The 230686-nt window shown below is 41.6% G+C and carries 194 protein-coding genes and 3 pseudogenes (1 of these 197 cut by a window edge); 79 read left to right on the forward strand and 118 right to left on the reverse strand.

All coding sequences use genetic code 11. The features are described 5' to 3' along the window. Nucleotides 1–78: 78 nt before the first annotated feature. From fdhD to U2718_RS10415, 3 genes are read right to left on the reverse strand one after another with little or no spacing between them, the layout of a single operon-like run. The gene (gene fdhD / locus U2718_RS10405; protein ID WP_342003232.1) at nucleotides 79–927 is read right to left on the reverse strand and encodes a formate dehydrogenase accessory sulfurtransferase FdhD; all 849 of its coding nucleotides are present in this window, start codon (nucleotides 925–927) and stop codon (nucleotides 79–81) included. Further along, nucleotides 924–2630, reverse strand: a complete 1707-nt coding sequence (locus U2718_RS10410) for a DUF262 domain-containing HNH endonuclease family protein (protein WP_342003231.1) — start codon at nucleotides 2628–2630, stop codon at nucleotides 924–926. Before U2718_RS10410 ends, fdhD begins: the two co-directional genes overlap by 4 nt. 29 nt (nucleotides 2631–2659) lie before the next feature. After that, nucleotides 2660–4906: an FdhF/YdeP family oxidoreductase gene (locus tag U2718_RS10415; protein WP_342003230.1), complete on the reverse strand. Its 2247-nt coding sequence runs from the start codon at nucleotides 4904–4906 to the stop codon at nucleotides 2660–2662. Nucleotides 4907–5092: 186 nt separating this feature from the next. On the opposite strand from U2718_RS10415, the gene U2718_RS10420 reads away from it, so the two are divergent. Beyond that, a complete protein-coding gene (locus tag U2718_RS10420; RefSeq protein WP_342003229.1) occupies nucleotides 5093–6313 on the forward strand; it encodes an FAD-binding oxidoreductase in 1221 nt (406 codons plus the stop codon). Nucleotides 6314–6437: 124 nt separating this feature from the next. Here U2718_RS10420 and glgP read toward each other — a convergent pair whose 3' ends face one another. The 10 genes from glgP to U2718_RS10470 form a co-directional block, all read right to left on the reverse strand. Next, nucleotides 6438–8645, reverse strand: coding sequence for an alpha-glucan family phosphorylase (gene glgP / locus U2718_RS10425; protein ID WP_342003228.1), 2208 nt, complete (start codon nucleotides 8643–8645; stop codon nucleotides 6438–6440). A 597-nt stretch (nucleotides 8646–9242) separates the two neighbouring features. Beyond that, nucleotides 9243–10115 (reverse strand): S-formylglutathione hydrolase, encoded by an 873-nt coding sequence (gene fghA / locus U2718_RS10430; RefSeq protein ID WP_342003227.1) that lies wholly within the window; start codon nucleotides 10113–10115, stop codon nucleotides 9243–9245. 19 nt (nucleotides 10116–10134) lie between these two features. Next, nucleotides 10135–12606, reverse strand: a complete 2472-nt coding sequence (locus U2718_RS10435; protein WP_342003226.1) for a response regulator — start codon at nucleotides 12604–12606, stop codon at nucleotides 10135–10137. Between the two features lie 119 nt (nucleotides 12607–12725). Continuing rightward, nucleotides 12726–13184, reverse strand: a complete 459-nt coding sequence (locus U2718_RS10440) for a response regulator (protein ID WP_342003225.1) — start codon at nucleotides 13182–13184, stop codon at nucleotides 12726–12728. Then, nucleotides 13181–14794: an ATP-binding protein gene (locus tag U2718_RS10445; RefSeq protein ID WP_342003224.1), complete on the reverse strand. Its 1614-nt coding sequence runs from the start codon at nucleotides 14792–14794 to the stop codon at nucleotides 13181–13183. Before U2718_RS10445 ends, U2718_RS10440 begins: the two co-directional genes overlap by 4 nt. Then, complete coding sequence (locus U2718_RS10450) at nucleotides 14794–16797, reverse strand: CHASE3 domain-containing protein (protein ID WP_342003223.1); 2004 nt, start codon at nucleotides 16795–16797, stop codon at nucleotides 14794–14796. Before U2718_RS10450 ends, U2718_RS10445 begins: the two co-directional genes overlap by 1 nt. Before the next feature lie 392 nt (nucleotides 16798–17189). Continuing rightward, on the reverse strand, nucleotides 17190–19547 hold the full coding sequence (locus tag U2718_RS10455; RefSeq protein WP_342003222.1) for a nitric-oxide reductase large subunit: 2358 nt from the start codon (nucleotides 19545–19547) through the stop codon (nucleotides 17190–17192). Nucleotides 19548–19791: 244 nt separating this feature from the next. Further along, on the reverse strand, nucleotides 19792–20136 hold the full coding sequence (locus tag U2718_RS10460) for a cupin domain-containing protein (RefSeq protein ID WP_342003221.1): 345 nt from the start codon (nucleotides 20134–20136) through the stop codon (nucleotides 19792–19794). A 150-nt stretch (nucleotides 20137–20286) separates the two neighbouring features. After that, nucleotides 20287–21063, reverse strand: coding sequence for a class I SAM-dependent methyltransferase (locus tag U2718_RS10465; RefSeq protein WP_342003220.1), 777 nt, complete (start codon nucleotides 21061–21063; stop codon nucleotides 20287–20289). Between the two features lie 111 nt (nucleotides 21064–21174). Beyond that, nucleotides 21175–21450, reverse strand: a complete 276-nt coding sequence (locus tag U2718_RS10470) for a hypothetical protein (protein ID WP_342003219.1) — start codon at nucleotides 21448–21450, stop codon at nucleotides 21175–21177. A 456-nt stretch (nucleotides 21451–21906) separates the two neighbouring features. Between U2718_RS10470 and U2718_RS10475 the strand changes: the two genes are divergently transcribed. The 5 genes from U2718_RS10475 (at nucleotide 21907) to U2718_RS10495 (ending at nucleotide 26408) form a co-directional block, all read left to right on the forward strand. Then, nucleotides 21907–23505, forward strand: a complete 1599-nt coding sequence (locus U2718_RS10475) for a HAMP domain-containing sensor histidine kinase (protein ID WP_342003218.1) — start codon at nucleotides 21907–21909, stop codon at nucleotides 23503–23505. Further along, nucleotides 23477–24145, forward strand: a complete 669-nt coding sequence (locus tag U2718_RS10480; protein WP_342003217.1) for a response regulator transcription factor — start codon at nucleotides 23477–23479, stop codon at nucleotides 24143–24145. The genes U2718_RS10475 and U2718_RS10480 overlap by 29 nt, the downstream gene beginning before the upstream one ends. Before the next feature lie 48 nt (nucleotides 24146–24193). Then, complete coding sequence (locus U2718_RS10485) at nucleotides 24194–24556, forward strand: response regulator transcription factor (protein WP_342003241.1); 363 nt, start codon at nucleotides 24194–24196, stop codon at nucleotides 24554–24556. A 3-nt stretch (nucleotides 24557–24559) separates the two neighbouring features. Next, nucleotides 24560–25669 carry a HAMP domain-containing protein gene (locus U2718_RS10490; protein WP_342003216.1) on the forward strand — a complete coding sequence of 370 codons (1110 nt, stop codon included), beginning with the start codon at nucleotides 24560–24562 and terminating at the stop codon, nucleotides 25667–25669. Nucleotides 25670–25760: 91 nt separating this feature from the next. Beyond that, on the forward strand, nucleotides 25761–26408 hold the full coding sequence (locus tag U2718_RS10495) for a tetratricopeptide repeat protein (RefSeq protein ID WP_342003215.1): 648 nt from the start codon (nucleotides 25761–25763) through the stop codon (nucleotides 26406–26408). A 16-nt stretch (nucleotides 26409–26424) separates the two neighbouring features. On the opposite strand, the gene U2718_RS10500 is transcribed toward U2718_RS10495, so the two are convergent. The 6 genes from U2718_RS10500 to U2718_RS10525 all read right to left on the reverse strand — a co-directional run bounded on the left by U2718_RS10500 (nucleotide 26425) and on the right by U2718_RS10525 (nucleotide 32153). Continuing rightward, nucleotides 26425–26820 (reverse strand): hypothetical protein, encoded by a 396-nt coding sequence (locus tag U2718_RS10500; RefSeq protein WP_342003214.1) that lies wholly within the window; start codon nucleotides 26818–26820, stop codon nucleotides 26425–26427. Between the two features lie 6 nt (nucleotides 26821–26826). Next, entirely contained in the window at nucleotides 26827–27105 is a 279-nt protein-coding gene (locus tag U2718_RS10505) for a hypothetical protein (protein WP_342003213.1), read from the reverse strand. A gap of 298 nt (nucleotides 27106–27403) precedes the next feature. Next, nucleotides 27404–28678, reverse strand: coding sequence for an MFS transporter (locus U2718_RS10510; protein ID WP_342003212.1), 1275 nt, complete (start codon nucleotides 28676–28678; stop codon nucleotides 27404–27406). 482 nt (nucleotides 28679–29160) lie between these two features. Further along, nucleotides 29161–30159: an arsenosugar biosynthesis radical SAM (seleno)protein ArsS gene (gene arsS / locus U2718_RS10515; protein WP_342003211.1), complete on the reverse strand. Its 999-nt coding sequence runs from the start codon at nucleotides 30157–30159 to the stop codon at nucleotides 29161–29163. Between the two features lie 253 nt (nucleotides 30160–30412). Then, entirely contained in the window at nucleotides 30413–31381 is a 969-nt protein-coding gene (gene arsM / locus U2718_RS10520; RefSeq protein WP_342003210.1) for an arsenosugar biosynthesis arsenite methyltransferase ArsM, read from the reverse strand. A gap of 97 nt (nucleotides 31382–31478) precedes the next feature. Continuing rightward, a complete protein-coding gene (locus U2718_RS10525; RefSeq protein ID WP_342003209.1) occupies nucleotides 31479–32153 on the reverse strand; it encodes a response regulator transcription factor in 675 nt (224 codons plus the stop codon). 309 nt (nucleotides 32154–32462) lie between these two features. Here U2718_RS10525 and U2718_RS10530 point away from each other — a divergent pair, with 309 nt between their 5' ends. After that, a complete protein-coding gene (locus U2718_RS10530; protein WP_342003208.1) occupies nucleotides 32463–33716 on the forward strand; it encodes an ATP-binding protein in 1254 nt (417 codons plus the stop codon). Here U2718_RS10530 and U2718_RS10535 read toward each other — a convergent pair. Together U2718_RS10535 and U2718_RS10540 are read right to left on the reverse strand one after the other, a co-directional pair. After that, on the reverse strand, nucleotides 33713–34000 hold the full coding sequence (locus U2718_RS10535; RefSeq protein ID WP_342003207.1) for a Mo-dependent nitrogenase C-terminal domain-containing protein: 288 nt from the start codon (nucleotides 33998–34000) through the stop codon (nucleotides 33713–33715). The genes U2718_RS10530 and U2718_RS10535 overlap by 4 nt on opposite strands. Before the next feature lie 398 nt (nucleotides 34001–34398). Next, the gene (locus tag U2718_RS10540; RefSeq protein ID WP_342003206.1) at nucleotides 34399–34896 is read right to left on the reverse strand and encodes a DUF2808 domain-containing protein; all 498 of its coding nucleotides are present in this window, start codon (nucleotides 34894–34896) and stop codon (nucleotides 34399–34401) included. Nucleotides 34897–35325: 429 nt separating this feature from the next. Between U2718_RS10540 and U2718_RS10545 the strand changes: the two genes are divergently transcribed. Further along, nucleotides 35326–35799: a shikimate kinase gene (locus U2718_RS10545; RefSeq protein ID WP_342003205.1), complete on the forward strand. Its 474-nt coding sequence runs from the start codon at nucleotides 35326–35328 to the stop codon at nucleotides 35797–35799. 11 nt (nucleotides 35800–35810) lie between these two features. On the opposite strand, the gene U2718_RS10550 is transcribed toward U2718_RS10545, so the two are convergent. Next, entirely contained in the window at nucleotides 35811–39716 is a 3906-nt protein-coding gene (locus tag U2718_RS10550) for a PAS domain S-box protein (protein WP_342003204.1), read from the reverse strand. Between the two features lie 29 nt (nucleotides 39717–39745). On the opposite strand from U2718_RS10550, the gene U2718_RS10555 reads away from it, so the two are divergent. The 5 genes from U2718_RS10555 to U2718_RS10575 all read left to right on the forward strand — a co-directional run bounded on the left by U2718_RS10555 (nucleotide 39746) and on the right by U2718_RS10575 (nucleotide 43439). Next, on the forward strand, nucleotides 39746–39883 hold the full coding sequence (locus U2718_RS10555) for a hypothetical protein (RefSeq protein ID WP_342003203.1): 138 nt from the start codon (nucleotides 39746–39748) through the stop codon (nucleotides 39881–39883). Nucleotides 39884–40111: 228 nt separating this feature from the next. After that, entirely contained in the window at nucleotides 40112–40726 is a 615-nt protein-coding gene (locus U2718_RS10560) for a hypothetical protein (RefSeq protein WP_342003240.1), read from the forward strand. Nucleotides 40727–40734: 8 nt separating this feature from the next. Beyond that, entirely contained in the window at nucleotides 40735–41274 is a 540-nt protein-coding gene (locus U2718_RS10565; protein ID WP_342003202.1) for a hypothetical protein, read from the forward strand. Beyond that, a complete protein-coding gene (locus U2718_RS10570) occupies nucleotides 41271–42044 on the forward strand; it encodes an HIRAN domain-containing protein (RefSeq protein ID WP_342003201.1) in 774 nt (257 codons plus the stop codon). Before U2718_RS10565 ends, U2718_RS10570 begins: the two co-directional genes overlap by 4 nt. A 45-nt stretch (nucleotides 42045–42089) precedes the next feature. Further along, the gene (locus tag U2718_RS10575; RefSeq protein ID WP_342003200.1) at nucleotides 42090–43439 is read left to right on the forward strand and encodes a cysteine desulfurase-like protein; all 1350 of its coding nucleotides are present in this window, start codon (nucleotides 42090–42092) and stop codon (nucleotides 43437–43439) included. A 74-nt stretch (nucleotides 43440–43513) separates the two neighbouring features. Here the strand turns inward: U2718_RS10575 and U2718_RS10580 are convergent, their stop codons facing one another. Together U2718_RS10580 and U2718_RS10585 are read right to left on the reverse strand one after the other, a co-directional pair. After that, nucleotides 43514–43642 carry a hypothetical protein gene (locus tag U2718_RS10580; RefSeq protein ID WP_342003199.1) on the reverse strand — a complete coding sequence of 43 codons (129 nt, stop codon included), beginning with the start codon at nucleotides 43640–43642 and terminating at the stop codon, nucleotides 43514–43516. A gap of 552 nt (nucleotides 43643–44194) precedes the next feature. Continuing rightward, nucleotides 44195–44926, reverse strand: a complete 732-nt coding sequence (locus U2718_RS10585) for a hypothetical protein (protein ID WP_411813265.1) — start codon at nucleotides 44924–44926, stop codon at nucleotides 44195–44197. A gap of 314 nt (nucleotides 44927–45240) precedes the next feature. On the opposite strand from U2718_RS10585, the gene U2718_RS10590 reads away from it, so the two are divergent. The 4 genes from U2718_RS10590 to U2718_RS10605 all read left to right on the forward strand — a co-directional run bounded on the left by U2718_RS10590 (nucleotide 45241) and on the right by U2718_RS10605 (nucleotide 46928). Beyond that, nucleotides 45241–45840, forward strand: a complete 600-nt coding sequence (locus tag U2718_RS10590; protein ID WP_342003197.1) for a class I SAM-dependent methyltransferase — start codon at nucleotides 45241–45243, stop codon at nucleotides 45838–45840. Nucleotides 45841–45896: 56 nt separating this feature from the next. Then, nucleotides 45897–46043: a hypothetical protein gene (locus U2718_RS10595; protein ID WP_342003196.1), complete on the forward strand. Its 147-nt coding sequence runs from the start codon at nucleotides 45897–45899 to the stop codon at nucleotides 46041–46043. 263 nt (nucleotides 46044–46306) lie between these two features. Beyond that, nucleotides 46307–46552 carry an AbrB/MazE/SpoVT family DNA-binding domain-containing protein gene (locus tag U2718_RS10600; RefSeq protein WP_342003195.1) on the forward strand — a complete coding sequence of 82 codons (246 nt, stop codon included), beginning with the start codon at nucleotides 46307–46309 and terminating at the stop codon, nucleotides 46550–46552. Next, entirely contained in the window at nucleotides 46539–46928 is a 390-nt protein-coding gene (locus U2718_RS10605; RefSeq protein WP_342003239.1) for a type II toxin-antitoxin system VapC family toxin, read from the forward strand. Before U2718_RS10600 ends, U2718_RS10605 begins: the two co-directional genes overlap by 14 nt. Here the strand turns inward: U2718_RS10605 and U2718_RS10610 are convergent, their stop codons facing one another. The 4 genes from U2718_RS10610 to U2718_RS10625 all read right to left on the reverse strand — a co-directional run bounded on the left by U2718_RS10610 (nucleotide 46929) and on the right by U2718_RS10625 (nucleotide 50743). Then, a complete protein-coding gene (locus U2718_RS10610) occupies nucleotides 46929–48746 on the reverse strand; it encodes an ABC transporter ATP-binding protein (RefSeq protein ID WP_342003194.1) in 1818 nt (605 codons plus the stop codon). 147 nt (nucleotides 48747–48893) lie between these two features. Then, nucleotides 48894–49628 carry a class I SAM-dependent methyltransferase gene (locus U2718_RS10615; RefSeq protein WP_342003193.1) on the reverse strand — a complete coding sequence of 245 codons (735 nt, stop codon included), beginning with the start codon at nucleotides 49626–49628 and terminating at the stop codon, nucleotides 48894–48896. A 307-nt stretch (nucleotides 49629–49935) separates the two neighbouring features. Next, entirely contained in the window at nucleotides 49936–50193 is a 258-nt protein-coding gene (locus tag U2718_RS10620) for a hypothetical protein (protein ID WP_342003192.1), read from the reverse strand. 280 nt (nucleotides 50194–50473) lie between these two features. Further along, the gene (locus U2718_RS10625; protein ID WP_342003191.1) at nucleotides 50474–50743 is read right to left on the reverse strand and encodes an RNA-binding protein; all 270 of its coding nucleotides are present in this window, start codon (nucleotides 50741–50743) and stop codon (nucleotides 50474–50476) included. A 778-nt stretch (nucleotides 50744–51521) separates the two neighbouring features. On the opposite strand from U2718_RS10625, the gene U2718_RS10630 reads away from it, so the two are divergent. Further along, nucleotides 51522–52742 carry a TPM domain-containing protein gene (locus U2718_RS10630; protein WP_342003190.1) on the forward strand — a complete coding sequence of 407 codons (1221 nt, stop codon included), beginning with the start codon at nucleotides 51522–51524 and terminating at the stop codon, nucleotides 52740–52742. 9 nt (nucleotides 52743–52751) lie between these two features. After that, nucleotides 52752–53525 carry a LemA family protein gene (locus U2718_RS10635; RefSeq protein WP_342003189.1) on the forward strand — a complete coding sequence of 258 codons (774 nt, stop codon included), beginning with the start codon at nucleotides 52752–52754 and terminating at the stop codon, nucleotides 53523–53525. A gap of 1 nt (nucleotide 53526) precedes the next feature. Here U2718_RS10635 and U2718_RS10640 read toward each other — a convergent pair whose 3' ends face one another. The 16 genes from U2718_RS10640 to U2718_RS10715 form a co-directional block, all read right to left on the reverse strand. Continuing rightward, nucleotides 53527–55062: a DUF1802 family protein gene (locus U2718_RS10640; protein WP_342003188.1), complete on the reverse strand. Its 1536-nt coding sequence runs from the start codon at nucleotides 55060–55062 to the stop codon at nucleotides 53527–53529. Nucleotides 55063–55072: 10 nt separating this feature from the next. After that, nucleotides 55073–56968 carry a hypothetical protein gene (locus U2718_RS10645; RefSeq protein WP_342003187.1) on the reverse strand — a complete coding sequence of 632 codons (1896 nt, stop codon included), beginning with the start codon at nucleotides 56966–56968 and terminating at the stop codon, nucleotides 55073–55075. Nucleotides 56969–57002: 34 nt separating this feature from the next. Then, nucleotides 57003–57680, reverse strand: coding sequence for a hypothetical protein (locus U2718_RS10650; protein ID WP_342003186.1), 678 nt, complete (start codon nucleotides 57678–57680; stop codon nucleotides 57003–57005). A gap of 558 nt (nucleotides 57681–58238) precedes the next feature. Next, nucleotides 58239–59285, reverse strand: a complete 1047-nt coding sequence (locus tag U2718_RS10655; protein ID WP_342003185.1) for a hypothetical protein — start codon at nucleotides 59283–59285, stop codon at nucleotides 58239–58241. A 268-nt stretch (nucleotides 59286–59553) separates the two neighbouring features. Further along, nucleotides 59554–61680 carry an N-acyl-D-glucosamine 2-epimerase gene (locus tag U2718_RS10660; RefSeq protein ID WP_342003184.1) on the reverse strand — a complete coding sequence of 709 codons (2127 nt, stop codon included), beginning with the start codon at nucleotides 61678–61680 and terminating at the stop codon, nucleotides 59554–59556. Nucleotides 61681–61727: 47 nt separating this feature from the next. Continuing rightward, nucleotides 61728–63824, reverse strand: a complete 2097-nt coding sequence (gene glgX, locus U2718_RS10665) for a glycogen debranching protein GlgX (RefSeq protein ID WP_342003183.1) — start codon at nucleotides 63822–63824, stop codon at nucleotides 61728–61730. A gap of 26 nt (nucleotides 63825–63850) precedes the next feature. Beyond that, the gene (locus U2718_RS10670; protein ID WP_342003182.1) at nucleotides 63851–64495 is read right to left on the reverse strand and encodes a DJ-1/PfpI family protein; all 645 of its coding nucleotides are present in this window, start codon (nucleotides 64493–64495) and stop codon (nucleotides 63851–63853) included. A 69-nt stretch (nucleotides 64496–64564) separates the two neighbouring features. Next, nucleotides 64565–66043 (reverse strand): ankyrin repeat domain-containing protein, encoded by a 1479-nt coding sequence (locus tag U2718_RS10675; protein ID WP_342003181.1) that lies wholly within the window; start codon nucleotides 66041–66043, stop codon nucleotides 64565–64567. Between the two features lie 61 nt (nucleotides 66044–66104). Further along, entirely contained in the window at nucleotides 66105–67610 is a 1506-nt protein-coding gene (locus U2718_RS10680; protein WP_342003180.1) for a GMC oxidoreductase, read from the reverse strand. A 27-nt stretch (nucleotides 67611–67637) separates the two neighbouring features. After that, entirely contained in the window at nucleotides 67638–68333 is a 696-nt protein-coding gene (locus U2718_RS10685) for an EthD family reductase (protein ID WP_342003178.1), read from the reverse strand. Nucleotides 68334–68476: 143 nt separating this feature from the next. Beyond that, the gene (locus tag U2718_RS10690) at nucleotides 68477–69130 is read right to left on the reverse strand and encodes a nuclear transport factor 2 family protein (RefSeq protein ID WP_342003177.1); all 654 of its coding nucleotides are present in this window, start codon (nucleotides 69128–69130) and stop codon (nucleotides 68477–68479) included. A 117-nt stretch (nucleotides 69131–69247) separates the two neighbouring features. Next, on the reverse strand, nucleotides 69248–69868 hold the full coding sequence (locus U2718_RS10695; RefSeq protein ID WP_342003176.1) for a VOC family protein: 621 nt from the start codon (nucleotides 69866–69868) through the stop codon (nucleotides 69248–69250). Between the two features lie 14 nt (nucleotides 69869–69882). After that, on the reverse strand, nucleotides 69883–71586 hold the full coding sequence (locus tag U2718_RS10700; protein ID WP_342003175.1) for a thiamine pyrophosphate-binding protein: 1704 nt from the start codon (nucleotides 71584–71586) through the stop codon (nucleotides 69883–69885). A gap of 51 nt (nucleotides 71587–71637) precedes the next feature. Then, nucleotides 71638–72501: a type 1 glutamine amidotransferase domain-containing protein gene (locus U2718_RS10705; RefSeq protein WP_342003174.1), complete on the reverse strand. Its 864-nt coding sequence runs from the start codon at nucleotides 72499–72501 to the stop codon at nucleotides 71638–71640. Nucleotides 72502–73955: 1454 nt separating this feature from the next. Beyond that, a complete protein-coding gene (locus U2718_RS10710) occupies nucleotides 73956–74489 on the reverse strand; it encodes a DUF937 domain-containing protein (protein ID WP_342003172.1) in 534 nt (177 codons plus the stop codon). 115 nt (nucleotides 74490–74604) lie between these two features. Continuing rightward, entirely contained in the window at nucleotides 74605–77049 is a 2445-nt protein-coding gene (locus U2718_RS10715) for an extracellular solute-binding protein (protein WP_342003171.1), read from the reverse strand. Nucleotides 77050–78285: 1236 nt separating this feature from the next. Here U2718_RS10715 and metH point away from each other — a divergent pair. Together metH and U2718_RS10725 are read left to right on the forward strand one after the other, a co-directional pair. Further along, on the forward strand, nucleotides 78286–81864 hold the full coding sequence (gene metH / locus U2718_RS10720; RefSeq protein WP_342003170.1) for a methionine synthase: 3579 nt from the start codon (nucleotides 78286–78288) through the stop codon (nucleotides 81862–81864). Between the two features lie 405 nt (nucleotides 81865–82269). Continuing rightward, the gene (locus tag U2718_RS10725; protein ID WP_342003169.1) at nucleotides 82270–83055 is read left to right on the forward strand and encodes a PhzF family phenazine biosynthesis protein; all 786 of its coding nucleotides are present in this window, start codon (nucleotides 82270–82272) and stop codon (nucleotides 83053–83055) included. On the opposite strand, the gene U2718_RS10730 is transcribed toward U2718_RS10725, so the two are convergent. Continuing rightward, complete coding sequence (locus tag U2718_RS10730; protein ID WP_342003167.1) at nucleotides 83052–83438, reverse strand: hypothetical protein; 387 nt, start codon at nucleotides 83436–83438, stop codon at nucleotides 83052–83054. The two genes, U2718_RS10725 and U2718_RS10730, sit on opposite strands and share 4 nt — an antisense overlap. Before the next feature lie 190 nt (nucleotides 83439–83628). On the opposite strand from U2718_RS10730, the gene U2718_RS10735 reads away from it, so the two are divergent. The 5 genes from U2718_RS10735 (at nucleotide 83629) to U2718_RS10755 (ending at nucleotide 87045) form a co-directional block, all read left to right on the forward strand. Then, nucleotides 83629–84084: a VOC family protein gene (locus tag U2718_RS10735; RefSeq protein ID WP_016876121.1), complete on the forward strand. Its 456-nt coding sequence runs from the start codon at nucleotides 83629–83631 to the stop codon at nucleotides 84082–84084. Nucleotides 84085–84222: 138 nt separating this feature from the next. Beyond that, nucleotides 84223–85098 (forward strand): DUF4037 domain-containing protein, encoded by an 876-nt coding sequence (locus tag U2718_RS10740; RefSeq protein WP_342003166.1) that lies wholly within the window; start codon nucleotides 84223–84225, stop codon nucleotides 85096–85098. A 356-nt stretch (nucleotides 85099–85454) separates the two neighbouring features. Then, on the forward strand, nucleotides 85455–86177 hold the full coding sequence (locus tag U2718_RS10745; protein WP_342003165.1) for an SDR family oxidoreductase: 723 nt from the start codon (nucleotides 85455–85457) through the stop codon (nucleotides 86175–86177). Nucleotides 86178–86405: 228 nt separating this feature from the next. Then, nucleotides 86406–86726, forward strand: a complete 321-nt coding sequence (locus U2718_RS10750) for a DUF433 domain-containing protein (RefSeq protein ID WP_277128051.1) — start codon at nucleotides 86406–86408, stop codon at nucleotides 86724–86726. After that, entirely contained in the window at nucleotides 86710–87045 is a 336-nt protein-coding gene (locus U2718_RS10755; protein ID WP_342003164.1) for a DUF5615 family PIN-like protein, read from the forward strand. The genes U2718_RS10750 and U2718_RS10755 overlap by 17 nt, the downstream gene beginning before the upstream one ends. A gap of 118 nt (nucleotides 87046–87163) precedes the next feature. On the opposite strand, the gene U2718_RS10760 is transcribed toward U2718_RS10755, so the two are convergent. The 3 genes from U2718_RS10760 to U2718_RS10770 form a co-directional block, all read right to left on the reverse strand. After that, complete coding sequence (locus U2718_RS10760; RefSeq protein WP_342003163.1) at nucleotides 87164–87895, reverse strand: rubredoxin-like domain-containing protein; 732 nt, start codon at nucleotides 87893–87895, stop codon at nucleotides 87164–87166. A 39-nt stretch (nucleotides 87896–87934) separates the two neighbouring features. After that, the gene (locus tag U2718_RS10765) at nucleotides 87935–88090 is read right to left on the reverse strand and encodes a DUF1427 family protein (protein WP_235082990.1); all 156 of its coding nucleotides are present in this window, start codon (nucleotides 88088–88090) and stop codon (nucleotides 87935–87937) included. 154 nt (nucleotides 88091–88244) lie between these two features. Further along, nucleotides 88245–89138, reverse strand: a complete 894-nt coding sequence (locus U2718_RS10770; protein ID WP_016876129.1) for a helix-turn-helix domain-containing protein — start codon at nucleotides 89136–89138, stop codon at nucleotides 88245–88247. 475 nt (nucleotides 89139–89613) lie between these two features. Here U2718_RS10770 and U2718_RS10775 point away from each other — a divergent pair, with 475 nt between their 5' ends. Together U2718_RS10775 and U2718_RS10780 are read left to right on the forward strand one after the other, a co-directional pair. After that, nucleotides 89614–89817 carry a hypothetical protein gene (locus U2718_RS10775; RefSeq protein WP_342003162.1) on the forward strand — a complete coding sequence of 68 codons (204 nt, stop codon included), beginning with the start codon at nucleotides 89614–89616 and terminating at the stop codon, nucleotides 89815–89817. A gap of 55 nt (nucleotides 89818–89872) precedes the next feature. Beyond that, nucleotides 89873–91168, forward strand: a complete 1296-nt coding sequence (locus U2718_RS10780) for an MFS transporter (protein WP_342003161.1) — start codon at nucleotides 89873–89875, stop codon at nucleotides 91166–91168. Between the two features lie 134 nt (nucleotides 91169–91302). On the opposite strand, the gene U2718_RS10785 is transcribed toward U2718_RS10780, so the two are convergent. The 8 genes from U2718_RS10785 to U2718_RS10820 all read right to left on the reverse strand — a co-directional run bounded on the left by U2718_RS10785 (nucleotide 91303) and on the right by U2718_RS10820 (nucleotide 95923). Next, a complete protein-coding gene (locus U2718_RS10785) occupies nucleotides 91303–92178 on the reverse strand; it encodes an RNA polymerase sigma-70 factor (protein ID WP_342003160.1) in 876 nt (291 codons plus the stop codon). Further along, the gene (locus U2718_RS10790) at nucleotides 92175–92585 is read right to left on the reverse strand and encodes a hypothetical protein (protein WP_342003159.1); all 411 of its coding nucleotides are present in this window, start codon (nucleotides 92583–92585) and stop codon (nucleotides 92175–92177) included. The genes U2718_RS10785 and U2718_RS10790 overlap by 4 nt, the downstream gene beginning before the upstream one ends. A 122-nt stretch (nucleotides 92586–92707) precedes the next feature. After that, nucleotides 92708–93247, reverse strand: a complete 540-nt coding sequence (locus tag U2718_RS10795; protein ID WP_342003158.1) for a carboxymuconolactone decarboxylase family protein — start codon at nucleotides 93245–93247, stop codon at nucleotides 92708–92710. Next, nucleotides 93195–93365: a hypothetical protein gene (locus tag U2718_RS10800; protein ID WP_342003157.1), complete on the reverse strand. Its 171-nt coding sequence runs from the start codon at nucleotides 93363–93365 to the stop codon at nucleotides 93195–93197. Before U2718_RS10800 ends, U2718_RS10795 begins: the two co-directional genes overlap by 53 nt. 120 nt (nucleotides 93366–93485) lie before the next feature. Continuing rightward, the gene (locus U2718_RS10805) at nucleotides 93486–93938 is read right to left on the reverse strand and encodes a GNAT family N-acetyltransferase (RefSeq protein ID WP_342003156.1); all 453 of its coding nucleotides are present in this window, start codon (nucleotides 93936–93938) and stop codon (nucleotides 93486–93488) included. 54 nt (nucleotides 93939–93992) lie between these two features. Next, entirely contained in the window at nucleotides 93993–94436 is a 444-nt protein-coding gene (locus U2718_RS10810) for a GNAT family N-acetyltransferase (RefSeq protein WP_342003155.1), read from the reverse strand. Nucleotides 94437–94573: 137 nt separating this feature from the next. Beyond that, the gene (locus tag U2718_RS10815; RefSeq protein ID WP_342003154.1) at nucleotides 94574–95215 is read right to left on the reverse strand and encodes a class I SAM-dependent methyltransferase; all 642 of its coding nucleotides are present in this window, start codon (nucleotides 95213–95215) and stop codon (nucleotides 94574–94576) included. An 84-nt stretch (nucleotides 95216–95299) separates the two neighbouring features. Further along, nucleotides 95300–95923 (reverse strand): SDR family oxidoreductase, encoded by a 624-nt coding sequence (locus U2718_RS10820; protein ID WP_342003153.1) that lies wholly within the window; start codon nucleotides 95921–95923, stop codon nucleotides 95300–95302. 408 nt (nucleotides 95924–96331) lie between these two features. Between U2718_RS10820 and U2718_RS10825 the strand changes: the two genes are divergently transcribed. Beyond that, entirely contained in the window at nucleotides 96332–97207 is an 876-nt protein-coding gene (locus U2718_RS10825) for an AraC family transcriptional regulator (RefSeq protein ID WP_342003152.1), read from the forward strand. On the opposite strand, the gene U2718_RS10830 is transcribed toward U2718_RS10825, so the two are convergent. The 3 genes and pseudogenes from U2718_RS10830 to U2718_RS10840 form a co-directional block, all read right to left on the reverse strand. Then, nucleotides 97204–97350 carry a hypothetical protein gene (locus tag U2718_RS10830; RefSeq protein ID WP_342003151.1) on the reverse strand — a complete coding sequence of 49 codons (147 nt, stop codon included), beginning with the start codon at nucleotides 97348–97350 and terminating at the stop codon, nucleotides 97204–97206. The genes U2718_RS10825 and U2718_RS10830 overlap by 4 nt on opposite strands. Before the next feature lie 18 nt (nucleotides 97351–97368). Continuing rightward, entirely contained in the window at nucleotides 97369–98115 is a 747-nt protein-coding gene (locus U2718_RS10835) for an SDR family oxidoreductase (RefSeq protein ID WP_342003150.1), read from the reverse strand. A gap of 53 nt (nucleotides 98116–98168) precedes the next feature. Next, a pseudogene (locus U2718_RS10840) lies at nucleotides 98169–98255 on the reverse strand (carboxylesterase family protein); the annotation flags it as partial. A gap of 164 nt (nucleotides 98256–98419) precedes the next feature. Between U2718_RS10840 and ftsH the strand changes: the two are divergent. Beyond that, nucleotides 98420–100213, forward strand: coding sequence for an ATP-dependent zinc metalloprotease FtsH (ftsH, locus tag U2718_RS10845; RefSeq protein ID WP_411813266.1), 1794 nt, complete (start codon nucleotides 98420–98422; stop codon nucleotides 100211–100213). Between the two features lie 127 nt (nucleotides 100214–100340). Here ftsH and U2718_RS10850 read toward each other — a convergent pair whose 3' ends face one another. From U2718_RS10850 to U2718_RS10885, 8 genes are all read right to left on the reverse strand, one after another. Then, nucleotides 100341–100838 carry a globin domain-containing protein gene (locus tag U2718_RS10850; protein ID WP_342003148.1) on the reverse strand — a complete coding sequence of 166 codons (498 nt, stop codon included), beginning with the start codon at nucleotides 100836–100838 and terminating at the stop codon, nucleotides 100341–100343. Between the two features lie 855 nt (nucleotides 100839–101693). After that, on the reverse strand, nucleotides 101694–102065 hold the full coding sequence (locus U2718_RS10855) for a type II toxin-antitoxin system death-on-curing family toxin (RefSeq protein ID WP_342003147.1): 372 nt from the start codon (nucleotides 102063–102065) through the stop codon (nucleotides 101694–101696). Between the two features lie 11 nt (nucleotides 102066–102076). Then, the gene (locus tag U2718_RS10860; protein ID WP_342003146.1) at nucleotides 102077–102274 is read right to left on the reverse strand and encodes a DNA-binding protein; all 198 of its coding nucleotides are present in this window, start codon (nucleotides 102272–102274) and stop codon (nucleotides 102077–102079) included. A 292-nt stretch (nucleotides 102275–102566) separates the two neighbouring features. After that, nucleotides 102567–102914 (reverse strand): methyltransferase domain-containing protein, encoded by a 348-nt coding sequence (locus U2718_RS10865; RefSeq protein ID WP_411813267.1) that lies wholly within the window; start codon nucleotides 102912–102914, stop codon nucleotides 102567–102569. 288 nt (nucleotides 102915–103202) lie between these two features. Further along, nucleotides 103203–103589: a hypothetical protein gene (locus U2718_RS10870; RefSeq protein WP_342003144.1), complete on the reverse strand. Its 387-nt coding sequence runs from the start codon at nucleotides 103587–103589 to the stop codon at nucleotides 103203–103205. Between the two features lie 57 nt (nucleotides 103590–103646). Continuing rightward, on the reverse strand, nucleotides 103647–104996 hold the full coding sequence (locus tag U2718_RS10875; protein WP_342003143.1) for an SCP2 sterol-binding domain-containing protein: 1350 nt from the start codon (nucleotides 104994–104996) through the stop codon (nucleotides 103647–103649). A gap of 58 nt (nucleotides 104997–105054) precedes the next feature. Then, entirely contained in the window at nucleotides 105055–105510 is a 456-nt protein-coding gene (locus U2718_RS10880) for a MarR family winged helix-turn-helix transcriptional regulator (protein ID WP_342003142.1), read from the reverse strand. 578 nt (nucleotides 105511–106088) lie between these two features. Beyond that, entirely contained in the window at nucleotides 106089–108248 is a 2160-nt protein-coding gene (locus U2718_RS10885) for a Tex family protein (protein WP_342003141.1), read from the reverse strand. A gap of 230 nt (nucleotides 108249–108478) precedes the next feature. Between U2718_RS10885 and U2718_RS10890 the strand changes: the two genes are divergently transcribed. Next, nucleotides 108479–108910 (forward strand): DUF4278 domain-containing protein, encoded by a 432-nt coding sequence (locus tag U2718_RS10890; protein ID WP_342003140.1) that lies wholly within the window; start codon nucleotides 108479–108481, stop codon nucleotides 108908–108910. 48 nt (nucleotides 108911–108958) lie between these two features. Here the strand turns inward: U2718_RS10890 and U2718_RS10895 are convergent, their stop codons facing one another. Continuing rightward, nucleotides 108959–109453 carry a DUF4385 domain-containing protein gene (locus U2718_RS10895; RefSeq protein ID WP_342003139.1) on the reverse strand — a complete coding sequence of 165 codons (495 nt, stop codon included), beginning with the start codon at nucleotides 109451–109453 and terminating at the stop codon, nucleotides 108959–108961. Between the two features lie 210 nt (nucleotides 109454–109663). Here U2718_RS10895 and U2718_RS10900 point away from each other — a divergent pair, with 210 nt between their 5' ends. Next, nucleotides 109664–110125: a VOC family protein gene (locus U2718_RS10900; protein ID WP_342003138.1), complete on the forward strand. Its 462-nt coding sequence runs from the start codon at nucleotides 109664–109666 to the stop codon at nucleotides 110123–110125. Between the two features lie 522 nt (nucleotides 110126–110647). Further along, nucleotides 110648–110935 carry a hypothetical protein gene (locus tag U2718_RS10905; RefSeq protein WP_342003137.1) on the forward strand — a complete coding sequence of 96 codons (288 nt, stop codon included), beginning with the start codon at nucleotides 110648–110650 and terminating at the stop codon, nucleotides 110933–110935. Between the two features lie 3 nt (nucleotides 110936–110938). On the opposite strand, the gene U2718_RS10910 is transcribed toward U2718_RS10905, so the two are convergent. The 4 genes from U2718_RS10910 to U2718_RS10925 form a co-directional block, all read right to left on the reverse strand. Continuing rightward, a complete protein-coding gene (locus tag U2718_RS10910) occupies nucleotides 110939–111688 on the reverse strand; it encodes a class I SAM-dependent methyltransferase (protein ID WP_342003136.1) in 750 nt (249 codons plus the stop codon). A gap of 12 nt (nucleotides 111689–111700) precedes the next feature. Continuing rightward, nucleotides 111701–111877 carry a hypothetical protein gene (locus tag U2718_RS10915; protein WP_342003135.1) on the reverse strand — a complete coding sequence of 59 codons (177 nt, stop codon included), beginning with the start codon at nucleotides 111875–111877 and terminating at the stop codon, nucleotides 111701–111703. Between the two features lie 84 nt (nucleotides 111878–111961). Beyond that, a complete protein-coding gene (locus U2718_RS10920) occupies nucleotides 111962–113527 on the reverse strand; it encodes a metallophosphoesterase family protein (protein WP_342003134.1) in 1566 nt (521 codons plus the stop codon). A gap of 355 nt (nucleotides 113528–113882) precedes the next feature. Beyond that, nucleotides 113883–114542, reverse strand: coding sequence for a gamma-glutamylcyclotransferase (locus U2718_RS10925; protein WP_342003133.1), 660 nt, complete (start codon nucleotides 114540–114542; stop codon nucleotides 113883–113885). Between the two features lie 148 nt (nucleotides 114543–114690). Here U2718_RS10925 and U2718_RS10930 point away from each other — a divergent pair, with 148 nt between their 5' ends. The 9 genes from U2718_RS10930 (at nucleotide 114691) to U2718_RS10970 (ending at nucleotide 125880) form a co-directional block, all read left to right on the forward strand. After that, the gene (locus U2718_RS10930) at nucleotides 114691–115950 is read left to right on the forward strand and encodes a glycosyltransferase family protein (RefSeq protein ID WP_342003132.1); all 1260 of its coding nucleotides are present in this window, start codon (nucleotides 114691–114693) and stop codon (nucleotides 115948–115950) included. Nucleotides 115951–115989: 39 nt separating this feature from the next. Then, nucleotides 115990–117177 carry a glycosyltransferase family protein gene (locus tag U2718_RS10935; protein WP_342003131.1) on the forward strand — a complete coding sequence of 396 codons (1188 nt, stop codon included), beginning with the start codon at nucleotides 115990–115992 and terminating at the stop codon, nucleotides 117175–117177. 282 nt (nucleotides 117178–117459) lie between these two features. Then, nucleotides 117460–118671: a glycosyltransferase gene (locus tag U2718_RS10940; protein ID WP_342003130.1), complete on the forward strand. Its 1212-nt coding sequence runs from the start codon at nucleotides 117460–117462 to the stop codon at nucleotides 118669–118671. 21 nt (nucleotides 118672–118692) lie between these two features. Further along, nucleotides 118693–119766 (forward strand): glycosyltransferase family 2 protein, encoded by a 1074-nt coding sequence (locus tag U2718_RS10945; protein ID WP_342003129.1) that lies wholly within the window; start codon nucleotides 118693–118695, stop codon nucleotides 119764–119766. A gap of 3 nt (nucleotides 119767–119769) precedes the next feature. Next, the gene (locus U2718_RS10950; RefSeq protein WP_342003128.1) at nucleotides 119770–121626 is read left to right on the forward strand and encodes an ABC transporter ATP-binding protein; all 1857 of its coding nucleotides are present in this window, start codon (nucleotides 119770–119772) and stop codon (nucleotides 121624–121626) included. Further along, nucleotides 121610–122818 (forward strand): histidine phosphatase family protein, encoded by a 1209-nt coding sequence (locus U2718_RS10955; protein ID WP_342003127.1) that lies wholly within the window; start codon nucleotides 121610–121612, stop codon nucleotides 122816–122818. Before U2718_RS10950 ends, U2718_RS10955 begins: the two co-directional genes overlap by 17 nt. Then, nucleotides 122808–123089, forward strand: coding sequence for a hypothetical protein (locus U2718_RS10960; protein WP_342003126.1), 282 nt, complete (start codon nucleotides 122808–122810; stop codon nucleotides 123087–123089). Before U2718_RS10955 ends, U2718_RS10960 begins: the two co-directional genes overlap by 11 nt. Before the next feature lie 184 nt (nucleotides 123090–123273). Continuing rightward, the gene (locus tag U2718_RS10965; protein WP_342003125.1) at nucleotides 123274–124263 is read left to right on the forward strand and encodes an NAD-dependent epimerase; all 990 of its coding nucleotides are present in this window, start codon (nucleotides 123274–123276) and stop codon (nucleotides 124261–124263) included. Nucleotides 124264–124281: 18 nt separating this feature from the next. After that, complete coding sequence (locus U2718_RS10970; protein ID WP_342003124.1) at nucleotides 124282–125880, forward strand: iron uptake porin; 1599 nt, start codon at nucleotides 124282–124284, stop codon at nucleotides 125878–125880. A 45-nt stretch (nucleotides 125881–125925) separates the two neighbouring features. On the opposite strand, the gene U2718_RS10975 is transcribed toward U2718_RS10970, so the two are convergent. Continuing rightward, a complete protein-coding gene (locus tag U2718_RS10975; RefSeq protein WP_342003123.1) occupies nucleotides 125926–126729 on the reverse strand; it encodes an EndoU domain-containing protein in 804 nt (267 codons plus the stop codon). Between the two features lie 212 nt (nucleotides 126730–126941). Here U2718_RS10975 and U2718_RS10980 point away from each other — a divergent pair, with 212 nt between their 5' ends. Continuing rightward, complete coding sequence (locus tag U2718_RS10980) at nucleotides 126942–127160, forward strand: hypothetical protein (RefSeq protein ID WP_342003122.1); 219 nt, start codon at nucleotides 126942–126944, stop codon at nucleotides 127158–127160. A 144-nt stretch (nucleotides 127161–127304) separates the two neighbouring features. On the opposite strand, the gene mraY is transcribed toward U2718_RS10980, so the two are convergent. Both mraY and U2718_RS10990 read right to left on the reverse strand, forming a co-directional pair. After that, entirely contained in the window at nucleotides 127305–128399 is a 1095-nt protein-coding gene (gene mraY, locus U2718_RS10985) for a phospho-N-acetylmuramoyl-pentapeptide-transferase (protein ID WP_342003121.1), read from the reverse strand. A gap of 82 nt (nucleotides 128400–128481) precedes the next feature. Next, the gene (locus U2718_RS10990; RefSeq protein WP_342003120.1) at nucleotides 128482–128724 is read right to left on the reverse strand and encodes a DUF3134 domain-containing protein; all 243 of its coding nucleotides are present in this window, start codon (nucleotides 128722–128724) and stop codon (nucleotides 128482–128484) included. 238 nt (nucleotides 128725–128962) lie between these two features. Here U2718_RS10990 and U2718_RS10995 point away from each other — a divergent pair, with 238 nt between their 5' ends. The 7 genes from U2718_RS10995 (at nucleotide 128963) to mdh (ending at nucleotide 137326) form a co-directional block, all read left to right on the forward strand. Further along, nucleotides 128963–129547, forward strand: coding sequence for a PAP/fibrillin family protein (locus U2718_RS10995; protein ID WP_289793626.1), 585 nt, complete (start codon nucleotides 128963–128965; stop codon nucleotides 129545–129547). 633 nt (nucleotides 129548–130180) lie between these two features. Beyond that, nucleotides 130181–130909, forward strand: coding sequence for a DUF6875 domain-containing protein (locus U2718_RS11000; RefSeq protein ID WP_342003119.1), 729 nt, complete (start codon nucleotides 130181–130183; stop codon nucleotides 130907–130909). 225 nt (nucleotides 130910–131134) lie between these two features. Further along, on the forward strand, nucleotides 131135–133849 hold the full coding sequence (locus tag U2718_RS11005; RefSeq protein WP_342003118.1) for an amino acid adenylation domain-containing protein: 2715 nt from the start codon (nucleotides 131135–131137) through the stop codon (nucleotides 133847–133849). A gap of 361 nt (nucleotides 133850–134210) precedes the next feature. Beyond that, nucleotides 134211–134426 (forward strand): photosystem I reaction center subunit IV, encoded by a 216-nt coding sequence (locus U2718_RS11010; protein ID WP_289793629.1) that lies wholly within the window; start codon nucleotides 134211–134213, stop codon nucleotides 134424–134426. Between the two features lie 298 nt (nucleotides 134427–134724). Then, entirely contained in the window at nucleotides 134725–135621 is an 897-nt protein-coding gene (locus tag U2718_RS11015; protein WP_342003117.1) for a DNA-formamidopyrimidine glycosylase, read from the forward strand. A 490-nt stretch (nucleotides 135622–136111) separates the two neighbouring features. Further along, nucleotides 136112–136327, forward strand: a complete 216-nt coding sequence (locus U2718_RS11020; protein ID WP_342003116.1) for an NAD(P)H-quinone oxidoreductase subunit O — start codon at nucleotides 136112–136114, stop codon at nucleotides 136325–136327. An 18-nt stretch (nucleotides 136328–136345) separates the two neighbouring features. Then, entirely contained in the window at nucleotides 136346–137326 is a 981-nt protein-coding gene (gene mdh, locus U2718_RS11025) for a malate dehydrogenase (protein ID WP_342003115.1), read from the forward strand. Here the strand turns inward: mdh and U2718_RS11030 are convergent, their stop codons facing one another. Next, nucleotides 137327–137998, reverse strand: a complete 672-nt coding sequence (locus U2718_RS11030) for a helix-turn-helix transcriptional regulator (RefSeq protein ID WP_342003238.1) — start codon at nucleotides 137996–137998, stop codon at nucleotides 137327–137329. A 100-nt stretch (nucleotides 137999–138098) separates the two neighbouring features. On the opposite strand from U2718_RS11030, the gene U2718_RS11035 reads away from it, so the two are divergent. Continuing rightward, nucleotides 138099–138938, forward strand: coding sequence for a sulfurtransferase (locus tag U2718_RS11035; protein ID WP_342003114.1), 840 nt, complete (start codon nucleotides 138099–138101; stop codon nucleotides 138936–138938). A 449-nt stretch (nucleotides 138939–139387) separates the two neighbouring features. Here the strand turns inward: U2718_RS11035 and pntB are convergent, their stop codons facing one another. The 7 genes from pntB to U2718_RS11070 form a co-directional block, all read right to left on the reverse strand. Further along, the gene (pntB, locus tag U2718_RS11040) at nucleotides 139388–140836 is read right to left on the reverse strand and encodes a Re/Si-specific NAD(P)(+) transhydrogenase subunit beta (RefSeq protein ID WP_342003113.1); all 1449 of its coding nucleotides are present in this window, start codon (nucleotides 140834–140836) and stop codon (nucleotides 139388–139390) included. A 9-nt stretch (nucleotides 140837–140845) separates the two neighbouring features. Further along, the gene (gene pntA, locus U2718_RS11045; RefSeq protein ID WP_342003112.1) at nucleotides 140846–142432 is read right to left on the reverse strand and encodes a Re/Si-specific NAD(P)(+) transhydrogenase subunit alpha; all 1587 of its coding nucleotides are present in this window, start codon (nucleotides 142430–142432) and stop codon (nucleotides 140846–140848) included. 589 nt (nucleotides 142433–143021) lie between these two features. After that, complete coding sequence (gene cbiE / locus U2718_RS11050) at nucleotides 143022–144272, reverse strand: precorrin-6y C5,15-methyltransferase (decarboxylating) subunit CbiE (RefSeq protein ID WP_342003111.1); 1251 nt, start codon at nucleotides 144270–144272, stop codon at nucleotides 143022–143024. Nucleotides 144273–144454: 182 nt separating this feature from the next. After that, nucleotides 144455–145573, reverse strand: a complete 1119-nt coding sequence (locus U2718_RS11055) for a geranylgeranyl reductase family protein (RefSeq protein WP_342003110.1) — start codon at nucleotides 145571–145573, stop codon at nucleotides 144455–144457. A gap of 770 nt (nucleotides 145574–146343) precedes the next feature. Next, nucleotides 146344–146892: a ribosome recycling factor gene (gene frr, locus U2718_RS11060; protein ID WP_342003109.1), complete on the reverse strand. Its 549-nt coding sequence runs from the start codon at nucleotides 146890–146892 to the stop codon at nucleotides 146344–146346. Then, nucleotides 146879–147607, reverse strand: a complete 729-nt coding sequence (gene pyrH / locus U2718_RS11065) for a UMP kinase (protein ID WP_342003108.1) — start codon at nucleotides 147605–147607, stop codon at nucleotides 146879–146881. The genes frr and pyrH overlap by 14 nt, the downstream gene beginning before the upstream one ends. A 70-nt stretch (nucleotides 147608–147677) precedes the next feature. Then, nucleotides 147678–148232, reverse strand: coding sequence for a thioredoxin family protein (locus tag U2718_RS11070; RefSeq protein WP_342003107.1), 555 nt, complete (start codon nucleotides 148230–148232; stop codon nucleotides 147678–147680). A 559-nt stretch (nucleotides 148233–148791) separates the two neighbouring features. Here U2718_RS11070 and U2718_RS11075 point away from each other — a divergent pair. Continuing rightward, the gene (locus U2718_RS11075) at nucleotides 148792–149697 is read left to right on the forward strand and encodes an alpha/beta fold hydrolase (RefSeq protein WP_342003106.1); all 906 of its coding nucleotides are present in this window, start codon (nucleotides 148792–148794) and stop codon (nucleotides 149695–149697) included. Nucleotides 149698–149764: 67 nt separating this feature from the next. Here U2718_RS11075 and U2718_RS11080 read toward each other — a convergent pair whose 3' ends face one another. Both U2718_RS11080 and U2718_RS11085 read right to left on the reverse strand, forming a co-directional pair. After that, on the reverse strand, nucleotides 149765–151189 hold the full coding sequence (locus U2718_RS11080; RefSeq protein ID WP_342003105.1) for an LCP family protein: 1425 nt from the start codon (nucleotides 151187–151189) through the stop codon (nucleotides 149765–149767). Between the two features lie 263 nt (nucleotides 151190–151452). Next, nucleotides 151453–151938 carry a hypothetical protein gene (locus U2718_RS11085; RefSeq protein WP_342003104.1) on the reverse strand — a complete coding sequence of 162 codons (486 nt, stop codon included), beginning with the start codon at nucleotides 151936–151938 and terminating at the stop codon, nucleotides 151453–151455. Between the two features lie 107 nt (nucleotides 151939–152045). Here U2718_RS11085 and U2718_RS11090 point away from each other — a divergent pair, with 107 nt between their 5' ends. Next, nucleotides 152046–153275 carry an AI-2E family transporter gene (locus U2718_RS11090; protein WP_342003103.1) on the forward strand — a complete coding sequence of 410 codons (1230 nt, stop codon included), beginning with the start codon at nucleotides 152046–152048 and terminating at the stop codon, nucleotides 153273–153275. A gap of 10 nt (nucleotides 153276–153285) precedes the next feature. Here U2718_RS11090 and U2718_RS11095 read toward each other — a convergent pair whose 3' ends face one another. Beyond that, nucleotides 153286–154617, reverse strand: coding sequence for a serpin family protein (locus U2718_RS11095; RefSeq protein ID WP_342003102.1), 1332 nt, complete (start codon nucleotides 154615–154617; stop codon nucleotides 153286–153288). Nucleotides 154618–154878: 261 nt separating this feature from the next. Continuing rightward, nucleotides 154879–156471 (reverse strand): S8 family serine peptidase, encoded by a 1593-nt coding sequence (locus U2718_RS11100; protein WP_342003101.1) that lies wholly within the window; start codon nucleotides 156469–156471, stop codon nucleotides 154879–154881. A 295-nt stretch (nucleotides 156472–156766) separates the two neighbouring features. Here U2718_RS11100 and rpe point away from each other — a divergent pair, with 295 nt between their 5' ends. Next, the gene (gene rpe, locus U2718_RS11105) at nucleotides 156767–157474 is read left to right on the forward strand and encodes a ribulose-phosphate 3-epimerase (protein ID WP_342003100.1); all 708 of its coding nucleotides are present in this window, start codon (nucleotides 156767–156769) and stop codon (nucleotides 157472–157474) included. Between the two features lie 93 nt (nucleotides 157475–157567). Here rpe and U2718_RS11110 read toward each other — a convergent pair whose 3' ends face one another. The 6 genes from U2718_RS11110 to U2718_RS11135 form a co-directional block, all read right to left on the reverse strand. Then, nucleotides 157568–158290 carry an HpsJ family protein gene (locus tag U2718_RS11110; RefSeq protein WP_342003099.1) on the reverse strand — a complete coding sequence of 241 codons (723 nt, stop codon included), beginning with the start codon at nucleotides 158288–158290 and terminating at the stop codon, nucleotides 157568–157570. Nucleotides 158291–158559: 269 nt separating this feature from the next. Then, complete coding sequence (gene crtA / locus U2718_RS11115) at nucleotides 158560–159444, reverse strand: cyanoexosortase A (protein ID WP_342003098.1); 885 nt, start codon at nucleotides 159442–159444, stop codon at nucleotides 158560–158562. A gap of 549 nt (nucleotides 159445–159993) precedes the next feature. Further along, on the reverse strand, nucleotides 159994–160506 hold the full coding sequence (locus U2718_RS11120) for a hypothetical protein (RefSeq protein WP_289793652.1): 513 nt from the start codon (nucleotides 160504–160506) through the stop codon (nucleotides 159994–159996). Nucleotides 160507–160583: 77 nt separating this feature from the next. Then, nucleotides 160584–161018, reverse strand: a complete 435-nt coding sequence (locus U2718_RS11125) for a hypothetical protein (protein WP_289793653.1) — start codon at nucleotides 161016–161018, stop codon at nucleotides 160584–160586. 317 nt (nucleotides 161019–161335) lie between these two features. After that, nucleotides 161336–161518, reverse strand: a complete 183-nt coding sequence (locus U2718_RS11130; RefSeq protein WP_342003097.1) for a CsbD family protein — start codon at nucleotides 161516–161518, stop codon at nucleotides 161336–161338. Nucleotides 161519–161800: 282 nt separating this feature from the next. Then, on the reverse strand, nucleotides 161801–162265 hold the full coding sequence (locus U2718_RS11135) for a hypothetical protein (protein WP_342003096.1): 465 nt from the start codon (nucleotides 162263–162265) through the stop codon (nucleotides 161801–161803). Nucleotides 162266–162534: 269 nt separating this feature from the next. On the opposite strand from U2718_RS11135, the gene uvrB reads away from it, so the two are divergent. Further along, on the forward strand, nucleotides 162535–164532 hold the full coding sequence (gene uvrB, locus U2718_RS11140) for an excinuclease ABC subunit UvrB (protein ID WP_342003095.1): 1998 nt from the start codon (nucleotides 162535–162537) through the stop codon (nucleotides 164530–164532). A 221-nt stretch (nucleotides 164533–164753) separates the two neighbouring features. Here the strand turns inward: uvrB and U2718_RS11145 are convergent, their stop codons facing one another. From U2718_RS11145 to U2718_RS11160, 4 genes are all read right to left on the reverse strand, one after another. After that, entirely contained in the window at nucleotides 164754–166088 is a 1335-nt protein-coding gene (locus tag U2718_RS11145; RefSeq protein WP_342003093.1) for a sensor histidine kinase, read from the reverse strand. Nucleotides 166089–166093: 5 nt separating this feature from the next. Continuing rightward, on the reverse strand, nucleotides 166094–169162 hold the full coding sequence (locus tag U2718_RS11150; protein ID WP_342003092.1) for a PAS domain S-box protein: 3069 nt from the start codon (nucleotides 169160–169162) through the stop codon (nucleotides 166094–166096). Between the two features lie 301 nt (nucleotides 169163–169463). After that, nucleotides 169464–170159: a Uma2 family endonuclease gene (locus tag U2718_RS11155; protein ID WP_342003091.1), complete on the reverse strand. Its 696-nt coding sequence runs from the start codon at nucleotides 170157–170159 to the stop codon at nucleotides 169464–169466. Between the two features lie 118 nt (nucleotides 170160–170277). Further along, the gene (locus tag U2718_RS11160; protein WP_342003090.1) at nucleotides 170278–171165 is read right to left on the reverse strand and encodes a hypothetical protein; all 888 of its coding nucleotides are present in this window, start codon (nucleotides 171163–171165) and stop codon (nucleotides 170278–170280) included. A 260-nt stretch (nucleotides 171166–171425) separates the two neighbouring features. Here U2718_RS11160 and U2718_RS11165 point away from each other — a divergent pair, with 260 nt between their 5' ends. Then, nucleotides 171426–172097: a rhomboid family intramembrane serine protease gene (locus U2718_RS11165; protein ID WP_342003089.1), complete on the forward strand. Its 672-nt coding sequence runs from the start codon at nucleotides 171426–171428 to the stop codon at nucleotides 172095–172097. A 128-nt stretch (nucleotides 172098–172225) separates the two neighbouring features. Here the strand turns inward: U2718_RS11165 and U2718_RS11170 are convergent, their stop codons facing one another. Continuing rightward, nucleotides 172226–172735: a low molecular weight protein-tyrosine-phosphatase gene (locus U2718_RS11170; RefSeq protein ID WP_342003088.1), complete on the reverse strand. Its 510-nt coding sequence runs from the start codon at nucleotides 172733–172735 to the stop codon at nucleotides 172226–172228. Between the two features lie 190 nt (nucleotides 172736–172925). Further along, complete coding sequence (locus U2718_RS11175) at nucleotides 172926–173276, reverse strand: YbaB/EbfC family nucleoid-associated protein (RefSeq protein WP_016876190.1); 351 nt, start codon at nucleotides 173274–173276, stop codon at nucleotides 172926–172928. A 284-nt stretch (nucleotides 173277–173560) separates the two neighbouring features. Here U2718_RS11175 and U2718_RS11180 point away from each other — a divergent pair, with 284 nt between their 5' ends. Further along, nucleotides 173561–174667, forward strand: a complete 1107-nt coding sequence (locus U2718_RS11180) for a peptidylprolyl isomerase (protein ID WP_342003087.1) — start codon at nucleotides 173561–173563, stop codon at nucleotides 174665–174667. Nucleotides 174668–174970: 303 nt separating this feature from the next. Then, nucleotides 174971–176015 (forward strand): annotated as a pseudogene (gene thiL, locus U2718_RS11185) (thiamine-phosphate kinase). A gap of 139 nt (nucleotides 176016–176154) precedes the next feature. Here the strand turns inward: thiL and U2718_RS11190 are convergent. Together U2718_RS11190 and nadD are read right to left on the reverse strand one after the other, a co-directional pair. Further along, nucleotides 176155–177171 carry a type I glyceraldehyde-3-phosphate dehydrogenase gene (locus U2718_RS11190; RefSeq protein WP_342003085.1) on the reverse strand — a complete coding sequence of 339 codons (1017 nt, stop codon included), beginning with the start codon at nucleotides 177169–177171 and terminating at the stop codon, nucleotides 176155–176157. 125 nt (nucleotides 177172–177296) lie between these two features. Then, the gene (nadD, locus tag U2718_RS11195) at nucleotides 177297–177917 is read right to left on the reverse strand and encodes a nicotinate (nicotinamide) nucleotide adenylyltransferase (protein WP_342003084.1); all 621 of its coding nucleotides are present in this window, start codon (nucleotides 177915–177917) and stop codon (nucleotides 177297–177299) included. A gap of 340 nt (nucleotides 177918–178257) precedes the next feature. Here nadD and murC point away from each other — a divergent pair, with 340 nt between their 5' ends. The 3 genes from murC to U2718_RS11210 all read left to right on the forward strand — a co-directional run bounded on the left by murC (nucleotide 178258) and on the right by U2718_RS11210 (nucleotide 181688). Further along, on the forward strand, nucleotides 178258–179721 hold the full coding sequence (gene murC, locus U2718_RS11200; RefSeq protein ID WP_342003083.1) for a UDP-N-acetylmuramate--L-alanine ligase: 1464 nt from the start codon (nucleotides 178258–178260) through the stop codon (nucleotides 179719–179721). 156 nt (nucleotides 179722–179877) lie between these two features. Further along, nucleotides 179878–180873, forward strand: coding sequence for a UDP-N-acetylmuramate dehydrogenase (gene murB, locus U2718_RS11205; RefSeq protein WP_342003082.1), 996 nt, complete (start codon nucleotides 179878–179880; stop codon nucleotides 180871–180873). A 476-nt stretch (nucleotides 180874–181349) separates the two neighbouring features. Next, nucleotides 181350–181688, forward strand: coding sequence for an inorganic diphosphatase (locus U2718_RS11210; protein ID WP_342003081.1), 339 nt, complete (start codon nucleotides 181350–181352; stop codon nucleotides 181686–181688). A 192-nt stretch (nucleotides 181689–181880) separates the two neighbouring features. On the opposite strand, the gene hmpF is transcribed toward U2718_RS11210, so the two are convergent. Continuing rightward, complete coding sequence (gene hmpF / locus U2718_RS11215) at nucleotides 181881–183632, reverse strand: pilus motility taxis protein HmpF (protein WP_342003080.1); 1752 nt, start codon at nucleotides 183630–183632, stop codon at nucleotides 181881–181883. A 570-nt stretch (nucleotides 183633–184202) separates the two neighbouring features. On the opposite strand from hmpF, the gene U2718_RS11220 reads away from it, so the two are divergent. The 9 genes from U2718_RS11220 (at nucleotide 184203) to U2718_RS11260 (ending at nucleotide 199395) form a co-directional block, all read left to right on the forward strand. After that, the gene (locus tag U2718_RS11220; RefSeq protein ID WP_342003079.1) at nucleotides 184203–185444 is read left to right on the forward strand and encodes a response regulator; all 1242 of its coding nucleotides are present in this window, start codon (nucleotides 184203–184205) and stop codon (nucleotides 185442–185444) included. 129 nt (nucleotides 185445–185573) lie between these two features. Beyond that, a complete protein-coding gene (locus U2718_RS11225) occupies nucleotides 185574–185939 on the forward strand; it encodes a response regulator transcription factor (protein WP_016876361.1) in 366 nt (121 codons plus the stop codon). A 13-nt stretch (nucleotides 185940–185952) separates the two neighbouring features. After that, nucleotides 185953–186483 carry a chemotaxis protein CheW gene (locus U2718_RS11230; RefSeq protein ID WP_342003078.1) on the forward strand — a complete coding sequence of 177 codons (531 nt, stop codon included), beginning with the start codon at nucleotides 185953–185955 and terminating at the stop codon, nucleotides 186481–186483. Nucleotides 186484–186499: 16 nt separating this feature from the next. Further along, nucleotides 186500–189415: a methyl-accepting chemotaxis protein gene (locus U2718_RS11235; RefSeq protein ID WP_342003077.1), complete on the forward strand. Its 2916-nt coding sequence runs from the start codon at nucleotides 186500–186502 to the stop codon at nucleotides 189413–189415. A gap of 95 nt (nucleotides 189416–189510) precedes the next feature. Next, entirely contained in the window at nucleotides 189511–194817 is a 5307-nt protein-coding gene (locus U2718_RS11240) for a response regulator (RefSeq protein WP_342003076.1), read from the forward strand. A gap of 294 nt (nucleotides 194818–195111) precedes the next feature. Next, nucleotides 195112–196209: a DMT family transporter gene (locus U2718_RS11245; RefSeq protein WP_342003075.1), complete on the forward strand. Its 1098-nt coding sequence runs from the start codon at nucleotides 195112–195114 to the stop codon at nucleotides 196207–196209. Nucleotides 196210–196696: 487 nt separating this feature from the next. Next, on the forward strand, nucleotides 196697–197203 hold the full coding sequence (locus U2718_RS11250) for a DM13 domain-containing protein (protein ID WP_342003074.1): 507 nt from the start codon (nucleotides 196697–196699) through the stop codon (nucleotides 197201–197203). A 145-nt stretch (nucleotides 197204–197348) separates the two neighbouring features. Next, nucleotides 197349–198794, forward strand: coding sequence for an NAD(P)/FAD-dependent oxidoreductase (locus U2718_RS11255; protein WP_342003073.1), 1446 nt, complete (start codon nucleotides 197349–197351; stop codon nucleotides 198792–198794). Between the two features lie 88 nt (nucleotides 198795–198882). Continuing rightward, nucleotides 198883–199395, forward strand: a complete 513-nt coding sequence (locus U2718_RS11260) for a MauE/DoxX family redox-associated membrane protein (protein WP_342003072.1) — start codon at nucleotides 198883–198885, stop codon at nucleotides 199393–199395. Between the two features lie 682 nt (nucleotides 199396–200077). Here the strand turns inward: U2718_RS11260 and U2718_RS11265 are convergent. Then, on the reverse strand, nucleotides 200078–201436 hold the full coding sequence (locus U2718_RS11265; protein ID WP_342003071.1) for a transposase: 1359 nt from the start codon (nucleotides 201434–201436) through the stop codon (nucleotides 200078–200080). Between the two features lie 67 nt (nucleotides 201437–201503). On the opposite strand from U2718_RS11265, the gene tnpA reads away from it, so the two are divergent. After that, nucleotides 201504–201908: an IS200/IS605 family transposase gene (gene tnpA, locus U2718_RS11270; RefSeq protein ID WP_342003070.1), complete on the forward strand. Its 405-nt coding sequence runs from the start codon at nucleotides 201504–201506 to the stop codon at nucleotides 201906–201908. 72 nt (nucleotides 201909–201980) lie between these two features. Here the strand turns inward: tnpA and U2718_RS11275 are convergent. From U2718_RS11275 to U2718_RS11290, 4 genes and pseudogenes are all read right to left on the reverse strand, one after another. Then, a pseudogene (locus U2718_RS11275) lies at nucleotides 201981–202397 on the reverse strand (Uma2 family endonuclease); the annotation flags it as partial. A 117-nt stretch (nucleotides 202398–202514) separates the two neighbouring features. Then, entirely contained in the window at nucleotides 202515–202781 is a 267-nt protein-coding gene (locus tag U2718_RS11280; protein ID WP_342003069.1) for a type II toxin-antitoxin system RelE family toxin, read from the reverse strand. Then, nucleotides 202778–202987: a hypothetical protein gene (locus U2718_RS11285; RefSeq protein ID WP_179050893.1), complete on the reverse strand. Its 210-nt coding sequence runs from the start codon at nucleotides 202985–202987 to the stop codon at nucleotides 202778–202780. Before U2718_RS11285 ends, U2718_RS11280 begins: the two co-directional genes overlap by 4 nt. A 15-nt stretch (nucleotides 202988–203002) precedes the next feature. Next, nucleotides 203003–203221: a hypothetical protein gene (locus tag U2718_RS11290; RefSeq protein WP_342003068.1), complete on the reverse strand. Its 219-nt coding sequence runs from the start codon at nucleotides 203219–203221 to the stop codon at nucleotides 203003–203005. 235 nt (nucleotides 203222–203456) lie between these two features. Between U2718_RS11290 and U2718_RS11295 the strand changes: the two genes are divergently transcribed. From U2718_RS11295 to U2718_RS11325, 7 genes are all read left to right on the forward strand, one after another. Next, a complete protein-coding gene (locus U2718_RS11295) occupies nucleotides 203457–205337 on the forward strand; it encodes an ATP-binding protein (protein WP_342003067.1) in 1881 nt (626 codons plus the stop codon). A gap of 110 nt (nucleotides 205338–205447) precedes the next feature. Next, nucleotides 205448–206728, forward strand: a complete 1281-nt coding sequence (locus tag U2718_RS11300; RefSeq protein WP_342003066.1) for a sensor histidine kinase — start codon at nucleotides 205448–205450, stop codon at nucleotides 206726–206728. Between the two features lie 160 nt (nucleotides 206729–206888). Next, the gene (locus U2718_RS11305) at nucleotides 206889–208961 is read left to right on the forward strand and encodes a prolyl oligopeptidase family serine peptidase (protein WP_342003237.1); all 2073 of its coding nucleotides are present in this window, start codon (nucleotides 206889–206891) and stop codon (nucleotides 208959–208961) included. A gap of 682 nt (nucleotides 208962–209643) precedes the next feature. Continuing rightward, nucleotides 209644–211554 carry a molecular chaperone DnaK gene (gene dnaK / locus U2718_RS11310; RefSeq protein ID WP_342003065.1) on the forward strand — a complete coding sequence of 637 codons (1911 nt, stop codon included), beginning with the start codon at nucleotides 209644–209646 and terminating at the stop codon, nucleotides 211552–211554. A gap of 294 nt (nucleotides 211555–211848) precedes the next feature. Beyond that, a complete protein-coding gene (locus U2718_RS11315) occupies nucleotides 211849–212493 on the forward strand; it encodes an acetoacetate decarboxylase family protein (RefSeq protein ID WP_342003064.1) in 645 nt (214 codons plus the stop codon). Nucleotides 212494–212547: 54 nt separating this feature from the next. Beyond that, the gene (locus U2718_RS11320) at nucleotides 212548–213669 is read left to right on the forward strand and encodes a Gfo/Idh/MocA family oxidoreductase (protein ID WP_342003063.1); all 1122 of its coding nucleotides are present in this window, start codon (nucleotides 212548–212550) and stop codon (nucleotides 213667–213669) included. Nucleotides 213670–213969: 300 nt separating this feature from the next. Beyond that, a complete protein-coding gene (locus tag U2718_RS11325) occupies nucleotides 213970–214119 on the forward strand; it encodes a hypothetical protein (RefSeq protein ID WP_342003062.1) in 150 nt (49 codons plus the stop codon). Between the two features lie 25 nt (nucleotides 214120–214144). Here the strand turns inward: U2718_RS11325 and U2718_RS11330 are convergent, their stop codons facing one another. The 7 genes from U2718_RS11330 to U2718_RS11360 form a co-directional block, all read right to left on the reverse strand. Beyond that, nucleotides 214145–214627 carry a hypothetical protein gene (locus tag U2718_RS11330; RefSeq protein ID WP_342003236.1) on the reverse strand — a complete coding sequence of 161 codons (483 nt, stop codon included), beginning with the start codon at nucleotides 214625–214627 and terminating at the stop codon, nucleotides 214145–214147. Nucleotides 214628–214655: 28 nt separating this feature from the next. After that, on the reverse strand, nucleotides 214656–215195 hold the full coding sequence (locus U2718_RS11335; RefSeq protein WP_342003061.1) for a retropepsin-like aspartic protease: 540 nt from the start codon (nucleotides 215193–215195) through the stop codon (nucleotides 214656–214658). A gap of 163 nt (nucleotides 215196–215358) precedes the next feature. Further along, the gene (locus U2718_RS11340) at nucleotides 215359–215850 is read right to left on the reverse strand and encodes a HugZ family protein (RefSeq protein ID WP_342003060.1); all 492 of its coding nucleotides are present in this window, start codon (nucleotides 215848–215850) and stop codon (nucleotides 215359–215361) included. Between the two features lie 137 nt (nucleotides 215851–215987). Next, nucleotides 215988–216779 carry a PEP-CTERM sorting domain-containing protein gene (locus tag U2718_RS11345; RefSeq protein ID WP_342003059.1) on the reverse strand — a complete coding sequence of 264 codons (792 nt, stop codon included), beginning with the start codon at nucleotides 216777–216779 and terminating at the stop codon, nucleotides 215988–215990. A gap of 358 nt (nucleotides 216780–217137) precedes the next feature. Continuing rightward, the gene (locus U2718_RS11350; RefSeq protein ID WP_342003058.1) at nucleotides 217138–218715 is read right to left on the reverse strand and encodes a hydantoinase B/oxoprolinase family protein; all 1578 of its coding nucleotides are present in this window, start codon (nucleotides 218713–218715) and stop codon (nucleotides 217138–217140) included. 162 nt (nucleotides 218716–218877) lie between these two features. Beyond that, nucleotides 218878–220977 carry a hydantoinase/oxoprolinase family protein gene (locus tag U2718_RS11355; RefSeq protein WP_342003057.1) on the reverse strand — a complete coding sequence of 700 codons (2100 nt, stop codon included), beginning with the start codon at nucleotides 220975–220977 and terminating at the stop codon, nucleotides 218878–218880. A gap of 448 nt (nucleotides 220978–221425) precedes the next feature. Continuing rightward, nucleotides 221426–223489 (reverse strand): serine/threonine-protein kinase, encoded by a 2064-nt coding sequence (locus U2718_RS11360; protein ID WP_342003056.1) that lies wholly within the window; start codon nucleotides 223487–223489, stop codon nucleotides 221426–221428. A 414-nt stretch (nucleotides 223490–223903) separates the two neighbouring features. Here U2718_RS11360 and U2718_RS11365 point away from each other — a divergent pair, with 414 nt between their 5' ends. After that, nucleotides 223904–225337 (forward strand): peptidase, encoded by a 1434-nt coding sequence (locus U2718_RS11365; protein WP_342003055.1) that lies wholly within the window; start codon nucleotides 223904–223906, stop codon nucleotides 225335–225337. A gap of 124 nt (nucleotides 225338–225461) precedes the next feature. On the opposite strand, the gene U2718_RS11370 is transcribed toward U2718_RS11365, so the two are convergent. From U2718_RS11370 to U2718_RS11385, 4 genes are all read right to left on the reverse strand, one after another. Continuing rightward, the gene (locus U2718_RS11370; RefSeq protein WP_342003054.1) at nucleotides 225462–226505 is read right to left on the reverse strand and encodes a WD40 repeat domain-containing protein; all 1044 of its coding nucleotides are present in this window, start codon (nucleotides 226503–226505) and stop codon (nucleotides 225462–225464) included. Nucleotides 226506–226664: 159 nt separating this feature from the next. Then, nucleotides 226665–228692 carry a serine/threonine-protein kinase gene (locus U2718_RS11375; protein WP_342003053.1) on the reverse strand — a complete coding sequence of 676 codons (2028 nt, stop codon included), beginning with the start codon at nucleotides 228690–228692 and terminating at the stop codon, nucleotides 226665–226667. Nucleotides 228693–228977: 285 nt separating this feature from the next. Then, nucleotides 228978–230078 (reverse strand): serine/threonine-protein kinase, encoded by a 1101-nt coding sequence (locus tag U2718_RS11380; protein WP_342003052.1) that lies wholly within the window; start codon nucleotides 230076–230078, stop codon nucleotides 228978–228980. 464 nt (nucleotides 230079–230542) lie between these two features. Continuing rightward, nucleotides 230543–230686: the end of a glycoside hydrolase gene (locus U2718_RS11385; RefSeq protein WP_342003051.1), read on the reverse strand. Its footprint extends 2085 nt past the window's final position; 144 of the gene's 2229 nt are visible here — the last part of the coding sequence; its start codon lies beyond the right edge, outside the window; its stop codon occupies nucleotides 230543–230545.

Genomic DNA, 230686 nt, shown 5'->3' on the forward strand with positions numbered 1-230686 from the left:
GCTAAATTAACGCCCTCAGGCTAGAAGCCTGGGGCTAAACAAACAAAGCCTGCCTCCGCAGGCTAATAATATGCATCTTCATATTGAAATGGTATTAGTGATTCTCTCTAATCCAGAGTACACGTTAAATCTTTCTCCCCGCAAAAATCCTATTAAGGTAATTCCGAATTCTTCAGCTACAGACACCGCTAAACTACTGGGAGCAGAAACAGCGCACACAATTGGCACTCCAGCAACGGCACACTTTTGGACAATTTCAAAACTAGAGCGTCCGCTAACCATGACAATGCGATCGCCTAACGGCAATTCCTCGGACAATAGAGCCGTACCTATTAGTTTATCAAGGGCGTTGTGACGTCCGACATCCTCCCGCAGCATCAACAATTGTCCTTGGGAGTCAAACAGAGCCGCAGCGTGCAAACCTCCTGTCGCGTTAAATACACCTTGAGCCGCTCGCAGTTTGTCTGGTAGGCTGTAGATAATTTCTGGCGTCACCTTTGGTTCGGGGGGAATAAGCGCACAACCCCGCATACGTAATGCTTCTAAGCTTGCTTTCCCACAAATCCCACAGGCACTCGTAGTGTAAAAATGACGTTCCAAAGGCTTTAAATCTAGTTCTAAATCTGCTTGGAGTTCTACATTGACAATGTTATATAATTGCTCGCCATCTATTTCCGTATCTACGCAGTAGCTCAAGCGTTGAATATCTTGTCGAGAGCTAATTACACCTTCTGTGTAGAGGAAACCAGCAGCAAGTTCAAAATCTGCTCCTGGAGTTCGCATTGTTACAGCTAAAGTCCGACGTGGAGATACAAGACGAATTTCTAACGGTTCCTCTGTAGTGAGATAGTCTCGGCGCGATCGCATTTTGCCATTTTCAAATACCCAAACCCTAGTTTGAGTTTTACTGCCTATAGGTTTGTTCATGGGGAAAGGAAATCTGATTTCCAAATGTGAACTGCACGTTGTGCCAGATTTCTCTGACGTGTAGCGATCGCATCCGGCGTCCACTCTTCAGCCGTAATTCTTCTTGTGAGAGTATAAACACTCTGCTGATATATTTCTTTTTTAGTCTGATAGTTCTTTTGTCCAATGTCCCGATTGAAAGAGGGTTCCAGAAGTGTTAAATTGCCGAGGCGATAAACCATTTCCTCTATTTGAGCATCAGTAAAGATTTGCCGCCAGTCAGTTGTTGGTGCTTCAGGCAAGATATGCTCTATGGAGAAACTATCTTCATCAATTTGTTTGCCACCAGCATCTGCTTCTAATTTACAAAGGATGTACCTAACCAGTTTACGCTTTTGACCTTTTGTAGCGATTGAGAGTAGGGAAAAGTCCTGTTGAAATTTTTCGTCTTTGACATAGACTGGTCTAAGCTTATTAAAAACCTGTCTTGGATTAGTTATGTTTTCATTTGCAATATCGGTTGCAACTTCATTGTAGAATGACTCTAGTTCATTAGGATTTAAGCTGCTAACAATAATATAGCGGAAAGAAATCGTGACTAAAAGTTTGAGCAAGCGAGTAAAATCTTCAGTAGAAAATTTCTGATAAGCAGCAAATAGAGTTGGATAAACCTGCTTGACTCGAAAGAGATTTAACTCTTTAATATATGGTTGATTCTGTGGGGTATCACGCCAGAATTCATCATTTGGATTACCAAGCGCTACAAATAGACCACTAAAATTTTCAAGTTGGTCAAGTAAGTCAAAGGCTTGTATAGTATCTTTAACAGATTCTCGAACTATTTTAAATAAGCGCTCTCGTCGTACTCTCGGATGCTTGAGATTAAGATAATAGCGAAGAAATTCGGGGAACTTCTCCATTTGAACTGTATTGATAATGCGTCTCCATTGACGTTGTGCTTCCTGTAAATCGTCTGGCCCTTGAAAAAGCGAAAATAGGTAATTCTTCAATAAATCGGTGGAAGTTAGCTCTAAACCTCTAGCATTTAATGTCTCGAAAACAGTATAAGCATTGAGTTCATCTTCAACAGTAATTTGGATGAAAAGTAGCCTTTGAGCAACAGTATCTGTTAGAAATGTAGCAAGCTTTTCTCCATCTTGAATAACTTCAGGTAGTTCTTCTAATTGCCTGGATAAGTATTCAAAAGCTTGCCAAAGTAGTTGATTTGATTTCGATAGAGAACGAATGTTTAATGGTTTTCTAAGATTGACTAAATTACTTTGATAAAAATCATTGTTATTTTCATTCAGAATAAGTTTACTAGAATAACGAAGAGAACGTGGATCTCTATCCCCTAAATAAGTACGCTTTAGTATTTCTTGTCGCTCTTTGTTTGCTTCGGGTTCAACCTTTTGCTCTACGAATTGGTAGATTTTTTCAATTACAGCAACGGCAATGATGCTGAGAGTAGCCAATCGCTGCTGACCGTCAATGATTGTAAACTCTTTATCAGTAGTACTAAAGCTTTGCAGAACAATTGCTCCCATATAGTGGCTAACACTAATGTGATTATGCAACATTAAAATATCTTGCCAGAGATCCTCCCAATTCTCCTCCGTCCAGGAATAATCGCGTTGGAAAGGTGGTACCCTATAGATTTTTCCATTACCGATCAAGTCACCGAAGCTAGTTGTATGAGTGTCCAGTAGGTTAATGCGAGCCATAGAAGATTAAGCTATTATTTCTTCGATTTTCAGGACAAGTCTATTTCCTCTGAAACTTTTTCTAACCGCACTACAGCATTGTAATCTGGCACACCTTCACGCGATCGCTTGCTTTTATCTAGCAGTACATTACCTTCAGGCCAGTGAATCTGCAAGTTACCAGGCTGGATCGGTGCAATATAAACTTGTCCGCGATACTCTCCCAACTCATTCTTGAGAATGACTGCATCCCCATTTTTTAATCCCAGCTTGGCGGCATCAGAAGCATTCATTAACACTGCTTCACGCATGGCTCCAGTGATAGCATCCTTGCGTTCTTGCACCATGCTGTTAAACTGCTTACCTCGACGTGTTGCGACTAAAAAACAGCCTGCTGGTAGTTCAATTTGTGGTGGAGACAATACGGCAAAGTGCGCTTTTCCATCGGGTGTGGGGAATTTCCAGCCAAAGCAGAGATGGGAACCCCCATACTGAAATTGATCGCCTGCTGACTGCAAGTGTTGAATCCCCGCGTATTGAGGAACTATTTGGGCAATTTCTTGACGGATGGCTGCTGTATTCTCAAAATATAGAGATGCGGCATACCGTGTCTCTACAACGCGCCTTGCTATTTCCATAAACACTTCCCATTCCGGGCGTGCTTCCCCGATTCTGGCACCAGGAATTTCTGGGCTATAAATTACTCGGCGTTCAGTACTAGTCTCTGTAACTCCACCGAGAATTTCGTAGCGAGTTGTGGCGGGTAACAGCACGACTGTATCACTTGGTTCTACTAGCATTTGGCTGGAAAGGACAATGTCTACATGTACCCGCAAAGGTACGCGCTCAAGGGCTGTTTCCACGTAGTCTGGTTCTGGTAGCACTTCCAAGAAATTGCCCCCGACTGAGAACAAAACATCTAACTGCCTGTTGTACGCAGCATCAATCATTTCTGGAGCAATTAAACCTTTACTTGCAGGCACCTCAAATCCCCACAGTTGGCTCAACTGGGCAGCATTTTCCGGGGTGATGGGCTTGCCACCAGGAAACACTGTTGCATAACATCCCATCTCCGCACCACCCTGTACCCCAGAATGCCCACGAATTGGCATTAAACCGCACCCTTCTCGACCGACAAAACCTTTGGTAAGAGCTAAGTTAATAATGGCGCGAACATTATCTTCGCCGCATTCGTGCTGAGTAATGCCCATACTCCAGACAAACACGGCTTTTTGAGCTTGTCCAACCATTGTGGCAAAGGCGTACATTTCTTCACGCTTACTTCCCGAAAGCTGCTCTAACTCTTCCCATGATTGAGTTTCTAGTCTGGCTTTAAGTTCTGCAAAACCAGTGGTGTAACGGTGAATAAATGACTCGTCTACCCAGCCATTAGCAATCATCTGCTTGATTGTGCCATTTAAAAAGGCAATATCACCACCCATACTGACGAGGAAAAAGTCTTCAGCAAACTTGGTGCCAAATAATGCACTTTCAGGAATCGAAGGCACCCAATAGCGTTCCATTCCTGGCTCGCGATAAGTGTTAATAACTACAATCTTTGTCCCTGCTTTTTTGGCATAGTGAAGATATTTGACAGTGACGGGCTGATTGTTGGCAACATTTGAGCCAATGAAGACTAATAAATCAGTACCGATCCAGTCTTTATAAGAACAGGTTGTAGCGCCCACACCAAGAGCTGCTTTAAGTCCAGCGGTACTGGGAGAATGGCAAATACGGGCGGCATTATCAATATTGTTAGTACCCATCGCCCGCACAGCTTTTTGGGTAGCGTAGTAAGTTTCGTTGACAGTGCCACGACTGGTTATGTAAAAACTAAGACGTTCTGGTGTAGTAGCACGGATGCGCGAAGCTATGACATTTAAAGCTTCATTCCAACTTACTTGTCGAAAACCTTTTTCTCCACGGCGGCGAATCATCGGGTAAGGAAGACGCCCTAAATCTCGTAACTGAGCGCTTTTTTGCTTGTGCAGGTGTTCAACATCTTCTAGCAGTTGGGGATTAAAAGCTGGCATCGTATTCATCCGCAACAGCCGCAGCCGGACATTACACAGATGAATTCCATCTAAAGTCCAATCTTGCATTCCGGTTGTACCTAAAGCGCAACCGTCACAAACTCCCTGATTGAGAATATTCCATGCATAAGGTAGGCGATCGCGTGAAAGCCAAATGGCGCGAAATACTTCCCAGTAGTTATTGGGATACTGTTCCCCGATTCCAAAAGGCTTCCAGCTTGCCCAGTTTGAAGGTGTCCATCTTTTCTTGGGTTTAGGCAGCATAAAGTTGTGTGGGAGCTAACAAACTACCACTTTAAGGCTACCGTTTTGAGTAGAAAATGAGTAGCAAAATTAAAAGTCTGGACACTAAGCACTAATACTAGAAATGCGAAATCAATCACCGATTTGGAGTTCTGAAAAAGTCATACAAAGAGAAAATATATTTTGAGACGTTTCGTAAAATCCTAAATGAAAACTTACGATTGGATCGTTGTTGGTGGTGGCTTTACAGGTGCTGCACTCGCCTACGAACTAGTGAAAAAAGGCTTTTCAGTACTTTTGTTAGAGCAAGACGCTAATTTTCAAAACGCTACTCGTTATAGTTATGGTGGTTTAGCTTTTTGGTCTGGTACTACTTCTGTGACTCGCCAATTGTGCGATGAAGGGATTGCACGTTATCGTATTCTGTCACAAGAATTAAATGCAAATATCGAGTTGCGCGAGTTGGATTTATTATTAACTATTCCCATAGACACCGATCCAAAAACCGCTGCTACGTCTTATGCTCATTTTGCCAACCCTCCCAAATTACTGGGCGTTGACGCAGCCTGTGATATGGAACCGTTATTGAATAGGGAGGCGATCGCTGGTGCTTTAACAGTGAAGCACGGTCATATTAACCCTCAAAAAACTGTACAGGCTTACATTCAAGCTTTTCTGCGTGCTGGAGGTGAAATAGAAATTAGCCAAGTGCTGAAATTGCAAAATAACCCCGCCCCGCCTACGGCACTCCTCCCCGCTTCCGGAGAGGGGTTGGGGGAGGGGTTAAGTGTTGAAACAACCACTACCATCTACCACAGTGCTAATGTTGTTGTCTGCGCTGGTGGGTTTAGTCGAAATTTACTCAAAGCATCTGGTATTTTAATTCCACTATATTTTACTCACGCAGAGGTAATTGAAACTCCACCTATTGAGATGAAATTGCGTACTCTAGTCATGCCAGCTAATCTCCAACGCTTTCAATTAGAAGCTGAATCTAGCAAAATTGATGAAGTATGGAATGAACCAGGAAATGAACCAGTAGCACCGATTTTAGATGCAGGTGCGGTTCAATTTATAGATGGAAGCTTACGCTTGGGACAAATTAGCCGCATCATTACAGATCCCACTGCCAAAGTAGACTCAGGAGAAAGTGAAAGATGGCTAAGACAAAGTATAGGAAAAATCTTACCAGAATTAGCTAATTTACCAGGTACTTGGCATCATTGCTTAGTAGCATTTAGTGGTAATCACCTTCCCCTCATTGGTGCTATTCCTGGATGCCAAGGTATTTATGTATTTTCTGGATTTAGTAATCCTCTGGTAATTGTGCCTCCTTTAGCACAGCGCTTTGCTAATTGGGTATCGGGGCAAGAAGATGAAATTATTAGCCAATTGTACAGCTCTATTCTTGGTGGAGGCGTAGCCTAAATGTCATCTGTTGGTGTCTAAGATGAACATAACTTACGCAAAATCACTCTTTAAGAGGGATTAGTAAGCACAAAAAAGGGCAGGCAAAAACACCTACCCTAAATGCATAAAATTTATCCAACCTTTACACAGAAACTTTCGCTAAAATCGGTGGCACTGCTAGAGCAATTTCTGGTACATACACCTGAGAAACGTAATCAGCAATCATTCTGTCGGTGTTAAATAGAGGTGCATTTGTCTTAATTGATGCCTTCATCATCTGCACCCAACCGTGGGGAATGCCTTTTTCATCTTGATTGTAGTAGAGGGGAACAATTTCCTCTTCTAACAATTGATACAATGATTCCGAATCAATCCGGTCTTGTAATTCTTGATCACTGGTGTGGGCATCTTCACCAATTGCCCAGCCGTTAATACCTTTGCCGTTGGCATCGGCTTGATAGCCTTCGCACCACCAACCATCGAGAACACTGCAATTAATACCACCGTTAAAGCAGACTTTTTGTCCGCTGGTGCCAGATGCTTCAAGGGGACGACGGGGATTGTTTAACCAAACATCAACGCCTTGCACGAGTTTGGTAGCGGTGTAGATGTCGTAGTCTTCGATAAAAGCCACACGGTTGACGATCGCTGGATGTCTGCACCACTCCATCAAGCGTTGAATGATCCGCTTGCCTTCTTCATCGGCGGGATGGGCTTTGCCGGAAAAGACAATTTGGACTGGGCGATCGCTATTGCCAAAAATCCGTAAGGCGCGATCAAGATCTCGCAGTAGCAAATGTCCGCGTTTGTAAGGCGAAAAACGTCTGGCAAATCCGATAGTTAGGGCTTTGGGATCTAGTAGGGTGTTGATGGCTTGAATCCTTTCGTATTCTTCGCCTCGCCCTTCCCTGGCTATTTTCACTTTATGACGGGTATGGGCAACTAGCCTTTCTTTGAGAATTTGATGTCGCCACCACAATTCTGCATTGGGAATATCTTCTACTTTCTCCCACATTTGGGGATCGACAGCACGAGTTTTCCAGTCTGCTCCCAAATACTGATTGTATAAATCTGCCATTAAAGGAGCAGTCCAAGTGGGTGCATGGACGCCATTGGTAATGTAACCAATCGGAACGTTGTCTTCGGAGCGATTTGGATAGAGAACTGTCCACATCTGACGGGAAACTCGTCCGTGCAATTCGCTGACACCGTTGGAAGTACGGCACATCCGCAGTGCTAAAACAGTCATGCCAAAGGGTTCCCAAGGATCGCCAAGTCGGCGTGCGCCCAATGCCAAAAATTGTTGGCGGGAAAGACGCAATTGTGTCCAGTAGTGGGCAAAGAAGGAGTCCATTAAGTCGGGAGAGAAGACGTCATGCCCGGCGGGAACGGGTGTGTGGGTGGTAAATACACACTGCTTGCGGACATCGGCTTCGATATCGTAGAAGGATTTGCCTGTCTGCTCAATTTTTTGGCGAGCAATTTCTAAGGTGCAGAAGGCAGCGTGTCCTTCGTTGAGGTGATAGACGGATGGTTGAATATTTAAAGCGGTAAGGGCGCGAACACCACCAATTCCCAACACAACTTCTTGAGCAATCCGGGTTTCTTGGTTACCACCGTAGAGATGCCCGGTGAGCCAGCGATCAATGGGATCGTTGTCGTGGCGATCGCTATCTAACAAATAAAGCGTGACTCGTCCGACTTTTACTTGCCAAATTTGTACTTTCACCCGGCGCTGGCGAATTTCTAGTTCAATGGTAAGCGCCTCTCCTTGCTCGTCTTTGATTAATTCTAGGGGCATCCGGTGGAAAGGATTGTCTACGTAGTAATCCTCTTGCCAACCACTACGGTTTAAGCGCTGCCGAAAGTAACCTTGGCGATAAAGCAAGCCGATCCCCACCATCGGTACACCTAAATCTGATGCAGATTTGAGGTGATCCCCTGCGAGAATACCTAAACCCCCAGAGTAGACGGGCAGAGATTCATGGATGCCAAATTCAGCGCAGAAGTAAGCGATAGGATGCTCGGATGAAACTTGCGGTGCTACCCGACTCACCCACGTATTTTTCTGCATCATGTATTCGTCAAATTCTTTGCCGAGGGCAGAAATTTGTTTGAGGTAAAACGGATCTTCTGCTAATTGGGTAAGACGTTCGTATGTTGCTGATTCTAATATTGCGACTGGATTGTGTCCGCAGCGCTCCCATTCTTGAGGATCAATGGTTTGGAATAAGGCGATGCGATCGCTCGTCCAAGACCACCAGTAATTGTAAGCTAAATCTGCTAAACGCTGTAGTGGAAAAGGTAATTTTTCACGCAAGCGCAGTGCCGCACTCATGCTTTTAGTCATAATTATTGTTTGTTTAGTGTTGTTAGTTTACTGGCCAAACTCATCATTAGTCCAGCAATTTTTTATCTCTGACTAATGGCGAAGGCTGACTATTATAACGTTATTGGTCACCTAATTCATTTAATCATCATTTCAAGTTGCAACAACTGATTGAGAAGAAGCTTTGGCAATTCTTTGGTTTTTCTTTTTTAACACTAATAACAATCATCCATCTTTTTTTGCAGATTTTACTAACTGTCTTCCTCAAATTTATTGACATTGTTTTACAATATTTTTTATATTATTAACTTTTGTATAAACTATAAAAAATCTTGGCTAAATTCTTTACATTAAAGGAATTATGGGATTTTGTGATTAGACAACCTAAAATAGCTTTGATATAGTTAATAGCCAAAATTAACAGTAAAAATTATGTAGGATGTAGGGTGTGTTACGGCTATAGAAATATTTGGGAGTTTAGGAGAACAAGAAATAGCCGTAACGCACCAAAAAATGTTATAAATCTCTCTTAAGTCATCAACTCATAACACGAACTATCACTCTTGTACTCATGAGAGTAAAGAGCAATTTATAGACTTGATTTTAAACTGCTAAAACTCAAAGCTGATAATTAGAATCTACAGGAGTCGATTGAAGTAAAGCGATCGCATGATGGCGGATATGATCTTCAATAAAAGAGGAGATGAAGTAATAACTGTGGTCATAACCTTCTTGGTAACGCAGATTTAGAGGTTGATTAACTTCTTGGCAAGCTTGTTCAAATACTTCTACAAATAATTGCTCTGCCAAAAATTTATCTGTAGTTCCCTGATCGATCAGAATTGGGCTGTGATAACCAACTTGCTTAATTAATTCACTAGCATCATAAGCACGCCAACTTTCTTGATCTGCACCCAAATAACGGCTGAAAGCCTTCTGTCCCCAAGAACTGCGCATTGGTGCAGCGATAGGTGCAAAGGCTGAAACTGATTTGTATTGCTCTTGATTTCGCATTGCACAGATGAGCGCTCCATGTCCACCCATAGAATGACCGAAAATGCCTTGTCTGTCTAGATTGGCTGGAAAGTTTTCGGCGATCGCAGCGGGTAATTCGTGGACAACATAGCTATACATTTGGTAGTGTGACGCCCACGGTTGAGCAGTAGCATCCACATAAAAGCCAGCACCCGTGCCAAAATCCCATTCATCATCTTCACCTACAATTCCTGTGTTGCGGGGACTAGTATCTGGTACTACCAACATCAAACCATACTTGGCTGCAAAGCGTTGCGCTCCTGCTTTCACCATAAAATTCTCTTCTGTGCAAGTTAAGCCAGAAAGAAAGTAAAGAACTGGCACAGGTTCATAACTTGCTTGCGATGGTTCGTAGACAGCAAAGCGCATTTGTACATTACAGCTAGAAGAGAAATGGCTGTAGAAACCAACTTGACCATTAAAGCATTTATATTTTGAGATGAGATCAATAGACATGATAAAGAAATATCGTCATTCATAATACAAGACTAACTATCACCCCTACCAACTCAGCTGGATCTACTGGTTTGGGTAAATGTATTTGAAAGCCTGCTGCCAGAGCTTGGCGTTTGTCAACTTCTCCTGCGTAAGCTGTTAGTGCGATCGCTGGAATTTCTCCCCCTTGTTGGGGCGATAAACTTCTAATTTGACGGAGTAGCATATAGCCATCAACTTCTGGCATACCAATATCGAATACCAAGACATTCGGTTTTGACTTTACCACAGCTTGCAGCGCTTCTAAAGCCGATGCCACTGCTGTCACTTGTGCTCCATATTCTTCGAGCAAAAAAGTAACTAATTCTCGTGAATCAACATCATCATCTACGACTAAGACTCGAACGCCGCTTAAATCAAGGGACTTCTGAGACTGTTCGCTGTCTTCAGGTGTTTGGGGTTGCACTGTCATGAGTGGCAGCATCACGGTAAAAGTTGCTCCCTGTCCTTGTCCTTGACTTTCTGCCCTCACTGTGCCACCATGCATTTCTACTAGATGTTTAACAATTGCTAGTCCTAGTCCTAGTCCGCCAAATTGTCTGGTAGTTTTGCTATCTGCTTGACGGAAGTAATCAAATACGTAGGGCAAAAAATCTGGATTAATTCCCTGCCCTGTGTCTGCAACGGTGATTTGGGCATAAAGTTGTGACTGGGAAGACGCGGAGACAAACTGACGCGGTGAGTCTAGCACTGCGGGAGGATCTCCCTCCGCAGGTGACTGGCGTAGACGCCCGGTGGGCGGCTTCTCGTAGAGTACCCGTAAGGGTGACGCGGAGCTTTTGTTTACATTCCCCGCATCACCGTGTCCCCACCTCTCCGCGTCTTTTAAGCTTGACAACCTTACCTCAACCCGCCCTCCTTGGGGTGTGAACTTAATGGCGTTGGAGAGTAAATTCCAGACAACCTGCTGTAAGCGGGTTTCGTCTCCCAAAACTAGTCCTATATTTGGTTCAAATACAGTGTGAATTTTAATTGCTTTTGCTTGGGCTGCCAAACGGACTGTATCTAAAGCTGCGGAGATGACGTAAACTAAATCTACAGAGGAAATATTTAAGCTCAATTTACCACGCAGAATCTGAGACACATCCAGCAGATCTTCTATGAGTTGAGCTTGCAGCTTGGCATTACGCTCAATAATTGCTAGAGCTTCCGCTGTTTTAGCTGCGTCTAATTTGCGAGTGCTAAGTAATTTTGTCCAGCCCAAAATCGGATTAAGTGGCGATCGCAACTCGTGAGATAAAATAGCGAGAAATTCGTCTTTAATTCTGTTTGCAGCTTCTGCTTCTGCTCGTGCTGCTTGTTCTCGTTCCAGCAATTTTTCTCGCTCCTGCTCTGAGCGCTTGCGTTCTGTCAAATCAATCACAAAGGTAATGCCATCAGATTGAGAGCCGACTCGAAAAGCACTGCCCATCAAAACGGGAATCTGATGCCCCGCTTTGTGAATGTAATATTTTTCTTTAGGAGTAGAAACTCCATACTGGTTGAGTTCCTCCACTATTTGTTGCTGCACATTTTGGCTTTCAGATGAGGTAATATCTGTCCAACGTAATTTACCTGAGAACATTTCCTCCCGCGTGTAGCCGATAAGTTGCAAGTAGGCGTCATTTGCCTCAGTGATATTACCATTTATATCCCAAAAAGCTATGGCGATCGCATTCGACTCAAACAACCACCGGAAGCGTGCTTCGCTTTCTCGCAATGCTTTTTCTGCTATTTTGCGCTTGGTGATATTCTCCATCAATCCGTCAATTACAGTAGTGCCATCAACGGTGGTAAAAGTCTTACTAATGCGCACCCAAATCACGCTACCATCTGTTCGACGCAATGGCACTTCGCGATCGCGAATATTGCCACCTTGTTTGAGTTGATGCAAAAGTTTAGCATAGTCTTCTGGCTGAAAATAATACTCAAGTGTTTGATTTTCTGGAATTTCGGTTAAAGAATTTAAACCAAGCAAATGCAAAAAAGCAGAATTACCTTCCAGCAAAGCACCATCGGCAGTCAGCCGATAAACTCCCACATCTAATTGATTGAGCAGAGTTTGAAAGCGCACTTCTAGCCCAGCTACTTTGCGTCGAGTTTCAACTCGCTCTAGTGCCAAACGAACAGCCGCAGGTAGGCGCACGTAATGATTTGGAGACTTAATTACGTAATCATCTAGCCCTGATTTCATTGCTTCTACCGCAACTTCCTGTGTGCCGCTGTTGGTAAACATAACAACAGGACAATCGGGGTAAAGATTTTTAACCGCCCGTAGAACTGTCAAGCCATCATTCCATCGTAGTTGGTAGTCGGTGATTGCTAAATCAAATTCTCCTTTTGACAATGCCTGCTCAAAATCTTCTGAGCGAATAATTTGCTGTACTTGAAGTTCAGCAAACTCTTTCTCAAGTGCATGAATCACAAGTAGGCGATCGTGAGGATTATCGTCAATTAGAAGAATGCGTAACATTAGAACTGCTGCAACCAACTATCATTAAGAACTAAATGAGAACTTTGGAAATGAGGGCAGAGGGTAGAAGGTAAAATGCCCTTTCTAAACAGGTTTTAAATGTTGGCTTTTACATTTAATTATGTCCAGTCTAATTGTGGCTTTTCGTTAAAAATTATCCAATGTAGGTTGAGAGCATTAACAATTTCGACTAAGTTATTGAAAGCAACAGGTTTGACTATATAAGCATTTACTCCTAAGTCATAGACTCGATTAATGTCAGCATATTCCCTAGAAGTAGTTAGAACTACCACTGGTAGGCGCTTGAGTATGGGTTGCTGGCGTAACCACATCAAAACTTCAGCTCCAGAGCGGCGAGGAAGCTTCAAATCGAGCAAGACTAAGGCGGGTAAAGGATAATCAATGCGATCCCCATAAGGTTCGCATCCAGACAGGTAAAGTACGGCTGCATCTCCATCATTGACAATTTGCAGGGGATTAGTAATGCCAGCTTTGCGAAAAGCTCTTTGAATCAGGAGAATATCTTTTGGATTATCCTCAACTAGTAAAATTGTATCTTCTGATTTAAAAGTACTCATTCTCCTCCTGTGGCTTCGGGCAGTTCTATCCAAAAGCGGCTTCCCTGCCCTAGCTCTGATTCTACGCCCACTCGACCACCCATACGTTCAACTCCTTTACGCACGATCGCCAAGCCAATCCCAGTACCGGGATAAACTTCACTGCCGTGCAAGCGCTCAAAAACTTTGAAAATCCGCTCAAAATTATCCTCGGCGATGCCAATGCCGTTGTCTTGTATCCAAAGACGCACAAATGGGGAGGAGGGGGAGACGGGGGGATGAGGAGATGGGGAGAAAGAAGGATTCTCTTGTCTCTCACTCTCTGAATTACGAACTTCTTGTGTCCAAATTCGTATTTGAGGTGTTACTCCTGGTGCCACAAATTTGATGGCGTTGGTTAACAAATTAATCACAACTTGCTCTAAGATAATCCGGTTACCTATCACTTCAACTAAAGGCTCTTCTACTTGCACAGTCGCTTGTTGCTGCTGTAATTCTGGTTCTAGCCGTGTCAAGATTTGTGACATAAATAAAGATAAGTTAATTGGTTGCAGCGGCATCTGCGCTCGACTGATTTGGCTGTAGGTGAGCAATTCTTCAGTTAGTCTATCGAGTTGTCGAGCATTTTCAAAAATACGGCGTAGATAGTTTTGACAGATTGGACTTAATTGCTCTGTTTGCCTTTCTAATAAAATTTCGCTGAATCTTTGAATGGCTCGTAATGGAGCGCGAAAGTCATGGGAGACGGAGTAGGCAAATTCTTCCAAATCTTGATTTGCTAATTCTAATTGTCGATTTAGCTCTGCTAAATTCTGGTTTGCTGTTTCTAGTTCCTGCATCCTTTCCCTAACTCGTGCTTCCAAGATTGAAGTTAGTTGACGCAGTTGTGTTTCAGCTTGTTTTCGGTCTGTGATATCTTCGATTAAACCATCGACTACCGTTTCACCATTGATTGTATTAAGGGCTGTACTCAACAAAACCCAAATTGTGGTTCCATCGGTTCGATGTAACTGTAACTCATGCTCATCTTGCTGGGGTGGAGGCAGACTACTCAATTGTAAATAAATTGTCTGCAAATTCAGTAGCTGTACCCTTTGAGCAGTAGCCAATGAATCTACACGGAGTAAGTTAAGAAATGCTCTATTGCACTCTATGATTTCTCCTGCTGAGTTAGCACGAAAAACCCCCACTTTCAACTGATTCAGCAACCCTTGCAGGCGAATTTCTAACAGAGCAATTCGTCGTTGTGTTTCTGCTCTTTCTAAGGCAGCTTTAACGGCAGTCGGCAAACGAAAGTAACGATTTGGTAATTTCAGAACATAGTCATCCAATCCTGTCTTCATCGCTTCTACGGCAATTTCTTCGTTGCCTGTATTTGTAAACATAATTGTTGGGCAGTTAGGATAGCGCCCCTTGATTGTTCGTAAAATTTCTAAACCGTTGCTCCAACCAAGCTGGTAGTCGGTAATCACTAAGTCAAATTTGCCTGCTGCTACTGCTTGAGCAAACCCCGCAGCTTCTTTAATCTCCTGCAATTGAAGTTGAGGAAATTCTCGTCTCAATTCTCTAATGACTAAAGCGCGATCGCCTGGATTGTCATCAATAATTAAAAAACGCAGTATTTTATTCATTATGCTGTGGCGTTGTGATTGAGAACAGCTTTTGGCAGAGCAATCCAGAAGCTAGTACCTGTTCCCAGTTGTGATTCCACGCCAGAGGAACCGCCCATCCGCTCTAAGCCTTTGCGGACAATGGCTAAACCAATACCCGTTCCCGGATAGGTTTCTACACCATGCAGTCGCTCAAAGACACGGAAAATCCGCTCCTGATGTTCTGACGCAATGCCGATGCCGTTGTCTACAACCCATAACCGTATCCAATTTTGTCCTTCCTGAATATACTCCTGAGTGTATATATGTACCGAAGGTAATGTACCTGGATTCACAAATTTGATTGCATTGCTTAACAAGTTTGTAAGAACTTGTACTAGCGTGGAACGGTGAGCCAATACATATCCCAAACAAGCGTCAACAGTGACTTCGGCTTGTTGTTCCTGGAGTTGGGCGCTCAATTGCTTGAGTGCTTCGTTAACTACGAGGTTTAAATCAACAGGTTGAATTTGGATTTGTGTACGACTCAGATGACTGTATGCCAATAAATCAGTAACAAGAGTGTCCATTTGGACTGCATCATCAGTAATATAGCTGATATATTCTTGCCCAACCGCATCTAATTGATCGCTGTATTCTTCTTGCAATGCTTGAGCAAAACCTTGTATTGTGCGTAGCGGTGCTCGCAAGTCGTGAGAAACGGAGTAGCTAAAAGCTTCTAGTTCCTGATTTGCTTCTTGTAACTGTGTAGTTCGCTCTTGCACGCGCTGCTCTAGTTCTTCGGCATAATTCTGGAGTTGTTCGCGTAATTGGGATTGTTGGATCGCGATCGCCAGTTGGGTTGCCACTTCACTAACAATCTGTTGAGTTTCAAGATTAAAAGCCTCGGCTTGAGTGCCAGCAAGAGTCAGTTCACCAATTAAAGTTTCCTCAACTTGCATAGAAATTGTCAGACAGCTATGCAGCCCTGCTGCTAGCAATTGTTCTAAAATTGGCGAACGTTGCTCTAACTTAGAAATATCTTGAATCAAACGAACCTGTCTTTGCTGTGTAACTTCTATTGGAAACTTTGTTTCCCGTTCCCTTTTCCCTGTTCCCTGTTGCAAATCTTCAATTGGAAAAGTTGTATTTTCAAAAGGCTGTAAACCTGGATCGCTGCTGTCTGCAATTAACCCAGTTGTTCCAGTCTCAAAATTAAACAAAACTAAAAATGCTCGTTGACAATTCACAAGTTGACGCAATCTTCCTAAAGCATCCCGTACTATGGTGAAATTAGACTCAGCAGCCAAAATTGCCCTGTCAATTTTATGCAAATCAGCAAGACGTTGAGCAGAGCGCTGGGCATTTTCTGTTTGCTTAATTGAAGTTTTGAGGGCATTCTCGTAACTTTGCGACACTTTAAACAGTTGTCGGCGGATGAAGTAGGCAAGAATAGCTCCAATTCCTAGTGCCAAAATTACGCTAGTTGCACTCACCTGTCGAGTTGTACGACGAACCACTTGGCTGCGACGGTTTCGCAGTTGTTCTTCTGTGGCAATAAAAGCCGCAATTTGGCTACGTATTGCGTCCATTTTCTGTTTGCGAACTTTGAAAGCCGATAAAGGTTCAGCCTCACCTCTGTTTTTGCGCTCAATCGCCTGAGAAATCAGCTTTTGCCACTCCTGATACTGTAACTGGAGTTGATTGACGCGTTCAACCTGACTGGGATTATCTGAGACTAAATGGTTTAATTCCCTAAAAGCAGCATTGATTACCAAGCGAGCTTCTTGGTAAGGCTCAAGAAATTCTTCCTCTCCCGTGAGTAAGTAGCCGCGTGATCCTGATTGCAAATCTAACAACAGTTTTTGGGTGCGGTAGGTTTGAGTTATTACCCAATCTGTATGCTCTACCCACTGCATCGCTGACAATAAGCGGTTAATTTGCCACAGCGAAACCCCAGACAACAGCAATAGCAGAACGGTGGGCAGGGCGATCGCGCTTATTAGTCGGCGTCGAAATATGTTTCGAGTAATTTGCAGCAACATACTATTATGCTAAATGTTCGGCGTGACAATTTGAGCCTCTCTATAAAAGATCCCCGACTTCTTAAAACAAGTCGGGATCTGAAAAGGAGGGCATTGCCAAAAACAGTCGCTAGCAGCCTTATTTTTGTCAGCCGATGCATTAACAATGCAAGTCAATGTATTAACAATCCGAACCAATGCATTAACAATGCGAGTCGATGCATTAACAATGCAAGTCGATGTATTAACAATGCGAACCAATGCATTAACAATGCAAGTCAATGTATTAACAATACGAGTTGATGCATTAATAATCCGAACCAATGCATTAACAATGCAGGAGGTTGTTTTTATATGGCAACATTGTTCAGTACCATTCTCAATCACAATTCTCTAAAATTGTAATACCATTTCTACACATCAATCTCCGCGTCTCGTTGTCTGAGCGTCCCCGCGTCATTACTAGCACCAACAGCAACAAGCAATTCTGTGTGTCTTGGCTTCACCGGAAAGCGGAAAACAGCAATAATAGCCCTGACTGTGAAGGCAAACATCGCGATCGCACCAATGGCAAAAATGATATCACCGGGAATTCGTAACCACACAGTCCATTTCATCCAAGGGCTGCTAATTACTTCTGCACTACGGGCAAACCAAGTACCATGATTAATCGACACAGCTAGTTGATAGAAGCCATTGGGAATTAACCCCAAAACAAGCATTCCGACTAAACCACCATTAATCATCCAAAACGAAAAGCGCAGTAACCGCTCATTCCAAGTATTCTCTGGCACAAATTCTCGCAAAGCAAACAGCATTAGCGCCAATGCTAAACAACCATAAACTCCAAACAAAGCTGCATGAGCGTGAATAGGAGTGGTATTTAAACCCTGCGAATAGTACAGAATAATCGGAGGATTAATTAAGAAACCAAATACACCTGCACCAACTAAATTCCAAAAACAGGTAGCGATAAAAAAGCGTAAAGGCCACCGATAAAATCCTTCTGCTTCTTGAGATAATTTTAGTGTTTTTAAGACTTCAAATCCAATTAGCGTTAAAGGCACTACTTCCAAAGCTGAAAATACTGCTCCGATTGCGGCAATAAATGACGGTGTACCGGAAAAATATAAATGGTGTAATGTACCAACCACACCGCTACCTAAATACAGAATTGTGGTGAGGTAAGTTGCACGCAAAGCCGAAGATTTTTTTAAGAAACCTAATTCACTACACAAATAAGCAATCACAACAGTAGCAAATACCTCAAAGAAACCTTCCACCCACAGATGAACTACCCACCAACGCCAATATTCAGCAATACTTAAAGGAGTGTGATTGGTATATGCCAAACCCACTGAATAAAACAGAGGAATTGTAATTGCACTATAGAGGAAAAAGTGACTCAAACCAGTGGGGTTTTTCTCTTTTTTCAAAGCTGGTTTGAAAGCACGATACATCAACCAGAGCCAAAATATCATGCCGCCAATTAATAACAATTGCCAAACTCTTCCTAACTCGATATATTCATAACCTTGGTGTCCCCAAAGAAAGCTATTTTTTATATCTAAAACTCCCGTTACCGCCTGCCAAGTACCAATCATAGAACCGACAACAACAAGGGCTAAGGCACCCAGAAGCACGGTATTACCAAGGGCTTGAAATTTTGGTTCAATGCCGCCAAAACGCGGAGCAAAATAAAGTCCAGCCGCTAACCAACAAGTAGCAATCCAAAAGACAGCTAGTTGTAAATGCCAAGTACGAGAAGCGGCGTAAGGCAAGAAATTAATTAGAGGAATTCCGTAAAATCCTTCTCCTTCTACAGCATAATGAGCTGTGAACATTCCCATAATAATTTGCACTAAAAACATGGTGATCGCAACGCCAAAAAAGAGCGAAGTGACTTTTTGAGAAGGGGTAGGAATTCGTACTGCTGGACGTGCTGGTACTGGTTGAACTTCGTCAGTTTCTTCTTGAGTTAAGTAGACGAATAAAAATACACCAATTCCTGCAATTAAAGTAACGACTGAGACGATTGACCAAATAATAAATTGTCCTGGTGCCTGATTGCCAATTAAGTCATCATGGGGCCAATTTGCAGTATAAGAAAATGGGGCATTTGGTCGATTGACTGCTGCTGCCCAAGCTGTCCAAGTGAAAAAGGATGTGACATTGCGAATTTGGGTATTATCTTTAAACCAACCATCAGGAATTGAGTGAATTGCAGAGCCGTGAGCTAACAGTTTTTGATAGTCTTGAAAGACTTTTTTTAAACCTTCAGTTTGGGCATTTGTCAGGATTAATTCGTGGGTTTCAGTATTGTAGCGATTGGTTTTAAATTCTTGGCTGACTTGTGCTTGTAAACTTGCTTTTTTGGCGACTGGTAAAGCTTCTAAATCAGCTTGAGTAAAATCAGGATTATCATTGTATAAAACCCCAGCAGTGGCTAAACCCCAACGATGAAGTACATCAGCAGTCCAATCTGGTGCAAGATAGCTACCATGTCCCCAAATACTACCAATATGTTGCCCGCCACGAGCTAAATAGGTTTCTTGCCCGGCTTGAATTTCTGCTTTAGTAAGGATGATTTCTTGTTGTTGAGAACGCACTATTTCTGGTACAGGTGGAGCATTTTTCCAAATCGCAGCTCCCGCTAATAATAAAGCTGTAAAAGCAATAATGCAGATGAGTACTAACCAGGCAGGTAAACTAAGCGATCGCCTTCTTGGAGAGATTCCTATATCAGCATCAACTAAAGTAGTATTAGTCATAGCCAAACCTCCAAAAATTGTAGATTGATTCTAGAAATATTGTTCAATAATTATGAATTTAGTACAAAGTTTGTTGCCTTTTTTATTTGTTTTCACCCTTTCTTTAACTGCATTCTCATTCCCTTGTATTAAGTAGAAGGACTGAATTAAATAAAGGGCTTTAGCTCTTCAAACCCCTGTTAATAGTGATAAATCGCTTACTACGAACAAAACTCTCATCTTACATTTAATTATGTCTACCTACTTATTTCTGAGCAGGATTGTCTGATAGCGTTAACAAAAACGCTAAATTCTCTTCTGCTTTTAAAGCGTGAGGAGCATGAGCAGGCATAAAGACAAAAATGCCTGGTTCTAAGATAATTTCTTCTCCTAATAATGTGAGTAAACCTCGTCCTTCAATGACATTAATAGTGGCATTACGAGTAGAAGTATGCTCAGAAATCTCAGTGTTAGCCGCCAAACAAAAAAGGGTGTATTGACAAACTTTATCCTTCAATAATATTTTGCTGAGTACTCCAACACGTGGATATTCAATTTCTGCTCGCAATTGTTTGACACAAGATGAATTATTTGCGAATGTGGTAGTCATGGTTTTTTGAATGTTTCTAGTAATAAGTAAAAGGCAGAGAGCAGAAGGGATAAATTAGTAATGCTTAGACTCGCATTTCATGATTGGTAATCATCGCTTTTGATGTTGAAAGCGTTTTTTCCCAGTCCCCAATCACTAATACCCAGTACCCTAATCCACGACGGCACAGAAAATTATGTAGCCTAATTCCTGATGATATTTTTGGAAGACTCGACGCATTTCTAGAACTCGTTCGCGGATAGATTTATTCGTCAAGATATTCCATAAAATCTGCATCGTATGAGATATACCTTCATCCTCCAACATTTTTCTCAAATTCAATAAAGCCATTGCTCCAGTTTGCTGCTTTTGTACTTTTAATTCAGCTGTAGCACAAGCATTAATCCAGTTAGTTTCTGATAGCGGTGTAGAATTTACTTTAATTACCTTTGCTAACTCAGCATGAATTTCTGCTTCTTTGTTGCGGGCTAATAATTCATGACAAAGAAATTTTCCACCAGGTTTAAGTTTATTGTGAATTCCTGTTAAAATTTTGATTTTGCCTGGCGGAGATTGCATTGTGAGAATTGCTTCTGCCACAACATAATCAAACTTGCCTGGTATAGCTTCTAGATGGAAAATATCACCTTCAATTATTTCGACTTGGTTTTCTAAACCAGCAGCGCAAATGCTAGCACGCGCCCGTGCTACACTCTCAGGATTTTTTTCTACACCTACAACTTTGACATTGTAGCGTTTGGCGAGAGCGATCGCACTGTAACCAAAGCTGGATGCAAGTTCTAAAACAGTTTCCCCTGGCTGAAAATTAGCCCACTTAAATAATTGCTCAGTCGCTTGTCTGCCACCTGGACGCAGATATCTTTTACCTGCTGCTGCTAAAATTTGGTGTCCAGGGGCTGTTTGATAGTTAAGAGTAGCATTAGTCATTTCTGGTGTTCCCCTAAACTGATGCTATCCCTAGTGTGCCAATAATTGATCTTGTCGTCTTTGAGGTAGCTCAAAGAGAGACTAGTTTGAGAAAAAGCTAAACTAATTCGTTTAAGATGCAAACAAAAACAAGGCAATTATCAGTAAACTCACCATCAAAGCAAAGATAATCGCATTTTCCATTCTTCTGCTCACAACACCTATAAGTATCACAAGGCTGAGTATCAGGAAAATCACACCAACATAATCAGTGGTTTCCCAACCTGTGGCAATTAATGAGTCTTCCATGAGCGAGTTCTGATCCGGAGTTACGGTAGGTTGCTGCACCTCCAGAAGTGGTAATAAATTTATGTAAATCAATGATACAGAGTTAGTTTTTATAGTCACTATTTATTTATTGATGTTGAAGTGACAATATAGGAATCCGGTTTGATTACTGAAAAAATTAAGCATTTGCAGGGGAGGCAGTTTGCAGTGTAGATTTTCTTCCCGCAAAACTGCCGTTGTGTTACGCTCGGCGATCACACACCCTACGTATTTTTCAAAAATCAAATATGAGTTCCATATCTCCGTAATTGTATAACTGTGTCAAACTATTAATCAAATATCCAAAGTTAGATTGTGATTACTGCTCTTGCTTCTATTGCGCATTCACTATCTGTAGTTCCTGCTTTTAAGTATGGGTAAGCAGTGTACACAGCAAATTTAGTAAATAACTCATATTTATACGTAAAGAGATTCCTTCCGCACTCTGCCTTCTTAAGGCTATTCCCTCGCACAGATAACATGGATCTAATGGAGCCAAGAGTGAAATAATTGAGCATCTATCGGGGAGGGCAACAAATGAGCAGTGCAACAACTGATCGCACATCTAGCATCAAAATACCCAAGCCGTTTTCAGGTTGGCAGCAATTATTCAAAGAAGCACGTACCCGGATTTTGCTCTGGTATTTGCTAATTTTGGGAGTAACCTTTCTGATCGCCATTCCTGCATTTCGCTATCGGCTCTACCAGCGGATTGATGAGCGTGTTCGTCAGGATATGGTGGAAGATATGGCAGCCTTTAAGGCATTGATGAATGCTCAAACAGATGTTACCAAAGATGTGATCGACGACGAGCCAGAAGAAATTGCTTTCGAGTCAGAGAACTTGAGCCAGCTACTTACCGAAAAAAAACAGATTGCTCCGCCAACCTCAAAAGAAGATTTAAAGCTGCTTTTCAAAACTTTTTTGCGGAATCGACTATCAGAGGATGAATCCTATTTCATCACATTTATTGATGGTGAATTCTACAAATCTAGTCCCAGAGCTCGCCCTAAACAGCTTGCAGAGAACTCACAGCTAATGCGAAAGTGGGCAAAACAAACCCAACCAGAAGAAGGAGAAAAAGAATTTTCCGATCTGAATACTGGCAAAATTCTTTACATGGTGCAACCAATTGAAATTAATGATAAAACGCGGGGAGTTTTTGTTGTTGCCCACAGTGCAGCCGGTGAGCGAGCAGAAGCTCTAGAATCTGTCTCTGCGGTGATTGAGGTTTCCAGCCTAGTGTTTGTCGTGTCTTCAATTCTTGCTTGGTTGGCAGGAGGACGGGTATTGGCTCCCTTACGAGTAATTACCAGTACTGCTCATGCTATTAGTGAAACAGATTTAACTCAGCGCTTACCCGTGCAAGGAAAAGGAGAACTAGCAGAACTGGCAATGACATTTAACGAAATGATGGACAGGTTAGAAGCTGCTTTTGCTAGCCAACGTGAATTTGTCAACGATGCTGGACATGAACTCCGGACTCCGATTACCATCATTCGAGGACATCTGGAACTGATGGGAGATGATCCCCAAGAGCAACAAGAAACGCTGGCACTGGTGATGGGAGAACTAGACAGAATGAGCCGTCTAGTAGATGATATGATTTTGCTGGCAAAGGCAGAACGCTTGGACTTTTTGCAACTAACAAAGGTAAATGTTGCAGAATTAACGCAAGAATTATTTACCAAAGCTATGGCATTGGCAGGGCGAGACTGGCAATTAGATGCTGTGGCAAAGGGACAAATTATCATTGATCGCCAAAGAATTACTGAGGCTGTAATGAACTTAGCTCAAAATGCTACTCAGCATACAGTAGAGAGTGATACTATTTCTATTGGTTCTGCGATCGCCAAAGGCAAGGTGCGGTTCTGGGTACGCGATACAGGCGAAGGTATCCCCCTTGTTGATCAAAAACGTATTTTTGAACGCTTTGCCCGCTCTTCCAACAGTCGTCGCCGTTCTGAGGGTGCGGGGCTGGGGCTGGCAATTGTGCGAGCAATCGCTGAGGCTCACGGTGGTCAAGTGTTACTTCGGAGTAAGCTAGGAACAGGTTCGATGTTTACTATAGTCTTACCGCTCGATCCCCCACAGGAGATGAGTGCATATGCCCAACATTCTAATCGCCGAAGATGAACCCCGGATTGCTTCCTTTATCGAGAAAGGATTGCGATCGCAAGGTTTTACCACCACAATTGTTGCCGATGGACTGCACATAGTTGACGTAGCGCAGAGTGGAACTTTTGATTTACTCATATTGGATCTGGGATTACCCGGCAAAGACGGATTTCAAGTGCTGGAAGAATTACGCGGACAAGGAGAAGATTTGCCTGTGATTATCCTCTCTGCCCGCAGTGACATTCACGACAAAGTTGCTGGGCTAGAGGGGGGTGCAGATGATTATATTACTAAACCCTTCCGATTTGAAGAACTACTGGCGCGGATACGAGTGCGCTTGCGAAATATAAAACCCATAACAAATCCAGAAGATTTTGTTCTCAAAGCTGGTACCATCTCCCTTGATCTGCGCACTCGACTCGTAAAAGTAGGCGATCGCTCAGTTGAGTTGCCTTCCCGCGAATTTGCAATGGCAGAAATGTTTTGCCGTCACCCAGGGCAAGTCATCAGCCGAGAACAACTACTAGATTACGTTTGGGGTTATGACTATAACCCAGGTTCTAATATTGTCGATGTTTATGTCGGTTATTTGCGCAAGAAATTAGGCAGCAACTTGATTGAAACGGTGAGAGGAATGGGTTATCGTTTACGCACATAAGTAATTATACTCATGATTACTTTCCCTGGTGAAATCAAAATTGGTTTTATGAATCAAATTTTGATTGTTGAAGATGAAGCAGGTGTTGCTGCTTTTATTGAAAAAGGGTTGCGGAGGCAGGGATACAACACGATTCTTGCGGAAGATGGACAGCAAGCACTACTGCTGGCTCAAAACACTGAATTTGATTTAATGCTGCTTGATTTGGGACTTCCATTCGTGGATGGTTGGACAGTATTAAGAGAACTGCGTAGCCGGGGAGATATACGACCAATTATTATTGTCACAGCTCGTAAAGATGATCGCGAACGGATGATTGCATTTAATAATGGAGCGAATGACTATATTACCAAACCATTTCGCTTCAAAGAATTGCTGGAACTGATTCAAGCCCATCTCAGTCATGATTGAAGTATGAAACAGCACAGCGATTTTGATGAAATGGCTGTTGGGGAGTCAAATAACCGCTTGCAATCAAATAACTCTTGGTATTGGTTAAGCCGCCTGAAGGTTGGGCAAAAGATAGGTATTGGATATGGAGTACTTTTGAGCATCTCCATACTGGGAACTACCATTGGTTTTTTTATTGCAGATCGCTACCAGAATCAAGCCTACAAACGAGAACAAGCAGCGGTTGAAAAACTATACCAAGTATCTCAACTGAAAACGAGCGTATTTCGTGTCCGCACCACTCAGCACCAGTTACTTCTCTACATGGATCGGCCAAAACTATGGCAAGAAAATTATACTGAGTTAGTTGAGTATGTTGCTCAAGCTCGGCAAGTTTGGTCTGATTTTGGAGCGAACTACAGTATTGAGAACCCCACCATCAAATACAATTCTGTCAGTGAACAACAAGCTGTTTACCGCCTGTTAAAAAACTATAAAGGTTTTAATACTTACTTAAAGCGTACAGAAGCTTTTTTTCGAGTTAACAATCCCAGTCAATTATCAGCAGATGAAATTGAAACAGCACAAAATCAACTGTTCAATTTTATGCATGGCTCGTCAGTATTTTTGATGGATGAGTTTCTTGACGACATTAAGAGTCTAATGGAAGTGATAGCCGAGGAATATAAGCAATCAAAGCAAGAACTGCTAAGGGCAGAGGACTTACGCCTAAAAATAATTTTAGGGAGCTTGTTACTATCAATTGCGATCGCAACTTTACTGGCAATGTACACAAGTCGCGCTATTGCTCGTCCGATTCAAACACTCACCCATGTTGCCCAACAAGTTACAGAAGAATCTAACTTCGATTTGCAAGCACCGAACACAACCAACGATGAAGTCGGCATCTTGGCTGTTTCCCTCAATCGTCTGATCCAAGAAGTTCAACAACTCATTAAAATCCAAAAGGATGCTAACGAACAACTAGAAGTATACAGTCAGGTGCTAGAAAAGAAGGTACGCGAACGGACACGGGAGTTAAATGAAAAAAATCAAACCTTGGAGTTAGCTTTAGAAGAATTACGCCGCACCCAAGCACGACTCATTCAAAGCGAGCAAAACACAGAATCATAAAATACATTTTTGAGATTTGGTGTTTTGAAAATTGATAATATATCTTTTGAACTTGAAATCAAGTCTCAAAAACAGAGGATAGTGTGACGTTATGAAGCCAAATAATCCTTCCAAGTCAGTATTGTTTCAAATTGCTAGTTACTTGATGCTGGGTATCTTGACTATAACGAATACGTGCCAATCTGTTTTCGCACAGGTGGGAAATTCTAGCGGACAAACTCTAGCGCAGTTCTCTGAAAATGAATCACAAGAGCGATCGCAACTAGTTCAAACAGCAAATACCCTAATTAATCAAGGTGATTTAACTGGTGCAGAAGAGAACTTGCGTAAGTTAATCAAAAAGTACCCAAAAGATGCCTTTGGATATTACCAGTTAGGAAATGTGCTATTTCGTCAGGGTAAAACAGAAGATGCAATCAAAGAATACCAAGAAGCAATTCGTTTAAATTCTAAATATGCCCTGGCACATAATGCAATTGGAGTTGTACTCGCAAGTCAACAACAATGGGATGAAGCTATTCAAGAGTATAATAAAGCACTAGAAATTAATCCTAAGTATGGGGATGCACTGACAAATTTAGCTCAGGCACTATGGGAGCAAGGCAAAAGAAATGAAGCGATCGCTTCTTTAGAAAAAGCATTAAAAGTATTTAAAACTCAGAATAGACCAGAGAGAGTAGAACAGATTGAAAAGATTTTACGAGAAATGAAAGGTAATGACGATCCGACTGTCTCGTGAAATTTAGCTTGAGAGATTATATGGTGAACTCGAATTTAGTACCTTTGAGTTTTTGGTTTGGATACATTTTCATATAAGCTTCTATTATCTTTTCAAATGCCTCTGCGTAGCTGAATGCTGCTGTTAACTGTTCCCAACTGGGAGTGCGGGAGAATTTAATTCCTTTTTCTTTAGCAGCCTGACGACAACCATTGTAAGAGCCATACTGTTTAAGTAATTGAGTCCGATCAATTTTCTCCAGTGCAGATGGTAAGGCTGCAATAGTTGGCTTTTGCATCTGCGAATCTTGAGAAAGTTGTAGTTCATTCACAGCAATCTGTGCAACCGTATATATCGTTGCGGCATTATGCAACTCCTGCTGCTGATTCTCCTTGAGATCCTCTAATAGCTTAGTAATTCGTTTTTTTCCCATCAAGCTCTACCTATCTAAAAGCGATCGCCCCAGTGAAGCGGGATCTGTGTGCATTTGTGGTTTGTCGTCGCCATCCTCATCGACATTAATTTTATCAGTAACTTCAATTGCTTCTTCTTCCTCACCTTTTTCCTCACGCCACCACAGCACAATTGCTTTGATTGCTCGGATGAAACTGAAGAAACGACTAGGAAAGGCTAAATAACTCCATTGAGTTTGGTTGGGATTTTCAATATCTGCAACAGAATCAAAAGCTGCGGCAAGTTGATCTAAATGCCCAGTCATCGAGCCGATTTCATGCTCCAGTTCGGTAACTATTTGCCGATTATTGGTAGCAAGTTGTTCTTTCTCTAGTTTCAGTTGACTAATTATCGTTTGTAAACGTTCTACATCTGCTTTTAAACGCAGGGTAGATTGTTTATCGTGGCATGTAGTATTTACTTCGACTCGTAACCATCTTTGTACCTGCTTTTATGAGCATAACAACCACAGATAAACACAGATAGACACCGATAATTTATCTGTGTTTATCTGTGTCCATCTGTGGTCGATTTATCAAACATGATTTTCTTATCATCTAGAGTTAATGTAACCCTTCATTTAAAATTCCTCTTTCTATATAAATTGGACGTACTAGTTGCCGTAGCACAGGTAGTTGTCTCATAAAATACATAGAACCTAAAATACAAACAATTCCATCAATAGTTAATACAGTAGGAGCACTGATGCGAGCTGCCAAGGCTCCTCCTAATAAATTACCAAAAGGTATTATTCCCAAAAACGCCATTGTGAATAAGCTCATCACTCGCCCACGTTTTTCATCTTCAACTATTGTTTGTAAAACTGTATTGCCAGCAGCAACCTGGAGGATTGTTCCTAACCCAATAAATAACATTGTGAATAAAGAAAGTGGCAAATAACGTGATAAGGAAAAAGCAATTAATCCTATTCCTAAAATTGTTGGAGCAAAAGCAATCAATCTACCAAGCCCTAATATTGTTTTTCGCGACGCTAAATAAATCCCACCTGATAACGCTCCAACTCCAGATGCAGCCATTAAAAATCCCAAAGTTTCTGCGTTACCTTGAAGAATTTTTTCTGCAAACACTGGTACAAGCACAGTATATTGCAATCCGAAGAAACTAACTAAAGCTGATAACAATAACAATGCTCGTATTGGTGGAAAACCAAAAGCATAAAAAAATCCTTCTTTAACTTGTTCCAATGGATTAGCAGTACTAACTAATATTGTTCTAGGCTTAATTCTCATTGCTAATAATGCGATGATTACAGCAATATAACTAAGACCATCAATTAAAAAACAGTATGCAGCGCCAATACCAGCAACTAACAAACCGCCCACCGCCGGGCCAATTAACCGCGCCCCGTTAAACATTGTAGAATTGAGGGCGATCGCATTGGCTAAATCTTCTCTACGTTCTACCAACTCTGGCACAAATGCTTGCCGCGCTGGTGCATCAACAGCGCTAATAAATCCTTGAAATACGCTTAAGACAATGATGTGCCAAACATGAATAACACTAGATAGCGCCAACGCCGCTAGTGCTAATGACTGAATCATTGACAATATTTGCGTACCAATCAAGATACGGTGGCGGGAAAACCGATCTACAAATACACCACCAAAAGGAGCGAGAATAAAGCTAGGAATTTGACTGCTAAACCCCACAACTCCCAGCATTAGAGGTGATTGGGTTAAGCTATAAACTAGCCAAATAGTAGCAGTCTGCGTCATCCAAGTTCCAATCAAGGATATACCTTGCCCGCCAAAAAATAGACGGTAGTTTCTTGATCTTAAAGCTGGTGGTAATAGCTGTTTTGAAGTTTGCGTTTTCATGCTTGTGGGCGTGCAGTTAACCGTAATATTCAGACTTTAATTAATTGACAATAATGAAAAAGCCCCACCCCCAACCCCTCTCCACTGGTGGATAAAGGAGTAGTCACAGGGTGAGGTTAATAAAAAAAGCCGTGAAATAAACATTCACGGCTTTTGGTGTGGTGTGAGGAGCTTAACTAAATAACATGATAACGATTATTTAGCGGTATAAACACGCTCGTAACATTTTTTGTAACGGAATCGCAGTTGATGGAGCCAGTTTTACCTCAAAAATATTAACTGAAAAACATTTCAAGTGTTGAATTTTGCTACCACAACAGAAACAAAACCGTGGAAGTTGTTATTAATCCACGGCTTTAGATCAAGGTATGAGGAAACTTAACTATATTTGATCGTAAACCGATCCGGATGTGGGTAAGCTATTGGTAACAGATTCTGTAACAGATTATTTTTGGTGTAGAGTTAGCAGATTTTTCTGTTCATCATACCAAAGCGCCACCACAACTAGAACCGCACCCAGCAGTACAACCGTAGCAATAAGCAGCTGTTTGTACTTCGTCGATTAAATCTAAATTGTCAGCGGCAAGCAAATCAGCAATTGTCAAGCTTTCACCGCTACGAGTTTTTGCAGGTAAATTCATCATCTGGTTAAAATCGCAGTCATATACATTACCGAGATAATCAATTGAAAGCTCATCGCGGCACATTAAATTTTCTACTGTATTGGCATTGAAATTTGACTCTAAAAATTGCAAATAAGGGCTATAAAGTTTCTTTCTTTCTAAATGCAACTTTGTTCTGCCTATTGGTAGATTAGTAATAGTAAACAAATTATTAAAATCAATATTAAATTTCTCTTTTAAGAACACTTTATAATCTTGTTCTAACTTGATTTGGTCTGGAGTTAAAGAAAATTTTTCACTAGAAGGTAATTGAGGATTATATACCAAATCTAAAATTAAATCTGGTTCCTTTGCGTAACCAACTTGATTAAGCCATTGCAGTGCTTGAATGGAATTATTATAAACTCCAATCCCACGCATTTTATCAACATTATCAGCTAAATAACAGGGCAAAGAAGCAACAACTCTCACTCGATGCTTGGCAAAATAGACTGGTAAGTCACTAAATCCTTCTTCAAAATAAATAGTTAAATTCGACCGAACAATGACTTGTTTCCCCGTCGCTCTACTTGCTTCTACGAGTGGCTTAAATCCATAATTCATTTCTGGTGCACCCCCAGTTAAATCGACTATCTGGATTTGGGGAAATTTGTGAATTATTTCAATCAATTGAGCACAAGTTTCTGAAGAAAGTTCTTCTGTACGTTTTGGCCCAGCTTCCACATGACAGTGAGTGCAAGCAAGGTTGCAACGCTTGCCCAGATTGATTTGTAAAACAGTAATTTGCTTTTTAGTTAAAGGGGAAGTTAGTTTATGTTTGAAAGGAGTTAATGCTGAATTTGTTGATTTAGTTTGCATTAGATAGTATCACTTGATGTTTACTCATATCATGTTAATTTATATAGAAAAAACTTGCATCAAAATTAAAGATTAAAGACAACAATAACTTTATGTGTAATGCACATCGCCCGTTATACACCCAATAAAATAGATAATTTTCAAGAAAGTCTATTGCAAGGTGCGTTTGTAAAGCGGCTCATTCATGAGCATCACCTCCAGTAGGTACATCGCACCATTGCATTTGCATCTTAATACTAGTCTTTCTCGTAAACTAACAGCAACCACCGCCAGTGTAATACCAAGTAGAATTTGTAATTATTAATTTGTCTGGCAGTAAAGCAGCGAGTTTAGCAGCCGTTTTATCACACACGGCGGCTGGCACACCTTTTTGTAAAATATGTCCAGCATTATCATCAAATACGTCTTCTAAACCAGAATAGATTGCTGTCTTACCAGTAAAAACACAAGCTCCATCTACGGGAATAGGAACTTTGAAAGATACAGAATCAAGACTTTCTAAAAGTAAATGTTCTTGGAGATGATAAGTTTGGCAATCTAAAAGACGATAAGGACGACGGGCGCGAATTTCTATTTGTCCAAACCCCACATTAATAATTCGCTGAATATACTCTTCATAGGTAAGTGCGCCAGATAAACACATAGCGCGCAAACGCTCATCTTGTTGTAAATGTGGTGGAATGGAACGAGTGGCGATCGGATCGCTCATTTGCAAACGTCCGCCTGGTTTAAGTATGCGATGTGCCTCTTGCAAGGCACGAGTTAAATCTTCTGGCTCAAAAATATTGAAAAGACAATTTTGCGCTACGACATCTACCGAAGCATCGGCAACAGGTAAATTAAATGCGTCGCCCGCACGAATTTCTACAAAACTAACATCAAACCAGGGATTTTCTTGAGCAGCAATTTCTAAGTTGCGTGCAGCCGCTTCCCGCATTGCCTCTATCGGCTCGACAGCAATCACAGCACCTGGGCGACGGGAAAAATAAGCAAATTGCAGGGCTTCTAAGCCACCACCAACTCCAACGTACAACACAGTGGGTTGATTTGCTAATTCTGTGGGGTGAACCGTACTACCGCAACCATAATTCATTTCCTGCATTTGTTGGGGAATTTTCAATCCTGGCAGTTGGAGGGGTGAACTTTGAACGCAACAAAGCCCAACTTGCGGGGTTTGTGCAACTTCGCTGTAGAATTGTGCTACGGTTTCGAGATAAGTCATTACACTCCTGATGATATGTATTCGCGTCTAGAGTCAACTTTTTGCATCCTAGTACATATCACCCTCTTTTTGATGAGTTTTTGCTGAGAGTGTCTTTTCACTCGCGTAGCGCATACCCGACACCACGCACAGTTTGAATGAGACGCTTTTCGTTGTTGGCTTCTAATTTCAGGCGTAGATAGCGGATGTAAACTTCGATAATGTTGGAATCTCCCATAAAGTCGTAGCCCCAGACTTCCTCTAAAATCCGATCGCGTGTAATTACTTGTCGGGGATGGGCTAGCAAATATTCTAGTAAATCAAATTCTTTGGCTGTTAATTCAATCCCGCGATCGCCGCGATGCACTTCCCGCGTGCGACGATTGAGTTTCAAATCTTCAAATTGTAATATATCTGCGTCTGCTTCTTGGGTTCTGCGTAAGTGGGCGCGAACTCTAGCTAATAATTCCTCGACACTAAAAGGTTTAACTACATAATCATCTGCACCCGCATCCAAACCAGCCACGCGATCGCTCACTTCATCCTTTGCTGTTAGTAAGATGACTGGCACTTGATCCCCTGTGCTTCGCAAGCGACGGCAAATTTCCAATCCCGATAGACCAGGTAACATCCAGTCTAAAATTACTAAATCTGGATGAGTCTCTCTGGCTGTAGTCAGTCCACTTAATCCATCGTGTGTGACGGTAACTTTATAGCCTTCATAACTTAGTTCCAATTCTACAAATCGTGCCAGTTTAGCTTCATCTTCAACAAGTAGAATGTGGGTTGTCATAGGAGTTAATAACTTGATTATCTTGGAAAATAAAGACGAGCAGAAATTATATTAACTGGTAGTTTATACTTTACTTCCTAAGTAAAAATTGTTTAGAGTTTATTCAATAAAATACTTAAAAAAAATCAACATTAATTACGTTTTTTACATATTACTACTTAATTGTTTCATATTTTTGTGTTTAGATTATACATATGGTCAGTATTATTTATTGCTAAGAATTGTTGCAAGTATTAGCTAGTCGGTTTGATTCTAAAAGCAATTGTTATCCGTAATATATAGCCAAAAAATTCTAAAAAAGGAGTTTTTATGTCCTGTAGTTCTGGAGATTGGCAACGAGAAAAAAGAACACTAGAAGTTTTATCATCTTTAAGTTATCGTACTGGAGAAATTAACCGTTACTTACAAGAAATTACCTTAGGTGTAAGTGAATTACTAGAGTTAGATTGGTCAGTTGTTACCCTTTGTCAGGATGGTTTTGAGAGAGTGTTAGCTAGCAGTATTGACTTGGGTAATGGCGGCAATCAAGTATATTCCTTGCATGGACTTGTAACAGGAACAGTGGTAAATACACGACAAAGTTTAGTGGTAGAGGATACCAAAACTTGTACTGACTATGGTAAAGCTCCATCCGGTTATCGAGCTTATTTAGGCGTACCTTTACGTACTGCCCAAGGAGAAGTTATCGGCACTATTTGTTCGTTTCACAAAACGCCGCGTCACTTTACTGCCGAAGAGGTGAAAATTGCAGAGTTATTTGCTGAACGTGCAGCAACAGCGATAGATAATTATCATCTGTACCAGCAACAATTACAATTTAATCATATTTTAGAAGATGAGGTAGCCCGAAGAACAGAACAATTGCGGGCAGCACAAACAAAACTTGTAGAGCAAGAAAGGCTGGCTGCCATTGGTGAATTTGCAGCCTGTATTATTCATGAAATTCGCAACCCTTTTACTACTATGAAAATGGGGTTGAACTTTTTTCAGAGATTAGAATTATCTGAACCAGCAAAAGAGAGATTATATCTGACTTTAGATGAAGCGAATTGGTTAGAAAGATTGTTAAAAGAAATATTGCTTTATGCTAAACCACAGAAATTGCAGTTAGAAAAAATTGATATTAACCAATTTATTGATGAAATTCTACCAACTCTTCGAGAAATGCCAGAAGCAGTCCTGCGGCAAATAGAATTCTCTGCGGCAATAAATGTGGCTCAGGTATTAGGTGATAAAGATAAATTGAAGCAAGTATTAATTAATATAATGCGCAATGCTTGTGAAGCAATACCAGAAGGAGAGAGAGTGAAATTAATAATTTATAGTGACGTAAATAATAATCAAGTCTATATTAATATACACAATAGTGGCGTACCCATCTCTCCAGAGGATTTGCTCAACTTAACTAAACCTTTTTATTCAACAAAATCCTCTGGAACGGGATTGGGACTTGCTATTACTAAGCGGATTGTAGAAGCTCATAATGGTAAATTGTTAATTGAATCCATTGCTACGAAAGGTACTACAGTAAGTGTGCAACTACCATTGACAACTAACTGTTAGCAATAGGCTGTGACATCTTCACCACATACATCTGCAAGATAGCAAAGAGCCTTGAAACGTAAACCAACTACTTCTTCGTATAGTGGATTAAGTTTACACATTGGTGGGATGTGAAATAGCTTACGACCGAATAGTACGATATCTCTTTCAAATGGACATTGAGCCGGAATGAGTTTACATAAGAAATGAGCAATTTTGGCGTTATTAATTTCTCTAGATTCTAGCCACTGACGAATTGGATATAGTAGGTCTTGTTGTTGTTTAATTAGAGTTAAGCTAGTCATAAATTTTATCCTATTGATTAGTTTTAAGATTTGAACCTTTTCCTATATATAATTACGGTTTGGTTCTATAGTTTTATGCAATATTTTTGTCAGTTTATTTTTTGGACTTGAGTGATAACTTGGGAAGTATGTCTCTCTTTGATTGGAACACATTTAACTACAGACTCTAGTTGCAAGATTCCGGATACACTGACTTAACTACTAAAACTTTTGTGCCTCATTGGCAGAATTCATCTCAAAATCTTTTATTTACTTATATTGTGTAAAATTCTGACTGCGATCGCCTTCATGCAATAGATTCACCCAATCGGGTGATTTCAGGCAGTTTCAGTAAGATTTGCAGCAATTAGGGGCAGGCGTTATTGCTAACCCGCCCCAGATTTATCGTCTGTGGTAGTTTAACCACCGCCATAGATTTGAACTCTGGCTAAACTGAACGGAATATCTGCTGTTAAACCGACGCTTCTACCGTAAACTGGGTAGAGCCAAGTAGGTGCATTAACCGAATTGGGGTAAAGAGTTCTGACACCTTGCAGAGAAATTTTTATTGTGGTTCCAGTTGCGACTGGTTGAGCAAAGTCTATTGTGGCTCTTTTACCATTCATCGTCACATTGGTTGCCACTTGTTCGCCAGATTGATTCGTAACCCGAATACCTCTAGTTATCATCAGCCCTTCTGGCACATCGATCAGCAACTGGGAGAGAGGGTTACCCTGAACCTTTAAGTCAAAATAATGGGTTGCACGAGTTGAATTGCCTACACTAGGGATTGCACCACTACGGATAATTTGAGTAGCTTTAGTATCGCGCCTGAACATTGGTGATGCTTGGGCAGGAGGAAGTGCAGATGAGGCTACAACTAAAAGAGGCACAACAGATAAAAGTAGCTTTTTCATTTTAGCGATCCTTTTTTAAATTCACTATTACTAAGTGATTTATATTTATATGGTGTAATTTGTTTCTGAGTTTTCTAGAAACTAGATTTAATTTGCAGCTAAGAGATAGATAAATAAACTGATAAATAAATAAGATTTTGCTGAGAGGGAAAATAAACAACCGAAAATAGTACAAAATTGGTTATCTCATATCTTGTATCTACGCTCTTATCCGCCAAGAAATTTATTTCTTGGCTAAAAGCCAAAGTCAGATAAATCTGACTAAAAAGTTCGTAGTAAGCAGTTCTAACCGCTTAAAATTACTATGCAGAACGATAAATCGCTTACTAAGAACAAATTATGTCTACTTACTTAGAAAAATATTTGAGCATTTACCAGCAGCTAATATCTCCAGTACGTTACGCGATCGCTCTTTACTAAATCATCGTTATGCATCGATTTTTAATATTTGGCAATTCCGGTTCCGGCAAAAGCACTCTTGCCAATAAACTTGGCAAAGACTTCGGCATTCCAGTTCTCGATCTCGATACTATTGCGTGGGAAGCCAAGCAAATTGCCATACGGCGCAATCACGAAGATTCAGTTAGAGATCTGCGAGACTTCATAGAAAAGAATACTGCTTGGGTAATTGAAGGTTGCTATACTACGCTACTCAAAATTGCTCTTGAATTCTCTACTGAAATTTATTTCCTTAATCCTGGCATTGATAAGTGTCTTGAAAATAACCGCAATCGCCCTTGGGAGGCGCATAAATTCCAATCACCTGAAGAACAGGCACAAACTTTTGATTTTTTACAGAATTGGATTCAACAATATTATGAACGTAATGATGAATTTGGTTATTCATCCCATCGCTCAATATTTAATCAATTTGATGGTATCAAACATGAAATTACCATATAGCAACCTGATTATTAGCTTGGACGTACAACCTGAGCGATCGCCTTGACTAATACTTCTGGATCGACTGGTTTAGGAATATGCAACCTAAATCCAGCTGCAAGTATCTGCTGTTGATCACTTTCTCCTGCATAGGCTGTCAGGGCAATTGCTGGAATTTGTCCTTGTGAGGGCATAGCTCTAATTTGGCGTAGCAGTGTATAGCCATCCATTTGCGGCATACCAATATCACTAAGTAAAATATCGGGCTGAGTTTGATTCAGGATTTGCAGAACCTCTGGTGCAGAAGCAGCACAGATGACTGTAGCACCAGCTTGTTTGAGAACAAAGGCGATTAATTCCAGATTGTCTGCTTCGTCATCTACAGCTAGTACTTGAATTCCTTGTAAGCTAAGAGTGCCTGGCGTTAATGCTACTTCCTCAACGACTGGGGTTGGCGTGAGCGTCAAAGGCAAACGAACAGTGAACGTAGCTCCTTGTCCAATTCCTGGGCTTGCTGCGGCGATAGTTCCCCCGTGCAATTCTACAATATGACGAGCGATCGCTAGCCCTAACCCTAAACCGCCAAAAGTACGAGTGATACTGCTATCACTTTGGCGAAAATAATCGAAGACGTAAGGCAAAAATTCAGGATTTATGCCTCTGCCTGTGTCTTGCACTTGAACTTGCGCTTGTGAGCCTAATATCTCTAATTGAATTTTAACTCGACCACCTGTAGGTGTAAACTTGACTGCATTTGAGATCAAATTCCAGAAGACTTGCTGCAAACGCCCAGCATCGCCTAAAACATTGTCTATACCTGCGGCAAAGTTAGTTTCAATATGAATTGCTTTGGCTTCGGCTGCCAAACGTACTGTCTCAATCGCGGCATTTAGTGTTGAGATTAAATCCACCTGACAAGAATTTAAAATTAACTTGCCTTGCAGGATACGGGAGATGTCGAGCAAATCTTCAATGAGTTGGGCTTGTAGCTTGGCGTTACGCTCGATTGTCTCTAAGGCTAATGCTGTTTTGCTGGTATCAATTTTGCCCCTGCGTAATAATTTTGTCCAACCTAAAATCGGGTTGAGAGGAGTTCGTAGTTCGTGGGAGAGAACAGCGAGAAATTCATCTTTGGTACGATTTGCAGCTTCAGCTTCGGCTCTGGCTCGTTGTTGAGCTTCGTATAGTCGTGCATTAGCGATCGCCATTGCCGCTCGATCTGCCAAGTCTTGTATTAAAATTTGGTCATCATGATTGTGAGGTTGTCCTGGATAATGGCGGCTCAGGCTTAATATTCCCATCGTTTGCCCTTGTACCTTCAGTGGCACAAGCAACATACTGCAAACTTTAAAACGCTCAAACTCAAGTTGGTAATCTGATTTGATTTCGTCACTTAACTCTTGTGGCGATGTTGCTGTGATTAGTATTGCTTCTCCCGTTTGCATAACTCGCCCGCCTATACCTTGATCTGCACGGCGAGGATAATTTTTCAGCAGTTCACTAATCAGTTCTCGAACTCGTGAATCAATGTGATAAAAAGAGACGGGAGCAAGCCATTGCCCATCTTCAGAAACCAAGCTTAACGTACAAACATCACCTGTAAATTCACTGACTAGTCGAGTAATAGTGTCTAAAATATTTTGCAAATCTAAGTTAGCTGCGGCAAAGGTTTGCGATGCCTGAGCTAGAAAACGTTGAGTTTGCTCAGTGTGTTTTTGCTCGTTAATATCCGTTGCGGTTCCCAACCAGCCAACAACATTACCATCCTCAGATTTGATTGTGACGATTCTGGCTAAGTGCCAATGGTAAACACCATCCGCTCGCCTCAACCGGAGTTCGATTGAGTAGGGGTTACCAGTTCTTAATGCTTGCATCGATTGAGTAATGGCTGACGAGCGATCGTCGATATGAATAGCCTGGAGCCATCCAAAGCCTTGAGTTTGAGCTAACCCTAGCCCTGTGTATTCAATCCAGCTTTGATTGCAGTAATCTGCCCTGCCATCTATACGTGCCGTACACACGAGTTGCGGTAAGGATTCTGCCAATGAGCGATAACGTTCTTGAGTTATGTGTAGGGCTACTTCTGCTTGCTTGCGATCGCTTATATCTACTGATACTCCCACCATGCGTACTGCTTGACCATCAGCATTAAGATAAACTCGTCCTAAATCGTGGAACCATCGTACAGATCCATCTGGACAAATGACTCGGTATTCCTGGGTAAAAGATTCTTCTCCAGCCAGCGCACGTTCATAGGCTTGTGCCACACTTTGCTTATCCTCTGGGTGGAGAATAGCGAAAAGTTCTTCTGCTGTACCCTCTTGCAGCCCCCAAACATCAAGAGCATTGGGAGAACACATGATGTAATTTGTTTGTAAATCCACATCCCAGGCAATGATTTGGGCAGAAGACAGAGCAAGTTGCAGTCGTTCCTCTGCCTGCCGCAGAGCTGCTTCTGCTCGTTTGCGCTCAGTAATATCATGGGAGATGCCTATGATTTGAGAAGGTAAACCATCATCAGTACGGGTAAAAACTAAATCCCGACTCAAAAGCCAATGCCATTCACCATTGGCATGGCGCATTCGATACTCTAGCTCGATAATTTCTCCGTCTTGTGCTTGATTTAAACGTTCTATTTGAGCAGGAAGAGTTGCAAAATCATCTGGATGCATTAACTGGGCGAATAACTGGCTACCCATTGCTTGAACTTGTGTTGGAGTGTAACCTAATACTTCTGTAATCTGGCAATTCACGTAGACATTACGCTGCTCAATCAAGTCATAAACATATAAAAGCCCAGGTGTGGCATCGGCAACTTGTTGAATGAAGCGGTGGCTTTGTTGCAGTTGCGACTCCACCTGCTTGCGATCGCGAATATCCTGAAACACGATCGCACCAATTGCGGGACGATCATGCATCGCGGGTAAAATATCGCCATAAACCAGTAGCGGATACACGCCGTTTGGAGTGTGCCAGTTCAATTCTTCTCCATCAATCTTCTCACCTCGTGCCACCCGAACTGCCGGAAGTTGATCGGGCGGAATCAGTCGCCCTGTCGCATCAGTGCAGTAAAAGTTTACATCGTACACCCCTGCCGGGCGATCGCTGGGAATCTCACTCCCAGCCATCTGTTTTACTTCTTGGTTGAAGAAAGTAAATCGAGCCGTTTCTGGTTCAACAAATATTAAAGGAATTGGTAATAAATTGAGTACTGCTTCTAGCCATTGGCGTTGGTTGTCTTGAGCTTCCTCAGCCCGCTTGCGTTCAGTTACATCGCGAACAAACAGGGAAAGCCCATCAGTCGAAGGGTAAACATGAACTTCCCCCCAAGTGTCAAGGGAAGCATAATAATCTTCAAAAACAAAAGCGGTTTGTTCATCTACCGCTTTTTTTAACATTCGCTCTAGGTTGGTGCCGCATAAATCGGGAAACAAATCCCAAATGCATTGCCCGATCAGTTCTTCCTTGCTCTTTTTCAGCAGACGAACAGTTGCCTGATTGACGTAGGTATAGCGCCATTCGCGATCAAATACAATAAATGCATCGCTAATACTTTCAAGAATATCAACAACTTTGCGATCGCCTGGTGCTATTTGATTTTGATTTTGCTTGTGCAAAACCTCAATAGTTTCTTGTAATTGCTCGACTTGTGTTTGCAGAGCATCTCTTTGTGCAATTAATACCTCTAAATTATTCTCTGAGTTGCGATCGCTTGGCTGTCGCGTTTCCTCGACTTGTTCATTTTCATTAAAATCATTGCCGCAACCAGATTGCAAGCTCCGAGCATAACGTTCCACCAATTCAGAACGAGAAATGCCATATTCACATGCTTGCTGCTGAAGAACTTGCCAAGCCGTCGGAGTCAGCGATAAATTCACTGCCTGTTTTGGCTCAGAGTCCCAATTGCGGATAAATTTGCCCGTTCTGTCACGCTTCATTGAGCTATTACCCGTATACATACATGGACATGGCTAATCTCATTAAATCCGAACTACAATTCCTCAGACAATCTGCCATAGGTAATGATAAGGAAAGGCAAAAGGCATACGGCAGAGGGCAGACGCGGGGACGCGTCTGCCCTCTGCCTTCATTAGAAAGCGCTTGAAAAATATAAATTTTATTTTTCGATTATTTGTATCCTATTTATCTTAAAAAATATCTAATTTTCTAGTATTTACCCCTAAATAGCCTTTGCAATTGACTTCTGATGAAAACACATCCAAATCAAACGCCAGTAAATACCTCAATTGAACAAGTATCTCATTTACATGGAATACTAAAACTACTGATCCCACGAGCGCAACGACAGAAATTTGTCCTCCAATTTACTTTTATGACACTGCTTGGATGGGTTGTAGGTGGCATTGCCAGTATTTTTATAGAAAAAACTCTCCTGCGATCGCTCCCATCAAATATTTTGCAAGTGCATTTTCTCAGTAGTGCTGTTTTTGCGGTGATTTTTGCTGCTGCTCAAGCGATCGCCCTGCGCCACTATCTATCTGTTTGGTTGTGGATATTTGCCACTAGTACAGGTTGGTTAGCTGCCAATAGCGTATCCGGAGCATGGATTAACCACATTTCATCAATAGCCGCATCATTAAATAAAACTTTATCTTTTCGAGAAATGGTTTTTTTTGCAGCTTTGTCAACCATTGCGTATATCCTTTCTGGAATTTGGCTAGGCTTTTTGCAATGGCTAGTACTGCGCAGATACACCACAGGCGCTTGGTGGTGGAGTTTTTTGCCCTCAATTTCTTATTGCTCAGTTAGTATCTTAGTTTGGTTATTTTCTCAAGTACAATTTCTCATTCCAGAACCAAACCGCCCTGAAATATTGTATTTATCTGGACAAGTCTTTACGGCAACTATTTTAGGAGTGATTCCGGCAATTGGATTTTGCAGGTTGAAAACCACATTCCAGCGTAATATCAACAATATTCATTGTTAAATAACCTAATGAACTTTGCTCCCGAATTTCCCGTCATTGTTGTTACAGAAGCACATTATGAGCTTTCTAAGAATGAGATGATGGGGAGCAAATATAAGTTTTGGTTTCAGCATCAAGAACTTGGTCGTTGTCTGTATAAACAAGCCCGACAAAATTTAGGCGAGGATTGGGCTACTTCAGGAGAAACTGTACACTTAGCACCTACTTACGATCACGCTTCCAGCCTTGGGCGCGATCTCTCTGATGAACAAAGGCAGAAACGTTCATCAGAGGCATATGCAAACAAATGTTTTTCTGCGTTTTATAGTAGTGTTGATGACAAAAAGCCCCTTAAAACTTTTGATCTGTTCTACCAAGTTGCTCATGCTTACCCTCAAGCAGCCCATATATGGCTTGAACGTCTTGAAAGCGTCTCAAAAGCGAATATATTAACTATTTTTAGTCGTATTCCTAACGCCCACATCTCATCCATTGCCGCAGAGTTTGCCCAAAAGATTCTTGAATTTAATCAATACAGGCTATTTACTTTGAGGGAGTCATTACCATGAAGACACCCAAAACACTATTTTTGGCTTGGCAAGATCCTAACACTCGCTCCTGTTTTCCCATTGGTAGGTTGACGTTTGATGGCATGAGCTACCAGTTTGTCTACACGCAAGGAGTGAAAGAAGCTCAACAAAAATGCGGTTTTGAACCTTTGTCATCCTTTCCGGAATTAAATAAAGTATACACATCAACTCAGTTATTTCCCGTATTCTCTAATCGGTTGATGCCTCGTTCACGTCCTGATTACTCAAGTTTTATTCAATGGTTGAATATTCCGGAACATGAAGACGATCCGATCGCAATGCTAGCCCGCAGTGGTGGGCAACGAGAAACGGACACTCTCACAGTTTTTCCGCGTCCAGAGCCAGATTCAAACGGACGGTATCATTTTCACTTTTTCTCGCACGGGCTAAGACACCTACCACAATGTGCAATTGAGCGGATTAATCTCTTTGTGCCTGAAGAGAAATTATGGTTGTCTCATGAATTTCAAAACCCATACGATTCCCAAGCTTTGACTTTAAACACGGAGGATCACTACATCGTAGGGTATTATCCGCGATATTTACGAGGTGAGCTTTTTAAGCTTCTTTGGCAAGATCCCAGTTTAGTAGATTTGCGTGTAGAGCGTGTCAATCGACCCCCAACACCACTCCAGTTTCGGCTGCTGTGTAACATAAATGCTCAATGCAAAGACGGCTTCCACCCCTTTTCTAGCCAAGAATACCAGCCTCTAATCGAGGAGGATATGATTCTTGAAACTATGTTGTGAATAATACACTAAGATATTTCTAGCCCAGGAGCTAGGAGTTTGCAGATGAAAACGCCTCTTGACATTAAATGGATACGTGCTCAGTTTCCTGCACTCACGCAAGAAATCAACGGACAACCCGCAGTTTTCTTTGACGGGCCTGGGGGTACTCAAGTGCCTGGCTCGGTAATAGATGCAATGGGCGATTATCTGGTGAGATCAAATGCCAATGCTCACGGGGCTTTTGCGACAAGTGCGCGTACAGATTTGCTGATTGACTCCGCTCGTGTGGCGATCGCCGATTTTCTCGGTTGCGATCGCGATGAAGTGGTATTCGGTGCGAACATGACTACCCTCACCTTCACTTTAAGTCGAGCGATCGCTCGTGAACTCCAGCCCGGTGATGAAATTATTGTGACGCGACTCGACCATGATGCCAATATTTCTCCTTGGTGTGCCTTGGCGGAGTGCGGTGTTACAGTCCGCTTTGTCGATATTAATGTTACAGATTGCACGCTCGATTGGAACGATTTAGAACAGCAAATTAATCCTCGTACGCGCCTAGTAGCAGTTGGATATGCTTCTAACGCCGTGGGTACAATCAACGACATAGCAAAGGTGGTACGCCTTGCTCGCACAGTTGGAGCCTTGGTTTTTGTTGATGCAGTTCACTACGCACCCCACGCCCCAATTGACGTGCGATCGCTCGACTGCGATTTTCTCGCCTGTTCGGCGTATAAATTTTTTGGCTCTCATGTCGGTATTGTTTATGGCAAGCGCGAGCATCTTGCCCGTCTGCAACCTTATAAAGTACGCCCTGCATCAGATGAAGTGCCATCACGCTGGGAAACTGGCACCCTCAACCACGAAGGGTTGGCGGGGATGATAGCGGCAATTAACTATCTAGCGAAAATTGGTTGTCATGTCTCACCCACACTAGGAAGCGAGTTACTTTCTACTCTCCTAGAGGCTGATACAGGAAAATGGGAAGCATTCCGGTGTCCCCCAACTCAATCAACTTCCTATCCCAGTCGGCGTGCTGCTTTAGTAACTGCGATGAGTGCAATCCAACAATACGAACTCGAATTGAGCAACCAGCTAATTTCTGGACTGTTGGAGATTTCTGGCTTGACTTTATATGGCATTACCGAGCCAGAACGTTTTACTTGGCGCACACCAACCGTGGCAATTACACTGGCGAGGCAAACTCCTTACTCCGTTGCTAAAGCATTAGGAGATCGCGGTATTTTTACTTGGCACGGCCATTTCTATGCAATCAATCTTACTGAGAGGTTAGGAGTAGAAGCTAGTGGCGGTTTGCTGCGGATAGGACTAGTACATTACAACACAGTGGAAGAAATTCAGCGATTATTGCAAGCTTTGCATGAAATTGCTGCTATCCCAACATCATCTTAATTTTCTGGGTATGAGCGAACAATTATCTTTGGGAAATGATTCACAAATCAAATATTAGCGATCGCTTTGTCAACCTAGTTTTCATCTACGGTACGCAATTCACATCTTCGCAGACGTTCAAGCATCTTTTGCAACTGCGGATCATTTTTTGCAATTAATGCAGGCGGACAAATTTTCTTGCGTTGACAGTCGTCACAAAGCATTTAATCTCACCTCCTTTAGAGAAGTTATTGCAAATTACTTTAGGAAGAAGTTCAATTTTAAGGATGTTATTTTCCCTGAATAGTGATGTTTTTGAAGTAGTATTTTTTTCTTTTTATATATTTACGCGGGGATCAGTGTTTGGGGTATCCTTTTTATTAAGACAACCTTAAGATTGAGTTAATTTTTCAACTATATCAACAAAGTAGAGACACAAAATTTTGCGTCTCTACTTTAGCAGAATATAAGCAAATTTGTATAAAAATTTGCAGTGTATTTTTAATAAAATTCTGAGAGTAATAATACTTAATAATTAAGTCTTAATCTCCCTATGCAAATGTAATAAATACTCCTTCAGAGAGAAGTAAAACTTGGGAATTCAAAAAGAATTTTGTAAGTAGTAAGTAGGGTGTGTTACGGCTATGCAATAATTTGAGAGTTTAAGAGAATGAGAAATAGCCGTAACGCACTGCTTTCATGCATCCTACAGTTTAAGGTGTTACTAATCAAAAGCATGAAAAGTCTGTGTATTTAAGTATTTTGTGAGAGTTTATTTATCCTTGAACAAGAAAGCTACGTATGCTATGAATAGAATTTTGAGTATTTATTTCGTTAGTATAGTCTTTGTGAATTGGTATTTGTTCGAGAGATATTAAAACCAGTACTGGACGGTAAAATTTGACATAACGCACTTTTTTTTCTTGAATATCAACCCGTGAAATATTAATTAAGGGATATTCAAGAACTTGTCTTGTACGTAAACCTTTGCGCTCTATAATTACCTTATTGAGACTTTTGTAAAAAGTACATTCAACTATAGGTGTCGTTACGAAGAAAATACCAAACCCTAGAAAAACAATAATCGTAAAAACTAAGAAAGAGTAATCATACCAATAGTGTTGACTTAAGAATAGAGATTGTTGCTGAGAGTAGATAAAGTTATTAATTTGAGAAGCGACTTGCTGATTATTTTTATGACTGCTACTAGATGGTAGAAACTCAAATTCTTTGATTGCAGTTACAATCACCACCTTATGCTTTTTATATCCCTTACTGCCACTAGTGGTGATAACATTTGCCTGTTGAGGATCGTAAATTCTCAGCTTTTCCATACCCCTCAGCACATAAAATCGCCGCAGTTCACAGTTAATTTGACTAGGGGCAGGGCGATCGCATTTCAAGCTAGCTGAAATAGGCGTATAAAATATTCCATAAAATATACCAATCAAGCCAAAGGTAAGAAGCAAACCTCCTTGCCACCAATGACCTATTGGTAGGTGCTTCATTGCCAGTCTACTACTGGTTTGCGCCACAATTCTCATTGATTACTATACTGAAAAATTACTATAATTTCAGTATTCCCTTTGAATTGGATGGAGCAATCATAAGCATTCAAGCGGGCATGGTATTTAGAGAAGGTAGGGTTTGGAGAAGAATTAACCTTTATCAACAAGCTCTATCAAAAGGTAGTGGAGGCTGATTGGCATCCCGATCACGATAGAGACGAACAAAATCAATAGCTGTTAGCGATCGCTACTATACTACGCCAAGAAAAACTGATGATCGCTCATAAACGTTATTGAAGGAGACAGTCAAGACTATGCAAAATAACCAGCAGCACCAGCATTTAAATATTGTAGACAGTCTTTTGATGCAAATGTTTGGACGACCCAAAGGTATACTAGGTCGGTTAGGAGGTTTTATTTTAGCCCGCACAAAGCGCGATTTCACTCAATGGGTGATTAATCTCCTTGAAGTTCAGCCGGATGACAAAGTGCTAGAAGTTGGATTTGGCCCTGGGGTGGGGATTGAGATTCTAGCAGCTACGGTTTCAAGAGGGTATATTGCGGGCGTTGACTATTCAAAAGAAATGGTTAAGCAAGCCAGAGTGCGGAATGCAAAAGCAATTGAGACAGGCTTAGTCGCACTTCAGTATGGTTCAGTTGAAAAACTACCGTTTGCAGATGACACATTTGATAAAGCTTTAGCGATCAATTCTATGCAAGTTTGGTCAGATGCAATGGCTGGACTGCTGGAAATATGGCGGGTGATGGATGTGGGTGGCAAGATTGCACTTGGGTTTACTTCTCATTCTGGGCAATCGAGTACTGGATTGTCCGAGATGCTCACGGCGGCTGGCTTTACTGAGACACATTTGGTAGAGACAGATCAGGGTTTCTGTGTGCTGGCAACCAAATAACCCGTCATTGATGAGTCTCAAAATCTCGTGAACGAGTATTTAAGCTTCGCTGGCGAGTGTTTGAGAGAGATGAACGAGTATTTAAGCTTCGCTGGCGAGTGTTTGAGAGAGATGAACGAGTATTTAAGCTTCGCTGGCGAGTGTTTGAGAGAGATGAACGAATGTTTGAGCTTCGCTGGCAAGTCTTTGAACTTCAACGATGAGTATTAGAACCTCGTCAACGAGTATTCACTCTCCTTCTACAAGAAAATTCTCTATACTGTAGCAACTGGCATAGTTTATGGCACCTGCAAGAAGTGGTGGGTTACGGCACAAACATCGTTTCATAATTTAAAATCGAGTTTTATCGTGTGCCTAACCCACCCTACTAGTACTAAAATCCCCGACTTTTCAACAGAATTGAAAGACGAGAAAACGGTAATAGACGTTATACTCAAGTAAGGAACTTATGTAAGGAATGTGAGTAATGGCTAGTGCTACCATCACCACAAAAGGACAAGTAACTATTCCAAAAGAAATTAGAGACTATCTCCATCTTGACGCAGGTAGCAAGGTTGATTTTGTTATTAATGAAGATGGGACAGTGAAACTTATTCCCCTGAATGTCCCTCTGAAAAGCTTATCTGGAATCTTGCACCGTCCGGATATGACTGCCGCAACATTAGAGGAAATGGAAGAAGCTATCAGAGACGGTGCAAGTGATTGGAGTTGATACAAATATTTTAGTTCGCTACTTGACAAAAGATGATGAAAAGCAGTGGCAACAAGCGAGTGAGATGATCGAAGCAGGAGAGCAATGTTTTGTTGCTAATATAGTCCTTTGTGAATTAGTCTGGGTTTTGCGAGGAAAACCTTATCACTTTAGCAGGGGAGAAATTAGCAATACTCTAGAAATGATGCTGCAATGTTCAAGTTTTGAATTTGAAAATCAGTCTTTAGTCTATCAAGCATTGCAGCGGTTTAAGCAGGGAAATGCAGATTTTTCAGACTATTTGATCGGTGCGATCGCTCAACAGTCTGAATGCACCACAATAGCAACATTTGATCGGAAACTAAAAGTAGAAAAGGGTTTTGATTTGCTGGAATGATTACTGATACCCCGCCGCCTGCAAATAAAACAGCCTGGCATATCTGCCTTTCGCCTGCAACAACTCCTCATGAGTTCCCTCTTCTACCACCTCCCCGGCTTCAATCACCAGAATTTTGTCAGCCATCCGCACTGTAGAAAAACGGTGAGAAATTAAAATCACCATTTGATTTTTCGTTAAAGTACGAAAGTGATTGAAAATTTCATATTCAGCTTGGGCATCCATCGCTGATGTTGGTTCATCCAAAACCAAGATATCTGCGTTAGTTCGCATAAAAGCACGAGCCAGGGCAATTTTCTGCCATTGTCCGCCCGAAAGTTCTTGCCCACCTTTGAACCATTTACCTAACTGAGTGCTAAAACCTGCGGGCAATTTTTCAATAAAAGGTTGTGCCATACCCTTTTCGGCAGCAATTTCCCAAAGCTCCTTGTTTTCGATGCGTTCCACATCGCCCACACCAATATTCTCTCCTACCGTAAATTGGTAACGGACAAAGTTCTGGAAAATTACACCGATGCGACGCCGCAGCACATCCACATCCCATGCTTGCAAATCCAAACCCTCAAAGCGAATGTGTCCAGAATCAGGGGTGTAAAGTCTAGTCAAGAGTTTAATTAAAGTAGTCTTACCAGAACCGTTTTCCCCAACAATGGCTAATTTGTCTCCGGGTTTGAGGTGGAAAGAAATATTTTTTAAGGCAGGTTGCAAACTTCCTGGATAGGTAAACGTGACGTTCTCAAAGCGAATCCCATCTTTAGGATTGATGCCTTTGGTTACTTTCCCCTGTGGTTTTGGTACTTCCTCTTCTAGAAATTCGTAGAGGTTGGAAAGATAGAGATTGTCCTCATACATTCCCCCAATGGAAGTCAGCATACCAGAAAAGGTAGTTTGCCCTTGGCGAAACACAGTAAGATACATCGTCATATCTCCTAAAGAAATTCTCCCCGCCACAGTTTCTACAACAATCCAAGCGTATGCTACGTAAAATGCAGCAGTACTTAACAAACTCAGCACATATCCCCACTTTCCCCGCCGAATTGTTAAGTCGCGGTCTTCGTCATAAAGTTGATAGAAGATGTCGCGATAACGTTCCAGCAACATTTCACCGAGTTGGTAGAGTTTCACTTCTTTGGCGAAGTCTTCTCTGGCAATCAATGTCTCTAGATAGTGCTGCTGACGAGTTTCCGGCGCCCGCCAGCGAAATAAGCGAAAAGCTTCCCCCGCAAATTTTGTTTCCGCAACAAATGCGGGCATTGCTGCCAAAATTAATACCACTACTGCCCAAATCGAAAATTGCACCAACAAAGCCCCATAAGTAAGAAGTGAAAGGGCGCTTTGTACCAAGCCAAAGGTGCGGTTTACTAGTGACAGGGGACGAATCGAAGCTTCTCGCCGAGCATTGGTCATTTTATCGTAAAATTCCGAGTCTTCAAACTGCGTAAGTTCTAGACTCATGGCTTTTTCTAAGATCAGTTCATTCACCCGTTGTCCGAGTAACACCCGCAACAGCGACTGACAAACCGTCAGCCCTCTTTGGCTACCAGTGAGTAAGGCAACAGCAGTCGCTTCCAATCCCACATATAGCAAGGGACGATAGCTATCGGCTTGATTTTGAGAAGCGAAAATTACTGCATCGACAATTAATTTACCAATGTAGGCTACAGCTGCTGGTAAAAGACCAGCCACTAAAGTTAAAATCGCAAGATTAATAGTTAGGGTACGGCTAGTAGTCCAAACTAAAGCGATCGCTCGCCCACTATAGCGGAATACCGCTAGGGATTGACGCAGGGCGTTACGTTTTTGACGACGGTTCCTCATTACTATTTGTATAACGTAAATCGCCCTTAATTGCCGAGTTCTCTGTGTAGAACCGTAGGGTGGGCAATGTCCACCTTACAAAAATCTATTTTCTGAGTAGAGACGCGACATATCGTGTTTCTACACCAAAATTTGTGTAGCAGAAAATCACAGACATTCAATAGCAATGATAGGCACACATTCCAGAAAATCCTGCCAAAACTCTTGCCCAAATTCCTCTATCCCTTGAGGAGAAACTTTCGGTTTTTGCCAGCGAACCTCTGTAAAACCTGCACTTCGTAATGCCCATTCATGGGTGGCTATGCTGAGGTAATAGTTATCAAAGCTGAATTTCTGCTCATCAGCATAAATTGTGTATTTTATGGGTGTGCCTTCCTGAAGCAATTCACCTATACTTTTAATAAATCCATACTTTTCTGTTAAGAGATAAGACGCAGGAGGTTGTTCGCCATTATTATTAATAGTTACAAAACGGCCTCCCGGCTTCAAGTTGGCGAATATGTTGTGGCAAACTTTGAGCAGTTGTTCTTTTGTTTGGCAATAATTCAGCAGATAGGAAGCTACCACCAAATCAAAGTTGCCAATTTTACCAAGTTCAAGTACATTACCAAGTATATATTCAATATCTTGCGGTTCTCTGGCTTCTTCCTGGATTGCCAGTTCCATCATTTTTTCAGAAATTTCCACGCCTACTACCCGTGCAGCGCCGTTTCGTTTGAATAGTCTAGTGTAGAATCCTTCTCCGCAAGCCAAGTCTAGGACTGTCTTTCCTGTCAAATCGCCAAGTAAATTAAAATATGTATATGCCTCAATATGTAGGCGAAAGGGCAATTCTTTGGATTTTTTATACTGCTGGGCGATGGTGTCATAATAGGCTGTCATGTCTCACTCCGCTTACATTACACCTAAACCTATTAGACAATCAGCTTACACCTAGAGTAGGGCGATCGCACCTCGAATTACAGTTTTAGCTCTTAATATTTATCCAGCAAAATCAGCTAAATTTGCTATTAATTCATCTGGTTCAATAGGTTTTTCTGAATCAACTTAAAAACCTGAACTAAGAGCTTCATAACACACTTCTTCAGTCATATAAGCATTAAAAAATATGCTGCCCATGCATTGAACCTCACGAGCTTTACAAGAAATATTCCCTATCAAATTTTTAGCTTGCAATTAAGTTTAGAGTTCAGTTATTCTCGTGAACTTTCAATTGGTATTTAGAGGTTGCAGGTTTAGCTAAAGACAGCGGTGGCAATTTAGCGGCTGTTTGCAGTAGATTCCACAATTCTTCTTTCCACTTCAGGTTTAAAATCTCTGGATTTTTCATTCCCAAAGCTTTTAAGCATTTAATTATGTCTTTTTTTCTTAATGAATTTGGCTCTAGTTCTGAAGCTACAAAACGAGCAAAGTTGGGTGAAACAGCTGTAGGAATTTCACGATTCATATAAACTTCACGGGAGCATGGAACCCGTTAACTAAAGTACAACTTGTCATGAATAGGGGTTCTAAAGGAGGTATCGCTCCAGAAAATAGTTCATTTCTCAGGTAAATCCATAACCCCCTCATACACTAATTGTGTACTAAGTATTAGAGTCACCTAAAGTTGTGAATTGCTCTGAAGCCGTTCGTTATTTACAGTACGATTACAATAGTGAAATCTTACAGTAGAAGAAAAGCGTGGCACACTCAACAGAATATCAAGTGCTGCCAACGCCATAGGCACATTAAAAACGGCATGACGAATCTTTGTCTACTTTGGTAATAGCTTTATTAACTTTCAGGCTACGTCCCATCCATTCACTACCTAACAGCCCTTCAATTGCTGCCGCTTCTTCAGCGTCTGTTCCCATTTCTATGAAAGCGAATCCTCTCTTTTCACCAGTTTCTCGGTTTACAGGTACTCGCACTCTTTTAACCGATCCATATTCTGAAAACATCTGCTTGAGGTCAACTTCTTCAACTTCATCAGATAAATTACCGATATAGATTGACATAAAACATCTCCCAAATCCAATTAGGATGTAGAGATTTAGATTCGGAAGGTGTTTGCAAGGTCAATCACATAGCCGAAAATAATTCTCGATAGCCTAACCTTAACACAGAAAATTTAATAAAGCTTGTTGGATTCTAGATAAACTCGTCGTCATAAGTATGCATCTTCTGGTAAACTATGCTTAAAAATAATTGTGGCTTGTAAAAGTGCTGACAAAATTACAGCCATTTTCAAATGAATAGACCACACGATACTCTAAGGGCAGGTTTTGTTTCAATCTCTAGCTCAAACCGAAAGGATATCCTGCTAAACCCACCCCGACAGAAAATTGTGATTCAAATAAAATTTGCTGTAAATTAGCATCACTAAGATATATTGATTTACAGAGCTTCAAAGTACTACAGATTCAACACAGCATCAAGCTGATGCTATGTAATAAAATACTACACAAAAATATAATCCTTAATATTTCTTGATATATTTCCCAGATTATTATTTTTATAATTACGAAGCTATCGATACTTGTTGATAAGAATCAACTTACTAACGATTCTGCCGTTTTTGCAAAAATAGCCCTCAAAATAATTATTTTTGCTCACAATTTATAGATCTAACTTAGAAAATAGAAATAAGGGCATATTGAAACAATCTTTTTGATTACTTAGTCAAAGACAGAGAAATTCTCTAGTATATAAAAAGCTGTGAGAGGATAAATCAACCACAAGCACCGCTCACACTCAAAATACGCTCCAGAAATTAGTCGGCTGGAGGCTGAAATAATGAAATTTAATGTACTAAAACCAAAACGCTTTTTTTTGGTAAGCTTATTTTCCTCTGCCATATTTCTTTCTCCTCTTTCGACTCTGGCTGTGAATGTCAAAGAAGTTCCCAATCCCAGGCAGCAGGATGGTGGATGGGTGACTGATATGGCAGGAATCCTCAGCCAACAGACAGAAGCCCAAATTAATCAGATGATTTCTCAGTTGGAAGCAAAACATGGCACGGAAATAGCCGTGGTAACTGTGCCACAAACAACTCCTAGTGGTTCTGTCAAAAAATTTGCCACCGAACTATTTAATGATTGGGGAATTGGCAAAAAAGGACAAGATAACGGTTTGTTGTTCTTGATTTCAGTAGGCGATCGCCGTGTGGAAATTGAGACTGGTTACGGCGTGGAAGCAATTTTGCCCGATGCGAAAGTGGGCAATATTATCGATACCCAAATCATTCCCCGCTTCAAACAAGGAGACTTTGAAGGTGGTACGCTGGCAGGAACAAAAGCACTAGTACTTATTTTGGAGGGCGATCGCTCATCGTCTGGAAACCAAGTAAAAACTCCAAATCGGGAAAATGGCTCAACTGTAGAAACAAGTGCAGTTCCCCCTATTTTATGGGGATTTTTAGCTGGAGGTGGGATATTAATATTAGCGATCGCAAGTGCGGCTTTTCTCAGACGACGCCCTCAAAAAATCTTGATTGCCCCCGAAGGGCGTAGTCGCAAACTCGACGGCAATTATATTTTTTTGTGTGCTAATTGCCAACAGCCGATGGAAAAAGTAGACGCAACCACAGTCGAGTCGTATTTGAGCAAACCAGAAAAAATAGCACAAAAATTAGGTAGTGCCAGATTTGAGGGTTGGAGATGTCTCAATTGCAGTCATAAGCTAACTGGTAGTGGTTTCCACATTGTTGCTCAAGAGTCTCATTCATCTCGATTTAAGAAATGTCCTCACTGTCAAGAATTAACTGTCACCCGCACCGAGCAAATTGTTAGACCAGCTACACAGTACAATTCTGGAAGACGACTAATTACTGATGAGTGTCATAGTTGTGCTTATCACCATCAGCAAGAAGAAATCATTCCTCGCTTGCCCCCGCCTCCTCCGCCTCCTCCTCCCAGCACGTGGGGTGGCTATAGTGGCGGCGGCTTTAGTGGTGGCGGTGGTGGTAGCTTTGGTGGTGGTGACAGTGGTGGTGGTGGTGCTGGTGGTAGTTGGTAAGTAATATTTATGAATAATCCAGAAAAGAGAATTCCCGAAGAGATTGCTCCAGAGGTGCTAGAGTTAGCTTCGCGCTACTATGCCAATCACACCCAAAGTTACTCGCCTTCTGAATTGGTAGCAGCAGGAAAAGAAGTGGATATTCCTGCCGAGTTTATTGAGCAAGCCATCCGAGATGTGCAGGCAAGGCACCGACAACAGCAAGAAAAACAACAACGATTAGCACATCTGCGTCAAAGATTGTTGATAATTGGTGCAGGGATAGTAACTACATTGGCTGTTTGGATTGGTTGGACTTATAATTCTATTCAAAGTAGTAGCTCCAGGGTTGAAGCAGCTTGGGCGCAAGTAGAAAATCAACTCCAGCGTCGTGCCGATTTAATCCCCAACCTTGTGAATGTGACACAAGCTTATGCCAAACAGGAAAAAGAATTAGTCTCTTTGTTGGAGCGATCGCGTCAGGCTTATTTGCAAGCAGACACTCCCAACGAAAAAGCCGCAGCAACGGTACAAATTAATCAAGCTATTGATCGCTTCCGCAATTATGCCGCCGCTAATCCCCAATTGCAATCTAGCCAATTGTTTATCAATCTTCAGTATGAGTTAACGGGTACTGAAAATCGCCTCGCGGTAGAGCGAATGCGCTATAACCAGGCAGTGCAAGCTTACAATCAAAAAATTCAAAGTTTTCCCAACTCGGTTGTAGCTAATACTTTTGGGTTTGAAAAGCAGGAATATTTTCAAGCTACAAATACTAATGTTCCCAAAGTTTTTAAGGAGTAAATTAGGAGATGTTAGTTATAGGTAACTCGCGGAGGAAATAAAAGCGATCGCTCTTCCAATCACTGCCTTTAATTCGTCCTAAATAGCCTGTTAAGGGTGATGAAAGTTCAATGAGAATTTCGTGCATTTCTTCACGACTGAGAGCTTGAGGTGGACTTGAATAACCGTAGGCTCCGTAAAGAGTTGCAACTTCAACATTTTCATCTCCTGTATTTGCTTGATGCTTTTTCACGAGTTGAATTAAGTGCGACCGCAGACTAATTTCTTTGTAAACTTGGTCAAGATATTTTTCAACTTCTTGATTGGAACTTCCAGCTTTTAAATATATTTTAAGTTTAAATAAATCTATCGAATTACGATAATTATTTTCTAGTTTTACTAGTTTTTCTAATGTTTCTGGATTAATAATAGCCATACTGTGTACTTTTGCTGCGTATTCTAATTGAGTTGTTGCTTCACCAGGGCCAATAATTAGTTTGATTGCTTGTTTTAATAATTCTTGGTTTTGTAAGCGGAGTGTTCCTAAATTAAGTAATTGTACAGCAGTATCATTAGGTATTTTTTTACCCGCTTTGCATTCTCCAACTAAAGGATAGGGTTGGGAACAAAATATATCTATACCGCCTGCACCACCTCGATGAAATTCATCAACTGTAAATCCTAAATATTCGAGGCTCTTACGAACTATTTTTTCAAAATCTGTTCCTGCTTGATAATTGCTTTTACCTTCATCTTGTTCTTTACTACGATTACCTAAAAATGCAATATCATTAATCCAAGCTAAATTTGAACTAGGTTGTTTAATTTGCTTGCAATTACTCCAACCTAAAAATACTCGAATATCCTCTTCTAATTGTTTAGCAGCTGAATTAGTAATCGCAAGGGAAGCTAAAGCACTTTGCAATTCTTCTAATTCAGGATGGAGTGGAGGTTGTAAATTTTCTAGTTGATGTTTGCGTTGAGCAAAGATGCGATCGCTTAAAACTGGGTTTACTTCTAAAACAGTTAAAGGTTGTGGTAAAGCAACAAACCGGGTATTTCTCTTAACTGAGACATCAACTGCTTTTGGCAATTGATAAACTCGTAGGTAGGCTAGAAAGATATTTTGCCTTTGTGCAAGCACTTCCTGTAAAGCTTCTTGTGTCCAAATCGTCAGCCGCGATAAAGTAGTTAATGATTCAGCGTTGTTGATAATTTGGCATGATTCGCACTTTGCCCAAGCTTGAATTGAAACTGTCTCAGAGGTTAATAGGGGAAGCTGTAACTGTTCTTTATCTGTGAACAAGCTCATTTGCTTGGGTTGTAGCAAAATACCTTGAGAATTTAAAGAAGCGATCGCACTGCTAGCAATAGGCAAGAAACTTAAACGGTAGTATTGCTCAACTGAAAGTGGAATATTTAAAGAGTCTGTGGGATAAAGAGCAAATTGCTGCCCAGTGCGGATAAACATCTTGGGTAAAGCAGCAATTGTTCTTCCTTGTACTAATGCTTCAATATCAGGAGCAGGTAGACATAGTGCAGTTGAAATGGAAACCATCTGACTCATTTCAGGAAACCGTAGCTAGGTTTATGTCAATGTCATCAGTGGAATCAGAAAGACTTTGAGGAATTCTCATTGGCAAATCGTCATCAGTTAAATTATCAGGTTCTTGCCCACAAGGATCGCTCAAAATTTCTCTAATTAGAGCGTTATTAATTGCTAGTTTGTTTTGCTTGATAAAATCAAAGACTTCTTCTTTCGTGAGTTCATAACTCTCACAGTCATAAACAAAAGAAATAGCTAAGAGAGGTTTAATGTCTTGACTTTGCAACTTTACCCACTCTCCTCCTTTTTCTTGCAGAAGTTTTTTCAAACAGTCTTTTGCTACTGCTGCACCGGAATTTATTTGCTTTGAGCGTACTAAGCAACCGCGTGTAATATCAAACTTTTTATACTCAATTAAACGTTTTAAAGCAGCTCCTACATACCTACCGCCAGTTTGCTGTATAGTATCTACCCCTATTTTTACTTTTCCTTTATTACCAATTATTTTAAAATCTATATAGCCTTGATCTGCTGAACTAGCCTTAACTTCTTCAACAGCTTCAATGGAAACTTTTTCTACTGTTTCTCCAATTAAGCTATTGAATGCTAACCGAAGTGCTTTAGCAATTGCTACCTCATCGTCTAACAGTGCATCTATAGAAGCCTCTACATTTGCTAATTCTTGCTGAAAGTATGGCTCAACAGAATGTGTTTCTTTTTTAGAAGGTTTTCCAGATACATTGAGTTCAGACACAACAAAATTTTCAGCACACCACTTTAGAAGTGCTCTAATAGTAGGTTTACTTTTACCAAGTTCTCTAAGCTTATCTTCATTAAATGGGTATAGAGAATGTGTTGGAGTTTGTTGATTTTCTTCATAAAACTCTTTTAGCCATTGATTAACAACGGCAACAACATCATCAGAGTTTAAATATTTCAGTACAATTGGCTGTCTATCAGATTGTTCACTTACTAATCTATCAATCACTGCTTCAGCCTGTGGCAAACTCCTAATTTGGTAATTCCAAGTATCAGGATACATTGCTAACAATAAAACACCACGTTTGAGATTGTTATATAAATCTTTTGCTAAACTAGCAACAACCTGTGGTGCTGTAAAACCGTTATCAGCCATATCTACAATATCTAGTTCGTCAAAGCAAATAACCGGAATTCTATAGTCACTAGTTAATTCTAGAATTTGGCGAACAAATTTTAATGCTTCAGCTTCTCTATCTTCTGTTTTAGGATTCGGTAATCCCATGACTTCAGCTTGTGCTGGGGTTAGTTCCAATCCGGATAACCAGTAGTTTGCATAATTAGCGTGGACAGAAGATAGTGTCCATAAAATCGCTTTTACTAAGTAAGGATTTGTAATTTCCGGTTTTGCTTGTATAACAACTTCTGTTAATTTATCAACGATTTTTGTAGAATATCTACTTAACCAATTAGGGTATATACTACTAATATATTGCTGTAAAGTGTAGTTCCATTTACTAGTTTCATTAAGTAAAGCTGCCGCTATTTCTTGCCATTGCATTACATTTTGAATTCTGAATGCTCTGAGGCTGGCAGTGACAGTTTGCAAAAATTGGTAATGAATCTGATTTAAGTTGTCATACTTGCTCATGTATATAAATAAAGCACTATTTTCTGCCTGCAAGCGATGACGAATCCGACTAATAATATGGCTTTTTCCTAATCCTTTTTCGGCAGTAATTGTAATGCTGACAGTTTCACGCTGCCCTTTACGGACTTTCTCCACTGCATCAAACACAGCATTGGAGGCGTGACAATTAATTGAAGGCACATCAGGAAAACTTTTACCCCATATTTGTGCCGCTCTAACAACAATATGTCCAGCGAATGGATTTTTATTTCTAATTAATTCATCAATTGAACATCTGGTATCTGCCATATTTTTGCAACCTCAATGACTGAGAAGGAAAATTTTAGACTTTTAAGAGTTTGGCGTAGCAGCGTAATCCATCGAGTTCTGTAGTTATGGAATCTTCAATTTTGTCTGGTGCGCTGTCTTCTACACTGCCGCCTTGCAGTTGCAAAATATCGTTAGCCTGCATTTCCAGTAACCATTTCTTGAAATCGGAACGACTAACGCGATCGCCTATTTCCCGACGAATTCGATATATCGGCACTAGATGATTCAGGTTGTAGTCACTGTTTAATCTGTCATAGACTCCCAATGTGACTTTCTCAAACTCCTGATAAGATTTCACAGTACTTTTTACACCGTTAACAGATGCAGCTGCACCAACTACCGTGCCATTCACCTGACTTATCCACTTCAACAGCGCATTTGCAGCCCAAGTTCCTACAATAGTTCCTTCAAACTTAAAATCAGAACTTTTTAAGCCTTCACCCAATACATCTAAACCCTTGGGAGATACCAGAGAGTACCCTTTTTTAGAGACAGCGATCGCTCCTTTTTTCTCCAAGCTCTCAAAGACGCCTTGATAATCTGCTGCCTTCTTGCCCTTTTGTACAACTCGCTTGGTAAGTTCGCCTTTCTTAATTTCCTGCTTCGTTCCTCCCAAATCCCATAAAGCTAACAAAAGACGAGTTTGAGTTTGAGCTTCTCTAGCCTTTACACTAGTATTTTGTGATGCCATATTTAGTAATCCAGTAAAAAATCAAGGCTTTGCAACCCATCTATGCGGGTTTTGTCTGTATAGCCCAGACTTGCAGAGGGCTATCAGACGTAATCTGTTGTTTCTCAGTACTAGTATAATTTTTTGAAAACTTAATAACTGGCGTAAAAATACTGAAAGAATCTCAAGAAAATCTTTGAGATTCCGCTAAATTGCATATATTTTTTTGTATAAATACAAGTGTATGATTAAGTATGTATTAATTTTAACAATCTTGTTATATCTAATATGCACGAATTTATGGAATAATAAACCGCAGAGAAGCCAGTGCGCCCTTGCGGGTTAAGAGACTTGTAGCAACTGGCGCAACGCAGAGGAGGACACTGCGCCCTTGGAGGTTGCCCGGAGGCGGAGCAACTCCTGCTCCGCTCCGTTGTAGCAAGTGTCTGTAACACAGAGTCAAGAGGATTTGAGAGAGGTTTTGCGTAAGTCCTATAAATAACTCATCACATCTAGGGAATTTGTGATGATAATAAATATGAAATTGGCAGACGAAGCGATGCTAATTAAATTATGAATTTAAAGTAAAAAGATTCCTATCAATACAATGTTGGTTAGTCCAAACGCAAATGGAACAAGCCAACGAGCCGTGCGATCAATTTTTGATGATAGCTCTTTATGTGTTTCTAAATTAATTCGATGTTTTACTACAGTATAGATAATTACCAAACTTATAAAAATATAAACTACCAGAATAAATCCATTGAGATAAGTTATGTAAGCAACTTTTGGTAAGTCTTCTGCAATTACGACATTAAATGCGATCGCTGATAATAAAGAACTAGTAGCTATAACAGTATTTGATTCAAAAGAGCGAGACCAAAATACTGTCCACGAAATAGCAATTATAAACAATAATGGCAGAATTATATTCAAAATATATGGTATGGAATAACGCGAAATATTGATTTCATATATAAATTCTGGATAATATACTTCTTCAAACTCCGATTTTTTCGAGCCGACTAATGCGTTATATTCTCCAATTGTCCATCCTGTCAAAAAAGCATTTGGAGATTTACCAGTTGTACGTTTGTCAACAATAAAGTTTATGTCTTTAGTGTTATATAAAGGAGTTGTGAGAATTAATCTTAGTCTTTGAGAATCAAAAGAGAATTTTTTCAAATTAATTTCATCATTAAATCGACCTGTAAATCGTTCTTTATAATATACAGTACCATCAGGTTTAACTTTTAATTCTGTATAAACGGTTTCTCGCTCGCGCTCAATATTTAAAAATTTGACATTAGGTAACCAGATTTCTCCTATTTGGTAAGTTTTATAATTTACACCATTTTGGGTTGGTTTAAATGCCAAACGTTTATCTTTCCAAGTTAAAAGTAAGTAAGCATCCAATGTAAAAGCTTCTTCTTTTTCATCAAAATCATCAAAATAGATTAGATATATACCTACAGCAACTTGAACAGGAGTATTGGTGTCAGGGCGACTTGTGGTAATTTGACGTGTAGTTTCTTCTGGAGCTTGTTGTGCGTTTACTTTTGGTACATTCAAAGATAGGCAAAGAGAAAGTAAAGTGAACAAATAAATAGTTTTTTGACGCATCATTACCTTAAATAACTAATAATTTTAACTCAAATTTTTCCATAACAAGCAATTAACGAGGAAACTGAAAATAGTTTAAAAGACAATGATCCCCCCAGTTCTTTTTCAAGGGGGGAACTCAATCTAGGTTTGAAGTCCCCCTTTTTAAGGGGAGCCACTGCGTTGGGCGGCTCTGCCGACTTGTAGCAAGTGGCGTGGATTTAGGGGGATCTCTATTTGTGTCGCATTCTTTTGTTAACTTGATATTACTTCAATTCCTCCGATTGCACTATCAAACTAAACTAACTTCTTCATTCAGTTCACTTTGCTTGATCGCTTCTTTTACTGATCCTTGAGCACCTGAAATTGTAATACTAAAATTACCACCTGCTTTTTGTTTATAAAACGCAAGATATCGCAAACTTTCATCAGAAATTGACTTGAGATCTTCCATATTCAAGACAACACCTGTAACTCCATGAGCTTTTTCCAGTTCTTCTTTGAAATACTTCAACATACTTGGTTCTAGAGAGCCAGCCATGTTAATCTTCGCAACCCCATCAGTTACTTCCATCAGATCGGCATCGAAATCAATGTCGGCAGGTATTATCCGCACCCTGATTTTTATTTCCGTCTGATCGGTTGGTAATTTGATTGTCAGTGCTTCGGCATCAAAATCAGTATATTTATGCCCATTAATCCACACTTCATCAATCCGAATACTACCGGGTGGCAGAATATCTGGCTGTACACGCAAGATATTGTCTGGAAAACCTCCGGGCTGGGGCTTGAAGAAGAAATCCATTGGTTCCTTATTAATCAGCAAATTGGTATAAATAGCAGCCAAGTAGCACAACTCAAAGGAGTGATAACCTGCCATTGAGTGACTGCCCTTACCGCGTTCAGTACCAAGTGCGTAGGGTTGTCCATTTGCTAAAACGTTAAAATAGACACCACCAGAATCAGTATCCAGGAAGTACACGTTATAGAAAGCAGCACCTTCTCTGGCAAACTGGATGAAATTCGGGTCTTTATAAACACCAGCCATGATGTAGTAGGCTAGAATTCCTTGCTCTTGTTGCCACCAAGCCTTGCGATCGTGCCAGACAAGGCGATGAAATTTTTGCCCTGGAGCTAATACCCGCTCTACCATGTCATACCAACCACCACGCTGGCGATCGCAACCCACACTAGGGATAACATGACCAATTTTTTCAGCAAAATCTTTATATGTTTCTTTTGCCTTGAGGCTATGCATCCGTGTCAAATTCCAGGCAATTTTTAGGTTGTGTCCCACAATTGCTCGATTTTGCTGTACTGTTTGGTAATCTTTTGACCAGTCATCATTGAACTTCTCTTGCACAAAAGGACTATTGTTATAGTCGGGGAAGTAAGTTGCGATCGTGTCAAAGGTGTATTCCAAAAAGTCAGCGTATTCTTGTTCGCCAGTGGCAAGCCAGAGATTGATCAAATAGGCAGGAGCGTGATCGCCGACAGAGTTCCAATTCTTTTTAGCCCGATTTCTTCCTAGAGACTCGCTATAGGGACTAAGAGTAATCGGATCGATGTGAGAGTAGTAACCACCTTTTTGAGTTTTGTCTTTGAAAAAGCGGTGAAATAAGTTGACTGTTGCCTTAATATCACTTACTATTCGGGGATCGCCTGTAATCCGGTAAGTTTGAGTAGGGCCAGCCAAAGCGTAAATCTGCTCGTAGCAAGGAATAGCATCGTAGTCATCGCCAAACTCAGAGGCAAAGATTTTTTGCTCGCTGCCGTCCTCCTTAATGTCAACGGCATGATACCAGTAGCAAATACCTTCGCTTTCGTCACGAAAGCGCATATGTTCGCGCAAGTATTTCGTGCCTTTTTCGGCAGCTTCTAAGAAATGGTCATCTCCTGTCAGTAAATAAGCAGAAGCAAAGCCATAAACTAAACGAGAGATTGTATCCGTCTCTTGCCGCCCAGACTTTTGCTTATCTCCCGTAATAGTTAAGTTAGTACGGTATTCGGAGTAGTCGATTTCGCTGTCGCCAAACTCGGCTTGAATGTAGAAGTCGGCTAACTCCCGCACCTGTTTAATCCACCAGTTTTGCTTTTCAAATAAGTACTCGTTCTCGGTACGCCCTAAAAAAACAATGTGCTTGGCTTCAAAATTTTGATTGCCGTTTTCCCCATCTGGGTAGAAGACACCGTAGACAAATACAAATCGTCCTGGCACCAGCATTTCTCGTATCTGGGCAGTGGCATCGCGATACGCTTCTCCCAAGTTACGTATGAGTTCGGCGAAGACAGTGGGGGTTAATTGGACTAAGAACTCTCGGTTATCGGAGGTTTTTAAACCAAAAGCGTCTTTAGTCTGGTCGAATTGGGTAACATACCCAGCTATCAAGTCTGAGAAGGAAAATTCTATTTTATTCATTGGATCTACTGCTAAAATCTAAAGAAAAAGAGAGAAAATTCACAAAACTATTTAGAAATCAGTACCACAACGCTACGACTCTGAACCCAGTAAGTCTTAGTTGTGATCAGAGTTTCCTTACCTTGTTCTGCAATATCTAAGGGGGATGGCTGGGAAGTGTCTACCGTTCTATACCACTGCCTGCCTGCAACGGTAGGAATTTCAAAATCAAGCCCTTCCCAGTACATATTCAGCATGATGTGAATATCTACCTCCTCGTTGAAGCCCCCCAAGGTAAAGGCTAAAACACGAGAATCAGGATCGTTCCAACCTGGGCTATATAATTGGCAACCATGCCAAGAAATATCCGCTAATCCGCGCTCATTGATCTCCCCACTAAAGAAACGCGGTCGGTGCAGAATAGAATGATGCTTGCGAAAGTCAATCATCAGTTTAAAAAACCGATAGATATGGGGATATTTCTGCAACTGCTGCCAATTAAACCAGCTAATCTCGCTATCTTGGCAGTAAGCGTTATTATTTCCTTGTTGGGAGTGCCTCACCTCATCACCTGCCAAGATCATCGGCACGCCTTGAGATAATAAGAGAATAGCGGCAAAATTCTTGACTTGGCGATCGCGCAAATCTTCAACCCAGCGATCGCCCGTTTCACCCTCAACCCCACAATTCCAGCTCAAATTATCATTGATGCCATCACGATTATCTTCGCCATTGGCTTCATTATGTTTGTAGTCGTAAGAGACTAAATCATTCAGCGTGAAACCATCGTGACAGGTGATGAAATTAATACTGTTAATTGGTAAATGCCCGCTAGATTGGTAGATATCGGCACTGCCACCAATCCGTGAGGCAACGGCACCAACTAACCCTGGATCTCCTTTGACGAAGCGTCGAATATCATCCCGATAGCGCCCGTTCCACTCTGCCCACCGATATCCGGGATAGTAGCCAATCTGATATAGCCCGGCAGCATCCCAAGCTTCGGCGATGATTTTTGTGTCGGCTAAAGTTTCAGATAGTTCAATATTCCATATTACAGGGGGATATGCCATCGGCGCACCGTCTTCACCACGAGAAAGTATAGACCCTTCATCAAACCGAAAGCCATCTACGTGCATTTCTCGTACCCAAAATTCCAAACACTCTAAAATGAACTTGTTTGCGAGCGGATGGTTGCAGTTAAATGTGTTACCACAACCTGTATAGTCCATGTAGTACTGTTTGTTTCCATGAACGAGATGGTAATAGATACTATTATCAAAACCCTTAAAGTTGATTGTCGGCCCTAGATGATTTCCTTCATCGGTATGATTGAAGACAACATCTAAAATTACCTCAATGCCCGCTTTGTGGAGCGCCTTCACCATATCCCGGAATTCTCGAATCTGGTTGCCAACCTCTGGATAAACACAATAGGGACTGTGGGGAGCGAAGAAACTAACTGTACTATATCCCCAGTAGTTTGTCAGTGGCTTGCCATTAACTTCCCGCAGTACTTGCTTGTGATCGAACCCAAAAATTGGCAACAGTTCCACGGCGGTAATGCCCAATTCCTTGAGATAAGGGATTTTCTCAATCACTGCCAAGAATGTACCAGGATGTTGACAGCCTGAGCTAGGCGAATTGGTAAACCCCTTGACGTGCATTTCATACACAATCGTTTCACTCATGGGGCGATTGATCGGGCGATCGCCTTCCCAGTCATAATCTGAGATGTCGATGACTACACTTCGTGCTGAGGTAGCCAAATTATCTCCCTCTCCACAAGCATCTGCCCGGTTCCATAGATCGGCGGTATTTCCTTTCGCATAAGGATCAATTAGAACTTTGTTTTGATTAAAGCGGTGTCCGGCATTAATGTCATGCGGCCCGTCTACGCGATAAGCATAGTGAATTCCTGGTTTTAAACCCCTCACATAAACGTGCCAGAAGTGAAAGGTTTTATTTACTTTCGGATCTAACTCAATAATCTGTATTGGTTCTAGAGCATCATGCTTATCAAATAACAAAAGTTGTATTTCTGTAGCATGTTGTGAAAAAACCGCGAAGTTCACCCCTTCTTGATCCGGTGTTGCACCTAGAGGATGTGGCCGTCCCTTCTCTGCTTGATATGTAATTTTAGGTGCATCTACTATTAACGTCATAATCCACTTCCTCTGTAATCCGATATTTAACTTGAAGCCAGCATTTCAATAATTTTCTTGGCAAACAAATGACAATGAGCGCCAGTGCGTCCTGTGACTAAATCCCCATCTACCACCACATCTTCATCGGTATAAATTGCGCCCATATTCACAACATCGCCATGCAAATTGTTATGACAGGTGACGTGACGACCGCGCACCAGTTCTGGTACAGGTGCAACTAGCCACATTCCATGACAAATTATGCCTTTGAGAATATTTTGATTGGCGAAAGCTTGTTTAATAAATCCAGTTGCTGGCGGGAGTTTATTCACATCCTCTGTGTATCTGAGGCGATCGGACACAAAAGCAGACGGCACAATGATGGCAGCATAGGTATTGAGTTCGTCATCATCTATATTTTCAAAACTTTCATTACAATCAAGCGGTGCATGATATTCGTGTCCCTTGAAAGTTATAGATTGCTGACCCCACAAGCGGGTAAGGAGATGAGCTTCAGCACCTTCTTCTGCAAAGCGGTAATGGTAGTACCAAATTTCGTGTTCGTAAAAGTCACTCTCAATTAGGATGCCAATTTTTTTCCCTTGTAGTGTTGCTTTTTCTTCCCGGCTTTTAGGCACACCCTTCAAATGATTCTGAGTTCCCGATTTATCTAAATGAGAAACTAACATAGTCCATTTCCTACAGTCTAAAGTCGTCTGCGGGTAACTTAATAGTTTTGTAGTCTTCAATAGGTACTATCAAACCTTGTTTGGAACTGGAGAATTTCCCATTGTTTTTGAGCGGATTAGTTTTGGAATCTCACCATCCGCACCAAATACGTCAACAGCAATGTCCCAAGGTGTTTTACCGTCGTGTCCTTTCAAGTCTAATTTGGCACCGCCTTTAATCAGGATCTCCGCACATTCGCTATATCCATGCCAAAGAGCATCGTGAAGGGGAGTATAACCGTTGATTGGCCCCTGAACATCCAAATCGATATCGGGGTGTTCAACCAGCATTTTCAAAATTTCCGGATTACCGTTATAAGTTGCTTTATGAATCGGAGCGCCTTTAAACACCCAGTCTTCGACCCTGACTTTCGCACCCGCCTTGAGCAGTTCTCTGACAATTTCTGTATGTCCATCACGGGCGGCAACTAAAAGGGGAGTATGCCCATCTAAAAAAGAGTTGACGTGAGGGTAAACGGTATTGACATCAGATCCATTTCCAATCAACTGCTTGACTGTCTCAAAATCACCATGATTGGTTGCTGCCATTACTTTTTGAGACTCAATGCTTTCTTGGGCAGCTTTTCTACCCGCGTCAATAATTTCTTTAATGGTGATAAATTTCTGCTTTTCTTCCCCTTGGTTAACATTGAGTTCAAAGTTGAGGTGATCGTCTAAAGTAAAGCCATAGTGGGTACTCAAACGCAGATTAGCTCCCCGTTCAACGATTAGCCTCACTAACTCCGGCCACTTGTACCATAGAGCATCCATAATTGGGGTATGCCCCATTGTGGGGGTGACAGCATCAAAAAACGCTCCAGCATCTAGTAGTAACTTCGCGACTTCGACACTACCGCCCTGACAAGCTTTGTGCAAAGGAGTCGCCCCAGTTTTGCTATCAGTCGTTAGAACATCTGCTCCAGCATCCAACAACAATTTCACCATTTCAACATTGCCATGACAGGCTGCGGTCATTAATACAGTTAATCCATTTTCTGGATTGCGGGTATTAGGATCTGCACCCTGTTGGAGCAAACTCTCGGCTGCTTCAATATCGTCATTTTCTACAGCTTCAATCAAACGCGCTCTTGAATCTCCCCGCAATGCAGCAATAATTGGGGAGGGATCGCAGTAAGATTTCCATTTGACAATCTTGCCATTTTGAATTTGCATCCAAGTGGCAAAAGTAATGTCAAAGGTGAGTCCAGTCGCTTTAACTGTTGTGATATCATGCACTGTGCCAAATGCTTGATCGCCTTGGACGACCAAATCAACTGGTTTAAAAACCTTCACATCTGCGATGCGATCGCGGGCTTGAAAGGATTGAGTCACCTCTGCCACACCGTGGGATGTGCCAATCCAAGGAATAATATCGCTGACGCCCTTTACAGGTTGTAGATTAATCCACTCAATATCGTCTGCCAGACAACTCATCGCAGTTTCATAGTCAGCTCGATCTAGGGCTTGAAACCACTTTTCGGCAATTTTTTGTGTTTCTTCCTGGCTCATGGTTCACCTCAGCAATTAATAATTCAATAGCGGCTAACCTGAATGCGAAAAAAGAAAAAATCTATGAAGGTTTGATATCTTCGTCCAAAATCCGATCCAAACACCGCTCGGCGATCGCGGCAATTGTTAGAGCCGGATTAACACAGGTACTAGAGCCTGGAATTAAAGACCCGTCCACGACATACAGGTTTGGATGTCCAGCTACACGACCGCAATCATCGCAAACTTGACCTATGCAGGCTCCTCCCAACTGATGACCTGTGACTTGAGCTGCAATTGGAGGAACGTCACCTCCATTTTTTTGACTCAGTAATTCGGCTAAATACTTAGCGGCTTCTTTCGCTTTGGGATCACTTTCAAAATTTAATTGGACTGTATCTGAAGCTGGCTCGTAACTAAAATTACCCCGATGAGGAGTCATCGCAAACACAAAGCTACCGATAACATTGCGATCGGGAAAATCCGTTTCAAATCTCGGTAACGGCGCTCGCATCATTACACAGGGATAGATGGGATTCTCGTAATTAAGAACAACGATCGCCCCTGGGCCGCCTAAATGCGGATTAGTCTTTTCTGAGAGATTAGTGCGAAAGGCATAGGTATCCCCATCGTTGCCAAATCCTTGACCGAGAGTATCATTAATTCTTGGTAAATCTCCTTTTGCTTTCGCTTTAATGAGGAGTTCGCAAGTTCCCATCACACCAGCAGCCATAAATAAGTATTGGCAGGTTAATTTTTGCTGGTCAATAACTTCGCCGCGATCGTTAATTATGTCTACCGAAACTTCATAACCTCCTTCTGGTTTTTCAGCAACTTTGGTCACGAGATGGTGAGTGCGAATTTCAACTGAACCTGTTTGTTCAGCCAACTTGAGATAGTTTTGATCGAGAGTTTTCTTGCCGCCACTGTTATTGCCAAACCAAAACTCAGCTGCAATCACAGAAGGAACTCTTTTTCCTGCCATTTCCTCACGGACAATATCCCAATCTACCCCCATTGGAAATCGATTAATACCGTTAGTTAAGCCAGTGTTTGTTGACTCAACATAAGGAAATCCTGCTTTGAGTGCGTGTTGTTCTAATACCTTTAGTCCCAGATAATATTCACTCTCTAGAACATCATCGGGGATAGGTGCAGAGCCAATTACAGAGTGAACCCGTGGAAAATAGACAGAATCCATCTGTTCATAGCTAATCGAGCTAGGAAATACCTGCTCAAATAATTCCCGTGGTGGCTGAATGAGAATACCTCCATAAGCAAGCGAGCCACCGCCAACACCACAACCGACGAGAAACTTATAATTTCCTCTTTCAAGGATTTCCAGCACTCCGGTATATTTCTCGATCGCAATTCCCTCATAACCTGGAGTTTTAGTGACTTTATTTAGCCACTCTGCTCGCCCATCTGGATTTCTAAAGGTTGCAAAAGTAGCATTTTGAGTCGGATCTTCAATTGTCCAGCGACGCCCTCTTTCTAGCACCACTGTTTCAATTCCAGCCTCTCCTAAACGCAATGCGGCTACAGCCCCACCAAAGCCGCTACCAATTATAATTGCTTGTACATTCATAGTTGTTTCCCTTCTGGATGAATGCTTTTAACGCGGCTGTGGCCCTATAACCCAATGTTCGGTTGCAACAAAAGTGTGGACATATTTGGGTTCGATAAAATTAGCCAAATCCTGTTCAGCTTCTTTGCCTTGTGGCGAATTTAGAGCTTTTTCAAGTGATTGGACATCATCAAACCAAAGCTGGGAAACGCAGTCTAAGATAGATTCCCCAATTGCATAGAAACTATCGCGCACATGACACTGAAGATAACGTCGCAAACCTGGAAGTTTTAGATCCTTTGGTGCATGAACCTCTAAACTGTACTTGCGAAATTCCTCTAGCGGCATCCCAGCTTTACGCTTGACTAGAGCAAAAACTTTAACCATAGTCGAATCTTTTTGCAAAGGCTCACCTTCCATCAAGACGTGAGTTGTTGTATCCAAAACCACAGTTCGCCAGAAAGCAGCCCAATTAGGTTCATCTAGTCTTGCACCTGCTAAAAATTCCTTCGTCTGAAGGGATGCTAATTGCTCTTCTTCATTCTCTAGCCATATTTCCGCTACACCACTAAAAAGAGGATCTTCTGGTTCCTGACCAAATGGGATACGAGTATCAATCAAGTAACGCTTGATCTGAGGAATTTTACTAGCATAGTAAACTGCATGAAAATTGACCCAGTAATTCTGGAATTCCTTCTCAGTCATACCAGGTTTAGGGTGGGCAAATATCAGTTGATGGATCATAAAAACCTCATGAATATAGTAGCTTTACTAGGACTTACTCAAAATAACTCTCTAACTCTTATTTCTCCGTGCCTAGAGCGGTTTGATTCTTCCGTAACTCGTGGGTAAGTTCTAATTACGTTATTTATCTCGAAAACTATTGACTAATTGTTCATATTTGGCGGCGGGACGTTGGGATCGAGGATGAGGCTCCGGCTTTGGTATTTCCAAGTGTCAGCAATTTTCACTAACCGATCTTCGTATAATCCAGTTCTGATGATAGAGGCGGGAATATTCCCAATATCCATGGCGATGATATAACATCCTCCTTTCGCACCTCCAAAATCAGGTTCAATTGTGAGGTTATTGTTCCAGTGCCGAGTAGTTTGCACATCAGGAAAGGTGTTATAAACATCGATCAACTCCTGCGTTCCTGTGGCTTGTGTTATGAGTGTTCCATCCGCGTTCTTTAGCAAGAATGTGCCATCAGGTGTAAATGTATCTGCCCATTTGGCAGCGTTGTAACCCTCTAGAAGTCCATCAAGGGCATAGAAATAGTTGCTGTTAAGCTGCCCAATTGCAAGGATATCGTTAGGCGGCAGTAATTTTTTAGGCTGTTGGGCAGAGATTTGCAGGGGATTAAAACTAATCAAAACTATGACTGAGAGTCCAACTCCAGCTAGAAGTAACATTCTTCGCCGTGTTAGTTTCTTTTGTCGCCTACCCTGTTTGTCGGAGTCTTGATAAATCACGTTCTTCTTTGATGAAGATTGTGAAATACCAAATATAGACAAGATTTTCTGAAATGATAGCGGCATATTTCTGGATTTGTTTGTCGTTGATGTCTTCAAGACTTTCGTGATACTCGAAAGGAGCATGATATTAATAACCTTTAAACGTCAAAGACTTTTGACACCATAGGCAGGTTGGCAGCATTAGCAATGCCTTCGACTGATTTCATTGAGATGTTTTATAGCCTCAGGCATCAATTCGACAAACTGAATCAGATTGCCATCACAGTCTTTAATAAACTGAAAGCTTAACTGGAGATCGTAATCTACTCGTTTTACCCAGAGTGTTTCAATTCCTTTGCTTTTGAGTTCTGCAATCTTGGCATCAAGATTATCTACCAGAAGAGCAAATTGCGAAATACCTTGAATGTTAGTGTGAGCAGGGGGATCATTACGCGGTGGTGAGATTGGCACTGAGCCATTTTGCTCTATGAGTTCAAGTCTGAAGTCATCTAACTCTAAAACGGCAATTCGCGTTCCAAAATCCGGAAAATCTTTTCTTGTAAATATCTGATATCCAAGCTTCTCCTGATACCATTTGACGGCTCTATCAATATCTGGAGTTGATATGCTGACGTAAAACAGTCTAAAGGGAAGCATAGGCATATCCTTGGATGAATGTGATGCTTTAGGTGTATGAGCAGAGATTTGAGCAGGGCGAACACCACTCAAAAATAGTGCTGAGAGTCCAGTTCCACCAAGCAACATTCTTCGCCGCGTCACTTTCTTTTGTTGCCCACCCTGGTAATTAGAGCCTTGATACATAGCGTTTTCCCTTACTACTGCCCACACCTGATCCCAATCATTTCTGGGTGAACATTACCCTCTAAAACCAGGTCAATTAAAAATGGCCCGTTATGTGACAATGCCTGCTTGATTGCCGGAGCAATTTCTTCAGGTTTTTCAACCCGGATGGACTCAACACCCATCGAACGGGCGATTTCATCAAAGCGAATAGCTGGCTTGGATAAATCAAAACTCAGGGGAAAATCATGCTCTGGAATACCTTGTTCTTTCCAGTAAGCTTGGATGTTCAACTGCAATATTCGATAAGATCTGTTATTGCAGACAACAAACTTCGCATCTACATTGTGGCGAGCCGCTGTCCAGAGAGCTTGAATGGTATACATAGCCCCGCCGTCACCTGTAAACCCAATCACTGTCTTGTCGGGGTTGGCAATTTTAGCACCGATCGCTCCTGGTATGCCCACACCCAAAGAACCGCCACGAGTTAGAAAGTAATGTCCTGGTTTAGTTGTCGGTCTGTAGCGTGTCACTGCCGGAGAGTTTGTCAAAGCTTCATCGAAGATAATGGCATCCTCCGGTAATTGCGTCGCCAGTTCTGCCATAAAGCGAGATAAATGCAGAGGTAGTGCATCCCAATCTATGCGATCGCGCTCTAACTCACTCTCATGCTTGTCTGCTTTTGCTTGCGCAATTTCATCTGCTCTTGCTTGGGCAGTTGCTTTCTGCTCTTGTGTCATGACGCTTTCTAAGACAGCCGCCAGCTTCCCAAGGGTGAGTTTGGGATCGCTAACCATCCCCAGATCGACTGGATGATTTTTTGCAATCTCATAGGCATTTAGATCTATGTGAATAACTTTTGCCCCTGGAGCAAAAATATTACCTAATTCAGGGAAAACCTCTGGTAAAAGGTAGCTACCACAAACTAAGTTGACATCTCCTTTAGAAGTTATGGGCAGGCTTTGATAGCCAAACATATGCCCTGTCGCCCCTTGGTACAAAGGATGCACATGGCTCATATTTAATTCACCAGCATCCGCTTCCCATACCTCTGCGCCTAATATCTCTGCAACGCGTACTAATTCATCCTGCGCGCCAGAAAAAGCTACTCCATCACCCACAAAAAAAATAGGTTTTTGAGCGGCTGCCAACATAGCAGCTGCACAATTGAGCAACTCTTCGTCTGGTACTACTTTAGTGGAAGGGAAAGAAGTTGGTCTCACCTCCTCAGTTACAGGAGCGTCTAAAATATCTTGGGGCAAGCAAACATATACTGGCCCTGTTGGGGGAGTAGCAGCAATTTTGATGGCTCGTCGCAAAACGCGCAGGAGAGAAGATGGCTCTTTTACCATCGTTGACCATTTGGTAACAGGTTCAGCAAAAGCTACTAAATCACCTGCCATTTGAGCATCCATCGCCTGATACTTAATTCCAGCATCTCCACCGATCACGACTAGTGGCGAGTGACCCCGTTTTGCCTGATAAAGAGCACCGATCGCATTCCCTAAACCAGGGGTACTGTGTATCTGCACTACTGCAGGCTTGCGAATTGCTCTGGCATAACCATCGGCTGCCATGACTGCAACTGTCTCTTGTAACGTCAAAATGTACTTCAGATCTGGGTAATTCCAGAGGGCATCAAGAAAACCCTGCTCAACTGTACCAGGATTACCAAATATATAACGGATGCCATCTGCAAGAAATTGCTCCAGAATTGCAAAGCGCCCAGTTTTGTTCATTATTGATTGCCTCATGCAGGGCTTATAGCTGTTCCAGTATTTCTCTATTGCTTACCACCCGTAGCGTGTCAGTCCTTTTTCTAGAACTGTGACCAAAACGCGACCGCACTCTACAGAGGAAGCTGTGGAACGACTGGTAATAAAGGGATAGTCAACCATTACAGAAGTCTCATGACCGACTCTGCCAATGTAAGCACCTTCAGGCCCAACTGCATCACGGAGAATAAACTCTAGCGGGTAAAACGGAGGGCCAAAATTGATATACCCATCACCAAATCCCTTGTTCGTACCATCAATTGCATGGGGGCCTTCAAATCCCGTCCCATCCATATAGTCATAGTCAATCGGATGACCAGTGACGTGCTTGCCCCAAATCAAGCTCTTTTTCTCTCTGAAGTCCCGTGCAAATGCCAGGCAGGCAACACCGTAGCACTCAGCAGCGATCGGTTTGTTGAGCTTATAAAAGCCGATAATGAGTTCGTGCAATCGATAATTATTCGCCAAATCAATCATTGCCCCACTACCACCGACAATCACCAAAGCGTCGTATTCAACTAGTTCTTCAGCAACAATCTGGTCAATTTTCTTGTAATAGGCTTCCATGTCTCTAAGATAAGTTGCAGAACTGGGGTAGGCTCGCTGCGGAAACCAATGAGCAAGGCTCTTGGGATGATCTAGGCGATTGGAATAATCCACTTTGCGTGTTTTTTCTGCCATTTGTTCTGATGTGACTGATCGCCCCAAAGGTGGATCGGTATAGCCAGGCGCACAACTAACCGAAAGTGGAGTTGGCTTTTTTCCAGTTGGAGTCAAGAACGTGATGTCATATCCGGCGGCATCGCACGCCTCCAACGGCCCAATCAGTTCTTCTCCCCAGTAACCCCATTCAGATATTACTAATAACACCTTTTTCATTGTCTTATCTCCTGTGATTGCGATTACTATGTTTGCGATAACTGCACTAAACACTAACAGTTAACAGATTCAGACGTCCATTCCACTTGGTTAACTGTATCTATTCACTGAATTCAAAATCTAAAAACTCAGCTGACTATTTAGTAAAAGCCGTATCTCAATGGCTTTAGCATATGGTTAATTGTGCAATAGAGAAGGTTAGTTAGCTGAGAGTTAATTATAGTAAAAATTGTAGAAAATGAATCAGTCTTAGTAAGGAAATTACTCCGCAAGTTAGACTGATATGAGTAAACTACAAACAATTAAAGCTACTTCAGTGTTACCAAAAATTATGATCTAACTGCAATCTTGTTTGTATCTACTATCTTCACCTAAATCTTTAAGTTATTTGAGGATGATTTAACTCTATAATTAATCCTTTTTCTAAATTTATTATGTTCTTTTTCCTGTAACGCAATCTCATTAAAAATGAAAAAATGGCGTGTTTTTTCTTTTTTAAATTTATATTTGAAGATTGTGAGTGTAATTGAAAACAACAGCTGTAATTTAACCCATGCTTATTGTAAATCCAACAATTTTTATTTTTATTTCCACTTTAGTTTTTCAACCTCTGAATTTTTAATTTTTAAAGCTTGATAGTGTTTAATAGGGTTTTCCTTGATGATTTTGAGTTTAGCTCTATGTTTGAGAGTAAAAGAATCAAAAAATTGTATGTTAGTCAGCTGTAAAAATTATGAAATTTATATAGACCATTTGAAAAATGGTAAGATAAATCCCTGCCTATTCTGACAATAGTTTTTTTATTAAATTTGAGTTGACGACTAATTCACTTAGTGCCTAAATTTCCTTAATCACTGCTAATTTTTCAGCATTGATCTCATTTGTGTGAAAGGAAATCCTATTTTTTCACCATTTTTATGGCTAAAATTATAGGAAAAATCAAAAATTAGCGTTAGCCTAGCCTTAACAGAAAATCTTATCACAGAGTGTTTGCTCAAGCTGTTGTGTTCTACATAAATTTTTATAATCACAAGTTTCCATTTTTGTAAGCATTGCTCAAAAAGGGTTGTAGCTTCTAAATAAGTTGAGACAAGCAACATTAAGATTAGATCAGCGATCACTAAAACTCAATTTCCAGCTAAGTAGCTCTTGCCGAACTACATACTAAAAAGGGGATTAGGATTTGGGGATTGAAATTTATTTATTCCTAATCCCTAGTTCCTAATCCCTAGCCCCTATTTACTCGCTCTACTTAAGTAATAGGCAGTCAGTAGGAAACAACTTTCACCCGCCAAGAATGAAAGTGAAATTCGTACTGTTCCCCGTTCCCCCAACCGTGTTAAGAGTTCCCGACTTTCAAGACAGAGGGTAAAAGACTGTTTTTGTCTGCGCTCTAGAAATTGACATTTTACATTTAATTATGTCTGCTATGTCTTCTGGCTTATATCCTCCAATTACGAAGTAGCTGGTGGATTAATAAAACGATTGGCAAATCTCAGAACATCGCCCAAATCTGTGTCACCATCGCGATCGCTATCTAGAAAAGTATTTAAAATCGGATTTGAGGCTTGAATACCAGGTATAGTAGCACCCATATTTAAGAAACCTAACACCGCCGAAATTAAACTTGGCAAAGCAGCCTGAATCATATTGGGGCTTAATCCTGTTTTTTGAGAAACTGCTTGAACTATTTGCTGCTGTAACTGAGGCGACAGCAGAGATTGTTGCCCAGATGCACTTGCACTAGTAGTGACAGCTTGATTAATGAGATTTTGTAACTGAGCGCCACCTAAAGCTGACTGTTGCTTTTGTAGTGTGGGACGAAGTATATTGCCCAAAACTGACATTGCACTTTGGATTTGAGATGGCTGGATGCCTCGATTTGTTGCCAACTGCTGAATCGAGTTTGTGATTGACTCTAGTTGATTAACACTTCCCTGCTGATTGGGATTGTTAATTGCACTGAGAACGTCAAAGAAAAGTCCCATATTTTATCTCCTCACTTTAAAGATTGATAATTGGGGATTGGGTATCGGGAAGAGGACACGGGGAGGTGGGGACGCAAAGACACGGGGAATGTTTTTGATAGATTCTCCGCGTCTCTCAGTCTCCGCGTCTCATGCTCTGTTGGCCCTTGTCTGATGGCACATGAACGTGGAAGGAGCGAATAATCCTTAACCAACGATTTTCATCTGTGTAGTAACCTATTTCTGCAATGTAGTCGCGATCGCTAACTGGAATGGAAATATGCTTGTCTTGATCGTGCTCATCACATCTATACTCTTGAGTGCTGTGGGCTTGCTGATTGTCAATATCAAGATTTGTCACATCGTGAACTCGCAACATCAACCTGCGTCCGCCCTGCTGTCGCGCAGCTTCTTTATATTCATCGGAGATTTCCCAATAGGCGTAAGCATCTCCAGAGTTACGAGGTACTAAGATAATTCGGCAGTCGCCCTTCATGGTTGGTTGAGTATCATCTGTGCGTAGATGAACCGCTGCTTGTTGCCAAACATCGTCACCACGATTAGACTGTCCTCTATCTACAAATGATCGAGCGGCTTCACCGATTCCTGCAACTGCGGCAGTACCTCCTGCAATTGTTCCGCCGAATTGATTTGCTATATCTCCAGCTATGTTAGTCGTTGCCTTGGATATATTCTCAACTCGCTCAGAGTTGGCTCCATCGTTGGAAAGTCTAGCTGTACTGTCCTGTGAGAAAGTATATGGAACTTTTACAGGAGCGGAGCGAGCAAGTTTTAGCCAACGTGCATCGGCAGTGACATAGCCTAATTCTGCAACATAGTCGCGATCACTCTCAGCAATAGGGATATGCAAATCTGATGCTTGCTCATCACATTCTATTTCCCGAACTCTATGAGCAGGCTGTTGTTCTAGATCGATGCCTGTAGTATCGTAAACACGAAGTGCTAGTTGTTGTCCACCTTGTTGCCGGAGTTCAGCTTTGCGTGCTTCTGGAACTTCCCAGTAAACATAAGCATCTTTGGAGTTGCGAGGCACCATGATCAAACGACTTTCATCTTTTGTTACCGGGCGATCGCTGACTAAAGAATTAGCTGCTACCACAGTCGGGATCCCAACAACAGGTTTACAGGCAGGAACCCGCACTGGAGCCGAACGAGCAATTTTCAGCCAACGATTACTGTGGTTAACATAACCGAGTTCAGCAACATAATCACGGTTGTCTGTTGTAATTGGTATGTGCAAATCTTGCGCTTGTGGATCGCAATCAAACTCCTTGGTGCTGTGTGGTGTTTGCCGATCCATATCGATATCAGTGACATCGTATAGGCGCAGTTTTAATTTATGTCCTCCTTGCTGTTGCAAATCTGCTTTCACCTGATTGGGAATTTCCCAGTAAGCATAAGCATTTTTGCAATTTCGGGGTGTCAAAATTATCCGGCTCTCAGGAAGACTGACTGGAGCAGCAGGAACAGGTGCTGCCACTGGTGTATGGGTGGGAGCAGTGGTGCGCCGACTTAACCACCACAACAATCCACCCAAACCCAGTAACGGAATTAGCAACAACCACCACCACGGAAACTCACCTTGAGATTCTGTTGTAGCTGTGGTGGCGGGAGTGGTTGCAGGTGAAGGAGTTGCTTCGGTTGTAGGTGAAGGAGTTGCTTTAGGAGCAGCGATCGCATTCCCCGCCCTAGCTTGTTCAATGATTTGCTGGTTTTCAGGAGCAGTTGCATAGCCTAAAAATGCAGCAGCGGCAGGACTAGGATTGGCTTTTTGGTAAGCATATCCCAAAGGTTGGGAGAATGGATAACGGGGATCGGTGGGAGGAACATTGTGTAGCGGCACAACTTGGACATTGGGGTTATTTATAGCCTGATCGACGATCGCATACCCAATGCCATCCGCTCCTAATTGTTTGATTACCGCTTCGGTAGTGTCTTGTGTAAGTTTGACAGCATTTGCACCCGTTTGAAATGGAGCTTTCTGAAAAACGGGATAATTTTGAAGTGCTTGCCGTAAGTCACTATTTTCTGGGCGATCAATCAAGCGAATTGCTTGGGGAGCTCCCCCAACTTGCGACCAATTGGTAATTTCGCCCCGAAAGATTCTAGCAAACTGTTCAGAAGTTAGGCTACTATTAAACGGATTATCCTTTCCGATAATTACAGCAATCTTGTTACGGCTAATAGGAACAGTTGCAATTCCTCGCGCTTGTTCTACTTGGGTGAGCGAACGACCAATCGCAGCCACATCAATCTTTCCATCCCCTAACGCTTGTACAGAAGCATCTGTTCCATCGTAACCAATATTGACCTCTGTACCTGGAAACTTAGCTTTAAACTGTTGTGCAAGTGCCTGATTAATCTTTTCCATACTGGGTGTGCCATTAATCTGCACTTGTGTACCATTAGGAACAGATTGTGGAACAGGAAAAGAAGTACTGATACCCGACGATTGGGCAAGTACAGGAAGAACAATAGAAGAGACTGCTGAGGAAGAAGAAACAGTACTCAAAGCTAATGCGGTTGCTACTGATGCCAGCGATATTTGTTGACGAAACATCTTGTAAAACCTGCTTTCAAATGTTTCAATCTAATGTAAAAACTGTCAAAAAATAACCTTAAAATTTCCCCTAAATCTAGAGTTACGTAATTCCTCTTTCTCTTTAATGAGACTCATCTTGGAAATTTGAAAGTTTCATCGTTACTAATATGATGAAGTTCTGAAATGGGTTTACTAAGGCTATTTAATAAATTTACAACACGTGGCTTGGCTCTAATTAGCAGTTTGGATATCAGGGAAACTCAGATAACATTAATGATGGTAATTTTACAAGTTAGATTTTTGTGAAAATACATCAATTAAAATAGAAAGTAGCGCAAAAAAGTAAGAATACTATAAGGAGAAAATAATATTTTAACTCTTAGAGTAGAGAAGATTGATAGTATAAACATTAAATAGTAGTTTAGTAGCTTGACTAATTTTAAATGCGAATAAATGCGAAATTTTTGATGGGTTGGGTTTGTAGTGAGCACTTTAGTGCTTGAATTTTTGAGTACTTTAAATCCTGACTACAAGTGCATACTCCTTTCAATTACTGCGATCACCTAATCATATCGTGTCTGTTTAAAAACATATCATTGAGGCTGACACGGTGAGACAGCCAGACGCAAAGACGCGGAGATAATGATGATAACTGATTAACCGGACTTAATATAGTGTTACGTTTAACCCGAATAATTGCGAAGAAGCTCCTTAGATAAGTATCTAAACAAAATTCATTACACATTTTTTTGCTGTTCCCCGTTAAGAGTTCCCTGTTCCCTTGCCTCTACCCATAACTTTAATTTTGCCTAACCGCTTAATAGATGTCTGTTCTTTATACAAAGTGCCTATCGAGCCACTGCACTAGCTCCCCTACATCTTCAAACCTGAGTTTCGGGGGTTTCTTGTGAAAAACCCACATCAATCAAGGCAAGCACCCCGGTTACTACAACGGTATGCGGGCTAACCAACTATCTTTACTAGGGGTGTAGTGAATCTCTAAGCGGTGAGCTAATCAATCAGCAACATGAGCACGAAAAGCTTGAGCGGGTGAGGCAACGTGATCAGTATTGAGATTGTCACACACTAACTTAGTGAGATAAATTCATTAAGCCTGCCTAAAAGCGAGGAATCAAACGATCTAAAAAATTTACTACTGTTTAGTTTTCACTAAAGTCGTCCGAAAGTCTAGAAATTTTGGAAAATAATAAATTAAGTCGAAGCTCGCAAGACTAACCAATCTGCTTGGAAAATATGACTCATCCCTTTTTAGAACGCCTGCATAGTCCCGATCGCCCAGTTCTTGTCTTCGATGGCGCGATGGGAACCAACCTGCAAAGGCAAAATCTCACTGCTGACGATTTCGGTGGTGCTGAGTATGAAGGTTGCAACGAGTACCTAGTTCATACTAATCCCGAAGCTGTGGCAAAGGTTCATAGTGATTTTCTTGCTGCCGGTGCTGATGTCATCGAAACCGATACTTTTGGCGGTACGTCGATAGTTCTAGCAGAATATGACTTGGCAGATCAAGCTTACTACCTCAGTAAAAAAGCCGCAGAATTAGCAAAACGCGTTGCAGCGCAATATTCCACCCCTGAAAAACCTCGGTTTGTTGCTGGTTCAATGGGGCCGACAACCAAACTGCCAACCTTGGGACACATCGATTTTGATACAATGAAAGACGCCTTTGCCGAGCAAGCAGAGGCACTTTGGGATGGTGGTGTTGATTTATTTATTGTTGAGACTTGCCAGGATGTACTGCAAATTAAAGCAGCGCTGAATGGCATTGAAGAAATTTTTGCTAAAAAAGGTGAACGGCGTCCCTTGATGGTTTCTGTAACAATGGAAACTATGGGAACTATGTTAGTTGGTACGGAGATTAGCGCCGTACTGACAATTTTAGAGCCTTATCCAATAGACATTCTCGGTTTAAACTGTGCCACTGGCCCAGACTTAATGAAACCGCACATTAAGTATCTTTCTCAACATTCTCCCTTCGTAGTTTCCTGTATTCCAAATGCGGGTTTGCCTGAAAACGTCGGCGGACAAGCACACTACCGTCTGACACCAATGGAATTGCGAATGGCGTTGATGCACTTTGTTGAAGATTTGGGTGTCCAAGTGATTGGGGGTTGCTGTGGGACACGTCCAGAACATATTCAACAATTAGCAGAAATTGCTAAAGACCTGAAGCCAAAAATCAGACAGCCGCAAATAGAACCAGCGGCAGCATCAATTTACAGCATTCAACCTTACGAGCAAGATAACTCCTTTTTAATTGTCGGTGAACGGTTAAACGCCAGCGGTTCTAAAAAATGCCGGGAATTGCTCAATGCCGAAGATTGGGATGGGCTGGTTTCAATGGCGCGATCGCAAGTCAAGGAAGGCGCACATATTCTCGATGTCAACGTGGATTATGTGGGACGTGATGGCGTGCGAGATATGCACGAAGTCACCTCGCGCTTAGTCAATAATGTGACACTACCTTTGATGCTCGACTCCACAGAATGGGAAAAGATGGAGGCGGGTTTAAAAGTCGCTGGAGGTAAGTGTATTCTGAACTCCACCAACTACGAAGATGGAGAACCACGTTTCCTCAAAGTGTTGGAGTTAGCGAAGAAATACGGTGCAGGTGTAGTAATTGGCACCATTGACGAAGACGGAATGGCACGAACAGCCGAAAAGAAATTTCAAATTGCCCAACGCGCCTATCACCAAGCTATAGAATATGGCATTTCAGCCCGCGAAATCTTTTTCGATCCATTAGCACTACCTATTTCTACGGGTATTGAAGAAGACCGCGCTAATGGCAAAGCTACAATTGAAGCGATCCGCCGCATTCACCAAGAATTGCCCGGATGCCATATTATTCTTGGTGTTTCCAACGTTTCCTTTGGCTTGAACCCAGCAGCGCGAATCGTGCTGAACTCGATGTTTTTGCATGAAGCGATCGCGGTGGGAATGGATGCAGCTATTGTCAGTGCCAGCAAAATTTTACCGCTGTCAAAGATTGAACCCCAACACCAAGAAGTTTGTCACCAGCTAATTTACGATGAACGGAAATTTGAGGGTAATGTCTGCGTTTACGATCCCTTAGGGGAACTAACAACAATGTTTGAAGGGGTGACAACCAAACGCGACAAAGGCGTTGATGAAAATCTCCCCATTGAAGAAATGCTCAAGCGCCACATTATTGACGGCGAGCGGATTGGTTTAGAAAAACACCTGGAAAAAGCCCTAGAAACATACAAACCGCTCGACATTATTAACACCTTTCTGCTAGATGGCATGAAAGTAGTGGGTGAATTGTTCGGTTCAGGGCAAATGCAGCTACCATTTGTGTTGCAGTCAGCAGAAACCATGAAAGCTGCGGTTGCTTACCTAGAACCTTTCATGGAAAAATCCGAAGCTGGTAATAACGCTAAAGGTACAGTAATTATTGCCACAGTTAAAGGCGATGTCCACGACATTGGCAAAAACCTCGTAGATATTATTTTGTCCAACAACGGCTATAAGGTAATAAATCTGGGGATTAAACAGCCAGTGGAAAATATCATTAAGGCATATGATCAGCACAAAGCTGATTGTATCGCGATGAGTGGCTTGCTCGTGAAGTCCACTGCCTTCATGAAAGAGAATTTAGAGGTGTTTAACGAAAAGGGAATCACCGTTCCCGTAATTTTGGGTGGTGCGGCGCTGACTCCCAAATTTGTCCACGAGGATTGTCAAAATACCTACAAAGGTAAGGTAGTATATGGCAAAGATGCTTTCTCAGATTTACACTTCATGGATAAATTAATGCCAGCGAAGTCTTCTGGAAAGTGGGATGATCTTAACGGCTTTTTGGATGAATTTGCCGAAAATGGCAAAGTATCGGAAAATGGACATACAAAGCCTGTAACAGAAGCAGAAACTGTTGAGGAAACAGCACCTACCGAAACAAAGGAAATAGATACTCGTCGTTCGGAAGCAGTGGCGGTAGATATAGAACGTCCCACACCGCCTTTCTGGGGAACAAAACTGTTACAGCCTAGTGATATTTCTTTAGAGGAAGTATTTTGGTATTTGGATTTGCAAGCTCTGGTTGCAGGGCAGTGGCAATTCCGCAAGCCGAAGGAGCAATCGAAGGAAGAGTATCAGGCTTTCTTGAATGAGAAAGTTTATCCAATTTTGGAGGAGTGGAAGCAGCGAATTCTTGAGGAGAAGTTGCTGCATCCACAGGTAATTTACGGGTATTTCCCTTGTCAGGCTGAGGGGAATTCGCTGTATATTTATGAAACGAACCACATTAGACGCGAAGCGGCTTCCCGAAGGGTAGACGCAAAGGACGCGAAGGAAGTAGCAAAGTTTGAGTTTCCCAGGCAGAAGTCTTTGAGAAGACTATGTATTGCAGATTTCTTTACACCGAAGGAGTCGGGAATTATTGATGTCTTCCCGATGCAAGCTGTGACGGTGGGACATATTGCCACGGAGTACGCGCAGAAGCTGTTTGCAGATAATAGATACACAGATTATCTGTATTTCCACGGTTTAGCCGTGCAGGTGGCGGAAGCGTTGGCTGAGTGGACACACGCTAGAATTCGGCAAGAGTTGGGTTTTAGCGCTGAGGAACCCGATAATATTCGGGATATTTTGGCACAGCGATATCGTGGCTCAAGGTATAGTTTTGGATATCCGGCTTGTCCGAATATTCAGGATCAGTACAAGCAGCTGGAGTTGTTGGGAACTGACAAGATTAACTTGTATATGGATGAAAGTGAGCAGCTTTATCCGGAACAGTCTACAACAGCGATTATTGCTTATCACCCAGTAGCGAAGTACTTTAGCGCGTAATCTCTTAACCCCTCTTTGCAAACAGAGAGGGGGAATTTAGGATGAAATACCAGAAAAATTCTGGATATCAGCAAGTAATATCCTGAAAAACCTGTATTTACGTACAAAATCAGGTGAATATACGAATTTTTCCATCTATGATCTGATAAAGATAATATCGGTGAAAATTTCTAGATATCCAACCTAAATAAGGTGGTTATACGGAAAAATTCTGTATATATAGTTGGATATTGACGATATCCAGAAAATTTCTTGATATTATTAATAATATGCTCGTAATCCTTTCTCTACCTAAGTTGCTTAGTGTGATATACGGAAAGTTTCCGCATAATTAATAGTTATGCCGCCTTCAGTTATTGGTGAGGCAGTATCCTGAAAAGTGTCTATCGGTGCTTCAAGTTTATTATGAAATTGCCAATATTCCAAGTTGATGCTTTCACAGATAAAGTGTTCGGTGGTAATCCTGCTGCGGTTTGTCCTCTTGAACAGTGGCTAACTGACGATGTAATGCAACGAATCGCACTAGAGAACTCTGTTGCTGAAACAGCATTTTTCATTCAGTTAGGTGAGGGCTTTGAGATCCGTTGGTTTACGCCAGAAATTGAAATGGATTTATGTGGTCACGCAACATTAGCAACAGCACACGTTATAGCAAGGCATCTCAATTTTTTAATGCCTTCCATCCAATTCCAGTCGAAAAGTGGGGAGCTTACAGTAGCAGTTGAGGAGGAGTTACTAACCTTAAATTTCCCTTCTCGTAAGCCCGAACCATGTGAAGCTCCACAAGTTATTTTGGATGCACTTCAGCATAAGCCTGTAGAGATTTTGAAGTCCAGAGACTATGTGCTTGTGTTTGAAGATGAAAACGTAATTCGACATCTGAAACCCAATCAAAGTATTCTTAACCAAATCAATCTTGATCCTGGTGGTGTTGTTGTGACAGCCAAAGGAAAAGATGTCGATTTTGTATCCCGCTTTTTCACACCCCAAGCGAGTATTTTTGAAGATCCCGTGACAGGGTCTGCTCATTGCTCATTGATTCCCTATTGGAGTAAGACACTTGGCAAGGATTCTATGATCGCCTTGCAATTGTCACCAAGAGTTGGGAAACTGCTTTGCAAAAACATGGGGGAAAGAGTTTTGATTTCAGGAGAAGCAGTAACATACATGCAAGGGCACATCATAATCTAAGCATCCCCGAAAATATTCTTAGCAACGGACGGCATAACAATCCGCTTGGAGCGGACTAGTAAAAGGGCTTGGTGCATTGCGAAGGTTGTATGCAGCCGCTCAAGCGAACCGTTAGCTGGCTCCGCACACAACTCTTGCACTCGCAGATGAGGCGATCGACCTGAACCGAGAAGTTCATTGAGCGATCGGCTGAGGCACGTCAATGAGGCGATCGACCTAAACCGCCAAGTCCCAGAAGCGATCAGTTGAGACAGTGGGTGGAGCGATCGGCAGAACCGCAGTGTCCATTGAGCGATCGGAGATGACAGCGTGAATGAGAGTGATCGGTTGAGAGGGATAGTTAAGATACATGGAGGCGATCGGTGGCGGCATTCAGCTAACACGGCAGTGCAGCGGATTGACGAACGCCGCCTGTGCTAAGTTCGAGGTTATCTGCAACCGCTGCATTTTGCCGTTAGATGATTTTTTGTGGCGAAAATTATAAGATAGCTCATTGTGCGTTAATTAATACAGTAAATCGGGAGAAGATGAACAGCAAGAAAGCTGAAACAAGTCATCTAACTGGAGGTGCACATGAAACTGCTCAACGATATCCAACACTTGACGTTTATCACCGCTGATATGGATCGGCTGATCGCATTTTACGAACGTGTCTTTGAGGCAAGGGTAACTGTTGACTTGGAGGAAGATGGTCTGCGCCACACCTTCATTGAGGTCGGCCCCCATACAGTCTTGCACCCATTCCAGGTTACCGGCGTCGAGCCACCAGACCCTCAGCCGATGTTTCAACGCGGGCGACTAGACCATTTCGCGCTCAATGCGGCAAGCGAGGAGGCGTTCCGTGAACTACGTCGGCGTGTCGTCACAGAGGGTGCGGGCAATGGTGTGGTGACTGATATGGGCTCGTTACTAAGTTTCGGATTTGCTGACCCGGATGGAGGTTGCCACGAAGTGGTCTGGGTGAAGCCGGGCGTCCCTGCCGGAGCCCTTTTGAAGCGAGCTGACTGGGCAATGGTAGAGATAGACTGACGCGCCACCTAACAATTCGGGTGCAGCGGATTGACCAAAGCCGCTTGGGTAGGATGCAAAGGTCTCAGCAACCGCTGACCCGAAACGTTAGCCTGCTGCGTACTGCATTGTTGCGTTAGATAAACTATAATCCTCACCATGAATGAACACAGCGTATGGCGAATTTCCTTAGCCCATAAAATCGCTCCTGCTTTTACTACCAACCCCAAAGTGGAAGCATGTTTTGTGTTTGGTTCACCAGTATTAGGGATTTCAGACCAGTATTCTGACCTTGAATTGGCATTTATCTGGTCACAACTGCCATCTGCTGAAGAATTACAAGCAAAAGCCCAAAGTGTTGGTGTCACAGGGTGGGAAATTGAGCCGCGTGGGGAAGCGACACAGGGGTGGTTGGAGCAGTTCTATCTATACGGTATGAAAGTCGAAGCGGGTCATTGGGCGCGAGATACAATCGATAACATAGTAATTGATGTGGTTGAGCGTTACGATGTGTCGCAAAACGGGCTTGTGTTTGAGAAGCAAGCGATCGCATTTCATCTGCAACGCGCAGTGGTTCTTCAAGGCGAAGACATCATTAAACAGTGGCAAACTCGGCTTTCTCCTTATCCTGAAGAACTTGCAATTGCAATGGTTCAAAAGCATCTGAATTTCCGCCCATTTGATGGTCAACACGTCTTGACTGATCGCCTTGAGATCCCGATGCTATACGAGAACAAGTGCGCCATTGTGCGAAGGCTGCTCAACATCCTGTTCGGGCTGAACCGCATTTATCATCCCGGCTTCAAGTGGACACGCTACTGGGCTGAAGAAATGAGCATCAAACCGCCTAGTTTTTTCAATCGACTAGAGCGTGTTTTTCAAGCTGATGCTGTAAGCGGAGTTCATGATTTGCGACAACTCGTGGAGGAAACATTCGAGCTTGTAGAGCAGTGCTTACCGCAAGTTGACCTCAAGCAGCAGCGTGAAACGTTTAATCGGCTGAATCCGAGGTGGGAGTTGCCAGTCGATGACTAAACTTCAAGCTCTCAGTAAACAGTAAACAGGCTAACAATCCCAATGCACCGGAACAAAGTCAAGTGATTGGTGAGTTGCAAAGGTTTCTGTGTCCGGTGATTGGGGTCGTTAGACAGATCTCCGTTTTAGGGGTGTTATATTATAAAGTTTAGGATTTTTGGTTTAGCATATTTCCTGACGAAGGAAGCTTTCTTAATCAAGGAGGTGATTGAGTGGATCTGCTAATTCGAGACGCTCAACTCGATGACGCTGAAGCGATTTTAGCCATACTAAACCCGATCATTGAAGTTAGAGCGGCGAACAAAGCCTTCTTCTTCGTTTCACGTTGGTCGGTTGCCGCTCAACTATGCCGTTAGATGTCAATCAAAGCATCATTACGAAATATCGAAATGGAATTAGAGAAAAAGCAACTTCTTGTTGTAGGAGCCAGTCGAGGCATTGGTGCAGCTGTTGCTCAACATTTTGCTCAAAAAGGTGAGTATGTGCTTTCTGTTTCAAGGAGCCAGCCTGTTGCAGGAGAGTGGATTCAAGCAGATATTTCCACAGCAGAAGGGATACGATCAGTTATTGATAGTGTTGGTGAATCTCGCTTGGATGCACTGTTATTTATGGGTGGAGTGTGGGAAGAAGGTGCGTTTACGGAGCGATACAACTTCATGCAAAGTCCTGATCGAGAAACTCGTTATGTGATAGCTGTAAATACAATTGCTCCTATTGAACTAACTAAACAACTCACCAAAAATCTTGTTAGATCGAATAATCCAAGAGCTATATTTATCGGCTCATTATCTGGTCTAGATAATGCTGCATCAATCGAGGTAGCTAATACAGCATCAAAATTCGGATTGCGAGGCGCAGCACAAGCTTTAAAGATAGCTCTACGTGATTACAAGATTGGTGTTACAGTTATTAACCCTGGAAATGTCGCTACAGAAGAAGTAATGGCAGATATTGAAGAAGGTAGATTTGAGCAGCAAGTTCCGATCCCTCTTACAGATATCATTTCTGCAATTGAGTGGATTCTAAAGCTTTCAAATGCGGTGAACATCGGAGAAATTAATATGCAACAGAAGGATTAATCGATTAGCATTGTCAAGCAGGCATAGATCCTAAATGCTGAAATCTAACAATCGCGCTGCACCAGAACGTTTTAGTATGGTTGAGTTGCAAAGATTATCCCCGTCCGCTCTGGTGGTTGTGTGAGTAGAATATGGAGTAATTTTCAATCACACGACCCTTATAAACACCCCAAAAAAGCCATAATAGGAGTATTTGTAAAGCGTCGTGGCTAAAAGGCGGGTTTATTTATGGAGTCAGTTATTTCTGAACACATCGAAATCACGCCTGGTGTATGTAGTGGTAAACCGCGTATTGCTGGACATCGGATTCGAGTGCAGGATATTGTCATCTGGCACGAACGACTGGGATTTTCGCCAGATGAGATAGTATCGCAGTATCCCAGCATCACCTTGGCTGATGTGTATGCGGCGTTGGCATATTATCACGATCATCTTGAGGAAATAAGGCAACAAATTCTAGAAGATGAAGAGTTTGCTAAACAGTTGCAGGCGCAAACTCATTCGCTTTTGTTGCAAAAACTAGGCAATCGAGATGTCCGGGAAGATTAAATTTCACTTAGATGAAAATGTTAGTAACGTCATTGCAGACGGATTACGCCGTCGTGGTATTGATGTTACAACCACCCCAGAACAAGGATTAATATCTGTCTCAGATGAACAACAACTAGCGTTTACACTGGCTGAGAGTAGAGTAATTTTCACTCAAGATGCAGATTTTCTCCGCTTCCATCAAGCAGGTGTTACTCATGCTGGCATTGTCTACTGTAGTCAGGGTAGTCGCTCAATTGGTGAGATCATACGCAGCTTGATTTTAATTTGGGAGTGGTTAGATGTGGAAGAAATGCGTGGGCGTGTTGAATTTATTTGAACTGCTCACATATAGATACTACCTCTTGCTCAAAGAACAAGAGGTGAAAACTGTCTAGGAAGCGATCGCTCGATTGAAAACCCCAAGCGCTAGTGAGAAGAATGCGATCGCTGAATATTCAATGCAGCTTACTTGTTTGTTTAACTCGATCGAGAAGTTGCTTGAAATCCTCACGCCAGCTATCAAATTCTGCGATAAAGTTATATCCGCATACAGTCTGGAGCGATCGCTCAGAAATAATCTCTAGTATCCGTGCGGCGCGATCGCGCGTCTCGTCTTGTGGGCCAAAAGGATTGAGTCGCATCCTAGATCCTGGAGGGAATGCATAGTCACAAATAAACAACACCTTGCCATAGATATACATGGTAAAGCCCGGTGTGTGCCCACCAATATGAAATGCTTCAATGCCGTGCTCAGTAAAGTCACCGTCGAAGGGGCGATCAACCGGAAATGGTTTAGCCAGCGGATGTTCCGCATCAAAAATGTGCAGATAAACTTTTGCACCCCAGAGATCGCGATACTGATTGGATGCACCCATAAAATCCTTGTGAGTAAAGTAAATCGCTTTTACTGGCTCCAAGTCTCGATTGAATGCTGATGGACAATCAATCCAGACGGCACCTTCATCTGTTTCAATGCGATAAGCAGCATGTTCAAAACCAAGACGAGGCACAGATAACAACTGCGTGACATCGTCATTGACGCGATGCGGTGTGACTCGATAAGTCTGCTCTGCCTCATCCCAAGTGACAAACCGATCGTGGCGTGCTCCGCAGAACGGACAGACATCAGGCATCTCACCAATCATGTTATAGCCACAAACTTTGCAAACCCACTGCTTATAGTACATAGTAGATTCCTCCATAGGTGTAAATTTGAAACTCTAAAATTAGCGAAGCAAAAAGTGTTTTAATTGTTCGATCGACCAAGCACCAAATAGAATCCCCAGCGCTCCTACGAATCCCATCAGAGGAGGTGCAGGTAACGGCAGTTTCAGCCACCCAAACAGAACACCAACGATCCAGCCTGCTACCAGGGAAAGCATGAATTCTTTCATCAGTTGATACCTCTGCGCCTTGTGTCAGGTTTCTATCTTTGTGTAAGAGGCAATATCTGCTTTCTAATAGTGATGAGTTCAGTATGTAAAATCTCTAGAATCAGCGTCTTGCATATTCTTGTACTTTTGAGCAAATTCTTATCTATTTGTTGAGAAATGCTTTAGGACTACTGCCAGTCAGACGTTTGAAGTGATGGCTCAAGTGGCTTTGATGAGTAAACCCCAAAGAATAAGCAATTTCTGCAATACTAAATTCGCCCTGTCGCAACAACTGCTTGGCGCGATCAACGCGACATTGAATCACATACTGATGGGGTGACAACTTTGTGGATTGTTTGAACAACCGGGAAAAATAACTCTGACTCATGCGAGCGATCGCCGCTAGTGTCGCCAATGTCAAATCTTGATCCAGATGTTCGTGGATATAGTCCACCACTTGCCGCAGTGTGTGTCTAGGTAAACCACTAACAATTGGGGACAGCGAATATTTATGAGCAGAATAATGCCGCAACAGATGTGCCATCAATGCAGTTGTCATGGCATCAACATACAAACGCCCGCCAATTCCACCGGACTCCAATTCTGCTTTCAGCGCTAACCCCATGCTGTGAATCAGCGGATCGCAAAGATTGATGATAGGAAGCAGTTCTACATCGCTGACATCGGTTGTCTGGGCCATGTGCTGTGCCAACAACTCTGGTTCAAATGCCAGCACTATAAACTGATGCTCTGTCTGCCAATACGCTTGGGTTCGAGCATTCGCGGGTAACACTCTCACCGTCCCCTGGCTCATCGGATACAACTGGTTGAGTCCTTCAAAGGTTTCAACGATGGGCGATCGCGAGGTGCGATCGTGAACGATCAGGCGATGCTGTGGACAAAAATTTTCAAGCATTTCAGGGGGCGGTTGGCGGTGATATTGCAGGTAGAGTCCACCCCAATCTGTTGAATTATTAGACAGGAGTGCTTTGTTTGGGTAAATTGAAAGACCGTCTTCTCCAGCCAGATTAACCCTCAGAGCCTCGTTTGTCACCATAACTCACAGCCTCCTTATCCAGCCAAGCTACTTAGGCGTAGTTGAAATGACTTCATTTTAGCGCGTGACTTCAGTTTTTGAGTAAAGTTTCATGAAGGTAGAGTGTCTATCGAGATATGGATATCATGAGTGAATTCTGCAAATATCTAAACCGAGCGTGGCAAAGACTACCCATACTGAATGCGGCGTGGGTACGGATACTACTGAAAACACTGATAAAATCAGCCGTCGATTAAGTTCTTCGAGTATTATTGAATTTTTAGACTACAAATGTAATTTAGCGTAGTATAATAAAAGAACTCGATGATTAAGCAACAAGTGTTCTGCTTTGGTGTCAGATGAGCGCCCTGCCCTTGGTACAGGCAAAAAGGCCTAGAAGCCCAAATTCAGAGCATGGGCGCATGAAACCAGTGATGCCACCTATGCGATCGCGCAGTTTAGAGGAGTGAGGTTATGTTTGATTTAATAGTTTGCTGTGAAATGTGAATTAATTAAAACTTCACCTGATCGGGTGAGTCGGTTGGGTGAAGCAGATAGAAATCGTGGTCGCTACCCTAAGAAGGCTATGGCAAAAGGAGAAACACGATGTTCTAAGTTTTTTGAGCTAGAAATTGTGCTTGGCATTCTCTACAATCCTGACTCCAACTGCTGTTCCGGCATTAATGGCATTTTTGCATAAATTTTCACCTAGTCGCACCGATCGCTAAAATTGTCGGATTTGAGATATACAACGTATGACAAAACTTTTTTATGCCGTTTTAGCCAACTCACTTGTGGCTTCGCTGACTAATACATTTGTGTGGTTTGCCGTCACGTTTTGGGTGTATCTTCAAACCAAGTCAGTGCTTGCTACCTCAATTATGGCGGGCGTATATCTCGTGACAGTCGCCATTTCTGGATTTTTTCTCGGATCTGTGGTGGATAGGTATAAAAAGAAAACAGCTATGATGCTTTCAAGTACCTGTTCTCTCGTTTTATACTTACTTGCATATATTATTTTTGTTTCTACTCCACCATCAGTTTTTACTGATACTTCTAGTATCATTCTTTGGGTATTCATCATCCTCGCACTTCTTGGTGCGATCGCTGGCAATTTACGGACGATCGCACTTTCAACACTCGTAACGATTGTAATTCCCGAACCAAAACGAGATAAAGCAAATGGTCTGGTTGGCACGATCAATGGCGTAGGATTTCTTGTTGCTTCCACTTTTAGCGGTTTAGTAATCGGTTTTCTTGGCGTATTTTGGATGCTTGTTTTCTCAATTGGACTGACTATTCTCGCGATCGTGCATTTATGGACAGTACCCATTTCGGAACAGAAAATCATTCATACTGAAGCTCACACGAACCATATTGATATTCGTGGCACGATTCGAGTCATACATCTCGTTCCCGGACTTTTTGCACTGATTTTTTTCAATACCTTCAATAATTTCTTAGGCGGAGTTTTCATGTCTCTGATGGATGCCTACGGTTTGTCACTCGTTTCTGTACAAGTCTGGGGCATTTTGTGGGGTTTTTTGAGTTTAGGATTTATCGTTGGCGGGTTAGTTGTCGCCAAGAAAGGCTTAGGAAAAAGCCCGCTGCGAACGCTTTTTTTGGCAAATATTGTCATGTGGATAATTGCCATTTTCTTTACGATTCAAGCGTCCATCGTACTGCTGACAATTGGCTTATTTATTTACTTATGCCTCATTCCAGTTGTTGAAGCTTCAGAACAAACCATTCTCCAAACAGTGATACCGCCTGAACGTCAAGGTCGAGTATTCGGTTTTGCCCAAAGCATCGAGCAAGCGGCATCGCCTCTGACTGCTTTTACAATCGGCCCGATCGCACAATTTATATTCATCCCCTTTATGACAACAGGTGCTGGCGTGGATCTCATTGGTACTTGGTTCGGAACTGGAACAGATCGAGGGATCGCGCTTTTATTTATAGTGACTGGATTAATCGGACTGCTCGTCACGCTCATGGCGATGCGATCGCGTGCGTATAGAAAATTATCAGCAAATTATCAAAAGTATTAGTGGTTTGTCTTATTAGTTCTAAGGAGTTAAGATGCTCATATCCCCAACTTTTTTCAATAAGTCGGGGAACTGCTAGCCAACAAAATTAATGGGACAGACTTCTTAATGCTACATTTAAGCTTTTGAGTAAATTTTCATAAAGGTAGATTTGCCATAATTCGCTTCAACTTCTCTGGATTTATGACAGTGTAGACAGATTGAATATAGCCATCCACAATTTCAAATGTCGTTACGCTGTGAATGCAGTTATTAACGAACGTGATTATGCCAGGCTGTTCATTAATGTCGATGATGTGATTAACCGCCTCAGCAAGCCATTTGCTGCGAATCGCCAGCAAAAACCGAGCGACTTTCATTGACCCCTGTAGCGGTTTCAAGGCAGCAGCAACCTTTCCTCCACCATCTGACCAATAGGTGACATCTTTTGCTAGAAGTGCCAGCAACCCTTGCAAATTTCCCTGGGTAGAAGCTTCCAGAAATTGCGTTGTAACTTGCTCTTGTTGTTGATGGGAAACCGGAAAGCGGGGACGTTGAGCCGTGATATGCTGGCGCGATCGCCGCAGAATTTGGCGGCAGTTGGCTGGACTTTTCCCTACCATCTTTGCAATTTCGTCGTAGTCATACTCAAAGACTTCTCGCAGCAGAAATACGGCTCGCTCGATGGGCGATAAGCGTTCCAGAACGACGAGAAATGCGATTGAAAGGGAATCTGCCAACTCTAACATGGCAGCTGGATCATCGGATTTTTGAGTTACAATCGGTTCGGGTAGCCACGTCCCTACATACTGCTCTCGTTGCACACGGGCAGAACGCAGATAGTCAATACACAGACGGGTGATAATTGTTGACAAATAGGTTTTGGCAGACTTTACTGTAACTTGGGCTGTTTGCTGCCAGCGCAAAAAGGTTTCTTGTACCATATCTTCAGCATCAGTAACCGTTCCCAACATCCGGTAGGCGATCGCAAATAAAAGAGGGCGATGCTCCTTAAAGGTTTCGAGATGACTCATAAAACCTGCTCTGTTTGCTTTAAAGTACTCAATGCCCACGCGCCTACTGCACTTCCAAGCCCTTCTGTTAAGAATAGAAGAATAGCAGTGATATGGAAGAGGACACCCCAACCAGTAAACGGAATTTGGGAGATATGATCGGGACTGATTGCAATGAAATGATTATAAACACCAAATAGAAATGCTCCAACCATTGAACTCAACAACAACCAGCTACCAACCTGCTGAAATGATGCCCAAAGTAAAATCATGGCAGCGATCGGAGCTAACACAATGATAGAAACGACAAATAGACTTTGCAGCGTAGACAACGGAACAGGTATTTTCTCGTGGGCTAAACCATGTAGGACTACGACAATAGCATGCATGATGACGGTGATAGTGGCATATCGAATAATGCGTTGCATCTTTACTACTCCCTGAGCGTGTATTGATTGACTGATACTCCGGTTTTGGGAGAATGAGGAAGAAGGCTTTCACTCTCCCAGGTTCCTTATGCAGGAAGTGTTTCAACAGCCGCTTTCCTCTCCTATAATGGTTGCGGCTCATAGCTGCCAGAAAGCATCCGAGTAGTAATTGCAATCCGATTCCAGCCGTTAATCGTGACGATCGCCATCAACAGGTTTGCTATTTCATCGGTCGCAAAATGACGGCTCACTTCATTGTAGATTTCATCTGAAACATGGTCAGTTGCAATCAAAGTCACGGCTTCTGTCAACGCGAGAACTGCCCGTTCCTCTGGGGTAAAAAATGGAGTCTCCCGCCACGCATTGAGAGCGTAAATCCGTTGTTCAGTTTCCCCATTAACTCTGGCATCTTTAGTGTGCATATCGATGCAAAATGCACAGCCATTAATTTGTGATGCTCGAATTTTAATTAGTTCCAACAGTGTTGGCTCGATGCTACTGCCTTGAACATATCGTTCTAGGTGCAACATTGCTTGATAAGCGGCTGCATTCGTTTTTCCAAGCTCCATTCGGCTCTGCATCTCGGCAACCTCTTCATAAAATAGGCTTTCATAGATGAGACGAATGAGTGCTGCTAGTTGTGACAGTTGACATTTGAGCATCCGATCCAAATTTCTGTTCAAAGCGATCGCGTTGAGGAGTAGGCATTCTCCAACGAGAGAGAGATTGGGTATTGCTTCGGTTTTGGGAGAGTGATGCGATCGCGCAGAATTTGCACATAATGTTATTTTATTTTTTGATGATGTAGTTGTCGTTCATAAAATCGTGGGTTGGATATCCTGCATCAGATAAACACCATCATCTCGCAGAGCGTTGTAAATATTCTTTTACTAGTGTGAATCACACCTCGATGTTAATCCTGTAGATGTATTCAATGTAGGTTTCACTGACTTTCTGTGCGCCTGTGTTCTCAAAAGTTTTCCGTGCAGCCTCATTCTCTAATGATGTTCCAACCCATATGTGCTCAACCCCATCTTCCTTACAATACTTCTTTAGTTCTGCTATCATTCGTGAACCTAGCCCTTTATTCCTGAATTTTTCGTCTACAATGATGTCGTAAAGGTAGACGTAAAATACATCATTTTCTATAGCAGGAAAACGAAAGGCGCTTAAATACCCAACTGGAGATGAGTCAATCAAACAAACAATAAAATAGCAATTTTTATCTGCCAAAGCTCGCATCAAATGGGAACTGCTAGCTATACTATCATCCCGATCCTCTTCTGGTATCAAAAGTTGGATAGCAGAGGATAGCAGCGGGTAATCATTTTCCTGGAGTCTTCTAATCTCCATAAAACTTTATAACTATTTGCGACAAAGTGCTGTAAAAACAGGGTTGTATTACTGCTACTGCAATTGTAAAGCGTAATGGTAAAATTCTTTATCCTTAGTGTATCCCCGCGATTCGTAGAGTTTTTGCGCGTTTGTGTTAGCAATCTGAGTAGCTAAAATGACTCGAACTGCACCACTCTCCTTTGCATACTTTTCTGCTGCATTCATCAATAAATTTGCGATTCCTTTCCTACGATACGGTTCTTCCACATACAAATCGTTGAATATCCATATCCGTTTCATGGACACAGAAGAAAAGCTAGGATAAAGCTGAGTAAATCCAACCATTTCCCCATTGTTAGCAACTGCAAACACAACCGAGTCATTATTATTGAAACGCTCTTGTAAAAACTTCTTGGCAGCTTCAATATCTGATGTCTGCTGATAAAAAACACGATATCGATCAAACAGTATCGACAAACTCTCAAGATGTTGAATACTAGCCAAGAAAACTTCCATTCACTGTCCTCATTAATTCGATATGAATTTTCACTTCAAAAATTATAACTGCTAAATTAATGAGGCGATCGCGTCAACGTCTAATCTGAGTTTCAACAAGTATTTAGCTTTGAAGTGCATACTGTTCGATAGCGCCTTCACTTCCTGAACAAGAATGATGCAAGTCTGGGTAGTTTATTTTGCTCCTGTTCGTGCCACCATTCTTTGAAGTCTTCAAACATGAAACCATGATTTTTTGCTGTGTTCAAAAAATCTGAAATGTGATGTACAAATGCTGGGATTTTAATCACCTCTTGATTTCTCTGAAAATTAGCTTGTGTTCCTCGATATTGTCTAAATGGATGGAGTTCACAGATGAAGAAATATCCCCCTTTGACTAATACACGAAATACTTCTGAAAATATAAATGAGAGGTCTTCGATATGTTCTAGAACAAGATTGCAGGTAATCAAATTAGCAGACTCATTGCTACAAGTCCATGGCTTGGTGATGTCTCCTGTAACAAAAATTACGTTAGCTGAGGTGACTTTCTCTTTCGCCTTTTCGATCATGCGTGCTGAAAAATCGATCGCATAGACTTTTTCAGCAATTTGTGAAAGCAGAAGTGTATTTTTACCCGTGCCACAGCCAATTTCAATCACTGATTTACACCTTAAACCCATTAAGGTTTCTCTGGTGACTACTCGATCCAGATCGCGCGTCAGGTTTTCGTCAATATCGTATGTAGCTGACCAATGATCGTATGCTGCTTGAATACTCATATTGGTGTTGGCTCGCATCTTGTACCTGCTCATAGATAACTTTAGTCTACTTGGCTGCTGAAACACCTATCTACAGACTAAAAAAAGTCATCATATAAGCTTTTAATACGACAAACCCGGTGTCTTGTGAAGATATAAATCATCCGTCAATTGCTTTAACATGAAATCTACGACATCAGCGCGAGAGATTTTGAGCTTTGTTGTCTTATCGGTGCCTGGAAAGCCATGCCGATAGTTGTTAGTGCGATTCCCGTCTATAAAGGCTCCCGGACGGATGATTGTCCAATCCAGGTGGCTTTGCTTGATGTAGCTCTCTTGCTTCACATGATCTGCATACGCTTGACGCAATAAAAATCCAAACATAATGTACTTCCAGAAGAAGTTTAGATTACCCCAACTATCTCCGACTCCAAGAGTTGTTTGGCAGATCAAACGTCGAACGCCCGCTTTCTCCATTGCGCGGATAATATGTCGTGTCCCTTCTGATCTGATTGTTCCATTCCTACCTGCTCCGATCGCACACAGCACTGCATCTTGATCTTGCACCGCCTTCTCCACCGATGTGAAATCCATTACATCGCCCTGAACAATCTTCAGGTTTGGGTGCTTGATGTCGAGCTTTGCAGGATCGCGGGCAAATGCCGTGACAGTGTATTCCTGCTCAAGAGCTTGCTTAACAAGCTGGCGACCGATGTTACCTGTTGATCCGAAAATAAGTATGTTCATCTTCTTCGCTTCCTCCACGTTATCATCTATCGAACTCGATAGGTGACGATATTAGACAGCTGCCAAGCCTCTACAAATTCTCTTGTAAGTCTTTTGAGAGTTCGATTTTCGTTTCGAGAAACTTCGCCGATGCTCACCACACAAACTAGAATGAATGTGTAACAAATATCTCATAGTTCTTCACGAACAATCGCTATTTCAGCTTAGATAAATTACCTGTCATTGGCTATCTAATTCCTGTGCAACTATCAAAATCTTGCTACTAGTTTTCAGTCTGTAAGCTCTTAATCTCTCCCGAAGCGAATACAATCAAATCAAACACCCATGTGATTTGATCCCACAACGAATCAGTGAAAATCTCTTTTCTCTAGCCCCTATTCTCAAATCAGCTAAATTGGGTTTTGCATCATGACAAATCCAGCCATCAATCAGAAGACAGAAACAACCTACTTGCCCATCTTGTCTAGCCAGGCTCAGGGCTGGGAAAATATTCTGGTCGAGGAGTTCCAACAACCTCCCGGTGAGGCGAGGTGTCATTACAGCGATGAACATACGATTTATCTATCTCTTGCCCCTCGTCCAATTCGCTTGCTGCAAATTCAGGGAGACAAAACTCATGCAGGATTGTACGCGAAAGGCGATATTTCTGTAACGCCTGCAAAGACGCCACTTTTTGCACGTTGGGATCAAGATGATCACTACTTGCAGATTCGGGTTGTATCCAGTTTCATCGAGAGCGTTGCCACAGAAGCTCTAGCGATGAATCCAGATCAGCTGGAATTACTACCCGAATTTCGGATTCGCGATCCTCAAATTGAGGCGATCGCTATGATGTTTCTCTGTGAACTGCAACAAGAAAATTTAGGTGGGAGGCTCTACATTGAATCACTGGCAAATGTTTTGGCAGTACATCTACTCAGACAATACGCTGCTGCTAAACCTCATTTTCAGACTTATGAGAGTGGATTATCTGAGCGCCAATTGCTGCAAGTCTTGGAATACATCAACGAACATCTCCATCAAGACATCAAGCTTGCAGATTTAGCTCAATTGCTGGGCATCAGCCAATTTCATTTCAGCCATCTATTTAAGCGATCGCTCGGTACGGCTCCTTACCAATACCTGATCCAGCAAAGAATAGAACGGGCAAAGCAGTTTTTGAAACAAACTAATCTATCAATTATGGACATTGCCTTAGAGTGTGGTTTCAACAGTCACAGCCATTTGAGCAAACAGTTTCGGCAATTTACAGGCATGACACCAAAAGCCTATAGAGCGAATTAAACATCGTGCAGTTGAGCCGATGCAGACAACCTCTCGGCGTTGGCTTCAAAACAATATTTAACCAGATGGCGAATTAATTGAATTTCTCCCAGCAGCATCGGTAAGTTCGTTATACCGATGAGAAGGCGGCTAGTCGCGTGCATGGGGATTGTGGGCTGCGGTTACTTACCCCCACTAATGTCTATAAAAGAAGCTGTTGTGTACGAAGCTTCATCCGAAAGCAACCACAAAATTGCTTTTGCAACTTCAATTGCTTGCCCACCTCGCTTCATTGGGACAAATTCTTTTACTCGCTCCACACGATTTGGTTCACCACCGCTTGCATGAATATCAGTGTAAATAAAACCCGGACGTACAGCATTCACACGAATACCCTCATCGGCAACTTCCTTTGCTAATCCAATCGTCATTGTATCAATTGCTCCTTTGGAAGCAGCATAGTCTACATACTCACCAGGAGAACCGAGACGAGAAGCTGCTGAGGAGACATTAACAATTGCTCCGCCTCTACCACCATGTTTGGTAGACATCCGTTTAACGGCTTCTCTTGCACACAGAAAACTTCCGATGATATTTGTTGTCAAAATTCGCTGCAAGCGGGCAGCATCCATATTCTCTACTCTTGTTTGCGGCTCCAGAATTCCAGCATTATTGACAAGTGCAGTCACTTTTCCTAACTGTTGATCCACCTGATTAAATAGATCAATCACATCCGTCTCGGAAGCAACATCAGCAGCTATTGCGATCGCCCTACCTCCACCGTGCTTAATAGAATCGACAATCTTATTTGCAGCCTCTTGATTACGAAGATAATTGATGCAAACAGCATAACTTTGCTCGGCAGCAAGACAGGCAGTAGCAGCACCAATACCACGACTACCACCTGTAACAATCAGAACTTTTTCCATTGTTGTAAAGACTTACAAACTACTTTCATGCATAATACAACTTTAACTACATCTCAAATCTTGATCAGATTGGAAATCTGAGGCGATCGCCAGCGCAAGTTTCCAAGTGGCGGTGTGGCGTAGGGAATGCCCTGAAAGGAGAGGACTGTTTTGAGCTAACACGCGAAAACTAGATTAACTTGTGGCATACGGAAAACCCTAAAAATAGTGGAGTAATCCCATCTGTTGCCCCCAAAGCAGTTACAGCAAAATCAAGATAGTAAGAAGTCCGAATGTGAAAGAAATTTAGATTTCCGACTTCTTAATGTTCCCCTTATCTGCACTAGGAATCGGTTCTATGAAGACGGAAACCAGTTCACAATCGACTTACAGCAAATTTATTGAGCAGGTCAAATCTTTCCAGGTACAATGGGTTACCATAAAGCCCGATCGCATTGAATACACTCTCAAACCCGAATTTGGCAGCCAGCGCTACTACACCGAATTCTCTGGACAAATTGAAGATATCTCCAGACTTTTACGGAGCCATAACGTAGAATTTATTACTATCCCTGATAACTCTGCGAACTCCGCAGGCATCATTGGCTTACTCCTTTCTACCGGGATGCTGGTGGGTGTATTTGCATGGCTTTTGAAATTTACCAATACAGGTGGTAGTGTAGGCGTTGGCATGGGCATGGGTAAAAGTAATGCACGGGTTTACAGTCGGGGCAAGACAGGTACGACATTCGCAGATGTAGCAGGTGCAGATGAAGCCAAGCAAGAACTTCAAGAGGTTGTTGACTTTCTGTCCAATGGCGAAAAGTACCGCAAGATTGGGGCGAAAATCCCCAAAGGTGTGCTCTTAGTTGGGCCTCCCGGAACAGGTAAGACTCTATTGGCGAAAGCCGTTGCTGGTGAAGCAGGGGTTCCTTTCCTGAGTATGTCCGGCTCGGAATTTGTTGAAGTCTTTGTAGGTGTGGGTGCATCACGGGTACGTGACTTGTTTAACCAAGCGAAGCGTCAGGCTCCCTGTATTATTTTTATTGATGAACTGGATGCGATCGGCAAAACTCGTGGTAACAATCCTATTGGTGGCAATGATGAGCGGGAACAAACCTTAAACCAATTGCTGACGGAAATGGATGGCTTTGATGGCAATAATGGTGTGATTGTGATTGCAGCCACGAACCGTCCTGAAATTCTTGACCCTGCCCTACTTCGCCCTGGTCGCTTTGATCGCCAAGTTTTAGTCGATCGCCCCGACAAAAGCGGCAGATTAGAAATCTTGCGGGTACATGCGCGCTCGGTGTCCCTTAGTAAAGATGTAGATCTAGAGGTGATCGCTGCCCAAACCCCCGGTTTCGCTGGTGCAGATTTAGCCAACCTTGTCAATGAAGCGGCGCTGATGGCAGCCCGCAAAAATCATCAGGTGGTTTTCATGAGTGATTTTCAAGAGGCGATCGAACGGGTGATTGCAGGATTGGAAAAGCGATCGCGGATTCTCACTCCCCTAGAACGGCAGACAGTGGCGTATCACGAGGTTGGGCATGCTCTTGTTGGCGCACTTATGCCTAGTGGTGGTAAAGTCTCCAAAATTTCGATTGTGCCTCGTGGATTGGGAGCATTGGGCTATACCTTGCAAATGCCAGAGGGCGATCGCTTCTTGCTGCTAGAAGATGAATTGCGTGGGCAACTTGCAACCTTGCTTGGTGGACGAGCGGCAGAGGAAATTGTCTTTGGTAAAGTTTCTACGGGAGCCAGCGACGACATTCAAAAAGCGACGGATCTAGCCGAGCGTGCCGTCACTCAATATGGTATGAGCAATACCCTTGGGCCAGTTGCCTTTGAAAAGAATTCATCACAATTCCTGCAAGGCAACAGTTCTCGACGGTCAATTAGTGCGGAAGTTGCAGCGGAGATTGATCGCCAAGTCAAACAGAACATTGATAAAGCTCACGATATGGCTTTGGAAATTCTGCAACTCAACCGTGACTTGCTGGAGTCTACAACCCAAGCCCTGTTAGAGAAAGAGGTACTAGAAGGCGATGAGTTACAACAGAGTTTAGCCAAAGTGCAAGCACCCGCAGGTTTGAATACCTGGTTGATCAAAGGCTAGCTGAAGCAGGAATAAAATCAACTTCAGGGCAGGGCCGCAGGGTAGGAAGCATATTACATCGCCCCACCCTGTGCTTCTGCTCCCAATAGTGAATTGGTATTGCAAGCAGTTTGCTAGTATGCTTTGGTCAGTCCGATGCACCAAGGTTGTTAGCTCTTGCCAATTGCTCAGTTAGTTCTTGATCCTCTTGTTTGTAGATCACCTTCTCTTTTTGAATAAAGATGTTTGCTAAAGCATCATAGGCTTCAGCCCACGCCAAGATAACTTCATCAGTTGCGGCATCTTGCAAAACATCTTTCATAGCTTGCAAAAGCTTTTCACCTATTAGCGGATACTGCTCAGGAAGTATGCGAGTCTCTACATGACGATGGGCAATTGTCTCTACCGCCAGAGCTAACTCATCTAAGCGGTCAATATGAGTAGCATAGGCATAAACAGCCGCAGCTAACTTGTGTGCTTGCCCACCACCGTCTAGATGCTGCATCCAAGTAGTTTCAAAGCTGCGTTTGTAATCAGGCCGCTCTTCAAATGCAATTTGATACATCCGCCTAGTAATCTCTTCACCTTTTTCTTTAATAATCGGTGCAGTTGCTTTAACTATTTCAATCGTTTTTTGACTAACCATTATTAAAAGTTCTCCTCTTACTATCAGGATATTTCTTGTATTAACAGTTTCCACATATAAAATTGCTAAGTGTTCCAGTGAACGAAATGTAGAACTGATAAGTTATGTTAGTAAGATTATTATTGGAATATTAAAAATATACAGAATCTTTCCACTGATTTACCTGATTTGACATAAATATATAGAAAGTTTCCGCCTATGATTTTGTATTAAGGGAATATACAAACTTTTTCTAAATCTTAATTTATGCATAAATGTGCGAAGAAGTTGATGAAATTAGCTCAGAATTTAATTCGCTTCAAATATAGCAGGGAACAGGGAACAGAATTGAAACTCCCTTGATTTCTTGCTTTGAGCATAAGTTGATGTCCTAATCTACCTGGCAACTGCTTTATTATTCCTATAATCCTGAGAAAACTTATATTGGTTGAACACGACGTTGTATATTTTTCAAAAATAAGCTTTATCTCAAAGAGATAGAAATAGATGAGGTTGAAGCTTTTTTAACTCATGTGATAGTTCAGAAAAAAATATCTGCTTCTCAACAAATCCCGATTTTTCATCCAATGCGTGTTTCTAGATCGAGAGGTTTGAAATATCGGTTTGGGACGAGAAATTAATGCAATACGAGCAAAAACTACTCGCTATGTTTCAAGGTTGTCATGGTGGATTTAAGTCAGAGGCGATCGCATTCTTCTCCTAGTGCTTGGGATTTTCAATTGAGCGATCAGGTACTGCTGCGATCGTTCATTTGTAGCACAGTTTTGGTAAACTCTCGGTAACGACCAAGTTGAGCAGCGGCCAATATCATTGAAAAGAAGCAGAAGAGGTTTGGTTCACCACCCCAACGACTTGTTAGCTGGTGGTTGTGTTCCGCTGCAACCATTCTACAAATGCCTCGCGCCCCAGCTCACCCGATGCGATCGCCAACACCACACGCTCTTGCTCATCCACAGAGGCGTTAATTTCTATTCCATTCAGAACAAGAAAAGTCTCTGTCGCAGCATGACCTGTACGTTTGTTTCCATCTACAAATGGATGGTTCATGATGATAGAAAACCCTAATGCTGCTGCTTTCTCAAGCAAGCTTGGGTACAGTTCTTCTCCACCAAACGTCATTCGGGGTTGAGCGATGGCTGACTCCAACAACCCTACATCTCGGATACCGAATGCTCCACCGGATTGCTCAATGACTCTACGATGTAGTTCTAACACCTCGATTAACATCAGAAAACGCATTATGCTAAACGCCGATACAATTCAGCATTTTTTGTCAGCACATAATTGGCTGCATCAACAAACTCGCTCTTTTGAGAATTGAGCCAATCCTCCAAGCTGACCTTTAATAGAACTTCAAGCCTAATACCATACACTGCTGCCAAATCTTGTAGCTTTTGAAATTGGCTATCTGAAAGATCAATGGTGATAGAAGCCACAGCGATCGCTCTCCTAGTGTTTCTGAGTCAAGTTTAACATTCGCATTTGACCGATAACCTCTTTGTACAGACCCAACCCAGGAGCCGATCATCCGTCCAGCAGCTTTTGAGCGAGCAAAAGGTTTTCAATCGGGCGATCGCTTCCTAGACAGTTTTCTCCCCTAGCTCTTACAGCAGAAACTGGTATTGGTATGTGAGCGATTAGGTATTGGGGCGATCGCTCCTCTGTAGAATAGTTTTGGTAAACTTTCGGTAACGGTCGCGCTCACCGGACATGGACAACCTCTCGAACTTAACGAAGAAGACTGGCACGTTCCGCTGCAACACGATTGTTAGCCGCACCGAATATCGACTCAAATCTCATACCGCCGCCATACCCACGCGAAACTGATTGGCACGTCACGATCAAGTCGTAACTAGCCTTTGGCAGTCCGGTCGTGCAAACATCCGCCACGCGGAGGGACGCGAACACGTCCCGTTTGCGATCCTGATCCAGCATCTCGGACGTGGCATCGACACCATCGATCTCCCGTACGCCCTTTCTCGCTAGCCATCGGCCGTGCGTCCCGTTCCGCAGCCAAGATCCGCGCAACGCTCGACGGCACTCCACTTGACGCTTTGGATCTGGTCGAGCAACCACAGATCCATGTCACGCTTTACGGTGTCCTCGTAGGTCGCAGCCCATTGAGAGTAGCCTTCACGCGCCGCTACAGTTCGGTAGTTGCGTCGATCAAATGTAGAGAAACGCGGCATACGAAACTCTTTCTAATGTGCTTTGGGCGGCTAACGGTCGCGCTCACCGGACGCAGGCAAACTTGGAACCCAATCGACCAAATTAGTTCGTTCCGGTGCAGCGCGGTTGTTGGGCTGCTGGCGCAACTGTTTACAAATTGGACAATTATAATTATCCAATTGCGCGGCAACCTGCTTATAGCTTCTGACTCGATTTCAACGCATACTGTTTATCGAGAACGTAGCTAGTTGTAGTCAAGACAATTCCAATACTGAGAACAACCAATAAGACTAAAAAAAATGGATCGCGATTCAGCATGTAAAAGCTGAGTAGACAGACGAAAAAGAAGCTTCGCACAATTAAAGTTGTAGAATAAAGCAAACTCAGCCGGAGACGAATCATTTGAAGAATCATTATTCCCAACCCAATTAACAGCATTCCAGCAGTGCGAGGAAATATGTTTCCGTAATCACTGTTTGAAAGCAAGAGTTTTAACGCAAAATGCGGCGCAACTAAAAGCATGATGCCGCTTGGAATCAGGTATCCAACAAGATAAAACAAGCTCAGTCGTGTTCTTTCCATTAAAATCTCCCTAATAAGTTTGTTCCTGTTGAGCAATTGGACAAATCAGACAGCACATCATGCAGGAAAACATTTACCAAACGCTTGAAGTAACTTAGGAGAGCCACTGATCCGAATTTTGCGTTGCAACAGCGCCCAAATCAGATTCTGTTCCTTAGCAAGAAAACCGAGCCAAGTTTTGCTGTCTGCCGTGATAGCAAGATCAACCTTCCCAACGTGACCGTCTTGAACTTGTACTGTTTTGTTCTGAATCGTCACTGTTGCACAACAAAACTCAGCACCAGTGAACGTGAAGTGATAAATTGCATTTAGCCCCTCGGACTGATTCCGTTGAAAGAGCAATGGCAATCCAAAGAGAAAACCTTGAATCGATTGGGGACGAATTCCACTGCTTACTCGTTTCACTGTTTTATGAGGAAAGCGCCGTGCAACATAGCTCTCGGCATCTGATCCTGACACTACGTAAATTGTTTCGAGTTTATCCTGCAAGGGCTTGACCACTTCTTGGATGAATGCCTTACGATCGCTCAAAAAGGGTGCAATGACATCTTCTCCAGCAGGACAAGCTGCAATGCAATAGGCGGCTTTGTAGTTCGCTTTGAAAGATAAGCTTTGCCACATTGAAGCTGATTCAGAAGCGCTGACTTTTTTGCGATAGTCATGGGCACTTTTGCTTTGTGCGATCGTCTCCGTCCAATCTGTAAATCCGCTCATAAATTCTCGGTAATTATGGGTGTAACACGCCGAAAAATTGAAATTACCGTCAGCCCCAATCGCACCAACCGGACAGGCAACTACACACAATTTGCACTCGATGCAGGGATTATAATCAATTGGATGAGTATAGTCCGTGACTTCTGCATCGATGAGAACGGTTCCAAGTGCGATGAAGTTACCAAACTTGGGGTGGATGACATTGCGATGAATGCCCATGTGACCCAATCCCGCCGCCACAGCAATAGGCTTGTGGGAGACAACCCAGACTTTACCCGGAAAGCGATCCATCTCCATTGGAAACGCGGAAGATGGATTCAACGCTCGAACACCCATTTGCTCTAGCACTTTTACCAGGTTTCGTGCTACTTCATTGGCATGGTCGTAGTTGGCATGAAATTCCAGATTTGCGATTGACCGAGCTGGAGTCCGAACATTTTCTCGATTCATGCAGCAGACAAAACTAATTAAGGTTTTGGTCGGCGGAAATGCTGTCAGGATGTCTGCTTGTTGGTCAGAGATTGCAGATCGATGAATTTCCACAAATCCCACATCATCAGCACCTGCCTCCAAACACAGTGTCCGGAGTGCATCTGAATTCAGGGCTGCACCTATAGATCCGCTTGTAGATCGGTTATTTGCAGACTGCTCACGCCACCACCGCACAGTAGGATGATGATCAAATTTAGCCATTGAAACCTCCAGTGTCGGCAATTATATGTATATACATAATTTCGGGAAAATTTTTAGGCTAACCCACGGTTTTTACATCAGACAACAGCGATAGCAGCGTTTGCCATTTTTGTTGACTAAAGTGCCGCATCACTTCGGCTTGAGCTTGCTCCCATAAAGGTAGAGCCTGAGCCAGAACCGCTTGACCTTCAATAGTTAGAGATACCAATTTAATCCGCCGATCTTCGCCGGGTTCGATCGTGACCAACCCCCGTTTCTCCAGTAACTTGAGATTTCGGGTCAAGGTCGTTTGGTCAGTAAATAACTCTTGAGCCAAGCGAGTAATGGGCGTAGACTCAACGAGATGAATGGAAACTAGTAGCGTAAATTGGTTTAACATCAAACCCACTGGGCGTAGTGCCTCATCATACACCTGGGTCAGAATTCGTGAGGCTCGACGAACATGCATTCCCATACAGGTTGCAGGAACTCGACTCACTCCAGCAAGTTTAGCTTCAAGGGATTGGTTGCTCATGTAATATGTATATGCATATAATCGAAACTTGTCAAGCTGTGTTTATTGTTGAGCATTTAGCTACTCCTGCTCAGTTCTGAACATTGTTGGAGAATTTCGACTGCTAACCCACCAATAACTAAAAGCAGCCCAACTATTTATTAGACAGAAACTTTCCGTCTATCACCCCAGCCGATCCAATCAAATAATGCTTTACAGATATTTTAGTCATAATATCAAGAAAATTTACGGATATCATCAATATCCGCTTATTATACAGAAACTTTCCAGATAACTACCTGATTTGGGGTGGATATCAAGAACTTTTCTAACTATCACCCTTTTTTGGGTAATGGACGGAATTATTCGGCATATTTACCTGATTTTGTACATAAGTACAAGCTTTTCAGTATATTCATCGCTGATATACAGAAATTTTCTGCATAACATCCAAATTAGAACATTAGATGGAATTTTTCACCGATATTCTTCTTTATGGAACAACGCCCCAAAAAGCTGATGGAACAAAGTCCTCTTTAAAGCAAGGACTAAAGTCCTTACTACAAAAAAGTTTTATACATGATGTAAGAAGAGAGTTTCTACTGCTTCACAGCCTTCATCGACAAACCAATCCGCTTCAATTTCTCATTAACTTCCAAGACTCGCACTTTCACAACTTGTCCCACCTTCACGACTTTCTTGGGATCGTCTACAAACCTGTCTGCAAGTTGGGAGATATGTACTAAACCATCTTGATGAACGCCAATATCAACAAATGCACCAAAGTTGGCAACATTCGTAACTATACCTTCTAATTCCATCCCCACTTTCAAGTCGGAAATTTCTTTGATTCCTTCTTTGAAGGTGGCATACTTAAACTCAGCGCGGGGATCTCTGCCTGGTTTTTCCAGTTCTTTGAGGATGTCGCGCAATGTTGGTTCACCAACGGTATCGGTGACATATTTTTTCAGGTTTGCTTTTTTGAGTTTCTCGGCAATTTGCGTGACTTGTTGTAGGGGTACATTTAAGTCAGTGGCGATCGCTTCCACTACCGAGTAACTCTCTGGATGTACGGCAGTATTATCTAAAGGGTTATTACCACCACGAATTCGCAGAAAACCCGCTGCCTGTTCAAAGGCTTTTGGCCCCAATTTTGGTACTTTCAGGAGTTCCCGGCGATTTTTAAAGGCTCCGTTTTGGTTGCGATATGTAACGATGTTGTTGGCAACGGTGGGCGTAATCCCAGAAACGAAAGTCAAAAGTTCTTTGGAAGCGGTATTCAAATCTACACCAACGTAGTTGACACAGCTTTCTACTGTTTCATCTAATTTCTTTTTCAGCAATTTTTGATCGACATCGTGCTGATATTGTCCCACACCGATAGATTTGGGATCGATTTTCACTAGTTCTGCTAAAGGATCTTGTAAGCGACGACCGATACTAATTGCTCCGCGCACGGTAACATCTAAGTCAGGAAATTCTTGTGCTGCAACTTTACTAGCACTATATATAGATGCACCCGACTCGTTGACTATTACCTTAATTGGTTTGCGCTCTAATGTCTGCAATACTTCAGCTACAAACTCATCTGTCTCACGAGATGCTGTACCATTACCAATGGCAATTAACTCTATCTTGTACTTTTCAATCAAATTTTTCAGAGTTTGCGCAGACTTAGCACGTTGTTCTAGTGCTTGGTGGGGAAATATGGCTTGATATTCTAAAAATTTTCCTGTCTGATCGAGAATAGAGACTTTACAGCCAGTTCTAAATCCCGGATCTACTGCCATTGTGGGTTTCATCCCCGCAGGTGCAGATAGTAGCAACTCCCGCAAATTTGCCTCAAATGTTTTGATAGACTCAACATCTGCGTACAGTTTCTTCTCAGAAATTACTTCGCCAATTAGAGAAGATTTCATCAAGCGGTTAAATGCATCTTTGAGCATTTCTTGATAAAAGCTACGAAGAGGGCGGTGTTTAGAGTGAATTTCCTTGGACTCTAAATAGGAGAGTATTACATCCTCATCAAAGGAAATATCAAAACTCAAAATTCCCTCATTTTCACCGCGACACAGTGCCAACAGATTGTGAGGTGCAATATTGCTCACCTTTGCCTGATAGTTACGGTACATCTCGAACTTGGTTGTACCGTCAGGGTGCTCATCTTTGATGCGAGAGACAAATATTCCTTCTTCTAGGAGATATTCTCTGAGATATGCACGTAACTCTGCTTTTTCTGCTACTTCTTCGGCAAGAATGTCAGCAGCACCCTTGAGTGCTTCCTGTGCTGTTTTGACTTGTTTTTCTTGCGATATGTATTTTGCTGCTTCTGGTTCTAAAGATACTGCGGCAGCGTTTTTAGTATTTAGCGACTTGATGAATTCTGCTAGTGGTTCTAGTCCTTTTTCTCTAGCGATGGTAGCACGAGTGCGGCGTTTGGGACGGTAGGGTAAATATAAATCCTCTAGTTCCGTCTTTTGTAAACAAGCTTCTATTTTGGCTTTTAGTTCCTCGGTGAGTTTACCTTGTTCCGTGATCGCATTCAAAATTACCGATTTACGTTCTTCTAATTCTGTTAAGTAAGAATACCTATCTGCCAAATCGCGCAATTGAACTTCATTCATTTCCCCTGTACGCTCTTTACGGTATCGTGCAATAAAGGGAACTGTTGCACCCTCCACTAGAAGCTCTAGCGCATTTTGCACCTGATAGGGCTTGAGGTTGAGTTCAGTTGCTAAGAGTTGAGGAATGTTCAGCATCGGGCGTCAGTAGGAAAAACTGGTAATATGCAAGATTGATTGCATGAATACAGAATGTTAAGCTAATATATCAGAACGTTTTGAAATCTTTATGATTTACACTGTTGTTAATGATAACGTGTTGTAAATTTAACAGAAACAATTGTAAAATTAAATACACGATTACTTAGCAATAGCCTTAATATTCAGTTTATTAGGCGCTTCTGGTTTAGATTCAGAGGTGAAGAGAAATGCCTTTGTTGTTTTTAATTCCGCTTTTGACTGGTTTAGTAACTGGTTATATCTTCAAAACAAGTACTGATGAGATCGGGCAACTAACAGGTGTTGTTGCAGCTATTAGCTTGATTTTGAGTTTGGTTTTAGCACCTTGGCAGATACAGGTTTTGATGCTAATTGTTGTCTTAGTTAGTACTAGCAAACTTTTACAACAAAATGAGTACAAACTGAGGCTAGACGGAAATAATCAACAGCAAATCAATGATGGCGATAGCAACGAAGCTGTTAGTTCTCAAAGTTCGACTAGGGTAAATGAGATTACCCACAAATATCGCGGTGGAAATTATCAAATTAATGATGTCAAGCTGCAATTTTCTGAGCGAGAGATAGTTGGTAAATATCGCGGTCTACCCTTAAAAATTCACCAGATAGCAAAAATCCAGTAGTCTGGAAGTTAAACTATAGGCTGGTTTTGTCTTCTTTGCATCAGAGCATTATTCTTGCTCGTACATCTGCTTATGTTTTGCTAAAAGCTGGAGATATTTGTCATTTGTCTTGGCTTGTATCCACTTCTGTTTAAAAATTGCTGCTGATTCGGCTTTTAGCGGATCTACTTCATAAGGTAAAATATCTTTACGGGCTTGCATTTGTTCTTCTTTAGAACTTGCTCTTTGTGGATTATTCTTATATTTTCTGCCACTTTTATGATTGGCATAACGACGCGATCGCGTATAACCCATCTGTAAAAATTTTCGTGCCATATCTGCCCCGATAAAATCATCTTGCTCAAGATAGACAAGAAATATTTCATAGATTTTTTGGCTAGACTCTCTGGCAATATCTGGAGTTTTGAAGCGCCAGTAAGGCAGAATTTCTGATTTATACGGTTCTACTAAAAGTACGCCTTGCTCGCCTTTGCCAACACGATATAGTTCGGGATGATTACGAAAATCGATATTCTGAAAATCCAAAGAATAGTTAAATGTCATACTCAAAAAGAATTGAGAATTATAGAATACAGAAATAGAGGCGGAGAGGCGGAGCTTCTCTGGCTTCGATTAGAATAACTACACCAACAATCGATGTAGTTTAAAAAATAAAAAATATTAAATTTAGATTGTTAATACAATCATAAGTATGAATATATAAACTATAAAAATTTTTGTCTTCTATCTTAAGAAAGTAAATTAATTTCTGCTATGCAATCTAGCTTTCCATCACTTAGTAAAGTTCTTACTCCAGGCGATTTGCGTCGAGTGCATCACATTGCCTTAAATGTAAAAGATATGCAAGCTTCTCGACATTTTTACGGTGCTATTCTTGGTTTGCATGAATTAACAGGTGAACAGGTTCCTGCTACCTTGAAAGAATTAGTAGCACAGGGTAAAGTTGCTAACTTTGTCACCCCGGATGGCACTATCCTTGATTTATTTTGGCAACCAGAATTGTTACCTCCCGATCCAGATCCAGAACGCACTTTTACCAGAGCTTATCATTTAGCTTTTGATATAAATCCGCAATTATTTGATGCTGCTGTCGAAGTAATCAAACAAAACCACATAGAAATTGCCCACGGGCCAGTTACTCGTCCCACCGGACGTGGTGTATATTTTTATGATCCCGATGGTTTTATGGTCGAAATTCGTTGCGATCCAGAGTAGGGGAAGATTGAGAGAGTGAGAGACAAGGGAACACAAAGACGCGGGGACACGGGAAAGGGGAACAGGGAACGGCACAGAGAAGTCTGTAGGCGCGTAGCGACTTCCCGTAAGGGTGCGGTGAGCAGCGCCTTGGGCGGGTTCCCCGACTTGTGGCGACTGCGAACCCGGAGGGAGGCTTCCTCCGTTAGCGTCAAGCCCTGCGGGCATGGCTGCGCGGTGAGCGCAGTGTGTCGCCTTGCGACTCAGCTCCTCCACCAGAAGGCACAGAACTTCGGAGAGAGCAGAGGAGATAGGGAGAACTACTAACCACTGTACGGGTGGGTTTAAAAGATAAATTGTCGATTTCCGCGAAAGATCATCCATAAAACCCGCACGGCAGTCGCTACAACCGGGGGAACCCGACGCCAGGTGACGCCAGGTGCTACAACGCGGGAAACCCTACCAAGAGCGCTGGCTCACCACCGCACTGGCTCCGCAACGCGCTGCCTCCCCTACTAACCAATGACCAATGACAAATGAAAAATGACTAAAATGCAAATATATCAAGTTATCGAAGAAGTCATTAAAAAACCTCCAGTTCCTCACGATCCAGCCAAGCAATCATTGAAAGCATGGGCTATGTATTGTCTACGAGATAGAGGTTTTAAAGTAGTATATGCTCAAAATTCTGACTTTGCAATTGAAACTAGAGGTGGTGAAAAAATCTATTTTAAAGTATCAAATACTAGCGATAATTTAGATAATCAATTTGGTTGGATAGTTTGGGATAGTACTACAAAAACTGCTAGTCTGATTCCTCCTCAAGCTTAAAGATTACTTCTCAAAAATCATGAAATGCTGCTGTGGTAAAAAATTTTTGGTTTCACGCCAAACTAAACCAACTGCTTGCATTTCTTTTTTCACTTGTCTTTGAGTCATTTTGTGTAAGGCTTTAATGAGAATAAAAGGATTTTCTCCCCGATATTCAACTAAAACAACTCTACCGCCTGGTTTCAGTGCTTTGCTAATTGCTTGCATGATCTCTTGTGGATATTCAAACTCGTGATAAGCATCTACCATTAAAGCTAAATCAATACTTGCAGGTGCTAGGTTGGGGTTGGTAGCTGTTGCCAAAATAGGCTCAACATTAGTAATGTTGTTTTCTTTTTTCAAAAAATCAATAATATCCAGCATTTCTGGCTGAATATCTACAGCTAAAACCTTTCCCTGTGTGAGTTGAGAAGCAATGCGAAAACTTAAGTAGCCTGTACCAGCACCAATATCAGCGACTATATCAGTGGGTTTAAGATTAAGGGCTGTGACTATTTTACTTGGCTGTTCTTCTGCTTCACGGCTGGGGCGTTCTAACCAAGCTGCACCAGTGTGGCTCATGTATTTGGCAATTTCTCTACCCATGTAGGCTTTCCCTATACCATCAGGGTTATGGACAAGTTTTTGCTCGTAGATTATAGAAGTTGTAGTAGCTGCAATTGCTGTTTTTATAGGAAAAAGCAAGTAGCCCCAGAGTATAAGTAGGGAAACCAGAGTTAAACATAAAAAATTGTATTTTAATTGTTTTCTCATCAATTTTTGGTGTTATAAATACGGTTGTTTAAGTCTTTCTACAATTGCCTTGACTTTACCAATGACCTCAGTTTTATCTACTGTCAAAATTAGGCGATCGCCTAATATGACTTCGTTCTCCACAATGAAAGTTTTCATATCACTGGAGGATATGTTGTAAACCAAAGTAGTGGGTTCGTAGTGAGCCATTTATGGCTCAGTTTCAATATGGCTACAAATTTTCACAACTCATCAAAATTAATCACATAGCCAGTAGTCTTACAACAAGAAAAATTAAAGCTCAAATGCTTCCAGTTCGTTATTATACCACTCACTCTGATAGCGTTCGGCAACAAATGGCCTGACGATAAACTTGGGTGGATAGCCATCTTTAACATCAATCCGTACAAAGGAGTAAGGAAGCCGCTTTTGTTTATCGTAACCATTACGACCAACAAATAGCAGTGAATCAGCAACTTTACGGTTATGACTATCTGCTGTATCTCCAAAAGTTTCCATTAATTCCGATTTTTCCTCGCGTTGCCGTCGGGGACGACGACCGCTGCCACCACAGACGATACAATTCAGGTTAGAGTCACCATGCCCGGTGTTAGTAGTGCGGAGATATTCCAGACAGTGAGCGTGACCGTTTAGAATTAAATCGACAATGGGACGTCCTTGAGTCAAAGAACCAAGAGTTTTTGCCACTTCATCAAATACCCAACGCAAGCGGTGACGCACTGCTAAAGTTTGTGCCTGTTCCCACTTACTCGCCTCAGTCACAAATGGAGGATGATGAAAATAAACAACACGTCCCCGTACTTCCTGGGTATGCCAAGAATTTATAAGCCTTTGCTTGAGCCATTCTAATTGTTCAAAGTCGATCACTGGTTCGTCGTGGGATGCTAATTGTTTCTCGATGTCGATTTTGACTTCATCAATTTGGTACAACTTCGCTTTGAGAGCATCGAGTTGTTCTGCTTCTTCAGGGTTATTTGAATCAAGGCGATCGCACGCCTCTAAAATCCGCATTTCTTCTTGTTCGATTTCGTCGCGGCGCTTTTCTAATTTGCGGCGGCTACTTTCCCCTTCTTGAGTTTCAGGTAGCGGGGATGGTTCGTTAAAAGTATTTGAGTCGAGTGCAAAAAAATCTATACCACCATAACGAAAGGTATAATAACGGTTGGGTACGCGGGTAAAACGTCCAGGTTCGTAGCGCAAACAGTTGCCTGTATCAGTTTTGGCTGTGTAATGTTCGTCAAGGTGAAATTCTAACTCATCTTTAGAGTTGAATGACTTTAGGTAATCAATAAATGCTCGTGCGTAGGCATCTCCTTGATTTGAACCATGCCAACCAATTTCAATATTCTTGTAGCTGAAGAAGCGGCGCAGTGGTAGCGTACTTCCTGCCAGCAAACGATACATGAGTGGAACATCATAGTAATCATGATTGCCGAGAACTGGTAAAATCGGAGTTTTGAATATCATGCGATCGTAGGGAATGCGTTTGGGATTTTCGCCTCCGACAATAAACTCACGATAGGGTTCGATAAAGTTTTGTGGGTAATACTCACGTGAACCGACGATATAAATAACATCCCCCGTATGCAAGACAAAGCTACACTCTTGTTGATGTGGAAGCATCAGTTCGGCAACTCGGCGCTGGGGATTGTGTCGTGCCTTAGAACCACTGTCACCAATAACCATAAAAGAAAATTCTGGATTATCCGAGTTGCCATCATCGATCACCATGCTAGTTTGGTCAATTCTCCGTGAGACAATACTTGGATGCAACCAGCGCACCCGTTCTTTCATCTTTTGAATTTTTGTAGGTATTGACGGTTCGGAGATGAATTTCATTGCTGATGACTCCAGGATGCAGAACTTTCTCTATCTCTTCTCGCATCCCGATTGTAACTTTATATAAGGCAGGGGGCAGGAGGCAGAGATGAAGTCTGAGCGCCGTACGACGGTGATCAGAACTTCAAAGAGGCAGAAGGAAATTAGAACAAGGGAGCAAGGGGTTCCCCTCTGGAGTTGGGGCTGGGGGAGACAAGGAGACAAGGAGCAAGAACGTCATTCAGATTTCCCCATGTCCTCTTCTGTTCCCTGTTTCCACGAATGAATTTAATTTTGCTCAACTATTTATCATATGTTTTTTAGCTTCACAGAAGAACGGTGAATTCTCTCCTGTGAAAAAGTTTTTAAAGCTTAACTAACTCTGTCGGATCAAAACCTGATCGCGCAACTGAAGTAAATGTTTATCCCGAATCCCAGCTGCTAGCAAGCCATCAACAGTTTGTATAAGGTAGTCAGCACAAGAACCAATTTCTCCAGAAGCTGTAGTAAGGCTATTGACTGTAGTTTCAAACGAAATATCGCCAACATAAGCTCGATGCTGGTGATTGACAACAAAAGCGATCGCTTGGAATTTTTGTGTACCATCAAATACGCTCACCCAACGGGGAATGTAAGAAGCAACTATCATTTCTCGTCGCCACAGCAGGAGCAATTCTGAGGCTACATCATTTGCAGCTATCTGGTAAGCAATACCACGACAACTACCACCGCGATCCAAGCCAAGCGCTAATCCTGGGTTATCTGGAGTACCACGCCCTAAGGGAATCCACAGACAAAAGCGACGGTGCCATCCATAAATTTTGCCAACACGCTGTTCTACAAACTTGAAGATGGGGTTCCAAATCAGCGAGCCATAGGCAAAAATCCAAACATCAGAAGCAGGATTTTGTTGCCGCAGAGTTTCGTTAATAGACTCTTGCAACTGAGATTCATTAAGGACATTTACCTTTCGCCCAGAGTCCAAAATTATCTGCTGCAAACGTCCAGATTCAAGATCGGAGCGTGTTATTGACATGAAAATTTTCTCATCGAAGTTTCATAAAAGATTCATGCACAATTGACAACCTAGTTAAGTAGTACAGCTAATGAAATACAAAACCGGGTTGACAGCGGCTTTGGAATTTCATGCATTCACCGAATCAGGAATTGAGGGAAATTGAGCCATGAGACTAATGGTATACTCCCACGATGGCTTCGGTCTCGGTAATATTCGCAGAATGTTGGCAATCTGCACACACTTACTAGATTCGATTCCAGAACTTTCTATCCTCGTCGTCTCTGGCTCGCCGATGCTGCATAGCTTTCGTCTGCCGAAAAGACTGGATTACATTAAACTACCCTGCCTGAATCGGGGAATATCAGGTGAGTTTAGTGCCAAGTATCTAGGAACAGCCACCGATGAAACGGTAAAACTACGATCACAATTAATTTTGTCTGCGATCGCCAATTTCAAACCAGATGTGTTCCTGGTAGACAAAAAACCCTACGGCATTCGTAACGAATTGCAGGCAACTATCGAATATCTGAAAACCGAATTGCCAGAAACTTCCTTAATTCTGCTGTTGCGTGACATCTTGGATCATCCAGAGGTGACGATTCCAGAATGGCAAAAGCACGGTTATTACGAAGCGATCGCCAAATTTTATGATCGAGTGCTGGTTGTTGGTACTCCAGAAATTTTTGATATCCGTAAGGAATATCAGCTACCGTCAGAGGTTGCCCAAAAAGTACAGTTTTGTGGGTATATTCGCAAAGAGCTAGGGCGCAAAGGGCCAAATTTTGTTCGTAACGAGTTACATCTCAGCTTAGATGAACAACTCGTTTTGGTGACACCAGGAGGAGGCGAGGATGGCTACAACTTAGTTGATACTTATTTATCGAGTTTGGCATTGCTACCTGCCTCGCGCAAACTCCGGAGTATGATAATTTTTGGCCCCGAAATGCCTTCTCGCGATCAAGCAGCACTGGAATGGAAAGCATTTTCCTATCCACGAGTGCAAATCTGCGAGTTTACGGACGATTTAATGAGCTATATTAGTGCCGCAGATGCCGTGGTAGCAATGGGTGGCTACAACACAATTTGTGAGATTCTGTCTGTAGAGAAGCCAGCAGTAGTAGTACCCAGAATTAAACCATCTCAAGAACAGTGGATTCGGGCAGAACATCTCGCCAAACTAGGTGTTGTCACAGCAATTCATCCCGATCATCTGACTCCTGATCTATTGTTGCGATCGGTGCTGCAACAACTAAATACTCCCCCAAACAAGAATATTTCCACTCCGATTATCGATCTAAATGCCTTACCCAAAATTAGCCAATACATCTGCACCTTACTGACAAAAAACAAGAGAGTGGTTCCATTTTGCAGAACCTGCCAACCACCAGAACAATTACAAGATTTGGCGATCGCCAAAATTGTTTAACTCAATGCAAGTTTATAGATTATAGAGGCAAAGCGTGTTATGCAACGTCTTATGTTCTACTGCCAACATATTTTGGGCATGGGGCATCTAGTTCGCAGCATGGAAATTGTACGTGCTCTCACCGAAGACTTCCAAATTTATTTTATTAATGGCGGTGAAATAGTAAAAGGATTTGATATTCCTGCTGGTGTGGAAGTCATCAACTTGCCCGCAATTAAAACCGACTCAGAATTTCAGGAACTACAAGTCGTAGATAATACTTTTAGTCTTGATGAAGTTAAAGAAATCAGAAAAAATCGTCTTTTGGAAATATTCGATCAGTTACAACCCGATATTTTAATAATTGAATTATTCCCCTTCGGTAGGAGACGTTTCTCTTTTGAACTAATTCCTTTATTAGAACGGGTAAAGTCAACCAAAAGCTCAACAAAAGTTGTCTCAAGCTTACGAGATATTGTAGTTACAAAACAACACAAGCAAGTAAAACACGAAGAAAAAGTTTGCCATTTAATTAACCAATATTTTGATGTATTACTGGTTCATGGTGATCCTAGATTTGTACCTCTCGAAGAAACATTTTCTAGAGTCAGCAATCTTAACTGCAAGATATACTACACCGGATATGTAGTTCAAAATCCTTCAGTAAATCCTATCCTTACCAATGAAGATAGAGAAATTATTTACTCAGGTAAACCCATGATTCTAGCGAGTGTTGGAGGAGGTAGATTTGGTTATGAACTACTTGATTGTGTAGTCAAAACTGCTCCTCTATTGGAGAAAAAAATACCTCATCATATCCAAGTTTTCACTGGGCCATTTATGCCAGAAGAGAAATTTAACGAACTTCAAGCAATGGCTGTAAATACCAAAAATATTCGCATAGAGCGTTACACAACCTACTTTCTGAATTACATGAAGAAAGCAGAACTCTCTATTAATATGTCTGGCTATAACACCACTATGAATATTTTAACAACAGGTGTACGGGCAATGCTTCTTCCCTTCACAGGTAATCAGGATAGAGAACAAAGTATGAGAGCAGAGAAATTGAGCAACTTAGGAATAGTAAAACTTCTTAATCCCAGCGATTTACAACCTGATTTGTTTGCCCAACAAATAATCGATTATCTTCAAGAACAACCCAAGCAAATTAGCTTTGATTTTGCTGGAGTTGAGAAAACTGCAAAAATTTTAAGACAACTAGCAATTAAACAAAAAGCTGCCTAGTAAAAAACTTTGCGCCTCCACCGAATTTATGAGCCTCCTGGTGGAAGAGCTAAGTCGTAAGGCGACACGCTGCGGTTACCGCGCAGTCATGCCCGCAGGGCTTGACGCTAACGGAGGAAGCCTCCCTCCGGGTTCGCAGTCGCCACAAGTCGGGGAACCCGCCCAAGGCGCTGCTCACCGCACCCTTACGGGAAGTCGCTATCGCGCCTACAGACTTCTCTGTGTGCTTAACTTAGCGTTCCTCTGCGTTTAAAAAACTACAAATAAATTTCTTAGAAAATTATGGATCAAACAAAAATCTGTATTACCACACTAGAATATCCACCTGATGTAGGTGGAGTTGGCGAATCAGTACATCGAATCGCCAAAATGTTAATTGACAGTGGCTATGAAGTTCATGTTGCAGTTTTTCGTTCTAAACAACGCCTAGTTACTGATGGAAGTCGCAGACGAACAAGTTGCAGCACAACACTTCAAGATGGTGTATTTGTGCATCGAATTAAATCAGCCGTACGCGATAACTTGACAGAAATCCAAGACTTTTTTAGCGATGTTTACTTCCAACTAAAATGTTTGCATCAAAAGTATAGATATGACTTGTTTCATGCCTTTTTTCTGAATGAAACAGGCTATGTCACAACACTTTTAGCAACAGAGAATGATATTCCGGTAATTAACAGCGTTCGCGGTAGCGACTTGCACAAACATATTTTTAATCCTAAAAACCATGCTCAAATTGCATGGATTTTAGAAAATTCTGCTTGGGTAACATTTGTCAGTCGAGACTTGCAAAAAAGAGCCACTGTCATTGCTCCCAGTGTAAAGCTAAAATCATCAGCTTTCTGGAACTCGATCGCACCAATTAACTTTGAGCAACTCCCCACCCCAGCTCTAGTTCGCGAATTGCCAGGAATTATTATCGGTTCGTCGGGTAGATTCCGAGACAAGAAGGGGATCGAATTTCTTCTCGATGCCTGCGCCAAATTAAACAATGAGCTAGACTTAACACTTTTGCTCGTCGGTGATTTTATTGAGCGAGAAAAAGAATATTGGCAACAACAAATACAGCAAAGTGGAATTGGCGATCGCCTCCAAATCACAGGCATAACCAGTCGTCAAGAAGCCTTGGCTTATCTGCCACACTTAGATATTTTCGTAATTCCTTCACTACACGACGGCTGCCCTAACACACTCCTAGAAGCCATGCTAGCGAGCCGAGCAATTATTGGCACTCGTGTTGATGCGATCGGCGAAATTTTAGAAGACGGCGTAGACGGTTTGCTCATCAATCCCGGCAGTACGGAGGAACTAATTGCCTCACTCCGATACTTAGCAAATAAACCAGAACTACGGCAAAAGCTAGGTGTAGCAGCCAAAACCAAGGTACTTCAGCAACTTGCTCCATCAGTAGAACATCAAAACTGGATTGATGTTTACCAAAAAGCCTTAGGTACATCTGCATCAGTTTTGTTTGGCAAGCTCTCCCTCGTGTAGTCTCTGTAAAAAAATTGAACTATGAATAAACCACAAGTCACCATTGTTGTTTCGCAGCGAGAGCGCTTCAGTTATACTCGCGAATCGCTTGAAAGTATTTATGAACACACTCACACACCCTTCTCTTTAATTTATGTAGACGGTGGTTCTCCCCGTCATATTCAGCGCTACCTTGAGCAACAAGCACAAGAGAAAGGATTTCAACTCATCCGCACAGAACAATACCTTTCACCCAATCAAGCTCGTAACTTGGGTTTACAACAAGTCGATAGCAAATACTTAGTTTTTATTGACAATGATGTAATTGTAAGTCCGGGTTGGCTAAATTTATTACTTGAATGTGCTGAAGAAACAAAAGCGACTGTAGTTTGTCCGCTAACTTGCATTGGGCAGCCTTTAGAGCAAACAATTCACTTAGCGGGTGGCGAAGCTCATATCTTCGTAGAGCCAGATGATTTTGGAGTCAAGCGACGAGTACACGAAAAACACTACTTTGTAAACCGCAAAGTTGCTGATGTGAAAGAGCAACTGCATCGTCAACAATGCGAGTTTGCTGAGTTTCACTGTATGCTAGTGCGGACTGAGATTTTCCAAAAAATTGGGCTGTTAGATGAAGGATTACTAAGTACGCGAGAACACATCGACTTTTGTCTCACGGTAGCTGAGGCGGGAGGTACTTTTTATTGTGAGCCAGCTTCGGTAGTTACTTATGTACCAGGATTGAAATTTGAATTGTCAGAACTAGAATTCTTCATGTTACGCTGGAGCGATGCTTGGGAAATTGCTAGTTTAGAACACTTTGCCCAAAAGTGGGATCTAACAGTGAAAGACAAATACTTCAAAAAGCGTTATAAGCGGATGGGGCATCGTCGTCATCAGGCATTTTTGAAGCCATTGTTAAAAAGTCTCACCTTTGGAAATAATCCCCTGTGGTTAGAGAAAATGGCAATTTCTCTAGAAAAGAAATTAAACCACTACATTAGCGATCGCCATACTCAAAGCCAAGCTAATTTTGCAAATCAACCTCAGACTCATGAAAACAAACCTATCCGCGAGTTAGTATCTTTGGTTCATTCGCTGGAGGGAGATAAGTAATATATGGCGCGTCGAGATCCCAAAAGTCTGAGGGCAGCTTTACCAGGGATAGGGCGGATTTTGCAGCGGTTTTCGCCCCACCTTGGCAAACAAAAGGCATTGCTGATTATGTCTTTTGTGGCACTCATGGCTGAGATTGTCTTGCATTTGCTCGAACCTTGGCCTTTAAAGTTTATTTTTGACTATATCCTTGTACCTGATTTTCGATCTCAGTCTTTTGGGATTCCTTTACTTGCACAACTCAGCCCCTTTGCTCTCCTGACAGGCTTAACACTAGCTTTAGTAGCGATCGCTTTACTTCGTGCTACTGCTGCTTACTTCAGTGTAGTGGGGATGGCGCTAGCAGCCAGCAATATACTAACTGAAATTCGCGCCGAACTCTACAGCCATCTGCAAAACCTCTCGTTGTCATTTCACCACAAAGCCAAAAGTGGTGATTTAATTACCCGCGTTACCTCAGATATTGAGCGATTGCGGGAAGTAACGGTGATGGCAGTATTACCCCTACTTGCCCACTCCCTTACCCTTGTTGGCATGATTGGCGTCATGTTTTGGCTGCATTGGGAACTAGCACTGATTGCCGCCGCCGTATTTCCCCTATTTATTTTTTTCACCATGCGCCTCACCAAACGCATCCGGCAGGTAGTGCGATCGCAGCGTCAGCGCGAAGGTGCAATGGCTGCAACAGCAGCAGAGTCTATCGGGGCAATCAAAATTGTACAAGCGCTTTCCCTACAAGATATGCTGGAGCGTACCTTTTCCAGTCATAATCGCCAAAGCCTCAAAGAAAGTGCGAAAGCACAAAAACTGGCAGCAGGGTTAGAGCGGATGGTGGAACTTTTGGTGGGGCTTGTCACTGCTTTAGTATTGTGGCGCGGTGTACAGCTAGTGTTAGGAAAAGCGATCACACCAGGAGATTTGCTTGTATTTGTCAACTATCTCAGGATAGCCTTTAAGCCGATGCGGCAGCTTGCCAAATACACTGGGCAAATTGCCAAAGCTACCGCTTCCGGCGAGCGGATATTAGATGTTCTAGATACTGCACCCGATATCCGTGATTCCCGTGGGGCAATAGATGCACCTCCTCTACAAGGAGCCGTGCGGTTTGAAAATGTTACCTTTGCCTACGAACCAGCAAAAGGAATTTTGCATAACGTCAGCTTTGAGGTAGAGCCAGGGCAGCATATTGCCTTAGTAGGGCCATCTGGTGGTGGTAAATCAACGCTCGTAAGTTTGCTATTGCGTCTTTACGATCCCCTCGAAGGAAGAATTTTAGTCGATGGACACGATCTACGCGAGTACAAGCTGCAATCGGTTCGGCAGCAAATTAGCGTGGTGTTACAAGATACTCTTCTCTTTGCAGCTAGTGTAAAAGACAACATTGCCTACGGTTGTTTGGGGGCTTCTGAGCAAGCAATTGAACAAGCTGCACGCTTGGCAAATGCTCACAATTTCATCATGGCATTACCCCAAGGCTACGACACAGTTCTGGGCGAGAGAGGGGCAACTCTTTCTGGAGGGCAACGGCAACGTATTTCTATTGCCCGTGCTGCCATTCGTCAAGCTCCGATCGTGATTTTGGATGAGCCTACCACTGGCTTAGACAACGAAAACGAACACGCTGTTAACGAAGCGTTGGAACGCTTGACTGAGGGATGCACCACTTTTTTAATTTCTCACAACCTCAAAGCCGTTGAAAAAGCCGATTCAATTCTTTATATCGAAGGTGGACAAATTTTAGAGCAAGGTACGCATGCACAACTGCTGCGTTTGGGTGGCAGATACGCCGCGATGTATGCCTTAAAATCTGCGATCGCTGAAAATTCCCACGAGGATGATGTATATGCACTCGGAGCATAATCACAAGGAATTTAGGAGTTCTTCTACAATTGTCTCAACCCGCGTGATTTTGGTACGTCACGCTCAAAGTACCTACAATGCCCAAAAGCGTTACCAGGGAAGTTGTAATGACTCAGTGTTGACTGAGAAAGGGCGCAGTGATGCTTACCAAACTGGTATTGCTCTTAGGGGTAATATAATGGATGTAATTTATACAAGCCCCTTATTGCGTACTCTAGAAACTACACTTGAGATTTTAGACGGGCTCCAAGAAAGATACAAAAGAATTCTTTTGCCTCCGATTGATTCATCTCCTCTACTCAAAGAAATTGATATGTCTGCCTGGCATGGACTTACGTACAAATACGTACAAGAACACTTTGCAGAAGACTATCGCTGCTGGAAGGAACGGCCACATGAGTTTCAAATGGCACAACCGCAATCGGAAAAGCAATTACAAAAAGGAGGAGTAGCAGTTGCCAAGCAGTACTTCCCTGTGCTGGAGTTGTACGATCGCGCTCGTAAATTCTGGCGAGAAATTCTACCATTACATATCGGCAAGACTATCCTGATTGTCAGTCACAGTGGCACGATTCGAGCGCTGATTGGTACTGCGATCGCGATGGGATGCGAGCAATACCACGTCCTCCAACAATCAAACTGCGGCATCAGCATCCTGAATTTTACCACGTTAAATGATCAGCAAGGGCAACTTGAAGCAATGAATCTCACTACCCATCTGGGTGAAGTTCTGCCTAAGCTAAAAGACGGCAAACAAGGTTTACGTTTACTTCTAGTACCAGCAACTGAAAAAACCCCACATTCAATTCAGAAGTTAGCCGAACACCTTCAGACAGTGCCGATTGACTTCAGCCTCAGCAGCGATTTGGATAATTCTCAACAAACCGCCAAGCAACTGCTTAAATATCATCCAAAAGCAGTACAACTTCAAGTTTTACGCCAAGATTTTCTCCAGCTTTGGCAGCAAACGCTCTTATCTGAGCGTACCGCAATGTCAGCAAACGACACATACTCTACCCGTCCTATTACTGCGCTAGTAGTGGCTTCTTTCTCCATTATCCAGAATATGTTGGCTCAAGTATTAGGTACTTCACTCCAGTGCTTAAAACTACTTCCCAACACCCTCAGCGTTATTTATTACCCTCTAAAAATGCGTACCCCTGTGCTGCAAGCGATGAATATTGCTGATTAGTCATTGGTTAGTAGGGGCGGGTTTTGTTGATCATCTTGCCGTTCAAACTGATAATTTATCTTCTAAACCAGCCCGTACAATGGTTAGTAGTTCTCCCCATCTCCTTTGCTCCCTCCGAAGTTCTGAGCCTCCTGGTGGAGGAGCTGAGTCGCCTTGCGACGGCTGCGGTTACCGCGCAGCCATGCCCGTAGGGCTTCACGCTAACGTCGGTAGACGCGGAGCAGCTTCCGTAGGTACGGCGTATCCGTTGGTAGTGGATAAGCGAAAGTAGCCTCCCTCCGGGTTCGCAGTCGCCACAAGTCGGGGAACCCGCCCAAGGCGCTGCTCACCGCACCCTTACGGGAAGTCGCTATCGCGCCTACAGACTTCTCTTTGCCGTTCCTTGTTACCTGTTCCCTATTTTCAACTCAGATAGTAGATAGTAGTTAGTTATTATTCTTCTTCATTACTAACTTATGAAAGTATTAGTCACTGGTGTTGCTGGCTTTATTGGTTTTCATCTGGCACAGCGTCTTTTAGCAGAAGGAATGGAGGTTTATGGCATTGACAATTTGAATGATTATTACGATGCCAATTTGAAAAAAGCTCGCTTGGCTCAACTTGAACCTCAAGCCAAATTCACTTTTGAATTTCTAGATTTAAGCGATCGCCCTAGCACTGCTGCACTATTCCAAAACCAAACCTTTGACTGTGTGGTACACCTAGCAGCCCAAGCTGGAGTTCGCTATTCTTTACAAAACCCCTTTGCCTACGCAGATAGTAACCTCTCAGGGTTTTTAAATATACTAGAAGGTTGTCGCCATCACCAAATTAATCATCTAGTTTTTGCCTCCTCCAGTTCTGTCTACGGTGCCAATGCCAAAGTTCCTTTTGCTACCAGTGACAACGTTGATCATCCTATTTCACTCTACGCTGCTACAAAAAAGGCGAACGAGTTGATGGCTCATGCCTACAGCCATCTGTATAACTTGCCAACAACAGGATTACGCTTTTTTACGGTGTACGGCCCCTGGGGACGCCCCGACATGGCATACTTTAAATTTGTGCGGGCAGTTGTTAACAACCAGCCGATTGATGTTTACAACTATGGCAATATGCAAAGGGACTTTACTTATATTGATGATGTAACTGAAGGGCTAGTTCGAGTCATGCATAAACTACCTTTAGCTGATCATCAAGATACTTCCATTAGTAAAGCGCCCTACAAGCTCTACAACATTGGTAACAACAGCCCTGTAGAGTTAATGAGGTTTATTGAAGTAATTGAAAAAGCGCTGGGTAAGCAAGCCAAAAAAAACTTACTACCCATGCAGCCAGGTGATGTTTACTCTACCTATGCTGACGTTGATGACTTAATGCAAGATGTAGGCTTTAAACCCGCAACTCCAATTGAGCAGGGCATAGAACGCTTCGTGCAATGGTATCGAGACTATTACGGTTATTAAAAAAATATTCCGAGGCGGATGAATAAGCAATCTCGGTCGAAAAATGTCTGGAATGTCTGGTGTTTTGGCTTTACTTTTACAATTATCCTTGCAGTTGCAGGTAGGGCTTTTGGTAACGAAGTTCCACCTGCTCTATTTTTCGACCATAACATTGATAATACCGATCCTTCAACGGAAATCAATAATGTTTCTGAGCTAGCAGAAATTAAACCTACTGACTGGGCTTTTCAATCTCTGAAATCCTTGGTGGAAGGTTATGGTGGAGTTGCAGGTGACTCTAATGGCACGTTTGGTGGCAATCAAATTATGACTCGCTATGAATTTGCTGCCATTCTTGCCACAACAATAAACCGTATTAGTAAACTGACAAGTGTAAAAACCACTAATCTAACTTACCAGAAAGACTTGGAAACTCTTAAGCGGTTGCAAGCAGATTTTGCAACAGAACTAGAGGTTCTTCAAGGGCGATTAGACAATTTGGAAAATCGTGTCGAGAAAATCCAACAGCAACAGTTTTCTACAACCACTAAATTTGAGGGAGAAGTTCTTTTTGCCGTCTCTGGAGTTGGCAGTGGTGAAAAAATCGATGATGGCGACGATCGCATCGACAGCAATCTTACCTTGAGCAGTCGTACACGCCTGACTTTCGATACGAGTTTTACTGGTAAGGATCGCTTGCGAGTTCGCCTACAAGCCAGTAATCTCCCTGGAATAGATGATGCAACGGGAACTGATATGGCTCGTCTTGCCTTTCAAAGTGACAGCGATAACCAATTTGAACTGAGCACTTTAGAATATCGCTTCCCAATTGGGGAACAAGCTATGGTTTATCTAGAAGCCGAAGGCGGCGATCTAGATGATTTTTTTACTGATACGCTTAATCCCTTTTTCAGTGGTAGCAGTCGTGGTTCGATTTCCCGTTTTGCCCAGCGCAACCCAATTTATCGCCAGGGAGGAGGTGCTGGGATAGGACTGATTTACGATTTAAGTGAAGCAATCAGCTTGAGTTTAGGGTATTTGGCTGACGATGTTAACGATCCAGAAGTGGGGTTTGGTGGAGGAGAATATGGGGCGATCGCTCAACTAACTCTCGAACCAATTGACGAGTTCAAAGTTGGCTTTACTTACATACACTCCTACAACAGCCTCGACACGGGAACTGGTAGCCGCCGTGCCAACGATCCTTTTGATGACAACAGTGATGCTATTGTTGCAGACTCATTCGGGTTGGAATTGACGACTGCGGTGAGTCAGAGCTTAACCGTTTCTGGTTGGGTTGGCTTTACCCGTGCCACAGCCACAGATCTCCCCACCAATCCAGTAGCAGATATTTTTAACTGGGCGTTGACTGTGGCTTTTGTCGATCTAGGCAGAGAAAACAACGTTGCCGGTATAGCGATCGGGCAACCACCCAAAGTAACTGGCAATGAGTTTGAGGTTACAACTCAATCATACGAAGATAAAGACACAGCTCTTCATTTAGAAGCCTTCTACCGCTTCCAACTTAACGACAATATCGCTATCACTCCAGGGCTATTGGTAATTACTAGCCCAGAGCACGATCGCGAAAACAGCACAATCTATGTCGGCACACTTCGCACAACTTTCCGCTTTTAATCGTGAATACTGTCTTTTTCTCAATCCCCAGTCACTAGTCCCCAATCACCTTTTACAAGCTTCTCCCTCAGGAGTCGCATCAGGATAAAACGTAATAATCGCCTGTTCTTTCTTGACAAAAACGGTGGGAAACGTTTTACCTGTTTCCCAATCCTGCACATTAAAAATACAAGCTCCTGATCTATTTCCTTGGAGTTTAAAAATTTTAGTTGCATCTAAGAGAATTTCTTGGGCGTTGCTAAGGTAGGCATAGCCTTTAATCTCATCTTTAACTATGCGATCGCCCTGTTTAATTATGACTCCCATCGTGTAAATTACACCAGGAACTACTTCCCCTCGTGCTTGATTATTTGGAAGACGTCCACCAATTCCCTGATTTTGTAACTGTAAATATCTGCCGTAAAAATGTAAGCCACCTATATCATTTTCGTTATATATCTCGCCACAAAAAATATGTTCAAAGCCTCTTCTTTTAAACCAAATATTAGTTAAATCTTGTAAAAATTCTAATTTTTCTCTCCGCCCCGAACGCAATTCACCGCCACTAACTTTTTGAAGTTTTTCTAACACATCTGGATAATAGGTTAAAAGCTGTTGAAATTGACTAGATTTAACTCTCGTACCAACAGAACCACAGATATTAAGAACAGCTTGATCAAAAGCATTTAGTTTTGGTGGTGGAGGTGAAATATCTAACTGCTGCTTGGAAGGAAACCTCAGAGGAACTGGGTTATCTTCGTTATCAAAAAAAGGCAAAAACTTATTATCTTGCTGTTGCGCTTCGACTGAATTAGTCAACAAAATTGGAAAAGCTAGTAACAAAATAAATATTCCTATTCTTAACAACATAGTAACTTGGTCAGTAGGTGAACATCATTAAACTTAAAATGCCAAATTATGAAGCTATATTAGAAAGGAAAATTTACCCTTTTTTGAGAGATGGTCTTAGAACGCAAAGGAAGAGATAAATATAAAGGGTGCAAATAATTTTCTACAATTTCACATCCATGATGTTATAAATTACACAATAAGCATTGCACATTTTACTGCTGATTACAACTATGTTTAACAAAGGAAATATGGGGTTGTTGTTTATAGTATTCTTAATATTTGTAGGTTTTGGCGATAGCTTCTTGCCAAAACCATTGAGTACTTTTAGCTTGCAAACCCGTACAGCAATTAATAATACTGTAATTGGATGGTTTCCTAAGTGGACTCTAAAAACTAATCCTTACAAACGCACTGAAAAAGCACTAGAAAATGGGGGAAATAAGAAATAATATTTGCGATCGCATCTTAAAAAAATAACCTCCCCGATTCGAGGAGGTGGACATGATTAAATGTAAAATAGCAACTTCTAAAAAGCAGATGGAAACAGCCTTCTGCCATCTACCATCTGCCTTCTACTGATCAAAACATCTAAATTAAGCAATTGCCAAACATATCGCAGCTAAAATAGCATTGATTAGGTAGAAAGCAGTAACAACTTGCAATTCTGACCAACCAGAAAGTTCCAGATGGTGATGTAAAGGAGCCATTTTAAATAGACGCTTTCCTTTACCATCAGGGCCTTTTGTTGCTTTATAGTAGCTAACCTGTGCCATTACAGAAAGAGTTTCTACAAAGAAAATACCGCTGAGAACAAATAGTGCTACCAAACTGTTAGTCAGCAATCCCACTGCTGCCAAAGCACCTCCCAGTGCCAAAGAACCAGTATCCCCCATAAAAACACGGGCGGGATTGCGATTATGTGCCAAAAATCCTAAGCAACTGCCGCTCAAAGCCGCACAGAAAATCATCATTCCCAGCGAAGTCGGAGCAACAAGCACACCTAATGCTAGCAATGCGATCGCTACCGTTCCTCCTGCTAAACCATCAATGCCATCTGTTAAATTAGTAGCATTACTTTCTGCTACCAATACAAAACCAGCGAAAGGCCAAAATAAAAAGCCTAAAGGAATAGAGAAACCAAAAGGTAAAGCAATATTTGTAATATTAGAAGGCTGATTAAACATTAACCATAGACAGAATAGAGCCGCAAAACTAATTTGGAGAAATAGTTTTGTCCTTGGAGAAATACCTTTATTGGACTTGCGACGTAAAATCTGCCAGTCGTCGAGCCAACCAATAAAACCATAACTCAGTGTTAATGCACAAACAGCTAATACCTGTGTATTAAAATTAGACAATATACAAGCAGCGATTACTGCTACCGGGATAAAAAATATACCCCCCATTGTTGGTGTACCCGCTTTTTTCAGATGAGCTTGAGGCCCATCTTCACGGATAATTTGTCCTGTTTTGAGTGCTTGTAGCATTGGCACTACAAAAAAACCTGCCGCTGCTGAGATTGCAGCACAGGATAACAAAGGCAGGGTAAGCGAATTGTTTTGCCAAGGCAACCGATTCGCCATTCCATCTAAAAATAGTGCAGCAGTAGTTAGCCCTACACCTAGTAAAGAGACTAGGCTTATACCAGAAATATTTAGCCCCTGATCGGAAGACAATTTAGCGTCCACGGATATGTTTCCCCTCACTCCACACTTATACAGTTAGACACTTGGGATTTAGTTAAGATAGCAGCCCCCCAGTTTGCACTGGTTATTCTTCGTCTGGAACGATGTCGTCATCGTCATCAAAGTCGTAATCGCCAATTCCATCCTCGCCACCCAGAAATTCAGAAATTTCTTCTTCATTTTCTTCAGAAAAATCCTGTTCATGATTCTCACGGGCGATGAGACGACCGCTAGCCTGTAACCAATCCAAAAGTGAGGACTCTTGCTTTAATGGTATAACGGCAGCGCGCTGGTTGCGAGGTTGTTCACGTAATGGAGAATTCAGCATATTTGACGAAGATAATAAGGGGATTGTATATAGACATTAAGAGTCTATCACTGGATACGCAAGATAGCAGTTAATCATTCAACTAATTTGTTTCTAAATCCGACTGAAATTTTTGTGATTTTCTTATTACCACACCAAAAGCTTAAGTCATTTACTTATATCGGTATGGCACCATACATGAGCTAGCAACATCTCCCTGATTGTTTAATGAAAATAATACTGTTTGAGGTAACAGGTGATGATTGCAAAAGCAGCTCTTTTAGAAGCAATTGCTGGCAAAAACCGTGGACTTTTAGCAACTGAGCAGGATAAACAAGCTATCTTAATCGCGATCGCCAATTTGGAAGATCTTAACCCAACACCACGTCCACTTGAAGCTAGCGATTTGCTCGATGGCAATTGGCGACTACTTTACACTACTAGCAAAGCTCTATTGAACCTCGACCGCTTTCCTTTATGCAAGCTTGGAGAAATTTACCAGTGTATCCGTGTCCAAACTAATAGCGTTTACAACATAGCCGAGATTTATGGGTTGCCTTTACTCGAAGGTTTAGTCAGCGTTGCTGCGAAATTTGAGCCAGTTTCACAAAGGCGTGTGCAAGTAAAATTTGAGCGTTCAATTATTGGTTTACAGCGCTTAATTAGCTACAAGTCTTCAGAAAAATTTATCCAACAAATTGAAACTGGGCAAAAGTTTACTGCTGTTGATTTTCCTCTTAACAGTAACGAACAACAGGGATGGTTAGATATCACCTATCTAGATCAGGATTTGCGGATTGGCAGGGGCAACGAGGGAAGTGTGTTTGTTTTAGCAAAAGCATGAGGAGTGTGACTTTAAACATAAATGTTAGCGAATCGAGCGTATTTCATAAATAAAGATTTTGTCAAGGAGGGTTTTACCACTTTTTAGAGATGGGGATGGTACCAAGATAAAAGGGCAGGATGCAGGCGTTTTAAGATTTCTGCATTGATGCCCTTGCAATTTACCTCAACTATTACATCACAAGACTTTCTTTTGAGTATTTTTTCCGCTCATTTCTCTATATAAATAGATGACAATTTTCTAAATATAGGACTCATATTTGATTTTTGAAAAACACGTAGTGGCGCGACACAGCAAGGGTTGGGTGCGTGAGACTAAAGTTATAACACAACGGCAGTTTTGCGAGAAGAAAATCTACACCGCAAACGGCCTCCCCTATAAATACTTAATTTTTTCAGTAATCAAACCGGATTCCTATAGTCTCAGCAACACAAGTAAACTTTGTTTTAGTTCCCAATATAGTATAAATTTTACAAAAACTTCATGGTTGTAATTACTAGATTTATAACAATTTTAATGTGTATCTTTTTTACAAAAACTTCATAGTTATATTTACTAGGGTAATTATAACTTTATAAAAAATTACGTAAAAATCCTTAATATTAATTAGCATACGCAGTTTTTAACTATGTTATGCAGCTTTATACACCGCTCGAAATTGACAATATTCAGCAAGATATTCCTTATTTACTTGAAGTAATGGAGTGGGTTAAAACGTTTTTGGCAAGACCCCACCCTGATTTAGGTAGAAGTGGTGCAGTGTGTCCTTTTGTTCCTCACTCACTTAAATCAAATAGTATTCGTCTAGCAGTTATTCGTGCTAAAAATCTACAGCCACAACAAGTTGAAGATATTGTAAAAAACTATCGAGATACTTTTCTGGAAATAGAACCGCAAGATAGAGAAGATGGTATCAATAAAGCTTTTTTACTCATTTTTCCGGATCTCGATTTAGATGATGCTGCCACGCTTATTGATAGCATTCAACAAAAACTCAAACCTTTTTTTGTTGAAGAAGGACTCATGATCGGAGAATTTCACAAGCGTACAGAAACAAGAGGACTACACAATCAAGATTTCTATCCACTGCGTAGTCCTATTCCCCTAATAGCTATACGTTTTATGGTTGAAGCTGATTTACCTTTTCTGATGAATGCAAATAATCTAGATTTACGTGTTAAATATTTAGAAGCTTATTTACAGCGTTTTGAGAAAAATATGAAAGATAAAATCCGATTAAATACTGCTTATCAAGCATTAGCTGTAGCTAGAGAAAAAATGACAATATTAAATTCTACCAATTTAATATCTGAGAAGCAAGTAAAGATGAATTTTTCCTGCCCATTTCTACACCAACACTAATAAATGTTTGATTATTCACACATACATTAAGTAATTATTAAACTTAACACTGAACCTAATATGAAATTACAGTTATTTTAAAAGAATGAATCCACAAAGTGTAGAGTGGTTATTAGTCGTCAAAGCCCAAGTGATAAGTATTTGAGTTCTGGTGATTAATACCCACCCTACAGAAAACTGCTGTCAGGGCTTAGTCAAACAAAAGTAATTTTATCATTTTTACCGATGCAGTTTATAAATAAAAATCTATACCAAAAATCTAACAAAGATACAAATACCTTGGTGGCGCACAAGACTAATCACAGTCAAATTGATGACATCAAAAATGTATGTATTCATCAAATGTTTGAGGCACAGGTAGAAAAATCTCCTGATGCGATCGCAGTGTTTTTAGATACTTATATTCCAGCTTCGTGCGTATGTGAACAAATTACCTACAGGCAATTGAATCAAAAGGCAAACCAGCTAGCACACTACTTACGTACTTTGGGAGTTGCTCCTGAGGTATTGGTTGGCATTTGCATTGATCGTTCTGTAGAAATGATAGTAGCAATTCTAGGAGTTCTTAAGGCTGGTGGTGCTTACGTGCCTTTAGATCCAGCATATCCTCCGGAACGGTTAGCCTTTATTTTGGAAGACTCCAAAACACCATTAATCATCACCCAGGAGAAATTACGAGGAAACTTAACAGCTGATGGAGCGCAAGTAGTTTGTCTAGACTCAGATTGGGAACTCATTGCTCACAACAGTCAAGATAATCCTGTAAATTGGACAAATCTAGATAACCTTATCTACATCATCTATACTTCTGGTTCCACAGGACAACCAAAGGGTGTGATGATTTCCCATCGTGGTATCAGCAATCAACTACATTGGCGACAAACAACCTTTGAATTAACCGACACAGATAAAGTCCTACAAACTATATCTTTTAGCTTTGATCCCTCCGTTTGGCAAATATTTTGGCCGTTATGCTTCGGGGCGCAGTTAGTATTGCCTCGTCCTGGCGGACATCACGATAGTGTCTACTTAATTAAGACAATAATCGAACAGCAAATTACTGTCTTGGCAATGGTTCCCTCTATGCTCCGCGTATTACTAGAGGAGAAGGATATTGAAAATTGTCAAAACTTAAAACACATTACCTGTGGTGGCGAAGTTTTACCCATTGAACTTGTAGAAAGCTTCTTCGCTCGTTTGAACCTAAATAATGTTTTGCATAATTGCTACGGCCCTACAGAAGCTTCTATCGATGCTACCTTCTGGACGTGTCAACGCCATACCAACTATATTACTGCTCCCATTGGTCGTCCTATTACCAACACCAATATTTACATCCTGGATTCTGATTTACAACCTGTGCCTGTTGGAAAAGTTGGTGAAGTTTACATTGGTGGTATTGGTTTAGCGCGAGGTTATCTCAATCGTCCAGAATTAACAGCACAAAAATTCATTCCTAACCCTTTTAATTTATCAGAACGCCTGTACAAAACTGGGGACTTGGCACGTTACTTAAGTGACGGTAATATCGAATACGTTGGTCGCATTGATCATCAAGTAAAAATTCGTGGCTTCCGCATAGAGTTAGAAGAAATTGAGGCGAAGCTATTACAACACCCGAATGTGCAGACAAGTGTAGTTATTGCCCGCGAGTATATGTCGGGTGATAAATGCTTAGTCGGCTATATTGTCCCCAATGGAGAGCAGAAACCTACAATAAGTGAACTTCGTGACTTTCTAAAACAGACGCTGCCAGACTACATGGTGCCATCAGCGTTTGTGATCCTAAATTCTCTACCCCTAACAGCCAACGGCAAGGTAGATCGCCGCGCCCTACCAGCACCCGAACAAAATCGTCCCGAATTAGGAACAGAATTTGTGGCACCACGAAATCACTTAGAACTCCAGTTAACACAGATTTGGGAAGAGAGTTTAGGCATTCAGCCCATAGGAGTTACAGACAATTTCTTCGATTTAGGTGGACATTCACTGGTTGCTTTGCGTTTGTTAGCGCAAATCGAGCAGAAATTTGGTACAAGCCTTCCCTTATCGACATTCTTGCAAGCACCGACAGTAGAAAAACTGGCTGATATTCTCCAACAGAAAGAATCACCAGCACTCTGGCAACCTTTAGTTGCGATTAAATCCAATGGCGAGAAACCACCACTATTCTGCATACATGGTGCTGATGGTAACATTATCGTCTTCCACAACTTAGCTGTTTATTTAGATGCAGATCAGCCAGTTTATGCCTTACAACCCTTCGGCTTGGATGGAAAAAAACCTTTCCATACCAAAATAGAGGATATGGCATCTGATTACATAACAGAGATCCGTACTATTCAATCAGAAGGGCCTTATTTACTGGCGGGCTACTCTGCTGGTGGTACAATCGCCTTCGAGATGGCACGGCAATTGGTTGCCCAAGGGGAAAAAGTTGATCTGGTAGCGTTGTTTGATACTTGTAGTTCGGTTTACTACCACGAATTATCATTCCGTCAATGGATTTCTCGTCATTGGCATAACTTTTGGCAACTCAACGAACTAAAACAGAAGCTGAACTACTTATTTATGGCGATACAGCAACGCCTTCAGAAAACTAACAAAAAATTTGGTTTGGACAACGTTGCCGAAGAATCATCAGATGTCAATGTATCTTTAGGATACGATTCAAGCCCACTAGAGAATACTCTATTTGCAATTCAACAACAAGCTGTTAGGGATTATCACCCACAAGTATATTCCGGTAAAGTCACCCTTTTCCGCAGCCATGAGCAGATTTGGTGGCTCGAAGGCGATCGCGAATTAGGTTGGAGGGAATTTGCAGAAGTGGAAGTTCATGCGATTCCAGGCGATCACAATAACATAGTCAGAGCCAACGTACAGTCTCTGGGTGAAAAATTGAGGGATTGTTTAAGAAGGATAAAGGATGAAGGCTGAAAAACATTACTAAAGAAAGGCAGAGGGCAGGAGGCACGAGAGAAGTCTGAGCGCCGTACGACGGCGATCAGAACTTCAAAGAGGCAGAAGGAATGAAGTATGTTTAGATACTTGTATTCAATTTTCGGTTCTGGCCATACTTTCCGAAGACTCTGCTTTGAATAAGGACTACAATATGTAGTACATTTATCAACTTTTCGTGTTTATGCGTAGGGATTCCTTCTGCCCTCTAACTTCTATCTTCTGCCTTCTTAATTCAGTCAAATAACTTAACAAATGGGCTGTAAACGACCTTCTAGCTGTACAGTGAAATCAATTAGCCTTTACACATTGGCAATTGATAACAAAAAGGGAAAAACTTATGGTTCAACGTGGATCTAAAGTACGTATTCTCCGCCCGGAGTCCTACTGGTTTCAGGATGTAGGAACAGTGGCATCTATCGAGCAAGGTGGTACTAGCAGATATCCCGTAATTGTCAGATTTGATAAGGTAAATTATGCTGGCGTCAACACCAATAACTTTGCCCAAGATGAGTTAGTAGAGGTTGAAGCACCAAAAGCAAAACCGAAAAAATAAATTAGTAGGGCTGTTTTCAAACGTCCAACCTTCTCAAGAGGGAGGCTACACTAACTGAGTGTACCTGGGCAAACTCTATATAGAATAGTACTTTGAGTCTGTAAAGGCAGGCTTTGTGTGTGTAGCTTCAGACTTTGAACTGCAATGAATTAAGTTTGAAAACACGCTTTGGCGGCTAGCAAAGTCAATAACCACCTGGTAAAGTCAATTTCGGGAGTAAGGAGTAGCAGATAAGGAGTTCAGGCTTCTATCCACTACTCACTACTCCCGATCTAGTTATCTACCAAAATCAACTGAAATGCCTGAATTGCCTGAAGTAGAAACAGTCCGACGGGGGCTAAATCAATTAACCCTCAACCAAAAAATTGCAGGCGCAGATGTACTGCTGCATCGCACGATCGCTTACCCGCATTCAGTGGATGATTTTGTCACTGGCATTCAGGGAAGCGTGATCGCCACCTGGCATCGTCGTGGCAAATATCTGCTCGCCGAACTCTCTTTAGAAAACGCAAAGACAGAAAATGTCCCCGCGTCCCCGCGTCCCTCCCTCCCCTTGTCCTCTTCCATTGGCTTCCTCGGCGTTCACCTGCGAATGACCGGTCAATTGCTATGGCTACATCGCGATGAAGCTCTACACAAGCACACACGGGTCAGGTTATTCTTTGAGAATGGGTGGGAATTGCGCTTTGTTGATCAACGTACTTTTGGTCAAATGTGGTGGGTTCCACCTGAGAAAAAACTAGAAAGTGTGATGACTGGTTTAGCAAAACTAGCAGCAGATCCCTTCTCACCTGATTTTACAGTTGATTATCTAGCAAATAAACTACAAAAAAGTCATCGTCCCATTAAAACCGCACTGCTAGATCAGTCTGTCGTGGCAGGATTAGGTAACATTTATGCTGACGAAGCCTTATTTCTCAGTGGCATATTACCAGAAACTTTGTGTACAGATTTGCAGCGAGAGCAAATTGAGCGATTGCAATCGGCGATCATCAAAGTTTTAGCTACTAGTATTGAAGTTGGTGGAACAACTTTTAGCAATTTTTTAAACGTTAAGGGCGTAAACGGTAATTATGGCGGCGTGGCATGGGTTTATAATCGTGCTGGAGAACCCTGTCGTGTTTGTAGTACACCTATTCAAAGGATTAGACTAGCTGGACGTTCTAGTCATTTTTGCAACCAGTGCCAAAAATAAGGATTCCAAATTAAAAGTTAAAAATTGAAACTGTTGGCAGCAATTAGTGGCAATTGAGTACAACTATTTAATACACTAAAAGTAGTTAGAGTTTGATTGTCAGTAGTTAATAGTTACTAACAACTAGCTTAAAAACTCTTTTATATTTACTTTTGAGGAGATTATAGATTCTAATCTCTCTATTTTGTGTGATTTGCTTATAGGTTTGAGTTTATTCATGCTTGCAATTTGAGCATTCAATGAATTTAAAATCTATCAAATAGATGATGAAATTAGCTTCTAAGTAAAGCAAAATTATTAAGTAGATAAGCATAATTAAATGTAAAATTTTCATTTTTAGACAGCAAATGTAAACAGTCTTTTACTATCTGTCCTCTTGTTAATACAAATATTCCCCAAGTAAAACAAAAGTAATTCCTAGCTCAACAAAGACCGGATACAAGCTAGAATCCTGTATAAAAGCAAATTAATAAATTCAAGAGGGGAATTCATGCCTATTAAAAGAGGAGATACAGTTCGTGTTAACCGCGAAAAGCTAGAAAACAGTATAGAAGCAAAAGCCAGCGATACTCGCTTTCCTTCCTATCTGTTTGATAGTAAAGGCGAAGTTGTAGATATCAAAGGTGACTATGCCTTTGTAAAATTCGGGCTAGTACCAACGCCTAATATATGGTTGCGTTTAGATCAATTAGAAGAGTTTAAGTAGAGTTTAAGAAAAATACTTATGTTTTCCTCCCCTTCCTCCCCATTTCTGTGTCATTCACCCCGCGTTACCGTGATTGGTGCTGGCAGAGTTGGCAGTACCCTTGCCCAACGCATTGCTGAAAAAAACCTAGCAGATGTGGTTTTGCTGGATATTGTTCAAGGAATGCCCCAAGGATTAGCCCTAGATTTGATGGAGGCAAGGGGAATTGAATCACATAACCGTAAGATTATTGGTACCAACAACTATGCCGATACAACTGGTTCGGATATTGTGGTGATTACGGCAGGCTTTCCCCGTAAACCAGGTATGAGTCGAGATGATTTATTGCGGACAAATGCCAAGATAGTCGTAGAAGCAGCTAAGAATGCGATCGCTCATTCTCCCGATGCCATATTTATTATCGTCACCAATCCTTTGGATGTGATGACTTATTTAGCTTGGCAAGCAATGGGATTACCACGCGATCGCGTTATGGGTATGGCAGGCGTATTAGACTCAGCACGCTTTGAAACATTCATTGCGATGGAATTGGGAGTTTTGCCTAGTGATGTCAAAGCAATGGTAATGGGCAGTCACGGTGATTTAATGGTTCCCATACCGCGTTTTGCTACCGTCAACGGCATTCCAGTCACAGAATTATTGGATGCAGACACAATCGAACGTTTGGTAGAACGTACCCGCAATGGTGGCGCAGAAATTGTGGAACTAATGCAAACAGGTGGCGCATTTTTTGCCCCAGCCTCAGCTACCTGTGTGATGGTAGAATCGATCCTGCTAAATCAGTCGCGTTTGTTACCTGTAGCAGCCTATCTCCAAGGAGAGTACGGTTTGAATGATGTTTTTATTGGTGTTCCCTGTCGTTTGGGATGTGGCGGAATTGCAGACGTGTTGGAATTGAATCTCACCGATGAAGAAACAGCTGCCCTTCATCTTTCGGCACAGTCTGTACGGAATAAGATTGAACGGGCGCAGGAAATTCTCACCAGCGTGACTAGGTAGTTAGAATGTGTGTGAGAAAAGTCGTCCTACAAGTTCGGCACGAGACGAAACTCCAAGCTTGCGAAACATCCGTTTTAGAGCTTGCTTAACAGAATTTTCTGTAATCCAAACAGATGCGCCAATTTCAGCATTTGTAAGCCCCTGTGCCACCAGTTCGGCAATTTGAATTTCACGCGGTGTTAACCGATTCATATCCAAACAATTCCATTCTTTAGATTGCAACCGTTTTGCTGTTAACCAAGTTGATAGATGCAAGCAAAAAGCACTCAAATCAGCTAGATCCTTGGCATTAAAAGCAGGATTACCCCGAATACGGGTAAAGCCAACTCCACCGATAAGTTGCCCGGTGCTAACAATTGGCCCGGCCATCACATGACCGTGGTCAGAGCGTGGGCATATAATTTTCCATATAGGGGCAGATAACAACAATTCTTCGTGAACTGGGGCATGGTGCTCAACTAAGTAGCGCAAGACAGGATTATGTTCTACTGATGCAGCAAATTTCCCAACGCCCCGCATATATTTGGGAGATGAGAGTTGATTGAAAAAGAAAAGCCCCCAACGTTGAGCAGCAAAATACTCACCAACTTTAGCCATGACATGTAGTCGTAATTCTTGCTCATCAGGAGCGTGAGCGATTTCTTGAAATAAAGACTGTAATGTGTTTGCCATCATTGCTACTGCAAAGTGTACTCGTTCGAGGACTAGGCGTACTTAGGGGATCAATTTTACTCTAGCCTCATCACTGTTACAGAGCAAGGAGTAAGTTCTCATGTCATTGACAAGTTATGCCCATCCAGAAGTTCTCGCAGATATGCAGTGGATTGGCGAACATTTGCACGATCCTAAAGTGCGTCTTCTAGAAGTAGATATTGATGCTAAAGCTTATGAATTGGGGCATATTCCCGGCGCTGTGTTCTGGAACGGTTTGAACACGATTTTGCAACCTGATTACCATGTCAATTTTGACAAAGGAGCGTTAGAAGAACTGTTCACGCGATCAGGTATAGCTAATGACACAACTGTGATTGTTTATAGCAACCATAATGCTGGTGCTCCTTGGGCATTTTGGTTTCTAAAAGTACTTGGACATGAAGATGTACGGATCATGAATGGCGATCGCAACACATGGATTGCCCAAGGAGGATCTCTGACAACTGACATCCCTGCGATCGCAGCAACTAAATATACAATTCAAAATTTCAATTCGAGTATACGTGTCCTGCGAGATGAAGTACAAGCAGCGATCGGTAAGTCAGACTGCGTTTTAGTAGATGTGCGTACACCTCAAGAGTACTCTGGTGAAGTATTTACCATGCAGCCACCACAAGGAACTCAGCGAGCAGGACATATTCCGGGTGCAGTCCATATTTTTTATGAATTAGTTTTGAACGAAGATAATACCTTTAAATCAGTTGAAGAACTGTATGCCTTGTATAGTAGCAAAGGAATCACCGCTGATAAGACAGTGATAACATACTGTGCAGTTGGGGCGCGTTCTGCAAATACTTGGTTTGTTTTAAAGTATCTACTAGGCTACGAGAATGTACGCAATTATGATGGTTCTTGGAATGAGTGGGGGAATCTATCTGATACTCCAGTCGAGAAATAGTCAGGATTTACACTATAGAATAATAAACCACGGTTCATTATTCCATAACTCGTGCGTAAGTCCTAGAAAAGTTTAAGTTCTGAAGGAGAGAGCAATCGCATGGAGAAGTAGATGAATGGGGAAACAAAAACGAAAACCTTGAAGCTGACAAAGCGTGGATTTACCAAAAGCGTCAAGAACTTGAAATGGTGCAGAATTAAGATTGAATCACTAAGCAAAGTTTAAATGTTCTGATCGAGGCTTAACTAAAAGCCAAGATATTCTTAATTTCATCAGACAGATAAGCGCGGGTTTATCCTGATTGGTACTCATCATATGCAGGAATAAACTTAGTACAGTGTTTCATTAATTCCTAACGAATTAATATTGCGAAAACTCTGCGTAACTCCGCGCTGACTCTGCGTACCTCTGCGTTTAAAAACGCTAATTTGCTTATTTGTTGCAACTAATCAAGTTGACCATACCACCTTTCCTGGTTGAGCCACCTCTACACCCTCCTCACTCTGTGCAAATTTCCCCATGATCGCATCCAAATTTTTCCTCGCATCACCAAACAACATCCGAGTATTTTCTTTATAAAACAAAGGATTTTCAACTCCTGCGTAACCACTAGCCATACTGCGCTTCATCACCACAACAGTACCAGCCTTCCAAACTTCCAGCACAGGCATCCCAGCAATGGGGCTATTCGGATTTTCTAAAGCACTGGGGTTGACAGTATCGTTAGCACCAATTACCAATACAACATCAGTTTTTGGGAAGTCCTCGTTAATCTCATCCATCTCTAATACGATGTCGTAAGGCACCTTAGCTTCAGCCAGAAGCACGTTCATGTGTCCCGGCATACGTCCGGCTACCGGATGGATACCAAAGCGAACTTGGACACCGCGATCGCGCAGCTGCTTCGTAAGTTCCGATACAGCGTGCTGGGCTTGAGCTACTGCCATACCGTAGCCAGGAACGACGATTACACTCTTAGCACCACGTAACAGTTCAATGGTTTCCTCTGTCGTGGTTTTGGCAATTTCACCTACAGGGCGATCGCTCTCCAAGGTTGGTGTACTTGCCTCTGCCCCAAAGCCTCCGAGAATCACGCTGATAAACGAACGGTTCATCGCTTTACACATGATGTAGCTGAGGATCGCACCACTGCTACCCACCAAAGCACCTGTAATGATTAACAAATCGTTCGATAACATAAAGCCAGCGGCGGCAGCTGCCCATCCAGAGTAGCTGTTGAGCATTGAAATCACAACTGGCATATCAGCACCGCCAATCGCCATCACCAAGTGAACCCCCAAAACTGAGGCGATCGCGCACATCAACAACAAGGGTTCCAGCCCGCTGAAATTTCCATCTCCCAAGAACAGAAAACCAAGCCACAGTGAAGCTCCAAGCATACCCAAGTTGAGCAAATGGCGTGCTGGCAGAAGTAGAGGTTTGCTGCTGATGATCCCGCGCAGTTTCCCAAAGGCAACTATCGAGCCTGTGAAAGTCACAGAACCAATAAACACACCCACAAAAATTTCAATTTGGTGGATTGTAGACTCAACTCCAGTGAGTGATTGTGATTCCTGTAGATAATTGGCAATACCCACCAAAACAGCGGCAGCACCAACAAAGCTGTGTAAAATAGCTACCAGTTCCGGCATTGAAGTCATCGCTACACGCGAAGCGATGATAGTACCAATAATGGCTCCTGGGATCACAACTGCGGCTAAGGTACCATATGCATTCGCCTTGAGCGAGAGCGCAGTTGCCACGAAGGCGATCAGCATACCAATGATACCGTAAACATTACCTTTGCGAGCCGTTTCCTGATCGGACAATCCACCTAGACTGAGAATGAATAAGGCACTAGCCCCAATATATGCAACCGTCAGTAGGTTATTTAACATAATTTTCTTTTACTTTTGGAACATCTTGAGCATGCGTTGGGTGACTAAAAAACCACCGGAAATGTTGATTGTCCCAACCAGGATAGCGATCGCACCAAGGATGGTAGTCGATGAACTTGAAGCACCAGAGATTTGGAGCATCCCACCAATAATGATGATGCCGCTAATAGCATTGGTGACACTCATGAGCGGCGTGTGCAGAGCAGGCTTAACGTTCCAGATCACTTGCCAGCCAACAAAGCAGGCAAGAACAAACACAGTGAAGTGAGACAGAAACGAAGAAGGCGCGCTGATACCAATACCAAGGAGAGCCAAGCCAACTAGAAGCAGCCACAAGTCACTGCTACTTTTCGAGGAAGTTGCAGGAGTGGGGACAGCAGAGGACGCAAAGACGGGGGGACGCGGGGACGCAGGGACAGGTGGACGCGGAGGCGTAGGGATTTTCTCCGTATCTTTCAGCACAGGCTTGGGTGGCGGCCAAGTAATTTCCCCAGCATGGGCTACCAATGCACCCCGAATCACCTCATTTTCAAGATCTACTCTGTAGTTGTTAGCTCCACCCATTTCTTCGAGGAAATGGCAAAGATTAGTCCCATAAAGCTGGCTCGACTGTTGAGCCATACGACTGGGCAAATCGGTAATGCCTACAATTGTTACTCCCTTGTAACGATAAACTTCATCAGGGTGTGTACAAGCACAATTACCACCTTGCTCTGCGGCAAGATCGACAATTACCGATCCCTCCTTCATACTCTCAACCATTTCCTGCGTCACCAATACAGGTGCTTTTTTTCCAGGGATAAGAGCCGTCGTGATAATAATGTCAACTTCTTTAGCTTGAGTGGCAAACAACTCCATTTCGGCTTTAATGAATTCGTCACTCATTACCTTGGCGTAGCCGCCCTCACCCGAACCGTCTTCTGCAAAGTTAAGTTCCAAAAACTCTGCACCTAAACTCTCTACCTGCTCCTTAACTACAAGACGTGTATCAAAAGCACGAACAATTGCACCTAAACTTCTTGCAGTTCCGATCGCTGCCAATCCAGCTACACCAGCACCAATGATCAGCACCTTGGCAGGTGGCACCTTTCCGGCTGCTGTAATTTGTCCGTTAAAGAAGCGTCCAAAGTGGTTAGCTGCCTCTATTACAGCCCGATAGCCAGCTAGATTTGCCATTGAACTTAGGGCATCCATTTTTTGCGCCCTAGTGATGCGTGGCACTGCATCCATTGATAAAACTGTAGCCTTACGTGCTGCCAATTTTTCAAGTAAATCGGGGTTTTGAGCTGGCCACATAAAGCCAATCAGCGTTCCTCCCTCCCTGAGCAGTTCAGTTTCATCCTTTCCTAACTCTGGGTGTAACTGCGGCGGACGAACCTTAAGTACAATATCTGCCTCTGCCCATAGGGTAGGAGCATCCGAAACAATTTTGCAATTAGCCTGTGTATAAGCCTCGTTTGTAAAGTTTGCGCTTTCGCCCGCACTTTTCTCGATCAGCACATCAAAGCCAAGCTTCATCAGATGCTTGGCTGTCTCTGGTGTGGCTGCCACGCGACATTCACCAGGGTAAACTTCCTTTGGGATACCAACTTTCATAATCTGTCTCCTCTCTAATTAAGCTGAAATTCCCCAAGCAAAGAGAGACAATAACTTGTTTAGAGTGTAGTTTTGAACATACTATTACAAGAGTAATATTTGATATCTAGAGCTGTCTTAATTCTTCACAAGTAATTGGTAGATTTCTATCAAAATAAATATAGAATTTATACCTATTTTATCTTCTTGCTATATCAATTTCTAGACAATAAGCAGGCAAAAAACACAGGGATCAATAATTTCTCCGTAATTCTTAAACTTATCAAATTTATATATTTTCAAATTAAAAACAAAAAAATTCACAACAAGTAATAAAAATTTTACTTCTTTTAACATCTATTAACTATGATGTCTTTTTTCATGAAAATTTATCTGCCTGATTTAAAGACAGCATTTCATGTAATTTTATTGCACAACAACAAATAGATGAAAACTTCTTCCCTAGCACGCCAGTCGGTACTACGGAGCGGAGCCAGAGACGCTCCGCCTCTGGGGAGCCTCCAAGGGCGCGCTGGCTCCTCTAGTCCCTAGTCTCTATTTCCAAGACAGCACTATCTTACAAAATACTCAATATGCTAAATATAGCCAACTAACTTGGATACTTTGTATTAACAATTGTTACTGGATTTAGTGGTGCAAAACGTGTTAGCTGTCCTATGGGTACAGAGCGAGATAGCTGTACTTGCAATAACTGATACTCCCAAGAGTGAGCTTTGAACCATAATAAGGCAGTGTTGAGATGTTCTAATGTCGCCAAAGCCAGAACTATCACACCTTTGGGATTTAACCTACTAACACAAGTATCAAGAATTGCAGTTAAATTTCCACCGCTACCACCAATAAAGATGCGATCGCACTTACCTTCCAAGCTCTCTAATACTTCTGGTGCGCTGCCGTGAATCGATATAACGTTTTGAACTTGGAAACGTTCGCAATTACGTGCTATTAATGAACTGCCCGCAGTAGTTTTTTCAATGGCATAGACTTTAGAAGTGGGGAATAAACGGGCAATTTCAATCGAGACAGAACCAGTTCCCGCACCAATATCCCAAATAACTTGTCCGGGACGTAGCGTTAGTTCTGCTAAAACTAAAGTCCGGACTTCTCGCTTTGTCATTAAACCAGGACGATCGCTAAAACTGAGAAAGTAATCATCTGGTATGCCAAAGTGAGGTAATTTTTCCAAATCTAACTTTTGAAAATACTCTTGACGTAGTAATATGACTACATTTAAGGAGGCAAAATCCTGATTTTGTACAGATGCAAAATTATCTGCCTCTATAATGCGCTCGTCATTTCCACCTAAATTTTCACAAACCCAAAATCGATATTGACTGGGCAAATTTAAAGACTCTACCAAACGAGCGATCGCACCGGGAGTATTCTTACCATCTGTGAGTACGGCAATTTTTTCCACTCCTTGCTGCAACGCTTGCACTAATTCATCAACAGAACGCCCGTGAGCGCTAATCACACGGGCGTCTTGCCAAGGAACTTGAATACGATTAAAAGCTAGCTGTACTGAACTCAGATGAGGATGAAATGTCAGTGCTTCTGGTGGAAGTTCCGCCGACAGCAACCGTCCTAACCCAAAAAACAACGGATCTCCAGAAACTAGAATGACAATTCCCTCAGTGCCTATTGCCAAATGGCAGCGGATTTCCTCAATTGCTTCAGTAAAATCTTTGAGGACTAAACGTTGAACTGGGTGGTTGGGAAAATAACTCAAGTGGCGATCGCTGCCTACAAGCAATGTAGCTTTTTCAACTAATTGCCTAACTTTTTCCGTTAACCCAGCCACCCCATCTAAGCCAATTCCTACAACATGAATTTTAGTCATTAATTAATAGTCAATGGTCATTAGTTAATATTCACATTTTCTACCGTAGCTATACGTACAAAGTATGCCTACTTTTTAGGACATCAGTACTAAGTAACCTAGTCCGCCTGTGCGGACTTAGTACGTGTAGCCGCACCCTTCTAGGGTGTCGGCGGCAAATGACCAATGACCATTGATAATAACTAACCACCAAAAGGAGTTAAACGCTTGATCGCACGACCGGCAACATCCCCGTAGCGCAACTGCCCACATAGGATTTTACCCATCATTTGGGGTGCAGAGGGGCGCTTGACACCAACTTTGTAGCCAACTCCAGGAAAACGATAAAATAGCCCGGCTAATTTTTGCGCCCAAGCCATATCAGTACCCCACTCCTCATTGATGACATCAGAGTATTTTTCTAGGGCGTTGATATCGCCACCAACAGCTTTGTCAATCGCTTCTGCTGCTTTTAAGCCAGTAAAAATTGAAGGGCGAATACCTTCTGCCGTAAACGGATCAACAACACAAGCTGCTTCTCCTGCCAAAATCGCATTGTCAGTGTGCAACTTTTGCTCGCCATTCCACAGACAAAGGGCGTGTCCGTACTGTTTGCAGGTTTTTACATCCAATCCAAACGAGTTGCCATATTCATCCAAAATTTTCTTAAAATCTTGTGGTTCTCCACCGATAAAAGTACCAACACCAATGGAATATCCATCTGCTTTTGGAAAGTTCCACAAATAGCCGTTTTTCACCATGCCAAATTCAAAGTGGGCAATGTGGCCATTTTCTACTTGGGCTGGTGCTTCGGCTTCTAAAGCTCCTGCTAAACGGCGTTTGCGTTCTTTAAAGCCCAGCCATTTTGCCATAGGGCCTTTTGCGCCATCAGCAGCAATTAAATATCGACCTGTAAATGAACCGTTAGCAGTATTTACTTGCCAGCGATCGCTTTGAAATTCAATGCCCGTGACTTCTGTGTTGTCTTTTAGTTCCGCACCTTGTTTCTGGGCTTGCTGAATTAAGAAGTGATCGAAAACATCCCGTCGTACCATCCACACTGGTTCAGGGGTTTTGAGTTCAGCTTCTACCGGATCGCCCATTTTCCAAGTGCAGCGAATTGTGTTTGCTTTGATAGAGATTGCCGGGCTAAAGTCAAAGTCAAACCACTCAGCCACGCTCGGCGAAACTCCACCACCACAAGGTTTATATCTGGGTAGAGATTCTTTTTCCAAAATTAATACAGAGCGCCCTCGCTTGGCTAAGTGATATGCAGCTGTTCCACCAGCTGGCCCCGCGCCGACGATGATGCAGTCGTACATATGGCTGAATTTCGCTCCTGATGATTGTTGAATTTTTATACTCTACGGCTAGACAGTCTCACCAACTTTAACGTGATTTTGGTGTCTACTGTGCAAAATTTCACAGCTTTGTGTTGGACTAGTCTTAAGTATTTATTTATAACCAAGAATGCTCATTAGGTAAATCTTGGCATTCAAAACTCAATTTTTAATGGCTTATTTCTTTGTTTTTTTATTGTTCTTTAAATTTATTCTTAGTTTTTTCATATTTTTTCGTAGTTTATATGTATTATTTTGAGTACATATAAAATCAGCCGCTTCTCTGGCATTAACTCTACTAAGTTACAATTCATTAGTTGTAATCATTACAAATTTTCTGCCAAGCATTTCAGATAATTCATAAAGTTTTAGTAAATATTTTCGCAACATTTTTGGTAGTTTAGATTAAGAAAAAGCACACTTTACCTTCAGGTATGTAAATTTTAATCTGCACCCCTCTGTGTTTGCTATAAGTTTCTACCGTAGTTATAAACTCCACTTCGGACAGCATTCATGCTTCTAATTGCGTTAAAAAACGCTATAGAAAAATAATTTATTAAGTCATGAGTAGTTGAGAGTAACCAGTTAAACTCTCAACTATTCATACTTGTACCAGCGGATTTTTACTTTTCACAACTGGGAAGCTGCTCTGCGCTACAGGTATATACAAGTTGTCACAGTGTGATCGCACTATGGCTAACTTACCAAAAGTCTGAATTCACAACAGCACTGTCTCCTCTAGTCCTCAATTTTTAGACAGTTGTGATGTCTTTTTCTTTTTCTGCTAGCAGTTCGTTGATTTTGCCAGTGTATTTATCCGTCAGTTTTTGTAATTTATCTTGTTGATCGCGTGCTTCATCTTCTGTTATTTCCGAGTTTTTTTCCATTTTGCGGATAGTGTCTAGAGCATCACGGCGGATGTTACGAAGTGCGACACGCCCTTCTTCAGCATACTTCGCAGCAATTTTGACCAATTCTTTCCGGCGATCGCTCGTCAGGGGCGGAATATTTAGCCGGATTGCAGAACCATCATTATTGGGCGTTAACCCCACATCCGACATCGAAATCGCCTTTTCAATCATATTCAAGGTACTGCGATCGTAGGGCTGAATCATGATTGTTGTAGCATCCGGCGTGCTAATGTTTGCCAGAGACTTTAGGGATGTAGGTGTACCGTAGTATTCTACTGTCACCTTATCTAATAAACTCGCGTTAGCGCGACCAGTGCGAATTGTATTAAAAGCTCGTTGAGTTGCCTCAACAGTCTTTTGCATCGTACTCTCAGCTTCAGCTAATTTCACAAGAACCTCCCACAAGGGTGCCGATCGATTCTCCCATGACTGCTCGGTGGATATTACCCCGCACAGTTAAGTCAAAAACGAGAATAGGAATATTATTCTCCTTACATAAGGCTATCGCGGTACTGTCCATTACCCGCAAATCTTTAGCCAAAACATGGCCATATGTCAGAGTATTGTAGCGCTTGGCCTGAGGGTAAATATGTGGATCGGCGTCGTAGATTCCGTCTACTTTTGTGGCTTTGAAAATCACATCAGCTTCAATTTCTGCCGCTCTTAAAGCAGCAGTTGTATCAGTAGTGAAAAAAGGATTGCCAGAACCCGCACCAAAAATAACCACCCGTCCTTTTTCTAGATGACGGATGGCACGACGGCGAATATAGGGTTCAGCTAATTCCTGCATGGCGATCGCAGTTTGGACTCGTGTTTGTACTCCGATTCGTTCCAGCGAGTCTTGCAGCGTCATGGCATTCATTACCGTGGCAATCATTCCAATGTAGTCAGCGGTTGCCCTATCCATCCCCGCCGACGCGGCTTTGACGCCACGAAATATATTACCCCCGCCAACGACGATGGCCATCTGAACACCAGTAGCTACCACTTCTGCTATTTCTTGTGCTATTTCCTTAACCACTTCTGGATCAATTCCATAGCCCATGTTGCCCATCAAGGCTTCACCACTTAGTTTAAGTAAAACCCGTCGGTAATGTGTTCCCATGAAGTTACGCTTTATCAAAAAATATGCAATTACCTCCAATTTAAGATAACAGCACAGTGACTATCTGTCTCTAGTCACGCCACACTAATGCACTACCTACGGGTTCAGTTTCTTTTGGAAAAATTTCTTTACCTTGGACAAGAGAAGCGATCGCTGCTTTGAGAAAATGTTTTTTCACAGCTAACGGATCTTGGGGATAATCGTCAATTAGTCCTTTGTAGCGTAAAATACCCTCTTTATCGATCAAGAAAGCCATTGGTGTTTTGCTGGCTCCAAAGCTGCGAGTTACATCTTGAGTTGAATCCCAAAGGTAGGGGAAGTTTAATTTGCGATCTGCTGCAAAAGCTTGCATATTTTCAAAGCTTTCTACGGGTAACTGACTGACATCATTGCCATTTACACCTATCAGCGTAAAACCTTGTTTGTAAAACTCAGTTTGAATACTTTTCAGCCTTTCTACATATAACTTTACATATGGACAATGATTAGACATCAAAATGACGCCGACTGCCCGGAACGATTCTAAATAGCGACGAAGATGATGTACTTGTTTGTCAATTCCAGGTAATTCAAAATCTGGTGCGTAACTTCCCACCGGAGTATCTATTGTTTCTAGTACATTCATTGTTCTAACTCCCAGGAACTATGTATGAACAAGAAAACATACGCCCAAATTTGCTAGCGTCATTTCCCCATTTCAAACCACCCCTTTTGTGGATGCTTGATATCCAACAATTTTAGAAATCAATATCACTACTGTAAATTGTGAAACTACTGAATATCAAACTTATGCCAGTTCCACCACGTAATTAAATTATCATAAACAGCATTGTAATTATACGGAGACTTGATTAAAAAACAAATCAGCAATCTTTATGAAGATAAAGCTAAATTCTTTGTCATCGGGGACTCTCAAATCACTAAGATTTATCAAAGAGGATTTCAATAAAACTTGAGAGATCAAAAGTCTTTTCACAGAACTATTCTAGTTTGTAGCACCTAGTGCTTGACTTCTTTGTTATTAAAAGCTTAACAAAGTATGCTTATATAACTTCAACACATTCAAAGCACTTACAAACTAAACACTGCTAACCAACTTGTACACTATTTCTGTAATGACTTTATTTCTGTAATGACTTTATGCCTTTGCTCCACATCTAAAAACTGTCTGGATATAAACACCCATGACTACTTCCATTCCTACCACAGCGCTAACCTCAACAAAAACCTGGAATTGGCGAGGTTTCTCTATCTGTTATCAATCCCAAGGAAGCACTGGCCCAGCTATTGTTTTAGTGCATGGCTTTGGAGCTTCATGGTGGCATTGGCGTAAAAATATTCCGGTGCTGGCAGAAAATTTCCGCGTTTATGCGATTGATTTGATTGGCTTTGGTGCTTCGGTTAAACCAAAGCCTGGCGAAAATATTGCCTATACAATTGAAACTTGGGGACAACAGGTAGCAGATTTTTGCCGTGAAGTGGTTGGTGAACCAGCTTTTTTAGTTGCTAACTCTATTGGTTGTATTGTTGCTATGCAGGCAGCTGTGAGTAATCCTGAGATTGCTTTGGGGGTGGCGTTGCTCAACTGTTCTCTACGCTTATTGCACGATCGCAAACGCCACACATTACCTTGGCATCGTCGCTTGGGAGCACCCTTGCTGCAAAGTATTTTATCTTTTAAACCTATAGGTGAGTTTTTCTTTTATCAAGTTGCCAAACCGAAAACTGTACGAAAGATTCTCCTCAAAGCCTATGCAAACTCAACATCTGTGACAGAAGAGTTAGTAGATATCTTGACAGCACCAGCTAGCGATCCAGGAGCAGCCGCTGTATTTCTCGCCTTTACCTCCTATTCTCAAGGCCCCTTACCAGAAGACCTTTTGCCTCAACTGTCCTGCCCGGCTATTATCTTGTGGGGAACAGCCGATCCCTGGGAGCCAATAAAGTTAGGCAGAGAGTTAGCCAATTTCCCCCAAGTGCAAAAGTTCATACCTTTGGAAGGTGTAGGACATTGTCCTCAAGATGAAGCTCCTGAATTAGTTAATTTAATCTTACAGGACTGGATTTGGGAAATTACCAAATGTGGATAGTGGATAGTTGATAGTAGATAGTGGTAAATAACCAACTACTAACTACTAACTCCCAACTACTAACGACTCAAGGTTGAGTTTGCTCCTCTAGTAATCCTCTTTGTTCCAACCAATCCTTTCCAACTTGAATACTAATATCAGAGCCAAGATTGCCAGTGCTTTCTACTCGTACTTCTCCAAATCCTAGAGTGTTGCGAATAATGTCAGCACTGTTGCCATCTCCTTGTTGGGCAACAATGTGAGTTACATTTAAAGGCACACCCGAACTTTTAGCTATATAAACGTTACGATAACCTGCTTTGATCAGAGATCTGACTAAAGGTCGGAGGTTGGCCTCATCACTACCAGTGCTGTCTTGAATTGCTACTCGCAATGAGGCTGGATCAACAACTTGAGCAAGAGAATCTGTTTCTGTCTCAAGATCAAAATGTTGAGCCATCATTGCATGGATGCGTCTTCTATATGGTATCCAGTAGCTGGCTTCAAATTCATCCTTGCCGCTAAATCTACCGGGTAACATTAACATCTGCATATTGGAGCGATTTGTTCTAGCTCCAAATCCCACTAGCGCTAATAATTCTTCAACAGTCAAGTTAGTATCTATGTGTTCTTTAACTACGTTGAGCACTTTAGGCAATTGAGTTAAAGTCGTGGGGTTGAGAGACTGATCGATTAAGGCTCGAATTACCATTTGTTGCCGTTGAATCCGCCCAATATCACCATTTTCATCATGACGAAAACGTAAAAGTTGCAGTGCTTGCTCGCCGTTCAAATGTTGCTCGCCTTTCTTTAAATTTATGTATAGGTGCTGAGAATCATCTTGGTATTTCATATCTCTGGGAACGTAAACTGTCACACCTCCCAAAGCATCAATTAGCTTGGCAACGCCTAAAACATTAATTCGGATATAACGGTCTATTCCTACGCCGTCTAAGAGGTTGCTGACTGTTTTAGCAGTTAAAGCAGGGCCGCCCTGAATATTGGTGGAATTAATTTTTTTCATGCCCTGCCCCTCTATTTCTACACGTGTGTCTCTAGGGATAGAAAGCATGACTAATTTTTTCTTCTCAGGGTCAAACCGAATCAAAAGCATTACATCAGCAAGCCCGTCAAAGGAGTTTACCTGGGGCAGGTATCTAAGATTTTTAGTTTCTTCTGGAGCATTTTGCACATCTGAAGGGAGGACACTCATCCCCATCACTAAAATATTGACAGGACGAGTTAACTCTGAGAATCGCAGTCCACCTCCAGAAATGCGATCGCTATCAAAAACCGCTGCCTCATCAGCACTGAGATTAGCTTGCATTAAAGGTGTACTAGTTAAAGAAACTGCCAACAGCGCCCCTGCGGTTGCTGACACCATTGCAATACCACTCATACCCACCCAAAACCACACCCAACGCCCAGATTTGGGATTTCTAATGCTTCGGCTATTTGGCTTAGAGGGTCTGGCAGAGGGGTTTCCTTGCGCCGATCTTCTGTGAATGGTCACTGGCTTCCTCACACTTACTGAATACTTCTGGAAAGTAGATCCTAAATCTATAACAGCTAACTCTATAATTATTTGTGCCTAGCTTTGCACTTACGTGTGATCCAAAACACTGATATTTGTGTTTCTCCTTCTTTTTGGTGAATTTGGAGATGATTTATATGAAGTATGGCAACAATCAACAGGATTTGACTAGATCATTGGAAAATCTTGAGAAAAATAAGCCTAAAGCAAATAAATATATAGCTATCTCCTCAAAAGCAAAATCAGGATAAGTACTTACCAACTACTTTCTCAGCAAAATGGTTCAATCCCGGCAATCGTCTAGATTTGCGTCTAACTGTGAGAATTATTAACCAAAGACTTACTAAAAAGTAGCCAGAGGTTAAGAAGCTATTGAGGATCAAAAGACGCACTGCAACAAAATCTAAACTTGCTGCCCCAGTTGCTAAAAATAGGTAGCCTAACACCCAAGATATAGCTAGAGTAATTGACAGACGACTAATGGCTAGTTGTTCCTGATTGGCTTGGCGGTGATAAAGAGTCCATAGGGAGGGGAAAAAACCGATAATGGGAATCAAATACAAAATTAACTCTATAGGCGAAGAGGAGTGGGAGAGGGGGTGAGTGGGAGAGGGGGGAAATTTACCAAAAATACTCCCCGCGTCCCCCCTTTCCCGTGTTCCCGTGTCCTCTTCATTCTCTGCATCCTCCTGTCCTTCATAGTCATTAATTCGTTCAAAATTATTCATAACAGTTGAGTTTAATCCTAAATTAGAGGGATGAATGAGAGTGGAATAGTTAGAGATAATAGGCTTGATAGTAAAGATATTATTCTGTTGTATCCCGCAATCGGCAGATGCAGACACGCAAATTTTTTGACTGGTGGCAAACACTTACACCAATAGCAAGAATAGGCGCGATCGCCCTGTTCGCTCCACTGCTAGTACTCAATGGCTGGGCGATTTCAGTAATTTTTCATTACTTTCACTCGCTAATTGTCATTTTAGTCGGGGCATCCGTGTTAGCGTTTCTGCTCAACTATCCCGTTAGTTGGATGGAGCGTCAAGGAGCGAGACGAGAGCAAGTTGCCATTTTAGTATTCTTACTGGCTGTATCAGTTTTATTAGCACTAGGTCTTACACTTTTTCCCCTAGCTCTGACGCAGGCTCAACAACTGGTGGCTCGGTTGCCAGAGTTGATAGATTCTGGACGCTATCAGTTGATGATGTTGAATGAAAAAGCAGAAAATCTTGGTTTACCGATTAACCTTGATGCTTTAGCCGCCCAGATTAATGATCGCGTCAAGGGACAATTACAGGCGATCGCCGGACAAGTCTTGAATTTGGCAGTAGTCACTTTCACCAGCTTGTTAGATTTTCTCTTAACAATGGTTTTGACTTTCTATTTGTTGCAGCACGGCGATGAACTTTGGCAAAGTTTAATAGATTGGCTTCCTGCTAAATTCCGCGAGGCATTTTCACAAACAGTACGCCTGAGCTTTCAAAATTTCTTTATTACGCAATTAATTTTAGCCACTTGTATGGCATCAGCCTTAATTCCCACTTTTTTGTGGCTTAAGGTGCCATTTGGTTTGTTATTCGGTCTAAGTATTGGCATTATGGCATTAGTACCCTTTGGCGGTTCCGTGGGTATTGCCTTAACTACAACCTTAGTGGCTTTGCAAGATTTTTGGATGGGAGTCAGAGTTTTAATCGCAGCAGTGATAGTGCAGCAAATATTAGAAAACTTGATTGGGCCGCGAATTTTAGGTAGCTTTATTGGTTTAAACCCTGTTTGGGTGCTAATCTCAGTTTTGACTGGAGCGAGAATTGGTGGACTGTTGGGTGTAATTGTGGCGGTACCCACTGCGGTTGTGATTAAGACGGCTTTAAGCGCCTTACGGCGTCCTTCTATAGTTTCTACTCAAAACGAAGTAGAAGAAAATATTGCTTCGGAACAAGTCACGAGCAATGTTTCTGAATATGCTGAGGAATCTTACCGCAAACAGGTGACTGACGCGGCCGGTGTTCGTTCTCTTGAGGTAAGTACACCAGCTACACCAGAAGCGTCTCCTCCAACTGCTTAGTTTATAGCTATTAGCTATTAGCTAGCTGCGGATCTACTATTGAACCGATAAACAAAATACTCCCTGTTTGATTGTCGCGAATTGCACACAAGAAAGGACGGTCAACAATCATCCGGAATGGTTCATCTAAAGGCATGGAGGTTGCTACTATTCCTACAGAAGTAGTGGCAGCAGCTTCTGTACCTTCTTCATTGACTTCCACAAAGGTTTTATGTTTAACTTCACTGATAGCGAAATTTTTCCCCATATTAGAAAAATCTGCTTGATTACTAAAAGCCTCGCCCATACCTAAGGCTTTAAGGGCATTATTGAGTGTGACTTCATAATCTGTTTTGAAGCGGGGCAAACGAATCGAACCTTCCCGCTTGGCAAACAAAGACATCCATTTTTCCCAGTTTTCAGCATTCAAGTTTTGATATAAAGATTTAAGGGTATAATTTTGTTTTGGCAGGAAAACATATAAGCTAATGTTACTATTTTGTCCATAGGGCAAGCTAACTGCCTGCAATTGTTCATTTTCATAATACTTATATTTACCCTTTTGTGACATCATCGGGTGTTGTTTCTGCTTACCGGATGTTAAATAAAAAGGGTATTGTGCCGTTTGATTTTTGTCGAATTCATTAGTCCATTTACCCTTAAAATATATAGCATTGATTAAAAAAAGTACCTGATCTGGTTCTAATCTTTCAACTATTTTGTTAATTTTACCGCGAGTATTTTCATTAACCCAGTTATTAATAATGCCAGGTGTGCCTGCATCTTGAAAATTTAAATTAGTTACCTTAGCTTGATAGAATTCTTGAGTTCTTTGGAGAAACTCAGGTTTAAAGTTAGCATCTTGATTTGCCCAAAGTGAGTTAGCAATATTGAGTTGAACTTGAGGATCGGAATTTTCTAGAAGCGCCTTTAAGGCTGCGTTAGAAGAATTAATTTCTGACAATGTTAATCCTTCTAACTCAAGTGCTTTGGCCATTGCTTGTTGCGTGCTGCCACTAGCACCGTTATATGTCATATCTAAAGCGATCGCTATGCTAGCAGGCGAAACAAAAACGTTCTTGTCACCCTCTTGTTCTAAAATTCTTGAAAAAAGTTTAAATCCAAACTTAGTATTAGCAGTAGTGAGTTTAGTATTAGGTAAGACAGATTTTGCGGGCATGGGAGATTCTGAGTGAGGAGGGCGAGATTGAGCAAAAACACTAGTACTATCACTGACTTGAGAACATCCGATTACGCTCATCAGCATCACGCTAGCAGCAGCCATTACGTAGCGTCTCCCCAAACGTACAGCGTAACGTCTTTGCAGGAATTTTTCCCAGTCACTACTCAATTTTTGCTTCATGATTACCGCACCTGATGCCAAAATCTACGCTTTTGACTAAAAAAGGATGAAAAATATTCGTAGGGCTACTCGCATACTTCAACCTTTAGTTGACTATGGCATTTAAGAAGGCATAGTCATTTAGTGGTTACAGTTTTGGCAACAATATTCTTAGGGACTAGGGGCTAGGAAGAGGAGGGGGAGATGGGGGGACAAAGGAAAAATCTTTCTCCTTGTCTTTGTGTCACCGTGTCTCCGTGTCCTCTTCCCAATCCCCAATCCCTATTTCTTCGGTACAGTCCACCATGCTAAGGCATAAGATTGAGTAGCCGTATTTACTTGTGTGCGGAATTGAATACGGATTCGATAGTTGCCTTGAGCAGGCACAGGACAGAATATATGCTCGACGCTATCGACTTCGCTGATAGAAGAACAAACTGTACCAGTGTCTAAATCTTTAGCATCAGCTTTGACTAGATGAATGTCAAGATTGTTCAAGCCGCGATCGCGAAAATCTTCACCTGCATCATATAAACCATTTTTATTTTTATCGTTTAGTTCTACCAATCTATCCCAAGCCAAGGTGATAGCAACAAAACTGTTTTTTGGTAAAGGCTTTGCTAATTTATATTCCACAAATGCCCCAGTATTTACAGTGTTGTAGTCCCAACCAATAGCTGGCACAGCTTGAGATGGGTTCCACTGACCGGCACTAAATTGCTGGTAAGCACGAAAGGCATTTAAATGTCCTGTTCCCATTTGGGAATCTAAAGGTATTTTTGGGTCTTTATAACTATCAGAAGCTAGCCAGTCTTTATTTTGTTTATCAACTAGTGTTCGAGTCATTCCCAAACGCAAGCCATCACCGCTATCAAGAATTTTATCTGTTGAGTTCATCAACACAGCTTTCATCACTTCGTGTTGGCGAGAAGAGGTACTCCAATTTTGTTGTTTTGTCCGTAGTTGGCGATCGCCAAATTCTTGTAGTAAGGCAATTGTACCTGTAACATGAGGTGCGGCAAAACTTGTACCTGTGACTTTATTCACTTTGCCATCTGGATTCAGCATAGGTATGTTATTGCCAGGAGCAACTAAAGCAATGGTGCGACGTGGGCCTAAATTAATTTCTTTGCCAGCTAGCCGCTCTTTCATTGCCTCGCTTGTCGCGACTAAGTTAGAAACGTCTACCTTATTAAAAATTCCTCCCCGACGAGAGGAAAAAGCCACGTTAACTCCATTAAAATTATCAGTAGGGATGGGAATTCCTCCCTTTCCTTGGTTGCCTGCGATCATGTACAAAACATTATGAACACGAGTAGACCAGTCAACACATTGGGTTAGTAAAGCGTTGCCATCCAAAACTGCCTCTGGACGCGGGTCACGATTTAATGGTTCGCCAAAGCTGAAGTTAATGGCACGAATATCGCCACTATTTTGTAGGGCAATATGCTGTGCAGATAAGCACTCCTCTGGCTGACCCATCTTAGTAGAACCTACAGCAGATGAGTACAATCGTGCTCTCGGAGCAACCCCTGGAAATGCTTTATCTGTACTGACCATAACGCCAGCAACATTATAGGCATGGGGATCAACACTGTTATTCGATTTGGCAGGACTATTGCGTAAAAAAACACCCGCTATGTTTACAGAGCGATTTTTGGAAACGGCTTTATCTACCCCAAACATTCCCGGACGCCCTATCTCGACTTGACCAATGGCAATCTTGCGACCAGTCAAATTATAGGGAGGTTTACTTAGCCTCAAAGCATCAATGCCGTTAGTACCAAGGGAAGTTTCCAGAGTGAGAGCAACTACTGGCGCACTTAAGCAGCAAGCACTCAATCCCCAAAAAATCCAAGTTAATTTTTTCACCATAGTCAAGAGTTAGTAGTTAGTAGTTAGTAGGGGAGGCAGCGCGCCCTTGCGGGTTAAGCGCGTTGAGTGCGACTGCCGTGCGGGTTTTGTTGATAATCTTGCCTTCAAACTGATCATTTATCTTCTAAACCCACCCGTACAGTAGTTAGTAGTTGGTTGTCTATTACTCCCCTTGTCTCCTTATCCCCATCTCCCCATGTCCTCTTCTTCCGAAGAGCAGCATCTAGAGATGTAAGAGTTAGCTAAACTTTTGTTACAATACTTACAGAAAAGGACGCTTAAATACCCACTAGCCATGACCGAAACGCTATCTAAAAAGCATATTGTGATTGCTCCATCTATCCTATCAGCGGATTTTAGTCGTCTCGGAGACGAAGTACGCGCTGTAGATGAAGCCGGAGCCGATTGGATTCATGTTGATGTAATGGACGGTCGTTTCGTACCTAATATTACGATAGGTCCTCTGGTAGTGGAGGCGGTTCGTGCGGTTACGAAAAAGCCACTGGATGTCCACTTAATGATTGTGGAGCCAGAAAAGTATGTTGCGGACTTTGCAAAAGCTGGTGCAGATATTATCTCCGTACATTGCGAGCATAATGCTTCACCACACCTACACCGCACTCTCGGTCAAATCAAAGAACTTGGTAAGCAAGCCGGTGTCGTTCTCAACCCATCTACACCTTTAGATTTAATTGAGTATGTGCTAGAGCTTTGCGATTTGATATTGATTATGAGTGTAAACCCTGGTTTTGGTGGACAAAGCTTTATTCCAGGAGTGGTTCCAAAAATCCGCAAGCTACGTCAAATGTGTGATGAACGCGGTTTAGATCCCTGGATTGAAGTAGATGGTGGGCTGAAAGCTAATAATACTTGGCAAGTCTTAGAAGCTGGGGCAAATGCGATCGTAGCTGGTTCTGCGGTATTTAATGCTAAGGATTATGCTGAGGCGATTACAGCCATTCGCAATAGCAAGCGTCCAACACCAGAATTAGCAAAGGTGTAAATCAAGCACTTCAAGAATTATCAGTCTAAATAGAAAGACAAAGGGCGATCGCCTTAACAGATCGCCCTTTTTTCAAATCATGCAAATAGCCTTTTACTTGTAAACTCTTGCCCAATGGGTTGCTTTCCAAAGACTAATAAACAAAGCAGCAGAAATTAAGGCTCCCAAATTCCATTTCACAGAACTCTTGATCAACTTCATTCTCTGAGAAGCTAGATTAGCTTGTGCTTGAATCTGGACTTGTTCTTTAGCTTTAGAAAGTTCTGATAAAATTTTACTTTTTACTTCTTCAGGATTTTGACTTTTTAATGAGCGACCTTGGCTTTTTAAAAAATTATTGATCTGTTCTGGTGAGGCTTGAGTTAGTTGCTTTTCTACTTGTTCGGCTTGAGCAATTTGTTGTTGCGAAACAGCATTTATTTGAGTAGTACCTGCGTTATTGAGCCGGACAGTATTAATGACTCCTAAAGGAATCATTAGGAAAAAACAGACTGCAAATAATAAAGTTAACCAAGATAAGAATTTTAAAACTCGGAATTCCCATTTATTTCGTGAATAGGTTTCTCCAAAAAATACCAACACTAATCCAATCAAAGGTACGGGTACTCTTTCAACAAGTGTTCCAAAAGTTTGAAATTCCCAAGCAGGATTCATAAAGCTTGGTGGTACAAACATCTCTATGATGTCGAACAAAGCTAATAGTAATAAACCATAACCAAGTACTCGAAAAATATTCATGGAGTCTGCCTGTTTATAGGCAAAGTCTTGTAGTTCATTTAGCACAGGAATGAATTTATCACTAATGGATTTAGTCATTATTCTTCACACAATGTATAAGTAAAATTTAGATGCACGAAAACTTAAAAATTCCGAAATCATTAGGAATTAAAGTCTTTAGTAGCTAAGAGTTCATCATACAAAAGTTCACATTTTAAATAAAACTGTATAGACAGAGTTATTGCTACTTGATTGCTCTGTTTTTGGCTTGTCTATATTCATTGATAAAAATACCTTGATTAAAATGAATATGATACTACTTAGGATGAAAGCTAAAAACGGAATTCGTAATTGTTGCCATTGAATCATTACTTTTTCAACTCCGCAGAATCTCGATTATTTTTTTCCTGCTGTCGAAGCAAGAAAATATAGAACAAAGTAAATACCATTACTTGAATTATGCCAAAGATGAGAGAACCATCACCCTCATGCCAGTAATTAAATGCTTGTAAGTTCTTTTGCGCAGATATTACAGCTAGCATAGCAACCCGTATCCCATTGATAATAAATCCGAAGGCGATCGCCATAATCAGCACTAGAATTCTCCGTTGAGGTTGAATGGGAAATACTAGTAAACAAATCACAGCAATGCCCAAAAGATAACAGATAGATTCTATGCCTGAGCAAGCAGAATAAACCTTGACACTTCCTGTTGGTAAATTTATGAAAACTCCTTGTAGAGATACTTCAAAACCGGAGTACCAAAGTAGGAAAGCTGAAAATTTAGCTGTCAAGGGAGAAATGTCGAACAGAGAAGATAGCAATAATTTTGGGATGCCGAGAAAAAATAATATGGTTAGTTCCTGCCAATATTGCTTTAATCCCTTGAAACCAGAAGCTAATAAACCAACAGCTAAACCAGAAATTAATGGTGACACGCGAAGAAAAATTTCCAGTAAATCACCATGATCAAAAGTCGCACTTTGCCAAAGTACAATACCAATTAATAATCCACCTAAAACACTGGGAAAAATTCCACTTTCAAAATTTAGATTATGTCGTTTGTCTTCAAGTAGAGAAGCTACAGCTAACAAAAAAAGTACACTCATCCCTACTTGAGCAACATCTCCAGATTTCCAAGTTAGGGTTAGGTTAATTGCAATTAAACCAGCTCCTATTCCCAATAGCCATAACTGAGTATTTTTTGGTGATTTAACTTTGGTAAATGGAATCGCTTTACATTTAGATGTCATTGAACTAACTGCTGTTACATAATCAAGTCGAATAGTAAAGTACTCACACGGCTATGTTCACCTCCACTCTGAGCAAGTGTAGGTGTAGCTTCACTGGGTATATTTAGCAGCACCAATTATAGTACTTAAATCTTTTGTTGTACTTTTTACTTTAGATGGAAGTTTTAACCTCAGTAATTATTCTACAGTAATATATTGCTAGTGATAATTTTAACTTTGTCAAAACTTTATCATTGATTTTGACTAGACTTTGTAAAATCTTTAATTTTATTTAATAAATCAATAAATCACGAGAATTCAAATAATTTGAGATTTACATATGAACAAATAGTACTATCGTATTATAATTATTCTATCAAGTTAATATTTATTAGTTTATTGAAATGTATTTAATACTACATATATATGGTAGTGAAGTGGTATTGCTTACAGATAGTGTAAGTAACAATAAATTCACAAAATTCACAAAGATATTCGATAACGCAGTATTTTAAAGGCAAAAAAAGGTGGCATTACCCACCTTTGCTTAATTATCCACACTTACTTAACTTATTTACGACCACCCAACCATTTTGCTGCTGCTAATCCCAAAATCGCTCCAACAATAGGATTGCTGAGAAACTTCATGATCGCAGGTTGCTCTGCTAGCACTTCCCGGAAAACGTCGGGATGGTTGTGATATGCAAACGAGGCAAGTTTGCTTACATCATCAGCATTCATGCGATTGGGGTTGTGGGTAGAAAGCCCTAATTGTTGCTCTAGATGGCGATCATCTAACCCTCTTTGCTTGAAGTGCTTGAAGAAGGAACGTGCTACATCATCTCTTTCATTTGGTTTAATGTTAGCGATCGCCTTTTGTAATTCTGGCTCCATTTGGCTGGGAGGAATACGCTCTGGATGCAAGGAGCGCTCAAACATTTGGCGACGTTGATCCAACGTGGTACGTTGAGCAAAATCATCAAAGTTTTGATACTCCTCGGTTGATACATCGTCGAGGGATTCAGTATTTCCTTGAGCCAAATCTCTCATTATTTGGCGTTTATACTCATCACTGCTAGTCACTTTACTAATCTCCTTTTTGCTGATTGTTAATCACTAATTGCTAACTGTTAATTGCGGTGAATTTTTCGCTACTAGCCTTACGTGTACTGGACTTGATTGGATTGAACATCATAGCGAGCTGTCAAAATCAGCTGCTTGTCGGGTGCATAGATCAAAACTGTCAAGTCTTGATTAGGAAAGTTCTTCCGGAAGCCTTCAACTAAGGATCTTGCTAATGGACGCACTTCATTGGGGCGCACTTGGGGAGAAATCACAACACCTAGCTTGTTGTTGTCACGCACATAAACATCTTTAACTAAACCTCTAGATGTTTGCACAACCCAATCACCAAAACTTTGCCCCGCAGGAGTATTTCCTCGCTGTAATTGTGCGGCTACATCTCGGTTAACTCCAGGCGGAGTTGTGGTACGGTCAACTTGGGCTACATTACCACCACAAGCAGTAGTAATTGTCAAAACTAAAATTAAGACGAAAGCCGTTAAAATTTTGCGACTCTGCTGTAGCAGATTCATTTTGATTACCTCCTTTAAAAAACTATTGCCACACTAGACCTTATTTATTGTTCTTCTCAAAGATTTGAATTGATAATTCTTGTCTTTATATGAGGTCTAGACCATCAATAATTAATATGGGAACACTTTCTTTAAAATTAACCCTCATACTCAAGAAATAATTTTGAGATGAAGTAAAAAGCCCGCCCGTGCGGACTTTTAATAAACTGCGCATCTATCTATTAAGCGCGTTTAGTTAGTAGTTCTGGTAGTTCGGGTAATTTTGTAAGTAAAGTGCACCCTGCTTTATCTCGTCGAATCTTGAAACAAAAGTAGTTCTAGTCAACTGCTTTTTTGATGTTATCTTTTACATCTTCAGTTGCATGACGTACTTCACTTTCTGCTTGTTTGGCTTTACCTTCTGCTTTGTCTTGTGGATCGCCAGTTACGTCTCCCCATGCTTCTTGAGCTTTACCTTCTACGTTTTTAGCTGTTGCTTTTGCTCTATCTTCTAAACTCATTGCTTTCTCCTTATACTTATATAATTTATCTTCAAAGTTGTTAATTCAACTTTGGTTTTGTGACTACATTTACAAGTTAACTAATTACTTTTCTTCTAGCCTTCCGCCATAGGACGTATTATCGCTCTATGCTAAAAGAGATAGAAATCACAGACGGGGATCAATTTAGTAATTATTGCTAAATATCGAAAAATAACAACTATTAACTACCATTTAATCAATAAAAAACCCGGTTTTTTAAGTACCGGGATCAGAAAGTTATGGGTATTATTTTTTATCTATCTAATCTAGAAAACCCATCAAATTTTCAGAATCATCAATCTCATTGGATGCTACTGGACGATTGCCCATTACAGAGTAGGTTTCAGAAATTACTAACGAACTGGAGGCGATCGGACGAATTCCCGATAAGTTCATGCTGTCAACTACTTGGATATTGTTTGCAGCAATGGGACGTATACCCATGATGTTCATTGTCTCTACAACTTGCAAGTGACTAGCAGAAATCGGACGTATACCAGAGATTGAGACGGTTTCTGCAACTTCTAAGTCACTAGCACCAATCGGACGTAGACCAGAAACAGCGAGATTATCACGGACTTCGAGTTGACCTGGCGATTCTAGCTGCACTGGTTGCTCGGTATTTGAGTTTTGACCCTGGTTATTTTCAAGTTCCACAGTATCCCCCTTTAACTTTGCACGTTTTTGCCGAGGACTGACTCCTTTGCCAGTGCTGCTCATAGTCATAAATCACACACCTCTAAATTATTAAGGAATTTTTAGAATATTTTTGAGAAGTCAAAATTTTCCTAATATATTTAGAGTTTAACTTTAAAGAACATTTTATATGTATAACTTTATTTAAAAGCTATACATAAGTCTTATTAATAATAAAGTTTTTTGCAATAAATTAAGAGATATTAAAATAATTTTTAATTTTTACAAAAATGTGCATTGTGATTTTGTCAAAGTATGTATTCGCTACCATTAATATTGGGTATTTATAGCAAAACTGTATGACAGAATTTTGTCTTCAAGCTCCCTTTAGTCCAACAGGCGATCAACCCCAAGCGATCGCTCAACTTGCAGCAAGTATCCAAGCAGGTCATCATTATCAAACATTACTAGGAGCTACGGGAACCGGGAAGACATTTACAATCGCATCAGTAATTGAGAAAGTTGGCAAACCGACTCTGGTTCTGGCACATAACAAAACTCTGGCTGCACAGCTTTGTAATGAGTTACGGGAGTTTTTTCCTAAGAATGCTGTTGAGTATTTCGTGAGTTATTACGATTACTATCAACCAGAAGCCTATATTCCTGTAACTGATACGTATATCGAAAAAACTGCTTCCATTAACGATGAAATTGATATGTTACGGCACTCAGCAACGCGATCGCTGTTTGAGCGTCGTGATGTGATTGTAGTTGCTTCGATTAGCTGTATCTACGGCTTGGGAATTCCCGCCGAATACCTCAAAGCTGCGATTCCCTTCCAAGTGGGAATGGAAGTTAATCAACGGGAGATTTTACGAGATTTAGCATCGGTACAATACAGCCGTAACGATTTGGAAATTGGCAGGGGACGATTTCGCGTTCGAGGTGATGTGTTAGAAATAGGCCCAGCGTATGAAGATCGTATTATTCGGATTGAGTTCTTTGGTGATGAAATTGACGCTATTCGTTACGTCGATCCGGTAACGGGTGAAATTCTTCAGAGTTTGCAAGCAGTGAATCTGTACCCCGCACGTCACTTTGTCACCCCAGAAGAACGGCTAGAAGAAGCTTGTGATGCGATCGCCAAAGAATTAAAAGAGCGCAAAGCCGAATTAGAGGCGGCAGGAAAATTACTAGAAGCGCAACGTATAGATCAGCGGACGCGCTATGACTTAGAAATGCTGCGAGAAGTTGGTTACTGCAACGGTGTCGAAAACTATTCTCGTCACCTAGCAGGAAGACTAGCAGGAGAACCGCCAGAGTGTTTAGTTGATTATTTTCCTAAAGATTGGCTGTTGGTAATAGATGAATCTCACGTAACTATACCGCAAATTCGTGGTATGTATAACGGCGATCAAGCTAGGAAAAAAGTATTAATTGAGCATGGTTTTCGCCTACCCAGTGCTGCCGATAACCGTCCTTTAAAAGCAGAAGAATTTTGGGCAAAAGTAAATCAATGTGTTTTTGTTTCTGCCACTCCAGGAAATTGGGAAATAGAAGTTTCTCAAGATAATGTGATAGAACAAATTATTCGACCAACGGGTGTAATAGATCCAGAAATTATTGTTCGTCCGACAGAAGGGCAAATTGATGATTTATTAGGTGAAATCAAAGATAGGGTAGATCTCCACGAGCGGGTGCTGGTGACAACCTTAACCAAACGTATGGCGGAAGATTTAACCGAGTACCTGCAAGAAAATAGTATTCGGGTGAGATATTTGCATTCTGAAATTAATTCCATTGAGCGTATTGAAATTATTCAAGATTTACGTGACGCCAAGTTTGATGTCTTGGTTGGTGTGAACTTATTGCGAGAAGGCTTAGACTTACCGGAAGTTTCTCTCGTCGCAATTTTAGATGCAGATAAAGAGGGGTTTTTGCGTGCAGAGCGTTCCTTAATTCAAACTATCGGGAGAGCAGCGCGTCACATCCGGGGACAAGCAATTATGTATGCCGATAACCTCACAGATAGCATGATTAAAGCTATTAATGAAACCGAACGTCGTCGTGGTATTCAAATGGCATATAACAAGATGCATGGCATTACACCGCAACCGATAGTTAAAAAATCGAGTAACGCGATTTTGTCTTTTTTGGAAGTATCACGAAGATTGAACGCTCAAGAATTAGAAACAGTCGAGCAACATATAGATGAATTGCCGTTAGAAAACATTCCAGAATTGATTACTCAACTAGAAGCACAGATGAAAGAAGCAGCGAAGAAATTAGAATTTGAGGAGGCGGCGAAATTACGCGATCGCATTAAGCATCTGCGAGATAAATTGGTGGGAAGGTAGGCTAAATTTGCAATTACCGTCAACAAAAATTAGCGGGGAAATAGATTTTCAAAAGCAAATCCTTGGTGTAATCATTGGCTACCAAGGATTTGAGCAATACAATAAACACAATTTAGTTCAGTGGTTAATGAATTATGAAGTTCAGCACCACCTATAAAAATTCTTGCTTCCTCTGCCTTTTTTCAAAGTAGGCTAGATAAAATATCTCGCTCCATCTTTCTCTAAGCAACTCGCGAAATTTGCTGTCGCTGTTGAGTAGGAATTTGAATCACGAATTCTGTCCCTTTTTCAGGTTTGGACTGGCAGTGGAGACTACCACCGTGCTTTTCCACAATAATTTGGTAGCTGATAGATAAGCCCAATCCAGTTCCTTTGCCAATAGGTTTTGTTGTAAAGAAAGGCTTGAACAAATTTGCTTTTACATCTTCACAAATTCCTGGGCCGTTATCAATAATATGAATGGCAACCCAATCATCTCCAATCATTTTTGTGCGAATCTGGATTTGACTTGGTTGCTGTCTCATCACCTCAAACGAACGCAGTTGATTGTATTCATCAAGTGCATCGATCGCATTAGAAATGATATTCATAAAAACTTGATTGAGCGGCCCAGCATAGCATCCTACTGGTGGCAACATTGAGTACTCTTTAATCACTTCAATGCCGGGATGTTCTGGTTTTGCCTTCAAGCGATAATTTAAAATGGTAAGCGTACTATCAATACATTCGTGGATATCAACCTCTGTGATACCAGTATCGTCTACACGAGAAAAATTTCGCATCGACTTTACTATTTCGCGGACACGTCGTGCGCCAAAATTCATAGAATTGAGCAGCTTTAATAAATCATCTTGAAGAAAATTCAGATCAATAGCTTCCAGTTCGGCTTGAATGTGAGGTGTGGGATTTGGATATTCTTGTTGATAAAGGTGTAACAGATTCAGCACTTCTTGAGCATATTCATTGGCATGGATGATATTGCCGTAAATAAAATTTACAGGGTTGTTAATCTCATGAGCAATTCCAGCAACCATTTGTCCTAAACTGGACATTTTCTCACTTTGAATTAGCTGGATTTGCATTTGTTGCAACTTGTCATAGGCAGTGCTTACTTCTGCAATTTTTTGCTCTAACTGAGTATTTTTCTGTTCGAGATTTTCAGCTAAATCATGCAATTTTAGATGCAATTTTACCCGTGATAGCACTTCCTCATGTTGGAAAGGTTTAGTAATATAATCAACAGCACCCGCTTGAAAACCTTCAACTTTGTTAGCTGTATCGGAGAGTGCTGTCATAAATATGACAGGAATATCTTTTGTTTCTAAAACTGCCTTTAATTGACGACAGGTTTCAAAGCCGTCAATCTCTGGCATCATGACATCCAATAAGATTAAATTGGGTAGAGCATATTTAACCCGCTCCAAAGCAATTTTGCCAGATTTCGCTACCCATACTTCTAAGCCAGCCTGATCGAGCGTGTCAGATAAGACACCTAAATTAGCAGGATTGTCATCAACAATCAGAACTGTTGCAGCTTGGTTAGTAACAAGATTCATAACGTTTATTTGTAAGATTGAATGAGTGCTATAATTTCCTGGTCTTGAAAACCTTTAGCTAATTGGTACATCTTTTTCGCAAAGGGGATGTATTTTTCATCCATCTGTTCAAGCAATGCTACTTGTTTAATAATTCCCTTAAAGTTGCCTTTCATTGCTAATTCGTACAGGCTTTCCAGTTCTGTAGTGGGTGGAGCAACCATCTCAGTGTTATTTCCCTCTGGTTGACTCACACTTTTCTGTTCTTCATAAATCCACTCTAGGTGGAGAAGTTTTCGTAATTTCTGGAAAAGTTCCATTGCCTGTACTGGTTTGGGGAGAAAATCATTTCCTCCTACTTCCAAGCTGCGATGCCGATCGCTTTCAAATACACTTGCTGATGAAACAAGGATGGCAATGTCTTTGAATGCTTCGCAATTACGAATACGTTTGATGAGTGCAAATCCATCCTGACTTGGCATCAATAAGTCGGTGAGGACAAGATCTGGCTGAAATTCTACAACTTTCTCCCAACCCTCTTGTCCATTTTCGGCTTCAGAGACTTCAAAGCCGATTGGACTAAGCAAATTGGCAATTACAGAGCGGTTTGCCCATTTGTCATCAACCACCAGAATCTTAGGACGACAATCTTTGATGCCAATAATTTGTCCTTTGTCGTCGGCTTGAGAAGTTTTCACCCATTCATCAGCTTCGGGCAGGTTAACATCAAACCAGAAAATACTGCCGACGCCCATCTGACTCTGAACCTGAATGCTACTACCCATCAATTCCACAATTCTTTGGCTAATTGCTAATCCTAAGCCAGTGCCTTCGGTTTGTCGGCGACTATCTCCTACTTGCTCAAAAGGTTGAAAAATGGCTTGGAGTTTTTCTTGAGCGATGCCGACACCTGTATCACGTACTTCAAAGCGAATTTTTCCTTCAGAGGCATAGGCGATCGTGAAAGTGACGCTGCCTGCATCTGTAAATTTGATAGCATTACTCAGAAGGTTAATCAACACTTGCCGCAGGCGTTTTTCATCGCCATGAATACCAATGGGTAATTCTGGGGCTAACTGAGAGTGAAACTGAATGTTCTTCAGTTCGGCTCGGATACGGCACATTTCTGCTACGCCTTGCAGAAATGCCGGGAAGTGGAAATCGGTGGGCATTAGTTCCACTTTCTGCGCTTCAATTTTTGACAAATCTAGGATGTCATTGATCAAAGTTAGTAAATGTGAGCCGCATTGGTAAATTACATCAATCCGCGATCGCTCTTCTTCTTTGAGATGTTTGGAACGCTGAAGAATTTGAGCATAGCCTAGAATACCGTTCAACGGAGTGCGCAGTTCGTGGCTCATGTTGGCAAGAAATTCACTTTTGGCAAAACTTGCTGCTTCTGCTGCTTCTTTGGCTTTGGCAAGCGCTATTTCAAATTGTTTGCGTTCGGTAATATCGTTGTTAATTTCGAGTTGCTTGCAAGGCTGCCCAGTTCCATCGCGCTGTAGTGTCCAGCGACTCGCTACAATAATATGCCGCCCGTTACGGGTGGTATGGTGTAGTTCTCCCTGCCAGTGTCCTTGCTCCAAAAACTCGGTTAAGACGGTTTCTAATGGTTTAGGAAAGACAGTTTGCAGGAATGTGTGAATGTACTGCCCAACGACTTCTTCCTTCTTCCAACCGTAGAGGAGTTCTGCCCCTCGATTCCAGTATGCAATTCGGTCGTCCATGTCCCGAATGATAATAGCGTCGCTGGCTGAGTCTAGAATTTCTAGTGTTTGACGGAGTTCTTGCTCGGCTTGCTTGCGTTCAGTAATGTCAGTATGTACACCGAACCACTCTCGAATGTTGCCATCTCCATCTAATAATGGAACCGCTCGAATACTCATGTGGCGATACTCACCATCATGATGACGAAGACGATACTCTACCTCACAAGTTGTTTTGTTGGTAACAGCCACTGACCATGAATTGTAAGCTTGAGATTGATCATCGGGATGAACGGCACTCAGCCATCCTAATCCTTTCAATTCCTCAAATGACTGTCCAGTAAAAGCGTTCCATTGGGTTTGCCCAGAAGTAAATTCACCCTCTACATTTGTAGTCCAACTCAGTTGACTAGTTGCTTCTGTTAGTGTGCGGAATCTTTCTTCGCTATGTTGAAGCGCTATCTCCGCTCGTTTGCGATCAGTAATATTTCGTGTTATGGCAATGACACCAAGAATACTGCCATCAACATCCCGCCAAGGAGCCTTAGTGGTGAAAAAGATTTCACTGGTGTCACCATTAGAGAGAATTTCCTCATAAGTCTCAATGGTACCTGTAGCGAGAATCTGTTGGTCTTTTGCTATCAATTTTTGTGCAACATCAGGCGGAAACAACTCAAAATCGTCTTTCCCTATGAACTCTTCAACTGACTTGCCAACAAAATTGGATGCATTAGAGTTGAGGGCGACATAATCCCCCTTACGGTCTTTGACGACAATCAGATCTGGTGTACTTTCTAAAATCGAGCGCAATAGTATTTTGCTTTCGTGCAGGGCTGCTTCAGCTTGTTTACACTGAGTGATGTTTTCGCTAAACATCATAATGCCGCCGATTTCACCGCTGGCTGTGTGCCAAGGGCGGAGCGATCGGCGTACCCATTCAATAGATCCGTCTGCCCGTTGATAAGGATCTTCTTCACGTTGTTCGCTCGCTCCTGCTAAACACCGTTGGTGAATCTGCTGCCACTCTGGTGGAACGTCAGGAAAGACCTCATAGTGAGAACGTCCGATAATGTCATCTGTTAGGTTATGTTCTTGGAGCCATTTACGACTCACAGCCAGATAACGCATTTCCCGATCAAACATAACCATCGCTACAGGAGCATATTCAATGGCCTGCTCCAAGTATGCTCTGCTATTATGCATAGCAATTTGTGCTTGGTTGTGTTGAGTTACATCAGTGTTTGTTCCAACCCATTCACAAATCACATCATTGAATTGTGCTTCGTTGTGCTTTGGGGTGTTCTGAGAGTTTGCTCGTAGCATTTCGCTTGCGATTTCCTGTCGCTCATTCGCCTGAGAATTTTCAGATGGTAATCTTTGGCTCATGGTCAATCCTGCATTCCAATGTGGATTTGAGGGCTTCTACTAGATCTAAGGATTAGATATGCTTCAAATCTGAAATTGGTTGCACAAAATCGTCCGTATTTGGGTGTCTATCAAGCAGCATGAACTGTCAAACTCGGAAATGAATAGAGTAAACCAATTTCTGACTTTTCTGTCTCTATTTAAACCAAATTTACACTGAGTAGAGATCCGGACAAAAACGGAAATAAAGCTTTGTAATACTTAAGTTTTTCTTTGAATATAAGTATTTTTTAATACTTTTTATAGCGTTAATATCTCTGACTTAAAGTTGTTCTGGGTTAATACCCCTTTCTCGCAGTCGTGCTAACAAGTCTTGGTAGCGCTGCCGCTCTTCCTCTAGTTGCTGTAGTGCTGCTTCCTTCTGTTGACGCTCTTGTTCTCGGAGTTGATCAAGTTCTACTGATGTTAGAAAACGCTGTCCATCAGTACGATAAATTTCCAGAGTGTCTGGTGTAAGCTCAAACCGCACTCCCAAGCGAGGACTAACCCAATTATTTATTTCTTCAATTACTTCTAAGTTATCCCCAGAACGTAGCAAACCAGTCAATTCCAGTGTGTCTGGATTATATATGTAATATTCTTCAACGCCATAACGTTGGTAGAACAGAAGCTTGTTTGCCATCTCTTTAGTTGTGTTGCCAGGAGATAAGATTTCAAATACTACCTGTGGTGATATGTTCTCTTCTTTCCACTGTAAATAAGAACCTCTATCACCCTTGTGTCTACCAACAACCACCATCGCATCGGGGGCTTGGCGAATTTTTATATTTCCCTCAACTGGGTACCAAAGCAAATCTCCTGCGACAAATACATTATTTTGTGATGCAAACAAGATTTCTAAATTTTCTTCAAGAGTGACAATCCAGCGAAATTGTTTAGTGTTATCTGCCATTGGCTGCCCGTCACTTTCCGGGTAGATGATTTCTGCTGCGGTTTCTGATGGAAGTTGCTGTACCATACGCTACAAAACCTCCTAAGTGGGGTTATTGGCTATAGGCTAAGGATTATCGCTCATATATTTAAGTTTATATACTGTGGTGAAGAGCGATCGCCCACATTGAGACAAGCGGTTACTATTAACTCACTGGTGTGCGCACTTGTTTTAAAAATAGCTGCCATTCACTCTTAATATCCGCAGCACGAATAGCACGATCTACAAAGTCTTCGACAATTACAAAAATAAGCTGATTGGGTTCGCTAAGTAATTCTTTCAAACTTTTTTCACACTTACGGACACTTTCAATTTGAGCAATTTTGAGATTGAGGAACACCTGTTCTTTAGAGGGCGACGTTAGCTGAAGCGTTTTCGGTTCATTTGGGGTGAGTCCATCCAAATGGGGACGAATGCGATAGTGTAAAAATTCAGGGTAAGAAAGCTCAAACTCCCCTAGCATGTGGAATGCAGACTTCAGTTGACTGGGTTTACCTTGCACTAGTTGATTGGGTATTTGTGCGGCTATTGCTTGAATAAACTCAGAACCTCTAGCTTCTGTCAGTTTTCCTAAATTGCCCTGAGCAATCAATACCTCTACTACTTGTGATTTGACTCGCTGTGGCGATCGCTTCAAAACTTCATCTAGTGATGACAAATATCGTGTGATGTGAGCGCGTATTTCATTCAGATACTTCTCGTAAAGAATTTCGTAACTCTGCTCTATTTCATAACGCTTTTGAATTTCTTCAATTGCAGGAACTCCTGTATCATTTCGACACTTTTGAATAGCTGCTTCTATTTGCTTTTTCAAATCGGTATCTACATCGTGGCGTTTTTTTCTCAGTTCCAGAAGTAAATTTTCAAAACCTGATGTGAGTCCGAGCCAAAATTGGTTGAACTTTGGATCTAACAAGCTTAATTCTTGATGTTCTGGCTTTGGCTGATCTAAAGCCCGATCTGTTATTTGTTCTGCAACGGTAAAGTTTTTCTCAATGCCGTCGGCTATGTTTGAATTAGTATTTGTATTCATCTGACAGCTCGTTCAACCAATGTTTGAGCATTTACTGAGAGCTTGAAGGTTAATTCAATCGATGTTTAAACAAATTTAATAATAATAACATGAAACAATCGACTTTTTCAATTCTCATTGATAGTGTTCCCAAGTTTACAAGCAAACTAACAATTGCCAATCAAGGAGTTTTAGAACACAAATATAGTTGATTATCCTTTGTTCGTTTCCAAGCTCTACAGGCTATATTGCAGTTAACCAATCAATTAGGAAGAGTATCCGTGTTTCCCCTTCATGACAACAATCCGACACGAATCACCCCGTATTTAACCTATGGGTTGATTGGGATGAATGTTTTAGTTTTTTTTCACCAACTTAGTTTATCAAGGCCAGGGTTAGAACAGTTTTTACAACAGTATGCAGTTATTCCGCAGCAATTAACTGCTAATTTTGCTGGAGAGTGGCCAACATTATTTACGTCACAATTTTTACATGGAGGTTGGTGGCACCTGATCTCGAATATGGTATTTTTGTGGGTCTTTGGTAACAATATTGAAGATCGTTTAGGTCACATCAAATATCTCATTTTTTACCTGAGTTGTGGTGCCTTAGCTGCTTTATGCCAGTGGTTTATTAATACGAACTCTGCTATCCCTTCCTTAGGCGCAAGCGGAGCTATTTCTGGGGTTTTAGGTGCATACTTAATTCGCTTTCCCCAATCTCAAATTCTCAGCTTAGTTTTCTTAGGTTTTTTCGTCACCACTATCAGAGTTCCTGCAATTTTACTGATAGGGTTATTTTTTATCCAGAATGTCATCGCTGGTTTTGCCGCTCTGCAAACAGCTGCCAATATGACTATGGAGACAGGGGGAGTCGCTTACTGGGCCCATATCGGTGGCTTTGTGTTTGGAATTATACTCTCTCCGTTGTTTGGATTATTTAAACAGGATTAGAGCTACAAGATAATTTCTGTTTTGACCACTCTTAACCGAGTGGTCAGTTTTTTTGATGGAGTTAAATCACCTAATACTTACAAGAGTTGGTAAAAATTTACCAATTAAGCTTCATTAATTGTCGAGCATCACGATACAGTTTCCAGACTAATGACATATTCGAGCAGACCTTCACAAGCATCAACGAGTAAATCGATCACTCGCTCAAATCCCTCTGCACCTCCATAGTAGGGATCTGGAACTTCTTTGAGAGTATGTTTGGTGCAAAAATCACACATTAGGCGTACTTTGTGGTGATTTTGCCTAGACGGATCGAGATAGAGGATGTCCTCATAATTTTCTCGATCCATCGCCAAAATCAAATCAAAGTCTTGAAAATCCGATTTTTGAAACTGGCGAGCATGACCACGCATTTTTATTCCTAACTTTTGAGCGGCTGCAACGCTCATGCGTCGATCTGGGGAGCTACCAATATGATAGCTAGATGTTCCAGCAGAGTCGCAGATAATGCGATCGCGCAGTGGCGATCCAGGAGATTGGCTCCACTCAGCCTGCTCGATCAGATGATTCATAATATTTTCTGCCGCTGGCGATCGGCAGATGTTTCCCAGGCAGACAAATAAAAGCTTGTAAGCCATAGATATTTTTTGTCCTTTGTCTTCTCTTACAAAGTTCTGAGCCTCCTCTGAAGCTTGCGTTAACGCCCGTAGACACGGAGTGGCTTCTGTAAGTAGCCGACGCACCCCGCGGGAAGGAAGCCGCAAGGGCGTCTACAGACTTTGCGCTTTGTCATTAGGATAAGACAAATGACAAATGAAAAATCACTATTTACTGAAAACCAGGAAGTTCTAACCCGCTGGTCAATTCTTCCATGCGTTCCCGCATTGTTGCTGTGGACTTATTGTAGGCATCTTTCATCGCTACGGTGATCAGATCGGAAAGTACCTCTGCTCCTTCGTTGAGGGCATCTGGCGAAACTTCCACCCGCTTGGGCTCTTGGTTTCCACTGACTATCACCTTAACCAAACCACCGCCTGCTTCTCCTTGAATCTCCATTTGCTCCAATTCTTCTTGGAGTCGCTTGGCACCTTCTTGTACTTGCTGCGCTTTTTTAAAGGCGTCAGCCAGCTCTTTCATTTTTCCCAAGCCAAAGCCAAATCCCTGTCCTTTACCAGTCATAATTAATTGTCCACCTGTGCTTTGATTAACAAGTCAAATTCAACAAATTCAATTATAGATGCGGTGGCTGATTTGCCTATTTTTACTCCTAAGTTTTGCATTTGATCAAGAATGGCACAATATTACCAAAAGTAGTCAACTTTTGAACTAACAGCATCAAGTATAAATTTTCTGAGTTTCTCGTTTCGTTTGCTTTTGCCTTCACATATGCTGACTGTACTGTGGGAAGATTATTGATGGGTTATGCCCAGTCAAGAATTTGATACTGCGTTTCTTGCCTTCTCATGCTTAACTTATTAAAATCTCGGTTGAAAAATACTCTCATTACACTGCTGTTGGTAACACTATTTTTAGGGATAAATACAGTTGGGTGGACTCCCTACAGTAGTGCCGGTCTACCGGCTGGGAATGCAATTACTGATGGCAAAGCTTTGTTGCGGTACGCACTGCCGATAGATAATAAACCTGTGCGGGAACTGCAAGCTAGCTTAGAAGACATTTCTAACCAATTACGGGCAAATCGACGTTGGGGTGCTGTGTCCAAAGACGTTGGCAAAGCATCACGAATACTTAACAACCCTTCCCAAGTTTTAGCAAGTGTCCCAGATGAACGCAAGCCAAAAGCTGAAGCTTTGATTTCTGAATTAAAATCAGGTGTGAATGAGCTCCAAGAATTAGTTCAAACTAAAGATAAAGAACAAGTTAAAGAAAAACGAGCTGAGTTACTAAATCTAGTTGGAGAACTAGAAGAGTTAATGGTGGAGGGATTTCCCTTTGAAATTCCCACAGAGTACAGTAATTTGCCCCAACTGAAAGGCCGTGCCACTGTGGAAATGAAAACTAATAAAGGCACTGTCACCCTCGTTGTTGATGGTTATAGCGCTCCTGTTACGGCTGGAAATTTTGTTGATTTAGTACAAAGGGGTTTTTATAACGGCTTAGAATTTACCCGTTCTGAAGAATCATATGTTCTGCAAACTGGCGATCCACCAGGTAAGGAAGTTGGTTTTGTCGATCCAAAAACTGGCAAATACCGTGCAGTTCCCCTAGAATATCTGGTTGAAGGTGATAAAAAGCCTACTTACGGTATTACTTTAGAAGAAGCTGGTCGCTATACCGATTTACCAGTTTTGCCATTCTCGGCTTACGGCACCGTAGCTATGGCTCGCCCAGAAAGTGATCCTAATGGCGGTTCTTCACAATTTTTCTTCTTTTTGTATGAGCCAGAACTGACGCCAGCTGGACGCAATCTTTTGGATGGCCGTTACTCTATTTTTGGCTATGTCATTGAAGGCCAAGAAGTTTTGCGAGAATTGAAGGCGGGTGACAAAGTTGAATCGGCAAAAGTTATCAAAGGGTTAGAAAATTTAGTCGAACCACAGCAAGCGTAGTTAGTGGTTGTTGAAAATAGGGACTAGGGGCTAGGGGAGCCAGCGCCGTGCGGAGGCTCCGCTCCGTTAAGGCGACTGGCGTGCTAGGGACTAGGAATTTTAGATTTTGGGTTTTAGATGACATTACAATCTAAAATTTAATTGCCCAATCACTTCTACCCTTTACCCTTTTGTGTACACAGTTCATTAAGTCTACTAACTACTAACTCTCAACTTTTAACTAAGATTTCCTTCGGCAAATACCTGCTTAGTTGCGATCGCTAATTCTGTAACAAATTATTTGTGTAACGCCCAAGAACTACTGTGAACAGTGAATTCTCTTCTCATGCAAGTTCAAGATATTGGCGAACAAGGATTGTTAAAAATATTGCAGCGTTTCTGCCCTTCTGAAATTATTGGAGATGATGCGGCAGTAATTTCTATTGAGTTTGGACAATCTTTAGTAGTAACTACAGATGTATTAGTTGATAATGTTCACTTTAGTGAAGTTACTACATCTCCAGAAGATGTAGGTTGGCGAGCAGCTGCCGCCAACTTATCAGATTTAGCAGCAATGGGCGCATCCCCATTAGGAATTACTGTTGGGCTAGGGCTTCCTGGTAATTTAGCTGTCAGCTGGGTAGAACAAATGTACCAAGGAATAACAGAATGCTTGCAACAGTACAATCATACTCCAATTGTAGGCGGTGATGTGGTGCGATCGCCTGTCATTACCATTGCCATTACTGCTTTCGGTCAAGCTTATCCCGATCATATTATTCGGCGCGACCAAGCTCAAGTTGGAGATGCGATCGTTGTTACTGGTGTTCATGGTGCATCTCGTGTCGGCTTAGAATTACTCCTGCATCCAGAATTGGGAAAAAACCTCAGCGATGAAGATAGAAATACTTTAATTCACGCACACCAGCGTCCACGACCAAGATTAGATATATTACCATTGCTTTGGGCAATTCTAGATTCCCAATCCAAAATCCAAAATCCAAAATCTAAAATTTCCGTTGCTGGCATGGATAGCAGCGACGGCTTGGCAGATGCTGTAGTGCAAATCTGTCGTGCCAGTGGTGTTGGTGCTGTGATTGAATGTACACAAATATCTTTACCAAAAGCTTTTGCAGGTTGGCTAACCAAAGAACAAGCACTAGAATATGCTCTGTACGGTGGCGAAGATTTTGAATTAGTGTTGTGTTTGCCAAAACAGCTAGCAAATGAATTAGTACAACACTTAAATCACAATGTAGCTATTGTCGGCGAGATTACAGAAGGTTCAACTGTACTGTTATACGACCAATATAAAGAACTCCCCGACCAAGTTTTGAGCCTTAATCGGGGATTTCAACATTTTAGTTAGTGATTGGTGGATAGTAGGGGCAGGTTCTGTTGATAATTTTGCCGTTCAAACTGATGATTTATCTTCTCAACCCGTCCGTACAGTAGACAGTAGTTAAAAAAAGTGACTACTAACTACTAACAACTAACCACTAACAAATTTATTTAGTCCACTTTTGTGCCACTAATTCTGCTAAGTCAAGAACACGCTGGCTGTAGCCCCATTCGTTGTCGTACCAAGCCATGACTTTGACCATGTCACTACCCATAACCATCGTTAAGCTAGCATCAATAATGGAGGAAGCATCACTACCTTGATAGTCAGATGATACGAGGGGTAGTTCGCTGTAGTCCAAGATACCCTTGAGTTGTCCTTCAGCAGCATCTTTCAATGCTTGGTTTACTTCTTCTGTGATTGTCTGCTTTTCAACCTGCACTACGAAATCAACCATTGAAACGTTGGGGGTGGGTACGCGCAATGCTACACCATTCAACTTGCCTTTAAGATCTGGCAGTACCAACGCCACAGCCTTTGCAGCACCGGTGGAGGTAGGCACAATGTTGATAGCCGCAGCACGTGCCCGTCGCGGATCTCTGTGAGAAGCATCTAACAAGCGCTGGTCACCAGTGTAGCTGTGGGTGGTAGTCATTGTACCTTTGATGATGCCGAATTTCTCGTGCAACACCTTAGCAACGGGAGCCAAGCAGTTAGTGGTACAGCTAGCGTTACTGATGATATGGTGTTTGTCGTGATCGTAGTCATGATGATTAACACCGATCACAAAAGTACCATCTTCATTTTTGCCGGGGGCAGTGATGAGAACCTTCTTAGCTCCAGCATTAACGTGCTTCATTGCCCCTTCTTTAGCGGTAAATACACCTGTAGCTTCAATAATTAGGTCTATTTCCCACTCTTTCCAGGGCAAGTTTTCTGGATTGCGATCGGATACGCATTTAACGGTCTTGCCGTTTACGATAATTGAGTTATCATCAGCAGTAATATCAACATTCTTTAACTTCCCTAGCATCGAGTCATACTTCAGCAGGTGAGCGTTGGTTCTAGGGTCTGAGGTGTCATTTATAGCAACAAGGTCGATATTGCTATTTTCTCTACCCAACCAGCAGCGCATAAAGTTACGCCCGATGCGCCCAAAACCGTTGATAGCAACTCTAATCACAGCGTCTTGCCCTCTGTCTATATGTGCCTTATTAAATCCTATGCTTGACCCCGATCATATCGCAAAGGGGGAGTATTTATAACTATAAAGTGTTAGATCCCAAAAAAAAAATTAATTTTTATCTTTTAGGTATCGGTGTAGAGATTGCGATCGCCAATGTAGTTTCTTACCGATTCTGGGACTAAGTAGCGAAGTGATTTACGTTCTCGACAGAATTTACGAATTAGACTTGACGAAAGTCCAACTAAAGGGATATTCAATAATTGCCAGTGTATGATGATAGACTGCTTTGCCAGCTGTTGCTCCACTTGCTTGCAGATTAACTCGCTTTGAGCTATGCATTGAGAATTGGTGATGCGGGGTGCTATTAACCAATTGCACGATTGTGCTACTTCTTGTCCGCAATACCAATGGGGTAAGGTTTGGAAAGCATCCAAGCCCACTATCCAGTACCAGTGGGTATTGGGATAAAGATTGGATAAGTCAATTAAAGTATTGATGGCATAGGAAGTTCCTGATCGCGTTTGCTCTACTAGTGAGACAGCAAACGCTGGGTGGTCTGCGATCGCAGCCTGGAGCATTGCTAGGCGATGTTGAAAAGAAGCCGCTTTTTTATGAGGAGGATTATATGATGGTACCCAAATTACTTGTTCGACACTTCCTTGATGCAAAGCTGTTTCGGCTACGATCAGATGCCCCCAATGAACTGGATCGAATGTGCCACCGAAAATTGCTAATTGCCGCATCCGCTCACTTGTTTGGCTTAATTCAATAATTAAAGCAGGATTATTACCAGTTTTTTATTGTAACTAATTCTAGCAAATAGGTAAAAATATGTGTTTCAAACTACAGCAGTTTATTTCCCGATTATGCAGAAATTTGCAGAATAAACATATTATTAGTTCAGGAAGAGAAAAAATGTCAGCAGGAATAAAATCATTCTGAGCGAGCCAAATCTAAGCGCAACAATCTGCATATCATCAGATATGAAATTTATACAGAGGTAGTAACGGTAAAAACAAATTCCTGTTATGATACGCGTGTCATTTGTGATTATTGTGTGGTGTGGTGTAAGAGGAGTAATAAATGGAAAATCAAGTAGACTTTAGCGGTAGACCATTTCATTTTATTGGTATCGGTGGCATTGGTATGTCTGCTTTGGCATATGTACTCGCCAAACGCCAATTGCCCGTCTCTGGTTCAGATCTTCGCCCTAACCACATTACTTGCAGGTTAGAAGCGATCGGAACTCACATTTTTGATAAACAACAAGCAAGCAATTTGGAATTCTTTCGCCCACTAGCAAAAGAAAATGGAGTAGTATTAAATACTCAAAAGGGAAAATCTTCTGTAGAAGTAGCACAACTACCACAAGTTATTTGTTCAACTGCAATTAATACAAATAATTTGGAATATAAAGCAGCTCTGGAGTCAGGCTGTCCAATTTTTCATCGTTCTGATGTTTTAGCAGCTTTGATTGCAGAGTATCACAGCATTGCTGTCGCTGGAACTCATGGCAAAACTACCACCAGTAGTATGATTGGCTATATGCTACTTCAAGCAGGACTTGATCCTACGATTTTGGTTGGTGGTGAAGTTAATGCTTGGGAAGGTAATGCTCGACTAGGGTATAGTCCATATCTAGTAGCAGAAGCAGATGAATCAGATGGTTCTTTGGTGAAACATGCTCCCGAAATTGGCATTATTACCAATATTGAACTAGATCATCCTGATCACTATGGCAACTTAGAAGAAGTGGTGGAAATTTTCCAGACCTTTGCCAAAGGTTGTAAGATATTAGTAGGTAGCATTGATTGCGCTACCGTGCGCGATCGCTTGCAACCTAAAATTAGTTATAGTTTATACCAAGAAGCAGGTGCTGACTACACCGTCACTAATATAGATTATCGTGCCGATGGTACTACTGCTTTAGTATGGGAGCGCGGTAAAGCTCTAGGTGTATTAAAATTGCGTTTGCTCAGTCGTCACAACCTCAGTAATGCTTTGGCAGCAGTTGCTGTAGGTAGAATTTTGGGCTTAGAGTTCGGAGAAATTGCTAAAGGACTTGCCACTTTTGAAGGTGCAAGACGTCGTTTTGAATTCCGGGGTGAAGTTGATGGCATCACCTTTATTGATGATTATGCTCATCATCCTAGTGAAATTCGCGCAACTCTCGCTGCTGCCCGTCTACAAGCTAGACCAGGGCAAAGAGTAGTTGCAATCTTTCAACCCCATCGCTATAGTCGTACGTTGGCATTTTTGGAAGAATTTGCTGAGTCTTTTACTCACGCCGATGCAGTTATACTTACTGACATTTATAGTGCGGGCGAGGTGAATTTAGGGCAGGTTAGTGGTGAGCATTTGGCAGCAGAAGTTGCCAAGCATCACGAGCAAGTTTACTATCAACCCGCCTTAGCCTCGATGTGTGATTTCCTACAGCATACACTGCGTCCTGGAGACTTGGCGCTGTTTTTGGGAGCCGGGAATTTAAATCAGATAATTCCGGAAGTCATTGCAACACTTCGGCAGCCAGCCACAGCTACATCCTAAGAGATAAAGAATAAACTGCAAAAGGCACGATTTTTATAACATCCCAAAAATTTTTCTCGGCTTAGAGTTGCACAGTCTAGCAATGATTGCATTGCCTTAAAATATTACCGTGTTTTTACGGTTGATGAATGTCAAAATTACACTCATTTTGGTAATATGAAAAGCTCCCAGGCAGCTGTAGATGTCTGCTCTTATTCTGGTGTGACTACGATAAAGCAAGAAATTACTAGTTCAGACAGTAAAGAAATTTACTTGGAAAACGCAGGTTGTATAATTAAATCGCAAGTTTCTCTGTCGGGGTCTACTTCTTATAGAGTAGGTGGTCCTGCCGAGTGGTATGTTGCTCCCCGCAACGTAGAGGCATTACAAGCGAGTGTCAACTACGCAAAAGAACATGAGTTACCAGTAACTGTATTAGGAGCTGGTTCCAACTTGTTAGTTAGTGATCGCGGCATCCCAGGCTTGGTAATTGCTACCCGCCATCTACGTCACAGTCATTTTGATCCGGAAACAGGACGAGTTACTCTTGCCGCTGGAGAATCAATACCTAGTTTAGCATGGCAAGCAGCAGAACTCGGTTGGGAAGGGCTAGAGTGGGCTGTTGGTATTCCCGGAACTGTCGGTGGTGCAGTAGTCATGAATGCAGGAGCACACAATAGCTGCATCGCAGATATCCTAGTTAGTGCTCAAGTACTTTCTCCTGATGGTACGCTCTTAACACTAACTCGCGACCAATTAAATTACAGTTACCGCACTTCCATGCTGCAAGGTAGCGATCGCATAGTTACTCAAGCAACTTTTCAACTGCAACCAGGTGCAGATCCTGCACAAGTGATAGCAATTACCAAGCAACACAAACAACACCGATTATCAACTCAACCCTATCACCTACCAAGTTGTGGTAGTGTTTTCCGCAATCCCAAACCTTACGCAGCAGGTTGGTTAATTGAACAAACCGGTTTAAAAGGCTATCAAATTGGCAAAGCGCAAGTAGCTCAACGCCATGCTAATTTTATCGTCAACTGTGGCGGTGCCAGTGCTTGGGATATTTTTAATCTGATTCGTCATGTTCAATACCAAGTACAGGAAAATTGGTCGATTCTGTTAGAACCAGAAGTCAAAATGATCGGTGAGTTTTCATTAGCCTGTTGAAATTTGCAAATTACTAATTTAAAGTGAGCGTCAGCTGCTAGCTGGCGCTTTTGCTTATTTTGACTAAAACTAGGGTGCAAGGTGTAGGGGGGAAGACTAACATCTTGCACCTCGCCCCTAAAACGCCTAAAACTGAAGTACCTACGGGAAGCCGCCCACTCTCTCTTGAAGCCGTACCTACGCTCTTGCGCGTAGCGACTTTTGTTCCCCGTAGGGGTTCGGTGCAGGGTAAGTAGCTGTACCTACGCTCTTGCGCAAAGCGACTTCTGAAAGTAGCTGCTCCGTATCTACCGCGTCTACCGGGCGTCTACCAGGCTTAGAGTTTAAGTCAGTTAAAACTGACTGAAAACCTTACCTAGTCTGATTTATCAGACTTGAGCTTTCAGCCAAGAAATTCATTGCTTGGCGCACTAGAGCGTAGATGCAAGATCTTAAGAAGAAAAATTGTATTTGCGATCGCATGATATCAAATACAAATGGATACAAAAGTGTTTCTTGGTAAAGCTGTTGCTGTTATTGTTGATCGCCCAATGGGTAGTAGGCATCCGCAGCACGGATACATTTACCCCATAAATTATGGCTATATTCCCAATACTCTCGCTCCAGATGGGCAGGAAGTGGATGCTTACATCTTGGGTATATTTGAGCCTCTAAGCTACTTTGAAGGTGATTGTATCGCCATTATTAATCGTATTAATGATGTGGATGACAAGCTAATTGTTGTACCGCAAGGTAAAAACTACAGCAACGAACAAATCTTGGCTTTGACAGAGTTTCAAGAGCAGTTTTTTGTATCGGTGATCTTGCGCCCGTAGAGTCATTGAAGAAGAGCCATTAGCGATCGCTCCGCACGCCCATCTCTAGCTTTGGGTGTGATACTATTTCACAAAAACTCTGATACAAATACAAACTGTGTCCAGACGCGAAATATCACCTCTAGACAAAATTCATGTGTATCGTAATTAACGTGAAACAGTGTGACATCTGGGAAATGCTGCCAGGAATGCCTAAATTGAAGTTGCTGCTACCTGTGGTTGAGAAATCAAATCAACAAAAACTTGACGTATCTGGTTAATAACTTGGAGTTGATCGTCACCTGTTTGTTGGACTTCAGCAATGCCTTGCAACTTCTGCCGCAATCCATCAAGGGAATCCTGAATTGGTTGCAAAGCCTCTTGATATAAATTCACTCTGCCTGAACATTCCGCAGTGGCAGTTCGCAAGGATAACAAATCTTGCTCCATATTTTGCAGTTCTTGGCGCTTTGTCTGTTGCTGTTGAGTCTGCTGTTCTATTATTCCCTGGATTTGTTCAATACTAGCCTGCATCTGTTCAATTTTTCGTTCCCAGTTTTGCAGTGCTTCTGAGAGTCGTTGTCGCTGCTTTTCCAGCTGTAGCAGTATAGAATTGAAATCCAATTTTTCTTCTTGCAAGTAGGCGTAAACCTGTTCTTGCCGACTTAGCAGTACTGCTTTGTGTTGTTTGAGAAGCCCTTGAGAGTCAAGCAAATGGCGACGTTGTCCAACGAGTGTTTCGTTCAGCATTTGGTAGTGATCTTTCTCGTCTGCCAGTTCAGCCTCCAATGCACTCCGCTCAGTTTCGGATGCCTGGTTTATCTTTGTTTGTAGTTCTTCTATAGTTTCTTGCTTATCTTTAAATTCTTGTTCTTGTTCTTTCACAAAATTAAAGTCTATATTTAATTTTCCTTGCAAGTCCTGCACTGTCTTGTGCAATTCTTCCATAGGCATTTTTTCTAAAGCTGCCACATCCACTTCTTGGCTAGTAAATCCATCACCAGACATTGCTGCCAAAAATTGAATCTGCTGATATAGTTCTTCTTGATATCGCAATTGCTTTTTTAATTGATAAGCGTACTCTTGCTTGCAGTTTAGACTAGCTGTATTCAACCTTAACTGTTCTATTTGCTGTTCCAGAGAATTCTGGGCTTGTTGCCATTCATTTTGACGCTCAGGTAAAACTTGTGACAGGCGATCTAGTTCTGCTTGCTGTTCGCCAACCGCTATTTTTTGCTGCTCTAGTTTTTCCCAGTGAGAGTTGAGAAGGGACTGTTGCTTTTCCAGCATTTCAAATGCTAATTGCAGGTGTTCTCGCACTGTTTCTGTAGGAGCAACGCTGCCAGAGAGCCGATCTAGTAATTCATTAACTAGACGGCTTTGCTCTTCATTCAGCATCTTTCCCTGCTGTAAATTTGCTTGAGACTCCTCTAAGCGGCGCTGCTCACCCCGCAAATGTTCCCAAGCTCCTTCTAGTTCTTGACGGTTGCGCTCAATTTCTTCTCGCAACTTTTCCATTTCTGCACAGGATGTCTCAACTGCTTGTTTTTCTGTCTCCAAGCGTTGAAACTCATCTTCCATATTTTCTAATTGTTCCAAACGCGTCTCAATCTCCAATTCGCGACGATTAAGTTCTTGCGCTTGAAACGTCAGTGATTCTTTCCACTGATCAATTTCTTCTTCTTTGACTTTAATTTTTTCCAGTTGACGAGAAAAATTCTGCAAAATATTTACTAACGGACGCCCCGCCTCTTGAATCCGCTGCACTTGACGCTGAGGAGTCATTTCCACCAATATAAGGGCACCATCATTTAATTTACTAGCTTCCTCAGCAGCGATTACATCTTCTGATACGGTACTCCAACTTTGGTCTGTTCGCTGACAAGCTAACAGTTTTAGTTCTGTTTTGCCAGCGCCAGTAAGTAAACTGCCTTTCTGTTTTTGTACTTCTGCTAAATACAGCACACCCTTAATCCTTCTGATGGACTTATATATCAGTGTTTTTTTATACGAAAATAATTGCGGTAAGCTGCCTTGTTTAAAATTTAAGCTAGGGGGAAACAAGGCAGGCAAAATTTTCTATAGACGAGAAATTCACGTCTTCAGATTTATACAACCAAATTGTCGCTTCTTTATATTTTCTACTGCTATCAGTTACACTGACTACCGTGTTATCACTCAGGTTATCTAGGAAGATTAAGGTCTCTCAAAAACAGAAAATAGTTTGGATTAATTGATTGCCTTGTCGAAAATAGGGGCTAAGAGCTAGTATAAAAATTTTCTCTAATTTATCAACTCTTAGTTCGCTACATCTGTTGAAAGGACAGGAAAACAACAGGACAAAACTAAAAAATCTAGACTACACACATTATTCCTTAATTCACATCTTGCATCATTCCCAACACTCTAAAGGTGGGAGATCACAAAGCTTTGTTGCCAGGTTGAAACTGGTAACGAGAACTAGAGCCTCTGGTTCTCTAAATATAAGTTCTACAAATAAAACTGACAAAATTAAAGGGAGCATTTTTTCGCTAAATGCAAGGAAATTTAAATGAAATTGATATTCGTAGTATTCTGCAATTGATTGAGTTGGGACAACGCACTGGGCAACTATTTGTAGAAACCCATAGTGATTACAAATGTTCCGGGCTATGTGTAGATGAGACAGACAGACATAATGATTGTAGCGATCGCCACTGCTGGTTCATTTTTTTTCTCAACGGTCAAATTATTTATGCAGCTAATGGCGATAACAGTCTATCGCGTTTGAGTGATTATTTGCGCCATTATCAAATTCAAGTACAGCTTGATGAACGAGAAGTAGAGCACTTAAAAACTTTAAATGCACTCGAATATGCATACTTATGGATGTTGCTAGAGCAAAATATCCTCAATCCAATCCAAGCTCGCAGTATTATCCACAGCTTGGTGTATGAGACTCTCTTCGATCTACTGAATTTACAGCAAGGTAACTTTATTTTTGAGGTGAGTTCAGCACTGGCTCCCCAATTAACTACTCTAGAGATTGCTCCTGCATTGACTGAGATGATCAAGCAGGTGCAAAGTTGGAAGTTACTATATCCTCATATTCAAACTCCCGATCAAATTCCCGTCATTGCTGACATAGTGAATCTACGCAACTCACTACCAGCCGTGACTATAAATAAGCTACAGCATTGGGCAGATGGTAAAACTTCCTTGCGTCAATTAGCTCGCTATCTAAATCGAGATCTTGTGACACTAGCTAAAGCTATACATCCTTACATCCAACAAGGTTGGGTACAATTACTGACAAACAAATCCAAAAAAACACTCGATTTAGAGGAAAACCGCAAGCGATGCATATTATGTATTGATGATGCGATCACTATCTGTACGGTAGTAAAAAGTATTTTAAGTAACCTAGATTATGAAGTAATTACTCAGAGTAATCCCTTAGAAGCACTTAGTCTAATTTTTAAGCTCAAACCTGATCTAATTTTGTGTGATATTACCATGCCAGATTTAAATGGGTATGAAATTTGTGCTATGTTGCGCCATTCTCAAGCATTTCGGCAAGTACCAATCATTATGCTTACCGCCAAAGAGGGGTTTTTTGACCGAGTCAAAGCAAAAATGGTGGGAGCAACCGATTATTTAACAAAGCCATTTGGGAATAATGAATTGGTTATCTTAGTGGAGAAATATTTATCACCCTTTTGTATTAAAAGTAACAAAAGAGATACACCACTTGTTGATTCAGTAAAAGATAGAGTAAAAATATTATCACAGAATTAGTCAACATTAGAGTTCAGTTTGGGAAACTTAAGTAGTGTGAATAAAGTGATTTTTTACATTAAATGCTTGCGGTAAATTCGGAGATGTTCCAAGTCGGAACCCTTACATCAGGAGGTAGATTAGGCATTTATGAGTACAGTTCTGATTGTGGAAGACAGTATTGCCCAAAGGGAGATGATCACAGACCTCCTGAAAGCAAGTGGCTTAACAGTAACCCATGCCAGTGACGGATTAGAAGCGTTGGAAGCAATTCAAACTGCTCCGCCTGATTTAGTGGTATTGGATATCGTTATGCCTCGAATGAATGGCTATGAGGTATGCCGTCGATTAAAATCCGATCCCAAAACCCAAAATGTTCCCGTGGTGATGTGCTCTTCTAAAGGAGAAGAATTTGATCGCTATTGGGGGATGAAGCAAGGTGCGGATGCCTACATAGCCAAACCATTCCAACCAACAGAATTGGTGGGAACAGTCAAACAACTGCTGCGAGGATAAGGATGAGTATAAGATGATGAGCAAGCCGGACTTTTTAGGGGGCAGTGGACAAGATCACTTTCGTCCTGAATTACAAGTAGAAAGTCCTGAAGGTGAACTACACCTGCGATTTTTCATTCCTTCGCATCAGGAGTTTGCACTATTAGCTACAGGCATTCGTGAGGTAATTGAACTCAGTCCTGACAAAATTACCCCGATTCCTAATGCTTCTCCTTTACTTTTGGGTACTCTAAATTTACGAGGTCGAGTAATTTGGGTGGCTGATTTGGGTCAATTTCTGGGAGGAACAACAGCATTAAACACTGATCGCGCAGAGATTCCGGTGATAGCAATTGAAGAGCAAGACACAATTGTGGGCTTGGCAGTAGAAGAAATTGGTGGTATGCACTGGCTTGATGTGCAGCATTTGATGGCACCAACTAATGTGCCGGATACTATGGCTCCTTTTTTGCGGGGAGAGTGGTTATTAGATGCTCATAAAAAAAAGTGTTTGCGACTGCTAGATCAAACGACAATTTTACGAAGTGCGCGCTGGGCGGGATGAAATAGGGAGGCAGGAAATGGCAGCGAGTGTAGATGATTACGCGCAGACATATCAACAGGCTCTAACAGCCTACGCGCAACAAAATTATGAAGAAGCAGCTACCCTCATTGATGAGGTGGTGCAAAATTTACCGCACGATCCTAATACTCATTTGCTGAGGGGTCACATTTACTATGTTTTGCAGCAGTATGATGTGGCAAAAGCGGAATATCAAGAGGTATTAAATTTAACTGAAGACCCAGAAATTGTTGGTTTTGCTAAAAATGGTCTAGAGCATATCGATCAATACCAACAGCAACCAGATATTGATTTTGAGATCAATAATCACTCTGAAGCAAATTTCTCTAACTTGTCTATTTCTGAGGAAGATGAGCAACAAGAATTAGAAGATTTGGCAGCAATAGGAGACTCTAGCGACCAAAACTTTGATTTTAGTGCTTTTGATCAGCAAGAGGTTCTGGAAGTGCCACAAGAGGATTCCTTAGATAGCAATCCATTTGATATACCTGTAGATATTAGTTTATTTGATACAACATTAGAGTCATCAGAAAATTCTGACGAAAATCCTTTTGCTTTCAGTTCCGAAGACGCAGAAGATTCACAGATAAACATTTGGAATAAACAAACTGAACTAAAATTCCCTGCTTTCTTAGAAGAAGATGTAGAAGATATATCTGTAGAATCAGAAAAAGACGCAGAAGAACCTAGCAATTTATTTGTAGATAGTGCAGATCCTGTTTTTGAAGATTCAGAATTTAACCAGGAGAATAATAAAGATTCTTTGCCATTTCTGTCAGAGGATTCCTTTTCTACACCTGAATTAGAAAATCAAGTAAATTTAGCTGAACAAACAGTTCCAAAACCAGTTGAACCGAATTCTAATTTTCTATTAAATCGGTTTGAGGATGAAACTTTACTGGTGCAAGAAGCAGGAACCAGTGGTGATTTATCAGAAATCAATAGTTTCGGTTACAGTAACCAAGAAAAATTCTCATCAACAACTTCAAACAGCACTTTCAATTTAGAAAACCAAAAATCTAACTCAAGCTCTGATGTAAAACAAAGTTATAGTTTTGAGGAAAATGACAGCTTTGATATAGAGGCATTTGAATCTGCCTTTGGATCGGAGACTTTTACAGATAGTGAAGACACAAGCAGCCTTTTAAATGGCAAATCTTCGCAAGGAAGCAATATAGAGTTTTTAGATGACTTTGATGACTTTGACGATCTAGGGAATATTCAAGCAGAGTTTGACTTTGTCGCAGACTCTAATTTGGGTGACTCTCAACTGCATTCTGGAGCGATCGCCCTAGATAGCAAAAATCACAGCAGAGGATTTGAAAACAACAAAAGTAGTCAAAAAAATCAGGCGACGGGCGGCAACACAGACAAGGATCGCGATGATGAACTATTTAGTATCACAGGTTCGCAAGAAGCAGTGCCAATTTTTACCCAAGGCAGTACTGCTAATATTGAACCCCAAGTCAGTGTTGAGCAAGGCTTATTAGCTCCCTTTGAAAATGCTCCGCTCACAACTAAGCAATGGATAATCGGTAGTACTGCGGGTATTGTTTCGGCGGTGGTTGTAGCTGCGGTTAGCTTTACCGCTACGACAATGTCTCCTCCCCAACAACGGGCATCACTGCGAAATACAGGCTGGGCAATGGCATTAGCAGCAGGAATTGCCAGTTTTGCAACAGCAGGTGTGATGGGCAATCTCAGCATCAGGCAATTGCGCCGCACTACCAAAGATTTACAAGCCCAATTTGACGCGGTACGGCAAGGAAATCTTAATGTCAAAGCTACCGTTTATTCACAAGATGAATTAGGACAGTTAGCGGCAGGCTTCAATGAAATGACTCGTGTAATTTTCACGACTACACATGAAGCTACACGCAAAGCTCAAGAACAGGAAGAAGCAAAAGAAAATTTGCAACGCCAAGTAATTCGCTTGCTGGATGATGTAGAAGGAGCTGCTAGAGGAGATTTGACTGTACAAGCCGAAGTGACTGCTGATGTGTTGGGAGCAGTTGCCGATGCTTTTAACCTGACTATTCAAAACTTGCGCGATATTGTGCAACAGGTAAAAGTAGCAGCACGGGAAGTTACTAAAGGAGCTACTAATTCCGAGACATTTGCAAGGGCATTATCTAGTGATGCCTTGCGGCAGGCAGAAGAGTTGGCAGTTACCTTAAATTCTGTGCAGGTAATGACTGATTCGATCCAAAGGGTAGCAGAAGCAGCGCGAGAAGCAGAAGCAGTCGCCCGCGATGCCAGCAGTATCGCTCTTAAAGGTGGGGAAGCAGTGGAAAATACCGTGGCAGGTATTTTAGAAATTCGGGAAACTGTAGCTGAGACTACTCGCAAAGTGAAGCGCTTGGCTGAATCCTCCCAAGAAATTTCTAAAATTGTGGCTTTGATTTCCCAGATTGCCTCCAGAACCAACTTGTTAGCACTCAATGCCAGTATTGAGGCGGCAAGGGCAGGGGAATCGGGCAGGGGTTTTGCAATTGTGGCGGATGAAGTACGCCAGTTAGCGGACAGATCGGCTAAATCACTCAAAGAAATAGAAGAAATTGTCCGCCAAATCCAGAGTGAAACTAGCTCGGTAATGACAGCAATGGAGGAAGGTACACAACAGGTAATTCAAGGAACCATCTTGGCAGAAGAAGCCAAGCGATCGCTCGAAAACATCATTCAAGTAGCGAATCGAATTGATATTCTCGTGCGCTCTATCACTACCGACACAGTCGAACAAACAGAAACCTCCCGTGCTGTCGCTCAGGTAATGCAATCAGTCGAACTAACAGCCCAAGAAACTTCCCAAGAAGCACAAAGGGTTTCTGGTGCTTTGCAAAACTTGGTGGGTGTTTCCCGTGATTTGATATCCTCCGTAGAACGTTTCCGAGTGGAAGCCTCCGAAACTAGGTAAATAATGAATGATGAATGATGAATGCTGAAACGTTCATCATTTCAAATTCAACATTTCATAATTCATACTTTATAATTCATAATTCATAATTTTCTATGCTGCCAGAACAACAACAGCGTATTCTAGGTTACTTTATTGAGGAAGCTAAAGAGCACCTGAATACAATTGAGCAGGGATTGCTAAATCTTCAAAGTACCATCAAAGATCCAGAAATGCTCAACGAAATCTTCCGAGCAGCTCACTCAATTAAAGGAGGGGCAGCGATGCTGGGTTTAAGTAGCATTCAGTTAACTGCTCACCGTTTGGAAGACTGTTTTAAAGTTTTAAAAGAGAATTCAGTTCAAGTCGATCAAAAACTTGAATCTTTATTTCTTGACGTATCTGATGCTCTCAAAGCACTGCTAGAAAATTTGCAAGGGCCATTTGGTTTAACAGAAGATACTGCTAATCAAATCATCTCCAAAGTAGAACCAACTTTTGGCAGGTTGAACGAACATTTAAATTTACTTGTACAACAAGAAAATAGTGGAGGAAAAACGACATATAACGATTGTTGGCAAAATCACCAAAACCTGGTGATGCAAACTTTGCGCGAGATGTTGCAGCTGTTCAAACAAGATTCTACACCAGAAACCCGAAATAGACTTCAGAACTGTTGCAAGAAATTAGCTGAACTAGGTACACAATTTAATTGCCAAAATTGGTCTAATTTGTGTGATGCGGCAGGCAGGGCGATCGCTACTCAAGAAAATACTTTTCTGAGTTTAGCGAAAATCATTATTACAGATATTAAAAAAGCCCTAGAACTTGCTTTAGCAGCAAAAGAACACGAAATTGCTATTAGTCAGCAACTAGAAGTATTAATTCCTCAAATAGTTGAATCTTTAGATGATGCTACTAATATTGGAAATGATAAGTCGGAACTGGAACTAGCATTATCTGCACAGACACCAGAAGAATTGTTATCTCCAAATGTTTTTGAGATAGCTAGTACTGACGAATTCATGACTTCAAAAACTGATGATTTCAGCGAATTTACTGCCGAATCTGAATTAATAGATTGTGAACCAGACGATAGTATTACTAGTCTATCTGAGCTATCTAACCATATTATCAGTAATACCGATGCTAATATAGACAATTTTGATGAATTTAATGCTGAACCACAGCTAATAGATTTTGACTTACAGGACTCTAGTACGAACTTACCTGAACTATCCTATCAATTTAATAGTGATGATGAAGACGAAGCTTCAATACATAGTAGCTTCGATACTAATGCTCACGGGCCAGAAGTAGGAGTTGCTGAACTGAGTACCCTTGCTCAATTATTTGAAAGAGAAACTCCTGATTTCAATGACAATTGGGATATTGAAGAGGAAATTATCGAATCTGATCCGATTAGTAACGAAGTAGAACTTAAAATTGATGATAGTGAAACAGAAGATATTAGTAACGATTTTGCAGAATTATTATCCTTAGAGGGTGAAAAAAATATTCAAGATCATCAGATCACAACTACTAAAGAAGATTTAACTTTGGTACAGTTATTTGGTGATGATTTTTTAGAAGAAGAAAATGTAAAACAACAAAATAAACTTACTAGTGAAAATCCACAAATTAATAACATACCATTTCCAAAAGAATTAAATTCATTAGCAATAGATACAGAAGATAATTTCGAGGAATTGTTTTCATTAAATGAGAATCAGAATTCCAGAGAAGAAAGTAATTCTGAAAATACGCTACAAACACAGGTAAATTGGAATTTAGACAATCTGTTTAACCAAGCAGAAGAAAATAGTAGCCTCAATTTAAAAATTGATGAATCTGAATTTGGTGATTTCTTTAATACAGTGTCTGCAACATCTCCCTTGTTTTCTCCTGTAGAAGAAGATCTGAATATATGGATACCAGAAGATACAGGTAAACAACAGCCGCCATTGCAAGCACCCCTTGAGCAAGATACGGCTAAAGCTTTAGAAGAGCTTCTGTTTGCAGCTACGGGTGCTAATGATATATTTGGCGATCGCCAAGAGTCTGCATCTGATGTAGGTGTAGAACCGGGAGATTTAGATATAGATTTATCCCAGGAACACCACTCAGATCTAAAACTTTCAGTTGATGATGGTAATGATTTATTTGAAGAGTTGGTAATCAATGACTCAATCACTGCGCTATCTGAAAGCGATCGCGAATTTTCTGACACACCAATTCAGATTTTCTCCCAACAACCAGAAGCTCTAGAATTATCTCCAGCATTTACTAACTTATCTACAGAAATTTCACAGATTGATTTATCACAGCCACCAGTTGAGCAGGAGCCTAGTTGGTTCGATGCCGTAGAAGAGGATAGCGATGAGAGTCTGGAAATTTTATTTGAAGATTCACCAGCACTTAATTTTCATGATTTACAGGCTGATAATACAGATTTTTCTATTGCCACGCCACAAGAGCAGTGGACTGACAATAAATTCTCCACAATTATTCAACCTGATCTCAATTTTACAGATGCTTCTGAATCCCAAGTATCGCAAGCATCCTCGGAGATTGCAGATATTGAGCCTAACACCAGCTTAGTAGATGTCTGGCAGTCAACTGAAACGATAGTTTTTGAGACTGAACAAGAAGCTAATGCTGCCACAGTTGATTTCAGCGAAGATATATCGGCAACAACAATTCCTCAAATCCAGGAAATAACTCAGGATGATGAGCATAGAGTAGTAGAAGAAGATATTGCTATTGCACCTACAGAATTGGTAGCAGTTGCCCTAGATTTTCCCAAGGCTTCAGAAATTGATGCTGGAGAAAATATACTTGCTGACTTCGATGAGTTACCCGAAGAAGAAGTTACATCAAATACTAGTGTTCAGTCTATCTCTGAGCAAGAATTTATCGGTTTCAATGAGTTGCTTAAAGAGGATGTTGCATCAAATATAAATATTGAAACTATCTCCAAGCAAGAATTTGTCGGTTTCAATGATTTGCTCGAAGAAGACGTTACAGCAAATACTAGTGTTCAGCCTATCTGTGAGCAAGAATTCATTGGTTTCAATGATTTGCTTAAAGAGGATGTTGCACCAAACATCGATGTCAAATCTGTTGAAAATCAAGAATTTGGCGATTTAGATGATTTACTTAAAGAGGATGTTGTACCAAACATCGATGTCAAATCTGTTGAAAATCAAGAATTTGGCGATTTAGATGATTTGCTTAAAGAAGATGTGGCATCAAACATCGATGTTGAATCTGTTGAAAATCAAGAATTTAGCGATTTAGAAGAATTGCTGGCTACAAATCAAGAGGAAGGTATAGCAGCCCAGCCTACTGCAACTAATTTTTCAAAAGCTACCACCAAACCTGCATCCTCTCCAGAAATTGACAATGAATTTAGGGATTTGGAGGGGATGGTAGGAGGAGCAGCACCTGGTGCAAGCAATTTGCCAGGTGGGCGTAACTCTGGTTGGAGTGCTTCCAGATTTGAACAGTTGATGAAAGTTCCGGTTAAACATCTGGATGATCTGAGCAATTTGGTTGGAGAATTGGTAGTTAACCGCAATACCCTAGAGCAAGATCAAGAACGTCTGCGTCAGTCGCTCGATAACTTACTGATTCAGGTGCATCAACTCTCGGATGTGGGAGCAAAAATGCAGGAATTGTATGAGCGATCGCTCTTAGAAGCTTCTCTGTTAGCCAGCCGTAAAAACAGTGGTTTTAGCCCGGCAGATACAGATCGAGGCTTTAGCGAATTGGAAATGGATCGCTTTACGCCTTTTCATATTCTGACTCAGGAAATCATTGAATTAATCGTGCGAGTACGCGAGTCGGCAAGTGATATTGACTTTGTGACAGAGGAAACCGAACGTGTAGCCCGGCAATTTCGGCAGGTAACAAGTCAACTGCAAGAGGGGCTGACAAGAGCGCGAATGGAGCCTTTTTCTCAAGCTACCGATCTGCTACCGCGAGGTGTGCGCGACAACTCCATTAAGTATGGTAAGCAAGTGGAACTAATCATTCAAGGTCGAGACACCTTGATTGACAAGATGATTTTAGAACATCTGAAGACACCACTTACACACTTGCTCAACAACGCGATCGCTCACGGTGTGGAAACACCAAAGGAACGGCAAGCCCAAGGCAAGCGAACTGTGGGAGTTATCACCCTCAATGCTTTTCATCAAGGCAACCAAACTGTAATTTCTGTTAGTGATGATGGTGCAGGTATAGATCCTGAACGGGTAAAAGCAAAGGCGATGAAGGTAAGCTTAATTACCCCAGCCCAAGCCAAAATCATGTCCCCGATAGAAGTTTACGATTTACTGTTCCAACCGGGTTTTAGCACCAAAGATCAAGCTGACGATCTCGCAGGTAGGGGTGTTGGTTTAGATGTAGTTCGCACCAAAATCAGTGAAATTAGAGGAACAATTACTATTGATTCAACTATAGGAAAGGGAACAACCTTTACTATTCGCCTGCCACTGACATTGAGTATTTGCAAAGCTCTCTGCTGCGTTTCTGATAAAGCCAGAATTGCCTTCCCTATGGATGGGGTAGAAGATACTCTGGATTTGCCTGTCAGAAATATTCAAGAAGGTGCCGATGGGCAAAAATTTATTTCTTGGCGCGATCGCGTACTGCCATTTAAACCCTTAAAAGAACTTTTAACCTTAAATCGTCAACTAAGTCGTGGCAACGTTTATGGCGGCAACCGAGACGATGACATGGTTTCTGTAATTGTTGTGCGATCGGCAACTACAATGGTTGCATTACAAGTCGATCAAGTACTGAGCGAACAAGAAATTGTAATCAAGCAATTTGAAGGCCCGGCACCTAAACCTGTTGGTGTAGCAGGTGCTACCGTACTTGGTGATGGTCGGATTATGCCCATTGCTGATGTCTTGGAAATTATTGACATCTTCCAAGGACGGACGGCTAAACAAAGTGCCGTTAGTATTCTAAATCAGAAAGGAACTCCCGATCAAATAGAAGTACCCGCTACTAAGATTGATCCCACAGTACTAATTATTGATGATTCAATTACAGTTAGAGAACTGCTGTCGTTGACCTTTAACAAGGCAGGTTATCGGGTAGAACAGGCACGTGATGGGCAAGAAGCATGGGATAAGCTTCGTTCTGGTTTACCTTGCGATCTCGTCTTCTGTGATATTGAAATGCCGCGCTGCGATGGTTTAGAGTTACTTTCTCGCATCCAAAAAGACTCAAATCTCAACCATCTGCCCATTGCCATGCTCACCTCAAGGGGTGCAGACAAACATCGACAAATGGCTATTTCCTTGGGAGCAAGTGGGTATTTCACCAAACCTTATTTGGAAGAGGCTCTACTGGAAGCAGCATCGCGGATGCTCAAAGGTGAGAAATTGATTAGTAGCACTAATGCTTAGTTTTGTTGATAGCTTTCAAATTCAGGTTAAGAAATTACATCACTCACCTTGGCATGGAGCCTAGATTGGAACAAAAACGGAAATCAGGGCTGAGAAGGTTTGATTTTCAGTAGATGGCAAATTCTTCGTCAATATCATTAAAAGATTTTTGTCTACATCATAGAAAATTTGCACTACATTTAGGCTAGATACAATTGTGGACATAACTGAGACACTCTTGATTTTTTCTTCTAATTCCAGTCTCAGCTTTTTTTTGCACCTAAATTAACCTGTAAAACTTACGTTAACCAAATTATGCCCGTACCCAAACAGGCACCTGAGACTAACGCAAAATCTCAGAGAGACAAAATTTTGTTTACTGATGTCTTCAATTTCTTCACTCGCCTTCCAAAGCAGGTTTATCTTTGGTCAGCTGTCATCATCTTTGCTATTGCTAGCTCTATTACACGAAAACTAACAGAAATTGGATCTCAGAACCTTATTGATGGCAGAAATCCTATTTCCTTTTGTAACGTTCTATTTGTAGGAAATCTCTGTGCGCTGCTCGTTCTAATTACGATTCATCGACGACAGCTAACGCTTCGCTCCTTCTTGCAGTTCTCCTTTAAAGATTGGAGCAGTATGGCGGTAGTTGCTCTACTGGCTGGTGCGCTGGCTCCAGGTTTGATTTTTGATGCGCTATCTCGCACGATGGTGAACAATGTTATTCTAATCGGACGACTTGAGCCACCGCTGACTTTAGCATTAGCAATTTGGCTATTAAAAGAGCGAACGAATGGTTGGGAGATTCTTGGTGCAATCGTCTCATTTATCGGCGTCGTTGTAGCAGTAGTACTTCAGAGCCTATGGGAATCGATGGCTCCAGCCGATTTCAGTACAATTGGTTTAGGTGAAATTTTGACGGCGATCGCAGCTGTAGCGTTAGCAATCTCTAGCATTATTAGTAAGGTTCGCCTCAAAAGCATTCCAGTCGGAATTTTTACAATCGTTCGGACTGCTTTAGGAACAGTAATTTTCTTTTTCGTTGCACTTTATTTCTATGGTAGTCACCACTTCATGGATGCTTTCTCACCGTTCTTATGGAAGTGGATGTTAGTGTACGGTGCAATTGTTGTTGTGGTAGGTCAATCGTTCTGGCTATCTGGTTTGAAAGGTTCAAGTGCAACTGAAGCTTCTCTGGCTAGTGCCTTCAATCCAATTGCTGCTATTTTGGCAGCCTACTTAATTTTGGGTGAAGTTCCTACACTTGCTCAGTATATTGGAGGCAGCATCATCTTATGTGGTATTGCATTAGGTCAGATTGGAGTTTGGCGCAAATATATTCGTGGAAAAGTTGATAGAGAAAGCCATCCACGAAAGATGGAAGCTGGAATTGGATTTAAGGGAATATAGGTTATAACTGCTTGGCTTAACATCAATAGATGACTTGCGCTATTCACATCTGTGACATCGCTCTTCTTTGGATGTAGTAACAAACCGCGATAGCACAAAGTTCATCCAATGCAGTTTAAGAAAATTTAAAGAATATCCGTAAGAAATCTTCGAGTTCCTATACCAACAATAATTGAAATATAGTTTTCAATCTTGAGATGGGTCTATGTATGTATGGGACAAAAGCCTTTGTCTAGCAAACTTTTAAAACGTAGAAATTGCTTGATTTGCTTTAAAAATCTGTTTATCACTAATTCTTGACATAATTAACTTTTAGATTAATAAAAAGTTATTGAAAGATTATCAAAGAGAATAGGAGCCTCACTCTTTAAACCTAAACTCTCAGGAAAAACTCATTCTTCTTTAAGTTAATTGAGTCAAAATTTTGAAGAGTTTAGAACAGTCTGTGTACTGACTTAGTACATATAATCTTTAGGAGTTGAAATTGATGAAACTCAACCAATTAGCATTGCTAGGCATTACTTCTTTGTTAATTTCTCCTCTTGCAGTTTCAAGCCATGTAGTCCGAGTTTCAGCTAATCCCTCCTCTGGTGAGTCGAATGCAATTATGGTGGCACAGCGACAACAGCTAGTTGCACAAATATCTGGTACCTTTGTTGCCGCAGAACAGCCAACTTCTGGAATGGCGAGGATTGTTACAGATAAGGGGAGACGTTATCTGGTACTTGATTCAGCTTTCAAGACCAGTAGTCAAGGGCCTGACTTGCACGTGGTTCTAGACCCCACTGAAAAGCCACCCATGCAGTACCAAGACCCTACCAGCTATGTTAATTTGGGCAAATTGCAAAAGTTCAATGGTGAGCAGCGTTACCCAATTCCTGCTGCAATTAATCTGAGCAACTTTAAGTCTGTTGCAATCTGGTGTCGCATGGCAAATGCGACCTTTGGCTATGCCCCGCTCCGCCCTACTACTAGCGCTGGTACTTCTCAATAGTTTCACCTTTTAGCTACAGCCTATTAGTTGTAAGGGCGAAGCATCCAGGCTAAATCCCACAGCCTTACTTGAATCTTCTGCCAAATGCTTCGCCCCGTTAGAAAACCACTATGGTGCCAAAGAATTTTGAGGAAAGTGCTCAACCATGAATCAATTAACTTTGCCAACAGTGATTTTGGGCGGTGGCTTTACTGGTCTATTTACGGCTCTGCATCTTTGTCATCAACGCTATCCACATCCGGTTATTTTAATTGATCAAAAAGAGCGGTTTGTTTTCAAGCCTTTGCTCTATGAGTTGCTCAGTGGAGAAATGACCATTAATCAGGTTTGTCCTCGCTATGACCAACTTTTAAACTGCAGCAGTGTGACATTTATACAGGATACGGTTCAAGCGATCGACCTACATCAACGACAAGTTGAACTAGATTCAGGCTTGCGCTACACCTACAGCAACTTAGTACTGGCTTTAGGTAGCGATATCAGTTACTTTGAAATTGAGGGAGCAAAAGACAACTCACTTCCTCTTCGTAATAGTGAAGATGTGATGGCGTTGGAGAAGCATTTGCGTAATTGCCTCCAGCGTGCAAGTCAAACCGAAGACCTGCAGCAGCGTCGTGCCTTACTAACAGTGGCAGTGATTGGTGCAGGCCCTGCTGGTATTGAAATGGCAGCTACTCTGGCTGATTTACTACCACATTGGTACATTAAATTGGGCGGCGATTCGCAGGACATTCGGATTGTAATTCTCAATCGCAGCCAGGAAATTCTTAAAGGTGATGTGAATGGTCGTTTACGAGAAACAGCTCGGAAGGCACTGCAAGACCGGACAATTCCTGTTGAGCTAGAGCTAGGTGTTTTGGTTGGAACTATCCATCCAAATCAGGTTGAGTACAAACGGCAGGATGATGTTAAAACGCTAAAGGCGGCAACTATTATTTGGACGGCTGGAAATAGGATTCACCCATTGATTAAAAGTCTGCCAATTTCTGAAGAAAATCGCGATCGCGCTGGTCGTGTTTGGGTAACTTCAACATTACAATTGCCTGAATTCCCTACTGTTTTTGCGGGTGGAGATTGTGCTGCATTAGGTGCCGATCCATTGCCAGCAACTGCTCAGGTTGCTTATCAACAAGGTTCGGCGATCGCTCATAATCTAAAAGCCCTTACTGAAGGTAACAACCCTAAACCAGCAAAGGTATTCCTGCGAGGAACGTTACTGAAATTAGGATTAGGCGAGAGTGCAGCAAATCTATTTGATCGAATTGAGATCGCGGGTAGATTAGGGCATATCATTCGCCAAGGTACTTACTTAGAACTCTTACCAACTCCAGTACATAACTTTAAAGCGACAACTGAGTGGCTGACAGATCAGCTTTTTGATCGCTACAGCCACTCGATGTCTCAACAACGGCGATCGCCTCAAGCTCTCCGGTTGATTGGAGGGGTTGCTGCTAGTTTTATCCTGGCTAGCAGTGGTTTACTCGTTTGGCGAGCTACTCAACCAACTCACTTCAACCAAACTTGGCAATCAACAGGTTTACCAACATTACTTGACCGACTATTGCCATCACTAAAGCAGCCGCCAAATTAGTGCAAGAAATACAAATTAGCAAAACAAATAAGCAAACTGTAGAACATTAAATTTACACACAGTACTTAATTGTAAAGGAACGGTAAGTATGGCTACGAGCGTGAATGAGCCAATTGAGTTGAAGAATAAGCGAGTCATGTTAAAAACAGCAATTGCAACAACTCGCATTCTACTAGGAGTATTTTTTATTATTTCCGCAATTGCTAATATGATTCACTTTTTCGCTCAGGGAGGTCTTTATGAGACAGTCACAACAGCCAAACTAAAGCTATGGGGATTTGGATTTGAGGGAATTGGGCCACTTCCATCGTTTCTTGCCATACCCTATGCCTACCTTCTACCTCCGGCTGAGTTAATGGTTGGGGTAATGTTTGTGATTAATCGTTGGGTAAGATGGGCTGGTATTGTGATGATGCTGATGTTGATCAGCTTTATCCTAGCGTTTGGTTTAGTTGGAAACAACGGACTGCTGCCAAACAATGAATCAAGCTGGGACAAAAATGTTTTCCTCGCAGCCTGTGCCTGGATTTGTGCTGCCTATGATGACTATCGGGTTAATCGCAAGAATAACAATAGCTACCACGAATCCTTCTTGATATAGGGTGAAACTATTACAGAAGCTGTAAAGCTCTAGATTTTCTAGGAACCTCTAAGTATTAAAAAAACTTTTTCATGACTCCGCAATCAGTACGGTTCGGATCAGAAAGTTGCTCTTAAAGGCAGGCATAGGTGTAGGGGAAAACGCTCTGTATGTAAGTTTTCTTCTGCGCTTCTTGCTAGTAAGCACTGAGCCAAGATAAGAACAAAAACGGAAATAATGGCTAAAAAGGTTTGATTTTTTGTTGTCAATGATGGTGCTATTTAAAAAGAAGTTGCAAAATCTGTTTCTTTAAAATTAAATCAGAAGGAATACTGCTTTCAGAATTTTGTCAGTAACTCACAGGGGATTCTTCTTAAAAAAGGCGATGCTCTGGTAAAAGTTAAGTATTTCTAGTGCGTTTTACTACCCAGCGCTAGTAGGTTGGATTGAACGGAGTGAAACCCAACAATTACAAGACTTTGAGGTGTTGGGTTGAGGGACGAAACCCAACCTACATCCTAAGAACTAATGCTTAGTTTTGTTGATAAAACGTTTTAGCAATTTCCACTATGGCTCAAATTCAATACTTTCATAGATATCTGCTAAACGAATTTCAAAGGGAATCGATGAGAGTGAAATATACGATTCTGGATCGTCATATTCAGTAAAGATCCATTTGCGGGAGTCTGTTTTAGAGTATTGCTCAACATGAGCAGTATATTGATCGATTATTGACTCTCACCGGACTAAAGTCACGGTGATTCAAACTGTTGCGAAGAACGATGGCTAAAGCCATCGTTCTTCGCTTTTTGCAGTTATTCTTCCAGAGAAATACTCTCTGTGGGACAGTCAAAAGTCCCCTATGGGTCTTGACTAAATCTAAGTTTAGCTGTTCCTTTACCTTTAAAAGTGCGTTGGCACTGCCGTTTAGATCGGCGTTAACTTTTATGCCTTTTGCAGTCACAAAGAGTCCACGTTTAACTCGTTTGCCTGATGATTTCCACCCTTCTGGCTTGTTGCCAAATACAGGTAAAACATCGCCATCTAAAAAACTACTTTGGCTAGTGTAGCTCTCCTCCATTTCCACAAACTTTATGCCATATAGTTGACAGAGTTGAGATATCCTTTCCTTTAGTTTTGCAGTAGGAATTTGGACGAAAGACTGATTGTTTTGAGAGCCAAGATTAACACCATTTTTGATTTCTTTATTCCATCCAAAAACTATATTACCGATTTGATTTTGGATGCAATAGTTAACTACAATCCTGGTTGCTTTGTTAATCGCATCCCGCATCTGACGATTACGCTTTTCGGTGATGTGGGCTAATCGTTCACTCCAAAATCCTTGAGGCTTGCCCTCTTTTAGCTTGGATACTATTTTGTTGTACCACTGGTTAAGGCTTTTAATTTTCTTGCCATCAACAATGAAACTAGTACCTAAATTAGAAACACAAGTCAGCCAGTTGCTAATACCTGGATCTATACCAAGGGCTAATTTTGGATCTAATGTTGTAGAAACAGGACTAACTTTATACGCAAACTCCGCGTAAAAGCATCTATTCCGGGGTAATATTCTCAATTCCTTAATATCCTCAAACTTGATATTTGAGGGCATAGGAATTAGAAAATTCTTGATATTAAACCATCTATTAACGGTTAATCCCAGGGGGTTCTGAATGCAATTATTTATTAGCTTTAAAGCTTGCTTAGGATAGGTTACAACTGCCAATCCTCCTTTTCTTCTATATTTTGGTGGTTTTGGTTTATCTTCTAGCTCTCCATTGCGAAACATCTTGTCAAGTTCATAGAAAGACTTAAAGCTCTCTCTAACAGTAAGCAAAGTTTGTTGTGCAACTTGTGAATGTAGCACTTGGTAATGTGGATTATTCTTATACTCATTGATTAAATCAAACTTTCCTAGATATCCATGACATTTAAACCAAATCTGTCTCCCATAGTAAATTGCACAGTTAGTTAGTTTATTTGATTCAGAGCAAATAAATTCTAATACTGCTTTTAATTTTTGACTAGGAGAAAGCAATATTTGTTGGCATCCGTACATACTATTTGTATATAGACTATGTTGATAGTACAATCAAAAATACAACAAGGTCAAGAAATTAACTACAATGTCAAGCTTTATCCCTGATGAGTACAGGCATGAAAGCAACGCTGTGTCTTTGCTAAACTACCACTTTGTATTTATTCCTAAGCGACGCAAAAAAGTGTTGATTGGTCGCATTGCCGAAAGGCTTCAAGAACTAATCTGTGAAGTTTGCAATGAGAATAGATGGAAAATTATTGCAATGGAAATTATGCCAGATCACGTACATTTGTTTTTAAATGTAAAACCTACTGATGATCCGGCATCTGTAATTAGAAAAATTAAAGGTCGAGCATCAAGACATTTAAGACAAGAGTTCCCAGAGTTGCTAAAACTTCCTACACTTTGGACTCCTAGCTATTTTGTTTCAACAGCAGGCAATATTTGTACTGAAACGGTTAAAAACTATATTGCACAGCAAAGAGATTGACTGGTAGGCTTTAGCCTACGTTATAGTTTTCATCTCTTGGCTTCTAGCCAAGAGTTTTCAACATATCCCTTATAAATATTCTTGAAATATTGGAATGGTACGATACGCTGAAAATTTTTCATCCCTATCGTAGCTTTTGGTTGATTTTGAAAGCACTTCGGCGATCATCACCGGGTTAGCAATCGTATCAGCTCGTCCCTGTTGTCGTTCGAGTGGGCGGGGGACAACCATGACATCCGGGTAGGTGTAAAGCGTGCGTGCAGGAATCCAAAGCCGTTGATCTGCTACAAAAATACTGTACGGTTTCCCTTTCAAACTAACTCTTAAGGCGGCATTGAGAATACTGGCAATTTTATTATGTTCGGGAGTGCCGCCAGTCATAGGGATGATTTCTCCATTGATATATGCATGCCGAATATCTGAATTCACCTCAAAATCGAGATACTCTTCGGGTGTATAGATTTTCTTTGCTTCAGCCTGCATCATCATGTCAGTCTTACCCCCAAGGCTTCAAGTTGCTGGTTTATCCAAATTGTTGCCGCCGCTTCATCCGTCTCTATCGCCCGTTCTACTCCTGTTTTAGCAATTTCTAGTATTATTCATTCACTATGGAAAATATCGATATATTTCCTTGCGATGTAATACACGAACAAAGGTAATCATATTTTCGTATTCAGCAAAGCCAATTCGATAGTCACCAACTCGGATACGGTAGTAATTTCCATCTGCTTTAAGTTTTTTGATGCTGCTGATTTCCAAGAGACTTTCAGCAGTTTCCACTTGTTCTATGACAGTTTTAATTCTCAGGAGCAAGTCTTCATCTTGAATCTTACCAAGGTCTTTTTCAAAGCTTTTTCTGAACTCAACTTTCACGATTTCGGCTCCAAAAGTTGAAAGATGGAGTCGCGGTTAACCAGTTCAGTTGTTTCACCTTCTGCGATCGCACGTTCCATTGCTATGTCCTCAAGAATTTCTGCCAAAAATTCCGAGACTTCCTCACGGTTATCACGAATCAATTCGATGATCGCACTTTTCAATATTTCCTTAAGTTGTTCTGAGTTTAAAGTAATTTCAGACATTATGCCTCCATTAAATTAAGTTAAATTTGATAAATTAATACCAATAGCTTCAAGTTGGTGGTTCATCCAAGTTGTTGCCGCCGCTTCATCCGTCTCTATCGCCCGTTCTACTCCTGTTTTAGCAATTTCCAACAGTTTTTTAGATTGCTCCCGCGCTTTGCGAGATGCTCTGACTTTTTCTGTGATTTTCTGGTGAGTAAATTCTTTCGGTAGCGTAATCGGAATATTTAACAAATCCTCAGTGGCTGGTATTTGCCATCCTTGGTATGTGGGGTTAGTCCCAAGGCTTTACCAGTTATAAGAGTTGAGTGCTACGACTCGAACTGTTCGATAGATTTTCTTAATACCACGGAGGCGATCGCTCTGACACATCTGACACAGGTTTAAGTATTTCTAGTGCGTTTTACTACCCAGTTATTTGGGAATACTGGTATTGTAAGTATCCTTTGCATATCCAGCGCTCCCCACCATGATCTTGAAATTGTTAAGTTTCTCCCTGCACTCAAAAGGTTTCATCCCCCACGGGCATTGTTATCTCTGGAAAACAGGGTTAGTTTGGCTTCACATTGTAGCTGATGCCACGATCGCTCTTGCTTATTATTCAATCCCCTTCTTGCTTATCTACTTTATTTCCAAACGCAAAGATGTTCCTTTCTATGGAGTCTTTCTGTTGTTTGGTGCTTTTATTATTGCCTGTGGTACTGGCCACTTGATGGAGATCTGGACACTATGGCATCCAAATTACTGGATTGCAGGTATCCTCAAGGCTTTTACTGCAATTATTTCAATATATACGGCGTTTGCGTTACTTAATCTCATCCCACAAGCTCTGACACTACCCAGCCCTGCCCAGTTAGAAGTTGTCAACCGATCGCTCGCCAGTGAAATTGTTGAGCGTAAGCGAATTGAGCAAGAGCTACGCCAAGCAGAAGAAGTTGCGACAAACTCCAGCCAAGCCAAGAGCGAATTCCTCGCGAATATGAGTCACGAGCTACGCACACCCCTTAATGGCATCTTGGGTTACACGCAGATCCTCCAACGCACGGAACCTCTAACCAATAAAGGGCGCAAAGGAGTAGAAATCATTCAGCAGTGCGGTTCCCATCTATTAACTCTCATTAATGATGTTCTGGATCTCTCCAAAATTGAAGCTCGAAAATTGGAGCTAAATCCTGTTGATTTTTACTTTCCTGCCTTTCTAGATAGTGTGACAGAAATTTGCCGCATCCGCGCAGAACAAAAAAGCATCGCGTTTCACATCGAACTGGAACCAGATTTACCTGTGGGCATTCGTACTGATGAAAAGCGTTTGCGCCAAGTTCTCATTAATTTACTTGGTAATGCGATTAAATTTACCGAGCAGGGCAGTGTCAGTTTCAAGGTTAAGTTCGCAAGTCAAAAGCAACAAGCTACAAACTACAAAATTCGCTTTGAAGTGGCTGATACTGGGGTGGGCATGAGTGCCGAGCAACTCAAAAAAATTTTCCAGCCCTTTGAACAGGTAGGAGATCGGAAACGACAAGCTGAAGGTACAGGTTTGGGATTAGCAATTAGCCAAAAGATTGTCTCGTTAATGGGCAGTCAAATTGAGGTGGAAAGTGAGTCAGGCAAAGGCAGCACTTTTTACTTTGAGGTGGAATTGCAGGAATCCAAAGACTGGGCTAAGACTTCTAGAGTGATGCGACAGGGGACAGTTATTGGCTATCGAGGGGAAAAGCGAACCGTTCTAGTGGTGGATGACAAATGGGAAAACCGCTCGGTGCTTGTCAATTTATTAGAGCCAATTGGATTTGTCTTAGTGGAAGCGAGTCAAGGTGAGGAAGCATTAGAGCAGGCGATCGCCCACAAGCCAGACTTAATTATTACAGACTTGATGATGCCTGTTATGGATGGATTTGAGTTAATCAATCGTCTGCATCAGTCTCCCCAATTCGAGAAAATTGTTGTAATTGCCTCTTCTGCTAGCGTGTTTGAAACCGATCAATATAAAAGTATTGATGCTGGAGCGAGTGCCTTTCTACCGAAACCTATAGAAGCTGAAACGCTGCTGGAATTGCTGCGAAAATATTTGCAATTGGAATGGGTACATGACAATAAGATAGAGACACAGACAAAAGCAAATTTTGCCAGTTCAAATAATCCAGCAGAGATAATCGCTCCTGCCAACGAGATTTTACAGCAGTTACTCAACCTGGTGCAGAATGGCGATATTCAAAAAATTCAAGAAATGACTCCGCAACTATCTGCATCCGATGAGAAGCTGACTCTATTTGCCCAGCAAGTTATGCAGCTTGCTAGCAATTTTCAAGTCAAGCGCCTAGAAACCTTCATTAAGCAATACATCCATTAAGTAGAAGGCAGTCGCTATAAAACAAGTTTCACCGCCAGGCATGAAAATTTGACTCTTTCTACACCCCTAAACCCTTACACCCCCACACCCATTTTCAAGTTAGACATATTATGGCAACAACCTTAGACAGCCGATTCATTTTAATTGTGGATGACAACCCCACCAACTTATCCGTTCTTTCCGAAGCTCTCAGCAATGCTGGTTTTCGGTTCCGAATTGCGGTTGATGGAGAAAGTGCGATCGCTCAAGTTGAACGTAATCAACCAGAGTTAATTTTGCTGGATGTGCAAATGCCGGGCATTGACGGATTTGAAACCTGCCGTCGTCTCAAAGCTAATCCTGTTACCCAAAACATTCCAATAATTTTCACTACAGCCTTAGCGGATACAGGCAGCAAAACTCAGGGATTTTCCCTTGGTGCAGTCGATTATATTCCTAAACCTTTTGCACAAGAGGAAATTCTTGCCAGAGTACGCGTACATTTGCAACTGAAACGACTTACTGAGTCATTGGAGCAGCAAGTGAGCGATCGCACTGCTGCCTTGCAAAAAGCTCAGATTCAATTGGTGCAGCAAGAAAAACTATCAACATTGGGAGAGTTAATCGCCGGAGTTGCCCACGAAATTAACAACCCCATCAACTTTATAGCTAATAATATTCCACCCTTAGAAGAATACATTGCAGGAGTCACCCAGATTCTGCAACTATATCAAAAAGAATATCCAAACCCGACAGCTAAAATTACTAGTGCTGTTAAGGACTTGGATCTAGAATTTGCTCTCGAAGACATGGCAAGAATATTGTACTCACTCAAGCTAGGCACGGAGCAAATAGAGAATCTTTCTATCTCACTGCGCATCTTCTCGCGCTCGGATCAAGATGTCAAAATCCTTGCAGATTTGCACAAAGGACTTGATAGCACGCTAATGATTTTGCAACATCGTCTCAAAGCTAGTGGCGATCGCCCCCACATCGAAGTCATCAAAAATTATGGCACACTGCCAGAGGTAAACTGCTATGCAGGGCAGATGAATCAAGTGTTCATGAACATTCTGGCAAATGCAATTGATGCCCTTGACGAAGCCATAAAGCTTGATAAATTGAGCAATCCAATCCCCCAGATTCAGATTACAACAGAGATAGATGCTGATAGTTGGGTTGTAATTCGCATTGCTGACAATGGTTTAGGTATCCCAGAATCAGTTAAACAAAGATTATTTGAGCCGTTGTTTACCACAAAGCCTGTTGGCAAAGGAACTGGGCTTGGCTTATCAATTGCTCATCAAATCGTTGTAGAAAAACACAACGGTACATTGGAAGTAAACTCTCAGCTAGGTGGGGGAAGCGAATTTACAATCAAAATTCCAATCATGAACGCAATTGATGATTAAATTACTTTTTGGTTCGCGACTATTTTTAGTATTTTTTTTGACAACAATTTTAGTATGTTCCTGGTTGGCGACTCCTAGTATGAGATTATTTCTACCAAGCGATCGCTCCAAGACTTCATCTTCTCAGTACCATGTACAAAGAAGATTTCCATTCCAGACTATGCCAGCAGCAAAACCTCTCACCTACCCATCTACCCGCAAAAGCAATCAAGTAGACAGTTACCACGGCGCTCCGGTGGCAGATCCTTACCGCTGGTTAGAAGATCCAGACTCAGAAGAAACTAAAGCTTGGGTGGAGGCACAAAACAAAGTTACTTTTGGCTATCTTGAAGAAATTCCTGCTAGGGAAAAAATTAAACAACGCCTTACCAAGCTGTGGGATTATGAAAAATACAGCGTTCCATTTAAAGAAGGAGAGCGCTATTTTTACTTTAAAAATGACGGACTGCAAAATCAAAGCGTCCTTTACACCCTCAAATCTCTAGACGAAGAACCAACGGTTCTACTCGATCCCAATACTCTTTCTGAAGATGGCACTGTAGCTCTTTCGGGATTAGCAATTAGCGAAGATGGTAAGCTTTTAGCTTATGGTTTATCTACTGCTGGCTCTGACTGGCAAGAGTGGAAAGTACGCGATATCGAAACTTGCCAAGACTTAGAAGACCATCTAAAGTGGATTAAATTCTCTGGTGCATCGTGGACAAATGATCATAAAGGCTTTTTCTACAGCCGCTACGACGAGCCGAATGAAAAATCTAAATTAGCAGATGTTAACTACTATCAAAAGCTTTACTATCATCGTTTGGGTACACCCCAATCTGAAGATGTTTTAATTTACCATCGTTCTGATGAGAAAGAATGGGGCTTTGATGGTAGTGTTACAGAAGATGGACGGTATTTAATTATTTCGGTTTGGCTGGGAACAGATCCTAAAAATTTGGTTTTCTACAAAGATTTAACTAATCCAAATTCAGAAGTAATAGAACTGATTAACAAGTTTGAAGCAAATTATGGTTTTATTGATAATGATGGGAATGTCTTTTATTTCCGCACTGATTTAGATGCTCCACGTGGACGATTAATTGCCATTGACACTCAAAAACCTGCTTTAGAAAATAGGCAAGAAATTATTCCGCAAGCAGCAGAAACTTTAGAAAGTGTTGGCATTATTAATAACCAATTTGTTGCTGATTATCTCAAAGATGCTCACAGCCAAATCAAAATTTTTAACCTCAATGGCGAGTTTGTACGCGAGGTGGAATTACCCGGTATTGGTTCGGCAGGAGGTTTTGGTGGCAAACGCTATGACACCGAAACTTTTTATAGTTTTACAAGCTTTACCACACCAGCAACTATTTATCGCTATGACATGGTGAGCGGCAAAAGTGAAATTTTCCGTCAGCCAAATGTAGATTTTAATCCTGCTGATTACGAAACAAAGCAAATTTTTTATAACAGCAAAGATGGCACGCAAGTGCCGATGTTTATCACCCACAAAAAGGGTATTAAATTAGATGGGAATAATCCCACCTACCTTTACGGTTATGGTGGTTTCAATGCTTCTCTCACCCCAGCTTTTTCTGTTAGTAATTTAGTGTGGATGGAAATGGGTGGTGTTTATGCCGTTCCTAATATCCGGGGCGGAGGTGAGTACGGGGAAGAATGGCATCAAGCGGGAATGAAGTTGAAAAAGCAAAATGTGTTTGATGACTTTATCGCTGCTGCTGAGTGGTTGATTGCCAATGGCTACACCAAACCTGCAAAATTAGCGATCGGGGGTGGAAGCAACGGCGGATTATTAGTCGGTGCTTGCATAACTCAGCGCCCTGATTTGTTTGCTGCGGCGTTGCCAGCAGTGGGCGTGATGGATATGTTGCGTTTTCCTAAATTTACTATTGGTTGGGCTTGGGTTTCTGAGTATGGTTCGCCGGAAAACCCGGAAGAGTTTAAAGCACTTTATGCTTACTCGCCATTGCACAACCTCAAACCTGGCACAGCTTATCCAGCGACTTTAATCACTACTGCCGATCACGACGATCGCGTTGTTCCGGCACATAGTTTCAAGTTTGCTGCTGCTCTGCAAGCCGCTCATGCTGGTGATGCGCCAGTGTTAATTAGAATTGAGACGAAGGCGGGGCATGGAGCTGGTAAACCCACAACTAAGATGATTGAAGAATTAGCAGATAAGTGGGCTTTTTTGGTACGTACTTTGGATATGAAAGTTGAGATTTAGAACATATACGTTCTCAGTATTTGCAGTCTAATACTAATTTTGGTATTAGACTAGCATTTTGGTTGTTTGTAATTGCCGCTGTTATTTTGGTTTCGAGGTTTGGTGTTTCAACGCAAAGTAACGCGGAGGAAACGCTGAGGCACGCAGAGTTTTCTCAATTATAAGAGTTAATGCAGAATAGTTAAGATTGGCGATCACTTACTGGGAAGTTTTAGTCAAGCAACTTTTAACGTTGACTCGATGGACATTGTCATAGTGTGAGAGTAGCCTGACGCATTACTGCATTACAAAAGTTGAGTTGTTGAGTTGATGCTTGATTTCGTAGAATTACGCTCTTTGTAGCTCTGTGATGCCTAATAAGACGGCAAACACCACCACAGCGTTACGGTTCACCCCCAACCCTGACAGTATTAATTCTCATACATTAGACACAGTGAAAGCAAATCAATTTATATGAGCCGACTGGAAACATGAAGCATAACCGTCCTTACTAAGGTTCGGAAAACCACCCTTCATGGACTGGCTACACAGGCTCAGTATATATATCAGCATAGTATTGGGTTTTAACCTTAGTAAAACCAAAGGTATTGATGCTGGACTGGCTGCTTTCTAAATCCAGTTAGTTCAAAAACCAGCCTTTATACTCTCATTCATTTGTAGTTATACGGAGCCAGCGCTGACAATGGCAAAAGTAGTTGGAATTGACTTAGGTACAACAAACTCCTGCGTAGCAGTAATGGAAGGTGGTAAGCCCACGGTTATTGCTAACGCAGAAGGTTTTAGGACAACACCTTCTGTAGTGGCGTTTGCTAAAAATGGCGATCGCTTAGTGGGACAAATCGCCAAGCGACAAGCGGTGATGAACCCGGAAAACACTTTTTACTCCGTCAAACGCTTCATTGGCCGTAAATTTGATGAAATTACCCATGAAGCAACAGAAGTATCATATAAGGTGCTGCGGGATGGCAGCGGTAATGTTAAGTTAGATTGCCCTGTTGCCGGTAAACAGTTTGCTCCCGAAGAAATTTCAGCACAAGTTCTCCGCAAACTAGTAGAGGATGCTAGCAAATATTTGGGTGAGCAAGTAACTCAAGCGGTAATCACTGTTCCGGCATACTTCAATGATTCTCAGCGTCAAGCTACTAAAGATGCTGGAAAAATTGCTGGTGTTGAAGTTTTGCGGATTATCAACGAACCTACCGCAGCTTCTTTGGCATACGGGTTAGACAAGAAGAGTAACGAAACCATTCTCGTATTTGACCTTGGTGGTGGTACATTTGACGTGTCTATCCTCGAAGTAGGTGACGGCGTGTTTGAGGTACTATCTACTTCTGGTGATACTCACCTTGGTGGTGACGATTTCGATAAGAAAATCGTTGACTTTTTAGCAGAAGAATTTAGAAGACAAGAAGGTATCGATCTGCGTAAAGACAGACAAGCTTTACAACGTCTGACTGAAGCCGCAGAAAAAGCTAAAATCGAACTTTCTAGCGTCACCCAAGCAGAGATTAACCTACCATTTATTACTGCTACTCAGGATGGTCCGAAGCACCTGGATACTACACTAACTCGTGCCAAATTTGAAGAACTCTGCTCTGACTTAATTGATCGCTGCCGCATTCCTGTAGAAAACTCACTTCGCGACGCTAAGTTAAGCAAAAACGATATTGATGAGGTTGTTTTAGTCGGTGGTTCTACCCGCATTCCCGCAGTACAAGAGTTAGTGAAGCGGGTAATCGGTAAAGATCCTAACCAAAGCGTCAACCCTGATGAAGTTGTAGCAGTTGGTGCTGCTATTCAAGCTGGTGTGCTTGCTGGTGATGTCACGGGTATCTTACTGTTAGATGTAACACCGTTATCTTTAGGTGTAGAAACCTTAGGTGGCGTTATGACTAAGATTATTCCCCGTAACACTACTATTCCTACCAAGAAGTCGGAAGTATTCTCTACTGCCGTGGATGGGCAAACCAATGTCGAAATTCACGTTCTCCAAGGTGAACGAGAAATGGCTTCTGACAACAAGAGCCTTGGTACTTTCCGCCTTGACGGTATTCCTCCTGCACCACGCGGTGTTCCCCAAATCGAAGTTGTATTCGATATTGATGCCAACGGTATTTTGAACGTTACTGCGAAAGATAAAGGAACTGGTAAGGAACAGTCTATTAGCATTACTGGTGCTTCTACCCTCGACAAGTCTGAAGTTGAGCGGATGGTTAACGAAGCTGAGAAAAACGCTTCTACTGACAAAGATCGTCGCGAAAAAATTGATCGTAAGAACCAAGCCGACTCTCTGGCATATCAAGCCGAGAAACAATTACAAGACTTGGGTGATAAAGTTAATGCCGCTGACAAGACTAAAGTCGAAGGTTTGGTAAAAGATCTGCGCGATGCCATCACCAAAGAAGATGACGAGCAAATCAAGAAGTTGATGCCAGAATTGCAACAGGCACTATTCGCCGTTGGTAGCAACATCTATCAACAAGCTGGTGGTGCTGCTCCTGGTGCTGGTACTGGTACTACCGAGGATGGCACTTCCACTCCTGGTGGTGGCGGTGACGATGTAATTGACGCTGATTTTACTGAAAGCAAATAAAATAGTAGAGGTACGGCAATTGCTGTGCCTTTACTTCTAAATGTTTCATCCGAAAGGTATATCTTAGGGTGGGCATTTTTTTTTAGTTTAGGTTTTAAAGTGGTTAATGGTTAGTGATAGTGGATAGTAAAGGCGGGTTTTGTTGATGATATTTCGGTTGCAACCGATGATTTATCTTTTAAATCTGCCTTTACAGTATTTAGTAGCTAAAAAAACTACTAACTGCTAGCAATTTCTTTCCGCTGGGCGCAAGGCTTTGCGCCTTTCACAATAATTAACTACTAGCAATTCCTAATGTCTTATCCTCCAGCACCTTGGATACTACAAGGTTATGCACTCATTTCTTTACATCTATTAAATATTGACCGAGTGCGTCACCTCATCCCCTCCGAATTAGAAATAATTTCTGTATGGCCTGGTAAAACGGTAGGTGGTATATATTTGTCCTATTATGGTTCCGAGTCTGAACTGGAGTACAGTGAGTTAATTGTTGTACCCGCGTTTGTGGGTGATCGAGGTGCAGTAGGTGGTTGGGTTTCCCATATTTATGTAGATAATCCTGATTCTGTGGCTGGCGGTCGAGAAATTTGGGGATTACCGAAGGAATTAGCCCAGTTTACTTGGGAAAAAGATAACAGCGTTGTTGTAAGTCAAAACAATCAAATACTTTGTAGTTTGAAATATAATCAGCCATTATTTGCGTGGCGACAGTGGCTAGGTGGATCTAGTTTTAGTGCTAAAAATTCTGAACTTTTGACTTTCATTGCTGAACTAGAATCAAATTTGGGGTTAATTAGTTCTAAATTAGAAGTTCCAGTAGACAGTCCATTTTCAAGTTTGGGTTTCAAGCAACCTTTTTTGAGTGTGCAGTGCGATCGCATGAGTTTGAGAGTGCGATCGCCCGAAGTTATAGGACAAACAGCAATTGCATATAGTTAGTGCAAATAAAGGTGTAGATTGTTATAGACTAGTCTACGCAGAACAATCAAATCTATGGTCAATCAGGATGTAATTGGTGTTGCAGTTGTCGGCACAGGATTTGGTCAAAAAGTCCACATTCCTGGATTCCAGGCACATCCTCACACCCAAGTAGTTGCTGTTTATCATCGAGACTTGGATCAAGCCAAAGCTATTGCTCAATCACACAATATTCCCCACGCCTGTAACACAATTGCAGATATTGTTTCCTTAAGCGAAGTGGAAGCAGTCAGCATTGCCACTCCACCTTTTTTGCATTATGAAATGGCAAAGCAAGTTCTACAAGCTGGGAAACACGTGTTAATAGAAAAACCTGTAACCCTAAATACCACTGAAGCCAAAGAACTCTACTTGCTAGCAAAACAAAAAGGTGTAATTGCTACTGTAGATTTTGAATTTCGGTTTGTACCGGGATGGCAGTTGTTTGCTGAACTGTTATCACAAGGGTATGTCGGCAATAAACGCCTAATTAGAATTGATTGGTTAGGTTCTTCTCGCGCTGATGCCGGAAGGGCTTGGAACTGGTATTCGCAAAAAGAAAAAGGAGGAGGTGCATTGGGATCTTTAGGTTCTCACACCTTTGACTATATTAATTGGCTATTTGGGCCAATACGCAGATTAAGCGCCCATTTTAGTACTGCAATACCCCAGCGTAGCGATCCCAGCACAGGCGATTTCAAGCCAGTCAATACAGATGACACCTGTATGTTGATGCTGGAATTAGCAGATGGTACACCCTGCCAAGTTTCCATCAGTGCGGTAGTATATGCACCACGAACTCATTGGTTAGAAGTATATGGCGATCGCGGTACTTTAGTGTTAGGCAGCGAAAATCAAAAAGATTACATACATGGCTTCCGTGTTTGGGCATCCCAACCTGGTAAACCGTTAACGGAAATAGAAATTCCCAACAGATTCCTTTTTCCCAAAAATTATGCCGATGGTCGTATTTCTGCTTTTATTAGAGTAGTAGATCAATGGGTTCAAGGAATTACCAAGGGTGAGCAAATAACACCATCCCTGCAAGAAGGAGTTTATTCTCAGCTATTGATGGATTTATCATATGAATCGAATGAAACATCAAATTGGGTAAATATACCAGATTTAGAAGCATTTTTGAGATCGCCCTCAGACTAGAATCTGGGCTAAACGGACAAAGCCTGCCTACCCTTTGGAAACCGCTAGCCTACGGCAACACGCAGGCTATATTGAGATACGTAAACGCAGTTGTGTTTGTATAACTAAACCAATGCGCCCTTGGAGGTTCCACTTGCCAGGTATTTGTTCCATAGTCGGAGCTCGCAAAATTTTTTATTGTCTTATACTTGCCCCCTGATTAGATTCACCCGATCGGGCGAGTCAATAGGATGAAGTAAAATTACTATCTTCTAGCTTAGTCTAGATAATAATATGTGCTGAGTCACTAACATAAAGACTATGAGCGAGCAAGCAAATGCAGATATCAAACTGGCATATCAAAAGGCAGCAGAAGCCACTTTTGCAATTACCCAAGCTCTGAGTCAAATCAAAGACAAACAAGTAAGAGACGAAGTAATCGCCAAGTTAATCAATGATTGCGATCGCTAGAGGAATTTTTACAGAAAAGTCAAAATTACGATTTTACTTGGGAAGTGTTGGATACTGGTTTGGAGCGCTGCTGCTGATAATAACCAACTACTTTTTGCACGTAGGCTCCAGTAAAACCATTTTTGCAGCCTGTGTAGTTGCCAGTCATCCACCAACAAGCAACCCCACGCACAGCAGCAATCTCATTATTTTGATGAGCAGAATACTGATTGTTTAACTCTCGGCGCATAATGCATGAAACAACTTGTCTTGCCAGAGTAGGGTTGTTTTCAAACTGTGTTGGTGTCACTTCTTTTTTCAAACAATATTTTGACCAGCTTTTGAGAGTTTCTGGCTTAACTTGCCATGCGCTATAAAGCCCATCGTTGATGGTATCAGTTTTTGGTGCAGCTAGTCGCAATGCTTCTACCATTGCAGAAACTTGGTAATCAGATACTTGCTTTTGTGCTTGTGCTAGCGATGGTAAAAATCCGAGGCTAAAAATTATTCCACCGACTAACAGTCGCATCTTCTTTCTCATAAACTATACAAAAACTTCAGCGTTGACGTAATTCCAGTTCTTTTTCCATGATTTTAACGTCATAATTGCTGAAAAAATCATGTCCTAACAGTCCAACGCTAGCTTTTGGGGCGATCGCCACCTGTAAGTTATTGGCTACAGCTCTACCAACGGCTATAGACTCTACCTCACTCGTTAAAAATTGTACTTTGCTACCATCGGCTATGTGTGCTTCTACTGTTCCCATAGCTTTTAATTTCAAAGCGTTAGCCATTCTCATCGTTATCAGCGTATTACTAGCTCCTGTGTCAAAAATCATCTCAAAGGTTTGGCTTCCATTGAATGTAACATTCACAACAGGAGTCCTACCAATTCGGCGTTTAATCGGAACCCGAATTACTCCACTATCTACAGGAGTTACACCACAAAGCTTTCCTAAACTTATGGTTCTACCAGAGGAATTAACCATAAAACAAGCTCCTGGATCTACAGCTATTGTCCGTAGGGGAAATGCCAAAAATATCAGTGCAGGTACCACTGCAAAATTTTTAATCAATTGCCTACTAGGGTTGAACATGGGATTTTTATACACATCTATTCTTAAAATACCCAGATCTAGCAATCTTAAATCATTCGTGAGCAGCAATAATTTCGACTTCTTTAATGCTTTACGAAGTTAAGATTATAAAAGTTAAGTTTATTTGTACAAACCTAATTATTTTCTATTTGTACAAACTTACTTATTTTCTTGTAATATGTTTCAATTCGCTAAGATTATCGCTGCTAATAGAGTAAGCTGCTCCGAAACCAGTTACAAAACGTCCTTGCTGAGGAGTGAGTTGGAAAATCCGAAAATCAGCTAAATCGCGTAATATATCAATAATTTCACCAAAACGAGCTTGGAATTGATAAACAATTTCCTGCCATGCATCTGTCTGCCGTTCTATTAAAGTTGCCATACAATCAAAAGTTAAACGACAACGGGCAAAGATTTGCTCTGTTTTACTTTCATCCTCAATTAACATCACACTGACACGAGGATTAGCAGAAAGGTTTTGAGTATGAGTCGAAAGCTCGCTGACATAAATATAAATATTCTTAAATTCATCCATGACGAAAGGAGCATAACTAGCATTTGGTACTCCTTGCGTATTCACTGTACTGATAATAACGCTTTGAAACTGGTGAATAAAATTTTCGTACTCTGCTTGGGCTTTTTCAAGATTCTGCATAAGAAAGATAATTAAGGGACATACTTCTTAGTTTGCCCCTTATTTTCTCATTTCACGAGTTTATAACTCAAGTAATAATTAAAGTCTATGCAAAGTGGTGGAGTAAGGAACTCCCAGATTATTTCTCTTCAAGCCTATTACTTATAGTGTACAGATTTTTGATTTTTACGCTTCCATAAGAAGATACCACCTACAGCCATAATACCTAAAGCCATACTCGGCTCAGGCACAGATTTAGGATCAAAGCCTGTAAATCTTCCTGTTCCTTTATGAAAAGAGTGGTTGTCAGTTTCAAATCCACCCCCTCCAACTTGTGAGATCACAATTTTGTTAAAAATATCATTGCTGCTTTCTGAGTAAAAGTGAACGTAACCATTACCCTGATAGTATTTATTGTTAACTAATTTGGCACCTGCTTCGTTGTTACCTGGATGCAAAGAAGAGTAGATAGCAAAACCACCAGCTTGATCAATATCGGTAGTCGAGAAGGATTTCACAAGCGTGTCGCCATTATAGAAGGAGTAAATGTTACCTGAGTGAGCAGCACCCCAATTGATAGCAAAGTAGTTTAGATAATCATCCAATTCAATGACAGCATTTTGACCCTCAAAAATTGCTAAATATTTAGATGTGTTTTTCTCCCCATTAGGCCCAACTGGAGCCCACATATCTGCTCGAACGCTGCTGCTAGCATTACCAACTAGTGAGTACTTAGCAAACCCACTAGTTGGTAGTTGGCCATTATTGAAGTCAACCGTTTTGAAATCCGAAAGCCCAGAAAACTCAGACCAGGCACCTTGGTCTGTTTTACCGTCGGGACTTGCTATTCCTGTAGTCATTTTGAATGTAATTGCCTGTGCTGAACCGACACAACAAAATATAGCAAGAGTAGATAAAGTGGCTATAAAAGCAGATTTTTTAAACAGCATGATTTAATGCCTCATTACTTATTATTTAGCCTCTATATTTACAATTTTTCTTTTAATTAGGATGAGAAACCTTACTTATTTTAGTATCCTCATACAATCAAGTTTTTATGTAAAAAAGAGAGTTTTTAATTATCTATAAAACAGTATTTTTACTTAAAATACATAAAAATATATTGCTTATTTCTAGCAAATAAATAAGTTTTTGCTAAATCAGCATAGATTAACTTACATAATGTTTAAATTTGATGGTCATTTTCTAATTTAGTTTTATGATTTATTAATAATTAATTGTTGTTTTTCAAGTTTGATAATCTATTTACTTACATAAACCTACTTGGGTAGCAACAGTATGGCTTTGCTAGGGAATTTCAGGACAAATATTACCAAATCCTCCTCCCCCAGGAGTTTCTATAACAAACACATCCCCAGGTTGCATTTCTACTGTTGCTGTACCATCTAAATGTTCTTTAGTTCCGTTCTGACGTTGTATCCAATTAAGTCCTACAATTCCAGCTTCCCCACCATTTAATCCAAAGGGAGGAATCAACCGATGGCTAGAGAGAATATTAGCTGTTATTGGTTCTAGAAATCGGATACGACGAACAACCCCATTGCCACCCGAATATTTTCCTTTGCCACCGCTATGGAGACGAAGACTAAAGCTTTCTACCTGTACGGGATAACGTGTTTCTAAAACTTCTGGATCGGTTAAACGGGAGTTAGTCATGTGGGTATGAACTGCATCAGTACCATTAAAGTTAGCCCCTGCTCCAGAACCACCACAGATAGTTTCATAGTACTGGTATTGCTCATTGCCAAACGTAAAATTATTCATCGTTCCTTGAGACGCAGCTATTACACCTAAAGCACCATATAAAGCATCGACAATAGTTTGAGATGTCTCCACATTACCTGCTACCACTGCCGCCGGATAGGTTGGATTTAGCATACAGCCTTGAGGAATTATAATTTCTAAAGGTTTAAGACACCCAGCATTGAGAGGAATATTATCATCAACTAAAGTACGGAACACATATAAGACTGCTGCTTGAGTGACAGCTTTAGGAGCATTAAAGTTACTATTTAATTGAGGAGACGTACCAGTAAAATCAATCGTGGCACTGCGATTTTCTCGGTTAATTGTCACTTTAACTTGAATTTTTGCTCTATTATCCATTCCATAAATAAATGAACCATCTCTGAGAACATCAATTGCTCGTCTAACTGACTCTTCGGCATTATCCTGCACAAACTTCATATAAACTTGAACTGTTTCAAACCCATACTGAGAAACTATTTTCTGGAGTTCTTGTGCTCCTCTTTCGTTGGCAGCGATTTGTGCTTTGAAATCTGCAATATTCTGGTCTGGGTTCCGAGCAGGATAGAGATGGGTTGAGAGTATTTCTCGTACTTCTCTTTCTCGAAAATATCCCTGTTCAACTAAGAGAAAATTATCAAAAAGAATTCCTTCCTCTTCGACTGTGGTACTGTGAGGAGGCATTGAACCGGGAGTAATTCCACCGAGATCTGCTTGGTGTCCGCGAGAAGCAACATAAAAGAGGGGACTGGGAAAGGAAATATTTTCACCACTTTCCAAAAATACAGGAGTAATTGCAGTCACATCAGGAAGATGAGTTCCGCCGTTATAAGGATTATTAGATAAATAGACATTTCCCGATTTTATAGTGTCGCTTTTGTCATTAATTAAACTACGGACACTTTCACTCATTGAACCTAAATGTACAGGAATATGCGGTGCATTGGCGACTAGTAATCCAGAAGAATCAAAAATAGCACAGGAAAAATCTAGTCTCTCTTTGATATTTACCGACGCTGCCGTATTTTGGAGAACAATCCCCATTTGTTCGGCAATAAATTGATATAAATTTTTAAATATTTCTAAACGGACAGGATCAGGTTGAGATGTATTGTACATTTTTGATTACTGTTTATTTATAAAGTGCTTTTTCTCGACTCCAAATACTTCATAATGTAGCTATTAAGTCTGTATTGGAATCAATATCAAGTCATAATTACAAATGAAAATCGCATATTATTTCACCTTTAAACTTATCCGTTTCCATTAGCTTAACTTTCATTACCTTCTGTATAATATTAAATGATTGTGTTCAGTTAATTTTACTTTCCAGTCAGGTTCAACTACAATAGTGCTAATTTTTTCGATAATAATTGCAGGGCCATTAATAGTATCTTCTGGTTGTAGATATTCGCGTCGATAAACGGGAGTATCATGCCATTTTTCAGCAGTAAACATCTTTACTGTTTCAACAGATTGAGGAGGTTCACCAAGAGAACGAGTACGAGTAATGAAGGGTTCTTCGGGAGTATCCATTTTCTGAATTACTTCTACTGATGCAGATTCAACAATCAAGGCTTTCTCTACTTGAATGAAACCATAACGAGATTTATGTTCACCCTCAAATTCCTGTCGCATTAATGCTACATCTAAGATGAAATCAACAGTCAGAGTTGAGTTAGTTCCCTCATATTTTAAATTTAGCTTTCGTACTACTTCCTCTTCTGTCCCCGTATTTAGTCCATTACTTAGTTCACTTCTAGCTTGTGTTTCTAAAGTCTCCATTAACTGTACTAATTGCGATATTAATGCTTGGGTTAAAGGCTTTTCTACTCCCCCTTCACGAATCGCTCGCACATCAGCTAATCCCATTCCATAAGCAGAGAGAACCCCAGCATAAGGATGAAGAAATATCTTTTTCATCCCTAAAGTATCGGCAATTAAACAAGCGACTTGCCCTCCCGCTCCTCCAAAACAACAAAGAGTATATTTGGTGACATCATAACCCCGTTGCAAACTAATTTTTTTAATTGCGTTTGCCATATTTTCCACAGCGATCGCAATAAATCCGGCAGCTACTTGTTCGGGAGTACGAGTGTTTCCGGTAGCAATTTCAATGTCTTGAACTAATTTTGTAAACTTAGATATAACAACATCTTTATCTAGGGGTAAATTCCCATTGGCGCCAAAGACAGAGGGGAAATATTGAGGGTGAATTTTGCCTAACATAACATTGGCATCTGTGACAGCTAAAGAGCCGCCACGTCGATAACAGGCAGGCCCAGGATTAGACCCCGCAGATTCTGGGCCGACGCGATAACGAGAACCATCAAAAAATAGAATTGAACCACCCCCAGCAGCAATTGTATTAATCGCTAAGACGGGAACTCGCATCCGTGCTCCGGCAATTTCGGAATCTAGCTGTCGTTCATACTCTCCTTTAAAGTGGGCGACATCTGTACTTGTCCCGCCCATGTCAAAAGTAATAACCGCATCGAAACCTGCTCTTTGGCTAGTTTGTACTGCACCGACAATCCCTCCAGCAGGGCCACTTAATATACTATCTTTTCCTTGAAATTGTTCAGCCGCTACTAAACCCCCGTCAGACTTCATAAACATTAATCTGACTCCGGGCAAATGACTTGCTACTTGGTTAACATAGCGACGCAGAATAGGAGTTAAATAAGCATCTACTACTGTTGTGTCTCCTCGACTTACCAATTTCATTAAAGGACTAACTTGATGAGATATAGATATCTGCGTAAATCCGATTTCTTGAGCAAGTAGGGTGACTTGTTGTTCGTGGGAGGGATAGCGATAACTGTGCATAAAAACAATGGCACAACTACGAATTCCAATGTTGTAAATAGCTTGTAAGTCATTTCTGACTTGTTCAAGATTTACCGAAGTTAGTTCGTTGCCTTGAGCATCATAGCGTTCATCAACCTCAATTACCTGCTCATAAAGCATGGTTGGTAAAACGATCTGACGAGCAAAAATATCAGGGCGGTTTTGGTAGCCAATTCGCAAGGCATCTTTAAAACCTTTGGTAATCAGCAGCACTACGCGATCGCCTTTCCTTTCTAACAGTGCATTTGTTGCTACCGTAGTTCCCATTTTTACTACTTCTATCACTTCCGTTGGAATGGGTTCTTTATCTGAAAGCCGCATAATATCCCGAATACCCTGGATTACTGCATCTTGGTACTGTTCGGGATTTTCTGAGAGTAATTTGTAGACTATCACCCATTGTTGCTTGGGAAGGGGAACAATCAAAAAACGTTCCTGATGTTCTGAGAGTCTATCTATAATTGCCTGATTATCAGTAACAGCAACAATATCTGTGAATGTACCACCCCTATCAGCAAAAACTTTCAGCATAATTTATTCCCTTCGTGCTTCTAGAAGTAGAGTAACAATGAAACCTATAGCCTTTCTACTTCTAAGCCCTCAATTTGCTCGAAGTCTCTTTTATTGTTAGTTACGATTACCAAATTATTTGCGATCGCTATTGCAGCTAGGAAAACGACAGATACAGGAAGTGGACATTTGACGATTGTTGGAAACTAGAACTATTGTTAGAAAAGCTTAACAATGACACAACCTACGTTTAAGGTTCAAGCCTTCTGGGATTCAGAAGCAGAAGTTTGAGTTGCGACTATCGATGATGTTCTAGGGCTGGCAACAAAAAGCTAGTGCCGCTGGAGTGTCCATATAAGATTTACGAAAATTTTCTGGCTAAAATTGTCAAATTTTTAATTATTGTTGTTATTTTTAACTGCAAAAGCGAGTCTTTTTGAATCCAGGCAAAATTCCAGTTTCAGCGCTTTTACTGCAAAACCCGCCAAATCTTAATTAGATTGTCAGCACTACCACCACCAACAATTGTCTGTCCATCAGGACTAATTGCGACAGAATAAATATAACCAGAATCTCTTTTTAAGGTGCGAATTTCTTTTCCCGTTTTCAGATTCCACATTTTAATTGTATTGTCATTACTACCACTAATCAGGGTAGCTCCTTCTAAATATTTGCTATAACCTGAAGTTGGCACAAAGGCAAGAGAATTCACCTTATCAGTATGTGCCTTTAGGGTACGTATTGCCTCTCCAGTCACTAAATTCCATAATTTAATTGTCTTGTCTTTGCTGCCACTAGCAAGGCTAGCACCATCGGGACTAAAGGCAATGGAAATAATCCAGTCGGAATGTCCTTTTAGTGTACGAATAGTCTTTGCACTATCTAAATTCCAAAGTTTAATTGTTTTGTCCCAACTACCACTAGCTAGGGTTTTGCGATCGGAACTGAAAGTAACGGAAGCAACTCCAGCAGTATGTCCTTTAAGAGTACGAATTTCTTTTCCTGTTTCCAAGTGCCAAAGTTTAATTGTCTGATCTAAACTACCGCTAGCAAGAGTTTTGCCATCAGAACTGAAAGCGATGGAACTAACACCGCCAGTATGTCCCCTAAGAGTGCGAATTTCTTTGCCAGTTTGGAGATCCCAAAGTTTGATCGTCTTGTCTGCGCTACCGCTAGCAAGAATTTGTCCATCAGGGCTGAAGGCAACACTCCAAATCCATCCGGAATGCCCAATCAGAGTAAAAATTTTCTTTTGGGTTCCTAAATTCCAAAGTTTGATTGTTTTATCATCACTGCCACTGGCTAAGATTCCTTTTTCCACTCCTTGATTAGGAAGATTTGGCAAAATGGGGCTGAAGGCGACAGAATTGACATCACTAGCATGTCCCTTCAAGGTACTAGGTTGAGTAGAATTTCCTCCAATTGTGTCACCAGGCTGATTGGGTTGAGAAGATTGAGTAATTGCCGCCTGACGAGACTGAAAATACCAAATTCCTGCTATTCCCAACAGCATCACAGCACCATTCACCATCAGTCTATTGTTGGACTTTCTACGTGGTTGTACTGTTTGAGTTGGCGACGCACCCGACGAAAGTATAGTTGGGGGAACTGATAATGGTAATGCTTGATGTGTTAAGTCCTTAATCACTTCATCAGCAGATTGATAACGTTGGTGAATGTCTGTTTTCAGCAACTTGTCGAGAACCATACCCAACTCTACAGACAAGGAAACTTCACCTTTACCCAAATTGTTGAGATATTGCCACCAAGATGCTACCCAACTGTAACCATGTTGCATCCACAGTTTACATGGAGAAATCCCACTCAAAAGATAAAAGCAAGTTGCACCCAAGCTAAATAAATCGCTGGCTGGATAAGCTTCTCCATCTTGCATTTGTTCTATAGGAGTATAGCCGTGTGAACCAATAGTTGTTCCTATTTTTGCTTGTACTGTTGCTGTCAGCAGCTTTGATGCTCCAAAGTCAATTAGTACCAATCGCCCATCACTTTGACGGCGAAGAATATTTTGTGGCTTAATATCTCGATGAATGACTCCCTGCTCGTGAATAAATTTGAGAATAGGTAATAAATCTAATAAAAGCTCTCGAACCTCTCTTTCGCTAAACTTACCTCGTTGTTGCAATTCCTTTAGTAAATTCTGTCCATCAATGAATTGCTGGACTAAATATAAATAGTTGTCTTGCTCAAAATAAGCCAACAAATGGGGAATTTGTGGATGTTCTCCCAATTCTTGCAGTCGTTGTGCTTCTTGTTTAAAAAGCTTTACTGCCTTCTGCAACATCCCCGCTTCCTGGATTTTTGGTGCCAATTGCTTGACTACACATCTTTCGTCTAATTTGTCTATATCTTCCGCTAGATAGGTGATACTAAACCCACCTTCAACCGAAAGTCTTTCCATAACACGATAATGTCCTCTCAGTAACGGTATGAGCGGAGTTTTACAACTATGGCAGTATTTGTTATCCCCAGGATTTAAGGGATGGTGACAATCAGGATTCAGGCAGCAAATCATACCGTTGAGCCATTGGCAGCTTGAGTCTATATTAATTTATGACGTATAATTTTGCTATTAAGTTACTAATATTATATTTTCGCGTGGAGAAGCAATTTATTGGTAACTAGGCAATTTAAAATAAAAATACACATAGTTCATCAAAAACTTAGTTAAAAGTAGCACAAATTTGTTATAAGTGTTTTTTATAGACACTATTTTTACTCTTACTAAAAGGCACGGAACAATATTTTTTGGAAAACTGGTGATCGCATCAATAAACACATGACACTCTTAATACTATGTCACCAATCTTTCGCTCAAATAAATCACTTTAAATTCATTTTGTCGTAATGAACCATTAAAAACTAGGTCAAAGTAACTGTCTAAAGACATAAAAACATCTATTATTTTGCAAGCATGAGGAGTGAAGTTATGGCAAGGGAAATCAAAACAAAACTTCGGAGCAGATTTAACTTAGCTTTAATCTTTTCCATCAGTAGTAGCTTGTTGATAACAAGTTACGCTCCATCTATATATGCTTTAGAAGTTGCCAAACAATCTGGAGAATTCAAAATTGCTAAAACACCAGATGAGAGACAACCAGAAGCAGTACAACAAGGAATCGAGCAAATTCCTGTTTCACAACCGCCTGTATCTCCTCCCAAGCGTAATCAACCAATAAACTCACCTATTCCTGCAACTCAAGCGCCTCCAACAGAGTCCACATCAACATCTCAGCCTCCAAGTACTGATTCAACTCCTGCATCTTCTCCGACAACAGAATCCACGCCAACACCCCAGCCTCCAAGTACTGATTCAACTCCTGCATCTTCTCCGACAACAGAATCCACGCCAACACCCCAGCCTCCAAGTACTGGCTCTACTCCTACTCAGACTCCATCTAAACCATCCTACCGCCGTTCTACTCCCAGCAGCCCTCAACCGGCGTCACAACCATCCTACCGCCGCTCTACTCCTCGCAGCCCTCAACCAGCATCACAACCATCCTACCGCCGCTCTACTCCTCGCAGCCCTCAACCAGCATCACAACCATCCAATCGCCGTTCTATTCCTTCGCGATCGCCTGTTGTGAAACCAACCACTAAACCAAGGGTAAATAATAATCAAATTTCAGTTGGTTCACCTGTTAATCTTTCCAGTATCCCCAATGCTAAAAAAGTCGATTTTGTCAATATTGCATTGGGTGTTTTGGCTCCGGGTGATTTTAAATCCCAAGGCAGATATTTTCATTTCTATCAGTTTGAAGGTAGGGAAAACCAACTAATTCAAATCAGGCTTACAGGTAGTGCCGATCAACGTCGTTCGAGCAATTTAAGTTTAGATCCGTTTATGATGCTGCTCGATCCCAATAATAGGGTTCTGACAAAAAGAGGTAATGGGGAAACTGCTAGCAAAGGCGGAGTCAAAGATGCATTTATATTTGTACGATTGCCTGTCAAAGGAACTTATACGATCGCAGTCACTAGTCGCAATCCAGGAGAGATCGGACGCTATAGCTTGGCTTTGCGCAATGATAGAGCAAGCTATGCCATAGACGAATCTGGCAATTTAACAGCAAGTAACCTTTCTTTTAGAAAAACTGGCAGCCCTTACAGTATCTCCAAGTTTGAGGGGAAAAAAGACCAATTGGTTAGCATACGTGTAGATAGTATGTTTGAAGAGTTTCCCCCTTACATAGTTTTGCTCAACTCCAAGGGGCAAATCGTTGCAACTGACAATGACAAAGATGGACGATACACAGCATTGATCGACCGAGCTAAATTACCGGAAAATGATACTTATTATGTCGTGGTTCTTTCTGCGACTCCACGCGAGAAAGGTGCTTACCGATTGACTGTGTTTTAAGGATAGTTGTTAGTGGATAGTGGATAGTGGTTAATAACTACCTACTATACGGGCGGGTTTAGAAGATAAATTGTCGGTAGTAACCGTTCATATCATCAACAAAACCCGCCCCTACTACTAACCATTACTGTGACACCCGCCAAATCTTGATAGTCTGATCAAAACTACCACTTGCTAGAGTTTTGCCATCTGGACTATAGGCAATAGACCAAATTTTGTTGTTATGCCCTTTGAGGGTTTGAATTTCTATTCCTGTTGCTACATTCCATATTTTGATAGTTTTGTCCCAACTAGCACTAGCAAGGGTTCTTCCATTCGGGCTAAAAGTAATAGATTCTACTTTATTTTCATGCCCTGTGAGAGTGTGGATTTCCTTTGCTGTTGCCAAATCCCAGATTTTGATAGTCTTATCCCAACTACCACTTGCTATAGTCTTGCCATCTGGACTAAAGGCGAGGGAATGAATTGCTTCACTATGCCCTCTTAAACCGCGAGTTTGTTTGCCCGTGCGCAGATCCCACAATTTAATGCTGTTGTCAAAATAATTGCTGCTGGCAAGTGTTGTGCCATCTGGACTAATAGCGATCGCATCTACTACATCACAATCCCCGCTAAAAGTGCGCACTTCCTTCCCGGTTGCTACATCCCAGAGTTTCAGACTCTGATCCCAACTGCCACTAGCTACAGTACCACTAATTGGACTAAAGGCGACGGACTGAACTGAGGCTTGATGTCCGCTTAGGGTGCGTGTTAGTTTTCCCGTTGTTAAGTTCCACAGTTTGATAGTGTTGTCTGCACTGGCAGAAGCGAGTGTTTTACCATCCGGACTAATGGCGATAGAATTGATCCATTTTTGATGCCCCCTCAACGTGTACCGTTCTTCTCCCGTTGCTAAATTCCACAGCTTGATAGTGTTGTCTGTACTCGCAGAGGCAAGTGTCTTCCCGTCTGGATGAATCGCCACAGCCGAAATCGGTTTGGCATGTCCTTTAAAGGTAGAAGCAACGTTAAAATTTACTAATGCTGATTTAATCGGCGGATTTTTTTTAGATGATGCACTAGTGGTAGCAGGGGAAGATTGCCAGAACCAAACTGCCCCACATCCCAACAGCGCGATCGCTGCCACGGTTAATACTTTATTTTTTGAATAATTCATACTTAAAGGCATAGCAGATTCCCCAGTTGCACCACTCTACAAATTGTTTAATGGACAAACTTGAGAGTCTATTTATTGTAATATTTGGAATAACTTTATTTACACAGCGTCATCATATTTTTTCGGAACTAATAGTAAATTTTTAACATTATTTTGTAGAATAATGAACTCTTAATCAGACATCCGCCAAACTTTAATAGTGTGTTCAAAATCAGTGCTGACAAGGGTTTTACCGTCTTGACTGAAGGTGAGAGATTGAATTTTGCCATCATGTTCCTCAAGAGTCTGAATTTCCTCGCCTGTATCCAAGTTCCACAATTTGATTGTCTGATCAAGACTACCACTAGCAAGGGTATGACCGTCTGAGGTAATGGCGATCGCATTCACCTGATCGCTGTGTTCACGCAAAGTGCGGATTTGTTGTCCTGTATCCAGATTCCAAAGTTTAATTGTCTTGTCTTCACTACCACTAACTAAAGTGTTACCATCGGGGGTGATCGCGATCGATGTTACAGTCTGGGAATGACCTGTAAAGGTGCGAATTGTCTCTTTATTTGCCAAATTCCACAGCTTAATTGTCTTGTCACGGCTGCCACTGGCAAGGGTTTGTCCATCGGGGCTAAAAGCAACAGAACTAACCCCAGAAGAATGACTCCTCAAAGTACGAATTTGTTGTCCGGTAGCCAGATCCCACAATTTAATTGTATTGCCATCACCACCAATGGCTAGAGTTTTGCCATCAGGACTAATGGCAAAAGCACGTACTGATTTAAAATGCTCGTCTAAAGTGCGGATTTCTTGCCCTCTTGCGAGATTCCACAGTTTAACAGTTTTGTCTTCACTACCACTGACAAGGGTTTGTCCATCCGGAGCCATAGCAATGATATTAACTCGACCAGTGTGTCCTTTGAGGGTATAAATTTCCTGGCCTGTTGCTAAACTCCACATTTTAATAGTACTACCACTATTACTGACGATAGTTTTGCCATTTGGATCAAGCGCAACAGATAAAACTGAGCGATCGGGTGATTTAAAGGTATTGGCTAAATAAAAATTTCTGAAACCAACTTCAGTTTGAGGGATAATCTTGTTACTATCGGCATTCTGATTCAATTTTCCGAAGCGAGAAGATATAGACAGTTCTAATCTGCCTGATTGTCGATAAAAAAATTGCCCTAACACTAGTAACAGAACCACAGAACCGAATAAGAAGAAATTCCTCAGTAATGTATATTTTCTTGATAGTAATGTTGGCTGTGTCTGTGGTAAATTTCCCGAAGATTTAGTGTCTTTTACAAGCGATGTTTGCTTAGGAAATAAATCTTTTAAAACTTGATCTGCTGATTGATAGCGCTGTTTTACATCTTTTTCTAACAGCTTATCAATTACCTCAGTTAATTCATCACTAATTGGGTTTTTCAAAAAGTCCTGCCAATCCTGAGTCCAAGCATAGCCATTTTCCGTCCATAATTTGAAAGGAGAAACTCCGGTGAGGAGATGAAAACAGGTAGCTCCCAAACTAAACAAATCGCTGGCTGGATAAGCCTTACCATCTCTAATTTGTTCAATTGCCGAATAACCATGAGAGCCAATAGAAGTACCCATTGGAAGCTGGACTTTGGCTGTTAATTGCTTAGAAGAGCCAAAGTCAATTAGACATAAACGTCCATCACTTTTACGGCGGATAATATTTTGGGGCTTGATGTCTCGGTGAATTACTCCTCGTTCATGAATAAACTTGAGTACAGGCAATAAATCTAACAAGATTTCTCGAACCTCTTTAGCACTATACCCTCTTTTTTGTTGCAGTTCTTTGAGCAAATTTTGCCCATCAATAAACTGCTGTACCAAATACAAATAATTATTTTCTTCAAAGTACGCTAACAAAGTTGGGATCTGTGAATGTTCTCCGAGTTGTTGTAGTCGTTGTGCTTCTTTCTGAAACAGATCCATAGCTTTAGAAAGCGCCCAACTATCTTGAAATTTGGGTGCTAACTGTTTGATAACACAGCGTTCGTTGAGTTTATCTAAATCCTCTGCTAAATATGTTCTACCAAAACCACCCTCATCTGAGAGTACGCGGGTGACATGAAAGCGATTTCGCAACAGCGCCACCAGTGGGGTGTTGCAAGTTTGACAGAAATCCATCCCATCAGGATTGAGGGGATATGGGCAATCAGGATTTAGGCAGCAGATCATTATCTAGAGAGGCAATACTGCGTGGCAAGCTATACTAAATTAGCCCAGAAAAACTTCTTATTATAATTAACAATTTTCTGTATTGTACTAAATAGCAATAAAATATTTTGTTAGTTTTATGACAGGTATAGTGTCACTTGGAAAACTGCAAAATTGAGATAATTAGCGATAAATACTAGGCTAAAAAGTATTAATAAAAACGCATTTTTCTCTATCACTTATAGCCAAAACAAAGCAAAATACGTCCTGATATATATTTCTAGTTTCTTAATTTTTGATAAATTGTTAATGTGATACATCAGATGTATAGAGCTTCTGGCATTTGTGAGAATTTTTTGCCTTTCGCTTTGTTTGCCATTGCCGGATTGTTTTAGCAGTTCTAGCTAGAGGCGATAAATACTGATCAGAAGATTCTTTCTCAATAGGTTCATTACTGCCACTGCCAAGCCTTTGAGTACTTAAACAGTTATATAATGTAGGCAAATACGATTCCATGCCCAAAGCCCAAACTACATCATCAACCGATTTAAAACGCTCCTCTGTGGAGTTTTTAAGCATTTTAGATAACACTTGGGCAAAATGCTGACTGAGATTTAGTTGTTCTTGCCAATTAATTTCACCAGTAATTGGATCGCGATTAAATTCTAGAGGTGATTTTCCTGTGAGCAAATACAGACAAGTCATGCCTACAGCGTATATATCACTGGCATAAACTGGACGCAGGGAAAGTTGTTCTGGTGGTGCAAATCCCATAGTTCCAATAAAATTGGTGTTGTCGTTTTGGTGGATGGAAGTTTCAGCAGTGCTGCGTAATTCTTCTTTAACTGCACCAAAATCAATTAGCACTAACCGCCGATCATCCTGACAATGCAGTAAGTTATGAGGTTTAATATCCCGATGAATAACCCCATGTTTGTGAACGTATTGTAAAACTGGTAGTAATTCTTGCAAAAGCTGTCTCACCGCAGCTTCGCTTTTGCAACCGTTGCGCTTCACTTGTTGTGCTAAATTAGAACCCTTTATATATTCTTGAATTAAGTAAAATTCCCCCTGACTTTCAAAATAATCTAACAGCATGGGAATCTGAGAATGACAACCGAGCCGAGCCAAGGTTTTTGCTTCTTTTTTAAAGCGAATGCAAGCACGTTCCCAGCTTTGAGGATTAGTTGTTTTTAGACAAAGTTGTTTAATTACGCATACAGGATTACCTGGTAATACTGTATCTTTTGCTAAAAACGTGACACCAAACCCACCTCTACCCAAAATTCTTAGAATCTCGTAGCGATCGCGAAATAGTCTTTGCGTACCACACAGCCGCCAAAGCTGCGATTGCTTGAAAATATCTGCGTGAAAACTCTGTATTTTTTGATCAGAAAAGCAGTTCATCGCGAAATTGGGCTTAGTTGAGGTGAAACAGCAGCTTTATCATGTCTTTAATGTAACTACAAATATTTTTTTTTGCCAGTAGTAAGCTATATCTTTGCAAACTTCTGACCTTTTATAGCCTCTAATTCAAACTTTTCAAAAAGTAAGGCATATTTTCCGGAGATAACGTTTCCGGGTAATTACGCAAATAAATTTGTTACTTTTTAATATTCTTTTTGGAAGAATACTAAATTTCTGTCAGGTGGGCATTAATCCCCCAAATCTCAATTGTTTACCACACGAGCTTTAAGGACAATACCCGCCCTGCTGGCTGATTTGTAGTCTCATCGTTTGCAAAGTAATGTAAATGTGGGAAAACTCTGCGTACCTCAGCGTTTCCTCCGCGCTCCTCCGCGTTTAATAACGTTACAATTCTACGCAAAGCTTTACCAAGCAATAACCGCCCAACACTCGACAAATCTTCATCAAGGAACCTCAATCGGAATTAAAGCATTCTCTGGTAAGCAGTTGCGAAAACACCCTTCATCTGCGAGCACTACGATTAGGCGCAGGGCGTAGTCGGGTGGAACCTGCATATCTGCCCACGGTACTGCAATTTCTAAACAACG

Origin of the sequence: Chlorogloeopsis sp. ULAP02, assembly GCF_038404745.2 — a bacterium.
Classification (GTDB): Bacteria; Cyanobacteriota; Cyanobacteriia; order Cyanobacteriales; family Nostocaceae; genus Chlorogloeopsis.

Coding starts and splice junctions, on each gene's coding strand:
- fdhD (WP_342003232.1), bottom strand. CDS start 927: ATGAACAAACCTATAGGCAGTAAAACTCAAACTAGGGTTTGGGTATTT.
- U2718_RS10410 (WP_342003231.1), bottom strand. CDS start 2,630: ATGGCTCGCATTAACCTACTGGACACTCATACAACTAGCTTCGGTGAC.
- U2718_RS10415 (WP_342003230.1), bottom strand. CDS start 4,906: ATGCTGCCTAAACCCAAGAAAAGATGGACACCTTCAAACTGGGCAAGC.
- U2718_RS10420 (WP_342003229.1), top strand. CDS start 5,093: ATGAAAACTTACGATTGGATCGTTGTTGGTGGTGGCTTTACAGGTGCT.
- glgP (WP_342003228.1), bottom strand. CDS start 8,645: ATGACTAAAAGCATGAGTGCGGCACTGCGCTTGCGTGAAAAATTACCT.
- fghA (WP_342003227.1), bottom strand. CDS start 10,115: ATGTCTATTGATCTCATCTCAAAATATAAATGCTTTAATGGTCAAGTT.
- U2718_RS10435 (WP_342003226.1), bottom strand. CDS start 12,606: ATGTTACGCATTCTTCTAATTGACGATAATCCTCACGATCGCCTACTT.
- U2718_RS10440 (WP_342003225.1), bottom strand. CDS start 13,184: ATGAGTACTTTTAAATCAGAAGATACAATTTTACTAGTTGAGGATAAT.
- U2718_RS10445 (WP_342003224.1), bottom strand. CDS start 14,794: ATGAATAAAATACTGCGTTTTTTAATTATTGATGACAATCCAGGCGAT.
- U2718_RS10450 (WP_342003223.1), bottom strand. CDS start 16,797: ATGTTGCTGCAAATTACTCGAAACATATTTCGACGCCGACTAATAAGC.
- U2718_RS10455 (WP_342003222.1), bottom strand. CDS start 19,547: ATGACTAATACTACTTTAGTTGATGCTGATATAGGAATCTCTCCAAGA.
- U2718_RS10460 (WP_342003221.1), bottom strand. CDS start 20,136: ATGACTACCACATTCGCAAATAATTCATCTTGTGTCAAACAATTGCGA.
- U2718_RS10465 (WP_342003220.1), bottom strand. CDS start 21,063: ATGACTAATGCTACTCTTAACTATCAAACAGCCCCTGGACACCAAATT.
- U2718_RS10475 (WP_342003218.1), top strand. CDS start 21,907: ATGAGCAGTGCAACAACTGATCGCACATCTAGCATCAAAATACCCAAG.
- U2718_RS10480 (WP_342003217.1), top strand. CDS start 23,477: ATGCCCAACATTCTAATCGCCGAAGATGAACCCCGGATTGCTTCCTTT.
- U2718_RS10485 (WP_342003241.1), top strand. CDS start 24,194: ATGAATCAAATTTTGATTGTTGAAGATGAAGCAGGTGTTGCTGCTTTT.
- U2718_RS10490 (WP_342003216.1), top strand. CDS start 24,560: ATGAAACAGCACAGCGATTTTGATGAAATGGCTGTTGGGGAGTCAAAT.
- U2718_RS10495 (WP_342003215.1), top strand. CDS start 25,761: ATGAAGCCAAATAATCCTTCCAAGTCAGTATTGTTTCAAATTGCTAGT.
- U2718_RS10500 (WP_342003214.1), bottom strand. CDS start 26,820: ATGGGAAAAAAACGAATTACTAAGCTATTAGAGGATCTCAAGGAGAAT.
- U2718_RS10505 (WP_342003213.1), bottom strand. CDS start 27,105: ATGACTGGGCATTTAGATCAACTTGCCGCAGCTTTTGATTCTGTTGCA.
- U2718_RS10510 (WP_342003212.1), bottom strand. CDS start 28,678: ATGAAAACGCAAACTTCAAAACAGCTATTACCACCAGCTTTAAGATCA.
- arsS (WP_342003211.1), bottom strand. CDS start 30,159: ATGCAAACTAAATCAACAAATTCAGCATTAACTCCTTTCAAACATAAA.
- arsM (WP_342003210.1), bottom strand. CDS start 31,381: ATGACTTATCTCGAAACCGTAGCACAATTCTACAGCGAAGTTGCACAA.
- U2718_RS10525 (WP_342003209.1), bottom strand. CDS start 32,153: ATGACAACCCACATTCTACTTGTTGAAGATGAAGCTAAACTGGCACGA.
- U2718_RS10530 (WP_342003208.1), top strand. CDS start 32,463: ATGTCCTGTAGTTCTGGAGATTGGCAACGAGAAAAAAGAACACTAGAA.
- U2718_RS10535 (WP_342003207.1), bottom strand. CDS start 34,000: ATGACTAGCTTAACTCTAATTAAACAACAACAAGACCTACTATATCCA.
- U2718_RS10540 (WP_342003206.1), bottom strand. CDS start 34,896: ATGAAAAAGCTACTTTTATCTGTTGTGCCTCTTTTAGTTGTAGCCTCA.
- U2718_RS10545 (WP_342003205.1), top strand. CDS start 35,326: ATGCATCGATTTTTAATATTTGGCAATTCCGGTTCCGGCAAAAGCACT.
- U2718_RS10550 (WP_342003204.1), bottom strand. CDS start 39,716: ATGAAGCGTGACAGAACGGGCAAATTTATCCGCAATTGGGACTCTGAG.
- U2718_RS10555 (WP_342003203.1), top strand. CDS start 39,746: ATGGCTAATCTCATTAAATCCGAACTACAATTCCTCAGACAATCTGCC.
- U2718_RS10560 (WP_342003240.1), top strand. CDS start 40,112: ATGACACTGCTTGGATGGGTTGTAGGTGGCATTGCCAGTATTTTTATA.
- U2718_RS10565 (WP_342003202.1), top strand. CDS start 40,735: ATGAACTTTGCTCCCGAATTTCCCGTCATTGTTGTTACAGAAGCACAT.
- U2718_RS10570 (WP_342003201.1), top strand. CDS start 41,271: ATGAAGACACCCAAAACACTATTTTTGGCTTGGCAAGATCCTAACACT.
- U2718_RS10575 (WP_342003200.1), top strand. CDS start 42,090: ATGAAAACGCCTCTTGACATTAAATGGATACGTGCTCAGTTTCCTGCA.
- U2718_RS10580 (WP_342003199.1), bottom strand. CDS start 43,642: ATGCTTTGTGACGACTGTCAACGCAAGAAAATTTGTCCGCCTGCATTA.
- U2718_RS10585 (WP_411813265.1), bottom strand. CDS start 44,926: ATGAAGCACCTACCAATAGGTCATTGGTGGCAAGGAGGTTTGCTTCTT.
- U2718_RS10590 (WP_342003197.1), top strand. CDS start 45,241: ATGCAAAATAACCAGCAGCACCAGCATTTAAATATTGTAGACAGTCTT.
- U2718_RS10600 (WP_342003195.1), top strand. CDS start 46,307: ATGGCTAGTGCTACCATCACCACAAAAGGACAAGTAACTATTCCAAAA.
- U2718_RS10610 (WP_342003194.1), bottom strand. CDS start 48,746: ATGAGGAACCGTCGTCAAAAACGTAACGCCCTGCGTCAATCCCTAGCG.
- U2718_RS10615 (WP_342003193.1), bottom strand. CDS start 49,628: ATGACAGCCTATTATGACACCATCGCCCAGCAGTATAAAAAATCCAAA.
- U2718_RS10620 (WP_342003192.1), bottom strand. CDS start 50,193: ATGAATCGTGAAATTCCTACAGCTGTTTCACCCAACTTTGCTCGTTTT.
- U2718_RS10625 (WP_342003191.1), bottom strand. CDS start 50,743: ATGTCAATCTATATCGGTAATTTATCTGATGAAGTTGAAGAAGTTGAC.
- U2718_RS10630 (WP_342003190.1), top strand. CDS start 51,522: ATGAAATTTAATGTACTAAAACCAAAACGCTTTTTTTTGGTAAGCTTA.
- U2718_RS10635 (WP_342003189.1), top strand. CDS start 52,752: ATGAATAATCCAGAAAAGAGAATTCCCGAAGAGATTGCTCCAGAGGTG.
- U2718_RS10640 (WP_342003188.1), bottom strand. CDS start 55,062: ATGGTTTCCATTTCAACTGCACTATGTCTACCTGCTCCTGATATTGAA.
- U2718_RS10645 (WP_342003187.1), bottom strand. CDS start 56,968: ATGGCAGATACCAGATGTTCAATTGATGAATTAATTAGAAATAAAAAT.
- U2718_RS10650 (WP_342003186.1), bottom strand. CDS start 57,680: ATGGCATCACAAAATACTAGTGTAAAGGCTAGAGAAGCTCAAACTCAA.
- U2718_RS10655 (WP_342003185.1), bottom strand. CDS start 59,285: ATGATGCGTCAAAAAACTATTTATTTGTTCACTTTACTTTCTCTTTGC.
- U2718_RS10660 (WP_342003184.1), bottom strand. CDS start 61,680: ATGAATAAAATAGAATTTTCCTTCTCAGACTTGATAGCTGGGTATGTT.
- glgX (WP_342003183.1), bottom strand. CDS start 63,824: ATGACGTTAATAGTAGATGCACCTAAAATTACATATCAAGCAGAGAAG.
- U2718_RS10670 (WP_342003182.1), bottom strand. CDS start 64,495: ATGTTAGTTTCTCATTTAGATAAATCGGGAACTCAGAATCATTTGAAG.
- U2718_RS10675 (WP_342003181.1), bottom strand. CDS start 66,043: ATGAGCCAGGAAGAAACACAAAAAATTGCCGAAAAGTGGTTTCAAGCC.
- U2718_RS10680 (WP_342003180.1), bottom strand. CDS start 67,610: ATGAATGTACAAGCAATTATAATTGGTAGCGGCTTTGGTGGGGCTGTA.
- U2718_RS10685 (WP_342003178.1), bottom strand. CDS start 68,333: ATGATCCATCAACTGATATTTGCCCACCCTAAACCTGGTATGACTGAG.
- U2718_RS10690 (WP_342003177.1), bottom strand. CDS start 69,130: ATGCCGCTATCATTTCAGAAAATCTTGTCTATATTTGGTATTTCACAA.
- U2718_RS10695 (WP_342003176.1), bottom strand. CDS start 69,868: ATGTATCAAGGCTCTAATTACCAGGGTGGGCAACAAAAGAAAGTGACG.
- U2718_RS10700 (WP_342003175.1), bottom strand. CDS start 71,586: ATGAACAAAACTGGGCGCTTTGCAATTCTGGAGCAATTTCTTGCAGAT.
- U2718_RS10705 (WP_342003174.1), bottom strand. CDS start 72,501: ATGAAAAAGGTGTTATTAGTAATATCTGAATGGGGTTACTGGGGAGAA.
- U2718_RS10710 (WP_342003172.1), bottom strand. CDS start 74,489: ATGGGACTTTTCTTTGACGTTCTCAGTGCAATTAACAATCCCAATCAG.
- U2718_RS10715 (WP_342003171.1), bottom strand. CDS start 77,049: ATGTTTCGTCAACAAATATCGCTGGCATCAGTAGCAACCGCATTAGCT.
- metH (WP_342003170.1), top strand. CDS start 78,286: ATGACTCATCCCTTTTTAGAACGCCTGCATAGTCCCGATCGCCCAGTT.
- U2718_RS10725 (WP_342003169.1), top strand. CDS start 82,270: ATGAAATTGCCAATATTCCAAGTTGATGCTTTCACAGATAAAGTGTTC.
- U2718_RS10735 (WP_016876121.1), top strand. CDS start 83,629: ATGAAACTGCTCAACGATATCCAACACTTGACGTTTATCACCGCTGAT.
- U2718_RS10740 (WP_342003166.1), top strand. CDS start 84,223: ATGAATGAACACAGCGTATGGCGAATTTCCTTAGCCCATAAAATCGCT.
- U2718_RS10745 (WP_342003165.1), top strand. CDS start 85,455: ATGTCAATCAAAGCATCATTACGAAATATCGAAATGGAATTAGAGAAA.
- U2718_RS10750 (WP_277128051.1), top strand. CDS start 86,406: ATGGAGTCAGTTATTTCTGAACACATCGAAATCACGCCTGGTGTATGT.
- U2718_RS10755 (WP_342003164.1), top strand. CDS start 86,710: ATGTCCGGGAAGATTAAATTTCACTTAGATGAAAATGTTAGTAACGTC.
- U2718_RS10760 (WP_342003163.1), bottom strand. CDS start 87,895: ATGTACTATAAGCAGTGGGTTTGCAAAGTTTGTGGCTATAACATGATT.
- U2718_RS10765 (WP_235082990.1), bottom strand. CDS start 88,090: ATGCTTTCCCTGGTAGCAGGCTGGATCGTTGGTGTTCTGTTTGGGTGG.
- U2718_RS10770 (WP_016876129.1), bottom strand. CDS start 89,138: ATGGTGACAAACGAGGCTCTGAGGGTTAATCTGGCTGGAGAAGACGGT.
- U2718_RS10780 (WP_342003161.1), top strand. CDS start 89,873: ATGACAAAACTTTTTTATGCCGTTTTAGCCAACTCACTTGTGGCTTCG.
- U2718_RS10785 (WP_342003160.1), bottom strand. CDS start 92,178: ATGAGTCATCTCGAAACCTTTAAGGAGCATCGCCCTCTTTTATTTGCG.
- U2718_RS10790 (WP_342003159.1), bottom strand. CDS start 92,585: ATGCAACGCATTATTCGATATGCCACTATCACCGTCATCATGCATGCT.
- U2718_RS10795 (WP_342003158.1), bottom strand. CDS start 93,247: ATGCTCAAATGTCAACTGTCACAACTAGCAGCACTCATTCGTCTCATC.
- U2718_RS10800 (WP_342003157.1), bottom strand. CDS start 93,365: ATGTGCAAATTCTGCGCGATCGCATCACTCTCCCAAAACCGAAGCAAT.
- U2718_RS10805 (WP_342003156.1), bottom strand. CDS start 93,938: ATGGAGATTAGAAGACTCCAGGAAAATGATTACCCGCTGCTATCCTCT.
- U2718_RS10810 (WP_342003155.1), bottom strand. CDS start 94,436: ATGGAAGTTTTCTTGGCTAGTATTCAACATCTTGAGAGTTTGTCGATA.
- U2718_RS10815 (WP_342003154.1), bottom strand. CDS start 95,215: ATGCGAGCCAACACCAATATGAGTATTCAAGCAGCATACGATCATTGG.
- U2718_RS10820 (WP_342003153.1), bottom strand. CDS start 95,923: ATGAACATACTTATTTTCGGATCAACAGGTAACATCGGTCGCCAGCTT.
- U2718_RS10825 (WP_342003152.1), top strand. CDS start 96,332: ATGACAAATCCAGCCATCAATCAGAAGACAGAAACAACCTACTTGCCC.
- U2718_RS10830 (WP_342003151.1), bottom strand. CDS start 97,350: ATGCACGCGACTAGCCGCCTTCTCATCGGTATAACGAACTTACCGATG.
- U2718_RS10835 (WP_342003150.1), bottom strand. CDS start 98,115: ATGGAAAAAGTTCTGATTGTTACAGGTGGTAGTCGTGGTATTGGTGCT.
- ftsH (WP_411813266.1), top strand. CDS start 98,420: ATGTTCCCCTTATCTGCACTAGGAATCGGTTCTATGAAGACGGAAACC.
- U2718_RS10850 (WP_342003148.1), bottom strand. CDS start 100,838: ATGGTTAGTCAAAAAACGATTGAAATAGTTAAAGCAACTGCACCGATT.
- U2718_RS10855 (WP_342003147.1), bottom strand. CDS start 102,065: ATGTTAATCGAGGTGTTAGAACTACATCGTAGAGTCATTGAGCAATCC.
- U2718_RS10870 (WP_342003144.1), bottom strand. CDS start 103,589: ATGGAAAGAACACGACTGAGCTTGTTTTATCTTGTTGGATACCTGATT.
- U2718_RS10875 (WP_342003143.1), bottom strand. CDS start 104,996: ATGGCTAAATTTGATCATCATCCTACTGTGCGGTGGTGGCGTGAGCAG.
- U2718_RS10880 (WP_342003142.1), bottom strand. CDS start 105,510: ATGAGCAACCAATCCCTTGAAGCTAAACTTGCTGGAGTGAGTCGAGTT.
- U2718_RS10885 (WP_342003141.1), bottom strand. CDS start 108,248: ATGCTGAACATTCCTCAACTCTTAGCAACTGAACTCAACCTCAAGCCC.
- U2718_RS10890 (WP_342003140.1), top strand. CDS start 108,479: ATGCCTTTGTTGTTTTTAATTCCGCTTTTGACTGGTTTAGTAACTGGT.
- U2718_RS10895 (WP_342003139.1), bottom strand. CDS start 109,453: ATGACATTTAACTATTCTTTGGATTTTCAGAATATCGATTTTCGTAAT.
- U2718_RS10900 (WP_342003138.1), top strand. CDS start 109,664: ATGCAATCTAGCTTTCCATCACTTAGTAAAGTTCTTACTCCAGGCGAT.
- U2718_RS10905 (WP_342003137.1), top strand. CDS start 110,648: ATGACTAAAATGCAAATATATCAAGTTATCGAAGAAGTCATTAAAAAA.
- U2718_RS10910 (WP_342003136.1), bottom strand. CDS start 111,688: ATGAGAAAACAATTAAAATACAATTTTTTATGTTTAACTCTGGTTTCC.
- U2718_RS10915 (WP_342003135.1), bottom strand. CDS start 111,877: ATGGCTCACTACGAACCCACTACTTTGGTTTACAACATATCCTCCAGT.
- U2718_RS10920 (WP_342003134.1), bottom strand. CDS start 113,527: ATGAAATTCATCTCCGAACCGTCAATACCTACAAAAATTCAAAAGATG.
- U2718_RS10925 (WP_342003133.1), bottom strand. CDS start 114,542: ATGTCAATAACACGCTCCGATCTTGAATCTGGACGTTTGCAGCAGATA.
- U2718_RS10930 (WP_342003132.1), top strand. CDS start 114,691: ATGAGACTAATGGTATACTCCCACGATGGCTTCGGTCTCGGTAATATT.
- U2718_RS10935 (WP_342003131.1), top strand. CDS start 115,990: ATGCAACGTCTTATGTTCTACTGCCAACATATTTTGGGCATGGGGCAT.
- U2718_RS10940 (WP_342003130.1), top strand. CDS start 117,460: ATGGATCAAACAAAAATCTGTATTACCACACTAGAATATCCACCTGAT.
- U2718_RS10945 (WP_342003129.1), top strand. CDS start 118,693: ATGAATAAACCACAAGTCACCATTGTTGTTTCGCAGCGAGAGCGCTTC.
- U2718_RS10950 (WP_342003128.1), top strand. CDS start 119,770: ATGGCGCGTCGAGATCCCAAAAGTCTGAGGGCAGCTTTACCAGGGATA.
- U2718_RS10955 (WP_342003127.1), top strand. CDS start 121,610: ATGCACTCGGAGCATAATCACAAGGAATTTAGGAGTTCTTCTACAATT.
- U2718_RS10965 (WP_342003125.1), top strand. CDS start 123,274: ATGAAAGTATTAGTCACTGGTGTTGCTGGCTTTATTGGTTTTCATCTG.
- U2718_RS10970 (WP_342003124.1), top strand. CDS start 124,282: ATGAATAAGCAATCTCGGTCGAAAAATGTCTGGAATGTCTGGTGTTTT.
- U2718_RS10975 (WP_342003123.1), bottom strand. CDS start 126,729: ATGTTGTTAAGAATAGGAATATTTATTTTGTTACTAGCTTTTCCAATT.
- U2718_RS10980 (WP_342003122.1), top strand. CDS start 126,942: ATGTTTAACAAAGGAAATATGGGGTTGTTGTTTATAGTATTCTTAATA.
- U2718_RS10990 (WP_342003120.1), bottom strand. CDS start 128,724: ATGCTGAATTCTCCATTACGTGAACAACCTCGCAACCAGCGCGCTGCC.
- U2718_RS10995 (WP_289793626.1), top strand. CDS start 128,963: ATGATTGCAAAAGCAGCTCTTTTAGAAGCAATTGCTGGCAAAAACCGT.
- U2718_RS11000 (WP_342003119.1), top strand. CDS start 130,181: ATGCAGCTTTATACACCGCTCGAAATTGACAATATTCAGCAAGATATT.
- U2718_RS11005 (WP_342003118.1), top strand. CDS start 131,135: ATGCAGTTTATAAATAAAAATCTATACCAAAAATCTAACAAAGATACA.
- U2718_RS11010 (WP_289793629.1), top strand. CDS start 134,211: ATGGTTCAACGTGGATCTAAAGTACGTATTCTCCGCCCGGAGTCCTAC.
- U2718_RS11015 (WP_342003117.1), top strand. CDS start 134,725: ATGCCTGAATTGCCTGAAGTAGAAACAGTCCGACGGGGGCTAAATCAA.
- U2718_RS11020 (WP_342003116.1), top strand. CDS start 136,112: ATGCCTATTAAAAGAGGAGATACAGTTCGTGTTAACCGCGAAAAGCTA.
- mdh (WP_342003115.1), top strand. CDS start 136,346: ATGTTTTCCTCCCCTTCCTCCCCATTTCTGTGTCATTCACCCCGCGTT.
- U2718_RS11030 (WP_342003238.1), bottom strand. CDS start 137,998: ATGGCAAACACATTACAGTCTTTATTTCAAGAAATCGCTCACGCTCCT.
- U2718_RS11035 (WP_342003114.1), top strand. CDS start 138,099: ATGTCATTGACAAGTTATGCCCATCCAGAAGTTCTCGCAGATATGCAG.
- pntB (WP_342003113.1), bottom strand. CDS start 140,836: ATGTTAAATAACCTACTGACGGTTGCATATATTGGGGCTAGTGCCTTA.
- pntA (WP_342003112.1), bottom strand. CDS start 142,432: ATGAAAGTTGGTATCCCAAAGGAAGTTTACCCTGGTGAATGTCGCGTG.
- cbiE (WP_342003111.1), bottom strand. CDS start 144,272: ATGACTAAAATTCATGTTGTAGGAATTGGCTTAGATGGGGTGGCTGGG.
- U2718_RS11055 (WP_342003110.1), bottom strand. CDS start 145,573: ATGTACGACTGCATCATCGTCGGCGCGGGGCCAGCTGGTGGAACAGCT.
- pyrH (WP_342003108.1), bottom strand. CDS start 147,607: ATGGGAACACATTACCGACGGGTTTTACTTAAACTAAGTGGTGAAGCC.
- U2718_RS11070 (WP_342003107.1), bottom strand. CDS start 148,232: ATGAATGTACTAGAAACAATAGATACTCCGGTGGGAAGTTACGCACCA.
- U2718_RS11075 (WP_342003106.1), top strand. CDS start 148,792: ATGACTACTTCCATTCCTACCACAGCGCTAACCTCAACAAAAACCTGG.
- U2718_RS11085 (WP_342003104.1), bottom strand. CDS start 151,938: ATGAATAATTTTGAACGAATTAATGACTATGAAGGACAGGAGGATGCA.
- U2718_RS11090 (WP_342003103.1), top strand. CDS start 152,046: ATGCAGACACGCAAATTTTTTGACTGGTGGCAAACACTTACACCAATA.
- U2718_RS11095 (WP_342003102.1), bottom strand. CDS start 154,617: ATGAAGCAAAAATTGAGTAGTGACTGGGAAAAATTCCTGCAAAGACGT.
- U2718_RS11100 (WP_342003101.1), bottom strand. CDS start 156,471: ATGGTGAAAAAATTAACTTGGATTTTTTGGGGATTGAGTGCTTGCTGC.
- rpe (WP_342003100.1), top strand. CDS start 156,767: ATGACCGAAACGCTATCTAAAAAGCATATTGTGATTGCTCCATCTATC.
- U2718_RS11110 (WP_342003099.1), bottom strand. CDS start 158,290: ATGACTAAATCCATTAGTGATAAATTCATTCCTGTGCTAAATGAACTA.
- crtA (WP_342003098.1), bottom strand. CDS start 159,444: ATGACATCTAAATGTAAAGCGATTCCATTTACCAAAGTTAAATCACCA.
- U2718_RS11125 (WP_289793653.1), bottom strand. CDS start 161,018: ATGAATCTGCTACAGCAGAGTCGCAAAATTTTAACGGCTTTCGTCTTA.
- U2718_RS11130 (WP_342003097.1), bottom strand. CDS start 161,518: ATGAGTTTAGAAGATAGAGCAAAAGCAACAGCTAAAAACGTAGAAGGT.
- U2718_RS11135 (WP_342003096.1), bottom strand. CDS start 162,265: ATGACTATGAGCAGCACTGGCAAAGGAGTCAGTCCTCGGCAAAAACGT.
- uvrB (WP_342003095.1), top strand. CDS start 162,535: ATGACAGAATTTTGTCTTCAAGCTCCCTTTAGTCCAACAGGCGATCAA.
- U2718_RS11145 (WP_342003093.1), bottom strand. CDS start 166,088: ATGAATCTTGTTACTAACCAAGCTGCAACAGTTCTGATTGTTGATGAC.
- U2718_RS11150 (WP_342003092.1), bottom strand. CDS start 169,162: ATGAGCCAAAGATTACCATCTGAAAATTCTCAGGCGAATGAGCGACAG.
- U2718_RS11155 (WP_342003091.1), bottom strand. CDS start 170,159: ATGGTACAGCAACTTCCATCAGAAACCGCAGCAGAAATCATCTACCCG.
- U2718_RS11160 (WP_342003090.1), bottom strand. CDS start 171,165: ATGAATACAAATACTAATTCAAACATAGCCGACGGCATTGAGAAAAAC.
- U2718_RS11170 (WP_342003088.1), bottom strand. CDS start 172,735: ATGGCTTACAAGCTTTTATTTGTCTGCCTGGGAAACATCTGCCGATCG.
- U2718_RS11175 (WP_016876190.1), bottom strand. CDS start 173,276: ATGACTGGTAAAGGACAGGGATTTGGCTTTGGCTTGGGAAAAATGAAA.
- U2718_RS11180 (WP_342003087.1), top strand. CDS start 173,561: ATGCTTAACTTATTAAAATCTCGGTTGAAAAATACTCTCATTACACTG.
- nadD (WP_342003084.1), bottom strand. CDS start 177,917: ATGCGGCAATTAGCAATTTTCGGTGGCACATTCGATCCAGTTCATTGG.
- murC (WP_342003083.1), top strand. CDS start 178,258: ATGGAAAATCAAGTAGACTTTAGCGGTAGACCATTTCATTTTATTGGT.
- murB (WP_342003082.1), top strand. CDS start 179,878: ATGAAAAGCTCCCAGGCAGCTGTAGATGTCTGCTCTTATTCTGGTGTG.
- U2718_RS11210 (WP_342003081.1), top strand. CDS start 181,350: ATGGATACAAAAGTGTTTCTTGGTAAAGCTGTTGCTGTTATTGTTGAT.
- U2718_RS11220 (WP_342003079.1), top strand. CDS start 184,203: ATGCAAGGAAATTTAAATGAAATTGATATTCGTAGTATTCTGCAATTG.
- U2718_RS11225 (WP_016876361.1), top strand. CDS start 185,574: ATGAGTACAGTTCTGATTGTGGAAGACAGTATTGCCCAAAGGGAGATG.
- U2718_RS11230 (WP_342003078.1), top strand. CDS start 185,953: ATGATGAGCAAGCCGGACTTTTTAGGGGGCAGTGGACAAGATCACTTT.
- U2718_RS11235 (WP_342003077.1), top strand. CDS start 186,500: ATGGCAGCGAGTGTAGATGATTACGCGCAGACATATCAACAGGCTCTA.
- U2718_RS11240 (WP_342003076.1), top strand. CDS start 189,511: ATGCTGCCAGAACAACAACAGCGTATTCTAGGTTACTTTATTGAGGAA.
- U2718_RS11245 (WP_342003075.1), top strand. CDS start 195,112: ATGCCCGTACCCAAACAGGCACCTGAGACTAACGCAAAATCTCAGAGA.
- U2718_RS11250 (WP_342003074.1), top strand. CDS start 196,697: ATGAAACTCAACCAATTAGCATTGCTAGGCATTACTTCTTTGTTAATT.
- U2718_RS11255 (WP_342003073.1), top strand. CDS start 197,349: ATGAATCAATTAACTTTGCCAACAGTGATTTTGGGCGGTGGCTTTACT.
- U2718_RS11260 (WP_342003072.1), top strand. CDS start 198,883: ATGGCTACGAGCGTGAATGAGCCAATTGAGTTGAAGAATAAGCGAGTC.
- U2718_RS11265 (WP_342003071.1), bottom strand. CDS start 201,436: ATGTACGGATGCCAACAAATATTGCTTTCTCCTAGTCAAAAATTAAAA.
- tnpA (WP_342003070.1), top strand. CDS start 201,504: ATGTCAAGCTTTATCCCTGATGAGTACAGGCATGAAAGCAACGCTGTG.
- U2718_RS11285 (WP_179050893.1), bottom strand. CDS start 202,987: ATGTCTGAAATTACTTTAAACTCAGAACAACTTAAGGAAATATTGAAA.
- U2718_RS11295 (WP_342003067.1), top strand. CDS start 203,457: ATGATCTTGAAATTGTTAAGTTTCTCCCTGCACTCAAAAGGTTTCATC.
- U2718_RS11300 (WP_342003066.1), top strand. CDS start 205,448: ATGGCAACAACCTTAGACAGCCGATTCATTTTAATTGTGGATGACAAC.
- U2718_RS11305 (WP_342003237.1), top strand. CDS start 206,889: ATGCCAGCAGCAAAACCTCTCACCTACCCATCTACCCGCAAAAGCAAT.
- dnaK (WP_342003065.1), top strand. CDS start 209,644: ATGGCAAAAGTAGTTGGAATTGACTTAGGTACAACAAACTCCTGCGTA.
- U2718_RS11315 (WP_342003064.1), top strand. CDS start 211,849: ATGTCTTATCCTCCAGCACCTTGGATACTACAAGGTTATGCACTCATT.
- U2718_RS11320 (WP_342003063.1), top strand. CDS start 212,548: ATGGTCAATCAGGATGTAATTGGTGTTGCAGTTGTCGGCACAGGATTT.
- U2718_RS11325 (WP_342003062.1), top strand. CDS start 213,970: ATGAGCGAGCAAGCAAATGCAGATATCAAACTGGCATATCAAAAGGCA.
- U2718_RS11330 (WP_342003236.1), bottom strand. CDS start 214,627: ATGCGACTGTTAGTCGGTGGAATAATTTTTAGCCTCGGATTTTTACCA.
- U2718_RS11335 (WP_342003061.1), bottom strand. CDS start 215,195: ATGTTCAACCCTAGTAGGCAATTGATTAAAAATTTTGCAGTGGTACCT.
- U2718_RS11340 (WP_342003060.1), bottom strand. CDS start 215,850: ATGCAGAATCTTGAAAAAGCCCAAGCAGAGTACGAAAATTTTATTCAC.
- U2718_RS11345 (WP_342003059.1), bottom strand. CDS start 216,779: ATGCTGTTTAAAAAATCTGCTTTTATAGCCACTTTATCTACTCTTGCT.
- U2718_RS11350 (WP_342003058.1), bottom strand. CDS start 218,715: ATGTACAATACATCTCAACCTGATCCTGTCCGTTTAGAAATATTTAAA.
- U2718_RS11355 (WP_342003057.1), bottom strand. CDS start 220,977: ATGCTGAAAGTTTTTGCTGATAGGGGTGGTACATTCACAGATATTGTT.
- U2718_RS11360 (WP_342003056.1), bottom strand. CDS start 223,489: ATGATTTGCTGCCTGAATCCTGATTGTCACCATCCCTTAAATCCTGGG.
- U2718_RS11365 (WP_342003055.1), top strand. CDS start 223,904: ATGGCAAGGGAAATCAAAACAAAACTTCGGAGCAGATTTAACTTAGCT.
- U2718_RS11370 (WP_342003054.1), bottom strand. CDS start 226,505: ATGCCTTTAAGTATGAATTATTCAAAAAATAAAGTATTAACCGTGGCA.
- U2718_RS11375 (WP_342003053.1), bottom strand. CDS start 228,692: ATGATCTGCTGCCTAAATCCTGATTGCCCATATCCCCTCAATCCTGAT.
- U2718_RS11380 (WP_342003052.1), bottom strand. CDS start 230,078: ATGAACTGCTTTTCTGATCAAAAAATACAGAGTTTTCACGCAGATATT.